This window comes from Enterobacter sp. BNK-22 (assembly GCF_048684805.1).
Taxonomy (GTDB): Bacteria; Pseudomonadota; Gammaproteobacteria; order Enterobacterales; family Enterobacteriaceae; genus Enterobacter; species Enterobacter quasiroggenkampii.
The window spans coordinates 4173494-4403120 of record NZ_JBLQTT010000001.1 but is presented as its reverse complement, the minus strand read 5'-3'; the positions used below and the strand labels follow the sequence as shown (position 1 = coordinate 4403120).

The window sequence follows — 229627 nt, the reverse complement described above, 5'->3', positions numbered from 1 at the left end:
CGTAGCCCATCGGTACGCCGAAGCGCTGTGCTGAGCCGAATACGATATCCGCGCCCTGTTTGCCCGGCGCCGTCAGCAGCACCAGCGCCATAAAATCGGCGGCAACGCTCACAACCACCTTGCGGGATTTCAGCTCGGCAATCAGCGCGCCGTAGTCGTGAACTTCACCGGTGGTGCCCACCTGCTGGAGCAGCACGCCAAAGACGTCCTGATGATCCAGCACTTTGTCAGCGTCGTCGACAATCACGTCAAAGCCGAAGGTTTCCGCACGGGTGCGCACCACGTCCAGCGTCTGAGGATGCACGTCCGCCGCCACGAAGAAGCGGTTAGCGTTTTTCAGCTTGCTCACGCGCTTAGCCATCGCCATCGCTTCGGCGGCAGCTGTCGCTTCATCCAGCAGAGAAGCGGAGGCGATATCCATGCCGGTCAGGTCCAGCGTCACCTGCTGGAAGTTCAGCAGCGCTTCCAGACGGCCCTGGGAGACTTCTGGCTGATACGGCGTATAGGCGGTGTACCAGCCCGGGTTTTCCAGCATGTTGCGCAGGATCACCGGCGGCAACTGCACGTTGGTGTAGCCCATGCCAATGTAAGACTTATAGCGCTTGTTCAGGCCGGCGATGGCCTTCAGCTCCGCCAGCGCGGCGAATTCCGTAGTGGCTTCCCCCACCTGAGGCGGCGTGGCAAGCTGGATGTCTTTTGGCACAATCTGGCCGATCAGTGCGTTTAATGAATCCGCGCCAACTGTCTTTAGCATCTCCTGCTGTTGCTGAGCATCCGGCCCAATGTGACGTTCGATGAAGGCGCCACGGTTTTCAAGCTGGCTTAAAGTCTGTGTCATGAGCGATGGTTCCTGAAACGTGCAGTGAATCGTAGTTATCTGTAACGCTGTTGCCCGGTGGCGCTAACGCTTACCGGGCCTACGTTGATCTCCAGGCCGGATAAGCGCAGCGCCATCCGGCACAACGTTATTCGTCTTCCAGTAGTGCTTCGTATGCGGTCGCATCCAGCAGCGCGGCAACCTGGGATTCGTCGCTGGCTTTGATCTTGAAGATCCAGCCGCCTTCATAAGGCTCGCTGTTGACCAGCTCTGGCGAATCGCTCAGCGCGTCGTTGACGGCAACAATTTCACCGCTTACCGGCGCGTAGATATCGGATGCTGCTTTTACGGACTCCGCCACGGCGCAGTCGTCGCCCGCGCTCACGGTCGTGCCCACGTCAGGCAGGTCAACAAACACCATGTCGCCCAGCAGCTCTTGCGCGTGCTCGGTGATCCCTACGGTGTAAGTGCCGTCCGCCTCTTTGCGCAGCCACTCGTGTTCTTTGCTGTATTTCAGTTCTGCTGGCACATTGCTCATTGAAGTTCTCCTGATAAAAATGATTAGGCGACCGGCTTACCGGCGCGAACAAAAATCGGTTTGGTCACGTTGACCGGCATTTCGCGGTTGCGGATTTGCACCACCGCCGTTTCGCCAATCCCCGCCGGCACGCGTGCCAGTGCAATACTGTAGCCCAGCGTCGGTGAGAAGGTTCCGCTGGTGATCACGCCTTCGCGAGGATTGCCGTCAGCATCGGTAAAGCGCACCGGCAGTTCGCCGCGCAGCACACCCTTCTCGGTCATCACCAGGCCCACCAGTTGTTCAGTGCCCTTCTCGCGCTGCATCTCCAGCGCTTCACGGCCAATAAAGTCACGGTCAGCCGGTTCCCACGCGATGGTCCAGCCCATGTTGGCGGCCAGCGGAGAGACGCCTTCGTCCATCTCCTGACCGTAGAGGTTCATGCCCGCTTCCAGACGCAGCGTATCGCGCGCGCCCAGACCCGCAGGCTTCACGCCCGCTTCCACCAGCGCACGCCAGAAATCAGCGGCCTTCTCGTTTGGCATCGCAATTTCGTAGCCCGCTTCACCGGTGTAGCCGGTGGTGGCGATAAACAGATCGCCCGCCTGCACGCCAAAGAACGGCTTCATGCCAGCGGTGGCGTTGCGCTGCTCGTCGTTAAACAGAGAGGCGGCTTTCGCCTGCGCGTTTGGTCCCTGCACGGCGATCAGCGACAGATCGTCACGGACGGTGATGTCGATGGCATAAGGTTCGGCGTGTTGGGTGATCCAGGAGAGGTCTTTTTCGCGGGTGGCGGAGTTTACAACGAGGCGGAAGAAATCTTCAGTGAAGTAATAGACGATAAGGTCATCAATCACGCCGCCCGAGGCATTCAGCATGCCGGTATAGAGCGCTTTACCCGGCGTCTTCAGTTTGGCGACGTCGTTTGCCAGCAGATAACGCAAAAACTCCCGGGTGCGGCTACCGCGCAGATCGACAATTGTCATGTGGGACACGTCGAACATACCGGCATCGGTGCGCACCGCGTGGTGCTCATCAATCTGCGAGCCGTAGTGCAGCGGCATCATCCAGCCATGGAAGTCCACCATGCGGGCGCCGCATAACACGTGTTGTTCGTACAAAGGAGTCTGTTGAGCCATCTTGTCCTCGTTGAAAAATTCACCGTGAAACCCGGTATCGGCCCCGCGTTCGGGCACCGACGCAAACGTTCTCTTTTACCTGAACTTACCACCGAAACCGGCGGTTAACCATAAGGCAAAATGGGTCATCACATTAGCTTATGACCAAAAAACGCTAAAAAGCCTACAGAGTTATTCACTGGAAAAATGCGATTAACCCCGTACAAAATTAACAATGATCTAACAGGATTTAGCACATGGTGATATTTCATGCGGAAAATCGGGCCGAATTTCCGTAACGAGAAAAACGCGACATTAGATTATCTAATGCGAAAAATGACGTGAAATTAGAATATTTCAAACGAGGGAATTTCCCCGGCGCAGAGGCCGGGAAAATAAAGTGTGACGGGGATCTAAGTTAGCGCAGCCAGTCAGGGAGATCGTTAAGACCCATCGCCTGACGGAGAAGTTGAGGTTTGACGCCAGGAAGCGTATCGGCCAGTTTAAGACCGATATCGCGCAGCAGTTTTTTCGCCGGATTTGCCCCGGCAAACAGCTCGCGGAAGCCCTGCATCCCCGCCAGCATCATCGCCGCACTGTGCTTGCGGCTGCGCTCGTAGCGACGCAGATAGAGATGCTGGCCGATGTCTTTTCCTTCGCGATGCAGGCGACGCAGCTCCTCGACCAGCTCCGCCGCGTCCATAAAGCCAAGGTTAACGCCCTGCCCGGCCAGTGGATGAATGGTATGTGCCGCATCCCCCACCAGCGCCAGACGGTGCGCCGCAAACTGACGCGCGTAGCGGCCGGTTAACGGGAACACCTGACGCTCGCTTTCAAGAGAGCACAGGCCAAGGCGGTTATCAAAGGCCACGCACAGCGCCTGGTTAAAGGCCTCCGGCGTCGCCTCATGCATCTGCCGGGCTTTGTCCGGCACCAGGGACCAGACGATCGAGCACAGGTGCGGATCGGCAAGCGGCAGGAACGCCAGTATGCCGTCGTTGTGGAAAATCTGGCGCGCCACGCCGCCGTGCGGCTCTTCGGTGCGGATCGTCGCGACCAGAGCGTGATGACGATAGTCCCAGAAGGTCAGCGGGATATCGGCTTTATTACGCAGCCAGGAGTTGGCACCGTCAGCACCGACCACCAGGCGCGCGGTCAGCATGTCGCCGCTCTGCAGGGTGATAAACGCCTCGTTTTCGCCCCACGCCACCTGCTGGATCTGCGCAGGCGCAATCAGCGTCACGTCGCTGCACTGCTGTGCTTTCTGCCACAGCGCGTGGTGGATCACCGCGTTTTCAACGATGTGGCCCAGATGGCTATAGCCCATGCTTTCATCATCAAAAGCAATATGACCAAAGCTGTCCTTATCCCACACTTCCATGCCGTGATAGCAACTGGCGCGGTTCGCCACAATATCTGACCAGACGCCAAGGTGCGTCAGCAGCTTTTCGCTGGCCGCATTAATGGCCGAGACGCGGAGTTCCGGCGGCGCATCCGGGGCAACGGGCTGGGGCTGTTTTTGCTCCAGTACCGCCACGCGCAGGCCGCTGCCCTGTAATCCACAGGCCAATGCCAGTCCGACCATTCCGCCGCCAACGATGGCGACATCAACATTTTGCACGGTGATAACTCCTTAACGCGCAACCCAACCCAGGGTCCGCTGCGCCAGCACGTCACGTGCCGGAATGAATAGTTCCATCGCCATCAGCCCGAGATTGCGACCCGCAACCAGCGGTGCCCAGCGATTGGCAAAAAGATGGACCAGGCCATCGGTCACACCGATGGTGGCCTCTTTATCCGCCTGACGGCGCTTCTGGTAATGACTCAGCACCGAATACGCCCCGCAGTCTTTTTGCTCGCCCCATGCCTGCGCCAGTGATTCGGCCAGGCTCATGACGTCGCGTAAGCCAAGGTTAAAGCCTTGCCCCGCGATGGGATGCAGCGTTTGCGCGGCGTTACCGACAAGCGCCAGACGATGAGAGATGGACTGAGACGCCGTGGTCAGCGCAAGCGGATAGACCGTCCGCTTGCCGGCATGGGTAATTCGCCCCAGCCGCCAGCCAAAGGCTTTCTGCAGCTCGGTACAAAAACGTTCGTCGGACCAGGCCCTCACCTCTTCAGCCTTATCCTGCGGATGACACCAGACCAGGGAACAGCGCCCGTCCGACATCGGCAGCATCGCCAGTGGGCCATGCTGCGTAAAGCGCTCAAACGCCCTGCCGTTGTGGTCAGCTGCGGTAGCGACGTTCGCAATGACCGCCACCTGGCCGTAAGGCTGCTGGCGCCACTCCACGCCGCACTGGGTGCCGAGCGAGGAGCGCGAACCGTCCGCAGCGACCAGAAGCTGGCCTTCAAGGACGATGCCGTTTTCCAGCGTCACGCTGACCGACGCTTCACTTCGGCTCACGCTGGCCACGCGCGCGGGGCAATGCAGCGTGACGCCCGGCGCGTCCTGGAGCAGGCGGAACAGACGCAATCCGACGTCGTGTAGCTCAACAACCTGACCCAGGGCATCAATCCGGTAATCCTGCGCGTCCAGCGTGACAAAGCCCGCATGGCCGCGATCGCTGACGTGAACGGTCCCGATCGCCGTGGCACGGTCGGCAATTGCCTGCCAGATCCCAATGCGCGAAAGCTGCTGGCAGGTGCCCTGCGCCAGCGCGATGGCGCGGGCATCAAACCCGGGGTGGTTGGACGCCTCTGGCGCAACGGCTTCCACCAGGTGCACCGGAAGCTGCCCCTGCGTCAAATGCGAAATGGCCAGCGCCAGCGTGGCCCCGGTCATGCCGCCGCCAACGATAATCACGCTCATGCGCGCGCCGCTGCCATCAGCGCCTCGATATCGTCAGCGTTTTTCACGACGCTGGCGGTCAGGTTTTCGTTACCGGTCTCGGTAATCACGATGTCATCTTCAATACGAATACCAATCCCGCGGTACGCTTCAGGCACGTCGGCATCCGGCGCGATATAGAGACCCGGCTCCACGGTTAACACCATGCCCGGCTCCAGCACGCGCGAACGGTCGGTGCCGTAGGCGCCAACGTCATGAACGTCCAGCCCCAGCCAGTGGCTCAGGCCGTGCATAAAGTACGGTCGATGCGCATTTTCAGCAATCAGGGTATCTACGTCCCCTTTCAGGATACCGAGCCTGACCAGACCGGTAATCATGATGCGCACCACTTCGCCGGTCACTTCCTGGATGGAGGTACCCGGACGATACAGCCTGAGCGCCGTCTCAAGGGATTCGAGAACAATGTCGTAAATCGCGCGCTGTGCCGGCGAGAATTTACCGTTCACCGGGAAGGTCCGGGTGATGTCCCCCGCATAGCCCTGATATTCGCAACCGGCGTCAATCAGCACCAGATCGCCGTCGCGCAGCGCGCTTTCGTTTTCGGTGTAGTGCAGAATGCAGCCGTTTTCCCCGCCGCCAACAATGGTGTTGTAGGAGGGATAGCGCGCGCCGTGGCGGTTAAATTCGTGATGAATTTCGCCTTCCAGCTGGTATTCGAACATCCCGGGACGGCATTTCTCCATCGCGCGGGTATGCGCCAGCGCGCTGATTTCGCCCGCGCGGCGCATCACGTTCAGCTCTTCTTCAGACTTGAACAGGCGCATCTCATGCACCACTGGACGCCAGTCCGTCAGCGTGGCCGGTGCGGACAGGTTCTGCCGCGAGCCTTTGCGCAGCTTATCCAGCGCGGTGAAGACAATCTCATCGGCGTAAGCATATTCGCCCTGCGCGTGATAGAGCACGTCGAGGCCGTTAAGCAGCTGGTAGAGCTGCTGGTTGATTTCGCTAAACGCCAGCGCACGGTCGACGCCCAGCTTTTCCGGTGCGGCCTCTTGCCCTAAGCGGCGACCAAACCAGATTTCGGCCGTCAGATCGCGCACGCGGTTGAAAATCACGCTGTGGTTGTGGGTGTCATCGCTCTTAATCAACACCAGTACCGCTTCCGGCTCGTTAAAGCCGGTGAAGTACCAGAAGTCGCTGCTCTGGCGATAGGGATATTCGCTGTCGGCGCTGCGCGTCACTTCAGGCGCGGCAAAAATCAGCGCGGCGCTGCCCGGCTGCATTTTTGCCAGCAGCGCCTGACGGCGGCGCGAATACTCTTGACTCGAGATAACCATGACACCCTCCTGTGCGTTATTTTTCTTAATGTAAGGTTGGCTTGCGGACTTCCGGCGCAGTCGGCTGTGAGCGCGTAAAGTTGTCGTGGCACAGCAGTGCCGCCACGCGCACGTACTCGATGATCTCTTCGAGAGACATTTCCAGCTCTTCCTGGTCTTCGTCTTCATCGTAGCCAAGCTGGGCGATGTTGCGCAGATCGTCGATCGCTTCACCCGCTTCGCCGGTGACTTTATCCAGTTTAGGCTGCGTGACGCCCAGACCCAGCAGATAGTGATTTACCCACCCCGCCAGCGCATCGGCGCGATCAAACACGCTGACGTCGTCGCCTTCAGGCAGATAAAGCTGAAAAAGGAAGCCGTCGTCTTCCAGCGAATCACTGATGGCGGCATGCATTTTACGCAGCGCTTCCGCCAGCTCGTGACCAAACGCCAGCCCTTCATTCGTGAGGTCGTGGATCAGCGGCTGCCATGAGCTGTCGCTGTTTCCGCCGCACAGCATGCCACTGATCAGACCGTGCATTTCGGCAGGGGTTAAACCGACTCCCTGCTGGTTCAGTAACTGGTTTAAATCCTTGTAACCAGGCATTTCGTTCTGTATAGACATGCGCATTCGTCATCATTGGGGGGAAGTTTCATGATATGCTACCACTTTGGACCCTGGTGATACCAGAAAAGGGCTTGTATCTTCACATCAGGGTAGCTATAGTGTCGCCCCTTCGCAGCCCCCGGGGCATCAGGCGAAGGCAGCGCAGTCAATCAGCAGGAAGGTGGCATGTCTGCACAACCCGTCGATCTCCAGATTTTTGGCCGTTCACTGCGAGTGAATTGTCCGCCTGAACAAAGGGATGCTTTGAATCAGGCTGCGGACGATTTGAATCAGCGGTTGCAAGATCTAAAAGAACGCACTAGAGTCACAAATACTGAGCAGCTGGTTTTCATCGCCGCGTTGAACATCAGCTATGAACTGACTCAGGAAAAAGCGAAGACCCGCGACTACGCGGCAAGCATGGAGCAGCGCATTAAAATGCTCCAGCAGACCATAGAACAGGCATTGCTTGATCAAGGTCGCAATCCCGAAAGACCGGGACCCAAGTTTGAATAACACTTCTCAGTTGACTATGGTAGAGTAACTGTGAAGACAAAATTTCTCTGAGATGTTCGCAAGCGGGCCAGTCCCCTGAGCCGATATTTCATACCACAAGAATGTGGCGCTCCATGGTTGGTGAGCATGCTCGGTCCGTCCGAGAAGCCTTAAAACTATGACGACACATTCACCTTGAACCAAGGGTTCAAGGGTTACAGCCTGCGGCGGCATCTCGGAGATTCCCTCTCTTTTCTTCTACCGACTACCATGACTCAATTCCCTGAAGTTTCGGCTTCACGCCAGGACATTCGTCAGCTCATTCGTCAACGTCGTCGTGCGTTAACCCCCGTTCAGCAAGCGCATTTTGCCCAGCAGGCCGCCGCCCGTATGATGGCGTATCCCCCTGTCGTGATGGCGCGCACGGTTGCCCTGTTTCTGTCATTTGATGGAGAACTGGATACCCAACCGCTGATAGAGCAACTCTGGCGCGCCGGGAAGAAGGTATACCTGCCGGTGCTGCACCCGTTCAGTGAAGGCAATCTGCTGTTTTTGCACTATCACCCGCACAGCGAGCTGGTAGTGAATCGTCTGAAAATCACCGAACCGAAACTCGACGTGCGCGACGTGCTCCCGCTGTCACAGCTGGATGTACTGATTACGCCGCTGGTCGCGTTTGATGAGCAAGGACAGCGCCTGGGAATGGGCGGTGGTTTTTACGACCGGACGCTGCAAAACTGGCAGCAGTATGGGTTGCAGCCGGTGGGCTACGCGCATGATTGCCAGGGCGTGGAGGCGTTGCCGGTAGAAAAATGGGATGTGCCGTTACCGGCGGTGGTGACGCCCAGTAAAACCTGGACCTGGTAGAATAAAGCCGGGTGGCGGCTACGCCTTACCCGGCCTACATAAATCCTCGAACATTGTAGGTCGGGTAAGCGTAAGCGCCACCCGACACACAGACCGCACGACCGTTGTAGGTCGGGTAAGGCGCAGCCGCCACCCGACACCACAGACCGCACCATCAGTACAGCAGACGCGCGCGAATCGTCCCCGGAATGGCCTTCATGCTCAGCAGCGCTTTCTCGGCCACATCGTCATCCGCTTCGATATCAATAACCACATAGCCCATCTGCGAGTTGGTCTGCAGATACTGCGCGGCAATGTTAACGCCCTGCTCGGCAAAGATCTGGTTAATCGCGGTCAGCACGCCTGGACGGTTTTCGTGGATGTGCAGCAGACGACGGCCACCATGCAGCGGCAGCGACACTTCCGGGAAGTTCACCGCAGAAAGCGTAGAACCGTTGTCGGAGTATTTACTCAGCTTACCCGCCACTTCAAGACCGATATTCTCCTGCGCTTCCTGGGTTGAACCGCCGATGTGTGGCGTCAGGATCACGTTGTCGAATTCGCACAGCGGAGAGGTAAACGGATCGCTGTTGGTCGCAGGCTCCGTCGGGAAGACGTCGATGGCGGCGCCCGCCAGGTGCTTACGCTTCAGCGCATCGCACAGCGCAGGGATATCGACAACCGTGCCGCGCGCGGCGTTAATCAGCAATGAGCCCGGCTTCATCAGCGCCAGCTCTTCTGCACCCATCATGTTTTTAGTGGACGCATTTTCCGGCACGTGCAGACTCACCACGTCACTCATGTTCAGCAGGTCTGACAGGTGTTGAACCTGGGTGGCATTGCCCAGCGGCAGCTTGCTTTCGATATCGTAAAAATAGACATGCATACCGAGAGATTCCGCCAGAATCCCCAACTGGGTACCGATGTGGCCATAGCCGATGATACCCAGTTTTTTTCCACGGGCTTCGTAGGAGCCCGCAGCCAGTTTGTTCCAGACGCCGCGGTGTGCTTTGGCGTTAGCCTCCGGAATGCCGCGCAGGAGCAACAGCAGTTCGCCAATGACCAGCTCCGCCACGGAACGGGTGTTGGAAAACGGGGCGTTGAAGACAGGAATACCGCGTTTCGCGGCAGCATTCAGGTCAACCTGGTTGGTACCGATGCAGAAGCAGCCGATAGCCACCAGCTTTTCCGCCGCGGCAATCACATCTTCAGTCAGGTGAGTACGGGATCGCAGGCCAATGAAGTGGGCATCACGGATGGACGCTTTCAGCTCTTCGGTATCGAGCGCGCCTTTGTGAAATTCGATGTTGGTGTAACCTGCCGCACGAAGGCTATCGATTGCTTTTTGATGCACGCCCTCGACCAGCAGGAATTTAATCTTGTCTTTCTCCAGTGATACCTTTGCCATTTACCCGACCCTGTTTTTGTCTGAACTGATGTTGTGCTGGATATAAATCCGCTGTAGCCAACATATCAAAAAAAACTATTGCAGCAATATGAACGTTTGCGTCGGCACACTGAAGGAAAGTCATACAGCGCAAAATGGCAGAGGAAAATGCTATGGAAATTTACAAATGCGGAAGGATCGGCAAAAGAGGCATAAAAACGTGACACAAGTCACCGAATTTAGCGTATCAAAAATTTTTTAGCGGGGGGAGGACTCCCCCCGTCAGATCATTTTACGATGGTTTTCACACCGTCAGCGGTGCCGATCAGCGCCACATCCGCGCCACGGTTGGCGAATAGCCCTACGGTCACGACGCCAGGAATGGCGTTGATGGCATTTTCCAGCGCAATCGCGTCGAGAATTTCCAGACCGTGAACGTCGAGGATCACGTTACCGTTGTCGGTCACTACGCCCTGACGATATTCCGGGCGACCGCCCAGCTTCACCAGCTGACGGGCAACCGCGCTGCGGGCCATCGGGATCACTTCAACCGGCAGCGGGAAATTCCCCAGAATGTCCACCTGCTTGGAGGCGTCGGCGATGCAGATAAACTTGTCCGCAACGGAGGCGATGATCTTTTCACGCGTCAGCGCCGCGCCGCCGCCTTTGATCATCTGCATGTGGCCGTTGATTTCATCCGCACCATCAACGTAAATTCCCAGACGATCCACTTCGTTGAGATCGAAAACGGTAATGCCGAGGCTTTTCAGCTTTTCCGTGGAAGCATCAGAGCTGGAAACCGCGCCCTCGATCTGCCCCTTCATCGTGCCCAGCGCATCGATAAAGTGTGCCGCGGTTGATCCCGTACCGACACCGACAATGGTACCCGGCTGTACGTACTGGAGAGCGGCCCATCCTACTGCTTTTTTCAGTTCATCCTGCGTCATGATCGTTTTGCCTGTGGTGTGAAAACTCAGGGCGCATTATAGAACACGTCGAATGGAATTCGTCTGCCACAAAGGGAAAATTGTGTCATAGTGCAGAATAAGCAAAATTAAGGAGCCAGCCAGAGCAATGAAACGTCCGGACTACAGAACACTACAGGCACTTGATGCAGTTATCCGTGAACGAGGTTTTGAGCGCGCGGCGCAAAAGCTTTGCATCACGCAGTCCGCCGTCTCTCAGCGTATCAAACAGCTTGAAAATATGTTCGGCCAGCCGCTGCTGGTGCGTACCGTGCCGCCACGTCCAACCGAGCAAGGACAAAAGCTCCTCGCCCTGCTGCGCCAGGTTGAACTGCTGGAAGACGAGTGGCTGGGTGACGAGCAAACGGGCTCTACGCCGCTGCTGCTCTCTCTGGCGGTCAACGCCGACAGTCTGGCAACCTGGCTGCTGCCGGCCCTGGCGCCGGTCCTCGCGGACTCCCCTATCCGCCTGAATTTGCAGGTTGAAGACGAAACCCGTACTCAGGAGCGCCTGCGTCGCGGTGAGGTAGTTGGGGCGGTCAGTATTCAGCCTCAGGCGCTGCCAAGCTGTCTTGTCGATCAGTTAGGCGCCCTGGATTACCTGTTTGTGGGTTCAAAAGCCTTTGCCGAGCGCTACTTCCCGAACGGCGTCACCCGCGCGGCGCTGCTGAAAGCCCCTGCCGTGGCGTTCGACCATCTGGACGATATGCATCAGGCGTTCCTGCAGCAAAACTTCGATCTGCCGCCGGGCAGCGTGCCGTGCCATATCGTTAACTCGTCTGAAGCCTTCGTGCAGCTTGCGCGCCAGGGCACCACCTGCTGCATGATCCCGCACCTGCAGATTGAAAAAGAGTTGAAAAGCGGTGAGCTGATTGACCTGACGCCGGGGCTGTATCAGCGTCGGATGCTCTACTGGCACCGTTTTGCGCCGGAAAGCCGGATGATGCGCAACGTCACCGACGCGCTGCTGGCGTACGGGCATAAAGTATTGAGACAGGATTAAAAAGAAAAGCCGGGTGGCGGCTACGCCTTACCCGGCCTACAGATTACTGAGCCGGTTTCGGCTGTGCTGCAACGGGTTCCAGCTGGAACACCACATCCACCTGATCGTCGAACTGAATGGTTGGCTGCTCGTAAGTTTCCTGAGCGGACACCGGGGCTGCATCAGCCTTCATCATACGAACCATCGGGCTTGGCTGGTAGTTAGAGACGTGGTAACGCACGCTGTAAACCGGGCCAAGCTTGCTCTTAAAGCCAGAAGCCAGCTGTTCCGCCTGGTGAATGGCATCATCAATCGCCGCTTTACGCGCTTCGTCTTTGTATTTCTCCGGTTGCGCAACGCCCAGCGACACGGAACGGATCTCGTTCAGGCCCGCCTTCAGCGCACCGTCCAGCAGCGAGTTAAGCTTATCCAGCTGACGCACGGTCACTTCAACGGTACGCACGGCACGGTAGCCTTTCAGGATGCTTTTGCCATTCTGGTAGTCGTAATCGGGTTGAGTACGCAGGTTCGCAGAGTTGATATCTTTTTTGCCGACACCGTTCTGCTCGAGGAAAGAGAGGTATTGCGCAACGCGATCGTCAGCCTGCTTCTTGGCCGTCGCCGCATCTTTCGCCGCCACATTCACCTCAATTGCCAGGGTTGCAACATCGGGTACCGCGTCCACGCTTGCGGTGCCTGACGTGACGATGTGCGGGCCATCCGGCAATTCGCTTGCCTGCACCGACACCGCACCGAAACTTACTAATGCCGCCAGGGCCATCACTTTAAACTTCACTGTCATTCCTCCATGTTGCGAAGAGTGCCCATTAACAGGGCGCATGCCAGCAAGCTTAGCGGGTCTTGTTCAGTTGTCCATAAGACAAGGATTAGTTGAACAATTCCTGGACATGATGAATCCCCTCTTTCGCCAGCTGAAAGGCAATAAACCACATCACCAGCCCCACAAGGGTATTAATGATGCGCTGGGCTTTGGCCGTACGCAGGCGGGGCGCCAGCCATGCCGCCAGAATGGCGAGACCGAAGAACCACAGGAAAGAGGCGCTGACCGTGCCGAGCGCAAACCAGCGTTTCGGTTCAACGTCCAGTTGACCGCCCAGGCTGCCCAGCACGACGAAGGTGTCGAGATAGACATGAGGGTTTAGCCAGGTCACCGCCAGCATAGTGACGATAATCTTCCAGCGGCCCTGCTTCATGACCTCCGCGCTCGCCAGTTCGAGGTTGCTGCTCATCGCCGTTTTCAGCGCGCCGAATCCGTACCAGAGCAGAAACGCCACGCCGCCCCAGGTGACCAGCGCCAGCAGCCACGGAGACTGCATCAGCAGCGCGCTGCCGCCAAAAATCCCGGCACAGATCAGCAGTAAATCGCTTACTGCGCACAGCAGGGCAATCATCAGATGGTACTGGCGGCGGATGCCCTGATTCATCACGAACGCATTTTGCGGGCCGAGGGGAAGGATCATGGCTGCGCCTAAGGCAAGCCCTTGAAAATAATAAGATAGCATGACGATTTTCTCGCAGTGTTGTTCTGGAAGCCGACTATACTGCGCGAATTACATAAGAGGAAATGGATAATATTAATTGGGTATTAGCGGAGCTTATGAAAGTAAAGCCCGGTGGCGCTAGCGCTTACCGGGCCTACGGGTGACGTTATTCTGCTTCTTTGACTTTTTTGACGTTTACGTCCATCTGCGGATACGGGAAGCTGATGCCGTTGGCGTCGAAGTCGCGCTTAATGCGTTCCAGCACGTCCCAGTACACGTTTTGCAGATCGCTGCTTTTGCTCCAGATACGCACCACAAAGTTAATGGAGGAAGCGCCGAGTTCATTCAGGCGAACCGTCTGCTCTTTGTCTTTCAGGATACGCTCGTCTGAAGCAATGATGTTGGTAATCAGCGACTTCACCTGATCGATGTCGGAGTCGTATGCCACGCTGATAATCAGTTCGTTACGACGCACCGGCTCACGGGAGAAGTTGATGATGTTGCCTGCGATAATTTTCCCGTTCGGCACGACCACGATGCGGCCATCGACGGTGCGCATGGTCGTTGAGAAAATTTGCACCTGCAGCACGGTTCCGGCAATCCCGCCAAGGTCAACGTACTCGCCGGAGCGGAACGGACGGAAAGTCACCAGCAGAACGCCTGCCGCCAGGTTTGAAAGCGAGCCCTGCAGCGCCAGACCAATAGCCAGACCGGCGGCACCGAGAACGGCGATGACGGAGGCGGTTTGCACCCCAACACGGCCCAGCGCCGCAATCAGCGTAAAGGCGATAATGCCGTAACGCACCAGTGCGGAGAGGAAGTCAGCCACCGTGGCGTCAATGTGACGGGCCAGCATCACGCGGTTAACCGTATTCGAGACAATACGCGCCACGATCATCCCGACGATGATGATGGCAATCGCCGCGACGATGTTCACGGCATAGCTCAGCAGCAGGGCCTGGTTGCGCACCAGCCAGTTACCGGCGTTATTGATGCTGTCTACAACATCGAGTTGTTCCATTTATTCTTCCTTTTGTTAAACCAAAACACAAAATCCATCCCCCATGGAGACAGGCAGGTCTGTAAAGGGTAAACAAAAAGCACTGGTTTTGCCAAACAGATCACAAAAGCAGGTCTGGCAGGGTATTGAAAAAGCATAAAAAAAGGCCCGCATTTGCGGGCCTTCTGATGCTGTTAGCAGCTCAAATTACAGAACGTCGATCGCGTTCAGTTCTTTGAAAGCCTGCTCCAGACGGGTCACCATGGACGTCTGCGCTGCGCGCAGCCATACGCGTGGATCGTAGTATTTCTTGTTCGGCTGGTCTTCGCCTTTCGGGTTGCCCAGCTGGCCCTGCAGGTAAGCTTCGTTCGCTTTGTAGTACTGCAGGATACCGTCCCAGGTTGCCCACTGGGTGTCGGTATCGATGTTCATTTTCACAACGCCGTAGCTTACGGAGTCTTTGATTTCCTGAGCAGAAGAACCGGAACCGCCGTGGAAGACGAAGTTCAGGCTGTTGTGCGGCAGGTTGTGTTTCTTGGAAACGTATTCCTGAGAATCACGCAGGATGGTTGGGGTCAGAACCACGTTACCTGGTTTGTAAACGCCGTGTACGTTACCGAAGGACGCTGCGATGGTGAAGCGTGGGCTGATTTTGCTCAGCTCGGTGTAAGCGTAATCAACGTCTTCTGGCTGGGTGTACAGTGCAGAAGCGTCCATGTGGCTGTTGTCCACGCCGTCTTCTTCACCGCCGGTGCAACCCAGTTCGATTTCCAGGGTCATGTCCATTTTGGCCATGCGCGCCAGGTACTTAGAGCAGATTTCGATGTTTTCGTGCAGTGACTCTTCAGACAGGTCGATCATGTGAGAAGAGAACAGTGGCTTACCGGTTGCCGCGAAATGTTTTTCACCCGCGTCCAGCAGACCGTCGATCCACGGCAGCAGTTTCTTCGCGCAGTGGTCAGTGTGCAGGATAACTGGAACACCGTAGTGCTCAGCCATCTGGTGAACGTGGTGCGCACCAGAGATAGCGCCCAGGATTGCAGCACCCTGAGGAATGTCAGTTTTCACGCCTTTACCTGCGATGAACGCAGCGCCACCGTTAGAGAACTGAACGATAACCGGTGCTTTAACTTTTGCAGCGGTTTCCAGTACGGCGTTGATGGAGTCGGTACCCACGCAGTTAACTGCTGGCAGAGCGAAGTTGTTTTCTTTAGCTACCTGGAACACTTTCTGTACGTCATCACCAGTGATAACGCCAGGTTTTACGAAATCAAAAATTTTAGACATGTTGCTTAGTCCTGTATCTTCGGCCGTTAGAAAAGGTGCGAGCTCTTAAAAGCGCGCTGAAAATTGGGCAGGTTTCCCTGCCCTTGAATGGCTTACTTCTTAGCGCGCTCTTCGAGCATTGCTACTGCTGGCAGTACTTTGCCTTCCACGAATTCGAGGAATGCGCCGCCACCAGTGGAGATGTAGGAGATCTTGTCAGCGATACCGAACAGGTCGATTGCTGCCAGGGTGTCACCACCGCCTGCGATAGAGAACGCTTCGCTGTCTGCGATAGCGTTAGCAACGATTTCAGTCCCTTTGCGGAAGTTCGGGAATTCGAACACGCCAACCGGACCGTTCCACAGGATAGTTTTTGCGTTTTTGAGGATTTCAGCCAGTTTCTGTGCAGAAACGTCGCCCAGATCCAGAATCTGCTCTTCGTCTTTGATGTCGTTTACAGACTTCAGAGTCGCGGTTGCGGTTTCGGAGAACTCGGTCGCGACGCGAACGTCAGTTGGAACCGGGATATCACAGGTACCCAGCAGGCGTTTGGCTTCGTCAACCAGGTCTGCTTCGTACAGGGATTTACCCACGTTGTGGCCCTGAGCGGCAACGAAGGTGTTCGCGATACCACCGCCAACGATCAGCTGGTCAGCGATTTTAGACAGGGAATCCAGAACGGTCAGTTTGGTAGAAACTTTAGAACCACCAACGATAGCCACCATTGGACGAGCAGGTTCTTTCAGTGCTTTACCCAGCGCTTCCAGTTCGTCAGCCAGCAGAGGACCGGCACACGCAACGTCTGCGAATTTACCGATACCGTGGGTAGACGCCTGAGCACGGTGCGCCGTACCGAAGGCATCCATCACGAACACGTCGCACAGTGCAGCGTATTTTTTGGAAAGGGTTTCGTCGTCTTTCTTCTCGCCTTTGTTGAAGCGAACGTTTTCCAGAACAACCAGTTCACCGGCTGCTACGTCAACGCCGTCCAGGTAATCTTTCACCAGGCGAACCGGGTTGGACAGTTTGTCTTTCAGGTAATTAACCACTGGCAGCAGAGAGAACTCTTCGTTGTACTCGCCTTCAGTTGGACGACCCAGGTGGGAGGTGACCATCACTTTCGCGCCCTGCTTCAGAGCCAGCTCGATGGTTGGCAGAGATGCACGGATACGCGCGTCGCTGGTCACTTTGCCATCTTTAACCGGTACGTTCAGATCGGCACGGATGAAAACGCGTTTACCAGCCAGATCCAGATCGGTCATCTTAATTACAGACATGGTGAATCCTCTCGTTGATTCTTAAAGTTTTGCAGACGCACAATGCGTCTTACCTGAAACCTTGAGCAGCCATTGCCAACGTGGTGTCGAGCATTCGGTTAGCAAAGCCCCATTCGTTATCACACCAGACCAGCGTCTTGATAAGGTGTGCGCCACTGACCCTCGTTTGCGTGCCATCGACAATGGCGCTGTGCGGGTCGTGGTTAAAATCTACTGAGACCAACGGTAATTCCGTATAGTCAACTATACCATGAAATGCCCCCTGTGCCGCTTTTTGCAGCAACAGGTTGACTTCACAGGCTTTTACCGGTTTTTTCACCGTTACGCTAAGGTCGATTGCGGTGACGTTGATCGTTGGGACACGCACGGCAATCGCTTCAAAACGGTCATTGAACTGCGGAAAAATTCGGGTGATCCCTGCCGCCAGTTTCGTATCCACCGGAATGATTGACTGGCTCGCTGCACGCGTGCGCCGTAAATCCGGGTGGTAAGCGTCAATGACCTGCTGATCGTGCATGGCGGAATGAATCGTGGTCACGGTGCCGGACTCAATGCCATACGCATCGTCTAACAGTTTGATGACCGGAATAATGCAGTTGGTGGTACAGGAGGCGTTGGAAACAATGCGGTGTTCGGCCTGCAGCTCATGCTGGTTGACGCCAAACACGACGGTCGCGTCGAGGTCGTTACTGCCGGGATGAGAAAACAGAACTTTTTTCGCGCCGGCTGTCAGATGCGCTTCGCCATGTTCGCGATTGCCATACACACCGGTACAGTCAAGTACGACATCCACACCCAGTTCACGCCAGGGTAGCCCGGAGATGCTGTTCTCATGCAGCACACGAATCGCGTCATCACCCACAAAAAGCTGATCTCTTTCCTGGCGCACATCCCAGGCAAAGCGTCCGTGGCTGGTGTCATACTTCAATAAATGCGCCATGCCCGCAGCATCCGCCAGTTCATTGATTGCCACCACGGTTATTTCCGCCCGACGTCCGGATTCATACAAAGCACGAACCACATTACGCCCGATGCGACCGAAGCCATTAATCGCTACGCGTACGGTCATAGATCTCCTGCAAAGCAATCCCTGAGTGTGAGGTGGCTGAAAGAGTAATCCAGCTACGCCCGAAGGGGAATCCTTGCTGTCACAAACTGCGATTGATTGGTCAATTGTCGAACATTTAATCGACTGAAACGCTTCAGCAAGAATAAGCGAATCGGGGAATAAAAGGAATGTCTGTCCAGATGAATAAGCGAGCTATATGACTTGCGTCACATTTTCGGTGGAATAATGACGCAAAAAAAGCCGGGTGGCGCGCTAGCGCTTACCCGGCCTACTTTCGAGCCATTTGTAGACCCGGTAAGCGTAGCGCCACCGGGCAAAACGGCGATTACAGCAGTTCTTTCGCTTTCGCGACAACGTTCTCAACGGTGAAGCCGAACTCTTCGAACAGCTGCTCTGCCGGAGCAGACTCACCGAAGGTGGTCATGCCGACGATAGCACCGTTCAGGCCCACGTATTTGAACCAGTAGTCAGCGATACCGGCTTCCACTGCCACGCGAGCGGAAACCGCTTTAGGCAGTACGGATTCACGGTAAGCGGCATCCTGCTTATCGAACGCGTCGGTAGACGGCATGGAGACCACGCGCGCCTTCACGCCTTCGGCAGTCAGTTTTTCCCATGCGGCAACAGCCAGCTCAACTTCAGAACCGGTAGCGATGAAGATCAGCTCTGGCTGGCCCGCGCAATCTTTCAGCACGTAACCACCGCGAGCGATGTTCGCCAGCTGCTCTGGCGTACGCTCCTGCTGTGCCAGGTTCTGACGGGAGAGGATCAGCGCGGTAGGACCGTCCTGACGCTCAACGCCGTATTTCCACGCTACCGCGGATTCAACCTGGTCACACGGACGCCATGTGCTCATGTTCGGGGTCACGCGCAGGGAAGCCACCTGCTCTACCGGCTGGTGAGTTGGACCGTCTTCGCCCAGACCGATGGAGTCGTGGGTGTAAACCATCACCTGACGCTGTTTCATCAGCGCCGCCATACGCACGGCGTTACGCGCATATTCGACGAACATCAGGAAGGTAGAGGTGTACGGCAGGAAACCACCGTGCAGGGAGATACCGTTGGCAATTGCAGTCATACCGAATTCACGTACACCGTAATGGATGTAGTTACCGGCAGTGTCTTCGTTGATTGGCTTAGAACCGGACCACAGGGTCAGGTTAGATGGCGCCAGGTCAGCGGAGCCGCCGAGGAATTCAGGCAGCAGAGGACCGAACGCTTCAATGGCATTCTGAGACGCTTTACGGCTCGCGATTTTAGACGGGTTCGCCTGCAGCTTAGCGATGAACTCGTTCGCTTTCGCGTCGAAATCAGACGGCATGTCACCTTTCATACGACGGGTGAATTCAGCCGCTTCCTGTGGGAAGGCTTTCGCGTAAGCCGCGAACTTCTCGTTCCACGCCGCTTCTTTCGCCTGGCCTACTTCTTTTGCATCCCACTGAGCATAGATCTCAGATGGGATTTCGAATGCAGGGTATTTCCAGCCCAGCGCTTCGCGGGTCAGTGCAATTTCCGCGTCGCCCAGCGGCGCGCCGTGGGAGTCGTGCGTACCCGCTTTGTTCGGGGAACCGAAGCCGATGATGGTTTTGCACATCAGCAGGGACGGTTTGTCCGTCACAGCGCGCGCTTCTTCTACTGCACGTTTAATCGAGTCAGCATCGTGACCATCAACGCCACGCACAACGTGCCAGCCGTAAGCTTCGAAACGTTTAGCGGTGTCGTCAGTGAACCAGCCTTCAACGTGACCGTCGATGGAGATACCGTTGTCGTCATAGAACGCAACCAGTTTACCCAGCTTCAGGGTACCTGCCAGGGAGCACACTTCGTGAGAAATGCCTTCCATCATGCAGCCATCGCCCATGAACGCGTAGGTGAAGTGGTCAACGATGTCGTGGCCAGGACGGTTGAACTGCGCCGCTAGGGTCTTCTCAGCGATCGCCATACCCACAGCGTTAGCAATACCCTGACCCAGCGGGCCGGTGGTGGTTTCTACGCCAGCGGTGTAGCCCACTTCCGGGTGACCTGGAGTTTTGGAGTGCAGCTGACGGAAGTTTTTCAGCTCTTCGATAGGCAGATCGTAGCCGGTGAGGTGCAGCAGGCTATAGATCAGCATAGAGCCGTGGCCGTTAGACAGTACGAAACGGTCGCGGTCAGCCCATGACGGGTTCTGCGGGTTGTGGTTCAGGAAATCGCGCCACAGGACTTCGGCGATATCAGCCATACCCATAGGGGCCCCTGGGTGGCCGGATTTGGCTTTCTGTACTGCGTCCATGCTCAGCGCACGAATAGCATTAGCAAGCTCTTTACGTGAGGACATTTTAACTCCAGATCGGACTGTTAAAGGCCATGCCCTTGACGACAGCGCGTTTTGGGCTACGCCGGAAAAAAGTGCCAACAATGTAACCCAAGCGGCATGCCATGTACATGGACCATTCTTTTGCAGCTTAAGAAATCTCTGGATCATGCTCGCATGTTGCGCAATCTGCTCGCCCGGCCCTGTAGATATTCCTTATACTTAGCCCGACACCGGCTTCGCTGACGGTGCACTTTTCGGATTTTATTCAGATTAACGAGTACGGAAGCAACCTCATGAAAATGCGTGCAATAGTGCTGGCCCTGGGTACAACGCTCCTGCTGAGCGGCTGTCAGAATATGGATTCTAACGGCCTGATGACCTCAGGCGCAGAGGCCTTTCAGGCCTATTCCCTGAGCGATGCGCAGGTAAAAGCGCTGAGCGACCAGGCCTGTAAAGATATGGACGGAAAAGCGACGCTTGCGCCGGCTAACAGTACCTACACGCAGCGTCTGAATAAGATTGCTTCCGCGCTGGGCGATAACATCAACGGTCAGCCGGTGAACTACAAGGTTTACATGGCGAAAGACGTCAACGCCTTCGCGATGGCGAACGGCTGTATCCGCGTTTACAGCGGCCTGATGGATATGATGACCGACAACGAAGTGGAAGCGGTCATCGGCCATGAAATGGGCCACGTTGCGCTGGGCCACGTGAAGAAAGGGATGCAGGTTGCCTTAGGCACCAATGCCATCCGCGCAGCGGCGGCCTCAGCAGGCGGTATCGTTGGCAGCCTGTCCCAGTCACAGCTTGGCGACGTGGGTGAAAAACTGGTGAACTCCCAGTTCTCCCAGCGTCAGGAGTCCGAAGCGGATGACTACTCCTACGATCTGTTGCGCAAACGCGGCATTAATCCATCCGGTTTAGCCACCAGCTTTGAAAAACTGGCCAAACTGGAAGCAGGACGTCAAAGCTCTATGTTTGACGATCACCCTGCCTCAGAAGAGCGCGCACAGCATATTCGCGACCGTATGGCCGCAGACGGAATTAAATAATTTCAGAAGGAGGCAGTTTTGCCTCCTTTTTATTTCGCATGAATTGTTAACTTAACAGCACGTATCGATAACACCCCTGAAAGCCCCGCCAAATCTACCCTGTTACATTGAAACGTCTGGTCACATAATTATTGCAAAGGTCACTTTTTCCGGTAATTATCCCCCCTGCAGTTATTCAATTAATATATCCAGACAGAGACGTTCCCTCCGTGAAAAAAGAATTATCATTAATTGCTTTAAGTTTATTTTCCGCATTACCTGCCGCTGCAAGCCAGCAATCCGACAGCCAGGGTTTTATTGACGACAGCCATCTGGACCTGTTTTTACGCAATGCGTATATCAGCCGTGATTATCATCAGGGCCAGCAGGATAAAGCCGAATGGGGTCAGGGGATCATCGCCACGTTTGCATCCGGCTATACCGAAGGGCTGGTGGGCTTTGGTGTGGACGGTATTGCTCAATACGGCGTGCGCCTGGACGGCGGTCGCGGCAAGAGCGGCGCAGGCGGCATCGACTTCTTTAAGCAGGAAGACGACGGCCGGGCAAAATCCGATCTGGCAAAGTTTGGCGCAACCGCCAAAATGCGCATCTCGAATACCGTACTGAGCTACGGGAATCAGCGTCCTGAGCTGCCCATCGTCAATGCCGACAGCTCTCGCCTGCTCTTTGAAAGCTACACCGGCACCATGCTGACCTCAAAAGAGATCGACGGTCTGGAAATCAACGCCGGTTATTTCACCGACGAGCAGCGTAAAAGTGACGACCGCCACGACAGCGGGCTGAAGAGCCTCTCCTTCGGCGGCGCGAGCTACCAGTTCAACGATCAGTTCAGCGGCGCGTTTTACGCCTCTCACAATGAAGAGGTGATGAACAAGCAGTATCTGGGCCTGAACTTCAAACAGCCGTTCAGCACCGGGCAGCAGCTGGTGCTCGACTTCAACGGCTATAACTCCCGTCTCGATCAGAGTTACGCGGACAGCCTCGATACGGGCCGCAGCAACGCTATCTGGAGCCTGGCGGCGAGCTACATCTGGGATATTCACACGTTCAAAGTGGCGTACCAGCAGAGCAGCGGCAGCACCGGCTACAACTACGGCGGCTACCGCGACCAGGGCGGCGTAGGTGATGGCGGTAACACCATCTGGCTGGCAAACTCCTACTGGTCTGATTTTAACGGCGAAGATGAACGTTCCTGGCAGGCATCCTACGGTCTGGACTTTGGCGGCCTTGGCCTGCCGGGTCTGAGCTGGACCACCGCCTACGTGCGCGGGGACAACATCAAAACCGCGGAAACCAGCAACGGCAAAGAGCACGAGTGGTTTAACCAGATCCAGTACCAGGTGCAGGATGGCCCGGCGAAGGATCTGAAACTGAAACTGCGCTATTCCGTGTTGCGCGTCTCCAGCAACGCCAGCGACTATAACGTGGGCGGGGACGAGATCCGCGCTTACGTGGAATACCCGTTTAACGTGTTCTAAAGGCAATAAAAAACCTCTCCAGGGAGAGGTTTTTTTACACCAGAAGAGGCTTATTCGCCTTTTTTGGCTGCCTGGATGTAGAGCATTTCCAGTGCAAGGGTCGCTGCGGCCAGCGCAGTGATCTCGGACTGGTCATACGCAGGCGCCACTTCCACCACGTCCATCCCGACAATGTTGAGATCCTTCAGGCCGCGCACCAGCTTGATGGCGCGGTCTGAGGTCAGGCCACCAATTACCGGGGTACCGGTACCCGGTGCAAATGCCGGATCCAGGCAGTCGATGTCGAAGGTCAGATACACGGGCATATCACCCACGATCTGCTTCACCTGCGCGAGGATGTCATCCACGCCGCGGTCGTTAACCTGACCCGCATCCAGCACGGTGAAGCCGTTATCTTTGTCGAATTCAGTGCGAATACCGATCTGCACGGAGTGGTTCGGGTCGATCAGACCTTCGTTAGGCGCGGTAAAGAACATGGTGCCGTGGTCAAACTCACAGCCGTTCGCGTAGGTGTCGGTATGCGCATCAAAGTGTACCAGCGCCATTTTACCGAAGTGCTTCGCGTGGGCACGCAGCAGCGGCAGGGTCACGAAGTGGTCGCCGCCGAAGGAGAGCATGCGCTTACCGGCAGCCAGCAACTTCTCGGCGTGGGCCTGCAGCTTTTCGCTCATCTCACGCGCATCACCAAAGGCATACACCAGGTCACCGCAGTCCACCACGTTCAGGCGCTCGCGCATGTCGAAGTTCCACGGGAAACGGTTGTGCTCCCAGGCCAGGTTAGTGGAAACCTGACGGATCGCTGCCGGGCCATGACGCCCACCCGCACGGCCTGACGTTGCCATGTCGAACGGCACGCCAGTGATCACCCAGTCCGCGTCACTGTCGTACGGCTGGAAGTTCATCGGAAGGCGTAAAAAACCAAACGCGTTAGATACCAGAGAGTTATCGTACTGATGACCTAAAGTGCTCATGTCCTGTCCTCGTATCATAGATAGACGATCGTTGCTAAAGGTGAAAAAAAATCCCTTCCGCGTCGTTAAGCCCGACGAGGAAGGGATCGTTTCATATCGTAATGCTGTATGGCGCTAAGAATAGCGCCTGACTCCATTAAATTCAAGCGACTCATAAATACAAATTATATAGCCAACCCTTACCATTCATCGAATAAAACAATAGCCATAAAAATATTATAATCTTTACATCCCTAATATTTTCCCAATGAATATTTAAATGCTCCCATTACGGGCTCACCCCTTATAATTCAAGAGTAAAGTCTTTCCATAACACATTCATACATACATAAACAGCATGAGATAGTCCGAATTCGGATTTTATTTAGTTATAGCGTGTAGTTTTCTCTTTTTTTACTCCCTACAATCCCGCCGCTTTATTAAAATTTATTTCTAAATGGAATTACTTATGAACAAATATTTAAAAATAGGTCTTTTTACCATTCTGGCGGGAGCGGGTTCTGCAGCAGCGGCAGAAGATGGCACGATTACCTTTGACGGTACTATCAGTGACGCAACCTGTGCTATTACAGGCGGTGATGCACAGGGTGAATCCACCTCTCCTGATTTCACCGTGCATCTGCCAAGCGTCAGCACCACCGCGCTGGCAACAGCTGGTCAACGCGCGGGTGACACGCCATTTTTCATTAAACTGAGCGGTGCAAATTGCACCAACAACAAAGTCGCCAGCGTCTTCTTCGAACTGGCACAGAGCACCAATATCAACGCCACCACCGGTAACCTGAGAAACACCGTCACGACGGGCGGTGCCGATAAAGTTGAAATCGGCCTGTTAGATTCCAGCAAAGCGGTTATGAACCTGAACACCGCAAACAACAGCCCGAAAACAGCGACCATTACAGGTAATACCGCTCGCTTCGACTACTGGGCGCAATACGTTGCCACCGGCGGTGCGGCGACGGCCGGTAAAGTCACCACTGACGTCGTTTATTCCATTAAGTACCAGTAATACCTCTAAGCAGTGGGATTTATCCCACTGCTTTCCCTGCCACATATAGGAACGTTGAGCCTGATGGTCAGTAATATTTTCAAAGTGATGTTAATGGTGACATTGACGTGGTTCCCCTGCGCCAACGCCACTATACAAATTTTAACGACTCGCGTGGCATTCAATGCAAACGAGAGTGAACAAACCGTTCGCGTGAATAACCTCAGCAAAAACCCGGAGCTGGTGCAGGTATGGCTTTCCAGCACCGATAAAACCGATGGAACAGAGAAGGAAAACCTTCCGTTCTTTATCAACCCTCCCGCTGCGCGCGTTAACGGTCAAAAAGGGAAAGTTTTCCGTATCTTCCAGACAGCGGAAGCCGCAGGAAAATACCCGAAAGATCGCGAAACGCTGCTCTGGCTAAACGTGCTGGATATTCCACCAGAACTGCCTGAAGAGGCGGATCAGAACCAGATAAAAATGGCGTTCCGCACAATGATCAAATTTTTCTATCGCCCAGCGGGCCTGAAGGGCAATCCCATGCAGGCGGGCGACGATCTGAAGTGGGAATTGCGTAAAGCGGCAAAAGGCTACGACGTGGTGGGAACCAATAACTCACCTTTCCACGTGAGCATGACCAGCGTCTGGCTGACGAATGCCGACAATAAAGACATCGAGATCCCGGGTGACATGATTGTCCCTTATGGAACGCTGGTTTATCACTTTCCGCAGGTCAGCGCAGTGAGCGGACGCGGCATATTTAAATACAACTATATCACTGATTTAGGCGCATATATTAAGCGCACTTATAACTTTTAATATTTTATACGTTCTACCTTTGGGAAGGTTAAATGTCCGCACGCCATAATAAATACAGGCTTCTCAAAAAAGCGAAAAGTACCCTTGGCCAGATCATTATTCTGGCATTGTGCGTTTCAGGCCAGGCTAACGCCGAAGCAGAGAAAAAAGCGGTAAACTTTTCTCGCGGCTTTATGAATTTCTATAACAGTGGGTTAGACCTTAGCCAGTTCGACGGGGTAGATAAAATCCAGCCCGGAGATTACAAACTGGAAGTATTTAGTAACCTGCGGAAATTAGGCACCTGGCCCATTTCATTTATTCCGGCAAAAAATAAGCAGGGCGTAAATGCCTGCATGACGCCGGAAATGATTATCCGCTTTGACGTCGACACCCGCAAACTCCCGGAAAACTGGAAGACGGGCCGCTGCCTGATCCTTGAAACACTTGTGCCCGGCGCAACCGTGACCTACAACCAGGATGATGAGCGTCTGGACGTCACCGTCCCGCAGGCGATGCTGCTTAATACGCCGGAGGGATACATCAGCCCTGAGCTATGGGACGACGGTGAACCTACCCTCATGGCCTCCTATGCGCTGAGTGGTTCAAGCACGCGCAACCGTGAGTTGGGCGAAACCAGCAACTATCTCTTTGGTAACCTGCAAACGGCGATAACCCTTGGGGCGTGGCGTTTTGTGACCTATGACACCCTGAACCTCGGCAATGATATTGACGATGAGGGGGTCGATCATCTGCAGGCATTTGCCAGCCGGGGGATTGCAGCATTGCAGTCTGAAGTGGTACTGGGCGATCTCAACACCAGCGGGGAGATGTTTGATACAACGGCCATTCGCGGCGCAAGGCTTGCCACCGACGATCGCATGCTGCCGGACTCCGTGCGCTACTACGCGCCTGTTGTACGGGGTTTTGCCAACAGCAACGCCACGGTCACCATCAAGCAGTCCGGCAGCACCCTCTACGAAAAAGTGGTGCCGCCGGGTGAGTTTGCCATCAGCGATCTCTATGCAACAGGCTACAACGGCGATCTGGAGGTCACCGTCAAAGAGACGGATGGCACCATCAACACCTTTACGGTCCCCTACTCCAGCGTTCCGCAGCTGCTGCGCGAAGGTTACTTCCGCTATTCGCTCTCGTCGGGGGAAATGCGTAATACGTATCTTGCCGATGCGCCATGGATGACCGAGGGCACGCTTCAGTACGGTCTGCTGAATAATCTGACGGGGTACGTGGGTGCGCAAACCGCGTTTGATGGCGATTACAACGCCCTGCTGGGTGGTGTGGCCATCAATACCCCGCTCGGGGCATTAGGTCTGGACGTTACCCGCTCTTATACGAACTTTAACACAGGTATGGGGAGCGATGACTGCGGTTCACTGTGTGACATGTCCCTGCGAATCAGTCTTGCTAAAAACCTTTCAGAAACCGGTACAAACTTCAGCCTGGTAGGTTACCGCTACTCCAGTAAAGATTACTACTCGCTGGCGGATGCCGTCAGCGTGAAGCAGGCGCTGGAGCACGGTAACGACCGATATTTACCCGAGCGCTACCGTGAACGCCTGGAAGCAAACATCAACCAGATGCTGCCTGCGGGCTGGGGAAGTTTTTACGTCAGTGGTTTCATCGGCAACATCTGGAACGATGAACTGGGCCGCACGGAAAAATCCAACTACGCGCTGGGATACAACAACCGATTTGGCACGTCGACCTGGGGTATTTCACTTGGCCGAACCAACAATGAAGACGGTGGTCATGACGATACGATCTACCTGAGCGTATCCATGCCGCTTGGCCATCGTTATGAAAAACAGGCCCGCCTGGGGGCGAACTTTAGCTACAACAGCGATGAGGCCACCATCCGCACCTCGCTCAGCGGCTCGGCTGGCGAGCGTTCACAGTATGGATTTAGCGGCTACTTCAGCGAGTCCAGCAGGCCGGAAACCAACTTCGGTACCAACCTTTCTTACGTGGGCGATAGCGCTTCCGGCGGCGTAGCGTTCAGCCAGTCCCTCCACAGCTTCATGGGTGGTCTGAATATGAACGGTGGCGTGGTTGTGCATCGTGGCGGCATCAATTTGACCCCAACCTTAGGCGACACCATTGGCGTAATCGAGGCCAAAGGCGCTGAAGGGGCAAGAGTTTACCCTGATTCAAATGCGGTCATTAAAGATAACGGCTATGGCATTGTCGGCTATCTGACGCCTTACCGATACAACGATGTCTTCATTGATCCAAAAGGTACATCAATGAGCGTCGACGTCGAGGATACGCGTAAGAGCATTGTGCCCACCGCGGGTGCCGCCGTGCATATCAAAATGGAAACGCAGCAGAAGCAACAGACCTTTGTGCGCTTCACACATGCCTCCGGGCAGAAGATACCCTTCGGCGCATCCATTTCCGACGGTAACGACGCCACGCTCGGTATGGTCGGCCAGGGTGGCCTGGCAATGTTGACCTTGCCTGAATCTGGCAAGCCGATCGTTATTAAATGGAAAAGCAATAAGGTAATGAACACGTGCTCAGCAGAGGTCAATCAACTTTCTGATAACAGAAAAAACCGCAATATGAGTAAAGCCACCTCCTTTGATGCAATAGATATTATCTGCAAAGGCCTTTAAGAGAAAATGAATAAATACATTACGACTCTGCTTTATCTCCTTATATTATCACTGTTATGGATATTTAGCCTTGAAGTAAAAGCCTCAGCGTGCAGAATCGACGGTGTGGAAAAGGTGTTAAATATCACAGACAACATTACGCTGAACCCTGCGGATAAAGGCTCCGCAGGAACGGTATTATGGTCTAAAACCTATACCGCACCTAACATCAAATATAGCTGTGATGAATCAACGCAAACGCAGTGGCACACTGCATACAGCCGAAATTATCTCTCTTCATCGATAGATAAAGTCTATGCAACCGAAATTCCGGGCATTGGTATTCGGATGAAATGGCCAGCCAATACCGGAAACGCCTGGGTGCCGGGTAACTCCGGCTCTCCTGTGACCTGTAGTCCGAGCTGTTCAATCGATAACAGCACGGTGCTACTGGAGTTTGTTCAGACCGGCACCATTAATCAGGGTGAAACCGAGATCCCTGCCGGTGAAATGGTTAACGTAAAAGTCAAACCTTTGCTCACGCCAGAGGATGAGCTTCGTATTCTTACTATCAATTTATCAGTACCGATTAAAGTGAATACGCGTTCATGCTCCATTTATCCCTCGTCGACAAACGTCAATTTAGGGACCTACAGTATTGCCTCATTCCAGAACACGCAAAATTACCAGGGCGATAAAAAAGACTTTTCTATTACCATCACTTGCCCGAAACAGGAACAGGTTGGCTTAACTATCTCTTCTATGATCGGGACAAAATTCGCAGAATCGAGCGGTATTCTGGGGGTGGAGACCGGCGAAGGCTACGCCCAAAACTTCGCGATTATGGTTTACGAAAAATCGAGCACGTATGTTTCAACGCCCCTTATTCTTGAGAAACTCATTGTTTTCCCGGTTTCATCCCGAGTAACGAAAAACTATCAGGCTCAGATTTACGTTCCTACAGAAGTTAATCGCGCAAATTCATTAAGTGCTGGCAGGGTGGTCGGCGCAATTCAATACACCATGGCTATACAATAATTTTCAAGGAGAGATTCGTGCTTCAGCGTTTTTCAAAATATGCGCTTTTATTAGTGCCGCTCATTCCTGCGGCTCACGCTACGGCGGCACTTCCCGGCCAGCAAAATAAACAGGAACTGGATCGTCTCGAAAGACAAACCAGCCAGGCATTAATAGAAGAAGCCAAGCGGAACGAACGGTTAATCCAGCAACAAAAAAAATTGCATGAAGCCGGAGAAGAAACCCTGACCAGCAGCGACTCGAGCTGGCGATTTCAGATCAATCATATCGTTATTCTTGATGATGTCCTGTTTGACGGTTCGCCACTGCGTCAGGCGATTATCGATCGCTATGAGGGCAAAATGCTCGGCAGAACAGAAATATTTGAACTGGTTAAAGAGCTGACCGATTTTTATATTTCTCGCGGTTATGCCACAACGCTGATTGGTATTGAGCCAGGCAATATCAAAACGGGTACGCTCTCTCTACGGGTGCTCTGGGGAAAAATAAACAATCTTAAGGTTAACGGGCATGAACCGTCTCTCCGTGAACGCACGCGCCTGTTCACTGCCTACCCCTTTGCGAAAGACAAGATTCTGAACATGCAGGATATCGATCAGATGGTCGAAAACTTGCTGCGCGTTTATCCCAAAGACAATATTGATATTCAGCCGTCGATTGTAAACAGCTATTCCGATCTTAATCTGCTGCACGAGCCTGAATTCCCCCTTTCCGTTGCAGCGGGCCTTAACAACTCTGGCATTAAGGCTGACGGCTGGCAGCAGTATTATGGCAGCGTAACCGCTAAAAACATTGCCGGTATCAATGATATTTTCAACGTATATTATTCATGGAATAACCTGAAAAATAACCAGGATAATCAGGATTCGTGGTCAACGAGTTACAGCATCCCGCTGGGTTACTGGTCATTCGACGCGCTTTATTACAAATCCAGCTACGATAAAACCCTTGCCGGCAATAACGCCAGCTACGCGTCTGACGGAGATTCAGACCGCGCTTCACTGCGTATCAGCCGCATGCTGGGCCGTAACGCCACGGGTAAAACCAGCTGGTGGGCAAAAGTCGAAAGACGTAACAGCGACAACAGCATTGAAAACCACCGTATAGACGTCAGCTCTAAAACCTATACCGCGATGTCGTCAGGCGCAACGTGGGTCGGTGCCCTGATGAACGGCTGGTTCTATGGCGATGTGGGCGTGACGGCGGCGGTTCCCTGGTTCGGTTCTGCCTGGAAAAACGATGCCGACCTCAAAGGATTTGACCTTGATTACGTCAAGTACAACGGCATTGCCAGCTGGACGCGTCCGCTTTTTCAGGCTGGCCGTCTCGGTGGCGTCTATGAACTCAACGCCGGGTTCCAGTACACCCCGCACGTTCTGGTCAGCGATGCAAAATTAACGCTGGGCGATGAATTCACCGTGCGCGGATTTAAGGACGATAGCCTGCTGGTTGATAGCGGCGGCTGGATCGCCAATACGCTGCAGTTTCCTTTTGATATTGGCATCGGCGGTATTTATCAGCTTATTCCCTATTTAGGTTATGACCTGGGCTTTGCCAAAGATAATTGCCCTAAAGGCGTCAACGTATGTGACAGCCAATTCATGATGGGTGGCTCGGTCGGAATTAAAGCTACCGGTAGCCATTTCTTAACATATGTCCTCGCGGGCTGGCCTATAAAAAAACCAGATTCACTGGAAGAGAATACCGTCGATAACACGGTCGTTTATTACAAGATGGAAGTAACTTTCTAATTTAAGGAATTTTTATGAGCAATAATAAAACTTCAAAAACGAAGCTAACCGCTGGGAATTTGCATAAACACCTTTGTCCCCTTTTTATTTCGATAGCGGGTACCCTCGCCGCTAATGCCGAAGCCGCGACGGTGCCGGATGCCAGCCAGAGCAAAGGGCCAACCATGGGCCAGGCGGCTAACGGCACGCCAGTCGTGAATATCACCGATCCGAATGCGAAAGGTGTTTCACTGAATAAATTTGACCAGTTTAACGTTGATAAAAATGGTCTGATCTTTAACAACAGCATGCAGGATGGCGTGTCTAAGATCGGGGGCTATACGGTTAAAAACGCCCAGCTTGAGCATGAAGCAAAAGCCATTATCAGTGAAGTGACGGGCGCCCAGGCGTCCTATATTAACGGCACGATGGAAGTCTTTGGCAGAAAAGCGGACGTGATCGTTGCCAACGAAAACGGCATTAGCGTTAACGGCGCCACCACCATTAATGCCAACAGCCTGACGCTGAGTACCGGTAAGGTACAGATGAAAGAGGACGGCAACTATAAACTTGCGGTTGAGAAAGGTAACGTTTCTGTTACGGGACAAGGTATTTCTACCGAAGGGCTGACTTACTTCGACATCGTCAGCCGCAGCGCTCAACTGGAAGGTGAAATTGCGGGTCAGGCCGACATCAAGGTTGTTGCGGGCCAGAACGACTACGACCTCTCCAGCCGCGCGCATAGCGTTCGCAATGCGGGTGACGGACACGCACCGGATGTCGCGATTGATGGTCGGGCAATGGGGTCGATGTACGGCGGTAAAATTCAGCTTATCAGTACCGAGTCCGGCGCGGGCGTCTGTCACCAGGGCAGTATCATAGCCACGGATGATATTGAGATCAGCGCTAACGGCGACGTGACGCTGACGGGCATACGCAGCGACAAAAACGTCACCGTCAGCGGCAACAATATTGCCCTCAATAAAAACAGCAGCGGCGCCGGGAGCACCGAAGCGCAGAATAATATTATCCTGCATGCCCTCTCCGGCCTGACGGTGAATAACGACCTGATCTCCCGTACCGGTACCATCCGCATTGATGCGTCTACCCTGCTGCAAAACACGGCGGCAATCCTCGCGCAAAACAGTGTGACGACAGCGGTTCCCGCGATTCAGATTAATGTTGCCGGGCAGTACACCCTTTCCGGCAAACTCAAGGCGCTGGATGCTAACGGAGCCGTCATTTCCGGTGGCGTCGTTACGTTAAAAAATGGCGATTTTGTCGTCATTCAGAATGGCCAGCAGGTGCTATTCAGCACTCTCGTCTCCGACGCGGAGGTCGTCAGCAACAGTGGTGATATCAACATCACTGCGGGCAGCATGACCAACAATGAAGGCGTTATTCTCGCGAAGAGAGGAACACTTCAGTTCAACCTGACCGGCGCGTTTGAAAACAAGGGTTCCGTCAGCGCCACAGGGGATATCCGGATTGCATCAGGTTCGATGAAGAACAATGGCATTCTCTATGCCAGCAACGCCCAGACGCTGTCTGTCGGTCATCTTGACAATGCAGGCCGCCTCTTCGCGGATAAAAATCTGGTCATGACCGCCAGTGCCCTTAACAACAGTGGTCATATCGGTGCGGATAGCGGTGAGGTGCGCATTAACGTCAACAGTGATGTGTCAAACAGCGGTACCCTGAGCGGTAACGATGCGCTGATCTTTATTGATGCCGACGGTAATATCGTCAACGACGGCACCATTGCCAGCAACAAGCATGACGTGACGCTGGCATCCGGCGGTGACACCCTCAGCAATACCGGACGTATTGCAGGGCGTAATGTCTCCGCCAGTACCCGTAAGTCCGGTGCAACCGTCAGTAACCGCGGCAGCGTCAGCGCGAGCGAGAAGTTGACCATCGCCACCGAGAATCTGGAAAACCAGGGCGGCACGCTGAGTGCGGGCACAGACATGCAGCTTGATGTCAAAAAAGCGCTGCTGAACAGTCAAAAAGGCAGCATTGTTGCCGGAAAGAATCTGACCCTAAATGGCGACGGCGCGCTGGCTGTAAACAATAACGATGCGCTGATCCAGGGTGAAAATGTCCATGCCAGCGGAATTTCCACCCTCGCGAACACGCATGACGCACTGATCGCGGCAAGAGAAAACCTCTCCGTTTCAGCAACATCGTTGCTTAACGACGCCTCAACGATTCAGGCCGGTAGCCTGACGCTCGATCGCGTTAGCGTCGTCGATAACCTGAACGCCGCCACGCTGTATGCCAGCAAGACGCTGCAACTGACCCATCTCAACACGCTCAATAACACCGGCAGCTTTGTGATTTCTGACGGCACGCTGTCACTGTCCGATGTGAACACCCTCAATAACACTGAAGGTGCAACCCTGTTCGGCGCAGAAAACACCACGCTGAGAAACGTAGGTACCCTGAATAACAGCGGCGCCTCGATGATTAAATCGGATGCCGCTCTCTCCATCGCGGGAGCAACCACGCTTAACAACAGCAGCGATGCGGTGATTGCCTCTGCTGGCGATCTGACTATCAGCGGCGTGAAGACGTTAAACAACCGCGCCGTGATGATCGGTAACGGGACCATTGCGATCGACGACGTTGACGACCTGAATAACGAAGGTGTGGTTCAGGCGGGCCTGGATCTGATCATTCGCAACGTTAAAAACCTGACCAACAAAGGCGAAGATCATGTGTTGGTTGCGCTGCGTAATCTGACGATTGAAGACGTTGAGTCCCTCGTCAACAGCGACAGCGCGGTGATCTCCGCCAATATGAAAACGGTCCTGAACGCCATTGGCGTTGTGACAAACCGCACGGCGGGCATCATCCAGGCCGTTAATGGACCGCTGGAGATAGTTGCCGACACGCTGAGTAATCTCGGCAGTATCACCGCTGATGATGGACAGCAGTCAGTGTCCACTATCGTGGCGGGCGGCGACATCACGATTAACGCGCAAAACCTGGCCAACACCGAACAGGCGGTGATTGTGTCGACGCAAAACGATCTGTCAATTAACGTCGCTCACAATGTGATCAACTCTGACGCGGCAGTGATCTCTGGGGCAAATAACACCACCCTTAATGTGGCCGGAGGAACGATCACCAACGAAAGAAATGGTCTGATCGCCGGTAATAACGTCACGATCAACGCGTCGAAACTGAATAATCATGAATCTGGCGTAACAGTCGCCAGAAACGACATGAATCTCAACCTTGACACGCTAAATAACACCAGCGGCATCCTCGAAGCGGGCCATGATTTAATGCTCAGGGTGAAAGATTCCCTCACCCTGGATGACATGACCCGCAATATCCGCGCGGGTCATGATATGACGCTGAGCACCGAAGGCTCCCTGTTCAATAACACCATGATGGAAGTGATTGGCAACCTGACGCTGCAGGCAGACGGTAAATTTGTCAACAGCAAGTCTGTCGTGACGGGCGGGGATATGCACATCCATGCCGGTGGGATGACGAACAACAGTAACAGCCTGCTTTGGTCGCTAGGGCAGATGGATATTGATGTCCGCAATGGCACCTTTGTGAATGACTTTACGGGCAACATTCTGAGCATGGGCGACATGTCGCTCATCGCGAAAAGCCTGATTAACTACGCCGGGATCATTCGTTCCGAGCAAAATATTAATATTGATGCAGCCTATCTGGAAAACCAAAGTACCTATACGGGCGGCACGATTTCGCAAACCCAAACGCAGGACGCAGTGGGCCAGTGGTCCGGTGTAGATAACGTGATGACGCAGGTCAGCATCACCACGGTGCTGCACATTCCGGTATTGAGCTCCGATATCGCCATGGACAAACTTGGCGAAATCAGCGCGGGCAAAGATATCAATATCAACCAGCGCGATATCTTCGCGGACAAAGAGATCAAAAATACCGGCGGCCTGATCCAGGCGGGACGTGATATCACCATTACCGGTAATCTTCTGAACTCGCCAAAATATACGTCGGAATCGATGTATGATTATCTGCACCTCACGCTCAATGAACCGATCGTGCTGACCGACTTCTGGAAGGTGGCATCGGAGCACTACACGACGCTGACCTTCAGCTCGCTGTATCAATACCTCGATTTCGTCTTTGGCGACGGCGAGCCCGAGACCAAAAGCGGCAGCGAGGATCCGAACAGAGATCGTAGCTATAAATCTCTGATCGACGCCGCAAATACCTCAACCCAGCTCAGCTATGTCATGAGCAAAGTGTTTGGCGAAACGTGGAACGCGCAGGAGTACGGTACCCTGAGCGCAGCATGGCACAGTCTCAACGACGGTGATGCCAGCACTAACTCACTGAAGAAAAATATGATCTACTTTGTGCCGTCTGAAAAAGGCGAAATCACGGCGGGTCGTAACTTCACGCATAATGGCGGCACCCTGGATAACGGCCTGGCGAACGCGGGTACGATCAGAGAGAACGCCACTGTTCAGAATATCGACGTGGGTGACTACAGCGTAGATACGGTCATTGCGGGCTATGATGTTGCCGTCAATACCAAAACGCTGGAAGAGCTGGCCATGGGGATTAGCCCGCTGCCGACCATAAAGGATTTGGTCTCCCTGCCGGGGATGTTTGAAGTCACAGACGAATTCAAAAAAGCCTCCGCGGCGGCGAAAAACGGTACCGAATACAGCGGCCCGGCCAACCACATCATTCCAATTTTCGAAACGCGCCCGGAAATGATCGACCAGAGCAAGTACAGCGGCTCTGACTACTATTTCGACAAGGTGGATTACACCACCACCGAGACCGTTAACGTCATTGGGGATAACTACTTCATCTCCGAATTGATTCGTCGAGAGATCAGCCGCTCCGTGGGCAGCATGTTTGCGATACGAGACGGTCTCGAAGGCGATGCGCTGGTGCAGAATCTGATGGATAACGCCGGGATTGCGGCGAAAAACAGCGATCTGAATCTGGTAGTGGGCCAACCCCTGAGCGAAGAGCAGCGCAATGGGCTGACCCAGGATATCGTCTGGTTCGTGAGCCAGAACATCAAAGGGACGGAAGTGCTGGTACCGGTAGTCTACCTTTGCCCTGAAACCCTTCGCCAGCTGGCTTCCGGTGATATCAGCAATGGCACAGCGTCCATCGCTGCCGGGAATAGCCTGTCTGTTGATGCCACCGCCATCAACAACGTGAACGGTACCCTCTCCTCCCGGGGTGACGTTACGCTGGTGGCCGAGGGTGATATCAAAAATATCAGCAACGCGACGAATGCCGGCATCTCTGCGGTTAATAACGTCTCAATGACGTCGGAAAAGGGCAGCATTGCCTCTAACGGTGCGGCAGTAAACGCCGCTGGCGACATTGACATGAAGGCTGAACAAGGCGACATCACTCTGACCGCGTCTGTCGGCCACGGCGAAGACGGCAAGCAGATGATTCATGCGCACGATGACGGCGTCGCCGCTGGCGGCAGTATCAATATGCAGGCGAAAACTATCACCTCCAACGCGGCGGATATTACGGCAGGTCAGGACGTGACCATGAAGGCAAGCGAAGGTGACGTCACCTTCAACGACCTGCATCAGATTGATTCTACCCGTACCATCAATACCGAGATCACCGGTCTGTCCAGCTATACCACCACCGACATCAAAACGGTCAGCGGGGAAGCTATCGGCTCAACCGTCAAGGCTGGCGGTAACGTTCAGATTGATGCCAGCAAGAATGTGGTCATGGAAGGCGGCAGCATTAACGCCAACGGCGGCGCCATCAATGCGGCAGAAAACGTTGAGATAAAAACCTCTGAAAACGTGTCCGTTCAGGAACAAACCACGCAGTCTCGCCAGTTTATTGCTGATGCCTCTATCAGCGGCGGCGGTAAATCCGCCTCGGTGTCCTACGGCAAAAACGAGGGCACCACAAAAAATACCACTTCTGGCGACTACTCCAGCGCGGGCGGTAGCTCTGAAACCTCCGCGGTTGGCGACAAACCGGGCCGCGCGCCGATCACCGATACGGCAGGCTTCAGGGTGGGTATGGAAGACACGACCGATACCGTGTCGACCCAGAGCAAGCAGAACACCAACGCGTCCATTAATTTTGCCGATTCCGGTTCCGTGAATGCAGGAAAAACGGCGGATATTGGCGGCGCTGACCTTTCAGCCGGCGATAAGCTCAGCATTAACGCGCAGGATGTCGCCAGCACCAAATACGAGGATGAAACCAAAACCACCACCACCCACAAAGACCGCTTTGTCGGTATTTCAGGTGAGGCCCACAGTGCCGTAGCTGACGCGATCGACAAAACCGGTAATCTGATTGATAAATCGCAGAAAGGTCAGTCAATTAACGGCGGAACCACGACGGCGGAAGTGCTGGGCGATGTGTCCAACATCCTGTTGAACGATCTTGCTGGCGCCTCCGTCACTTTCGGCGGTAATACGACGAAAACGAAAGAAACGAGCACCGCAACGGCGGAGAACATCACCAATATCAATGCTAAAAACGTCAGCATTAATTCGACCAACGATACCACGCTCAACGGCGTGAACGTGAACTCGCAGAATACGGAGATCAATGCGGGTGGCGATGTGGACATCAACGCGGCGAAATCAACGACCTCTTACACCAGTGAAACCGACAAACACAAAGGCGGTATTACCGCAGGCGTAGGCGTGGATATTACCGGCATAAGCGGCGGCGTTTCGGTCGATTACAACGGCAGTACGGAGCACGGTTCCGGCGGCTCGACGTCGTACCAGAACAGTACCCTCACCGGCGAAAATGTGACGGTGAACGCGGGCGGTGATATGCACATGAAGGGCGCTAACATTGATGCTGCGAAGGCCGATGTGAATGTCGCGGGCGACATGACTGTCACCTCCGTGCAGGATACCGAGCACACCGAAAGCAGCCGCGGTAACTGGGGCGCCTCGGTGGGCATATCGGGCACGTCGACAGGCGTTATCCCTAACGTATCCGTAAACGGGGGCGGAGGCTCCGAGAGTTACGATTCGGCTAAAACAGCGAAGCAATCCGGTATCAATACCACGGGCGAACTGAATGTCAAAACCGGCGGCGACCTGAACATGACCGGGGCCAACCTGGTGTCTCAGGACGGCACGGGCTCGGTGAACGTTGCAGGCGATATCAATGCGAAAACGCTGGAAGACCACGTTGAGCAGGATGGTTTGTACGGCGGTGGCGGTATCGGCCTGAGCGTGAAGGACAAAAAGGCCGTCGTGCCGTCTGCGAACATCTACGTCGATACCGTGGATGAAATTCACTACAACGAAACGCAGAAATCCACCATCGCAGTGGGTGACACGACCAGCGCGGCGGTAAACGGTGAGCTCAACGCCGATAAAGAGGCAATGTCGACCGTGACGCGTGATGAGAAAGAAGCAGGAAATAACATCTCCTACACGCTCGCCGATCCGGGCATCCGCAAGAAGAAGAAAAACGGCGCTGACGCAGACAGCGATACGCCAGCGGTGCCGGATGACGGCCATACGGGCGGTGGCGGTTGTCCACACAAGTGTACGCCGACTAAGCCGGGCTCAGCGCAGCAGACCACGACAACGACGACGCGCACCACGTCCGATTCTCAGCACATGACGGTTGAGAAAACGACGGCGTCAACGACCTCCACGTCCGCCTCTTCGGTGGTGCATAAAGAGGCCGTCGCGTCTGAAACAGCACACAGTGAAGCCGTGCCGAAAGTCGTGCCGTCAGCGTCTCAGCCGTTGACGCCAAAAGCAAAACCAGAGGCCGCAACGGTTACGCCAGTGAAGAAATGGGCCGTACCGGAAACTCACTATCCGGTGCTTTCTCCGGGCTCCGCGACGGCTAAAACCGGTAAAGACATGCCGAAAACACCGGACCACAGGAAGTGGAATGGCGACATGACCAACGGCGTTGCGCCGTCCAGCAACACCAAAGGCGATGACGTCAAGCTCTCTCCGGGGTCGTCCACCGGTCAAACCGGGATGGATATGCCGAAAACGCCGGAGCACAAGCAGTGGAATGGCGACATGACCAATGGCGTTGCGCCGTCCAGCAACACCAAAGGCGATGACGTTAAGCTCTCTCCGGGATCGTCCACCGGTCAAACCGGGATGGATATGCCGAAAACGCCGGAACACAAGCAGTGGAACGGTGACATGAGCAAAGGTGCGATGAACGTGCGTCCCCAGTGGAAGGCGTTGCAAATCGATCGACCGATTAATATCTATGCCCCGGTGACCATCACCTTCACCGACCAGCAGTACAGCTAAAACAAAAGGGTCTGACTTTCGTCAGACCCTTTTTTTAACGCCCCATTCGTGCGTTATTCGTCTTCCAGGTACGTATAACCGTACAGACCCGCTTCAAACTCTTCCAGGAACTGCTGCTGCAGCGCATCGTCCAGCCCGGTGTTTTTCACCTGGTCGCGGAACTGCGTCAGCAGGGTTTTCGGATCGAGCTGAACGTATTCCAGCATGTCCGCCACGGTATCCCCTTCGTCAGACAGCTCAACTTCCACGCTGCCGTCAGGGAAGACAAACACGTCAACCGCCTCGGTATCACCGAACAGGTTGTGCATGTTGCCGAGGATCTCCTGATACGCGCCGACCATAAAGAAGCCCAGCATCGGCGGGTTCTCCGGATCGTACTCCGGCATTGGCATCGTCGTTGCGATACCGTCGCCATCAACGTAGTGGTCGATTGCGCCGTCAGAGTCACAGGTGATGTCCAGCAGCACCGCGCGACGTTCCGGGGCGTGGTTCAACCCTTCCAGCGGCAGAACCGGGAACAGCTGATCGATACCCCAGGCATCCGGCATCGACTGGAACAACGAAAAGTTGACGTAGATCTTATCCGCCATTCGCTCCTGCAGCTCGTCGATAATCGGACGATGCGCACGGTTGCTCGGGTCGAGCTGTTTCTGCACTTCATGGCACATGTTCAGATAGAGCTGCTCCGCCCACGCGCGCTCCTGCAGGCTGAAGGTGCCTGAGGAATACCCCACGTGGATGTCGTGCAGGTCCATCTGGCTGTCGTGCAGCCATTCGCGCAGGGAACGACGCGTGCCCGGCTCGTGCATCTCCTGCCAGGTTTCCCACATGCTCTGCAGGGAACGCGGCGCATCGTCTGCCGGCGGCGTCGCTTCGGTGGTTTCGCTGCGCTCAACGCCGATGATGTTTGAGACCAGCACCGTATGGTGCGCGGTGACCGCGCGACCGGATTCGGTGATCACCGTCGGGTGCGGCAGGCCGTTCTCTTCACAGGCATCGCCGATCGCCCAGATAATGTTGTTCGCGTATTCGTTCAGGCCGTAGTTCACGGAGCAGTCAGACTGCGAGCGGGTCCCTTCGTAGTCCACGCCCAGGCCGCCGCCCACGTCGAAGCACTGAATATTCACGCCAAGCTTGTGCAGCTCAACGTAGAAACGCGCTGACTCACGCACGCCGGTCGCGATATCGCGAATGTTGGCCATCTGCGAGCCGAGGTGGAAGTGCAGCAGCTGAATGCTGTCCAGACGCCCGCGCTCGCGCAGAATTTCTACCAGCTGCAGCACCTGGTTCGCCGCCAGGCCGAACTTGGATTTTTCGCCGCCGGAGGACTGCCATTTGCCGGAACCCTGTGACGCCAGACGCGCACGCACGCCAAGGCGTGGCACCACGTTCAGACGCTCGGCCTCTTCCAGCACGATGGCGATTTCAGTCATCTTCTCGATAACCAGATAGACCTTGTGGCCCATCTTCTCGCCAATCAGCGCCAGACGAATGTATTCACGGTCTTTATAGCCGTTACAGACGATCACTGAACGGGTCATGCCCGCATGGGCCAGAACCGCCATCAGCTCCGCTTTGGAGCCGGCTTCCAGACCCAGCGGCTCGCCGGAGTGGATCAGAGATTCGATCACGCGGCGGTGCTGGTTAACCTTGATGGGGTAAACCAGGAAGTAGTCGCCTTTATAGCCGTAGGATTCACGCGCGCGCTTGAACGCGGCGTTAATCGAACGCAGGCGATGTTGCAGGATCTGCGGGAAGCAGAACAGTGCAGGCAAACGCTGGCCCTGAGCTTCACGGGCTTTCACCAGTTTGGCGAGATCCACGCGCGCTTCAGGGACGTCCGGATCCGGGCAAACGCTGATGTGGCCCAGTTCGTTGACGTCGTAGTAGTTATTGCCCCACCAGGCAATATTGTAAGTGCGCAGCATCTTGCTGGCTTCCTCGGAGCTCATCGCAACCTCCTGCATAGAACGTAGTACACCCTGTTCGCCCGCTGACGAAGGCGAAAAAGAAGACATGTCGTCAGACATAGCGAACCTCAACTCTTTGTATTAAGTGTAAAACAGTTGACTACTATCGCAGCGTTATACGGCGATAACAACCCATAAACGGCTCCGTTTCCCAGCAGAGTATGCTGAAATCCAGACCGTGCGACCGGTTTCTTATTCATATCATTGTAAAACACGTATCCGAACTCTGTATGACAAGGTTCGGCGAAACCACGAGAAAACTCTTGTATTAACAAGAGCGCCCTTGTTCAGTTTTCACAAAGCGTGACCGGCCCTGGAATCCTGAGAAGCGCCGAGATGGGTATAACATCGGCAGGTTTGCAGACTAGAAATGCGGGTTGCGGGAATCAAATGCGCGCCAGAACGGCTGCGCTGAATTAGCGGAAAACGATGGTTCATTATCTCGTATCACCTCCACGGCCGCCTCTGCTGAAACGGACCCCAAGCCAAAGCTAAAAGTTCACTGCTTTACCCGGCTGGAAGTGGCGACACGATGAGTTCATCGAGCGCTTATTTTATATGAGCCGCGCGCCGCGTTTTATACCGAGAAGGGGGCTAAAAAGCAAAACAAAAATGCGCGTGTTGCCAGCACCGTCAGGAATTTTTGCCAGCAGCAATTTCAACTGAGTGAGAGATGAGTCAAAAAAAACTGGAAATCGGGTGAAGAAGTGACCTAAAATAGCCATCCAGATGTTAATCCATCTATACTGATTAACACTCATACTGCCAGTGTCAAAAACCTGCAGGCCTTGGTAGAATTATCTCCTTTGGCTATTCCACACAGCAGCTTGAGCTAACCAAATTCCTCTTAGGTGAAATAAAACATGGCAAAACACCTGTTTACGTCCGAGTCCGTATCAGAAGGACATCCTGATAAAATTGCTGACCAAATTTCCGATGCGGTGCTGGATGCGATCCTCGCGCAGGATCCAAAAGCGCGCGTCGCGTGTGAAACCTATGTCAAAACCGGCATGGTTCTGGTTGGCGGTGAGATCACCACCAGCGCATGGGTTGATATCGAAGAGATCACCCGTAACACGGTGCGTGAGATCGGTTATGTGCATTCTGATATGGGCTTTGATGCCAACTCCTGCGCGGTATTGAGCGCGATTGGCAAACAGTCTCCAGACATCAACCAGGGCGTTGACCGTGCCGATCCGCTGGAACAGGGCGCGGGCGACCAGGGCCTGATGTTCGGCTATGCAACCAACGAAACCGACGTGCTGATGCCAGCGCCGGTCACCTACGCACACCGTCTGGTGCAGCGTCAGGCTGAAGTGCGTAAGAACGGCACCCTGCCGTGGCTGCGTCCGGATGCAAAAAGCCAGGTCACCTTCCAGTACGACGACGGTAAAATTGTCGGTATTGATGCGGTCGTTCTGTCCACCCAACATTCCGAAGAGATCGATCAGAAATCCCTGCAGGAAGCAGTGATGGAAGAGATCATCAAGCCGGTTCTGCCAACCGAATGGCTGAGCAGCGCCACCAAATTCTTCATCAACCCAACCGGACGCTTTGTTATCGGCGGCCCAATGGGTGACTGCGGCCTGACCGGTCGTAAAATCATCGTTGATACCTACGGCGGCATGGCGCGTCACGGTGGCGGTGCATTCTCCGGTAAAGATCCATCAAAAGTGGACCGTTCTGCAGCGTACGCGGCACGTTATGTGGCGAAAAACATCGTGGCTGCCGGCCTGGCTGACCGCTGTGAGATTCAGGTTTCCTATGCTATCGGCGTGGCTGAACCCACCTCCATCATGGTGGAAACCTTCGGTACTGAGAAAGTGCCTTCAGAACAGCTGACCCTGCTGGTGCGCGAGTTCTTCGACCTGCGTCCATACGGCCTGATTCAGATGCTGGATCTGCTGCACCCAATCTACAAAGAAACCGCTGCATACGGTCACTTTGGTCGCGAACATTTCCCATGGGAAAAAACCGACAAAGCCGCGCTGCTGCGTGAAGCTGCCGGTCTGAAGTAATCGACTGACATCGCTTTTAAAAGGCCAGCCTTCGGGCTGGCCTTTTTTTGTCGGGTGGCGGCTACGCCTTACCCGACCTACGGGGTACGGAGTTTTTATAGACCGGGTAAGGCGCAGCCGCCACCCGGCTGAAAGGCGCACCGTTTGGAACCGATTACACCGCAGCGGATGTCTTCCGCTTTCAGAATATTCTCTTTGCGTGATCGCCTTTCTTCTGCTGTTACATTCCCTTTCAGTTAAGTCTGAAATGTGTCCTTTCGCGATGCGCATCACCTCATTTACCTCTATATTTTCAAAGCCTTAATTTTATTTACGGTTACACACGAGTGTAACCGATTACACCAATGTGATTAATCTCACATATTTTTACGGGTCGCTCACCTACCCTTAACATCAATAAAACTGATAACCCAACTGGAGGGCATAATGCCTGACAATAAAAAACAGGGGCGTACGTCCAACAAGGCGATGACATTCTTCGTCTGTTTCCTCGCCGCCCTGGCAGGATTACTTTTTGGCCTGGATATCGGCGTGATTGCCGGTGCATTACCTTTCATCACTGACGAGTTCCAGATCAGCGCTCACACCCAGGAGTGGGTGGTGAGCTCCATGATGTTTGGCGCGGCCGTCGGGGCCGTCGGCAGCGGCTGGCTCTCCTTCAAGCTCGGACGTAAAAAGAGCCTGATGATCGGCGCGATCCTGTTCGTTGCCGGCTCCCTCTTCTCTGCCGCAGCGCCTAACGTTGAGGTCCTGCTGGTTTCCCGCGTGCTGCTCGGTCTGGCCGTGGGCGTGGCGTCCTATACCGCCCCGCTTTACCTGTCTGAAATTGCGCCGGAGAAAATCCGCGGCAGTATGATTTCGATGTACCAGCTGATGATCACCATCGGTATCCTGGGCGCGTACCTTTCCGATACGGCGTTTAGCTACAGCGGCGCATGGCGCTGGATGCTCGGCGTGATCATCATCCCTGCAGTTCTGCTGCTGATTGGCGTCTTCTTCCTGCCGGACAGCCCGCGCTGGTTTGCTGCAAAACGCCGCTTCCACGATGCCGAACGCGTGCTGATGCGCCTGCGCGATACCAGCGCAGAAGCGAAAAACGAGCTGGAAGAGATCCGTGAAAGCCTGAAGGTCAAACAGTCCGGCTGGGCGCTGTTTAAAGAGAACAGCAACTTCCGTCGTGCCGTTTTCCTCGGCGTACTGCTGCAGGTGATGCAGCAGTTCACGGGGATGAACGTCATCATGTACTACGCGCCCAAAATCTTTGAGCTGGCGGGTTATACCAACACCACCGAGCAGATGTGGGGGACCGTCATCGTGGGTCTGACCAACGTGCTGGCGACCTTTATCGCCATCGGTCTGGTGGACCGCTGGGGACGTAAGCCAACCCTGACGCTGGGCTTCCTGGTGATGGCGGCCGGTATGGGCGTCCTCGGTACCATGATGCATGTGGGCATTCACTCCCCAACAGCCCAGTACTTTGCGGTAGGCATGCTGCTGATGTTTATCGTCGGGTTTGCGATGAGCGCCGGTCCGCTGATCTGGGTGCTGTGCTCTGAGATCCAGCCGCTGAAAGGGCGTGATTTTGGTATCACCTGCTCTACCGCAACCAACTGGATTGCTAACATGATCGTCGGCGCAACGTTCCTGACCATGCTCAATACTCTGGGTAATGCCAATACCTTCTGGGTCTACGCCGGTCTGAACATCTTCTTTATTGTGCTGACCATCTGGCTGGTTCCAGAAACCAAACACGTGTCTCTGGAACATATTGAACGTAACCTGATGAAAGGTCGTCCTCTGCGCGAAATCGGCGCCCACGACTGATCCTCTTACGGGAGGCGCCTCTTGCGCCTCCCCGCTTCGCGCTTTATGCTCTGCCCCTATGAAAGCACCCCGTCTCCCCATCGCCATTCAGCAGGCCGTTATGCGCAGCCTGCGAGAAAAACTCGCCCAGGCGAACCTGAAACTCGGTCGCAACTACCCTGAACCCAAACTCGTCTACCAGCAGCGTGGTACCTCGGCGGGCACCGCCTGGCTTGAGTCGTATGAGATCCGCCTTAACCCGGTGCTGATGATGGAAAACCAGCAGGCGTTTATCGATGAAGTGGTGCCGCACGAGCTGGCGCATCTGCTGGTGTGGAAACACTTTGGCCGCGTCGCGCCGCATGGAAAAGAGTGGAAGTGGATGATGGAGGCGGTGCTCGGCGTTCCGGCCCGCCGCACGCATCAGTTCGAGCTGGAATCGGTACGCCGCAATACCTTCCCCTACCGCTGTCAGTGCCAGCAGCACCAGCTTACCGTCCGTCGCCATAATCGCGTGGTGCGCGGCGAGGCGACCTACCGCTGCGTCAAATGTGGCGAGCCACTGGTGGCGGAATAATTATCTGAACTTTCAGGAACTTTCCTGATCTGACTGATTGCATACAGGAACAACATTCGTTACGTTGCGGGCTCGTTTTGACACGGAGTGTAAGATGTCCCGTAATTTTTCTCTTGCGGTCGCCTTTTTGACGACAGCGCTCTCAGGCCACGCCCTGGCCGACGGTATCAACAGTTTCTCTCAGGCCAAAGCGGCCGGTGTTAAGGTCAACGCCGACGTGCCGGGCGATTTCTACTGCGGCTGTAAAATTAACTGGCAGGGTAAAAAAGGGGTCGTTGACCTTGAGTCCTGCGGCTACAAGGTGCGTAAAAACGAAAACCGCGCCAGCCGTATTGAATGGGAACATGTCGTTCCGGCCTGGCAGTTTGGCCACCAGCGCCAGTGCTGGCAGGATGGCGGACGTAAAAACTGTGCCAAAGACCCGGTTTACCGCCAGATGGAAAGCGATATGCATAACCTGCAGCCAGCCGTGGGTGAAGTGAACGGCGACCGGGGTAACTTCATGTACAGCCAGTGGAACGGTGGCGAAGGCCAGTACGGCCAGTGCGGAATGAAGGTGGATTTTAAAGAGAAAGTCGCCGAGCCCCCTGCCCGCGCGCGCGGCAGCATTGCCCGCACCTATTTCTATATGCGCGACCGTTACGATCTCAACCTTTCCCGCCAGCAGACGCAGCTGTTCAACGCCTGGGACAAGCAGTACCCGGTGACGGAGTGGGAATGCCAGCGCGACGAACGTATCGCCAGAGTCCAGGGGAATCACAACCCTTACGTCCAGCGGGCTTGCCAGGCGCAAAAGAGCTAACCTACACTAGCGGCAATTCGCTTACATCGTATGAGACACGGAATTTCTGACTATGCGCATTCCCCGCATTTACCATCCTGAACTGATTACCGCAGGCCGCGAAATCGCCCTGTCTGATGACGCCGCCAACCACGTTGGCCGCGTGCTGCGCATGGGCGCCGGTCAGGCAATACAGTTGTTCGACGGCTCGAACCAGGTTTTCGACGCCGAAATTACGCGGGCAGATAAAAAAAGCGTAAACGTGAACGTCCTGCGCGGTGAAGTGGATGACCGGGAATCACCGCTGCACATCCATCTGGGCCAGGTGATGTCGCGCGGCGAGAAAATGGAGTTCACGATCCAGAAATCCATTGAACTGGGTGTAAGCCTCATTACGCCACTTTTTTCTGAGCGCTGTGGCGTTAAACTGGATGCGGAACGTCTGAACAAAAAGATCCAGCAGTGGCAGAAAATTGCCATCGCGGCTTGCGAACAGAGTGGCCGCAACCGGATTCCGGAGATCCGCCCGGCGATGGACCTGGAGGAGTGGTGTGCTGAAGAGGACAGTGGGCTGAAGCTCAATCTTCATCCGCGCGCCAGCGCCAGCATCAATACGCTGCCGCTGCCCGTTGAGCGCGTTCGCCTGCTGATTGGCCCCGAAGGCGGCCTGTCGGCGGACGAAATTGCGATGACGGCACGTTACCAGTTTACTGATATTCTGTTGGGACCACGCGTTCTGCGCACTGAGACAACGGCACTCACGGCCATTACCGCGCTACAGGTACGGTTTGGCGATCTGGGTTGACGCATTATTGGAGAGAAAGATGATCAAGCTCGGCATCGTGATGGACCCCATCGCAAACATCAACATCAAGAAAGATTCCAGCTTCGCCATGCTGCTGGAAGCGCAGCGTCGCGGCTATGAACTCCACTATATGGAGATGAACGATCTTTACCTGATCAACGGCGAAGCCCGCGCCCGCACCCGCATCGTTAACGTCGAGCAGAACTACGACAAATGGTATGAGTTCGGCACCGAGCAGGACATTGCGCTGGCCGATCTCAACGTCATTCTGATGCGTAAAGATCCGCCGTTCGACACCGAGTACATCTACTGCACCTATATTCTCGAACGTGCCGAAGAGAAGGGAACGCTGATCGTCAACAAGCCGCAGAGCCTGCGCGACTGTAACGAGAAGCTCTATACCGCCTGGTTCTCTGACCTGACGCCGGAAACCCTGGTGACCCGCAGCAAAACGCAGCTGAAGGAATTCTGGCAGAAGCACGGCGACATCATCATGAAGCCGCTGGACGGCATGGGCGGCGCGTCGATTTTCCGCGTGAAGGAAAGCGATCCGAACATTGGCGTGATTGCCGAAACGCTGACCGAACTGGGGACGCGTTACTGCATGGCGCAGAACTATATTCCGGCGATCAAAGACGGCGACAAACGCGTTCTGGTGGTGGATGGCGAACCGGTCCCTTACTGCCTGGCGCGTATCCCGCAGGGTGGCGAAACCCGTGGTAACCTGGCGGCCGGTGGCCGTGGTGAGCCGCGTCCGTTGACCGAAAGCGACTGGGAAATTGCCCGCCGCGTTGGCCCTACGCTGAAAGCCAAAGGCCTGATCTTCGTCGGACTGGATATCATCGGCGATCGTCTGACCGAAGTGAACGTCACCAGCCCGACCTGCATTCGTGAAATTGAGGCGGAATTCCCTGTCTCAATCACCGGCATGCTGATGGACGCTATCGAAAAACGTTTACAAAAATAACCTAACAATACTATTAGTGACAGCGCCTGAGTTTGTCCCCATACTGGGCGCTGTCGCTTTTTAAACCAGGAAACAGTACCTCTGACAATGAATTTACAGCATCACTTTCTTATTGCCATGCCTGCTCTCCAGGACCCGATTTTTCGCCGCGCCGTGGTTTATATTTGTGAATACAATGAAGACGGCGCGATGGGCATTATCATTAATAAACCGCTGGAAAATCTTCAGGTTGAAGGGATTCTGGACAAGCTGAAAATCCCGGCTGAAGCGCGACTGCCGGAAATCCGGCTTGATAAGCCCGTGATGCTGGGTGGACCTCTCGCAGAAGATCGCGGTTTTATCCTGCATACGCCGCCGGTATTCTCTTCCAGCATTCGCATCTCCGACAACACCGTTATCACGACCTCGCGTGACGTGCTCGAAACGCTGGGCACCGCAGAGCAGCCTTCTGAAGTGCTGGTGGCGCTGGGCTATTCGTCGTGGGAGAAAGGCCAGCTTGAGCAGGAGATCCTCGATAACGCCTGGCTCACCGCGCCTGCGGACATGAATATCCTGTTTAAAACGCCGATAGCCGATCGCTGGCGCGACGCGGCGAAACTGATTGGAATTGATATTCTGACCATGCCTGGCGTAGCGGGGCACGCCTGATGAGCGGAACGCTTCTGGCCTTCGATTTTGGTACCAAAAGCATCGGCGTCGCCGTGGGGCAGCGCATCACCGGTACCGCGCGCCCGCTTACGGCCCTGAAGGCCAACGACGGTACGCCGGACTGGAACCTCATTGAGCGCCTGCTCAAGGAGTGGCAGCCGGATGACGTGATTGTAGGGCTGCCGCTGAACATGGACGGTACCGAACAGCCGCTGACCGCCCGGGCGCGTAAGTTCGCCAATAAAATCCATGGCCGCTTTGGCGTCTCCGTGAAGCTGCACGACGAGCGTCTGAGCACCGTCGAAGCGCGCGCGGGTCTGTTTGAGCACGGTGGCTTCCGGGCGCTGAACAAAGGCAGCGTCGACTCCGCTTCTGCCGTCATCATCCTCGAAAGCTATTTCGAGCAGGGCTTTTAAGCACAGGGGCCTACAGCCGCCCCTGCGCCCGTCTCTCCGCCAGGCTCTGGTCAAAGTTCTGCATGCCTGCCTGCTGACCAGTTTGAATGATGCCGGGCAGCTGCCACGTTTTTCCTTCACGTATCAGATTCGCCGCCGCCGCGGTATTCACCAGCAGCTCATACAGCGCGACGCGCCCGCCCTGAAGATCGGGAAGCAGTTTCTGCGCCAGCACCGCACGCAGGCTGCCGGCCAGCTGGTTACGCACCGGATCTTTCTCCTGCGCCGGGAACGTATCGACCAGCCGCTCAATCGCCTGCGATGCCCCGCGCGTATGCAGGGTCGCCAGCACCAGATGCCCGGTCTCTGCTGCCGTTAGCGCCAGACGGATCGTTTCGCTGTCGCGCAGCTCCCCGAGCAAAATCACGTCAGGATCCTGGCGTAAGGCGCTGCGCAGCGCGTCGGCAAATGACGGGCTGTGCTGACCGATCTCCCGCTGCTGGATCAGGCAACGCTCGCTCTGGTAGATAAATTCCACCGGATCTTCGAGCGTGAGGATATGGCCGTCAGTATGGTGGTTGAGAAAATCGACCATCGCCGCCAGCGTCGTGGATTTACCGCTGCCGGTCGCCCCCGTCACCAGAATCAACCCGGATTCATTGGTTAACAGTTCCGGGATGGCCCTCGGCGCACCCAGTGAAGCGAGCTGCGGACAGGTACGCGGCAACAGCCGCAGCGTCACAGAGACACCGCGCATCTGCTTAAAGGCACTGCCGCGCAGGCGCTGGCCTCCCGCCACCGTCGCGGCAAAATCCACCTGCCCGCTGGCCCACCATATCCCCTGCTGCTCATCGTTGAGCCACGCTTTTAACAACGCCCCGACATCGGGAGGAGGAAACGGTGCCGGTTCAAGGCGGCCTGTTCTGCGCCAGCTGGGTGGCGAATCACTGCACAGGTGTAGATCGGAGACGTTATGCTTTACACTAAGGGCCACAATTTCTTCCACATCCATAGACTACTCCTCGGAAAATGAACGACATTGCGCATAACCTGGCACAGGTCCGGGACAAAATCTCAGCCGCCGCAGCGCGTTGCTGCCGGGCTTCAGAAGAAATTACGCTGCTTGCAGTCAGTAAAACCAAGCCTGCGAGCGCCATCGCAGAAGCCATTGACGCAGGCCAACGGGCGTTTGGTGAAAACTACGTGCAGGAAGGCGTGGATAAAATTCGCTACTTCCAGGAACAGGGGAAGACGGATCTGCAGTGGCACTTTATTGGCCCACTGCAGTCGAACAAAAGCCGTCTGGTGGCAGAGCACTTCGACTGGTGTCACACCATTGATCGCCTGCGTATTGCGACGCGTCTGAACGACCAGCGTCCGGCAGAGATGCCAGCGCTTAACGTGCTGATTCAGGTCAACATCAGTGACGAAAACAGCAAGTCCGGCATTGCGCTGAGCGAGCTGGATGCGCTGGCAGCCGAAGTGGCCGAACTGCCGCGCTTAACTCTGCGTGGTTTGATGGCAATCCCGGCGCCTGAGTCAAGTTATGAAAGGCAGTTTGCCGTGGCACAGCAAATGGCTGTAGCATTTGAGGCGCTTAAAGCGCGCTATCACACGGTAGACACGCTTTCTCTGGGCATGTCGGATGATATGGAAGCCGCCATTGCGGCAGGCAGCACGATGGTGCGCATCGGCACGGCAATTTTCGGTGCGCGCGACTACTCAAAATAATAAGGAAACCTGAGGAACGCCATGAAGACGTTGACTTTCCTGCTCTCAACGGTCATTGAGCTGTACACGATGGCGCTTTTGCTGCGCGTCTGGATGCAGTGGGCCCGCTGTGATTTTTACAATCCGTTCTCGCAGTTTGTCGTGAAAATCACGCAACCTGTTGTCGGACCGCTGCGCCGTATTATCCCGGCCATGGGTCCCATCGACAGCTCGTCTCTGCTGGTGGCGTTTATTCTGAGCGTTATCAAAGCGATCGTGCTGTTTATGGTCATCACCTTCCAGCCGATTATCTGGATTGCCGCCGTTCTGATTCTGATCAAAACCATCGGCCTGCTGATTTTCTGGGTGCTGCTGGTTATGGCGATCATGAGCTGGGTCAGCCAGGGCCGTAGCCCGGTAGAGTATGCCTTGATTCAGCTGGCCGAGCCGCTGCTGCGTCCAATCCGTAACCTGCTTCCGTCTATGGGCGGCATCGATTTTTCGCCGATGATCCTGGTTCTGCTGCTCTATGTGATCAACATGGGGATCGCTGAACTGCTGCAGTCCACGGGCGATATGCTGCTGCCGGGGCTGTGGATGGCGCTATGAGTGCAGTAAGCACCTGCGCTGACGGGCTGGTTTTACGGCTGTATATTCAGCCGAAAGCCAGCCGTGACAATATTGTTGGACTGCATGGCGACGAGTTAAAAGTCGCCATCACCGCCCCGCCGGTTGACGGCCAGGCGAACGCGCATCTGACCAAATATCTGGCAAAACAGTTTCGCGTCGCCAAAAGCCAGGTCATCATTGAAAAAGGCGAACTGGGGCGACATAAACAGGTAAAAATCCTTAATCCGCAATCTATCCCGACGGAAGTCGCGGCTCTGACAGAACAGGACTAAACCATGCAGAAAGTTGTTCTCGCGACCGGCAACGCCGGTAAAGTGCGCGAGCTGGCCTCGCTATTAAATGATTTTGGTCTGGACGTGGTCGCCCAGACCGATCTTGGCGTGGATTCCGCCGAAGAGACGGGGCTGACGTTTATCGAAAATGCGATCCTCAAAGCCCGCCATGCCGCGCAGATTACGGGCCTGCCCGCGATTGCCGACGACTCCGGCCTGGCCGTAGACGCCCTCGGCGGCGCGCCGGGGATCTACTCCGCGCGCTATTCCGGCGTTGACGCTACCGACCAGCAGAATCTGGAAAAGCTGCTTGTCGCCCTGAAAGACGTTCCGGACGAGCAGCGCACCGCGCAGTTCCACTGCGTGCTGGTCTATCTGCGTCACGCGGAGGACCCGACGCCGATCGTCTGCCACGGCAGCTGGCCGGGGGTGATTACCCGTGAAGCGGCTGGCAATGGCGGCTTTGGTTACGACCCGATTTTCTTTGTCCCTTCCGAGGGCAAAACCGCTGCGGAACTGACCCGCGAAGAGAAAAGCGCGATTTCCCACCGTGGACGCGCGCTGAAACTGTTACTGGAAGCACTGCGTAATGGCTAATTTGCCGCCTCTGAGTCTTTATATTCACATCCCGTGGTGCGTACAGAAATGCCCGTACTGCGATTTCAACTCGCACGCGCTGAAGGGCGAAGTGCCGCACGATGACTACGTTGCGCATCTGTTGGCCGACCTGGACGCCGATGTACCTTACGCACAGGGACGTGAAGTTAAGACCATTTTCATTGGTGGCGGTACGCCGAGCCTGCTGTCAGGCCCGGCGATGCAAACGCTGCTGGACGGCGTGCGTGCGCGCCTGAACCTGGCAGCGGATGCTGAAATTACGATGGAAGCCAACCCCGGCACCGTTGAGGCCGACCGTTTTGTCGACTATCAGCGCGCGGGCGTGAACCGCATCTCCATCGGCGTGCAGAGCTTTAGCGAGCCGAAACTGAAGCGCCTGGGGCGTATTCACGGCCCGGAAGAGGCGAAGCGCGCGGCAAACCTGGCGACCGGTCTTAATCTTCGCAGCTTTAACCTCGATTTGATGCACGGTCTGCCGGATCAGTCTCTGGACGAGGCGCTGGACGACCTGCGTCAGGCAATCGAACTGAACCCGCCGCACCTGTCGTGGTACCAGCTCACCATCGAGCCCAACACCCTGTTTGGCTCGCGTCCGCCGGTGCTGCCGGATGACGACGCGCTATGGGATATCTTCGAGCAGGGTCACAGGCTTTTAACCGCTGCGGGCTATCAGCAGTACGAAACGTCGGCGTATGCGAAGCCGGGCTACCAGTGTCAGCACAACCTGAACTACTGGCGTTTTGGCGACTATCTCGGGATTGGCTGCGGCGCGCACGGTAAGGTGACTTTCCCGGACGGGCGCATTCTGCGCACCGCCAAAACCCGTCACCCGCGCGGGTATATGGAAGGCCGCTACCTGGAGCGTCAGCACGACGTCGAGGCGGCGGATAAACCGTTTGAGTTCTTTATGAACCGCTTCCGCCTGCTGGAAGCCGCGCCGCGCGCGGAGTTTGCGCTGTTTACCGGGCTGCCGGAATCGGTGATTCGCCCGCAGATCGACGAGGCGCTGGCCCAGGGATATCTCACGGAATGTGATGATTGCTGGCAGATCACCGAGCACGGCAAACTGTTCTTAAACTCCCTTCTTGAGCTGTTCCTCGCCGAAGATTCCTGAAGGCTGATTCAGGATTTTGCATCCCGTTCTGCCAGCTGAGGGAAAGGCTGGCAGAGTGTGGGGATGGAAATTACGCGTTCATATGCAAAACAGCTCAGACGCGAGCTGACAACGGAAGAAAGGCGGCTTTGGTATCTACTGCGCAGCCGCCGTTTCGAAAATTATAAATTTCGCCGACAGCATCCGGTAGGAAACTACATACTGGATTTCGCCTGCTGCGAAGCACGTCTGGCAGTTGAGCTGGATGGCGGACAGCATAATGAAAATCAGGAATACGATCGTCAAAAGACGTTGTGGTTAAACCAAAAGGGCTGGCACGTTATTCGATTCTGGAACAACGAACTTTGGAATAATGAAGAGGCTGTGTTGGAAAAGATCCTTGAGACACTGCAAATGCTGCAACCCTCACCCCGGCCCTCTCCCTGAAAGAGAGAGGGAGCAAATCATCCCCTCGCCCCTTTGGGGAGAGGGTTAGGGTGAGGGGCCCAGCGCGCAGAGACCTTACTTCAGCGTCCCCACCAGCGCCTTCCGGCTGTCTTCCAGCGACACCACGCGTTTACACACGTCTTTGCCGAACTGCTGGAAATCATCTTCCTGGTTTTTCCACTCGTTCTGAATGGAGGTTTGCAGGCCGCCCAGACTGCCCAGCACGCCCTGCAGCGGGTTACCGCCGCCTTTCAGCACCGCTTTGGCACCCATCTCGTTGATGCTGTCCTGCAGGATGCCGCCCATCGCCTGGTTCACTAGCTGCTGCCCGTCGGCACGGACCTGATCAATCGCCTTGTAGTGGAACGTCAGGCCGTCGGAGCGCGTCTCAATAATGCGGTTCATCTGTTCTTTAAGCTGCTTGTCCAGCTTCGTCAGGCGGGTGCGCATGTTACTGCTCTCCCCCACCTCTTTGGTGATGATCTTATCCAGCGCCACGCGGCTCTTTTCGACGCGCGTCAGGGCACCTTCATTAATCCACGGCAGCGCGGTACGCAATTCGGACTGGTAGTCTTTCGCCTGCTCACGCTGTGCGGCAGTCAGGTTGTACTGCTTGCCGTTATAGGTGACGTTCCCTTCTGGCGTAATCACCAGATTGCCGTTCTCGCCTTTGACCTGCACGGTTTGCGGGCTTAACACCACGTCATCACGCGGGGTGACGCTACATTGATAATCCGCATGGGCGGTGAATCCGGTTGCCATTAAAGCAACAGCCAGCAACGTTTTGCGCATCTTAAACACTCCCTCAGACAAAACGGGCCAGCTAATGCTGGCCCCTTACTGCTTAATTAGTCCCACCAAACGTCGAAAAGTTCGCTGACGCGGACATCTTCGAGCTTGTGGTCTTCAAGCCATTTACGGACCAGAGCCTGATGTTCTTCGGTGCATTTACCCACTTCCTGGGTGCAGATCAGACCTTCCCAGGCCAGATAGCCGCTACCGTCGAAGGCCAGTTTGTTTGGCTCGATCACCTCGTTGATGAACGCATCCACGTCCTGATCGATCTGCTCAACGCTGGTGCCTTCCGGGAAACGCCACGCAACGGAGAAGCCCACTTCCTGGAATTCTTCGATGTGCATCTTTTTACGCAGACGACGGCTACGATTCTTTGCCATTATTTCACCCTCTCGAACATTAAGTCCCATACACCGTGACCAAGACGATGGCCACGCTGTTCAAATTTCGTTACCGGACGCGATTCCGGACGCGGTACATAGTCGTTGCTCGCAGACTGGTTTTTGTAACCGTCCAGCGACGACATCACTTCCAGCATATGTTCCGCATACGGTTCCCAGTCGGTCGCCATATGGAAGACACCGCCCAGCTTCAGCTTGCTTTTAACCAGCTCGGCAAACGGCGCCTGAACGATACGGCGTTTATTATGACGCGCTTTGTGCCACGGGTCAGGGAAAAAGAGCTGAACCATGGTTAAAGAATTGTCAGGAATCATTTTGTGCAGCACTTCCACCGCGTCGTGACACATCACGCGCAGGTTCTCAACGCCCTCTTCATGGGCCGTTGCCAGACACGCACCAACGCCCGGGGAGTGGACTTCGATACCGAGGAAGTTCTGCTCCGGGCGCGCTTTCGCCATGGTCACCAGTGAGGCGCCCATACCGAAGCCAATTTCCAGCGTGATCGGCGCGTCGCGACCAAACAGCTCGGCAAAATCCAGAGGCTGCTCGCTGAACTCAACGCCCATCACCGGCCAGTAGTTGTCCAGCGCGTGTTGCTGACCTTTTGTCAGGCGGCCCTGACGACGGACAAAGCTGCGAATTCGGCGCAGCGGGCGACCGTTTTCATCAAATTCCGGTGAAATGACGTCGTTTTTCATAAAAGAGTTGTCTGCTTGTGAGAATGTTCGGGAAACGGGCATTATCCAAAGTTAAGGCTTCTATGCAAGCATGGGAAAGATCCGGTTTACAGCAGATTGACGCTGTGCTGCAATCTGCGTCCCTGATTATGCGAATCGATGACCATGCAAGCCTCTCAATTTTCAGCCCAGGTGCTGGACTGGTACGACAAATACGGGCGCAAAACCCTGCCCTGGCAAATTGAAAAAACGCCTTACAAAGTATGGCTCTCCGAGGTGATGTTGCAACAAACGCAGGTCGCCACGGTAATCCCTTACTTCGAGCGTTTTATGGCGCGCTTCCCGACGGTGACCGATCTGGCCAACGCCCCGCTGGACGAGGTGCTGCACCTGTGGACCGGTCTTGGCTATTACGCCCGCGCGCGTAACCTTCACAAGGCCGCTCAGCAGGTTGCGACGCGCCACAACGGGAAATTCCCGGAAACCTTCGACGAGGTGGCCGATCTCCCCGGCGTGGGACGCTCAACCGCAGGCGCTATTCTCTCCCTGTCTTTAGGCAAGCATTTCCCGATCCTCGACGGCAACGTAAAGCGCGTGCTGGCACGCTGCTATGCCGTTGACGGCTGGCCGGGGAAGAAGGACGTTGAAAAACGCCTGTGGGAAATCAGTGAAGCGGTTACCCCGGCCAACGGCGTCGAGCGTTTTAACCAGGCGATGATGGATCTTGGCGCGATGGTCTGCACGCGCTCAAAACCAAAGTGTGAGCTCTGCCCGGTGAACAACCTGTGCGTGGCGTATGCCAACCATTCCTGGGCGCAGTATCCGGGCAAGAAACCCAAACAGACGCTGCCGGAGCGCACCGGCTACATGCTGCTGATGCAGCACGGTGACGAAGTCTTCCTGGCCCAGCGTCCGCCGAGCGGTCTGTGGGGTGGTCTATACTGCTTCCCACAGTTTGAAGATGAAGACTTGCTGCGTGAATGGCTTAAACAGCGTGGAATTGCTGCCGATAACCTGACGCAGCTGACCGCGTTTCGCCACACCTTCAGCCATTTCCATCTGGATATTGTGCCGATGTGGCTTCCCGTGTCCTCCTTCGCCTCGTGCATGGATGAAGGCACCGCTCTCTGGTATAACTTAGCGCAACCGCCATCAGTCGGGCTGGCGGCTCCCGTGGAGCGCCTGTTACAGCAATTACGTGCCGGTGCAATGGTTTAGCATCGGTCAAAAAAGAGGAGTGAGTATGGCCAGAACGATTTTTTGTACTTTCCTGCAGCGTGACGCTGAAGGCCAGGATTTCCAGCTTTATCCGGGCGAGTTGGGTAAACGCATCTACAATGAAATCTCCAAAGAAGCCTGGGGACAGTGGCAGAAAAAGCAGACCATGCTGATCAACGAGAAGAAACTCAGCATGATGAACCCTGAACACCGCAAGCTGCTGGAGCAGGAGATGGTGAGCTTCCTGTTCGAAGGTAAAGACGTGCACATCGAAGGCTATACGCCACCGGAAAAATAATATCGAGCGGCTGTTGCCGGGTGGCGCTACGCTTACCCGGCCTACAAAACCGTAGGCCCGTGCAAGCATAGCGCCGCCGGGCAACAGCAACGACCAGGCAAACACAACACGCACTCCCGGAATGATGAAAAAACTTTTAGCGCTAGCCCTTGTTGCGCCGTTGCTGGTCTCGTGTTCGTCAAAAAAAGGCGATGATTACAACGAGGCCTGGATCAAGGACACCAACGGTTTTGACATTTTGATGGGGCAGTTTGCCCATAACATCGAGAATATATGGGGATTTAACGAAGTTCTTATTGCCGGACCTAAGGACTACGTTAAGTACACCGACGCCTATCTGACCCGTAGCCACATCAACTTTGATGAGGGGACGATCACGATTGAGACCATCGCAGGCACAGACCCTGCGGCTCGACTCCGTCAGGCCATTATCAAAACCCTGCTGATGGGTGACGATCCGGGCTCTATCGATCTCTACTCCGATGCCGACGATATCACCATCTCGAAAGAGCCGTTCCTGTACGGTCAGGTCGTCGATCAGACCGGCCAGCCGATCCGCTGGGAAGGTCGCGCCACGAAATTTGCCGACTACCTGCTGCAAACGCGCCTGAAGAGCCGCTCTAACGGTCTGAAGATCATCTATAGCGTCACCATCAACCTCGTCCCGAACCACCTCGACAAGCGTGCGCATAAGTATCTGGGCATGGTGCGTCAGGCCTCGCGTAAATACGGCGTGGATGAGTCGCTGATCCTGGCGATTATGCAGACCGAATCCTCGTTTAACCCGTATGCGGTAAGCCGTTCCGACGCCCTGGGGCTGATGCAGGTGGTGCAGCACAGCGCCGGTAAAGACGTCTTCCGCGCGCAGGGGAAATCCGGCACGCCGAGCCGCAGCTATCTGTTCGACCCGCAGAGCAACATTGATACCGGTACCGCCTATCTGGCGATGCTGAACAATGTGTATCTCGGCGGCATCGATAACCCAACGTCGCGTCGCTATGCGGTGATCACCGCCTATAACGGCGGCGCGGGCAGCGTGCTGCGCGTCTTCTCGAATGACAAAGTGCAGGCCGCGAACATCATCAACAGCATGGCGCCGGGGGATGTTTACTCCACCCTCACCACCCGCCACCCGTCTGCGGAATCCCGCCGGTACCTGTATAAGGTGAATACGGCGCAGAAAAACTATCGTCGTCGGTGATCGGCACACCTTCTCCTGCAAGGAGAAGGTGTTCTGCTTCCCCCCACCCATACGAAAATGTTATTTGCATCACAATCCAAACTGCAAATTAATGTGGATTGCATTTTTTTGCGGGAGGTAACAAAACATATCGTTGCCAACTGATAGAATTGCATCAAATAACAACCCTGAATGTTCCTATAACAACATATCTCCCGCTCACTTGTGAGGAAAGTAACATGAACCTTAAGCTGCAGCTTAAAATATTGTCGTTTCTGCAGTTCTGCCTGTGGGGTAGCTGGCTGACTACACTCGGCTCCTATATGTTTGTGACGCTCAAGTTCGATGGTGCGTCAATCGGTGCCGTATACAGCTCGCTCGGTATTGCGGCGGTCTTCATGCCGACGCTGCTGGGGATCGTGGCGGATAAATGGCTAAGCGCCAAATGGCTGTACATGCTTTGCCATCTGGTGGGCGCGGGGACGCTGTTTATGGCGGCTCAGGTGACCACGCCGGGGGCAATGTTCATGGTGATCCTGCTTAACTCGCTGGCCTATATGCCAACGCTTGGGCTGATCAACACCATCTCCTACTACCGCCTGAAGTCTGCGGATATGGATATCGTGACCGATTTCCCGCCAATCCGTATCTGGGGCACCATCGGCTTTATCATGGCGATGTGGGGCGTGAGCTTCGCGGGCTTCGAACTGAGCCATATGCAGCTCTATATCGGTGCGGCGCTCTCCGTGCTGCTGGCGATCTTCACCCTGACGCTGCCAACCATTCCGGTGTCTAACCAGCAGAAAAACCAGAGCTGGAGCACCATGCTCGGCCTGGATGCCTTCGCGCTGTTCAAAAACAAACGCATGGCGATCTTCTTTATCTTCTCCATGCTGCTGGGCGCGGAGCTGCAGATCACCAACATGTTCGGCAACACCTTCCTGCACAGCTTCGATAACAATCCGCTCTTCTCCGGCAGCTTTATCGTTGAACATGCGTCGGTGATGATGTCCATCTCTCAGATCTCTGAGACGCTGTTCATCCTGACCATCCCGTTCTTCCTGAGCCGCTACGGCATCAAGAACGTCATGCTGATCAGTATCGCGGCATGGATGTTGCGCTTCGGTCTGTTCGCCTACGGCGACCCAAGCCCGTTCGGCACCGTGCTGCTGGTGCTGTCGATGATTGTTTACGGCTGCGCCTTCGACTTCTTCAACATCTCCGGTTCGGTGTTTGTGGAAAAAGAAGTGAAGCCTGAAATCCGCGCCAGCGCGCAGGGTATGTTCCTGATGATGACCAACGGCTTCGGCTGTATTCTGGGCGGCGTGGTGAGCGGTAAAGTGGTTGAGATGTACACCACCAACGGCATCACCAACTGGCAGCCGGTGTGGCTGATCTTCGCGGCGTACTCGCTGGTGCTGTTCTTCGCGTTCATCGCGCTGTTCAAGTACAAGCACGTACGTGAACCACACGGTGCGCAGCCGATCGCGCATTGATTGTTATGCCCGGTGGCGCTAACGCTTACCGGGCCTACAAAACCAGACCGTAGGCCGGGTAAGGCGAAGCCGCCACCCGGCTATTTTATTCCAGACAGCACCCACCCCACCGACAGTAAATCCGCGCTGCCGCCCGGGCTCAGGTTCCGTTCAATCAGTGCGTTATCCATTCTGATCAACGCCTCGCGGTCCCAGCCGTTAGCCAGCAGTTCCCGCGCGTAGCCCTGAACGTAGCGCAGCCCTTCCATGCCGCCGCGAGATACCAGATTGCTGTCCTGATTGACGGCCATCAGGCGTAACAGCAGGCCGTGAAGTGAATGTCCATTCCACTGCGCCAGCGCCTTACGCACCGTCGCAAAGCCGCTCTCCGCCTCACCGCGCGCGCCGGTTAAGCCGTACTGCTGGAACTGTCGCTCGCCCGCCGTCGCCTGTCCGCTGCGTGCGGCCAGCTCCCGCGACACCAGCTCGCGGCAGATGTTACTCACCTCACAACAGAGGCTCTCTGCGGAGATATTTTTCACACGCCCGGCGGCGAAGCACAGTAAACCCAGGGCAAAAATCCCGCCTTTGTGGGTGTTCACCCCGTTCGTCGCGGCATACATGGCCTGCTCGCAGGCCAGCCCCATCGGGCGGAGAAGGCGTAGCTGTTCGCCAGCGGGTTTATCCGCATGCGCGCTGCCCAGCTCGGCAAAGCGCGAAAACCACGGCGTAATTGCCACGATGCTGCGGACAAACAGCGCGTGGTCCATATCGCGATGGGAACCGTTGTTGAGCCTGTCCACCAGCCCCGGCTTGGGCGTCAGCTCCAGCTCCTGCCACAGCGCCGCTTCGGCAAGCGCGGGCACGTCAGCCGGGCGCGGTTTAGTCGCGAGCAAACCAGTCATCGATCGTCTTCTCCACGCGGGAAACCACCTGCTCAACGGGGTGGTTACGCGAACGGGAACAGGCGTGGGCGGGCGCGTCGCAGATCAGGCAGCGCCTGAGATTCGCCCCCAGCGACTGACGCCCGACGTGGCCGTGCTGAGGGCAAATCACGTCCAGATCCCACAGCCTGCCGAGCGGGTGCGTCTGCTCCAGCTCCGCACAGTGCGCTTTGATTTCCACCGCCGGATGGGCCACGCACCAGAGGGCTTCAGGTCCGGTCGGGAGCCACAGCACCTGACGGTCCAGCACCTGCCAGCGGTTTTCCCACAGCAGCTGGTCGCACATCTGCAGCGCTACGCCCATGGTATTGCGATAGCGCAGGCTGTCCTTGATTTCCCCTGGCGTGACCAGCGTGAGGGAAATCACCGGTTGTTGATAGTGCTCAAGCATGTCAGCCTGGCGCGCTGCGCGGCGCTCTTTCGCCGCCAGCAGTTCGTCAAGGCTGACACCCGCCCGCACGGGTGTCGCTAAAGTCATACTTCCTCCTTCACCTGTCGCACGGTGTCGATCACGCTACCGTCGCGGTAGCGGATCACCCCGACGATTTTGTCGGTAAACTCAATCGGTTTCGGGACGCCGGTCAGGGAGATCGCTCGCTCGTACAGCGCGTTGATATCCACAACCTTCAGCCCGGCTTCCAGCAGCCGCTCGCGGATTTCCGGGCGCGCCGGGTTGACCGCGATGCCGTGATCGGTAACCAGCACGTCGATGCTTTCGCCCGGCGTGAGGCGCGTGGTAACCCGCTTCACGACCGTCGGAATGCGGCTGCGCAGCAGAGGGGCAACGACGATGGTCAGGTTCGCCGCGGCGGCCACGTCGCAGTGCCCGCCGGACGCGCCGCGCATCACGCCGTCGGATCCGGTGATGACGTTGACGTTGAACTCGACGTCGATTTCCAGGGCGCTGAGGATCACCACGTCGAGCTGATCGCAGCTTGCCGCCTTGCTGCCGGGGTTGGCGTAAACGTTAGTGGAGATCTCCACGTGGTTCGGGTTGCGCGCCAGCGAGGCCGCCGCCTGACCGTCAAAGCACTGGGTATCGAGCAGCTTTTCGATGAGCCCCTTCTCGTGCAGATCCACCAGGCTGCCGGTGATGCCGCCGAGCGCAAAGCGCGCCTTCACGCCGCTGCGCTCCATCTTCTCTTCCATAAAGCGGGTGCAGGCCGTGGCCGCCGCGCCGGAGCCGGTCTGCATCGAGAAGCCCGGTTTGAAGTAGCCGGAATGCTCGATCACGTCCGCCGCATAGCGGGCGATCATCAGCTCACGCGGGTTGCTGGTGACGCGCGCCGCGCCGACGCTGATTTTCGCCGGGTCGCCCACGCTCTCAACCTGCACGATGTAGTCCACCTGGTCCTGCACCAGGCTGGCGGGCATATTCGGGAACGGCACCAGTTCTTCAGTCAGCAGCACCACCTTGCGGGCAAAGTGCGCGTCCACCATGGCGTAGCCCAGGGAACCGCAGCACGATTTGCCGTGCGTGCCGTTGGCGTTGCCAAACTCATCGCTGCACGGCACGCCGAGAAATGCCACGTCGATATTCAGCTCGCCGTCCTGGAGCAGCTTCACGCGCCCGCCGTGGGAGTGAATTTGCACCGGCTCGTCCATCAGCCCGTGGGAGATGGCGTCCGCCAGCCTGCCACGCATGCCGGAGGTGTAAATCCGGGTGATGACGCCGCTTTCGATATGCTCGATCAGCGCGTCGTTGCAGGTCATCAGCGAGCTGGAGGCCAGCGTCAGGTTTTTGAAGCCCATCCGCGCCAGCAGCGCCACGACGGTGTTGATCACCCGGTCGCCTTCGCGAAACGCATGGTGGAAGGAGATGGTCATCCCGTCCTGCAGGCCGCAGCGTTTAACCGCCTCTTCAACAGAGGCGCAGAGCTTGCGGCTGTGCTTCGCATCGCTGTCCGCCAGCCACGGCGTGGTGCTGTGGGCGGTATCAAAGGGTTTTAAGTCCCGCAGATGGGGAAAATTCACATGAAGAAGTTCTGTCTGATTCATTGTCTTATCCTTACCGACGCACGCCGGAGGCCGCCGCGCGCTCCAGCACCACCTGCGCGTGGTTAATAATCGGTGCATCCACCATTTTGCCGTTAAGCGACACCACGCCCAGGCCGTTACGCTCGCCCTCTTCTGCTGCCTCAATCACCCTTCTGGCGTGATCCACCTCTTCCTGCGTCGGGGCGTAGGCGTTGTGCAGCAGGTCAATCTGGCGCGGATTAATCAGCGATTTGCCGTTGAAGCCCATCTTGCGGATCAAATCGACCTCGCGCAGGAACCCGGCCTCGTCGTTAACGTCTGACCACACCACGTCGAAGGCGTCGATACCCGCCGCGCGTGCGGCGTGCAGCACGGCGCAGCGGGCGTAGAACAGCTCGGTGCCGTCGCCGCGCTCGGTCTGCATGTCCATCACGTAGTCAAAGGCGGCCAGCGCAATGCCGATGAGGCGCGGAGAGCTGCGGGCAATCGCCACGGCGTTGATGACGCCAATAGCCGACTCAATCGCCGCCATCACGCGGGTGGAGCCGATCTCGCGGCCGCACGCCTGCTCGATGCGCTCGAGGTGGCCCTCCAGCTCGTAGATGTCGTCCGGGGTATCGGTTTTCGGCAGACGAATCACATCCACGCCTGCCCGCACGGCGGCTTCCAGATCCAGCAGGCCAAACGGCGTGCTCAGCGGGTTAATGCGCACCACGGTTTCGATATCCTGATACATCGGATGCTGCAGCGCGTGGAACACCAGCATGCGCGCGGTATCCTTCTCGCGTAGGGCAACGGCGTCCTCCAGGTCAAACATGATGGAGTCGGGACGATAGATAAAGGCGGTGGAGAGCATGGCGGCGTTGGCGCCCGGCAGGAACAGCATGCTGCGGCGGAGTTTGCTCATTTCAGCGCCCCCCAGTTGATGGCCTGTTCATCGGCGGCACGCATCAGCGCGCTTTGCAGGCGGGCGCGGATCACACAGTCCAGCGCCCCTTTGTCTTCAATAATGATTAATCCCTGGTGCACGTTCATGGCGCGCAATGTGTCGTTGACCACCTGGCGAATGTGCTCGCCAAACTGCTTAATCACTTCGCTGTGGATGACGATCTCCAGCTCGCCGTGAGCGGGCGCGATTTTCACCATCAGGTCGCTGGACTCCTGCGTTCCGGCCAGCGCCTCCCTTACAATTTTCATGATAAATTCCTGGTAGTTAAGCGACTTCCGCACTCGCACGGTAATGCATTTCGAGATGCGCGAAGGTGGAGTCCGGGACAATCTCCCGGATCCGGGAAAACTGCTGTGTCTTCAGTAATCGGCGCACTTCGGACGCCGATATGGCGTTGCCGGTGGCCTTGATGCGCGGCATTTCCACCACCTCGATATGCGAGGCCAGCAGGTCGTGCAGCGTCTGGTTGTACTGGCGGGTGATATCGCAGAACGGCTCCGAACCGATGAAGCGGTGCGTAATGCCGAGCGCCGGGGCGATAAAGTCCCGGAAGATCAGCACGTCAATCTCGCTCCACGCCTGCTGCACTTTGCCGGTCTCCTTCAGGAAGTAGGCCGGAAACGTGGCGCGAGAGATGATGTACTGCGAGCCTTCATGCACCACCACGTTCGGCAGATGCGCCACGCCCGCGCGCACCATCTCGAGCCGCGCGCTGAACGGGAAGAACGAGGCGTCTTCACGCACCACGAACAGGTGCAGGGCGTCGCACTGCGCCGCCGCCTGCTCCACCAGATGGCGGTGGCCGAGGGTGAACGGATTGGCGTTCATCACGATGGCGCCAATCTTCTCCCCGCACTTGCGGTTCGCGCGCAGAGAACGGCAGTAGCGCGCGATCCCCTGCGGGGTGTTCTCCATCAGCACGGCGTTGTTCCCGCTCTGGGCAATCGGCCAGAAGCCGCTGCGGGCAAAACGCTCCCGGTTGCACGGACGGGTGCAGAGGAAGAGGTGAAAATGGCCGCGCTCCAGCGCCGCATGTTCCACCTCTGCCAGCAGCCGCGCGCTGAGGTTCTCGCCGCGAAGCTGCTCGTTAACCGCCACGCACTTGATGACGTTGGCGGCAAGCCCTGCGCAACCCACCAGCTGCGAGCCGGACCAGGCTTCGACGAACAGCGTGATGTCGTTGTCCAGGCCAAGGCCGCTGTCTGCCAGCAGATAACGGATCTGACTTAAGCGTTCCGGATGTTTCGCCACCAGCGTGTGGCGAAAATCGATGGGTTGCGAGTGCATATTGCCGCCTTACTTAATGTGCTGCCGCAAGCCCGACGGCTGGCGCTTCCACGATCACGTTGCTCAGATGACCGATATGCTCAATCTCCACCTCAATGCGATCGCCCTCTTTCATAAACAGCGGCGGGTTACGCTTTTTACCCACCCCACCAGGGGATCCGGTGATGATCACATCGCCAGGACTTAAGCGGGTGAAGGTGCTGATGTACTCGATGAGCTCCGCAACCTTGTGGATCATGCTGCTGGTGTTGTCTTCCTGCACCATGCGGCCGTTCAGCCAGGTGCGAATCGCCAGTTGGTGCGGATCGGGGATCTCATCCGCCGTCGCCATCCACGGACCAAACGCGCCGGTCTGACGCCAGTTTTTACCGGCGGTGAACCAGGTGTGCTGCCAGTCGCGGGCGGAGCCGTCCATGTAGCAGCTGTAGCCCGCCACGTGGCGCAGGGCGTCGTCGCGGCTGATGTTCTCCCCGCCTTTACCGATGATCACCGCCAGCTCGCCTTCGTAGTCGAATTCGCTGGAGTGGCGCGGCTTCAGCACCGGCTCGTTGTGGCCGGTCTGTGAGTCCGGGAAGCGGACAAACAGCGTCGGGGCCGGGTTGTGCTGGTCAAACTCCTTGCGCTTATCGGCGTAGTTCATGCCCACGCAGAGGATTTTTTCCGGCTGCTCAATCACCGGTAAGAAGGTGATGGCGCTCATCGGCACGTCCACGGCATCGTTCAGGTAGCGGGTGGCCTGCGCCAGCCCGTTGCCCTGCAGCAGCGCCTTGAGGTCGCTGTAGCGGTCGCCCAGACGGCGGCCTAAATCAATCACGCCGTCGGCCTGCACGATGCCGTAGCTGCGTTTTCCCTGGTATAAAAAGCTTGCGAGTTTCATTGTTCTTTCCTGAAAACTTAAACGAGGAAGTTGCCCAGAATCAGCAGAGAGATGGAGACGTTAATCGCCCCGCCGATACGGGTAGCAATCTGGGCGAACGGCATCAGGCTCATGCGGTTGCCTGCGGTCAGGATCGCCACGTCGCCGGTACCGCCCTGGCCGCTCTGGCAGCAGGAGACGATGGCGACATCAATCGGGTGCATGCCAATCTTTTTGCCGACGAAGAACCCGGTCGCCACCAGCGCGGAGACGGTGCTGATAATCACCAGCAGGTTGGTCAGCGTGAAGGCGGCCACCAGTTCATGCCATGGGGTGATGGCTACGCCAACGGCAAAGAGAATCGGGTAGGTCACAGAGGTCTGGAAGAATTTGTACACCACCTGCGAGCCTTCCAGCAGGCGCGGAGAGGCGCCATTGCAGAGCTTCACCAGCACCGCCATAAACAGCATGCCGACCGGCGCAGGCAGGCCAATCAGCTTGTGGCCGAGCATGCCCAGCATGTAGAGCAGCACCGCCAGCAGCGCGCCGGAGGCGATCGTGGTCACGTCCGCTTTGCCGGAGAATGCAGGCTGAGAGACGGTGGCATCGGCATTGGCGCGGTTAGGCATCAGTTGGCCTTCACCGGTCAGATGCGGGTAGCGTTTACCAAGCTGGTTCAGGCAGCCGGAGATGATGATCGCCGTCAGACCGCCGAGCATGACCATCGGCAGCACGCGACCGAGCGCCACGCCCTGGTCCATGTGCAACAGGGTGGCATAGCCGATGGAAAGCGGGATCGCCCCTTCCCCAACGCCGCCCGCCATGATTGGCAGGATGATAAAGAAGAAGATCTGGAATGGCTCAAGACCCAGCGCCAGGCCGACGCCCATCCCCACCAGCATGCCGACGATTTCGCCACACAGCATCGGGAAGAAGATGCGCAGGAAGCCCTGAATCAGCACCGTGCGATTCATGCTCATGATGCTGCCGACAATAATGCAGCAGATATAGAGGTAGAGGATGTTGGTGGATTTGTAGAACTTGGTGGTGGACTCGACCACCACGTCCGGCAGCAGGCCATAATAGACCAGCGCGGAAGGGATAAAGGTGGCGCAAATCGCCGCCGCGCCGAGCTTGCCGACAATCGGCAGGCGTTTACCAAACTCGCCGCAGGCAAAGCCGAAGAAGGCCAGCGTCGCCACCATCACCACGATATCGCTCGGCAGTTTTCCGCCCAGGCAATCAATCGCGATCAGTGCCCCCGCCAGAACGAACAGCGGCAGAGGAATAATCCCGATTTTCCAGGTATCCATAATATGCCACCAGCGCTCTTTAAGCGAAGGTCGCTGAATTTCAATCGGGTCGTGGGTAACAGAGAAAGAATCGTCAGTTGTGCTCATAATAAGCCCCTTGGTTATTTTGTGCGTTCAGCTTAGAGTCACAAAGGCTTACTTTATGTGAGGAATGACATATTAAAAGTGAAGTTTTAATGGCAGCTATGGTTTTAATGGTTTCTTTTATTTAATGTGATTTATGCCTTATTTATTGTCGTGGTTTTTATGGTTTCTTTTCTGAATTGAACAAACAAATAACATTTATTCGTGCAGCCAGAGGCCACCCGTCTTTGGGATGATGCTTTTACAACGCCCGCTGTGCAAGGGATCACAAGTTTTCGGCAAAGCGGACGTCCGCGCGAAAAAAGATGATATATTGGCGTTCTTTGTCGCTACCTTGCGTGAGAGTTATGAAAGTCTCTTTCCAGATAAAGCTGTTTATTTCGCTGGTTGCCTTTTTCTCAGTGCTTTTTGCGTTACTGGGCGGATATTATTATGCCGACGTCGGGAAACAGCTTTATCAGGAAATGAGCACGCGCGCCAAAATACAGGCTGAAGAGATTGCGCTTATTCCAACATTGCGACATGAAGTTGAACAAAAGAATATCATCGCCATCCATGATTTTATGCAGAAGATTTCTGCGCACAGTGACGCCAGCTTTATTGTGATTGGCGATAATAAGGGCCAGCATCTTTTTCACTCCGTCTTCGCCGACAGAGTGGGCACCACGCTGGTAGGCGGTGACAACGAAGCCGTATTGCAGGGTAAAAGCACCACCACCATCCGCAAAGGCGGGTTGGGTATTTCGCTGCGCAGTAAGGCCCCCATCTTCAACGCTGCCGGACAGGTGGTCGGCATTGTTTCGGTCGGCTATCTCACCAGCTACCTGGACACCATTACCGTCAGTAAAGTGGTCAATATCCTGATTGCCGCGGTGCTGCTGCTGATTGCTCTCTTTATCTTCTCCTGGTTCTTTACCCGCAGTATTAAGAAGCAGATCTTCTCCCTCGAGCCGCGCGAGATCGGCCTGCTGGTGCGCCAGCAGAAGGCGTTGATGGAGTCTATTTATGAAGGCGTAATTGCCATTGACGATCAAAGGCGTATTGAAGTCATCAACCAGGCGGCGCGCAAGCTGCTGGGGCTGAGCCAGCCGGCCCGTGAGCTGCGCGGGCAGCTGATAAGCCAGGTGATCGATCCGGTCCCGTTCTTCGACACGCAGACGATGCTGGCGAAAGATACCCATGATGAGATTTGCCGTTTTAACGATCTCACGGTGATTGCCAGCCGGGTCCACATCATGCTTGAGGGATCGCTGCAGGGCTGGGTGATCACCTTCCGCGATCGCAACGAGATCGACTCGCTGAGTGCCCAGCTTAGCCAGGTCAAACGCTATGTCGATAACCTCCGCATAATGCGTCATGAGCAGCTAAACCGGATGACCACCCTCTCCGGCCTGCTGCACATGGGCCGCTATGAGGAGGCGATTGGCTACATTCAGGCGCAGTCTGAACACGCCCAGGAACTGCTGGACTTTATCTCTTCGCGCTTTAGCTCCCCGACCCTGTGCGGCCTGCTGCTGGGCAAAGCCGCCCGCGCGCGGGAGAAAGGCGTCGAACTGAGTTTCGACCCGGCCTGTCGTCTGGACAGACCGTTCCTGCCGCTGGGGGAGCAAGAGCTGATTTCGATTATTGGCAACCTGCTGGATAACGCCATCGAAGCGACACAGCGGTCGCCGCTTCCCCACGCGCCGGTGGAGGTGCTGATAAAGCTCAGCGAACAGGAGCTGATCATTGAAGTGGCCGACCAGGGCGTGGGCATCAAGCCGGAGATCCGTGACCGGATCTTTGAGCGCGGCATCACCACCAAAACTCGCGGCGATCATGGGATTGGTCTGTATCTGATCGAAAGCTATGTCACACAGGCTGGCGGCGCGATAGAAGTTGCCGATAATACGCCGCGCGGCGCCATTTTCTCCCTGTTTATCCCGGCCACGGGAACCGCCCGGCAACTGGAAGACACCGACTATGCAACATGAACTTATCGACGTACTGATTGTTGAAGACGAGAACGAACTGGCGCAACTGCACGCGGAGCTGATAGGCAAACATCCGCGTCTGAGGCTGGTGGGCATTGCCTCGTCGCTGGCTGCGGCCCAGGCAGAGCTTGCAAACAAACAGCCGCAGCTGGTGCTGCTGGATAATTATCTGCCGGACGGCAAAGGGATCTCACTGATCAATAACCCCATGCTGGCCCGCGCCAACTGCTCGGTAATTTTTATCACTGCCGCCAGCGATATGGACACCTGCAGCCAGGCGATCCGCAACGGCGCGTTCGACTACATCCTCAAGCCCGTCTCCTGGAAGCGGCTCAGCCAGTCGCTGGAGCGCTTCGTGCAGTTTGCCGAACAACAGCGGGTCTGGAAGATTGTCGACCAGCAGAACGTGGATTCGCTGTATCAGCTTCAGGCGAAAAACTACCGCCAGGACAACGGCAGCAAGGGTATTGAGGAAAACACGCTGGCGCGGGTGCAGTCGCTGTTTAACGACAAGGCAACGCACTGCTTTACCGTGGATGAAGTGGTAAGCGAGACGGGGTTGAGTAAAACCACCACCCGTCGCTATCTGGAGCACTGCGTGGAGACGGGGTTTCTCAGCGTGGAGATGCTGTACGGCAAGATTGGGCATCCGAGGAGGATGTACCGCCGCGCAGAAGCCTGAAGCTTTATTGTAGGCCCGGTAAGCTTGCGCCACCGGGCAAGTCGCCGGGTGACGCTGACGCTTACCCGGCCTACGTTCGGGGGAGAGTCTACTTCAACACATATCCATACAGCCGCTTAATCCCGTCGGCATCCTTCTCGCTGTAAACGCCCTGCAGCTCCGGCGAGAAGCCCGGCAGCAGGTTGATGCCCTCCTCCAGTGCCAGGAAGTAACGCTGTACCGCCCCGCCCCAGACTTCACCCGGGACCACGCACAGTACGCCCGGCGGATAGGGCAGCGCGCCTTCGGCCGCAATTCGCCCTTCGGCATCCCGGATGCGAACCAGCTCCACGTCTCCGCGAATATACGCCTGATTGGCATCCTGCGGGTTCATCACCACCTCAGGCAGGCTCTCCTTGCGGAACATTGCCTTCTGCAAATCCTTCACTTCAAAGCTGACGTAGAGATCGTGCATCTCCTGGCACAGCTGGCGGAGGGTATAATCCCGGTAGCGCACCGGGTATTTCTGGAAGATCGTCGGCAGCACGTCCGCCAGCGGCGTATCGTCTTCAATATGCTGTTCAAACTGCCCCAGCATCGCCACCAGCTGCGCCAGCTTCTCGCTGCTTTCAGCAGGCGTCAGCAGGAACAGAATCGAGTTAAGGTCGCATTTCTCCGGCACGATGCCGTTTTCACGCAGGTAGTGCGCCAGAATCGTCGCCGGGATCCCGAAATCGGTGTACTCCCCCGTCTCGGCATCGATGCCCGGCGTGGTCAGCAGCAGCTTGCACGGGTCGACAAAGTACTGCTCGCTCGCATAGCCCTCAAACCCGTGCCAGTTGGCCCCCGGCTCGAAGCTGAAGAAGCGCAGCTCGCTGGCAATGGCGTGCGTCGGATGATCCTGCCACGGCCGCCCCGCCACCACCGGTGGGATAAACGGTTTAATCATATGGCAGTTGGCGATGATCGCCTTGCGCGCCTCAATGCCCAGCTCGACGCACTCCGCCCACAGCCTGCGTCCGCTCTCCCCTTCATGTATTTTCGCGTTGACATCAAGTGCCGCAAATAGCGGGTAAAACGGGCTGGTGGAGGCATGCAGCATAAAGGCGTTGTTCAGCCGCTTGTGCGGGCAGAAACGCGCCTGACCACGAATGTGGTTATCCTTTTTATGGATCTGCGAGGTTTGCGAGAATCCGGCCTGTTGTTTGTGCACCGACTGGGTCACGAAAATCCCAGGATCGTTCTCGTTCAGCTCCAGCAACAGCGGGGATGTTTCCGCCATCATCGGAATAAATTGCTCGTAGCCCACCCAGGCGGAGTCAAAGAGGATGTAGTCGCACAGATGGCCGATCTTGTCGATCACCTGACGGGCGTTGTAGATCGTCCCGTCGTAGGTGCCTAGCTGAATGATCGCCAGGCGGAACGGACGCGCCTCGTCGGCTTTCTCCGGCGCCGTCTCGCGGATCAGATCCCGCAGATACGCGTCATCAAAGCAGTGGTCGTCAATCCCGCCAATAAAGCCAAACGGGTTACGTGCGGCCTCCAGATAAACCGGCGTGGCACCCGCCTGGATCAGCGCCCCGTGGTGGTTAGATTTATGGTTGTTGCGGTCGAACAGCACCAGATCACCGCGGGTGAGCAGCGCGTTGGTCACCACCTTGTTGGCCGCCGACGTCCCGTTCAGCACGAAGTAGGTTTTATCCGCGTTGAACACTTTCGCCGCGAATTTTTGCGCATGCTTGGCGGACCCTTCGTGGATCAGCAGATCGCCCAGCTTCACGTCGGCATTGCACATGTCGGCGCGAAATACGTTCTCACCGAAGAAATCATAGAACTGCCGCCCTGCCGGATGTTTTTTGAAAAAGGCGCCGTGCTGGTGTCCTGGACAGGCGAAAGTGCTGTTGCCCATCTCCACATACTGGCTCAGGGTGTCAAAAAACGGCGGCAGCAGGTTCTCTTCGTAACGGCTGGCAGCAGTTTCCAGTTCCAGAAACTCCTGAGCTTTACCCGAGATGACCGCGGTGGCGCCGTCAGGTACCTCCGTTGGCTCCTGCGAGAAAATAAACACCGGTAAATGAAAGCCCGTGCGTTTCAGCAATGCAAGGATGCCGCTGCGACTCTCTGTCGTCGTCATGACGACGGCTGCCACATCGGTGAAATCCGTGCTGTCCAGCGTCACCTTTTCGCGATGCGTAGACACCGTTGAGAGCAGCTCGCGGCTGACGGCGATTTTCATGGTTTTCATAAGCGCAATTACCCTCACCGAACGGTGAGACAGGGAGGAGAAAATTCGCGCAATAATGTCACCTTTTATTTTGAGGTGCAAGAAGGAATCAGTATGCACGAAACCACCCAAAGCTAAGGCCCGCGCAGCGCTGACGTGCCATAATAATGCAATATCAATGATTAAATAACAGGAGTTAACTTTGGTTATCGGGCCATTTATCAACGCAGGAGCCGTATTGCTGGGCGGCGCACTCGGCGCAGTGCTAAGCCAGCGGCTGCCGGAGCGTATTCGCACCTCCATGCCCTCAATATTCGGCCTGGCATCGTTAGGGATCGGTATTCTGTTGGTGGTCAAATGCGCCAACCTGCCGGTGATGGTGTTGGCCACCCTGCTCGGCGCGCTGATTGGCGAATTTTGCTATCTGGAAAAAGGCATTAACAGCGCGGTGAGCAAAGCCAAAAACCTGATAGCCCGACCGGGCAAGGCGAAACACGGCACGCACGAGACGTTTATTCAGAACTATGTCGCCATCATTATTCTGTTTTGCGCCAGCGGCACCGGGATTTTCGGTTCGATGCAGGAAGGGATGACGGGCGACCCGAGCATTTTGATTGCAAAAGCGTTTCTTGATTTCTTCACCGCCACTATTTTTGCCACCACGCTCGGCATTGCCGTGGCGGCGATTTGCGTCCCGATGCTGCTGATCCAGCTGGCACTGGCTACCTGCGCCACGTTAATTCTCCCGCTCACTACGCCGGCGATGATGGCAGACTTTACCGCCGTCGGCGGCCTGCTGCTGCTGGCTACCGGGCTGCGCATCTGTGGGATCAAGATGTTTGCCGTGGTGAACATGCTGCCCGCACTGCTGCTCGCCATGCCGCTCTCCGCACTCTGGACGCACTTTTTCGCTTAAGGATGCGGCGAAATGGTGAGAGATTGCGCAGTCCGTAACGAAAACAACATTTTTCGTTGACGCCACCGGGCAGATCGGGTTTAATGCGCCCCGTTGCCCGGATAGCTCAGTCGGTAGAGCAGGGGATTGAAAATCCCCGTGTCCTTGGTTCGATTCCGAGTCCGGGCACCACTTCTTCAGAAAACCCGCCCTCGTGGCGGGTTTTTGCTTTCTGAGTCAACAACTTGTTGGTTTATCAGTAGTTACCCCTCTTATCTTTCCTCCGGCCCCGCTTCCCGGTGGTACAAAATGGGCATTATGATAAAGCCTACCAAAGACCGAAACGGCACCTACTATACAGTGGACACATGCCGGATTGCCCAGGGCCTCCGAAAACGTCCAGTCGTGCTGCACATCCGGCCTGATTGATGGTGAAATTCCCGACAAAAACGGCTGGCTTTCCGCTGGTGTTGCCCTTTCCCTACTACAGCGGCCACTCAAGCGAGAACGGGCTTCTCATTGATGCCATTGAGCAAAAATCTGGCCTGATACTTTCGGTGATGCCCGGTGAAAGCCGTCTAGTAGGCCGAGGTGTGTAGCTGCAAAAAGCGACTTCTGCTTCAGACCCCGTAACCACATTGCTACTATATTGTGCATGCGTTGGCACGCATGGCAGTCAGAGGGAGCCGTTTATCAGTCTAAACAGACGCCGGTAAAGCAATTGAGAGGAATTACAATGGATGCAGCATTGCTTAACATGATGCAATCAGGTGGAAGAAATAAAGCCTGGGCGGAAACGATGGTGAATATGGAAGCCAGGAAACTGGTAAATACAGCCAACACTCTGTCGGCTTTTCATCTCAGCGATGGTCTGACTCGAATGAAGTTCATTCAGGAAATTCGGGACCTCATAGAACAACAGTTTACGCTAGCTCGTCAGGCTAAATCAGATAAAGAATGCATGGACTGCGTTAAAATACTTCGAGAAGAAAACTATAACCTCCTGGAACAAGCTCGTTTATTACGAACGAAGGCAGCGAAGCTTTACGCGAAAGTCGAGTTCATCCGAGAGAATAACAAAATTGTTGGGTATGTTATCTCGGCAGTTAGCGTTGTCCTGGCCGGTGCTGAAATAGCCGCAGGATTTACACTGATTGGCACGATGACCCCTCTCGGAGTTCTTGCTGGTGCGATTCTGGTTACTGACGGGGCAAACAGCATCAGTAAAGAAGTGGCTCGCTACGCAACGAACAACACTACCAGTGAAGGGCTGGTCGCGAATGCCGCGATGTCTACAGCTGAGTTTATGGGCTTTAGTCGTGAGAATGGTTTAGGTGTCTACAAATCAATCTCACTGGCCGCTAATGCGTATACCATTTTTGGCTTGTTACGGCGACCTGGTACCTGGCGACTGTTTCGTTATCTACCCACAGACTATTACCGAAAGGTGAGCACATTGAGCCGCCCGCAGCTTACAATGAAAATAGCGGGTTACGGCGTGAAAGCTAAGATTATTTTTGATCTGTTGTCCGTCAGCGACCCGTCTCAGAATTAGTCAGCATTTTACGGTAACGCCAGGATTTGTAGCCAAGTTTTGCTGGCGTTATATACCAGATAAAAGGTAGTACAATCAATAACGTGAGCGCAAGTGTCAGACTTGTATCCCTGGATGCAAGTAAAAGAGTTAAAGCCAGTATGATAAAGGCAATAATAGTTATCCACTTCATTGCCTTAAAACGATTGGCCAGATCATGAGTTACGCTATCAAACGAACCACCGTAATTCTCGATATTGTTTTTTAGCTTTTGAAGATCTCGTTTACTAAAACCTGATTTTAAAAGTGCTTCTTCGCTGGTCATTCTACTAACCGTCCCATAACTCACTGAAACATGTGACGAAGTTTAACTGAATTTGACGGATAAATCGCTACCTGTCGATATTTGTCAAATTTATATTTATATCAAATAGTTGAAGATATCTTACAGTGGCGGTGACCAGACTCTTCAATCGTGTCCATGACAACGTCCTTGTGTCGTTTTGAGCCAGAGTAAATCCAAACCCAAGGCCAGGAAGTTGTCCTCATCCAGCGTTCTCAAACCTCAGAATACCGCCCGCAATTATGCTTTTGTTCTCTCCCCAACCTAGGGATCGTTCCCACCAGTGCCCAGCAGTTTGTTTTTGAAGATAAACAAACACGCCTCATTAAAGTTCTCCGCCCCTAGCCGTTCCGAGAGCGCCGTCCGTTTGCGATAGAGACTTTTCACCGACGTATTCAGCTCGCCTGCAATTTCCTCCATTGACATCCCTGCCCTCAGCAACCGCAACATGATCGTTTCATGCGTGCTCAGCCGTAAATTCAGCAGCCACTTCGTGGTCAGGCGCCTGCCCTTCATATTGAGCACCAGATTAAACAGCGAGGCCATGTCCGGCGCCGTCAGCGACGTATTCATAAACAGCTTCATACTGAGCAGATTCTCCTCGCGGTGGCGCATATCAAGCATAACGCAGCAGATCGTTTTTCTCGTTCTGGCCGGATGGCGTATCAGGTAATCATATAAACGGAGCGGACAACGACTATCAATCAATACAGAATATTCATCTGCACCGTTATCAAATATGTTTCTGTCAATCGAATCGAGCAGGATAATATCCGGAAAAAATATCCGCATGCCCCTGACAAGGTAGCGATCCTGAGTCACTAACACTATTGAAGTTGCCACTAACCATCCCTTTTAGATTAAAGCAAGAACGATCCTGCGAAAAGAAGACCGCCTTCGTTTTATAGCGCTGTTATATTAACGATAAATGTATTCTGGCTTTAGACATCCCTCAATACACACATTGATGAGTAAGACTTCCTATAGACTATCATTCAATGGCTGCCATTAATTATAAATAAAAAACAATCGCAGAAAAGTCACTTCTCTAAACATTAAGAATTTTTGTCATGAAACTTCCCAAACATGCACCAGAAAGTACTTTAATTGAGGCAGATATGCGTCATTAAAAATATATATAAAACTGTCACAATAAAAATAAAACCATTATATTTCAATGCATTACAATTAAGCATTCAATTCAAAATAAACACAAAAAGCTGCTCATTACAGAATTATCTCAAAACTACGCAGCCGCTTTTCAGCATATTTATCCGGCAACATATCAGGTGTACATTACCTCCCATCCAGTCTACTGAGATGAGGATCCATAATTACCTTTAAGTAAGTACCCCGTAACATCACTGCATTCAGATTTAATGTTCTCATTTATGGCCTTTTACGCTGAGCTTAAAGGCGGCCGTGTTATGCAATGGATTCATGAAAAACAAATGGCAAATAGATATGGAAAGATCACTTAGCTTCAGTACATTATTCTTTTATCGCACCCCAACATTATTGTTTCTGTTATTACTCTTTCCTGTTCTGGTTCAGGCTACGGAATCCGTTTATGAGCAACAGATTCAACAGGCGCGTAACGGTAATTACACGTCGTTTCTCGATTATCTTCAGCGTTATCAGCAGCAGCATGCCCTGACGCCTGAACACGTTGCGGACTGGTTACAGGTGGCGGCCTGGGCAGGCCATGATGACGAGGTTATTCAGGTCTGGCAGCGCTACAGCATTTATATGCCGCTGCCCGCCCGCGGCATTGCGGCTGTCGCACAGGCCAGGCGAAATCAAAAAGCGTGGCAGCCCGCTCTGGCGCTCTGGAAAGAAGCGCGCAGCCTTGAGTCGGATAACGACGATTATCGTATCGGCTATATCAAAACCCTGGCCGATGCCCGTAAAGATACGCTTGCCCTGCAGGAAGCCCGACAGCTGGTGGCGGAGGATCCCTCGCAGGCGCATCTCCAGACACTGGCGTACGTCTGGCAACGCCAGGGAAAAAGCTGGGATCGGCTTTTAGCCGACACGCGCGCGCTGGATATCGCGCCAGAAAATCACGCGCTTCTTCGCGAGCTGATCGACGCGCTAACGGATAACCGGGTCAATACCCCCGCGCTCCTGCTTTCACAAAAGATGGCGCTGTCCCCCGCGGAACGTCGTCGTCTTGAGCTGAATGCCGCGGCCGAAAGCGTTCGTCTTGCAGATGTGCCAGGCAGAACAGAAAAAGAGCGCCTGCAACTTGCGCAATCTGCACTGAATCGTTACGACGCGCTGCTGTCTCGCTGGCAAGGCGAGCCACAGGCGGCGGAAGACATCGTCCTTGCGCGTATCGACCGGCTCGGCGCGCTCTACGCTCATGCCGATTACCCGCGGGTCATCAGCGAATATCAGGATCTGACGGCAGCCCGTCATCCGGTACCGGGCTGGGCAATCGGCTGGGTGATCTCCGCATACCTGCAGGAGAAAAACGCTGCCGCCGCCTTCGCGCTTCTGCAACGCTATCCGCAATACGCATCTGACCCGCAGGACGAAGAGCACGCGCTTTTCTACGCCTGGCTGGATACGAGAGAGTATCCGTCCGCCCGCCGGTATGCAGAGCGCCAGACCCGCAACGTTCCCTGGACCCGTTACGATTTCGGCTCCCCTACTCCTCAGCCGAACGATCGATGGCTTACCGGTCAGTCGCTCCGTTTTAACTATTTGCTGGCGACGAATGCCCTGCCGGAAGCCGAAAAGCTTGCGCGACGTCTGGCGACAACGGCGCCGGGCAATCAGGGATTGCAGATTGACTACGCCACGCTGCTTCAGGCGCGGGGTCTGCCGCGCGCGGCGGAGCAAACGCTGAAAATGGCGGAGGCGCTGGAGCCCTCGAATCTGGAGCTTGAGCAGCAGCAGGCTTACGTCGCCATGGATCTGCAGGAGTGGCGGCAGATGGATTTACTGACCGACGATGTCGTCGCCCGCGCGCCGCGCTATCGCAGCGCCAGGCGTCTGGACAGGCTCCGTACCGTCCACCATATGTCCGAGCTGCGCCTCAACGCGAGCAAGGGTTTGCACTCCGATAACCCCGTCAGCGGGACGCACGACCTCAACTGGGACGCCACGCTCTATGGCCCGCCCGTAGCGGATAACTGGCGGCTGTTTGCCGGCACCCGCTATGCAGAGGGTAATTTCGATGAAGGCAAAGGCTCCAGCCGTCACCTGTTGGGCGGTATCGAATGGCGGCCACGCGATCTCCAGCTCGAAGCCGAGCTCTCCAGCAACCGCTATCACGGGGCTAACAAGCCGGGCGCTCGCCTCTCAACAACGTACTTTGTCACCGATAACTGGCAGGTCAGCGGCAGCCTTGAGCGCCTGTCGCGCACCACGCCCCTGCGGGCGTTACGCAACGGGATCAGCGCCAACCGGGGGGAAGGCGGGGTGCGCTGGTATCAAAACGAGCGTCGTGAGTATCAGTTCAACGCCGCCCTCAGCCGCTTCTCGGACCATAACCGCCGACAGGAATACACCCTCACGGGTAAGGAGCGTCTCTGGCAGACACCGTCCCTGACGCTGGATCTCGAACCGGGGATCGCTGCCAGCAAAAACAGCCTGCGGGACACCCTCTATTACAACCCGGCACGGGATCTTTCCGTGACGGCCGCCCTGGCCGTTGACCATGAGATGCTCCGCCATTACGACACCCTCTGGAGCCAGCAGTTCGTGGCGGGAGGCGGCCGCTACTGGCAGAAAAATCAGTCCGCTGGCGCCATCGCTCTGCTGGGTTACGGACAACGCGTTCAGTGGAACAACGTCATGGATACCGGCGTGATGCTGAACTGGGACAAACGGCCTTACGACGGCAAACGCGAGAGCAACCTCTCCGTCACGTTTGATGCGACTTTACGCTTTTAAGGATGATGATGATGAACACACGTTTTTCCGCGAGCCTGATACTCATCGGCTGGCTCTGCCTCAGCGCGAGCGTCTGCGCGCAGGCATTTTCGTTTATTGCGCCCAAAGATCGGCCGCAGCTTGAGGCGAGCAAACCCTGGCCGCAGAACCAGTTTCTGGTACTGGCCTACCACGACGTCGAAGACGATGCCGCCGATCAGCGCTACCTCTCCGTGCGCACCAGCGCGCTAAACGAGCAGATAAGCTGGCTGCTGCACAACGGTTATCACGTCATCAGCGTGCAGGACATTCTCGATGCCCATGACGGGAAAAAAACGCTGCCGCCCAAAGCCGTTCTGCTCAGCTTTGACGACGGCTACAGCAGCTTTTACACCCGCGTCTGGCCGCTGCTTCAGGCGTGGAACGTTCCTGCGCTGTGGGCGCCGGTGGGCAGTTGGGTGGATACGCCGAAAAATCAAAAAGTTAACTTCGGCGGCCTGATGACGCCCCGCGATCGCTTCGCGACGTGGGACATGGTGCGCGAGCTCAGCCGGTCTCCGCTGATTGAAATCGGATCGCACACCTGGGCCTCGCATTACGGCATCCCGGCTAACCCGCAGGGCAGCCGCGAACCGGCCATCGCCAACCGCTTTTATGATAAAGCGACGGGCCGCTATGAAACCGATCGGCAGTTCAACCAGCGGATCGGCGATGACGTTCGCAAAGTGACTGACAAAATCACGCAGGTAACGGGCAAGGCGCCGCGCGCCTGGGTCTGGCCCTATGGTGCCGCCAACGGCACGTCGCTCGCCATCGCCAGACAGCAGGGTTACCAGTTGGCCTTTACCCTTGAGGACGGGCTGGGGAACGTTCAGGAGCTGGGCAATATCCCTCGTCTGCTGATCGCCGGCAATCCCTCGCTCAAGGCGTTTGCCAGTACGGTCAGCCAGGTTCAGGAGCGCGAACCCGTGCGCGTCATGCACGTCGATCTCGACTACGTTTACGATCCCGATCCGGCCCAGCAGACCCAAAATATCAACAGGCTGATCCAGCGGGTCTACGACATGAAAATCAGCCATGTTTTCCTGCAGGCGTTTGCCGACCCGCAGGGCGACGGCAGGATCAAGGCGCTCTATTTTCCCAACCGCCAGCTGCCGGTCCGGGCCGATCTCTTTAATTTTGTCTCCTGGCAGCTGCAAACCCGCGCGGGCGTGAAAGTCTTCGCGTGGATGCCGGTGCTCTCGTTCGATCTCGATCCTGCCCTGCCGCGCGTGCAGCGTCGGGATCGTCAGACCGGCCGGTTAAGCGATGCCACCGAGCCCTATATCCGGCTTTCTCCGTGGAACCCGCAGGTGCGCCAGCAGGTGACGGACATCTATGAAGATCTGGCCCGCTACGCCAGCTTCAACGGGATCTTGTTCCATGACGATGCGGTGCTGACCGACGTGAACGATGGCGGGCAGGACGCCGCTCAGAACACCACGCGTCAGAAAAGCCAGCTGCTGATTGGGTTTACCCACGCCCTGAGCCTGGCGGTGAAGCACATCCGCGGCCCGCAGATAAAAACCGCCCGCAATATGTTCGCCTTACCCATTCTGCAGCCCGAAAGCGAAGCGTGGTTCGCGCAGAATCTTGACGATTTTCTGGCGGAGTATGACTGGACGGTGCCGATGGCCATGCCGCTGATGGAGTCCGTCCCGGCAGACGAAAGTGATGCCTGGCTGGCGCGTCTGGTGAAAGCGGTCGCCACGCGTCCCGGCGCGCTCGATAAAACCATTTTTGAACTGCAGGCCAGGGACTGGGATCGGAAACCGCAGCGCGCCGTTTCCGACAGCCAGCTGGCACAGTGGATGCGCGTACTCCAGCTGAACGGCGTCAAAAACTACGGTTACTACCCCGATGATTTCATCAACAACCAACCTGATATCTCACGCATCAGGCCTGTATTTTCTTCGTACTGGTACCCTGACAATGACTGATCGCATTATCGCCTTTTCCATTTTATGTCTGGTATTCGGGTTGCCGTTAGGCGTGGCCGCCCTCTTTACCGGCGAGCTGATTCTGGACTTTGTGTTCTTCTGGCCGCTGTTCATGTCCGTGCTCTGGATAACCGGCGGGCTCTATTTCTGGTTTCAGCTTGAACGCCACTGGTCGTGGGATAAAGAGACGCCCGCCCCGACGCTCGCCGGTGAGCCGCTCATCTCCATTCTTATCCCCTGCTTCAACGAGGGACGAAATGCCCGGGAGACCATCAGCGCCGCGCTGGATCAGCGGTATGAAAATATCGAAGTTATCGCCATCAACGACGGCTCGTCTGACAACACCGCGCAGGTGCTGCAGGCGCTGGCGCAGGAACATCCGCGCCTGCGGGTAATTAATCTCGCGGAAAACCAGGGGAAAGCGCTGGCGCTCAAAGCCGGTGCAGCGGCGGCCCGGGGCGATCTGCTGGTCTGCATTGACGGCGACGCCCTGCTCGACCGCGATACGGCAGCGTATCTGGTGGCCCCGCTGATTCAGTATCCCCACGTCGGGGCGGTCACCGGGAATCCGCGTATCCGCACGCGCTCCACGCTGATTGGCCGCATCCAGGTGGGCGAGTTCTCATCCATTATTGGGCTCATCAAGCGGACACAGCGGATCTATGGCCGGGTCTTTACCGTCTCGGGCGTCATCGCCGCCTTTCGCCGACAGGCGCTGGCGGACGTCGGGTACTGGAGCCCGGACATGATCACCGAAGACATCGACATCAGCTGGAAGCTGCAGCTGCGCCACTGGGATATCTTTTTCGAGCCACGGGCGCTGTGCTGGATCCTGATGCCGGAGACGCTCAAGGGCCTGTGGAAACAGCGTCTGCGCTGGGCCCAGGGCGGCGCGGAGGTGTTTCTGGTCAACCTTCGCAGGATTGTGCGCTGGGAGCATCACCGCATGTGGCCCCTGTTTCTTGAGTATGCCCTGTCAACACTGTGGGCCTTCGCCTACGCGATGACGGTGCTGTTATTTATTCTCAGCCATATCGCTCCTGTTCCTGCCAGGCTGACCGTGGAGAGCCTTTTTCCACCAGAGTTTACCGGGCTACTGCTGGGCGTGATGTGCCTCCTGCAGTTCCTCGTCAGTTTGTACATCGAGCGGCGCTATGAACGGAAGGTGGCCAGCTCGCTTTTCTGGGTGATCTGGTTTCCGATGGTGTACTGGATGATCGGCCTGTTTACCACCCTTGTCGCATTTCCAAAAGTCATGCTTAAACGCCAGCGTGCCCGCGCGCGCTGGATCAGTCCGGACCGGGGAAAAGGACGCATTTAATGAACGAAAATACCTTAATTCTGACCGAACATCGGCTGCTGCCACGTCTTTTCGATGCCGCGTTAACGCTGGTGGCGTGGGGAGGCTTTCTGTTTTTCCTGTATGCCCGGCTCTGGATGCAGCTCACCGAGGAGAGCGACTACCACTGGGGCGTCATTATTGCGTCTTTTAATACGGTGTTGCTCTACCTGCTGTTTGCTGCGCTCAACGGCTGGCTGCTGATTTTGTGGTATCAGTACAATCGCCGTCGGGCCCACGTGAGGCGGCGTCAGCCGGGCTATTTTCATCAGGAGGAGCTGGCCCGCAGCTTTAATGTTTCACCGCAGATCATCTCCGAGATGAGCCAGTACAACCTGCTGACGGTCTATCATGACCAGATTGGCCGCATCATCGATCTGAAGATCAACGGGCAGGAAGAGGAAGAACAGTAACGAAACGCCCCCGCAGGATACCCTGCGGGGGCGTTTTTATTGCAGGTAAGAGCTACTTATCTTTAACCACGATCAGCGGCTCAATATCGCTCTCTTTCTTCACCACCAGCGAGTCATCGCCGCGCAGGCAGGTCCCACCGTAGTTCCCGCCCACGGTAAAGGTACAGACCTGAATGTACTTACCGTCGACGTTTGGCAGGCACCAGAGCTGCTGGTAGATGTTTTTACGGTCGACAAACTTGCCGCTGGATTTATCCAGCAGTTCGTCCTGGGCGCTGATCAGGTCGATATTGCTGCCGCAGCGTCCGGCAATCGGCTTGACGGCGTATCCGGTCTGCTTCAGCAGATCGTTGACCTCAAAATCGGTGTCGAGCAGGTAACGGTGGTTCGGGAACAGCTGCCACAGTACCGGGAGAATCGCCTTGTTGCCGGGAATGACGGTCCACAGCGGTTCAAAGACCAGCACCTCCGGGCGCAGCAGGACGTCAATCAGGCGCACTTCGCCTTCAGGATGCCCGGTCCGGATCGGCACGGCGGCGTATTCGGTTTCGCTGACCTCACGGATCTGCTCAATCGCCGTCTCCCACGCCCAGGTTTTCCACACGCAGTTGACGTGGCGACCTTCGTCGTCAATCAGCTGTCCGGCGGCATCCCAGCTGAGCGCCCCCAGCCCGTGGAGGATTTTGGTCTCGAACCCGGCCTGCATCAGCGAACGCTGGATAAAGAGCGCGTGATAGTCCTCTTCGACATCGTTGTCCTGCATGATGTGAACGAATGGCCGGGCGTGGCTGTGCTTCCAGGCGCCGGTCAGTTCTTCCAGCAGGCCTTCTGCCGGGTTATGCCCGTTGCCGCGATAGCCATTTTTCACCCACTCCTCAAGGATAAGCCCGCCCTCGGTATGGCAGGAGGCGGAGTCGGCGTTGTACTCGTAGACCTTGATGCCGCGCTCATCCATGCAGAAATCCATACGACCGGTGATCATATGGTGACGACGCCACTGCCAGGAGAGGCGCAGGCGCGGCCAGAGGATTTTCGGGATGTCGAAAAGCGCCAGCAGGCTGTCGTCTTTCAGCACCTTATCCGTGGCGTGCAGGTACATCAGGTGCAGCTCGTTGGTGGCTTTGATCAGCTCCTGTTCCGCGCTTTCGGTAATGGTGAAGTACTGACAGGGATCTTTGTTGATCACGTGACCGTTGGCGCGAACATACGCCTGCTGCAGCGCGTCATTTTCGTTGAGCCACTTGCCGTCGAACTGACGTTTGTTTTTCAGCCGCGCGCCGCTGATTTTCAGCAGTTCGCCGTCGATTTCCGGCTGGGGAATGCTGTGTTCCGTATCCTCGGTCTGGATCATCCAGCCGAGAATTTCCGTGTCGTTGAAGGTGTCGTGGATTGTATAACACCCGTTTTCCACGCTCAGGCGCAATTCGCGCGTCCACTGCTGCCCGAGCGGCAGCGGGGAGTGAATGACGTTCTGCTCGGCGATACGCACCTTATCGTCCAGAAGCTGGGTGATCACCGCCACGTGGCCGGTCTCATGAAACTCGCCGCCCTTTTGCCAGATCAGCAGCGCTCCGGCGCACGGCGCACGTTTTGAGCCGTTGGCAAAAGCCTGAAGGGGCAGAATGTTATCGTTCACCACCTGACGTAAAAAGCGCAGAGAGAAAATTTCCCACGCCATACCGACGTCGGTAAACACAAAGCCATAGTTGAGGAACAGGAAACGGCGGGCAAACTCAACGCACTGCCACTTGTGGCCCATGTATTCGTTGCCGATGTAGCTGCGAAAATCCGCGTCTTCCGGATAGTTTCGCGGGTCCAGACTGCTGTAATTTGAAGAGTAAATCGCCACGCCACCGGGCGCATAGCCTAACAATGTCCCGAATGGCGCATCACTGCTTAACGTTCCTTTACGCATGTATCCAACCTAAAACAGGCAGGCGGCAATTTTTATAGGTTGTCGTCGTCTGCACGTTGTAATTAACCTGACAGAGGAGCGTTTATCATACACCTGCGTGGTAAATAATTCGCCTTACCCGGCCGACAAAACACAAAACCCTGTAGGTCGGGTAAGCGAAGCGCCACCCGACACGTTTAAGGCTCACATCTTAAACAACCAGCATGCCGCAAAATGTCCTGGCGCGATCTCCTGCATCGCTGGCTCCTGTGTCTGGCAAACCGGCATGCTATGCGGGCAGCGGCTGCAGAACTTACAGCCCGGCAGCGCGGACGTAGGGCCGGGCATTTCGCCGCGCAGGGTTGCGTCTTCGAGGTTGCGAATGCGCGGGTCGGGCTGGGGAACCGCCGCCAGCAGCGCGCGGGTATAAGGGTGCGCCGGACGCTGATACAGCTCATTCGCCGGAGCCACCTCCACCAGCTTACCGAGGTACATCACCCCAATGCGGCTGGAGATATGACGCACCATCGAGAGATCGTGGGCGATGAACAGATAGGTCAGCCCCAGCTCCTGCTGCAGATCCTGCAGAATATTCACCACCTGCGCCTGCACCGAGACGTCCAGCGCCGAGAGCGGCTCATCGCACAGCACAAATTCAGGGCGTACGGACAACGCGCGGGCAATACTGATGCGCTGGCGCTGCCCGCCGCTGAACTCATGCGGGAACCGCTCAAGGTGCTCCTGCTTCAGCCCGACTTTGTAGAGCAGCGTTTCCGTCCGTTCGCGCTGTTCTTCACGGCTGTAGCCGTGGATCTGCATCGGCTCGGCCACCAGCTGTCGTACCGTCATGCCGGGGTTAAGCGAGGAGTAAGGGTCCTGGAAAATCGCCTGCATCCGCTTACGCAGCGGCTTGAGCTCTTTTTCGCGGGCGTGGGCAATCGCCTGTCCGGCAAAGTGGATTTCGCCCGCGGTGATATCGAAAAGGCGCAGGATGGCGCGCCCGAGGGTGGATTTCCCGCAGCCGGACTCGCCCACCAGGCCAAACGTCTCGCCGGGCTGGATATCAAAGCTCACGCCATCAACCGCCTTCACGTCCGTGCCTTTACGCAGCAAACCGCCGTTAAGCGGATAGTGTTTGCGCAGATCGCGCACGCTCACTAATGGCACCTGTTGTTCACTCATGCCTGAATCTCCTTATCGGCCCATAGCCAGCAGGCGGCGCGATGGCCCTCTCCCATGGCGTAAAAAGCGGGCTGCCGTTCACACTGGGGCATGCGTTTCGGGCAGCGTTCGGCGAAAGGGCAGCCCGGCGGCGGGTTAAGCAGGCCAGGCGGCGCGCCTTCAATGGGCGATAAACGTTGATTAACCTCATCCGGGCGCGGCAGCGAGGCCAGCAGCCCCTGGGTGTAAGGATGCGCAGGGCGATAAAAAATGTCTTCCACGCTCCCCTCTTCCATTACCAGCCCGCCGTACATCACCACCACGCGGCTGCAGACCTGCGCCACCACGCCGAGATCGTGGGTGATCAGCAGAATCGCGGTTTGGGTCTGCTGTTGCAGGCTTTTCAGCAGACGCAGGATCTGCGCCTGAATGGTGACGTCCAGCGCGGTGGTCGGCTCATCGGCAATAAGCAGCTTCGGGTTGCAGGAGAGCGCAATGGCGATCATCACCCGCTGGCGCATCCCGCCGCTAAACTCGTGGGGATACTGGTCGTATCGGCGTTCCGCCTCGGCAATCCCCACCTGTTCCAGCATGGCGATCGCCGCCGCTTTGGCCGCTTTTTTGGTCAGCCCTTTATTGCGCATCAGGATCTCCGCCATCTGTTTGCCGATGGTCAGCACCGGGTTCAGGGCGGTCATCGGATCCTGGAAAATCATCGCGATCTCGTTGCCGCGAATAGCGCGCATCTGCGCAGGGGTTTTCTGCGCCAGATCGTCATTCTGGAAGCGAATGCTGCCGCCGGTTATCCGTCCGTTGTTCCCCAGAAGCTGAATGATCGACTTACAGGTAACGCTTTTCCCGCAGCCCGACTCGCCAACAATGCCGACAAGTTCGCCCGGCTGCACCTGAAAGCTCACGCCGCGCACCGCGTGAACCTCGCCCTCGCGGGTGCGGAAGGTGGTTTGCAGGTTCTCAAGCGCTAACAGGTTACTCATCGCGATTCGCTCCTGGCTCAAAGGCGGTACGGAACACATCGCCCAGCACGTTAAAGCTGAACACCGTCAGCAGGATCAGAATGCCGGGGAACATCGCCAGCCACGACGCTTCGCCAATATACGACTGAGCGTTGTTGAGCATGCTTCCCCACGACGCCGCCGGCGCCTGCACGCCAAGCCCAAGGAAGCTGAGCGTCGACTCCATCAGAATGGCCGAGGCGATATTGAGCGTGGCGGCGACGATAATGGTCGGCAGCACGCCGGGAATAATGTGGCGCACGATAATGCGCAGCGGGTTTTCACCCGACGCGCGGGCATAAAGCACATACTCGCGCTCTTTCACCGATAAGGTTTCTGCGCGCACCAGCCGCGACATGTTCATCCACGTCAGCAGGCTGATGATCAGAATGATGTTATCCACGCCCGGCTTGAGGTACGCATTAACCACCAGCAGCAGGAAGAAGGCCGGAATGGCCATCAGGATATCCACGGCGCGCATCATAAGGTTATCCAGCCAGCCGCCAAAATAGCCGCTTACCGTTCCCACCACCGTACCGATAAGCGTGGAAAAGAGCATGGCGAGAAAACCGACCATCAGGGAGATCTGGCCGCCATACAGCGCGCGGGTAAAGTAGTCGCGTCCATACTCGTCGGTGCCGAACCAGTGTGCGGCATCCGGCGGTAGCGTGCGTGCGCCGAGCGCCATCCGATCCGGATCGTACGGACTTAGCCCCGCACAGAGCGCGGCGACAACGAAAATAAAAAGCACAAACAGGGAGAACTGCGCCGGACGATTGCGGCGCAGCTGGTGACGAACCTGCTGCCAGCGTCTGCTCATCCGGGTTACCTCAGCGTACGAATGCGGGGATCGGCGAAGCGATAAAGCAGATCGGCGATCAGGTTACCGACGATCAGCATCATCGACGAGAGCATGATGATCGCCATGATCAGCGGATAGTCCAGCGAGGCGATCGACTGGATCCCAAGCAGCCCCATCCCCGGCCACGAGAAGACGCTTTCCGTCACATAGGCCCCCACAATCAGCTCACCAAACGACAGGCCGAACAGGGTGATCACCGGCAGCAGCACGTTTTTCAGCACGTGGCGGAACAGAATGCTGGAACGCGTGGCGCCGTAAGCCAGCTGGGTCTGCACGTAGTCGGCCGAGAGTTGCGAGATGGTGTTGGAGCGGATGTAGCGCACATAGCTTGAGAGGTTGTAGAACGTGAGGGCAATACACGGCAGCACGCCGTGACGCAGCACGTCCAGCGCATGATCTTCCATGCCGATGGTGCGCATCCCCATGCTGGGGAACCAGTTAAGCTGCACGGCAAAGACCGTAATGAGCAAGATGCCGAACCAGAAAATCGGCACCGAGATGCCGATATAGGCAAACAGATTAAGCACGTGATCCAGCCAGCGGTGCTTAAATGCCCCCGCCAGCAGGCCGAGCGGGATGGCCAGCACGATCGCCAGCAGCAGCGACGCGCCCATCAGCCCCAGCGTGGCCGGAATGCGTTCGCCGATCATCTCCAGCACCGGGCGGTGGTAGATCAGCGAATAGCCGAGATCGCCCTGCAGGACGTTTTTCAGCCACAGGACGTACTGCGTGACCAGGGGCTTATCCAGCCCCAGGCTCTGGCGGATACGTTCGATATCTTCCGGAGCCATACGCGGCGTAATGTACGCCGCCACCGGATCGCCGGGCGCGAGTTTGACCAGCAAAAACGCCACCAGTGAAATAAAGAACAGCATCGGCAGCAGCTGCAGCAGCCGACGCGTGAGAAGTGTGTTCACGACATGCCCTTACCAAGGCCCCGACCCGACGGTCGGGGCAATCGCTTATTTCTGATAGATTTTTGACAGATCCTGGAACAGATAGACCGGTTTCGGCTCCGCTTCCTCGGTACCGCCAAAACGCTTGTCCACCGCGACGGTCGCATTGGTATAGGCGATCGGGTAGTACGTCATGTCGTTCGCCACCGTTTGCTGAATTTGCTTGTAGATATCAGCCCGTTTCGCGGCGTCAGTTTCCACGGCGCCTTTATCCCACAGGGCATCAAACTGCGGATTTTTGTAATGCGCGTAGTTATAGGCTTCGTTGCTCATGAACAGCGATTTGTAGCCGTCCGGCTCGGAGCCCATGATGTAGCCGCCCAGGTTCAGCTCCCACGCGGTGTTGTTCATATCGAGGCTGCGCTGGGACATGGCGTTGGAATCCAGCGGCATCAGCTCCACGCTCACCCCAATGCCCTTTAGCGCCTGCTGAATATAGAGCGCCATGCTCTCCTGGGTTTTGTTGGTGTTCACATACGCCAGGCGCAGCTTGAGGTTGTCCGGCGCGCCGGATGCTTTAAGCTGCTCTTTGGCCTTTTGCAGATCGAATGTGTACTGTTCAACGTCATCCGTTTTGTAAAGCGTATCGGGCGTCAGGAACGAGGTCGCCGGTTTGGCGTAGTCCAGCGAGGTAAAGGCGGTCTGGGTCAGCTCGTCTTTGTTGATGGCGTAAGCAATGGCCTGACGGAGTTCTTTGCTCTTCATCACCGGCACGTTCTGGTTGAACGTCATATAGGCCAGGCGGCCTTCCGGATAGACCACGAAGTCAAACTTACCGGTATTTTTCAGGCGGTTCACATCCTGCGGGTCAACCATCTTGAGGTTGATTTCCCCGTTTTGCAGCGCCAGGTTGGCGGCGTTACTGTCTTTGGCGAAACGGTAGGTGACCGAATCAAGCTTCGCTTTGCCGTTCCAGTAATCGTCAAAACGGGTCAGGGCGTAATATTGTCCGGCGCGGTACTCTTTAAATTTGAACGGCCCGGAGCCGACCGGTGCATCGTTTTTGCTGCTCTTTTCCAGGTCGCCTTCGCTGGCGAACACGTGCTGCGGGATCGGGTAGATCTGTACCAGCGTGCCGGTAAAGGCCGCGCTGACCTGCGGTAAGGTAAACTTAACGGTGCGGTCGTCAACCTTGCTTACCTGTACCGGCTTATCGCCGTAGGTGAACATGCTGCGGAAGAAGCTGTGCTGTTTGGCATCCAGCAGCTTATTGAACGTAAAGACCACGTCGTCCGCCGTCAGCGGCTGTCCGTCCTGCCATTTCAGGTTGGGTTTTAACGTCAGGTTGTAGCTCAGGTTGTCGGCGGAGGGCGTCAGGCTTTCCGCCAGGCCCCACTCAATCTTACCGTTGTTGAAGCTATAGAGCGGGGCATAGAGCGCCTGCATGATGGTTAACGTGGTACGGTCGCTGGCATAGAGCGGATTCACGGCTAACGGATCGCCGGAGGTAATACCGATAATCAGCGAACCGCCCGCTTTTGGCGCGTCGCTTTTTGCCGCAGGGGGCGTATTGGTCTCTTTATTTTTCGCATCATCACAGCCCGCCAGGCCTAACGCGATCGAAACGACCACTGCCGATAACAGAAGCTTGCGCATCTCACTAACTCCTTGCCTTATAAAGTGTTTATGACTGCATCTTTTATTTATGTTGAAGCATCATATGCAGCTTTTTCCATTAACGCATTAGTTATGAAAATGCGATTTTCGATTAAGCTTATGCCGGATTTGATATATATAAGCAGCAGAAGGAATAGCGGTTAATTGCTTGCGCTCACAACGTTAAACGGTTCACAAATCTCCTGCTACACTGCCTCAACACATCACAAAAAAGGCAGGCCAACATGTCAGACAACACCTATCAGCCCCCCAAAGTGTGGGAATGGAAAAAGAACAACGGCGGCGCGTTCGCCAACATCAACCGCCCCATTTCCGGCGCGACCCATGAGAAAGATCTTCCTGTCGGTTCGCACCCGCTGCAGCTTTACTCGCTCGGCACACCGAACGGCCAGAAAGTGACGATCATGCTCGAAGAGCTGCTGGCGCTGGGCGTGACGGGCGCGGAGTACGACGCGTGGTTGATCCGCATCGGCGAGGGCGATCAGTTCTCCAGCGGCTTCGTTGAGGTGAACCCGAACTCGAAAATCCCGGCACTGCGTGACCACTCCACGAACCCACCAACGCGCGTATTTGAATCCGGCAATATCCTGCTCTACCTGGCAGAGAAATTCGGCCACTTCCTGCCGAAAGATCCCGCGGGACGCACCGAGACGCTGAACTGGCTGTTCTGGCTGCAGGGCGCGGCGCCGTTCCTCGGCGGCGGTTTTGGCCACTTCTACAACTATGCGCCGGTGAAAATTGAGTACGCGATTGACCGCTTCACCATGGAAGCCAAACGCCTGTTCGACGTGCTGGATAAACAGCTGGCGCGCGGTCGCTACGTGGCGGGTGAGGAGTACACCATCGCGGATATCGCCATCTGGCCATGGTTCGGCTGCGTGGCGCTGGGCAGCGTGTACAACGCCGCCGAGTTCCTGGATGCAGAGAAGTACACCAACGTGCAGCGCTGGGCGAAAGACGTGGCGAATCGCCATGCCGTTAAGCGCGGACGCATCGTTAACCGCACCAGCGGCGAGCTGAACGAGCAGCTCCACGAACGCCACGCGGCGAGCGACTTCGAGACGAATACGGAAGATAAGCGTCAGGCGTGACGACTAGCCGGGCGGATCCCCGCCCGGCAACAGAGATCCTTGCTCAGGGCATGATTGGCCTAAAGGTTGAGCCGGTATTGCTGGCACTATCTGTGCGTTTTTCTCACCTCAGAGTGAGAAGTGACGTATCAACCGACAGCAGTCACAAAGGATCTGTTATGAAACTGATTAAAACAACGCTGGTTATCAGCGCCCTCATTTTTTCCACCTCGGGAATGGCCATCGATAAAACCGCCGCTGGCGCGGTAGCAGGCGCTGCCATTGGCGCGGCCACGGGCAAAGATCTGAAATCGACCGTTGGCGGTGCCGTTGTTGGCGCAGGCACGGGGGCTATGTTCAAAAACGGCGACAAAGGTAAAGCCGCGCGTAAAGGCGGCGCCGTAGGGGCTGCCGTGGGCGCAGGTGCCGCGGCGGTTACCGGCAAGAGCGTGCTGAAAGGTGCAGCCGTTGGCGCGGGCACGGGCGCGCTGATTGGTGAAGCGACGCACTGATAAACTTCGCCGGGCGTCGCAGCGCGTGCCCGGCCTCATGGCTGTTCAGTAATAACCCCGCACCCAGTCTCGCATTTTTGCGAGCCGCTTTCCGAAATAGCATTTCCCCTCTGTCGCAGCGATGTTAACAATTGCCAGTCGTAGCCTGAAGATTACAATGCATTTGCTTATCGTAAACTACAGGCTACAATAATGGCTAAGGTTAAACACTACATCACAGCTGACGGGTATGACCCTTTTGATGCATATCTAAGAAGTGTGAAAGATCCCATAGCAAAAGCCATGATTGCCACGCGTGTCGCCAGAATGTCAACGGGTAACTATGGTGATTGTAAACCATGCAGAGAGAGCGTTTCAGAGCTCAGAATTAACCAGGGGCCGGGTTACCGTGTCTATTTCAGCGAAGTCTCCGATCCGGCAGATGGCGCAGTGAGTCTGGTGCTACTGACTGGAACGAAAAAAAAGCAAAGTGCAGATATTGAAAGAGCCGTTGAGTACCTCAACGACTACAAGCGCAGGATATAAAAGGAAATCGCAATGGCTAAATCAGTACTCCATGATGACGCAATGGTACAACTCCTGAAAGATTCTCCGGATTTCGCGCCCGTATATCTTCATCAGGCTTTCATTGAAATTGACGAGCCCGGAGGCTATGAGGCATTCATGCTGGCTTTACGGCATGTTATAGAAGCCTCCGGCGGGATGACTGTCATTGCAAAACGCGCAGGCATTTCTCGCGAATCACTCTACAAATCACTGTCACCAAACGGTAATCCTTCATTTAAGCGTATCGCCGAAGTGGCATCTGCAACGGGATACCCAATATCCCGAATTGCAACAGCAGGATTAAACACAACAGCGTGAGAGCCACTCCAAAATAGGCCGGATGTGCGACCCGGGCAATACATCAATGGTGATCGACATACTGATGCTCAATCACCATCCCTTCCGCCACGCTCGCCACATGGCGTGTTACAAGCAAATAATTTAATATTTAAAAAATATTGACTTACGTTTTTTAAAAAGGCGGCAAGAAATACGCTTGCATGCCGCCTTACCTGTTATGTTAATACTTAATATCCCGCGCTTTTTGCCGTCCGGCCTGTTTCATCTGACGCTTGTCCTGGCGGCAGTCGTGATTACTCTGGTTATTGTTCGCCACGCAGGTCTGCTTCACCTGCCGTGACGCGTCGCGGGTTTCCTGCCTGACATCACGCGCCACGCGTCGTTCCTGCGCCTGCTGGATCGCACTGGCGGAAACCGAGAAAAGCGTCAGAAAAATGAGAGAAAGGACAGGGATAAAAGATAACGATCTGTTCATAGCAACACCTCGTAGAAGAGAGCCCAGAACGTCAGGGATTAGCAAAAGAATAGCAGTTTCAGCGCCGCTGAATGAGGAAGGCATTAATAATATAAGGCCGCACAAGGCGGCCTTATCACGTTGCGTTATGCCGTCAGGCGGAACTTCTGCACCGAGCGCTGAAGATCTTCGGTCTGACGCTCCAGCGCCGCCGCCGCCGCGGAAACCTCCTCCACCAGCGAGGCGTTTTGCTGGGTAACACCGTCCATCTGGGTAATGGCAATTCCGACCTGTGAAATGCCCTTACTCTGCTCCTCAGAGGCCGAGGCAATTTGCTTCATAATGGTCGTCACTTCCGTCACGTCCCGCAAAATCGCATCCATGGTGGTGCCGGTATCGCCCACCAGCTTCGCCCCCTGCTCGACGCGGGACACGGAGTCGGTAATCAGCCCTTCAATCTCTTTTGCCGCATTGGCGCTGCGGCTTGCCAGGTTGCGAACTTCGCCTGCGACGACGGCGAAGCCTCGGCCCTGCTCACCCGCGCGCGCGGCTTCAACCGCCGCGTTGAGTGCCAGAATATTGGTCTGGAAGGCAATGCTGTTAATGACGTTAGTGATTTCAGCAATTTTCTTCGAGCTTTCCGAAATCCCGCTCATGGTGGTCACCACCTCTTCCACCAGCGAGCCGCCGCGGCTGGCGGTGGTTGAGGCTACATCGGCCAGCTGGCTTGCCTGGCGCGCGCTTTCCGCGTTCAGCTTCACCGTGGCGGTCAGCTGCTCCATGCTGGCAGCCGTCTCTTCCAGCGCCGCCGCCTGCTCTTCGGTACGGGAGGAGAGATCGTTGTTACCGCTGGAAATCTCCGTCGCGCCGCGCCAGATATTCTCACTGCCGGAGCGGATCGTGCTGACCGCTTCGCGCAGGCTGTCCTGCATGGCGCTCAGCAGCGGCACCAGCTGGCCCACGCAGTTGCGGCCGAACGGCTCGATGGGCTGGCTGAGATCGCCCTGGGCAATCTGGCGGAACTGCTGGCGAATGCGATCCAGCGGTTTAACCAGCATCGCCACCAGGTAACGGTCGGTGAAGAGCAGGATCAGCAGGCCGACGATCGTGGCGATGATAATCACCGTGCGGGTCATGCTGGTCAGGCCGTCCACCACCACGCGGGTACTGTCGAGCGACTTCGCGGCAGCATTGTTAAACTCTTCAGCCGCCGCACCGAACGCGCGGCTCAGCGGTGGGGTGACGTTGTTGGCCTGCTGACGATAGCCGTCCAGCGCGCCCAGTTTCGCCTGCTGCATTTGCGGCGTCACGCCCTGTTCGAGCAGCGCCTGCCAGGCACCGATCGCCCGTGAAGAGACCTGCTCATCCATTGGGCCTGGAGAAATGGCTTTCATTTCGGCCAGTTTCTTGCCCATGTTATCCAGCGCCTGCTGGGCAGAGGCCAGATCCGGCGTGCCGCCTGCGGCTTTGACTTCCATTGCGCGGCTCAGGCGGGTCACAAAGCGGAAATACTGATCGTTGCCCTGGCTGAGCACCGTCATCTGCTTGACCAGCTGGCGGTCCACCTCGTTGCCATCTGAAACGCGAGACAGGGACCAGGTGCTGTACAAGCCAACACCCGCCCACATTACACAAAAGATCCCGAGAATCGTCAGCATGACGAAACGGATCGTGAAATTACGGAGCATATTCATAAGTCTTCCTTGCCGTGAGGGTGAATTCGCCCAGAGGCGAGTCTTACCCTCGTTATCGGCAGAAACTGGCGAAGTTATACTATTTCGCGCGTAATTTTATAAAAATCTTCACTACCCTGCCGTTCGCCGGAAAAGGATAATCGCCGCGGGGTAAATCTAACTGCACAATACGTGTTTTCATATTTCAGCAGCCGTCAAAATGTAAAACAGGCAAACAGTTAATTAACCTCATGATCCGAAAGGGTTAATATCCCGGTGAATAAGAAGGTCAAAGAACCGCACGACCGGTCAAGAAACCCTTTAATTTGTATGCAAATCATTCAAAAATATTTAGCACATGAATTAATTCAAATTTATTAATTAGATTTAATTATTTAAACGTCAATTATTGCTCGATATATATCTTCAGATTTCATTACATCCTTAGCCGCTAAGAAAGTTCTTATTTTAAATAAATTCAATTAAAAAGAGCCGGACAATTTTCGACTCATCCAGAGAACTTAAAATGCGCAAATTAATGAATCGTACGTTGCTTTCGCAATGTGTCTTAGTGGCTTTAACGTCATTTGGTGCCCAGGCTGCCGTCACTCCCGCTACGCCCTGCCAGCCTGGCGTGACGTCGCAGACCTGCGGCTTATCGAAATATAAAGATAATAGTTTCTATGAAGATCCCGGCGTGACTAATGCCATTATGGCCGACGCCAACGCAAATAATATCTTTATGGATGGAAGCCGTGAATCAGGGGATACCCAATCATTAACCGTTTCTGGTACCGACATGTCCGGCCATTATATTCAGGGCAGCAACGGGGGGACGGCTAATATTACGGTGAATAACGGCGCCACCGTCGATATGATCGAAGTGGGCAATACCGGTGCGACCACCAATACGACGGTAACCATCGATGACGCCACGCTGAATGGCGAAAATGACGCCGGAAGCTACGAGGGCAAGAAAGCCTATATGATGGGTTCCGCCATTTACCTCGACCCCATGGATAAAGGTTACCACACCGTCAACGTTGAGGACGGCAGCATGCTGCACGGCAGTATTCTCAGTGCTGGAGCCGGTGCACAAAATATTGCCATCAGCAACAGCACGATGGATAAAGGCGGTATTTACGCGGGTAGCGATAAATCTGATACCAATATTACGCTGACTAACGCTTCCGTGGATGCCTCGCAGAGCGAAATCGCGCAGAACATCGACACGCTGGCGGTAAAACTGAGCGAATACAAGCCCTTCAGCGACATCAACCTGGATGCTTTTGGCGATGTCGCCATCGCGATGTACGGAACGAAGACTGATTCGCTGGCGCTGAATAACAGCACGGTCACCGGCGACATTGGGGCCTTTAACGAAAACGGCACCACGCTGATTTCACTGACCAATAACAGCGTGGTAAATGGCAATGTGACCGTCGATGGCAACTCCGCAAATTCCGTTCTGGTGGATAACAGCACCGTGAATGGCGAGATAAATACCAGCCAGAATACGGGCAATAGCACAATTACGCTGCAGAACAACGCAACCGTCAACGGTGATATTACAACGGGTGCAGGTGATGATACGGTCGTGCTGACCAATGATTCACATGTCAATGGCAATGTTAACGGTGGTGACGGCAGCGATACTCTGTCAATGGATGCGGGCAGCTCCATTTCCGGACAAATAAGCCAGTTTGAAACGGTAAATACCACCAGCGATAACAGCATTGCCATTGATAAAATTAACGATGCAACCAACTGGAGTTTGCAAAACGGTTCAACCCTGATTGCCAACACCACCGGCAGCAATGCGCTGGTTACCATGAGCACCGACAGCTACGTGAATTTCGGTAATATTACCGGCGCAAATAACGCCGTGGTGGTGAACAGCATTACGCCGTCAGCGCAAAATCAGCAGGGGATAGTCCTGGGGACCTTCACCACGTCGGGCAGCAGTGCGCCGCAGAATTATGCAGCAGCCACGTTTACCAACGGCGACCAGACCGTGGAGAACCGTAGCGGCGCGTATAACTACAACAACAGTCTGAATATTGTTGCAGCCGACAGCGTGCCTCAGGCTCAGCTGACTGCAGATAATAGCCAGAGCTGGAATATTGAATTTAATAGCCAGAAGGGCAACCTTGCGAGCGACGTTCAGGGGCTGGTAGCCGGCCTGGATGCAGCGGAACAGGCCGGGCATCAGGTAGCGGATGACATCAGCAACCACATGAACCAGGTGCATCTGGCAAACCTGCTGGGAGAACAGCAGGACGGTGCGCAGGTCTGGGGCGATTTCCTTTATCAGAACGGTAATTTCAGCAACGACGTCGACTATAAAAGCATCACTCAGGGTGCTCAGGGCGGCGTAGACTGGACGGCGCATCTGGACAACGGCGACAGCGTCACCGGCGGTATCGCGCTGGCATGGACGCGCAGCCGCGTGCAGGACACCAGCGACGGCGCGGATAGCTTCAAAGACAGCGTTTACGGTAACTACTACAGCCTGTATGGCGGCTGGCAGCAGGCGCTGAACGGCCGAACCTGGGGTCTGTTTGCTGACGGCAGCTTCAGCTACGGCGATATGCGTTACTCGCTGTCTGCCAACAACGTGACGGGCGATACCAGCGGCATGACGGAAGCGCTGCACGGCTCCACCGATGGCAATCTGTATCTGGCGCAGGCCCGCACCGGGGTGAACGTGTTGCTGCCAGGCGAAACGCTGCTGCAACCCTACGCCACTCTTGGCTGGGATCAAACCAAAGCGAACGGCTTCTCTGACAGCGAAGTCACCTTTGCCGACAGCCAGGTCTCTTCCTGGAACGGCGGCGCGGGCGTGAGGCTCACCACCACCCTTCGCGATCTGAACAAAAACGTGAAGGTGATGCCGTGGATCGACGCGCGCTTCCAGAAAGAGTTCAGCGATAACACCGACATTCAGGCGGCGGATTATCACAATACCGCCGGTCACAACAACACCATGGGCATCTTTGGGGCAGGCATCAACGCCACCATCGCCCATAACTTCACCCTGACCACTGGCGTCTATGTCGGTACTGGCGATGTGGATAACGATACCAGCGTACAGGCGGGGATGAGCTATAGCTTCTGATTGTCGTCTGATTGCCCGGTGACCTGCGTGTACCGGGCAGTGCGGGACTCAACGTCTGACGCATCCCGGGGAAAATTGCTGGCAGGGAGTTATGCCATCGCTTCTCCCCGGGATTTGTGTTTTGATAAGGACAGAATGAAAACGACGTTTCAAAAAATTATCGATAAGAAAAGGAGACATCATGTCCTGGTACCCTGCCCCTGACCGCTACGAGAACATGCAGTACCGCCACTGTGGCAAGAGCGGCCTGCGCCTGCCCGCGCTGTCGCTGGGACTGTGGCACAGCTTCGGCCACGTCCAGCCTCTTGAAGCCCAGCGGGCGCTGCTGCGCAAAGCCTTCGACCTCGGCATCACCCATTTCGATCTCGCCAATAACTACGGACCTCCGGCGGGTAGCGCGGAAGAGAATTTCGGCCGCCTGCTGCGGGAGGACTTTGCCGCGTACCGCGACGAGCTGGTTATCTCCACCAAGGCCGGTTACGACATGTGGCCGGGGCCATATGGTTCGGGCGGGTCACGCAAATATCTGCTCGCCAGCCTCGATCAAAGCCTGAAGCGCCTGGGCGTCGAATACGTGGATATTTTCTATTCCCACCGCGTGGATGAAAACACGCCGATGGAAGAGACAGCCTCTGCGCTGGCACAGGCGGTGAAGAGTGGGAAAGCGCTGTATGTGGGCATTTCCTCCTACTCAACCGGGCGCACGCAAAAAATGGCCGAGCTGCTGCGCGAGTGGAAGATCCCCCTGCTGATCCACCAGCCGTCCTATAACCTGCTCAATCGCTGGGTCGATAAGACCGGTTTGCTGAATGCGCTGGCAGCAAACGGGACCGGGTGTATCGCCTTTACCCCGCTGGCGCAGGGGCTGCTGACCGGAAAATACCTGAACGGTATTCCTGAAGATTCACGCATGCAGCGTGAAGGCAAGAAAGTCCGCGGTCTGAACGAAAAAATGCTGACCGAAGCCAACCTGAACAGCCTGCGTTTGCTGAGTGAGATGGCGCAGGCGCGGGGTCAGACCATGGCGCAGATGGCGTTGAGCTGGTTGCTGAAAGACGCGCGCGTGACGTCAGTGCTGATTGGCGCAAGCCGTCCGGAACAGATTGAGGAGAACGTTCGGGCGCTGGATAACCTGCACTTTACTGAGGACGAACTCAAGCGGATTGACCAGCATGTTGCGGATGGAGAGTTGAATCTGTGGCAGGCGTCGTCGGATAAATAAGGCCGCACAGAGCAGTCCCCTCTCCCCTTTGGGGAGAGGGTTAGGGTGTATTTTACTTCTTACTGATCTTATCCAGATACCCCATCACAAACGCAGACAGCACAAACGTCAGATGGATAATGACATACCACATCAGTTTGTTATCCGGCACGTTCTTCGCGTCCATAAACACGCGTAACAGGTGGATAGAAGAGATCGCCACAATCGACGCGGCCACTTTATTCTTCAGTGACGAGGCATCCATTTTGCCCAACCAGCTGAGCTTCTCTTTACGCTCGTCGATATCCAGCTGGGAGACAAAATTCTCGTAGCCGGAAAACATCACCATCACCAGCAGTCCGCCCACCAGGGTCATATCCACCAGCGACAGCAGAACCAGAATCAAATCCGCCTCGGCAATAGAAAAAATGTTCGGCAGAACGTGCAGGATTTCCTGAAAGAACTTAATCGTCAGCGCGATAAGCGCCAGCGAAAGGCCAAAATAGACGGGGGCCAGTATCCAGCGAGAGGCGTACATGGCGTTTTCAAAAAAGCGTTCCATAAAGTCCTGTTTGCAAAAGAAACCAGCGCCCAGTATATCCCAATGGCGCTGACTGTTTGCAATAACTCACCAGTCTGGTGACTCAGACGTTGTCGGGGTTAACTTCCGGACGGGCATACTCCGGCCAGACCAGCACTACCAGCTCCGGATAGGCTTCCAGGCTGAACTCACGAAAACACTGACGCAAATTTAATACGTCCAGATCGGAATATGAGACCTTCTCGCCGTTAAGGCAGCGTTTTTTGATATTGTCATAATATTTATACACGGCTGAATTCAGGTCGCTACAGCGACGCTGTGCCTCAAACAGTCCTGGCGTGTCATTAATTTCCGACATTTTCATGCGTTTAATTGTCGCGTGTAAAAAGTCGATATATTCATGGTTCACCCGCCAGTACCAGACAGGCGTAACGGAGTTCATCAATACAGAGAAATGGTCTTCTCCTTCCTCTTTTGTCATGAGTTCCGGTTGCGGCGGTTCACTGGCGTCTTTCGACACTTTCGTTTTATTGAACTCCTGCATCAATAAAAGCACACCAGCGGTCAGTAATAGTAATGTGATGACCGTAAAAAAGATGCTGTTCATGGGTAGGCTCCATTTTTTTTGATTTTAAATTTGCCTCATGATATTGTCAACGAATCTCACGCCTTTACCAACCCCACCCTGTTGAAATTAAAGGAAATTAAAAATGCTGCCCGACTATCTCGTCCCGGCTAAGTACCACATTACGCCTGTGGAACAGCAACCGACGGAAGCAGAAAAAGAGGTCAGTTTCACTCAGGGGAAAAGAAAGCTCTCTGATTTCGAGCCTGATATATTAATTGGTGTTTCCCGCACCGGCAAATCCCGTAATATGTTGCTGGAAGAGCACGATCGCAATATTAAAGACCGCTTATTTCGCGCCATAAAAATTGAAGCCTTCGTCCACCTGCTGAACGATCTGCAGGCCGAAGGAGAAATAGATGCCCAGAAACTAAGTCAAATATTGGCCGAAAAAACCAAAGAAATTAACGAAGCGGGCAATGAAATTTGGCTTAACTTAATTACGCGTGAAAAAAACAACCCAATTTTTTATAGCCTGGGGGAGGATTAACGTGAAGGAAGTTAAAAACAACGACGTTTATTTGACTTTAGATGATAAGAAAAGTGATGAATTTATCTTAAAGCAAAATCTCGATGCGCTGCGAAACACAAAAAATGACGAGATGACGCGTATTACCCAGGACCTGGTATCGATCCCGGCAACGCTGGTGCGGCTGAAATGGCAGAATCGCCGTGAAATTTATCCGCTACAGGTCAAAGAAGAAATTTACGGTGCCGTGATGAACGCCATCATGGAACAGCGGCCAGAGCTGAAAGAGAAGCTTCTGGGTCGCCTCGAGGCCAATTACCAGTATCTGCTTGCCAGAGAAATCGCCACTCTGCGCCTGACGCGCAAACTGTCAGACGGTGAGTACCGTACCTCAAACGTCACCTGCGTTGCGCTTGATGAGGACGCGCTGGCGTCTGGCGCCAGCGCCCCTTCCGAACCGCAACGCTAATTAAATCTGAATACGGCAATCGCCTCTTTTAACTGCCCCGTCTGCTGCCGCTGCGCTTCAGCCACCTGCAGCGTTTGCGCTACGTGACGCACGTTCTCCTGCACGCTGGCATCGATGCTGGCAATACTGTCGTTCATCTGCGCAATGCTCGCCCGCTGCTGCTCGCTCATCTGCGACAGCTCCTCCAGAAGCGAGCGGAGCCCTTCAATGCTCTCAATGATCGACTTCATTGTCATACCGGCTTGCTCAACCTGCTCGACGCCCTGCAGCGTGGTTGCCTGCGATGCGGTCAGCAGCTGGCGAATGTCTTTTGCAGCCCCCTCGCTGCGCTGGGCCAGCACGCGCACCTCCGAGGCAACTACCGCGAAGCCTTTGCCATGCTCCCCCGCTCTGGCAGCCTCGACCGAGGCGTTGAGCGACAGGATATTGGTCTGGAACGCAATCCCGTCGATCAGCTCCAGAATGGCGTAAATGCGCTGCGACTCCTCGCGAATGTGCTCCATCGCCGCAATCGCCTGCCGAACGTTTTGGCCTCCCTGCTCCGCCACGTTACTGGTACTGAATGCCACCTCCCGAACCTGGCGGGCTTTTTCACTGGTCAGGGTGGCGACAGCCCTCAGTTGTTCCATCGCACTGGCCGCCGTCGCCAGCGAACTTGCCTGGTGATCGGTACGTTCCGACAGCGCGCTGTTGCGTTGTCCTAACGCGCGGGATGCCTCCAGCAGTTGCCCAATATTGGCGCTGACCTGCTCAAGCGTGGCGCGCATGGTGCCCAGCGTCAGGCTGAACGTGCGGGCAAAGGGAGACTCTGCGGGTGCCGCATCGACGGCCAGCGTGAGATACCCCGGTTCGCGGTTGATCACCCCCGCCAGCCTTGCCACCTCGCTCGCCGAGCGAGCGTCCTGCTCCATACGAATCGCCAGCAGAACCAGGATCGCGGTCTGGACCACCACAAACAACCCGTGGAAAACCACCATATGAAAGCCGGTGTGCATAAACACCACGACGCCGTACAGGTCGTTTTCCTGCAGATAGTTGAACACCAGGTGATGTAATGCGATGACCGCCGCCCCCATCACCAGCGGGCGCCAGTCTCGCCAGGCAAGGAGCGCGGAAAGCAGGACGAAAACCGAGAAATGGTATTCGGTTTCACCTTCGCCCAGATGAATCAGCAGCGCGGAAAATGCCATTAGCACAAACGCAGAGCTCAGGCGGAGTAACAGCGCGCCGGGGAACACCATCGTCAGCAGCGTCGATAAACAGGCCAGAGAGGTGCCGACAATCGCCCCCTGCATGATGTTTTCGTTGATATAGCCCACGCCCAGCGAGATGGCCCACAGCGACCAGATAAGCACCAGTATTAGCCTGTCGGCGCGTCGTCGGATGGCAGAAAGCGAAAACAGATCGTTTTGAGGCGCGTGCGGATACAGCCATGTCATCGTAGCCATAGGGAGTCTCTTGCTGTGCAGGTGAAAAGATCCTTCGAAGAAGGACTGTTTTTATTATCTTTTTTTAAGCGTAGTGGGGATATTCCACGACGCCATTTCAGCAAAAGATATATTTTAATGGCGCAGCCGAATACTGATATTTACTTAACTATCAATACATTATTAACGTTGGCTTTATTGATAAAGAAATATGAAGAATAGGGATATACAGCAGAAAATAATAACGATGTTGCGTGGCAGAAAACAAAAAAGCTGGCTTTCGCCAGCTTTCGTTCTATTTTTTGGCCGCTTTCTCTTCGCCGACCAGCCCAATCTTCAGGTAACCCGCCTGATGCAGCGTGTCCATTACCTTCATCATGGTTTCATAATCCACGGTTTTATCCGCACGGAAGAAGACCGTAGTGTCTTTCTTACCGCCGGTAAGCTGATCCAGCGCCGGGATGACAGAGTCGGCCGTGACCGGGTCATTGCCAAGGAACATGGATTTATCGGCCTTCACGGACAGATAGACAGGCTTTTCCGGACGCGGCTGCGGCTGGCTGGACGAGGCTGGCAGATTCACCTTCACGTCGACCGTGGCCAGCGGCGCGGCCACCATGAAGATAATCAGCAGAACCAGCATGACGTCGATAAACGGCGTCACGTTGATCTCATGCATTTCGCCGTTATCGTCCAGATTTTCGTTTAGACGCATCGCCATAATATCAACCCACGCGCAGTTTGGACGCCGCGTGCACCGGCTTAACGGCGCTGGCATTCAGGTCGAGATCGCGACTCTGCAGCAACAGTACCTGCGCGGCAACGTCACCGAGCGTCGCTTTGTAGCTGCCAATCATGCGCGCGAAGATGTTGTAGATAACCACCGCCGGAATCGCCGCGACCAGACCAATCGCCGTCGCCAGCAGCGCTTCTGCGATACCCGGGGCCACAACCGCCAGGTTGGTGGTTTGAGTCTGCGCGATACCGATAAAGCTGTTCATGATGCCCCAGACTGTACCGAACAGACCGATAAACGGTGAGATCGCGCCGATGGTCGCCAGATAACCATTACCGCGCCCCATGTGTCGGCCAACGGCCGCCACGCGACGCTCCAGACGGAAACCGGTACGTTCTTTGATGCCTTCGTTATCTTCACTGCCCGCGGAGAGTTCCAGCTCGTTCTGTGCTTCATTCACCAGCAGGGTAGTCAGGCTTTTCGCGTGGAAGGATGAGGTCATATCTGAAGCCTGATCCAGAGAGCGGGCTTCTGCCAGCTGTTGCTGTTCCCGCTTGAGGCGACGCTTCTGCGACAGCAGCTCGGCGCTCTTGCTGAAGAAGATAGCCCAGGTGACAACGGACGCCAGAATCAGGCCGATCATCACAATCTTAACCACGATGTCAGCATGCTGATACATGCCCCAAACGGAGAGATCCGCCTGCATCAAATTATTACCCACTCTGTATCTCCAGGACGCAAATCACAAAATCTGAACGTAATAATATCAAAACGTCGTCGAATTGATAGTAGTTCTCATTAGTATTTGCATAGTGCCGCAATTTTCGTTCACTTTCCTTGCGCTTACGCAGTAAAAATTTCTTATGCGGTTTTTTGCTAATATTTTCTACTTATTCGATAAGCCTGCGGGTGCAGTTTTTTCCAATCGTGGTAGTCTGGACGTCCAGACGTATAAAAACAGGGTTAGCGAACATGACAACGAAGCATCTTGATACCACGCTGGTACAGGCAGGACGCAGCAAAAAATATACCCAGGGATCGGTTAACAGCGTGATTCAACGCGCCTCCTCGCTGGTGTTTGACACCGTTGAGGAGAAAAAAATCGCCACGCGCAACCGCGCAAAAGGCGGGCTGTTTTATGGCCGTCGCGGCACGCTAACCCATTTTTCTCTGCAGGAAGCGATGTGCGAGCTGGAAGGCGGCGCAGGCTGCGCGCTGTTCCCGTGCGGGGCGGCGGCGGTCGCCAATACCATTCTGGCGTTTGTGGAACAGGGCGATCACATCCTGATGACCAACACCGCCTACGAGCCCAGCCAGGACTTCTGTACCAAAATCCTCAGCAAGCTCGGCGTGACAACCGGCTGGTTCGACCCGCTGATTGGTGAAGGTATTGCCGAACTTATTCAGCCAAACACGCGCATTGTGTTCCTGGAATCACCGGGGTCGCTCACCATGGAGGTCCACGACGTGCCGGCTATCGTGAAGGCCGTGCGCAGTAAAGCGCCAGAGGCGATCGTTATGATCGACAACACCTGGGCGGCAGGCGTGCTGTTCAAAGCGCTGGACTTCGACATTGATATTTCGATTCAGGCGGCGACGAAGTACCTGATTGGCCACTCTGACGGGATGATTGGCACGGCGGTCTCCAACGCGCGCTGCTGGGATCAGCTGCGTGAAAATGCCTACCTGATGGGCCAGATGGTGGATGCCGACACGGCCTACATGACCAGCCGCGGACTTCGCACGCTGGGCGTTCGCCTGCGTCAGCACCATGAAAGCAGCCTGACGGTGGCCGAATGGCTGGCGCAGCATCCGCAGGTTGAGCGCGTGAATCACCCCGCGCTACCCGGCAGTAAAGGCCATGAGTTCTGGCAGCGTGACTTTACAGGCAGCAGCGGGTTGTTCTCGTTCGTGCTGAAAAAACGGCTGAATAATGACGAGCTGGCCAGCTATCTGGATAATTTTACCCTCTTCAGCATGGCCTACTCGTGGGGCGGTTTTGAATCCCTGATCCTGGCTAACCAGCCGGAACAGATTGCGGCCCTGCGCCCCGGTGGCGACGTGGACTTCAGCGGTACCCTGATTCGACTGCATATTGGTTTAGAAAATGTTGACGATCTGATTGCGGATTTAGCAGCAGGGTTCGAGCGTATCGTGTAGAGTGCTGGCTGAAAATGTACTCCCTGGACGCTTTTGTGGACACCGCAAGCGGAAAAGTCTGCATGAGTTGCGCCCGGGATCAAACCCGACGGGCGAATAAGGGAGTACAATAGCGCTATATCTGCTGTTCCACAGGAAAGTCCATGGCTGTTATTCAAGATATTATCGCGGCGCTCTGGCACCACGATTTTGCCGCGCTGGCGGATCCTCACGTCGTCGGTATCGTCTATTTCGTGATGTTCGCAACTCTGTTTCTGGAAAATGGATTACTGCCAGCCTCGTTTTTACCCGGTGACAGCCTGCTTTTACTTGCCGGGGCGTTAATCGGTAAAGGCGTCATGGACTTCACGCCAACGATGGTTATCCTGACCTCCGCTGCCAGCCTGGGCTGCTGGCTGAGCTATCTGCAGGGCCGCTGGCTGGGGAACACGCGCGTCGTCAAAAGCTGGCTGGCGCAGCTGCCGCATAAATATCATCAGCGTGCGACCTGCATGTTTGACCGGCACGGCCTCCTGGCGCTGCTGGCCGGACGTTTCCTCGCGTTCGTTCGCACCCTTCTGCCGACGATGGCGGGCATTTCCGGTCTGTCGAACCGCCGCTTCCAGTTCTTCAACTGGCTGAGCGCCCTGCTGTGGGTTGGCGTGGTCACAACGCTCGGCTACGCGCTGAATATGATCCCCTTCGTGAAACACCACGAAGATCAGGTGATGACCTTCCTGATGGTGCTTCCGATGTTCCTGCTGGTGGCGGGTCTGGTGGGAACCATCGCGGTGGTGATTAAGAAGAAGTACTGCAGCGCATAATTCAACTAAGCCGGGTGGCGCTATCGCTTACCCGGCCTACGTTTTTCGTCAGACTCCCTGCATCGTTCTTATACGTGACGCATCCTCTCCCGGCGTGACGCCGAAATAGCGCTTAAACTCCCGACTGAACTGCGAGGCACTTTCATAGCCCACCCGCATCGCCGCCGCGCTGGCCTTCATGCCATCGTGGATCATCAGCATCCGCGCCTTATGCAGCCGGTAGGTTTTGAGGTACTGCAGCGGCGAAGTGCTGGTCACCGATTTAAAGTTATGGTGAAACGCCGAGACGCTCATGTTCGCTTCCGCCGCCAGCTGGTCGACGCTGAGGTTTTCCGTGTACTGGCTTTCGATACGCTTGAGCACGCGGCTTATCAGGCTGAAGTGGGTTTGTCGGCTCACCAGAGCGAGTAACGCGCCGCCGCCCGGGCCCAGCAGCACGTGGTAGAGGATCTCGCGGACGATCTGCTTGCCCAGAATGCGCGCGTCCAGCGGCCTCTCCATCACATCCAGCAGACGCTCAATGGCGCAGAGGATCTCTTCCGACAGCGTCGCCGAGTTAATCCCGCTTGAGGCCATCGAAGGCTGGAAGAGTTCATCTTCGCCAATCTCCATCAGCAGCTCCTGCAGTTGAAGGATGTCGACATTGACACGAATACCCGCCAGCGGAACCGCCTCTGTCGCGAAGGTTTCACATTCAAAGGGTAAAGGTACCGTCAGAAGCAGATATTCATTGGTGTCGTAGCGGAACACGCGCTCGTTGATATAGCCAATTTTATGGCCTGAGAAGAGAAAAACGATGCCCGGCTGGTACATGACCGGCGTGCGCGTCCCCGGCTGCGTGCCATAGAGCAGGCGAATGTCCGGCAGCAGCTCGCTGGCACGATTTTCATTATCTATCAATCTCTTAATCTGCACAGTGAGCTGCTGGCAGATAGCCTCACGGTTCATCTTGCGTTACTCCGGGTACGGTTTTCGACGTTGACAGTGTGCGTTGTTTTCCGCGCTTTCTCCAGCGCTCTGTAGAAATGGGCAAGACATCGGCAGGAATGTGCATTGAGGGCGTAGCCCCGGATCGCCACAATGAGCAGCATCAGGTCGCCCTCTGCGCACCACGGTTTTTCACCCACTAAAGGGAACGAGCAATGAACAACTTTAATCTCCACACCCCAACCCGCATTCTGTTTGGTAAAGACGCTATCGCTGACCTGCGCGCACAGATCCCTGCTGACGCCCGCGTGCTGATCACCTACGGTGGCGGCAGCGTGAAAAAAACCGGCGTGCTGGATCAGGTTTACAGCGCGCTGGACGGTCTGGACGTGCGTGAGTTCGGCGGCATTGAGCCAAACCCGTCCTACGAAACGCTGATGAATGCGGTAAAAATCGCCCGCGAAGAAAACATCACCTTCCTGCTGGCGGTCGGCGGCGGCTCCGTGCTGGACGGTACCAAATTCATCGCCGCTGCGGCGCACTACGCTGACGGCATCGATCCGTGGCACATCCTGGAAACCCGCGGCAGCGACATCAAAAGCGCCATCCCGATGGGATCCGTGCTGACCCTGCCAGCGACGGGTTCTGAATCCAACAAGGGTGCGGTGATCTCCCGTAAAACCACCGGTGACAAGCAGGCCTTCATGAACGAACACGTTCAGCCTGTGTTCGCCATTCTGGATCCGGTTTACACCTACACCCTGCCAGCGCGTCAGGTGGCGAACGGCGTGGTCGATGCCTTTGTACATACCGTTGAGCAGTACGTCACGTATCCGGTGAATGCCAAAATTCAGGATCGCTTCGCGGAAGGCATTCTGCTGACGCTCGTCGAAGAGGGTCCGAAAGCGCTGAAAGAGCCGGAAAACTACGACGTTCGCGCCAACGTGATGTGGGCGGCTACACAGGCGCTGAATGGCCTGATCGGCGCTGGCGTGCCGCAGGACTGGGCAACCCATATGCTGGGCCACGAGCTGACGGCGATGCACGGTCTGGATCATGCGCAGACGCTGGCCGTTGTGCTGCCTGCACTGTGGAACGAAAAACGCGACACCAAACGCGCCAAACTGCTGCAGTACGCTGAGCGCGTGTGGAACATTACCGAGGGTTCTGACGACGCGCGCATTGATGCTGCCATCGAAGCGACCCGCAGCTTCTTTGAAGGTCTGGGCGTGCCAACACGTCTGTCTGGCTACGGCCTCGACGGCAGCTCCATCCCAGCCCTGCTGGCGAAACTCGAAGAGCACGGCATGACCCATCTGGGCGAGCACGGCGACATCACGCTGGACGTCAGCCGTCGTATTTACGAGGCGGCACGCTAAGCGTTTTTGTCCCCCCGACTTTCGTTTTTTGACATTTCGTCCAGACTTAATGCACACCCCATCGCCGGAGTCTCCCTCCGGCGATGCGCACCTGAAGGAGGAAAAATGGCAAACCAAACCGTAATCAAGCTGCAGGACGGCAACGTGATGCCCCAGTTGGGGCTAGGTGTATGGAAAGCCGGTAACGACGAGGTCGTCTCCGCCATTCATAAAGCCCTGGAAGTCGGCTACCGGTCGATTGACACCGCCGCCGCGTACAAAAACGAGGACGGCGTAGGTACCGCACTGGCCAGCGCCGGTGTCCCTCGCGATGAGTTGTTCATCACCACGAAACTGTGGAATGACGATCAAAAGCGTCCCCGCGAAGCCCTGCAGGAGAGCCTGGAGAAACTCCAGCTCGATTTCGTCGACCTGTATCTGATGCACTGGCCGGTTCCGGCCATCGACCATTACGTTGATGCCTGGAAAGGGATGATTGAATTGCAGAAAGAGGGGCTGGTGAAAAGTATCGGCGTCTGTAACTTCCAGGTTCATCACCTGCAGCGGCTGATTGACGAGACGGGCGTCGCGCCCGTCATTAACCAGATCGAGCTGCACCCGCTGCTGCAGCAGCGGCAGCTTCATGCCTGGAACGCCACGCATAAAATCCAGACCGAGTCCTGGAGTCCGCTGGCGCAGGGTGGCCAGGGCGTGTTCGATCAAAAAATTATCCGCGAACTGGCGGATAAATACGGCAAAAGCCCGGCGCAAATCGTCATTCGCTGGCATCTGGACAACGGCCTGGTGGTGATCCCGAAATCGGTCACGCCATCGCGCATCGCCGAGAACTTCGACGTCTGGGATTTCCGGCTGGACAAAGATGAGCTGGGCGAGATTGCGAAGCTGGATAAGGGCAAGCGTTTAGGGCCGGACCCGGATCAGTTTGGCGGATAATACTTAAAACGAGCCCGGTCTTCCGCCGGGCTCGTTTTAATTTATAAACCGGACTGACATCTCGCTTCTCCGGGAAGATCAGGTAATGTGCAAATAACGTTGTACGCTTTCCCTTCCAGTTTATGTGGCCCACCGAGACCGCCGCCTACTTCTGCACCATATTCCTTTCCGTTGACGCTTATCTGGAGCGGGGTGTGATAAATCCAGTCCATCGGACCTATTGGCAGAAAAAAGATCCACTCATGCTGGCTCTGAAAAGCAAAACGACCGTTGTCGTCAGAAAGCGTTTGCTCCCTCTCTAATGTTATTTTAGCGCCCGGGACTGGCTTACCTGCGCTGTCGATTAGACGTCCTTCCACTTCTGGCTGTGTCTGGCGGTGCATTACACAACCGCATAACGTAAGGCCAATCAGCATCGCTCCTGTTAACTTCCTAATTTTCATTTTGGGCCTCCTACCCTTATGCAGAAAAAAGCCGGGTGGCGGCTGCGCCTTACCCGGCCTACGCGCTGACCTGTAGGCCCGGTAAGCGCTAGCGCCACCGGGCTTTGTTACAGGTTTAACCGATCTTACGTTTTACGTTCTTCTTCATTCCCGCTCCACCGTTCGAACGCTGATGCACAATCGGCGTGTGCTTGGTCAGCGCCGGGCGCGTATTGCGGTTCTGGCGACGCGCTTCGCGCATCTCCTCCAGCGTCGGGGCCGGTACCAGACAGTCGCGGCGCGAGCCGATCAGGTGTTTTTTACCCATCTCTTCCAGCGCCTGGCGGATCAGCGGCCAGTTTTTCGGATCGTGGTAACGCAGCAGCGCCTTGTGCAGACGACGCTGTTTATCCCCTTTCGGCACCACCACCTCTTCACTCTTGTAGCCAATCTTACTCAGCGGGTTCTTGCCGGTGTAATACATGGTCGTCGAGTTGGCGAGCGGTGACGGATAGAAGTTCTGCACCTGATCCAGGCGGAAGCGGCGCTGCTTCAGCCACAGCGCCAGGTTGACCATATCCTCATCACGCGTGCCCGGGTGCGCGGAGATGAAGTACGGGATCAGATACTGCTCTTTGCCCGCCTGCTTCGAGTAGGTGTCAAACAGCTCTTTAAAGCGGTCATAGCTGCCCATGCCCGGCTTCATCATCTTCGACAGCGGGCCTTCTTCGGTATGCTCTGGCGCAATCTTCAGATAGCCGCCGACGTGGTGCGTCGCCAGCTCTTTGATGTAGCGCGGATCTTCCACGGCAATGTCATAACGTACCCCGGACGCGATGAGGATCTTCTTGATGCCCTTCAGATCGCGCGCGCGTCGGTAGAGGTTAATCGTTGGCTCGTGGTTGGTATCCATGTGCTCGCAAATGCTCGGATAGACGCAGGAGAGACGGCGGCAGGTTTGCTCCGCGCGCGGCGACTTGCAGCGCAGCATATACATGTTCGCGGTTGGACCGCCAAGATCGGAAATCACGCCGGTAAAGCCCGGTACGGTGTCGCGAATGGCTTCGATCTCGTTGATGATCGACTCTTCCGAACGGCTCTGAATGATGCGCCCCTCGTGCTCGGTAATGGAGCAGAAGGAGCACCCGCCGAAGCAGCCGCGCATGATGTTGATCGAGAAGCGGATCATCTCATACGCCGGGATACGGGCGTTGCCGTACGCCGGGTGCGGCACGCGCTTGTACGGCAGCGCAAAGACGCTGTCCATCTCTTCGGTGGAGAGCGGGATGGCCGGCGGGTTGATCCAGATAAAGCGCTCGCCGTGCTTCTGCATCAGCGCGCGGGCGCAGCCCGGGTTGGTTTCATGGTGCAGAATACGGGACGCATGGGCGTAGAGCACCTTGTCGGCTTTCACCTTCTCATAGGACGGCAGCAGCACGTAGGTCTTTTCCCACGGCTTCGGGCGCGGCGGCTGCACGACGATAGCCTTCGCTTCCGCTTTCTTTGGTTCTACCGGTTTGTTATCCGCACACGGCAGATCGTCGCCATACGGATGTGGGATCGGGTCTATTTTGCCCGGCATATCGATGATGCGGGAATCCACGCCGCGCCAGCCCGGCAGCGCCTCTTTTACCATGATCGCGGTATTGCGCACGTCGCGGATGCTGCTCACCGGCTCGCCCTGCGACAGACGGTGCGCCACTTCCACCAGCGGACGCTCGCCGTTTCCGTAAATCAGCATGTCGGCTTTGGAATCTACCAGCACCGAGCGGCGCACGGTATCAGACCAGTAATCGTAGTGCGCGGTACGGCGCAGGCTCGCTTCGATGCCGCCCAGGATCACCGGGACGTCTTTCCAGGCTTCTTTGCAGCGCTGGGTATAGACCAGGGTCGCGCGATCCGGACGTTTGCCCGCCACGTTATCCGGCGTGTAGGCGTCGTCATGGCGCAGCTTACGGTCGGCGGTATAGCGGTTGATCATCGAGTCCATGTTACCTGCGGTCACGCCGAAGAACAGGTTGGGTTTACCCAGACGCATAAAGTCGTCTTTGCTGTTCCAGTCAGGCTGGGAGATGATCCCCACGCGGAAGCCCTGCGCTTCAAGCATACGGCCACAGATGGCCATGCCGAAGCTCGGGTGGTCAACATAGGCATCGCCCGTGACCAGAATGATGTCGCAGCTGTCCCAGCCCAGTTGGTCCATCTCTTCCCGGGACATCGGCAGGAACGGCGCCGGTCCAAAGCAGGCCGCCCAGTACTGGGGCCAGGAGAAGAGGTCACGATCCGGCTGGATCAGGGAAATTGCGCTCATAATGCTTCCGAAGAAAAAATAGACAAAAGGGCGGGGATTATACGCTGGATCATTGTGGGAAATGAAGGGGTATTTATTGCCCGGTGGCGCTACGCTTACCGGGCCTGAGGGGCTGTAGGTCGGGTAAGGCGAAGCCGCCACCCGACTCGTTTTACGGCGCCGGGTTGACCAGCATTTGTCCCACCGAACCCCTGTCCATCATCTCCAGCGTCTGGCTGTGGAACAGGAACGGGAAGTGCGGCCACGAAGGCTGGCCGTAATAGACCAACAGTTCCACCTGGCCGTCCACCCAGACGGTATCTTTCCAGCCGCGATCTTCCGGGAACGGCATCGCGCCGTTGACGTTGCGGATCAGGAACGACACTCCTTCAATATGGAACGACTGCGGCATATCTGAACGCACCGTCCAGCGCTCCCAGGTGCCCTGCTGCGCGGTGATGTCAATGCGGTTGACGTCCCACAGCGCGCCGTTGATGCCCGGGTCGTCGCCCAGGCTGATATCGCGGCTGCGCACCGGCGAGCCGCTCATGATCTCCTGCGGCAGCAGACGCATGGGCAGGCTATCGGTCACCAGCGGCAGCAGGCCGGTTGGGCGCAGGGTCAGCACCAGGGTCGAGACCAGAATGCTCGACGGTTCAAAGAACCCGCGAATGCGGTCGACAATGCTGGCCGCTTCACCGCAGGTGACAGACACTTCATCCCCGTTGGTCATATCAATGAGAATTTCGCGACGCTCACCCGGCGCGAGCGCCAACTGTTTGACGGACACCGGCGCCGGTAAAAAGCCCTGATCGCCGGAGATCACGTGCAGCGGACGGCCATCGCTCATCTGCAGCTGATAGCGGCGCGAGTTAGACGCGTTGAGCAGGCGCAGGCGCACCCAGCCACGGGACACTTCGACATACGGGCTCTGCGCGCCGTTAACCAGCAGCGTATCGCCGACGAAACCACCGCTGCCCGGCTCGCTGTATTCCGGCGTGCCGAAATTATCCAGACGTTTGTCCTGGATGATAATCGGGAAGTCATCCACACCGTAGTGGTTCGGGATCGGCAGGGATTTGCTGACTTCATCTTCCACCAGCCACATGCCGGCCAGGCCGTTATAGACCTGCTGCGCCGTGCGGTTAGGCGTGTTGGCGTGATACCACAGGGTTGCCGCACTCTGGCGAATCGGCAGAACGGGCGCCCAGTCGGCACTGGGTGACATCATGCGCGCCGCGCCGCCAATCAGCGGGCCAGGCACCTGCAGGCCGCTGATGGTCATGGCGACATTTTCAGGGGTACGGTTACTGTAGATGAGCTTAACGTCATCGCCATTCCACACGCGTATGGTCGGCCCAAGGTAACGTCCGTTAATGCCCCAGACCGGCGCACGCGTCCCCTGGGTAAAGGACCAGTGGCTGCGCTGCAGCGTCAGGAAAAGCGGCTGACCGCGACGGGATTCAATGAGTGGCGGAATAGGCAGCGGCTGTTGCTGCCCGGCGGCGCTGGCTGTCAGCGGCATCGCACCCGCACAAAGGGCGATCCCCGAAGCCTGAATAAACTGACGCCGACTGAGTGACATATAAGCTCCATCTGAAACGACTAACAACGCGGGAATTCGTTTTCCCTTCAACGCCGGATTAAATCTTACCGGCGGCTTCTCTCTCTGCGACTTCTTTGTCGAGCAGCGCAATATGCTCAGCCATCAGATCACGGCAGTGCGCAGCCAGCTCGCGCACCTGATCTTTACCGTATTTGCTGGTATCGACGGGTGGCAGCATTTCGACAATCACCAGCCCGTTATTCAGGCGGTTAAGATTAATCTTATTCGAAGTATTGGAAACGCACACAGGAATAATTGGAACACCTGCCGCAATTGCGGCATGAAACGCACCGGTTTTAAACGGCAGCAGGCCGCGGCCGCGGCTACGCGTCCCTTCCGGGAACATCCAGATTGAGATCCGACGCTTTTTAAAATGATTCACCACTTCCGCAATGGTGCTGTGCGCTTTTGCACGGTTATTACGGTCAATCAGCAGGTTACCGGTAAGCCAGTACAGCTGACCAAAAAACGGGATCCACAGCAGGCTTTTTTTGCCCACCGTCACGGTCGGTGGAAGCACGATATTAGAGGCCGTCACCATATCGTAGTTGTTCTGATGGTTGGCGATATAGATGGCGTTACCGAAATTCTCCGCCCCTTCCGGCAGACGTTTTTCAACCTTCAGACCAAACAGCGGCGCAAGGCGCCCGAACATATGGCCAAAAGTGGCGACATGCTTCGGATTACGCGGGCTGAACAGGCAATAAATAGAGCCGAAAATACAGACCAGAATGCAGTAGATAACGGTAAGAATAAGACGAACAATATATAGCATAGCGACCTCTGAAGCCCTAACAGCTGACAATTATACTTCACCTGTGGCCAGGTAAGGACTTTATTACGAGCGCGTATTGTTAATCGCAACGCACGAATTAACAACGATTTTACGGGAAATTTTATTGAAATTCCCCCTCCGGACAGAGGGGGATATCACGACATTACTCTTCGCTGTCACCCGCAGCGCTGCGTGCAGGAGAGTCAATCTCCACGCGATCGATACGCTGCAGACCGCGCATCAGCGAGCCGCGGCGACCGCGCTCACCCACCACCTTCTGCAGCTCTTCCGGACGAAGCTTGATTTTGCGCTTGCCGACGTGAATGGTCAGGGTGCTCTGCGGCGGCAGCAGGAAGAGGTGCGCCAGGCCATCTTCGCCTTTCGCGGCCTCCGCCGACGGGATGTTGATGATCTTGTTGCCCTTGCCTTTTGACAGCTCAGGCAGATCGCTGACCGGGAACATAAGCATGCGTCCGGCGGTGGTGATCGCCAGCAGCATGTCGCTTTCGTTCTCGATCACCAGCGGTGCCATCACGTGAGCGTTGTCCGGCAGGCTAATCAGCGCCTTACCGGCACGGTTGCGGGAAACCAGATCGTTGAAGGTACAGATAAAGCCGTAGCCTGCATCAGACGCCAGCAGCAGCTTCTGGTCATCGGCTTCCATCAGCATATGGTCAACCGTCGCGCCCGGCGGCAGCGTTAGCTTACCAGTAAGCGGCTCGCCCTGCCCACGCGCGGAAGGCAGCGTGATCGGGTCAATGGCGTAGCTGCGGCCGGTGGAGTCGATAAACGCCACCGGCTGGTTGCTCTTGCCTTTCACCGCCGCTTTGAAGCTGTCGCCCGCTTTGTAGCTGAGCCCCGGCGCGTCGATATCGTGGCCTTTGGCGCTGCGCACCCAGCCGCTCTGCGACAGGACAATGGTCACCGGCTCGGACGGCTGCATGTCGTGCTCGTTCATCGCCTTCGCTTCTTCGCGCTCGTGCAGCGGAGAACGACGGTCGTCGCCAAACGCGTCGGCATCGGCCTGCAGCTCTTTCTTCAGCAGGGTGTTCATCTTGCGTTCGGACGCGAGGATCGCCTGCAGCTGATCGCGCTCTTTTTCCAGCTCGTTCTGCTCGCCGCGGATCTTCATCTCTTCCAGTTTGGCGAGATGGCGCAGCTTCAGTTCAAGGATCGCTTCGGCCTGGGTTTCGCTGATGCCAAAGCGCGACATCAGGGCGGGCTTCGGCTCGTCCTCGGTACGGATGATCTCAATCACCTCGTCGATATTGAGGAACGCCACCAGCAAACCTTCGAGGATATGCAGGCGCTTAAGCACTTTCTCGAGACGATGGTTCAGACGACGGCGTACCGTATCGCGGCGGAATGTCAGCCATTCGGTGAGGATCTCCAGCAGGTTTTTCACCGCCGGGCGTCCGTCGAGGCCGATCATGTTCAGGTTGATGCGATAGCTTTTTTCCAGATCGGTGGTGGCAAACAGGTGGTTCATCACCTGCTCCATGTCCACACGGTTGGAGCGCGGCACGATCACCAGACGGGTCGGGTTCTCGTGGTCCGATTCGTCGCGCAGGTCGTCGACCATCGGCAGCTTTTTATTGCGCATCTGGGAGGCGATCTGCTCCAGCACTTTGGCACCGGAAACCTGATGCGGCAGCGCGGTGATGACCACGGCGCCGTCTTCTTTATTCCACACCGCACGCATGCGTACGGAGCCGCGACCGTTCTGGTAGATTTTGCGGATTTCCGCGCGCGAGGTGATGATTTCGGCTTCGGTCGGGAAATCCGGACCCTGCACGATATCCAGCAGATCGTCGAGCGAGGCTTTCGGCTGCTCAATCAGGGTGATGGCGGCTTTCGCCACTTCACGCAGGTTGTGCGGCGGAATGTCCGTCGCCATGCCGACCGCAATCCCGGTGGTGCCATTCAGCAGGATGTTCGGCAGACGCGCAGGCAGCATCTTCGGCTCCTGCAGCGTACCGTCGAAGTTCGGTACCCAGTCAACGGTCCCCTGCCCCAGCTCGCCCAGCAGCACTTCGGCATATTTAGAGAGGCGGGATTCGGTATAACGCATCGCCGCGAAGGATTTCGGATCGTCCGGCGCACCCCAGTTCCCCTGACCATCCACCAGCGGGTAGCGGTAAGAGAACGGCTGGGCCATCAGCACCATCGCTTCATAACAGGCGCTGTCGCCGTGCGGATGGTATTTACCCAGTACGTCACCGACGGTACGGGCGGATTTCTTGAACTTGGCGGTGGCGTTCAGCCCCAGTTCGGACATCGCATACACGATGCGGCGCTGAACGGGCTTCAGGCCATCCCCGATAAACGGCAACGCCCTGTCCATGATGACGTACATGGAGTAGTTCAGGTAGGCGTTTTCCGTGAATTCATGTAGCGCGAGGCGCTCTGCCATATCGCTCATTACGTGTGATTCCTCAACTCAGAAACCGAAGGGTTTCAGGCAATATTGCCGCAGATACTACCCTATCTGACGAGTTGAGTCACAAAGAAAAAGGGCCGCTTATGCGGCCCTTTCCGGGTTATTTGTTCAGCTTAATGACCTGCTTCACGTCGATTTCAAAATCGTTCCACTCTTTATCGACCTTGCCCTGGATTTCCACTTTATCCTGAGGGCTGACGGTCACGCCGTTCCAGCGCTTGTGGTCAATTTCCACGTTCACCGTGCCGGTCTCATCGCGGAAGGTGTAGCGGTCATCGGACAGGCGCTGGGTGATGTTCCCGCGCAGCTTCACCCAGCTGTCGTCCCTCATCTCTTTGACCTTCACCGCGGTGGTAAGGTTGGCGTCGTTATCGACAAAACCGCCTGCCTGCGTTTGGGTCTGGGTCTGTGCGGCAGACGGGCCGTTAAATCCGCCCTGCGCGGCAAAAACGGGGGCAGTGGTCATCATCATGATGGCGGCAATAGCAGCGAATTTTTTCATATTAACTCTCCCTTTAATCTGGTTTCGCAGTCCATTAAACAGGGTAATCCTTAACAACTTCTTAAGGGAAAAATTTATTTATTATCGCTGTACAGCAGGCGCTTACAGAGGGTTTACTGACGACATCAAGGAGGGAATATGCGCATTTTACTGGTAGAAGACGACACGTTAATCGGCGACGGTATCAGGGCGGGTTTAAGCAAAATGGGCTTTAGCGTGGACTGGTTTACCGACGGTAAAACCGGTCAGGCCGCGCTCGCGTCTGCGCCCTACGATGCCGTGGTGCTGGATCTGACGCTGCCGGAAATCGACGGTCTGGACATCCTGCGCGCGTGGCGCGAAAGCGGGCGCAGCGAGCCGGTATTGATCCTGACCGCGCGGGATGCGCTTAACCAGCGCGTGGAAGGACTGCGTCTTGGCGCGGATGATTATCTCTGCAAGCCGTTCGCGCTGATTGAAGTGGGTGCCCGCCTTGAGGCGCTGGTCCGCCGCAGCCACGGCCAGACGCATAGCGAACTACGCCACGGCAAGGTTACGCTCGATCCGACCCGACTCTTCGCCACGCTGGACGGTGAACCGCTGACGCTGAAGCCGAAAGAGTTCGCGCTGCTGGAACTGCTGATGCGTAATGCAGGCCGCGTGCTCCCTCGCAAGACGATTGAGGAAAAACTGTATACCTGGGATGACGACGTCTCCAGCAACGCGGTAGAAGTCCACGTTCATCACCTGCGCCGCAAGCTTGGCAGCGAGTTTATCCGCACCGTGCACGGCATCGGCTATACCCTGGGTGACGCATGAAGCTGACGCAACGCCTGAGCCTGAAGCTGCGCCTGACGCTCCTCTTTTTAGCGCTCTCCCTGATGGCATGGTTTGCCGCCAGCCTGGTGGCCTGGCAGCAGACCACCCATAAGCTGGATAAGCTCTTCGACACGCAGCAGATGCTGTTTGCCAAACGGCTGCTGACGATGGATCTTGACGAGATCCGCGCCCCCGAACGGATGCGCGAGATCCCGAAAAAAGTGAAGCATGGCCGTCTCGATGACGACGCACTGGCTTTCGCCATTTACGCCGTCGACGGCAAAATGCTGCTGAACGACGGCGAGAACGGGCGCGATATTCCGTACCACTATCGCCGCGACGGATTTGCTAACGGGCAGCTCCAGGACGACAACGACGAATGGCGTTTCCTGTGGCTGACCTCACCCGACGGGAAGTACCGCGTGGTGGTCGGTCAGGAGTGGGAGTACCGCCAGGATATGGCGCTGGACGTGGTCAGCTCGCAGCTCACGCCCTGGCTGGTAGCGCTGCCCGTGATGCTGCTCTTGCTGATTCTCCTCCTGAGCCGGGAGCTGAGGCCGCTGAAAAAGCTGGCGCAAACCCTGCGCTCCCGCTCGCCGGATGCGACCGAGGCGCTTGTGCTTCAGGGCGTCCCCACGGAAGTGCGCCCCCTGCTCGACTCGCTGAATCACCTCTTCGCGCGTACCCAGGAGATGATGACACGCGAGCGCCGATTTACGTCCGACGCGGCCCACGAGCTGCGCAGCCCGCTGGCGGCCCTGAAGGTGCAAACTGACGTGGCGCAGCTCTCGCAGGACGATCCGCAGGCGCGGGAAAGAGCGCTGGCGCAGCTGCATGCGGGAATCGACCGCGCTTCCCGGCTGGTGGACCAACTCCTCACGCTGTCGCGTCTGGACTCGCTGGATAACCTGGACGATGTCGAACCGATAACGCTTGCCGATTTACTGCAGTCGGCGGTGCTGGATATCTGGCATCCGGCGCAGCAGGCAGGGATTGATATTCGCCTCAACAACCATGCCCCGCAGGTCAAGCGTCAGGGACAGCCCCTGCTGCTCAGCCTGCTGGTGCGCAACCTGCTGGACAATGCCATCCGCTACAGTCCGCGCGGCAGCGTGGTGGACGTTACGCTGGACGCGCGTAGCTTTAGCGTGCGCGACAACGGTCCTGGCGTTGACCCCGAGGTGCTGGCGCGCATCGGCGAGCGTTTTTATCGTCCACCGGGCCAGAACGCCACGGGCAGCGGGCTGGGACTCTCTATCGTCAGACGCATTGCCGCGCTGCACGGAATGCGCGTCTCGCTGAGCAATGCGGCGGAAGGCGGCTTTGAGGTGAAGATCAGCTGGTAACGGATTATTGCATCTCCAGCAAAAGACTTTGCACATTTTGCTCATTTTTCCGCTCCGTCCTCGCGCGTAGAATACCCGGCATACTCTCATCACCGAGGACAAAAAATGAGCAACATTCTGATTATTAACGGTGCAAAAGAATTTGCGCACTCTAAAGGCCAGTTGAATGACACCCTGACCGAGGTCGCGGATGGTTTCCTGCGCGACGCCGGGCATGATGTTAAGGTCGTGCGTGCAGACAGTAACTACGACGTGAAGGCCGAAGTGCAGAACTTCCTGTGGGCTGACGTGGTGATCTGGCAGATGCCAGGCTGGTGGATGGGCGCGCCGTGGACCGTGAAAAAATATATGGACGACGTGTTCACGGAAGGTCATGGCTCTCTGTATGCCAGCGATGGCCGCACCCGCTCTGACGCATCCAAAAAATACGGTTCAGGCGGCCTGATTCAGGGCAAAAAATATATGCTGTCACTGACCTGGAACGCACCGCTGGAAGCCTTCACCGAGAAAGATCAGTTCTTCGAAGGCGTGGGTGTAGACGGCGCGTACCTGCCGTTCCACAAGGCGAATCAGTTCCTGGGCATGGATCCGCTGCCGACCTTTATCGTCAACGACGTGATTAAAATGCCTGATGTCCCGAGCTATATCGCAGAATATCGCAAGCATCTCGCGAAAATTTTTGCTTAACTGGTAGCCTGGAATTAAAGGAGTAGTAAACATGCTTACCGTTATCGCAGAAATCCGTACTCGTCCAGGTCAACATCACCGCCAGGCGGTGCTGGATCAGTTCGCGAAAATTATCCCGACCGTACTGAAAGAAGAAGGCTGCCACGGCTACGCGCCGATGGTGGATGCCGCCACTGATGCCAGCTTCCAGGCGACCGCGCCGGACTCGATCATCATGGTTGAGCAGTGGGAAACCGTCGCGCATCTTGAAGCGCATCTGCAGACCGCGCACATGAAAGCGTGGAGCGACGCGGTGAAGGGCGACGTGCTGGAAACCCACATCCGCATCCTGGAGCAAGGGGTTTAAGTTCGTGGAATTTGCCGGGTGGCACTGCGTTTACCCGGCCTACAAAACCTGAACCGTAGGCCCGGTAAGCGCTAGCGCCACCGGGCTTTGTTGTTTTTAGCTGCTTTTCTTCCCCGGTTTTAACCCACGATGGAGCTCGTTGATGCGCTTCATGGACTTGATGGTGCGCTGCGGCTCGGTAGAAGCGACCGACAAAATGATCATCTCCAGACAGAGCAGCACCGTGCCATGGAGCGGGATTTTGCCCTTTTCGCCACCGCGCGGAACGTGGATCACCACGCTGGCCTCCTTACTGAAACGCGAATCAAGGGCGTTAGTCAGCAGGATGGTGGGAATGCCCAGACGTTTTGCTTCACGCAGGGTGGTTTGCCCCTCCCGGTGCGCGGATTTCTGCGCCATCATCACCAGCACGTCGCCGCGCTGAAGCGCAATCAGCTGTTCAGCAAGCCCGATCCCGGTACGGTTGAGCGGCGTGGCGGGTAACCCCATACGGCTGAACAGCCTGGCGGTGTACTCGGCCAGAATGCCCGAGGCGCCAATGCCAAATATGGCGACCTGTCTTGCCTGTGCCAGCAGTGAGACCGCCTGCGCCATCGCGTAGCGGTTGTGGGGCTCGGATAACACCTCGCAGGTGTGCTGATGTCCCTCCAGCACGAAATCAATGCTCGCGTTGACGTCGCTGGCGAGCGTGTTCACCGTGGTGGACATCTTCTCGCTGGAGGTGACCACCGGGCCAAACCACTGCTCCAGCGTCTGCTTGAGATCGCGCAGCCCGGCGAAACCCAGCGCCTGTATGGCGCGGACCACCGTGGCATCCGAGGTTTTCACTACGGCAGCAATCTCCATGGCGGTTTGCTCCATCACCGCCTCGCGGTTGTCATGGATATAGCGTGCAACCTGCAGCAGACGCGGCGTCAGCTGATGCGCCCGCGCCCGAAAGCGGTCGCCATAGACATCCACGCGCCCTTTCTCTTTGCGGATCACCGTGATGCCTCCGGCAGCGGACGCCCGGCAATCTGCGACTGCACCTGCGCGGCCATCAGCCCTAATGACGCGAACGAATTCGAGATCGCCTCTTCACGCGAGATCAGCACGTAGTGCCCGGTTCGGCAGGCAGTCAGGAACTGACACCAGCCCGGCATGACAGCCTCCATTGCCGCCAGCTCGTCCTGCGGTTTACCGCCCGTATCCCCGCGCCAGGTCGCGAAGACGAAATCGGCATCCAGCTCCGGCAGGCGCTCGGCGCTGACGTCGATGCGCCCCCCTTCCGGGATGGCCTCAATCAGTGGCGGGAATTTGAATCCGGCGTCGCGCAGAACGCGGCCCAGCGAGTGGTAGCTGTGCATGGCGTTGATTTTCCCCTGATTAGCCTGAATCACCGACACGGTGATTTTGCGCGTGTCGATGGTCGCCTTCAGCGCCTTGATTTGTTCCTGATAGCGGCGTTCCAGAATGTTTAGCCTTGCCTGCGTGCCCGTGAGCTGCGCCAGCTTGCGGTAGATTTCCGGCGCGCCGCCGTCGAGATGATCGATGCTCACCGTCGGGGCAATTTTCGCCAGCTGTTCCACCGGGGTGTTGCGGGTCGGCTCGGTAACGATCAGGTCAGGTTTTGCGGCGGCGATGGCTTCGATGTCGATATCCGCCGTGCCGATAAATTTGATATCGGAATTATCGAAGTCGACGCCGGTCAACATGCCGCTGGAGCGCAGAAAATGGCTGCCGTCCGGCCGCGTGCGGCCATGGCTCGCCACCGGCGGCACGCCAAGCTCAATCAGCGGAATGGTGATATCCAGATCGTGTAAGGAAACAATCCGCTTCGGATGAACCGGCACAACCACCTTGCGTCCCAGATCGTCGGTAAATACCTGCGTCGGCTCCGCCGCGCTCACCGCGAACCCCACCAGCAACAGCATCGAAAACAGTACGCGCATCATAGTCCCCTAAAATCTGTCCCGACGCTGCCAGAGCAGCAGCAGGAAAAACGGTCCGCCAATCAATGAAATCACAATTCCCGCCGGCAGCTGCAGCGGGAGGAATGCCAGACGTCCGACGTTATCCGCCAGCAGCACCAGCAGCGCCCCCAGCACGGCGCTTCCCGTCAGGAGCGCGGTTTGCCCGCCGCGCAGCAGCAGGCGCGCCATGTGCGGGGCAATCAGCCCCACGAAGCCAATGCTGCCCACGCAGGAGACGCAGGCCGCCGTTAGCACCACCGGAGCGAGAACCCGCAGCAGCGCCAGCCGGGTTGTGCGCACGCCAAGGCCCGTAGCGGCCTGATTGCCGAGCAACGCCACGTCCGCGGCCCGGGCGGTAAACAGCAGCAGCGCAAACGCGGGGGCGGCCCAGAGTGCGGCCAGGCCTACCAGCGTCCAGTTTGCCGCATGCAGGCTTCCCGCCAGCCACAGCATCGCCGTCTGCACGTCACGCACGTCGGCGGTGGTCATAAAGACGCCCATCGCCGCGGCAAACGCCCACGACACGCCGATGCCGATCAGGATGAACCGCGGGCGCGAGATATCGCGCGCCAGGACGATCACCAGCAGCGCGGTGAGCAGCCCACCGGCCATGCCGACCAGCGGACGCCAGGCCAGGCTCAGTGCCGGGAACTGAAAAATCAGCAGCAGTACCGCCGCGCTACAGCCCTCCTTCACGCCGATAAGCCCCGGGTCAGCCAGACCGTTGCGGGTGATGGACTGCATCGCCGCCCCCGCCATGCCGAGCATCGCGCCGCACAGCACCGCCATCAGCAGGCGCGGCAGACGGATATCCATCACGACGTAGCGCGTCTCCGCCGTCAGACTTTCAGGCGAAAACAGCGCACGCCCGATGACGGAGGTTGGAATGGGCAGAGAACCGTGCGTCAGGCCAAAGCCCAGCAGGCTTAGCGCCGCCAGCGCGAAAAGCGACAGGTACGCCAGCGCTTTCGGGCGAATCAGCGCCGACAGGTGGCCAACGCGGATCGCGCGGAGTCCGGCCCGGTTCATTTGAACATCCTCGACGCCATAAAGATGAACACGGGCGCGCCGACCAGGGCCGTCATGATGCCGGTTGCCAGCTCCCAGGGGGTAAACAGCGTGCGGGCAGCGATATCCGCCAGCAGCAACACCAGCGCACCGCACAGGGCCGACAGCGGCACCATCACGCGCAAATCGACCGACACCAGACGGCGGATGAGCTGCGGCACCACAAGGCCGATAAAGCCAATCGGTCCGGCGAGGGAGACGGCCGCGCCGCAGAGCAGCGCGATGGCCAGCAGGGCAAGGAGGCGGGTTTTCCTCAGCGACACGCCAAGCCCCTGCGCCATTCTGTCGCCCAGCGCCAGCATGTTGAGCGAGGGCGATAGCCCGATAGCAAGAATACAACCGGCTGCTGCAGCCCACAGGGCACTCTGGAGCATCTGCGCGTTGACTCCGGCGATATCACCTGCCAGCCAGGTGCGCAGAGAGAGCAGCGTCTGTTCATCCAGGATTAACACCGCGGCGGTAATCGACGAGGCAAACGCCGACATCGCCACGCCACACAGGGTGACCTTCATCGGCGTGAGCCCGATGCGACCGGTCGAGGAGAACATCAGCACCAGCAGAAACAGCGCGGCGGCACCGACGGCGGCAATCAGCGGGCGACCAAACGGCAGCGAAAGCCCAAGCGCGCTGGCGATCACCACCGCCAGCGCTGCCCCGGCGTTGAGCCCCAGAATATGCGGCTCGCCGAGCGGGTTGCGGATCACGGACTGCAGCAGCACGCCCGCCACGCCGAGCGCGGCGCCTGTCACCATTGCGGCGCAGAGGCGCAGCAGCCGTAGTCTGATGATGATGTTATGGTCGAAATTGCGCGGATCGAAGTGAACGAATGCCTCGACTACCGTTCGGGGAGAGATAAACCGCGGCCCGATGCCAAGATGCACAATCGCGCCCAGCGCCAGCAGTAATGTAAAAATCAGGAAGGCGAGAGAAGCGCGCATCATGGCTGTTCAAGGCTCTGGCGAAACGGCATAAAGAACGGTTTGCCGGTCAAGGGGTTGATGGACATATGCACGTCCACATCAAACACCGCTTTGATCAACTCCGGCGTGCAAGCGTCGCCTTCATGTAACACCCCCTCGACTTTTCCCTGGCGTAAAAAGACCAGGGAATCACCGTAGTTCACGGCAAAGTTGAGATCGTGCAGCACCACCACGACGGTACGCCCGTGCTCACGCGTCAGCGTATGCAGAAGCTCGAGGATCTCCACCTGATAGCGAAGATCGAGGTACGTCGTCGGCTCGTCAAGCAGGATATACGGCGTTTGCTGCGCCAGCGCCATGGCGATCCAGCAGCGCTGACGCTGGCCGCCGGATAAGCTTTCCACTGGCATATGGGCAAACTCTGCCGTGCCGGTCAGTCGAAGGGCCTCTTCCACCGCCCGCTCGTCCTCGTCGCTCCACTGACGCATAACGTTTTGCCAGGGAAAACGCCCGCGCGAGACCAGTTCAAAAACGGTTAACCCTTCCGGCAGCAGCGGCGACTGCGGGAGAATGCCAAGCTGACGGGCGACCGCTTTGGTGGGCTGCTCATGAATGGCTTTACCGTCCAGCAGCGCGGTTCCCCCAAGCGGCTGCAGCAGCCGCGCGATAGTGCTCAACAGCGTGGATTTTCCACAGCCGTTCGCCCCGACCAGCACCGTCATTTTCTGCTGAGGGATCGCAAGGGAGATATCATCAACGATGATTTTTTTCTGATAGCCCGCAGAGAGGTTCTCCAGAACCAGACCCGGTTTGTGTGTGTTGTGAGCCACGTGAACGCCAACGTAATGAAAAACCAACAAATAAAAATAAAACTCATTCTCTTTTGAGAGTTTGACGCCGCGCCATGTAGTAGTCAAGCGAAGAAACACCCTGAAAAAACCAGGGGTAAACCAGAGAAAAAATGAGTCCATCAAGGCTTTTAAAAACATTTATTTCAATGAGTTAAATATCAAACCGCTGCGCTTACGTACGCGGTTAACTGCTGTAGTTGATTTTTTCTTTTTTCCATTTACTACTACATTTCCGCATGATTGAATGATTCTCAATTACATGTCCGATGCCACTTCCGGCTAACGGACAGACCGTAAAGGGCAATGACTCACACAGTTTGCCGCGAACGCATTCGCGGGATATTTCGGGATAACAGATGTAATGGCTACGTTCACACCTTCACTCTCAGGGATAAAAGGGCGCGCGCTCTTTTCACTGCTGTTTATGGCGCCGCTGGCGCAGGCAACAGACACCACCGCAGCTAAAGACGGCGAAACGCTTACCGTCACCGCCGATCCAAATACTTCGGCGGAAGCCACCAACGGCTACCAGCCGCTGAACACCTCCACCGCAACGCTGACCAACATGCCGATGCTGGATATCCCGCAGGTGGTCAATACCGTCAGCGATAACGTGCTGGAGGATCAGCACGCCACCACGCTGGATGAAGCGCTCTATAACGTCAGCAACGTGGTGCAGACCAATACCCTGGGCGGTACGCAGGATGCCTTTGTGCGCCGCGGGTTTGGCGCGAACCGCGACGGCTCGATCATGACCAACGGCCTGCGCACCGTCCTGCCGCGCAGCTTTAACGCCGCCACCGAGCGCGTGGAGGTGCTGAAAGGCCCGGCCTCAACGCTGTATGGCATTCTCGATCCGGGCGGCCTGATTAACGTCGTCACCAAACGCCCTGAGAAGACCTTCGGCGGTTCCCTTTCCGCCACCTCTTCCAGCTTTGGCGGCGGCACCGGACAGGTCGATGTGACCGGCCCGATCGACGGCACGCGCCTGGCGTATCGCCTCACGGGTGAGTATCAGGACGAAGATTACTGGCGTAATTTTGGCAACGAACGCAGCACCTTTATCGCCCCGTCGCTCACCTGGTTCGGCGACGATGCCACCGTGACCGTGCTCTATTCGCATCGTGACTATAAAACGCCGTTCGATCGCGGTACGATCTTCGATCTCAACACTAAAAAAGCCGTTGATGTCGATCGCAAAACCCGCTTTGACGAGCCGTTTAACATCACTGACGGGCAGTCCGACCTCGCTCAGCTCAACGCGGAATATCGACTCAACAGCCAGTGGACCGCGAAGTTCGACTACAGCTACAGCCAGGACAAATACAGCGATAACCAGGCCCGCGTCATGGCCTACGATTCAAAAACCGGCAACCTGACCCGCCGCGTGGATGCGACCCAGGGCTCGACCCAACGCATGCACAGCACCCGCGCGGATCTGCAGGGGAATGTGGATATTGCGGGCTTTTACAATGAGATCCTGACTGGCGTGTCGTATGAGAATTACGATCTGTTGCGCACGGACATGATGCGCTGTAAAAACGTCAAGGATTTCAATATCTATCACCCGACGTATGGCAATCTCGGCAAATGCACCACCGTGTCGGCGTCCGACAGCGACCAGACGCTCAAGCAGGAAAGCTACTCTGCGTACGCGCAGGATGCCCTGTACCTGACCGATAAGTGGATCGCCGTCGCCGGGATGCGCTATCAGTATTACACCCAGTACGCGGGCAAAGGCCGTCCGTTCAACGTCAACACCGACAGCCGCGACGAACAGTGGACGCCAAAGCTGGGGCTGGTCTATAAGCTCACGCCAGCGGTCTCGCTGTTTGCCAACTACTCGCAAACGTTTATGCCGCAATCGTCCATTGCGAGCTACATCGGCGACCTGCCGCCGGAAACGTCGAATGCTTACGAAGTGGGCGCTAAGTTCGACCTGTTCGACGGGGTTACCGCCAATATCGCGCTGTTTGATATTCACAAACGCAACGTGCTGTACAACGAAAGCGTGGGGGGTGAAACCATCGCCAAAACGGCGGGCCGCGTGCGCTCCCAGGGCGTGGAGGTGGATCTTGCCGGATCGCTGACCGAGAACACCAATATCATCGCCAGCTACGGGTATACCGACGCGAAGGTGCTGGAAGACCCGGACTACGCGGGCAAACCGTTGCCGAACGTACCGCGCCATACCGGCTCACTGTTCCTGACCTACGACATTCATAATGCGTTTGCCGGGAATACCCTGACGCTGGGCGGCGGCGGGCACGGCGTGAGCCGTCGTTCCGCAACCAACGGTGCGGATTACTATCTGCCGGGCTATTTTGTGGCGGATGCATTTGCGGCGTATAAGATGAAGCTGCAGTATCCGGTGACGCTGCAGGTGAACGTGAAGAACCTGTTTGATAAGACGTACTACACCTCATCTATCGCCACCAACAATCTGGGTAACCAGATTGGCGACCCGCGCGAAGTGCAGTTTACGGTGAAAATGGAGTTTTGATGTCAGTGCGGGGTGTTCCCCTCACCCTAACCCTCTCCCCAAAGGGGCGAGGGGATCGATCGTAGGCCCGGTAAGCGCAGCGCGACCGGGCAAAAAAAAGCCCTGCATCGCAGGGCTTTTTCAGCATCAGGCCTCAATATCCGCCATATCGCCTTTCTCCTGCAGCCAGTTACGACGGTCTTCCGAACGTTTCTTGGCAAGGAGCATATCCATCATAGCGTTGGTCTGCTGTTCGTCTTCGTCGCTGATCGTCAGCTGCACCAGACGGCGCGTGTTCGGATCCAGCGTCGTTTCGCGCAGCTGCATCGGGTTCATCTCGCCCAGCCCTTTAAAGCGCTGCACGTTTGGCTTGCCCTTCTTACGCTTCAGCTGTTCCAGCACGCCCGCTTTCTCTTCTTCCGTCAGCGCGTAGTAAACCTCTTTGCCGAGGTCGATACGGTACAGCGGCGGCAGCGCGACATGGACGTGACCGTTTTTCACCAGCGTGCGGAAGTGCTTCACAAACAGCGCGCACAGCAGCGTGGCGATGTGCAGACCATCGGAGTCCGCATCCGCGAGGATACAGATCTTGCCGTAGCGCAGCTGGCTCAGATCGTCGCTGTCCGGATCGATGCCGATCGCGACCGAGATATCGTGGACTTCCTGCGAGGCCAGCACTTCATCAGACGAGACCTCCCAGGTGTTCAGGATCTTACCCTTGAGCGGCATGATCGCCTGATATTCACGATCGCGCGCCTGCTTGGCCGACCCGCCCGCCGAGTCCCCTTCCACGAGGAACAGTTCGGTACGGTTGAGATCCTGCGCGGTACAGTCTGCCAGCTTGCCCGGCAGCGCAGGGCCGCTGGTCAGCTTTTTACGCACCACTTTCTTCGCGGCACGCAGACGACGCTGGGCGCTGGAAATCGCCATTTCAGCCAGCATTTCTGCCGCCTGAACGTTCTGGTTCAGCCACAGGGTAAACGCATCTTTCACCACACCGGAAACGAACGCCGCGCACTGGCGTGACGACAGGCGTTCTTTGGTCTGACCGGCAAACTGCGGATCCTGCATCTTCACGGAGAGCACGTAGGCGCAGCGGTCCCAGATATCTTCCGCCGACAGCTTCACGCCGCGCGGCAGGATATTGCGGTATTCGCAGAATTCGCGCATCGCATCCAGCAGCCCCTGACGCAGGCCGTTGACGTGGGTACCGCCGAGCATGGTGGGGATCAGGTTAACGTAGCTTTCGGTCAGCAGCTCGCCGCCTTCCGGCAGCCACAGCAGCGCCCAGTCCACCGCTTCGGTGTCGCCGGTGAAATTGCCGACGAACGGTTTTTCCGGCAGCGTCGGCAGGCCGTTTACCGCTTCGCACAGATAGTCATTAAGGCCATCTTCGTAGCGCCAGGTCTGCTCGGTGTTGTTGACGTTATCCTTAAAGGTAATTTCCACGCCCGGGCACAGCACCGCTTTGGCTTTCAGCAGGTGCGTCAGGCGGGAAACGGAAAAGCGCGGGCTGTCGAAGAAACTCTCGTCAGGCCAGAAGTGAACGCTGGTGCCGGTGTTGCGTTTACCGCACGTCCCGACAACCTGCAGATCCTGCACCTTCTCGCCGTTTTCAAACGCGATGTTGTACACCTGACCATCGCGACGGACGTTCACTTCCACGCGTTTGGACAGGGCGTTGACGACGGAAATCCCCACGCCGTGCAGGCCGCCGGAGAACTGGTAGTTTTTGTTGGAGAACTTACCGCCCGCATGCAGACGACAGAGGATCAGCTCAACGGCAGGGACGCCCTCTTCCGGGTGGATATCCACCGGCATGCCGCGCCCGTCGTCAATGACTTCCAGCGACTGATCGGCGTGCAGGATGACGTCAACGCGTTTGGCATGGCCCGCCAGCGCTTCGTCCACACTGTTATCAATAACTTCCTGGCCCAGATGGTTTGGGCGCGTCGTATCGGTGTACATCCCCGGGCGGCGGCGAACCGGCTCAAGCCCGGTGAGGACCTCAATGGCATCAGCGTTATAGGTTTGCGTCATGATTTAAACTAGCAATTCGCATTGATTGTCAGTGGCTGTGCAGTCCAAGAAAATCGACAATCTGGGTGAAATGATTCTCAAAGCCCGTGAAAGCATGGTTTCCGCCCTCTTCTATAGTCTGGCGGCAGGAGGCGTAATACGCCACTGCCTGGCGGTAATCCAGCACTTCATCTCCCGTCTGCTGCAGCAGCCAGATGAGATCCGGCGCCTCGAGCGGGTCGACCTGCATAACTTTGAGATCGTAAATATGGCGTGACTCTAGCACATATTGCTGGCCGGTGTAGGGGTTCTCGTTTCCGCCAAGAAAGTCCCGCAGCAGCTCAAATGGCCGTACCGCCGGATTAACCACCACGGCGGGCAGCATAAAGCATTGCGAGAGCCAGGTGGCGTAATACCCGCCCAGCGATGAACCGACCACACCGAAGGTTTCGCCGCCGTGCGCAAGCACAATGGATTCCAGCATCTCCGCGGCTTCTGCCGGGTAAGGCGGCAGCTGAGGGATAATCATCTCAACGTCGGGGTGATGCTCGCTCAGCCACTGGCGAAACTGTGTCGCTTTTGCGGAGCGCGGCGAGCTGTTGAATCCGTGCAGATAAAGGAGCGTAGACATCAATAGCCTTCTGAAGCGGTGTCCGGGCGGAATTGTGCGCCGGCCAAACGGCAGACTTCCGTGGTCAGCGTGCCGTCGGCATGCAGTTCCAGCCAGCGCCAGCCTGGCGCAATCGTATCCAGCGTAAAGTTGGCGCAGTGCGGCTTAAACTGAACGCAGGTCGACGGTGTCGCCAGCATGCGGCGCCCGTTCCAGTCGAGATCCTGCTCCTGGTGAATATGCCCGCACAGCAGATTTTTCACCCGCGGGAACTTCGCCAGCACGCGATCCAGCGCCGCGGAGTTGCGCAGACTGTGCTGATCGAGCCAGCTGCAGCCCGCCGGCAGAGGATGATGATGAAGCAACAGCAGCGTGTGACGTTCAGGTTCAGCAGCCAGTTTGGTCTCCAGCCAGTCGAGCTGAAACTCGCTTAACTCACCGTGCGGGACGCCAAACACCTGGCTGTCCAACAGCAGGATCTGCCACTGGTCACCCGCAAAAACACATTTCGCCGGAGAAATCCCCGCATCCTGAAGAGAACTGTACATGGCGGGCTGGAAATCGTGGTTGCCTGGTAGCCAGACGCAGGGCACGCTAAAGCTCGCGATGCCTTCAGCAAAATGCTGGTAGGCCGCGGAAGATTGGTCCTGCGCCAGATCGCCCGTTGCGACAATCAGATCGCATGCACGGTTTTCAGCGTGAATGGCGCTCAGTACCGCCTGATAACTCTCCCAGGTGTTCACCCCCAGCAGCGTTTCATGCTTTTCGGCAAAAAGGTGGGTATCGGTGATTTGTAATATCCTGACTGGCGCCCCACCAGCAACAGTCAGGTTCAACAGGCTTTCCAAATGGTGTCCTTAGGTAGGTTTATGACGCTAACAAACCGGAATCGCCATTGCTCCATGTGCTAAACAATATCTTAGCCAGTCGGCTAAAAACTGGTTAATTTGATGCTTTTCGTCGCGTTGATGCAACTTTTTATTCGGGTAATCATACCGCGCCTTGAAGCGAAAGATCTGCTGGCTTGAACACACTTCAGCGACCATCGCGTCGTGATAGAGGCGTACCGTCATCGACGGCAGGCTCCAGTAGCTAATGCTGGGAGCCGTTTGCTCAATTTCCACCAGCGTAGTGTAGCGCGTTGATTCTGTTATCGTTAATCGATACTGCGCATTGCTCACCTGATAGCTTACCGTTTCGCCGGGTGCGTCGTTTCTCGGCAGCAGGCGGCGCAATTGTGCGAAATTGGTTTCGCACAGGCGCATCATTTCTGGGAAGTCAGGCGTATAGCGCTTCATTTTTTCCACTCGTTTCGTAATGTCTGATAATGCAGCTGCAGCCATTGCAGGGCGATGACAGACGCTGCGTTGTCGATTTTCCCCTCTTCTACCCACTGGTAAGCCTGTTCCCGGCTTACCACATGAACCCGAATATCTTCGTTTTCATCAGCCAGACCGTGAATGCCTTCTGCGGTCGTGGCGTCCACTTCGCCCACCATTATGGATAAGCGTTCGCTGGTGCCTCCCGGGCTTGCCAGATAGCTCAGCACCGGTTTGGTACGGCCGACCACCAGCCCCGCCTCTTCCAGCGCCTCGCGCCGGGCGACGTCCTCAACCGACTCGCCTTCTTCGATCATCCCGGCCACCATCTCCAGCAGCCACGGGCTCTCACTGACGTCATAAGCGGCGATGCGGATCTGCTCCACCAGCACAACTTCGTCACGCACTGGGTCAAAGGGTAGCAAGACTGCCGCATGCCCGCGCTCAAAAATTTCGCGTCTGATTTCGCCGCTCATTTCCCCGTTAAACAGGCGATGCCTGAAACGGTAAAGATCCATTGAAAAAAAACCGCTATAAAGCGTTTCTCGTGCAATAATTTCTACATCGTTTTTGGCGAAAGTCACGGGCAACTTATCTGGTTTTTGCATGAGTCGAGTCCTGGTAGCAATGGTGATGAAATTGTGAATTTCAAGGCTGTTTGGCTGCCGTTTGTAAGGCTATATGGTAGATTGGTGCAAATTACCGCCAGATGGCACGTAACGCCAACCTTTTGGTGTGGATGATTCTGTTAGAATCGGCAATTATTTTTTAATTAGATCAGCGCTAATACTGCTTCACAACAAGGAATGCAAATGAAGAAATTGCTCCCCATCCTTATCGGCCTGAGCCTGACGGGCTTCAGTGCAATGAGCCAGGCGGAAAACCTGTTACAGGTCTACCAGCAGGCACGTCTGGGCAACCCTGATTTACGTAAATCAGCGGCCGATCGTGATGCTGCGTTTGAAAAGATTAACGAAGCGCGTAGCCCCTTGCTGCCACAGTTAGGGTTAGGTGCAGATTATACCTACAGCAACGGTTTCCGCGACGCTAACGGCGTAAACTCCAATGCTACCAGCGCCTCACTGCAATTAACACAGACGCTGTTTGATATGTCCAAATGGCGTGCCCTGACCCTGCAGGAAAAAAGCGCAGGCATCCAGGATGTGACCTATCAGACCGACCAGCAGACGCTGATCCTGAACACAGCTACGGCGTACTTCAACGTGCTGAGCGCCATTGACGCGCTCTCCTACACCGAAGCGCAGAAACAGGCCATTTACCGTCAGTTAGATCAAACCACCCAGCGCTTCAACGTGGGTCTGGTGGCGATCACCGATGTGCAGAACGCCCGTTCACAGTACGACACCGTGCTGGCCAACGAAGTGACCGCGCGTAACAACCTCGACAACGCGCTGGAATCCCTGCGTCAGGTTACCGGGAATTACTATCCTGAGCTGGCCTCCCTGAACGTCGACAGCTTCAAAACGGATAAGCCGCAGGCCGTTAACGCCCTGCTGAAAGAGGCGGAAAACCGCAACCTGACGTTGCTGCAGGCGCGTCTGAGCCAGGACCTGGCCCGCGAGCAAATTCGTCAGGCGCAGGATGGCCATCTGCCAACCCTGAGCCTGAGCGCCTCTACCGGCATCTCTGACACCACTTATAGCGGCTCTAAGACCAACTCTGCCCAGTATGACGACAGCAATATGGGCCAGAACAAGGTGGGTCTGAGCTTCTCCCTGCCGCTGTATCAGGGCGGTCAGGTCAACTCCCAGGTGAAACAGGCGCAGTACAACTTTGTTGGCGCGAGCGAGCAGCTGGAAAGCGCCCACCGCAACGTGGTGCAGACCGTACGTTCATCCTTCAACAACGTGAACGCCTCAATCAGCAGCATCAACGCCTATAAACAGGCCGTTGTGTCGGCACAGAGCTCCCTGGACGCGATGGAAGCCGGCTACTCCGTCGGTACACGTACTATCGTTGACGTGCTCGACGCGACCACCACGCTGTACAACGCGAAACAGCAGCTCTCCAGCGCGCGTTATCAGTACCTGATTAACCAGCTGAACATTAAGCAGGCTCTAGGTACGCTGAACGAGCAAGACCTGCAGATGCTGAACAGCGCACTGGGCAAGCCGGTCTCCACCTCTCCTGACAGCGTTGCGCCGGAGAACCCGGAGCAGGTTGCCGCGGTTGATAACTTCAACGCTAACGGCACGACCCCTGCTGCACAGCCTGCTGCCGCGCGCACTACCGCGCCTGCCAGCAAGAGCAATAATCCGTTCCGTAACTAAGCATTGCCCGATGGCGCTTCGCTTATCGGGCCTACTGAATCGTAGGCCGGGTAAGCGCAGCGCCACCCGGCGCAAAATCACATCCGAACGTAAGCCAACGTAAAGATCCCCCTGATTCCGCCCCTCTTCGCTTCATTTTCAACCACTCATCCTCTATCCTGAGCGTTATTACCACTGGGTCCTGGAAGACAAATATGAAACGGACAAAAACGATCAATCACGCGTCGTTCCGCAAGAGCTGGAACGCACGTCACCTCACCCCTGTTGCGCTGGCGGTTACCGCTGTCTTTATGCTGGCAGGTTGTGAAAAAAACGATGAAACGGTTTCGCTGTATCAAAACGCGGACGACTGCTCTGCTGCCACCGGTAAAGCGGCCGAATGTAAAACGGCCTACACCAGCGCGCTGAAAGAAGCGGAACGCACCGCGCCGAAATATGCCTCACGCGAAGACTGCGTAGCGGAGTTTGGCGAAGGTCAATGCCAGCAGGCACCGGCTCAGGCCGGCACTGCGCCAGAAAATCAGGCGCAGGCGCAGTCCAGCGGCAGCTTCTGGATGCCGCTGATGGCCGGTTACATGATGGGTCGTCTGATGGGCGGCGGTGCAGGCTACCAGCAGCAGCCGCTGTTTAGCTCGAAAAACCCTGCCAGCCCGGCTTACGGTCAATATACCGATGCCAGCGGCAAAGGCTACGGCGCAGCCACCCCTGGCCGCACCGTGACGGTACCGAAAACGGCGATGGCGCCGAAGCCTGCGACCACCAGCACCATCACCCGCGGCGGGTTCGGTGAGTCTGTGGCGAAACAGACCAGCATGCAGCGCAGCGCGACAGGCACCTCTTCTACTCGCTCAATGGGCGGCTGATCATGGAACGAGTCAGTATTACCGAGCGTCCGGACTGGCGCGAAAAAGCCACCGAGTACGGCTTTAACTTCCACACCATGTACGGCGAGCCGTACTGGTGTGAAGACGCTTACTACAAGCTCACGCTGGCCCAGGTTGAGAAGCTGGAAGAGGTAACGGCCGAGCTGCACCAGATGTGCCTCAAGGTGGTGGAAAAAGTCATCGACAGCGACGAGCTGATGGCCAAGTTCCGCATTCCAAAGCACACCTGGAGCTTTGTCCGCCAGTCGTGGAAAACGAATCAACCTTCGCTTTACTCTCGCCTGGATCTGGCGTGGGACGGCAAAGGCGAGCCTAAGCTGCTGGAAAACAACGCCGATACCCCAACGTCCCTGTACGAGGCGGCGTTCTTCCAGTGGATCTGGCTGGAAGACCAGGCCAATGCTGGCAACCTGCCGGAAGGCAGCGACCAGTTCAACAGCCTGCAGGAGAAGCTGATCGAGCGCTTCGCCGAGCTTCGCGAGCAGTTTGGCTTTAACCTGCTGCATCTCGCCTGCTGCCGCGACACGGAAGAAGACCGTGGCACGGTTCAGTATCTGCAGGATTGCGCCGCCGAAGCGGAGGTGGCGACCGAGTTCCTCTATATCGAGGATATCGGCCTGGGTGAAAAAGGTCAGTTCACGGACATGCAGGATCAGGTGATCAGCAACCTGTTCAAGCTCTACCCGTGGGAGTACATGCTGCGCGAGATGTTTTCCACCAAGCTGGAAGACGCGGGCGTACGCTGGCTGGAACCGGCCTGGAAAAGCATTATCTCCAACAAGGCCCTGCTGCCGATGCTGTGGGAAATGTTCCCGAATCACCCGAACCTGCTGCCAGCGTACTTCGCGGAAGATAATTACCCGCAGATGGAGAAATACGTCGTTAAGCCGATCTTCTCCCGCGAAGGCGCGAACGTGTCGATTATCGAAAACGGTAAAACGCTGGAAGCGGTTGAAGGGCCGTACGGCGAAGAAGGGATGATCGTCCAGGAGTTCTATCCACTGCCGAAGTTTGGCGACAGCTATACGCTGATTGGCAGCTGGCTGATCAACGATCTGCCTGCCGGAATTGGCATTCGCGAAGATCGCGCGCTGATCACGCAGGATCTGTCACGGTTCTATCCGCATATTTTTGTTGAGTAAGATCTGCCGGGTGGCGGCTTCGCCTGACCCGGCCTACGGTTTTGTAGGCCCGGTAAGCGTAGCGCCACCGGGCATGTTTTCACCCCACCTGCACCGACAGCATACTCAGGCTTCCCATCTCAATTCCGTCGACCGGGATCGTAACCGGCTCCTGGCCATCCCACGCGCCAAGCACGTACAGCAGCGGCAGGAAATGCTCCGGCGTCGGGTTAGAGAGCGAACCGCCCTCATGGTCCAGATAGTTCACCAGCGGATGTGCCTCAGCCGGACCCTGCCAGGTCAGGTTCGCTTTAACGTAGTCGTTAAAAGCGGTCGCCCACGGGTAAGGCGTATTCTCACCGTGCCAGCGTGCCGTGCGCAGGTTGTGCACCACGTTGCCGCTTGCCACCAGCATGATGCCTTCATCACGAAGCGTTGCCAGCTTACGGCCCATCTCCAGATGCCAGGCGGCCGGTTTGGTGCTGTCGATGCTCAGCTGCACCATCGGGATATCCGCATCAGGATACATTTTAATCAACACGCCCCACGAGCCGTGGTCAAAACCCCAAGCTTCTTTATCCAGCGTAACCGGAACAGGCGCCAGCAGTTCCACCAGTCTTTGTGCCAGCTCAGGCGAGCCGGGGGCCGGATAGTGCGTGTCATACAGCGCCTGCGGGAAGCCGCCAAAATCATGAATGGTCTTTGGCGCTTCCATGGCGGTCACGCCTGTGCCGCGGGTGAACCAGTGCGCGGATACCACCACAATCGCTTTTGGACGCGGCAGCGTCTCGCCCAGGCTACGCCATGCGCGGGTATAGACGTTGTCTTCCAGAACGTTCATTGGGCTGCCGTGGCCTAAAAACAGGGCTGGCATACGGGAAGAAGTCATGATGATATCCTTACAGAAGGTGTCAATTTAATGGTGCTACATTACGCGCAAACCGGCAAAGATGAACGCAGATAAGCGTGAAGATCATCATCAGGAAATTTGAATGTAAGGAATGTGTAAAGCCGGGGTTGGCCCCTCGCTTTGCCAGAAATGAATCATTTATATTAATGAGAATCATTATCATAAGGAGCAATGCATGTCAGTCCCTCTGATCCTGACCATACTGGCGGGCGCCGCGACGTTCATCGGCGCGATCCTCGGCGTGCTTGGTCAAAAGCCATCAAACCGCGTGCTGGCCTTCTCGCTGGGCTTTGCTGCCGGGATCATGCTGCTCATCTCCCTGATGGAGATGCTCCCTGCGGCGCTGGGCACGGAAGGCATGTCTCCGCTGCTGGGCTACGGCATGTTTGTCGTTGGCCTGCTGGGATACTTCGCGCTCGACCGCATGTTGCCCCACGCGCACCCTCAGGACTTAATGCAAAAAAACGTAGCGCCCGCGCCGCGCAACATTAAGCGCACGGCCATTTTGCTGACGCTCGGCATAAGCCTGCACAACTTCCCGGAAGGCGTGGCGACGTATGTCACCGCCAGCAGCAACCTGGAAATGGGCCTCGGCATCGCCCTGGCGGTGGCGTTGCACAATATTCCTGAAGGACTCGCGGTGGCCGGTCCGGTCTATGCCGCTACGGGCTCAAAGCGCACGGCAATCTTCTGGGCCGGGATCTCCGGCATGGCGGAAATTCTTGGCGGCGTGCTGGCCTGGCTCATCCTTGGTAGCCTGGTTTCGCCGGTCGTCATGGCTGCCATTATGGCCGCGGTTGCGGGGATTATGGTTGCGCTGTCGGTAGACGAGCTGATGCCGCTGGCGAAAGAGATCGATCCAAACAACAACCCAAGCTATGGCGTCCTGTGCGGGATGTCGGTGATGGGGCTAAGTCTGGTCTTACTTCAGGCCGCAGGCATTGGCTGACGTGACGGGCGCCTCCTGAAACGGAGGCGCCTATTATTTGTTAAAGGAATAACTTTTTACGCAATATACGCCCCGCCTCCTTCCTTATAAAAAAATCAAGTTTTTTATTGAACATTACTGTGCGTAATAACACTAAACAATGCATCCGGCATTATAATTTACACTTCTTGAAATTCATCCACTTACAATAAGCCGTATTTATATTTTAATTATATCTACAATGATTTTTAAGCGTGATTAATCGCATTGCCCCGCCGAAGATCGATATACTTTCCTGGCAATATTCTGATTAATATTCAGGATATGAATTCAACTGAAAAAGGATATTTTCATGTTTACAGGAAAAAAAGCGCTTTTAGCCGTGGCAATGGCCACGCTTATTTCTGGATCGGCATTGGCTGCAGAACAAGGCTCAGGCAAGATCAAATTCAAAGGGGTGGTGATTGATGCGCCGTGCAGCATTGCTCCTGATAGCGTTGATAAAGAAGTCGATCTGGGTGAAATTACGACGGCCGTTATTAATGCCAATAAAAAATCGTCTCCCGTTGCGGTAGATATCAACCTGGAAAACTGCCAGCTGGACGATCCAGGCGATGAAACCGATACCCCAATCACCAAAGTTGACGTCACGTTCACCAGCTCCGCTACGGATACAACGGATACCAGCCTGATGACCAACACGTATGCCAGCGGCGCGCAGAACGTGGGCGTCCGCCTGCTGGATAATGCGGAAGCGAACATTACCCTGGGTAGCGCCAGTGAAGTTACCCTGCTGGCAGGCTCCGCCACCCAGACGCTGCACTTTAAGGCGCAGATGGAAGTGCTGAGCGGCAAAACGGCAACGCCGGGTCAGGTTGAAGCCACCGCAAACTATGTGCTGGCGTATAAATAATTCGAATTTACCTCGTTATCTACCGACTGGCTCGTTATGCCAGTCGGCATTTTATATTTACCTTGAGCAACAGGATGATGAAACATAAATCAACATGCATAATCATCATTACCGCCCTGTTAATGACGAAAGTCGCCTCTGGTACCGAATTTAATATTAATGCCATCGATAAAGATCAGCGCAACAGCGTCGATTTAACACAGTTTAAAGATCGCGCCTCCGTCGTCCCCGGTCGTTATTTTGTTACGGTTTCAATTAATGACACTCCCTTAGCAAACGGCTGGCAGTTAACGTGGAAAAAAGTGAATGATGCAGTTCAGGTCTGTATTCCCGCCGAACTGGCCGACACGTTCGGCCTGCAGGATAAAATACGGGAATCGCTCACTGAAAAAGAGGGCTGTATAGACTTCGCCCCGCTGCCGGACATTCATTTTACCTTTGAACAAGCAAGCCAGACGCTAAACGTGTCCATTCCCCAGGCGTGGCTGCAGTACCGTTCTGCCGAGTGGATGCCCCCGTCAACCTGGGATAACGGCGTGGCGGGCGTCCTGCTGGACTACAATCTTTTTGCCAGCCACTACCAGCCCAACAGCGGTAGCAGTTCAGATAATGCCAACACTTACGGCACGGCGGGCGCGAACGTCGGCGCCTGGCGGCTGCGCAGCGATTATCAATACAACCAAACGCACGCGGACGGCGGTTCAGAGCATAACGGGCGCTTCTCGCGCGTTTATATGTTCCGCCCCCTCCCCACCATGGGCGCAAAGCTGACGCTCGGCGAGACGGATTTCCAGTCGTCGATTTTCGACGCCTTCACCTACACCGGCGCGTCGCTTATCAGCGATGAGCGTATGCTGCCGTGGTCACTGCGCGGCTATGCGCCACAAATCTCCGGTATTGCCCAAACCAACGCGACGGTCACCGTAAGCCTCGCCGACAGGGTCATCTATCAAACAAAAGTCCCGCCGGGCCCGTTCATCATTCAGGATCTCAACCAGTCGGTGCAGGGCACGCTCGACGTGAAGGTGACGGAAGAAGATGGCCGGGTGAGTACGTTCCAGGTCTCCGCCGAATCCGTTCCCTTCCTGACGCGTCAGGGCCAGGTTCGCTACAAGCTGGCGGCAGGCAAGCCGCGAAAGGACGCATCGCATGACGTTGAGGACAGCACCTTCATGAGCGGCGAGTTTTCCTGGGGTATGCTGTCGCAAACTTCGCTCTATGGCGGAACGCTGGCCGATGGTGACCACTACCGCGCCCTGGCCGCCGGGCTGGGACAAAACATGGCGTATCTGGGCGCGCTCTCGTTTGATATCACCCGGGCCACCAGCCAGCTGCCGGGCGCGGATCCGCAGACGGGCTACAGCTACCGTTTTAACTACAGTAAACGGTTCGACACCACCGGTAGCCAGCTTACGCTGGCGAGCTACCGCTACTCGGACCGTCAGTTCCTGAGCTATGCGCGCTATCTGGATAACGACAACAGCGACAGCCAGACGGAAAAACAGACCCTCAGCGTCACCGCCAGTCAGTACATATCGGCCCTCTCGCTAAACCTTTATCTGAGCATGCTGCGCCAAACCTGGTGGGACGACTCGCCTTCCACGACCGGCAGCGTCACCGCTGGCTATAACTTCGACCTTGGCCGCTGGAAAAACCTTGGCCTGACCCTGTCGCTGAGCAGAACCCATTACGAAGATGATGAAGAGGACGATAACCAGTTTTATCTCTCGCTGAGCGTGCCGCTCGATCCTGACCATCGCCTGAACTACGACCTGCGCAACGGCGACAGCCTGAGCCAGAGCGTCTCCTGGTACGATACCTCTGACCGGAACAATACCTGGGGCGTCTCTGCTGGCACCGAGAGCGAAAAAGCCGATGCGGGCGCACAGTTCAGCGGAAACTATCAGCACTATTCTTCGCTGGGGGATCTCAACGTCTCGGGCAGCTATAAGGCGAATGAGTACAACTCAATGAGCGCCAGCTGGAACGGATCGTTTACCGGGACGGCGAAAGGGTTTGCCCTGCACCGTCGCAGCTACGGCAATGAGCCACGCGTCATGGTCAGCACTGACGGCGTGGGCCATATCCCGCTGAACGTATCGCATGACGAAACCAACGCGTCGGGTATCGGCGTTCTGCCGTCGTTTTCCAGCTATACCCCGGCCAGCGTGCGGGTCAACATGAACAATTTGCCTGACGGCGTTGACGTCGATACGCGGGTGGTCACCTCCACCTGGACAGAAGGCGCCATCGGCTATCGTCAAATCGCGACCCGAGCCGGTAACGATATTGCCGGCATTTTGCGAACGCCTTCCGGGACACCGCCGCTCGGTGCCCTGGTCCGCCTGCAGGATAACGGCCTGCAGGTCGGCATGGTCGCCGAGGAGGGCCGCGTCTGGCTGGGCGCCGTCCAGCCTGAGCAACAGTTCCTGGTCACGTGGGGAGACAACCATCAGTGTCGCTTCTCGTTACCTTCTCACCTTGAAAACAGTATGCAGCTCATGCTGCCTTGCCAGTAAGAAACCATGATGAAACTCACCCCACTCAAGGCCCTGAGCCTGATGTTGCTCGGCACCGCACTGAACGCGCATGCCGCCATTAACCTGGACCGCACGCGGATCGTTTTTCCCGAAGTGGACAAGGCAAGCAGCCTGAAAGTCGATAACCAGAGCAAAACCTTACCCTACCTGGCGCTTTCCTGGATTGAAGACGAAAACGGGCGCAAAGAGGACAGCCACTTCATGGCGCTGCCGCCCATTCAGCGTATTGAAGCGGGCGCGTCATCGCAGGTCAGGATTGTGAAGCAGGCGGCGGTTGGGCAGTTGCCGAAGGACAGAGAGTCGCTGTTTTACTTCAACCTGCGAGAAGTTCCGCCCAAAAGCGGCGCCAGCGAGGCGCGCAGCGTTATGCAGGTGGCGATGCAGAGCCGCATTAAGCTGTTCTGGCGGCCAAAAGCCATCACCAAAAAGCCGGGTGATCAAAGCGAAATGCGCATGGAAATTACCGCCACCGCAACGGGGCTCAGCGTACATAACCCCACGCCCTATTACATCACCCTCGCGTGGCTGAGTAAAAATGCGAAAACCCAGCTGCCGGGCTTCGACAGCCTGATGATTGCTCCGTTTGCCACGGCGTCCACCTCTACCGGCGACTACCACGGGAGCTACTACAGCGTGGGTTACATTGATGATTACGGCGCGCTGAAAAAAGTGGACGTTACCTGTGCGGGTAAGGCGCCATGCCAGCTCAGCGAGCGGAAGGGTCAAAACAATGCGCAAGCTCGTTAATTGTCTGTTTTTGCTGCTGTTCGCCCTGCTGCCCGTCAGAGAGGCGCTGGCGCTTGACTGCTATCTCGGCGTTTCCGGCGGGCCCGTCGAGGAGACAAAAACGATCTCCCCTTTTGCCATTCCCAGCAACGCGCAGGTGGGGGAAAAGATATGGGAATCTGACGATATCAAAGTCCCTGTGACCTGCGACCACAACACCACCAGTAATTTTGAAAAAGAGGACATCTACGCCTGGGTTAACCCCTACCCGTCAGCGTCCGATCCCTACTACGAGCTCGGCGTAACCTATGAAGGGATTGACTACGATGCGACGGGGCAACCCAACGGGGTTGATACCTCCCAGTGCCTTGATAACAAACAGATCACTATCTATACCCCCGCCCAAATCCAGCAAATGGGCTGGGAGAACCGCATCTGTTCCGGCAATGCGAACGACATTCACACCTCACGCACGTTCATCGTGCGCTTTCGTCTGTACGTCAGAATCAAGGTCATGCCGCCGCACGGCTACGTCAGCACGCTCGGGGACTATATCGTGGTGCAGTTCGACGGCAAGGGCGGCGTCAACCAGATGTCCGACGCGAAAAACCTGAAGTATCATATTAATGGCCTGAACAATATCACCGTGCTGGACTGCGGGGCGACCTTCAGCATCTATCCGGAAAATCAGGAGATTGATTTTGGTACGTTCAGCGCTCGCGACATAATGAATCAGGGAAAGCGAACGCGCACGTTCTCGGTCAGAACGACCAAGATACAGGACGCCGAGTGTTCCGATGGGTTTAAAATGGATTCGTCGTTCTATACGAACGAGACGCTGAGCGAAGAAGATACCGCCCTGCTCATCGGTAACGGCCTGAAATTACGCATCCTTAACGGAACGCAGCCCTACACCTTTAACCGATACGAAGAGTATGCCGATTTTACCGGCAGTACGTTGCAGTACGAACAGACCTATACCGCTGAGCTGACGCCGGTGCCGGGAAAGGCGATCCAGTCCGGACCATTTGAAACCGTGGTGCTGTTCAAAATTAACTACCACTAAACGTAAAAAAGCCGGGTTTCCCCGGCTTTTTCACATCAGCAGTTTCAGCTGGCTTTGCGCTCGTGCGCCTGGCGGTACTCGACCAGATCTTCAATCGTGACCACCGGCATGTTGTGCAGACGCGCAAAGGTGATGCACTCCGGCGCGCGCGCCATGGTGCCGTCATCGTTGGTCAGTTCACACAGCACGCCCGCAGGTTTGAAGCCCGCCAGCGTCACCAGATCGATGGTCGCTTCGGTGTGGCCGCCGCGGGTCAGGACGCCGCCAGCCTGCGCGCGCAGTGGGAAGACGTGGCCTGGACGATGCAGATCGGAGGGCTTCGCATCATCAGCAATGGCGGCACGTACGGTGGTCAGACGGTCAGCCGCAGACACACCGGTGGTCACGCCATGCGCCGCTTCAATGGTCACGGTAAATCCGGTACCAAAGGCGCTGGTGTTGTTTTCGACCATCATCGGCAGCTCGAGCTGCTTACGACGATCTTCAGTAATACACAGGCATACGATGCCGCTGCCGTGACGGATGGTCAGCGCCATCTGTTCAACGGTCATGTTTTCGGCGGCGAAAATCATGTCGCCTTCGTTTTCACGGTTTTCATCGTCAAGCACCATCACACCGCGGCCTTCGCGCAGTGCATCCAGTGCATGTTCAACACGTTGAGTTGAAGTGCCAAAAGAGGAAAGTAGCGTCTGATTCATGGTAAAAAAACCTCATTAACATTATGGTTACCAGAATCAGGGCAGTCTTAGGAGCGCCGTATAAGCGGCAAAAAGATAACGTGAGCGGGCCCATGCCCGACTGGATCGTTACTCTCTCCCATCCGGACTCTAACCGTCGGCCCCGGAATTACACCGGATCTGCTGACCTTTGAGAATTCACCCAAAGCGCTCGCGGGCTTTCAGCGTTAAGCTGATTTACCGCCGGTGGGGAATTTCGCCCCGCCCTGAGAATAAGCGAGATAACTATAACGCTATTGATTATCCTGGGCAATGCATAAGCATCAAACAATTTTGTTTACCCCGGGCATGACGCGCTACAATGGACACTGACACCTTTCCATCAAGGGAAACGACAATGATTGACCCGAAGAAAATTGAGCAAATTGCGCGTCAGGTTCATGAATCTATGCCGAAAGGCATTCGTGAATTTGGTGATGACGTTGAGAAGAAAATCCGCCAGACGCTGCAGGCGCAGTTGGTTCGCCTTGATCTAGTCAGCCGCGAAGAGTTTGACGTGCAGACGCAGGTTCTGCTGCGCACCCGCGAGAAGCTGGCACTGCTGGAACAGCGTCTGACCGAGCTGGAAAACCGCAATGCGCCGGAAGAAGTGAAGCCGGCACCGGCTATTCCACCGGTGGACGACCAGGAGTAAGTGCGGCCTGTTGTGCCCGGTGGCGGCTACGCCTTACCGGGCCTACATGAACGCGTAGGTCGGGTAAGGCGCAGCCGCCACCCGACATAAAAAAACGGGCCAACAGGCCCGTTTTTTACTGACTGTCTTTCTGGATCTTCTTGATGATGTTGGTAGTGGAACACCCGTCCTCAAAGTTGAGCACCATCACCTCGCCGCCGTTGGCCCAGACTTCTTCGCTGCCTGCGATTTGCTCCGGCTTGTAATCCCCGCCTTTCACCAGCAGGTCCGGCAGAATACCGGCAATCAGGCGCTGCGGCGTGTCTTCTTCAAACGACACCACCCAGTCCACGGCTTCCAGCGCGCCGAGCACGATCATACGCTGCTCCAGCGGGTTCACCGGACGCGTTTCCCCCTTCAGACGTTTGGTCGACGCATCGCTGTTCACTGCCACAATCAGACGATCGCCCAGCTTGCGCGCATTCGCCAGATAGGAGACATGGCCCGCGTGCAGAATGTCGAACACACCGTTGGTCATTACCACTTTCTCACCGCGCTTGCGCGCGGCGGCGACGGCCACTTTAAGCTCGTCTTCGGTCATCACACCGAAACCGGTGTCAGCACGGCCGCGCACCGCGTTTTCCAGCTCGATTGGGGACACGGTTGAGGTACCGAGTTTACCGACGACCACACCCGCCGCGGCGTTAGCGAAGTAGCACGCCTCTTCCAGGGAGTTACCCGCGGCCAGCGTCGCCGCCAGCACGCCGATCACCGTATCACCGGCACCGGTCACGTCGTACACTTCCTGCGCCTGGGTTGGCATATGCAGCGGCGCCTTGCCCGGCTGCAGCAGCGTCATCCCCTGCTCGGAGCGGGTCACCAGCAGCGCAGAGAGCTCGAAGTCAGCAATGATCTTCATGCCGCGCTCAACCAGCTCTTCCTCGGTTTTGCATTTGCCCGCCACCGCTTCAAACTCGGAGAGGTTTGGCGTCAGCAGGGTTGCGCCGCGATAGCGCTCAAAGTCGGTGCCTTTCGGGTCGATCAGCACCGGTACGCTGGCCTTACGCGCCAGCTGGATCATTGTCTGTACGCTGGCCAGCGCGCCTTTCGCGTAGTCGGACAGCACCAGCGCGCCGATATTGCCCAGCGCCTGGTTAATCCGCTCGTGCAGCGGCTCGGGATCAACACCTTCGAACCCTTCTTCAAAGTCGAGGCGGATCAGCTGCTGGTTGCGTGACAGCACGCGCAGCTTGGTGATGGTTGGGTGGGTCGGAACAGAAACGAAGTCGCACTTCACGTTCACGTCCGCCAGCGACTTGCTCAGCGCGCGCGCCGCATCGTCGATACCGGTCAGGCCAACCAGACGCGAGTGCGCGCCCAGAGAGGCTATGTTCATCGCCACGTTTGCCGCGCCGCCTGGACGCTCTTCAATGGTGTCGACCTTAACCACCGGTACCGGTGCTTCCGGAGAGATGCGGCTGGTCGGTCCATACCAGTAGCGATCCAGCATCACATCCCCAACAACCATTACTCCAGCACGTTCAAACTCTGGCAGTGTTACTTTCATTCCTGACTCCAGAAAGATTCACAATTTGCGCGCGATAATATCACACTTGATTTGTTACGCACGGTTCCACCAGCCACTTCTGCCAGCTGGCCGTTACCTGAGCGCGTTCTGCGACAAAACAGTCCAGCGCCACGTGGCCCGGCTGCTCCTGCAGCGCCAGGTGGTGAAGTTCGTCGCGCAGCGTCGTGTAGGCGCGGGTTAAGGCCTGCGCCTCCTGCTCGTCCATGATGTCGTTTTGCGCCAGCAGTTCCAGAATGCGCACGTTATCGGACCAGCGGGTCAGCTTCGGCTTGTCGTGCGCGTGGAGCAGCACCAGATACTGGGTAATAAACTCAATATCGGTAATCCCGCCCTCGTCGGCTTTGATATCAAAGCGATCGCGGTGTTTATTACCCAGGTGCGCGCGCATTTTCTCGCGCATCTCGCGCACTTCGGTCTGCAGCGTACTGCCCTCGCGCTGGGTGGTCATGACGTCCTTACGAATGGCATCGAACTGCGTTTTGAGTTGCGGATCGCCATACACCACGCGGGCGCGCACCAGCGCCTGATGCTCCCATGTCCAGGCTTCATTCTTCTGATAATCGGCGAAGGATTCCGTTGAGGTGACCAGCATGCCCGCCGCGCCGGACGGACGCAGGCGCGCATCGACTTCATACAAAATGCCCGACGAGGTGCGGGTGCTGAACAGGTGCATAATGCGCTGGGCCAGGCGCAGATAGAACTGACGCCCGTCAATCTCGCGCTCGCCGTCGGTCATCACGTCAACCGGGCAGTCGTGCAGGAAGATTAAATCCAGATCGGAGCTGTATCCCAGCTCCCAGCCGCCGAGCTTGCCGTAACCGACCACGGCAAACCCTCGTCCCTCGCGGTCAGCAAGGTGCTTCGGCTGGCCATAGCGGGCCACCATCTGCACCCACGCCTGCTGCACGACCGCGTCGATGATCGCCTCTGCGAGCCAGGTTAAGTGATCGCTCACTTTCATCACCGGCAGCGTTCCGGCGATGTCCGCCGCCGCCACGCGCAGCATCTGGGCCTGCTTAAACTGACGCAGCGCCTCCAGTTGCTGCTCTTCGTCCTCTTCCGGCACGCGCAGCAGATACTGACGCAGCTCGTCACGGTAGGCATCCGTCGCCGTGGGTTGATACAGGGTATTCGGGTCGAGCAGTTCATCCAGCAGCAGCGGATAGCGCGCCAGCTTGTTGGCCACCATCGGGGAGGCGGCGCAGAGCGTAATCAGGTGCTTGAGTGCCCCCGGAAACTCGCTCAAAAGTTCAAGGTACGTGGTGCGCGTGATGATCCCGCTCAGCAGCGGCATCATGCGCGACAGCGGCACCGGCGCATCCGCCCGCGAGCAGACCTCGCTCAGCAGGTGCGGCATCAGGTGATCCAGCACCTGTCGACCGCGCGGGCCGATGGCGCGCTTGTTCAGCTCAAGACGGAAATCGGCAATCAGCGCCACCACGCGATGGCGCGCGTCGTCGGTTAAATGCGTCAGCACTGGCGTGGTGTCATCTTCCTGGAGCGCGTCCTGCCACAGCTCGCGCCAGTGCTCGGAAAGCGCATCGTCCTGCGATTCACTTTCATCATCACCAATCAGTTCGTTAAAGATGCGGCGCACGCCTGCCATATGGGCATCGAGCCGTTCGGTCAGCGTTGACCAGTCATCCACGCGCATGCCCCAGGCCAGACGCGCCCGGTTAAGGTCATCCCCCGGCAGGGTCTGGGTCTGTTCGTCGTTGATGCTTTGCAGCAGGTTTTCCAGACGACGCAGGAACAGATAGGCCTCGCGCAGGGTTTGCGCGTCGCCGTCCGGCAGCAGGTGAAGCTGCTCGATGGCGCTCAGCGTCGGGAGCAGCGAGCGGGATTGCAGCGACGGCTCGCGCCCGCCGCGAATCAGCTGGAAGACCTGGACGATAAATTCGATTTCGCGAATACCACCCGCGCCAAGCTTGATGTTGTCCTTCAGCCCACGACGGCGAACCTCACGGGCAATCATCCCTTTCATATTGCGCAGGGACTGGATGACGCTGAAGTCGATATAGCGACGGAACACGAACGGGCGCAGCATGGCACGCAGTTCGTTGGCGTAGGCGTCATCGCTGTCGCCCATGATCCGCGCTTTGACCATCGCATAACGCTCCCAGTCGCGCCCCTGCTCCTGGTAGTAATCCTCCAGCGCGGCAAAGCTCAGCACCAGCGGCCCGCTATCGCCGAACGGACGCAGGCGCATGTCCACGCGGTAGACAAAACCATCCTGCGTCGGCTGATCCAGCGCCTTAATCAGACGCTGACCGAGACGGGTAAAGAACTGGGCGTTGTCCAGCTCGCGACGGCCGCCGCGTGTGGAGCCGTTCTCAGGCCAGGCGAAAATCAGATCGATATCGGAGGAAAAGTTCAGCTCGCAACCGCCCAGCTTGCCCATCCCCAGAATCAACAGCGGCTGAGGAACCCCTTCCTCGCTGCACGGCGTGCCCCACTCTTTACAGCAGGCGGCGTAGAGCCAGTCGCGCGCGGCGACAATCAACGTCTGCGCCAGCTCGCTTAACTGCTGCAGCGTACTCTCTTCACTCACCAGCTCCAGCGCCTGCGCCCAGGCTATGCGCACCATCACACGACGGCGGAACTGACGCAGGACGCGCATCAGCGTCGCCTCATCTGCGACGTCTTCAAGCGCGGCCTGCAGCCAGCCGGCATAGTGCCGCCACTCGTCCGCCTGCGGCGGTGCGTTCTCAAGCTCCGCCAGCCAGTCCGGGTAGACGGCGATGCTTTCCTGCACAAAATCACTGAAGGCGAGCACGCTTTTCGCCTGCTCGCTTAACGATGACGCCGGTAATGACTCAGGCAGACGTTCGCAAACGGTCTGCCACTGCTGCTGTAACGGTGAAGAAAGCGGCATTCTAGGGGTTCCTTGCCAGAGTTAACGTTTTCCGCTGTGCAGCCAGTAAGGCTCCTGCGAAATGGCCTCATTACGGAAATGCTCAATTTCAATATGCTGACGGGTTTCGATGGCATGCTTCAGCCCCTGCCAGTTTTCCAGCCACGCCTGCGCCTGTGGCCCGTCGTAGGCACCGGAAAGGAGCAGCATGCTGTCGATGTTGCGCGAAAGACGGGGAAGCTGATCGCCATACTTATCGCCGAGCGGATACGCAAAGGTGCTCTTCAGTTCAGCGGCATGGCGGGAAAGATGAATGTCCGCGAAACGCTTAAAGTTTTCCGCGATTTTGGCCTCGGCTTTCGCATCCAGGAAGGCGCGCCAGCCGCGCGTGACCAGAAACTCGGTCAGCGCCAGTTTTGCCGAAGCGGCTTGCGGGCTGTAAATCGCCGTTTGCGCCGAGACGTCCGAGAGCATCAGCGTTTCGGTTTGCGTCAGCAGATCACGTAAGTGAGCGCTCGCTTTGCGAGGAACGATACCGCCGAACAGCGCCAGGGTATGGCGCACCAGGGCAATTGCCGCGAGCACGTGGGATTTGGCATTTTTCACATTTCGCACCCACAGCTCTTCGTGGTACTGCCACTGCGAAAGCGCCAGCTCCAGCGCGGCTTCCAGCCCCTGCTCAACGCTGGCTTTCGGCGCAACGCGCAAAATGGTCGTCTCTTTCAGGACGCGCGGCGCATTTCCGGCCGCCAGATGATAACCCCGCGCGGCTTTACTCAGGCTTCCCTGACGCAATCCGGACTGGTTCACCAGCCTGCGCGCCAGCTTCAGCACGTCATTCGCGTCCCCTTCCAGCAGTTCAAGCTCCAGTTCACAAATGGGTTCCTGGAACTCCCCCGCCTTCACCTCACCGAGATCGAGAGCGATTTCGATGCGGCTTTTACCTTCCGTCACCAGCCATTTCTCGCGCCAGAAATCGGTGCTGAACAGCGGCTGCACCTGTTCTGCCAGCGTGGCAGGCAGCTCGCCTTCCGGCCAGACGTCCGTCGGGAAGCGTTCGAGCTCAAGTTCTGGCTGACTGATGTCGATATTGTATTCCGGACGCTGATGTAACCCGCCGACCACGCGGCCGGCAATTTTCATCGTCATCTCGTAGCGCCCGCTCGCGCCACGGATGCGCAGCCCCATATCGTGACGGCGCAGCCAGTTGTCCGGCGTTTCGTAATAGATATTAAGCAGTTGTACCGGTGCATGGTGTTCGCCGGAGAGCGTATGCAGATGCTGGCGGAGTGCGTCAACGCTGTCTTTTTCGACGATAAATTTTAATTCGATTTCCTGAGCCATAGCCTTGTACTTTTGCGGGCGTCACAGACGCGTCAATGAGGGCGAACTTCCTCGCCATTTGTTTGTCAGTACATAGTATTTTGCGCCAAATTGCCATGCAATGAGCAATTTGTCGGGCGTAAATGTGTAGAGTCGTGACACAGATGATTCTGATTGCTGACGAATGCTTTGCGTAGAGACACTGTTGCCACTACTATCGTTCCACTATTTATGAAAATAACGACTAATGATGCTTAAATTACGCCTGATTGGACTTACTTTACTCGCTTTTAGCGCCGCAACAGCCGTGCACGCTGAAGAGAAGCGTTACGTTTCTGACGAACTGAACACCTGGGTACGCAGTGGCCCCGGAGATAATTATCGCCTCGTGGGCACGGTCAATGCCGGCGAGGAAGTCACCCTGTTACAGACCAACGCAGACACCAACTACGGTCAGGTTCGCGACAGCTCTGGCCGTACGTCCTGGATCCCGCTGAAAGAGCTGAGCACCGTGCCAAGCCTGCGCACCCGCGTGCCGGATCTGGAAAATCAGGTGAAAACCCTGACCGACAAGCTGAACAACATCGACGGAACCTGGAACCAGCGTACCGCCGAAATGCAGCAGAAAGTGGCGCAGAGCGACGGCGTGATTAACGGGCTGAAAGAAGAAAACCAGAAACTGAAAAACGAGCTGATTGTCGCGCAGAAGAAAGTGAATGCCGCCAACCTGCAGCTCGATGACAAACAGCGCACCATCATCATGCAGTGGTTTATGTATGGCGGCGGCGTGCTGGGCGTCGGTCTGGTGCTGGGTCTGGTTCTGCCGCACCTGATCCCAAGCCGTAAGCGTAAAGATCGCTGGATGAACTAATTCGTCTTCTCTGCCAGACTTACGTATCATTCTGGAAAAGAGAAAACGGGAGTGTCAGGCGTGAAGAGTTATCTGGTCGGTGGTGCGGTTCGTGATGCGTTGTTAGGTCTGCCGGTCAAAGATAAAGACTGGGTGGTGGTGGGCGCCACCCCGGAAGAGATGCTCGACGCGGGCTACCAGCAGGTAGGCCGCGATTTTCCCGTGTTCCTGCACCCGAAAAGCCGCGAAGAGTATGCCCTGGCGCGTACCGAGCGGAAATCAGGTTCGGGCTATACGGGCTTCACCTGCTATGCCGCGCCTGACGTCACGCTGGAGGAAGATCTCCTGCGTCGCGATCTGACCATTAACGCGCTGGCGCAGGACGAGCACGGCCAGATTGTTGACGCTTATGGCGGCCAGGACGATCTGCGCAACCGTCTTTTACGCCACGTCTCCCCGGCGTTTTCTGAAGATCCGCTCCGCGTGCTGCGCGTGGCGCGTTTTGCCGCGCGTTACGCCCATCTCAGCTTCCGTATTGCCGATGAGACAATGGCGCTGATGACCGCCATGACCGGGGCGGGCGAGCTTGAACACCTGACGCCAGAGCGCGTCTGGAAAGAGACGGAGAATGCCCTCACCACGCGTAACCCGCAGGTCTTTTTCCAGGTCCTGCGCGACTGTGGCGCGCTGAAGGTGCTGTTCCCGGAAATAGACGCGCTGTTTGGCGTCCCGGCTCCGGCGAAATGGCACCCGGAAATTGATACCGGCGTGCACACGCTGATGACCCTGAGCATGGCGGCCATGCTCAGCCCTGACGTGGACGTGCGTTTTTCCACCCTGTGCCACGATCTGGGCAAAGGCTTAACGCCAAAAGAGCTCTGGCCACGGCACCACGGTCACGGTCCGGCAGGGGTGAAGCTGGTCGAGGGGCTGTGCCAGCGTCTGCGCGTGCCGAACGAAATCCGCGATCTGGCGAAACTGGTGGCCGAATTCCACGATCTGATCCACACCTTCCCCATCCTGAAACCGGCCACCATCGTTAAGCTTTTCGATAACATCGACGCCTGGCGCAAACCCCAGCGCGTGGAGCAAATCGCGCTGACCAGCGAAGCTGACGTGCGCGGGCGTACCGGGTTTGAAGCGTGCGACTACCCGCAGGGACGTTTACTGCGTAAAGCCTGGGAGGTAGCGAAAGCGGTGCCGACGAAGGACGTCGTCGAGGCGGGATTCAAAGGACCGGAAATTCGGGAAGAACTCACGAAACGGCGAATTCAGGCGGTCTCTGACTGGAAGGAAAAGCATTGCCCTCAGCCGAAAGACTGAGGGCCATCGGTCAGAAGAAGACCACGTATACCGCAGCGGCAACGATGAAGCGATAGATCGCGAACGGAATGAACGAGATACGCTTAATCAGCTGCAGGAAGGTTTTGATGGCAATCAGCGCCACGATAAACGCGGTGATGAAGCCAACGGCGAACATGGGAATGTCGCCCGTGGTGAGGAAACCGATGCTTTTATAGAGGTCAAGCGCGGTGGCACCCATCATCATCGGCACCGCCAGCAGGAACGAGAACTCTGACGCGGCGTAACGGCTTACGCCCATCAGCATCCCGCCGGAGATGGTTGCGCCTGAACGCGAGAAGCCCGGCCACAGCGCCAGACACTGGAAGCAGCCAATGATAAACGCCTGACGATACGTCATATCGTCCAGCCCTTCCGCGCGCGGCGTTTTTGGCTTCAGCACTTCCGCAGCGATCAGCAGGAAGCCGCCCACCACCAGCGCGTACATCACGTTAATCGGGTTAAACAGCGATTTGATGGCGTCGTGGAAAACCAGCCCCAGCACCACTGCCGGGACCATCCCGAGCAGGATATGGATCAGCGACAGGCGGCCTTTACTCATCCCTTCGTGCTGCGGCGGACGGCCAAAATGGATACCGATCAGGCCAAACAAACGGCGCCAGAACATCACCACCACCGCCAGAATCGAACCTAGCTGGATAACCACTTCGAACGTTTTGGCGGTATCGCCTTCAAAGCCCAGCAGATGGCCAACGATAATCATATGGCCGGTACTGGAAACCGGTAAAAACTCCGTCAATCCTTCGACTACACCCAGTATTGCCGCCACCAGCAGCGAGTGCATATCGCTCATCTATAAACCCCTAAAAAAATATAAAAAAAACGGTCGCCCCAACGGCTACCGTGAAAGATACAGCTATAAGACAGATATAACCTAAAAGGGTTTAGCTATTATGACGTTAAATCTTGCCTTTCAGATTTGTGCCACGCTCGATGATGACGCCAACGTTGGCGGCGCGCGCCACCGCGCCCGGCTTGCTCAGCTTGATGCGCACCCACGGGGAGTTGAATTTTTTCAGCAGCAGTTCTGCGACTTCTTCCGCCACCCGTTCGACCAGCGCAAAACGTTGCCCTTCAACGTGGGCGATGACCGTTTCACTGATATCGGCGTAGCTCAGACAGTCATTCACGTCATCACTTTTTGCCGACTTGCGGTTATCCCAGCCCATTTCGATATCGAACACCAGCTTCTGCTCGATGGTCTGTTCCCAGTCGTAAACACCAATAGTGGTGATTACCGAAAGTTGCTCTATAAATACAATATCCATCACGACCTGCCTGCTTTTTGGCTAAACCGGATACCACTTCCGGCGAATTATGCGTATTATCCACAGATGCTGAGAATACAGATACATTTTCAAAACGGAACAGCGTTATGAGTGCAATCGCGCCTGGAATGATCCTCCTCGCCTATCTTTGCGGCTCAATCTCCAGCGCCATTCTGGTCTGCCGCATCGCCGGGTTACCTGACCCGCGTGAAAGTGGTTCCGGGAATCCGGGAGCGACCAACGTACTACGAATTGGCGGCAAGGGAGCAGCCGTAGCGGTTTTGATTTTTGATGTTCTGAAAGGAATGCTACCCGTCTGGGGCGCGTATGCGCTGGGCGTCACGCCGTTCTGGCTGGGGCTCATTGCGATTGCTGCCTGTGTCGGCCACATCTGGCCCGTATTCTTCGGTTTTAAAGGCGGCAAAGGTGTGGCGACCGCCTTTGGTGCCATTGCGCCTATCGGCTGGGACCTGACCGGCGTGATGGCCGGGACCTGGCTACTGACCATTCTGCTGAGCGGCTATTCGTCGTTGGGCGCCATCGTCAGCGCGCTGATCGCGCCGTTCTACGTCTGGTGGTTCAAGCCCCAGTTTACCTTCCCGGTGTCGATGCTCTCCTGCCTTATCCTGCTGCGTCATCACGATAATATTCAGCGCCTGTGGCGTCGTCAGGAGACAAAAATCTGGACGAAGCTCAAGAGGAAGAAAAAAGACGCCCCGTAAGGTTAGTTATGCCTTATAGCCAAATGTGATTTTGGTCACCTTCTGCCTGTGGTAACTGTTAATGACACAACACAACCACATCAGAAGAAAATGGCAGAAATCACAGAAACCACTCCCCTTTCAACGGCAGGAAAACACCCCGATGGCGACATCCAGTGGGTGCGCAGCGCCTCGGATGTCTCACGCCTCGTTAATGACGGTTCTCAGGGTCGGGCCAACGCCCGTATCGTGGTCGGTATCGCGCTGGGCGGGATTTTCCTCGATGCCTACGATCTGGGCGCGCTGGCCTTCGGTATTAAAGACATCACCCGCGAATTTAACCTGACGCCCGCCGGTACCGGCATGGTGGCCTCGGCCATTACCTTTGGCGCCATTGTCGGGGCGCTGCTCGGCGGTTATCTCACGGATAAAATCGGGCGCTATCGCGTCTTTATGGCTGATATGTTGTTCTTCGTCGTAGCGGCTATTGCCTGTGCGCTGGCTCCGAACGAATATGTGCTGGCGGGTGCCCGCTTTGTTATGGGGCTTGGCGTCGGGATCGACCTTCCCGTGGCGATGGCGTTTTTAAGCGAGTTCGCCAGGCTGAAAGGCCCCGGCAATAAGGCCTCCAGCGTCGCCATGTGGTGCCCCACCTGGTATGCCGCCATCAGTATCTCCTACCTGCTGGTGCTTTTCTTCTACGCCGTGCTGCCGGAAAGCCACAGCGACTGGCTGTGGCGTTTGATTCTCGGCTTTGGTGCCGTGCCGGCGCTGGTGATTATTGCCATCCGCAGCCGCTATATGAGCGAATCGCCGGTCTGGGCGGCAAATCAGGGCAACCTGAAGGAGGCAGCGTCCATTTTACGCCACTCATACAACATCAATGCCCACGTGCCGCAGGATGCGCTGAGCCAGCCAGCCCCCGTCGTGAATAAAGCGAAATGGTCCAATTACCTGAACCTGTTCCGCGGGATCTATCTGCGGCGCACCACGCTCGCCACGCTGCTGTCCGTCGTCTCCTCGTTCGCCTATAACGCGGTGGCGTTTGGTCTGCCAGTGATCATCTCCAGCTTCTTTGTCCAGTCGATGCTGACCACCATCCTGATATCTCTGGCGCTTAACCTGCTGTTTGCCTTCGTTGGCGGACTGCTGGCGGTACGCTACGTGCCGCGCTTCGGCGCATGGCGAATGTCGCTGGCGGGTTACGCCTGCCAGCTGGTCGCGCTGCTGGGCCTGGGGCTGATTGGTCGTCCGGAAGGCGCCACCGAAGGCGTGCTTGCCGTGGCGATGCTGGCGCTATTCCTGTTCGGCCAGGGCTTCGGCCCGGGCGCACATACCATGACGTTTGCCTCGCTGAGCTACCCGACCTCGCTGCGCGGCGTTGGCGTCGGCCTTAACCAGACGCTGATGCGCAGCAGCTCGACGCTGTCGCTGTTCCTGTTCCCGCTGCTGGTCGCCTCACTCGATACCGCCGTGTTCTGGGTAATTGCGCTGGCGCCGTTTATCGGCCTGGCCTCGCTGCTGGCGATCCGCTGGGAGCCGTCAGGGTATGATGTGGATGCGGAGGATTACCGATAATGACCTCGCTTCGGTGGGTTAACCCCACCGAAGGATTCTTACAAATCATCCAGCAGCGTTCGGGAAAGTTTTTTCAGCATCTCAAGCTCTTCATCATTCATCCGCATGCTGCAGCGTATCTGGTCCGGCAGCGCCATCACCTGCTTTTTCAGTGCGTTAGCCTTCTCCGTCAGAACGACATTTTTCATTCTTTCGTCACCCACAACCGCGATACGGTTGAGAAACCCTTTTGCCTCAAGCTTTTGTACCAGCGGGGTCAATGTGCCCGAATCAAAAAACGTCTTATCGCTGAGATCGCGAAGTGGAATGTTGTCTTTCTCATAAAGCGCAATCAAAACAACAAATTGCGGATAGGTAAGATCCATTTCCTGCAATAAGGGACGATATTGCCGAACGAACGCGTTGGTGACTGAGTACAGTGAGAAGCAAAGTAAATCATCTAACGTCTTGTTTTCTTTCATTTCTCTTTCAACCCTTAGTCAGTTTTATAAAAAAATTATAAATAAAGTTTGACTAAAAGTATCTTGCGCGCAAGTATTAAAGCAACAACTTAATAGCGCGCTACTTAAATAGCATCACTGTCTAATACTCGCTTAAAGAGGTACTACCATGAAAACATTAGCCGCCATCCTGGTTTCTTCCGTGTTCGCGTCTGCTGCAGCGTCCGCTCACACCACCAATACCCCTACTCCGACCGCAGGCGTACAGGCATTTCTTAATGTTCTGAATTCGGGCAAGGGTAAGCCAATGGAACAGATGACCCCGCAGGAGGCCCGCCAGGTACTGATCGGCGCGCAGCAAGGCGCAAAACTGCCGCCCGCTCAGGTTTCAGAAAAAACGATCCAGGTAAATGGTCAGGCGATCAAACTGAAAATAGTGAAACCTGAAAACGCGACCGGCACGCTCCCGGCATTTATGTTCTTCCACGGCGGCGGCTGGGTGCTGGGTGATTTCCCAACCCACGAACGCTTAATCCGAGATCTGGTTCGCGCGTCAGGTGCCGCAGCGGTTTACGTTGATTACACGCCGTCACCTGAGGCCCATTTCCCGGTGGCCATTCATCAGGCCTTTGAAGCGACAAAATGGGTAGCCGAGCACGGTCAGGAAATTGGCGTGGACGGTAGCCGTCTGGGTCTGGTCGGTAACAGCGTGGGCGGCAATATGGTGGCTTCCGTGGCGCTGCAGGCAAAACAATTTAATGGGCCAAAAATTCGCTACAACGTCATGCTCTGGCCTGTGACCGATGCGAATTTTGATACTGCCTCGTATAACCAGTTCGAGAACGGCTATTTCCTGTCGAAAAACATGATGAAATGGTTCTGGGATAACTACACCACCAACGCGGCCGATCGCAACAATATCCTTGCCTCTCCGCTTCGCGCCAGCGCCGCGCAGTTGAAAGGCTTCCCGGAGACGCTGATTCAGACAGCAGAGCTGGATGTTCTGCGGGATGAAGGTGAAGCATTCGGGCGTAAGCTGGATGCGGCTGGCGTCCCGGTGACCGTCACGCGCTATAACGGCATGATCCACGATTACGGCCTGCTCAATCCACTGAGCGAAGAGCCTACGGTCAAGGTTGCCCTGGAGCAGGCTGGCGCAGCGCTGCATGAGCACCTGAAATAACGGCATCGCGATGTTTGTCAGACAGCACGTCCTCCGGGCGTGCTTTTTTGTTTCGTCTTAACCGCTATCCATAAGCGACTCATATGACAGCCTTCATTTCTGCCAGGGCATACTGAAACGACCCGATGATGAGCAGATGGATGCAGCATGTTAGCAGCTCAGGTCACTGATAATTCGTACAAAGGCTGGCAGGCGTCGCTTGCCCTGCAGTTTTGTCACACCCCTGAGAAAACCCTCCTGCACTCCGCTCATCACGTCGGGCCGCTTACCGTTCAGCGTCCATTTTATCCCGAAGGCGAGACCTGCCACCTCTATCTTCTGCACCCGCCGGGCGGGGTTGTGGGCGGGGATACGCTGGATATTACCGTGCGTCTGGACGCCAAAAGCCATGCGCTTATCACCATGCCCGGCGCCAGCAAGTTCTATCGCAGCAGCGGCCCGCAGGCTCGCCTGCATCAGCACTTTTATCTCGATGAGGGATCCACGCTGGAGTGGCTGCCGCAGGACACCATTATCTTCCCCGGTGCGAATGCCGCACTGCGCTCCGTCTTCCACCTGAAGGCCTCCAGCACGCTGCTGGCGTGGGAGCTGTACTGCCTGGGACGACCGGTAATCAATGAGGCCTTCAGCCACGGCACGCTGGAAAGCCGCCTTGAAGTCTGGGTTGAGGACGAGCCACGCCTGATTGAACGTCAGCACCTTGCCGACGGCGATCTCACGCCCGTCGCCGGGCATCCGTGGATTGGCACGCTGCTGTTCTACCCGGCCAGAGAAGAAGATCTCGACGCGGCGCGTGCACTGCTCGCCCCGCTGGATACGTTTGCGGGCGCCACGCTCGCGGACGATCTCATGTCGGTGCGCTTTCTCTCCCACGATAACCTGATTTGTCAGCGGGTGATGCGCGACGTCTGGCAGTCGCTTCGCCCGCTTCTCACCACCAAAACCGCCTGTTCGCCGCGTATCTGGCAGACATAAGAGAAACGTTATGGAACTGACCCCCAGAGAAAAAGACAAGCTGTTGCTGTTCACCGCCGCGCTGGTTGCCGAACGCCGCCTTGCGCGCGGGGTAAAGCTCAATTACCCGGAATCGGTCGCGCTGATCAGCGCCTTCATCATGGAAGGCGCGCGCGATGGTGAAACCGTTGCCTCGCTGATGGAGGCTGGCCGCCACGTCCTGACGCGCGACCAGGTAATGGAGGGCGTGCCGGAGATGATCCCGGATATCCAGGTGGAAGCCACCTTCCCGGACGGGTCCAAGCTCGTCACCGTCCACAACCCGATCGTCTAAGGAGCGCGTGATGATCCCTGGCGAATACCAGATCCAGCCCGGCGCGATTGCGATCAACGTCGGGCGCGAAACCCAAACCGTGATTGTCGAAAATCACGGCGACAGGCCGATCCAGGTCGGATCGCACTATCACTTTTACGAGGTCAACCCGGCGCTGAAGTTTGACCGTGAGGTGACCCGGGGCTACCGGCTGAACATCCCGGCAGGCACCGCCGTGCGCTTTGAGCCCGGCCAGAAGCGCGAAGTAACGCTGGTTCAGGTCACGGGTGCGCAGCGCATTGTCGGCTTTCGCGGCGAGGTAATGGGCGAGGTGAAACATGGCTGAGATTTCGCGCCAGGCCTATGCCGATATGTTTGGCCCCACCACCGGCGATAAAGTGCGGCTGGCCGACAGCGAGCTGTGGATTGAAGTGGAAGACGATCTCACGATCTACGGCGAAGAGGTCAAGTTCGGCGGCGGGAAGGTGATCCGCGACGGCATGGGCCAGGGGCAGATGACCGCAGACGACTGCGTGGATCTGGTGCTGACCAACGCGCTGATCGTCGACCACTGGGGGATCGTGAAAGCCGATATCGGCGTCAAGAACGGGCGGATCTTTGCCGTCGGTAAAGCCGGCAACCCGGACATTCAGCCCGGCGTAACGATCCCGATTGGTGCCGCAACCGAAGTCATCGCCGCCGAAGGGAAGATCGTCACCGCAGGCGGGATCGACACCCACATCCACTGGATCTGCCCGCAGCAGGCGGAGGAGGCGCTGGTCTCCGGCGTCACCACCATGATCGGCGGCGGCACCGGACCCGCAGCGGGCACCAACGCCACCACCTGCACGCCAGGGCCGTGGTATATCGCCCGCATGCTGCAGGCCGCCGATACGCTGCCGGTGAATATCGGCCTGCTCGGCAAAGGTAACGGATCCAATCCGGACGCCCTGCGCGAGCAGATTGCCGCGGGCGCCATCGGGCTTAAAATCCACGAAGACTGGGGCGCGACGCCTGCGGCGATCAACTGTTCTCTGGAGGTGGCCGAAGAGATGGACATTCAGGTGGCGCTGCACAGCGACACGCTGAACGAGTCAGGGTTTGTCGAAGATACGCTGGCCGCCATTGGCGGGCGCACCATCCACACCTTCCACACCGAAGGGGCGGGCGGCGGCCACGCGCCGGATATCATCACCGCCTGCGCACACCCGAATATTCTGCCCTCCTCCACTAACCCGACGCTGCCCTACACGGTCAATACCATCGACGAGCATCTCGACATGCTGATGGTTTGTCATCACCTCGACCCGGATATCGCCGAGGACGTGGCGTTTGCCGAATCCCGCATTCGTCGGGAGACCATCGCCGCCGAAGACGTGCTGCATGACATCGGCGCGTTCTCGCTCACGTCGTCAGATTCGCAGGCCATGGGCCGCGTCGGGGAAGTGATTATCCGTACCTGGCAGGTGGCGCACCGTATGAAGGTCCAGCGCGGCGCGCTCCCGGAAGAGACCGGCGAGAACGACAATTTCCGCGTGAAGCGCTACGTCGCCAAATACACCATTAACCCGGCGCTGACCCACGGTATCGCCCATGAAGTGGGCTCGATTGAGGCGGGCAAGCTGGCAGATCTGGTGGTCTGGTCCCCGGCGTTCTTCGGCGTAAAACCCGCCACCATCGTCAAAGGCGGGATGATCGCCTGTGCGCCGATGGGTGACATCAACGCTTCAATCCCCACGCCGCAGCCGGTCCATTACCGCCCGATGTTTGGCGCGCTGGGCGCCGCGCGCCACGCCACGCGGCTGACGTTTGTCTCGCAGGCGGCTCACGCGAACGGTATCCCCCAGCAGCTCAACCTGCAGAGCGCCACGGCGGTGGTGAAAGGCTGCCGGACGGTGAAAAAGGCCGACATGATCCACAACGCTCTGCAGCCGAACATCACCGTCGATTCGCAAACCTACGAGGTGCGCGTCGACGGCGAACTGATTACCAGCGAACCGGCTGACGTTCTGCCGATGGCGCAACGCTATTTCCTGTTTTGAGGAGTGATGATGATTTATCTGACCCAACGCCTGGACCATGCGCATCAGACTACCGCCAGCGTCACGCTGCCGATTGACGTGCGGGTGAAAAGCCGCGCCCGCGTGGCGCTTAACGACGGCCGCGAAGCCGGGCTGATGCTGCCGCGCGGCCTGCTGCTGCGCGGGGGCGACCTGCTGACCACCGACGACGGCAGCGAAGTGATCGAAGTGATCGCCGCCCCGGAGTCGGTCTCCGTGGTGCGCTGCGCCGATCCGTTCCTGCTCGCCCGCGCCTGCTACCACCTGGGCAACCGCCACGTGCCGCTGCAGGTCATGCCCGGCGAGCTGCGCTATCACCACGATCACGTTCTCGACGACATGCTGCGCCAGTTTGGGCTGGAGGTAACCTACGCCAGCCTGCCGTTTGAACCGGAAGCGGGCGCGTATGCCAGCGATGCCCACAGCCATAGCCACGCTCATACCCATTCACATTAAGGATCCATCATGCGCAAGTTACTCCCCCTGTTACTGCTGGCCTTTTCCGTTCCCGCGCTCGCGCATCCCGGCCACGGCGCCGACAGCTTTCAGGCCGGTTTTTTCCATCCGCTGACCGGGCTCGATCATCTCCTGATGCTGACCGGTGCAGGCGTGCTTTCAGCGCTGAGCGGCCGCAAGCTCCTGCTGCCGTTTGCCACCCTCGGGATGATGCTTGTCGGTGCCGTTGCTGGCAGCCTGCTCGGCGGCTTTAGCGGCATGGAGATGCTGATTATCGCCTCGCTGGCGGTCAGTGGCGTGATGATGTTTAAAACCGAAAATCGCCTGCTGCTGGCGGTGCCTGCCCTGGCGATGTTCCACGGCTGGGCGCACGGCGTGGAGATGTCCGGCCATAACTTCTGGCTCTTCACCAGCGGGTTTATGTTCGCCAGCGCCACGGTGCTGTGCGCCAGTTTCGCCGCAGGATTGCTGCTGCGCCGTCACGACGGGCTGCGTAAAACCTTTGGCGGCGGGCTGATTGTGTCCGCCCTGCTGGCGCTGATGAGCTAATGGAGCACGCCCGTCAGAGGCTGCGCCTGATGCAGCTCTCCAGCAGCAGCCTGCCGGTCGGGTCGTTTACCTGGTCGCAGGGGCTGGAGTGGGCCGTTGAGGCGGGCTGGGTCACGGACGCCGACGCCTTTAAACGCTGGCAGATCCAGCAGATGGAGCAGAGTTTTTTCTGCGTCGATCTGCCGCTGTTTCACCGTCTCTGTCAGGCCTGCGATCGGCACGATCTGGCAACGGCCAAACGCTGGACGGCATACCTGCTCGCCTGCCGGGAAACGCGAGAGCTGCGTGAAGAAGAACGCAACCGCGGGGCGGCCTTTACGCGCCTGATTAAAAGCTGGGAGCCGGACTGCCCGGCAGAATGGCTGGCGCTGTGCAGGCAAAGCCAGCTCTGCGGCATGGCGTGGCTCGGCGTGCGATGGGGCATTGACGTGCGCGAGCTGGCGCTGAGCCTGGGATACAGCTGGATTGAGAGCGCGGTCATGGCGGGCGTCAAGCTGGTGCCGTTTGGGCAGCAGGCCGCGCAGCAGCTGATTATCGAACTGAGCGACCATTTTGCCGCCGGGCTTGAACAGGCCTTTTTACGTCGCGACGACGCGCTGGGCGCAGCAACGCCGCTGTCCGCCATCGCCTCCGCGCGCCACGAAACCCAATATTCACGACTATTCCGTTCCTGAGGAGTCAACATGGCTGATTACAAACATCCCCTGCGCGTGGGCGTGGGTGGCCCGGTAGGGTCGGGTAAAACCGCGCTGCTGGAAGCGCTCTGCAAGGCGATGCGCGACACGTATCACCTGGCGGTGGTAACCAACGATATCTACACCAAAGAGGATCAACGCATCCTGACCGAAGCGGGCGCGCTGGCGCCGGAGCGCATTGTGGGCGTGGAGACCGGCGGCTGCCCGCATACCGCCATCCGCGAAGATGCCTCAATGAACCTGGCGGCGGTGGAAGCGCTCAGCGAGAAATTCGGTAATCTGGACCTGATCTTCGTGGAAAGCGGCGGGGACAACCTGAGCGCGACGTTCAGCCCGGAGCTGGCGGATCTGACCATCTACGTGATCGACGTGGCCGAAGGGGAAAAAATTCCGCGCAAGGGCGGACCGGGGATCACCAAATCCGATTTTCTGGTGATCAACAAAACCGATCTCGCGCCGTACGTCGGCGCCTCGCTGGAGGTGATGGAGCGCGATACCAACCGCATGCGCGGCGAGCGTCCATGGACCTTTACCAACCTGAAGGCGGGGGACGGCCTGGGGACGATTATTGCGTTTCTGGAAGAGAAAGGGATGCTGCGGGTGTAGTGCTGTTTGTTGCCCGGTGGCGCTGCGCTTACCGGGCCTACAAAACCGTAGGCCGGGCAAACGAAGTGCCGCCCGGCAAAAAAACTCACGCCTCAGGCAGTTCCGCCAGCGGCCAGCGCGGACGCACGGACACGCTCAGGTCAGACGTTGCGCCAGCGTTCAGGCGCACCATCCCGGCGTAGGCGATCATCGCCCCGTTATCGGTGCAGAATTCCGGACGCGCGTAGAACACTTCTCCGCGACGCTTTTGCATCATCTCGGCGAGCTTCGCGCGCAGCGTGCGATTGGCGCTGACGCCGCCCGCCATCACCAGACGCTTGAAGCCGGTCTGATCCAGCGCGCGCTTGCACTTGATCATCAGCGTATCCACCACTGCATCTTCAAACGCGCGGGCGATATCGGCGCGGGTCTGATCGCTGTCGTCGTTATTGCGGATCGTGTTGGCCGCGAAGGTTTTCAGCCCGGAGAAGCTGAAGTCCAGCCCCGGACGGTCGGTCATCGGACGCGGGAAGACAAAGCGCCCTTCCGTTCCCTGCGCCGCCATTTTGGACAGCATCGGGCCGCCTGGGTAATCGAGTCCCAGCAGCTTGGCGGTTTTATCGAACGCTTCACCGGCGGCGTCGTCGATCGACTCGCCCAGCAGCTCGTACTTGCCAATCCCCGTTACGCTGATCAGCTGGGTATGTCCACCGGAGACCAACAGTGCCACAAACGGGAATTCAGGCGGATTCTCTTCCAGCATCGGCGCCAGAAGGTGCCCTTCCATATGGTGAACCGGGATGGCCGGCACGTCCCACGCGAAGGCCAGCGAACGGCCAACCGTTGCGCCGACCAGCAGCGCACCGACCAGGCCCGGACCGGCGGTATAGGCTACGGCATCAATATCGGTTGAACTTAACCCGGCCTCTTTCAGCGCCGCCTGGATCAGGGGAACCGTTTTACGCACGTGGTCACGAGAGGCCAGTTCAGGCACGACGCCGCCGTAGTCAGCGTGCAATTTCACCTGACTATACAGTTGGTTGGCCAGAAGCCCTTTTTCGTCGTCGTAAATGGCGATGCCGGTTTCATCGCAGGATGTTTCAATACCCAGTACACGCATGACTTGTTTTACCTCGTTTCAATACCGCGCAGTGTAGAGCCTGGGCGGGTTGATGTAAAACTTTGTTCGCCCCAGGAAGAAGGCTCGTGTATACTCCTCACCCTTATTAAAGTCCCTTTCAAAATCGCATCGGTGCTTTACAAAGCAGCAGCATTTGCAGTAAAATTCCGCACCATTTTGAAATAAGCTGGCGTTGATGCCAGCGGCAAACCGAATTTATTAAAGGTGAGAGTTACATGCCGGTAATTAAAGTACGTGAAAACGAGCCGTTCGACGTAGCACTGCGTCGCTTCAAACGTTCATGCGAGAAAGCAGGTGTTCTGGCTGAAGTTCGTCGTCGTGAGTTTTATGAAAAACCAACGACCGAACGTAAGCGCGCTAAAGCTTCCGCTGTGAAACGTCACGCGAAGAAACTGGCTCGCGAAAACGCACGCCGTACTCGTCTGTACTAATTGGTTGAGGGCCTCAGCCCTCAATTGACAGACAGAGTAATAGTCGTAAGGCCGTGCTTCCGGAAGGAATGCGCGGCTTGTTTTCGTTTATAAGTCGCTTAAATTTTGGGGCATATGGCCGGAAGAATCCCACGCGTTTTCATCAATGACCTGCTCGCCAGAACCGACATCGTCGATCTCATCGACGCGCGGGTAAAGCTGAAAAAGCAGGGCAAGAATTACCATGCGTGCTGTCCGTTCCATAACGAAAAAACCCCCTCCTTCACCGTAAACGGTGAAAAGCAGTTTTACCATTGCTTCGGCTGTGGTGCTCATGGTAATGCCGTTGATTTTTTAATGAACTACGACAAGCTCGAGTTCGTTGAAACCGTCGAAGAGCTGGCGGCAATGCATAACCTTGAAGTGCCGTATGAAGCAGGCAGTGGGCCAAGTCAGATCGAGCGCCATCAACGGCAAACGCTGTATCAACTGATGGATGGCCTGAATTCGTTTTACCAACAGTCTCTTAAGCACTCTGCGGCTGAGCCTGCGCGTCAGTATCTGAACAAGCGCGGACTGAGCGACGATGTCATTGCGCGTTTCGCTATTGGCTACGCCCCGCCCGGCTGGGACAACGTGTTAAAGCGTTTTGGCGGCAATAGCGAAGATCGTAAATCTCTCATCGATGCAGGCATGCTGGTCACCAACGACCAGGGACGAAGCTACGACCGCTTCCGCGAACGGGTGATGTTCCCAATCCGCGACAAGCGAGGCCGGGTAATTGGTTTTGGTGGTCGCGTGCTGGGTGATGCCCTGCCGAAGTACCTCAACTCCCCGGAAACCGATATTTTCCATAAGGGCCGCCAGCTTTACGGTCTTTATGAGGCGCAACAGGATAACGCGGAACCTCCGCGTCTTCTGGTCGTCGAAGGCTATATGGACGTCGTTGCGCTGGCGCAGTACGACATCAACTACGCGGTGGCGTCGTTAGGAACGTCCACGACAGCGGATCACATTCAGCTGCTGTTCCGCGTGACCAATAACGTGATTTGTTGTTACGACGGAGACCGCGCCGGACGCGACGCCGCCTGGCGCGCGCTGGAAACCGCGCTACCCTATATGACCGACGGGCGTCAGCTGCGCTTTATGTTCCTGCCCGACGGTGAAGACCCGGATACGCTGGTGCGTAAAGAGGGTAAAGCGGCGTTTGAAGCGCGGATGGAGCAGGCTCAGCCGCTCTCCACGTTTTTGTTTAACAGCCTGATGCCGCAGGTCGATTTGAGTACCCCTGACGGGCGCGCGCAGCTCAGCACGCTGGCGCTGCCGTTAATCAGTCAGGTGCCCGGCGAAACGCTGCGCATCTACCTGCGTCAGGAGCTAGGCAACAAGCTCGGCATTCTGGATGACAGCCAGCTTGAACGTTTAATGCCTAAACAGGCTGAAAACGGCACGGTTCGCCCCGCGCCTCAGCTAAAACGCACAACCATGCGTATACTGATAGGGTTACTGGTCCAAAACCCCGAGCTGGCGCCACAGGTGCCGTCGCTGGCGGGTTTGAACCACGAAAAATTGCCCGGACTTGGCTTATTTTCAGAACTGGTCAACACATGTTTGTCTCAGCCAGGTCTGACCACCGGACAACTTTTAGAGCATTATCGCGGCACAAAAGAGGCCGCTACCCTTGAAAAATTGTCGATGTGGGACGATATAGCAGATAAGGACATTGCAGAAAAAACGTTCACCGACTCACTCAACCATATGTTTGATTCGATGCTTGAGCTGCGCCAGGAAGAGTTGATAGCTCGCGAGCGCACACACGGTTTAAGCAGCGAAGAACGCCGGGAGCTCTGGATGATTAACCAGGAACTGGCAAGAAAATAAGTGAAAGACAAAATCATTCGCGTTGTATCAAGGCAGCAAGCGAACGAAGTCCTGGGAGTGTACATAAGTACATGACCAGGATGAGAGAACGCAGCTAACGCAGAGACAACGTGAAGGATGAAGTATTTAACGGCTTAAGTGCCGAATATCGATCGGGAAGCCCCCGGCAGCCGCACTGAGAGGCAGCGGCAAAAATATAAGTACGCCCTCGCTTTAAAGGTTGGCAGCCCCATCGCCGACACCAATCAAACGAATTAAGTGTGGATACCGTCTTATGGAGCAAAACCCGCAGTCACAGCTGAAACTTCTTGTCCAACGTGGTAAGGAGCAAGGCTATCTGACCTATGCCGAGGTCAATGACCATCTGCCGGAAGATATCGTCGATTCAGATCAAATCGAAGACATCATCCAAATGATCAATGACATGGGCATTCAGGTGATGGAAGAAGCACCGGATGCCGATGATCTGTTGCTGGCTGAAACCTCCAACAACACTGACGAAGATGCGGAAGAAGCTGCTGCACAGGTACTGTCCAGCGTGGAATCTGAAATCGGGCGTACCACTGACCCGGTCCGCATGTACATGCGCGAAATGGGTACCGTTGAACTGTTGACCCGCGAAGGCGAAATTGACATCGCAAAACGCATCGAAGACGGGATCAACCAGGTTCAGTGCTCTGTTGCCGAGTACCCGGAAGCGATCACCTATCTGCTGGAGCAGTACGATCGCGTTGAAGCGGAAGAAGCGCGCCTGTCTGACCTGATCACCGGTTTTGTCGACCCGAACGCTGAAGAAGATATGGCGCCTACCGCCACTCACGTCGGTTCTGAACTGTCTCAGGAAGAGATGGATGACGACGAAGACGAAGATGAGGAAGAGAGCGACGACGACACCGCGGACGATGACAACAGCATCGACCCGGAACTGGCGCGAGAGAAGTTTGCCGAGCTGCGTACCCAGTACGAAGTGACGCGTGACACCATCAAAGCGAAAGGCCGCAGCCACGCTGCCGCTCAGGAAGAGATCCTGAAGCTGTCTGAAGTGTTCAAACAGTTCCGCCTGGTGCCAAAACAGTTCGACTACCTGGTGAACAGCATGCGCGTGATGATGGATCGCGTACGCACCCAGGAACGTATCATCATGAAGCTGTGCGTTGAGCAGTGCAAAATGCCGAAGAAGAACTTCATCACCCTCTTCACCGGCAACGAAACCAGCGAAACCTGGTTCAACGCGGCTATTGCGATGAACAAGCCGTGGTCTGAAAAACTGCACGACGTGAAAGAAGACGTGTATCGCGGCCTGCAGAAGCTGCAGCAGATTGAAGAAGAGACCGGCCTGACCATCGAGCAGGTTAAAGATATCAACCGTCGCATGTCCATCGGGGAAGCGAAAGCCCGCCGAGCGAAGAAAGAGATGGTTGAAGCGAACTTACGTCTGGTTATCTCTATCGCCAAGAAATACACCAACCGTGGTCTGCAGTTCCTGGATCTGATTCAGGAAGGCAACATCGGTCTGATGAAAGCGGTAGATAAGTTTGAATACCGTCGTGGTTACAAGTTCTCCACCTACGCAACCTGGTGGATCCGTCAGGCTATCACCCGCTCTATCGCGGATCAGGCGCGCACCATCCGTATTCCGGTGCATATGATTGAGACCATCAACAAGCTCAACCGTATCTCCCGCCAGATGCTGCAGGAGATGGGCCGCGAGCCGACGCCAGAAGAGCTGGCCGAGCGCATGCTGATGCCGGAAGACAAAATCCGTAAAGTGCTGAAAATCGCCAAAGAGCCAATCTCCATGGAAACACCAATCGGTGATGATGAAGATTCGCATCTGGGTGATTTCATCGAGGATACCACCCTCGAGCTGCCGCTGGACTCTGCCACCACCGAGAGCCTGCGTGCCGCAACGCACGACGTCCTGGCTGGCCTGACCGCCCGTGAAGCGAAAGTCCTGCGTATGCGTTTCGGTATCGATATGAACACCGACCACACGCTGGAAGAAGTGGGTAAACAGTTCGACGTGACCCGCGAACGTATCCGTCAGATCGAAGCGAAGGCGCTGCGTAAGCTGCGTCATCCAAGCCGCTCTGAAGTGCTGCGTAGCTTCCTGGACGACTAACCTGTCCTGACCGTGAAAAAGCTCCCAATCGGGAGCTTTTTTTTTGTTTATTCCCTCTCCCTTTGGACTGTGGGCTCCCCAGTAATTTATAAGCAGAAGCAATAACCTTGTTTCAGAACGAGTGAAGACTTTCAGCGATGCTCTGGTCCGGCTGTAAATCGCTGAGGCGTTTCCTGCAGGCCGGGGCGAGGCGCATGGATGCGCCGAGAGGGCGGGTCGCCAGGGTGGTGGCGACTGAGCCATCCTGGCACGTTCACAGGTCATGTCGTGACAGAGTAGCAAGGAACATAAAGTGAACGGAATGACCACCACGGCCGTATATTCCCCTCACCCTAACCCTCTCCCCGGAGGGGCGAGGGGACTGTTCCGTGCTGCCATAACGTTGTGGGGATCCCTCAGTCATGTGGGGAGAGGGTGAGGGCATCAGGCCGCAGAGGATTAAAGCCCCCGCACCATCAGCGCCTCATCCAGCTCCCGATACGCCTCTACCAGCTTATCCAGCGTCGCCCTGTTGAGCCCGCTCGGGTTCGGCAACACCCACACCTGCGTCACGCCAATCATGATGCTCTGCTTACCCCACTTAGCCCCGCGCTGGCTAAATGCTTGCTCGTAGGCCTGCTTGCCGAGGATCGCCAGCGCGGCAGGCTGGTAGTCTTCAATCTTCTTCACCAGCTCCCGCCCGCCGCTGCGCAGTTCATGCAGGTTGACCTCGCTTGCCTGCACCGTCGGCCGCTCGACCAGCATGGTTATGCCGCAGCGCGTGTCCAGCAGGTGCTGCTCCTCTTCAGGCTTGAGTAACCTGTCGGTAAACCCGGCCTGATAGATCACCTTCCAGAAGCGATTGCCCGGATGGGCAAAGTGAAAACCGGTGTGCGCCGAGGACTTGCCCGGGTTAATTCCGCAGAACACCACCCGCAGGCCAGGGGCCAGAATATCGTTGATCATCTTTACTCCCGCTGATACATCGTCAGGGAAGTATAAAGGATTGATTATGCGTTGTTTATAAAAACAGCAGGCAGGTGTGAATGGCTGGATTGCTGCGGGGAGTTACTTTATAATTCACCGCCACGGCCCCTTAGCTCAGTGGTTAGAGCAGGCGACTCATAATCGCTTGGTCGCTGGTTCAAGTCCAGCAGGGGCCACCAAATTTTAGATTTAGAATCAAATAATTAAGCCACTCGATTGAGTGGCTTTTTTTGTTGTTTTTTAAAGTCCGCTAACCCTGGCTCAGCGAAGCCGCCTGGACACGTCCAGAGGCACCAGGGGTCGCAATCAGACGCTCTACAGACTCCATCGTTACGAACGTACAGCTGCAGTCCACATTGGTGCACTGGTGATAGCGCTCTTTGGTATTTTCACTTAGATAGCGACTGGTACGCGCATGCGCTGAATGCTTGCACTTAGGACAATGAAACATGTACCCCTCCACTTGATTCACATTTTGTGAATCAATAATACCCAAAATAAAACCAATAGCAACTACATTACTCACTATCAACAGTAAATTTTTCGTCGCTGACGTTCAGCTCAAGCTTAAGCTGCGTGGTAAATCCGCTATCGTTGAGGTTATGCACCACTTCGCTGATGATCCACGCCTGCTCGTCGATGACGCGTTTAAAACCGTTTACCAGCACCGGCGTTTCGGGGTACAGATCGGCGCGTCCCAGGGCAAGCTGGATGGAAAACTCTACGGTTCCCGCTGAAGCGCGCGCCACTTAGCCTCTGCGGCCCTGAGCGCCTGCTCTTCAGAGGCATAGACCGTGGTGAGCTCAAATACGTTTTCCGCCGATCCCACCAGCCTCTCTTGCGGCTTCTGCTCCTTGCCTCCTGTTTCCGCTACCGGTGCGACGGCACCCGGGTGCTGCAGTGCTCCTGTCGGCTGTACGCTTGATTGGCGTGAAATACTCAATTGAGGATTTTGTTGTTTTGGGTCGCGCGTTTGCAGCCATTTGGCCGTCACGCCGGAATAGTTTTCACGGTCAGCGACGGAAAAAAGGTGCTTATCGCCATCCCCACGCTCAATCATCATTAAGGGAATCGGCGTGCCGCTGGCCGTCACGGCCTGGCCCGCTTTCATAAAAATAACCTTCCCGGCTTTGATTGAAACAAATGCTCCATTACGTTCAGCAAGGCGGGAGAGGAACGCCGCATCTGTCTCCTGAGACTGGTCAATATGAGAGATGGCGATGGATGCAAGCCCCGACGAGACGCTGGCGGTCAACTGGTTACGCTGAGCGATGGTATCGACTATCGCGCCAATCGTCGTGTCATGCCACGACTGTTCGCGCCGCACGTTTAGCTTTCCACGAAAATCTGCGCTGAATCCCCGGATGGTCAGCGTGTCAGGCGCGCCCCGGAATTGAATCGCATCAATCGTAAAGTCCCCTTTCTTCTCGAGCGGGGTTCCCTCCCATCCCAGCCATAAGGACAGCCTTGCCCCCCGGGCCGGCAAGTCTAGCAGCCCGTCGGAATCATCCAGTTGAATATCCAGCTGATCGGCTTCCAGCCCACGTTTGTCGATCATGCTAAGACTGATAAGACGGTGGCTGAAATTTTGTGTGACATCGCGATCGTCAAGCTTAAGCATAAAATCAGGGGCGATTTTCCCACCCGCCCGGATATTCATTTCGGTTATCATCCCACCAGCCCTCCAATGCTATTACGTGCGCTCGTCACCAGCTCTTCGGCCTGGGTTCTCAGATCGCCAAACATCGTCACCAGCGATTCGTCCACGCGTTTCAGTTCCAGCGTAAAATTAATTTTTCGGGCAGTACCGTCACTGTAAAAATCCGAATGCGTATGCGTGACTTTCTCAATGATAAACATGCCGTGAATGATGCCGGTTCCGTCTATCAACGGCCATGCCCGCCCCTCATTCGCCATCAGCTCAACCGCCTTGAGGGAAAGCCGCCCTCCCGTGAGCTCAGGGTAAAGCAGTCCGGAGAGGGTAAAAGATGTCTCGCCTTCGCCAAGGTACTGCCAGGCTTTAGGTTTCCCGATCCGATCGTTGGACGCCCAGCGGTAATCCTTTGTAAACTGCATTGTCTGATAGGGTAAGGTTCGTCGTTCAAAGACAAACAGACCCAGCACCATTAACATTTTATCTCTCCTCAACCATACATTAAGCTGGATTGCTGCCGTCTCGCTTTATCCTGTTCAATGCTATCTATTGTCTCCCGAATTTGACGCGTCAGATCCGTTGCGGAGGCCGTGCCCCCCTGCAGCGTGATGTGATATTCGCTTTTACTCTGATCGACGTAAGAGCGTCCTCCCGGCACGAGGGTTGGCTGATACCCCTGGCCGACGCCAGAGATCCCCGCCACCGGAATGGACGAACTGCCCGCAGGAGAGGATGTCGCGTCTGCTTTTGCCGCCGCGGCATCGAGATTACCCGACTCGTTTTTGATAAGACCGAGTTTCTCCAGCAGCCAGCTGGCCTTGCCGCTCAGGCTGTTAAAGAGATTAAGCGGTGCCATTAACGCATCACCCAGCGCCTGTCCAAAAATCACGCCAGCGTTTTTACAGCCATCCAGCGTTTCCTGCGTCGCCTTGATCGGCGTAATCAAGTCGGTGAACCATTGCCAGATACCGCCCAGCTTCTCCGAGATAGCGTCAAATACCGCCATTACCGGTGAGAACAGCGCACCCAGCGGTGCGAAAGCCGTTGAAAGCCCTTCCATCACCCCGCCAAAGAAGGCGCTGATGGGCTCCCAGTATTTGAAAATCAGCAAAGCACCGGCGGCAATCGCCGCGCCAAGGGCTATCACCGGCCAGCTAAGGGCGCCCAGCACCGTCATGACGGCCCCGCCCACCACGCTGAATACCGTTCCTAACATCCCGGCCGCGGTAATAACCATATTGATGCCCGTCAGAACCGGACCAATAACCGTGCCTACGCCACCCAGTACCCCAGCAAACGCCTGCGCGCCGACAACAATGCTGGCAAGGATCTGCGTCAGCTCAGGGTTGGCATTCACCCACAGGGAGGCCGTGCCAAGCCAGCCGGTTGCGGTTGTTATCAGGTTGCGCAAAGCGCCATCTGCTTTATCAAATACGTCAATCTTCAGCCCGCTCCACGCGGCCTGGAATTTGCTGATATCGCCGTCAAGATTGTCGGTCTGCACGGAAGCCACGATCGCGGCACTGCCCGTTGCCCCCTGCAACTGCTGGCGTTTTTTATCAAGCGCGCCGTTACCCGCGGCTGAACGCAGTGCATCCGGAGCCTGGGGCTGTCGCAGCATCGCGCTGAGCGCGTCCCCGGCGGCGGCACCGTTCATTCCCTTTTCCGTCAGAACGCCAAGCTGCGTGATTGTCTCTTCAAGACCCATACAGGTCGCATCCGCAGCGGGCGCAGCGGAGGTGACGGCCGCCGCCATCTCAACGAGACTGGTGTTCGAAGAGATAAACCCGCGGGTAAGTAAATCTGCGATGCGTCCCGCATCTGTATCGGCCAGGTTATAGGCGGCCTGCGTGCTGCTGAGAATATCGGCCGCTTTAGCCGCGTCGACATTCCCCGCCAGGCTGAGGTTAACCGTGGGTACAGTGGCAGCAATAACCCCATCGGCGTCATAGCCTGAACGAGCCAGTTCGGTTTGTGCACGGACGACCGTATCTGCCGGTACTCCGGTCCTGGCACTGACCTCCCGCGCCTGCTGGCGAATGGCCTCAAGCCGGGCGTCGCCCTTCTCCAGACCAAGGCTTGCCTGAATAGTCGACATCTGTTTTTCAAAACTGATGCCAGGCGCCATAAACCGGGACGTCTGATCAAAGCCCGCTTTGGCCATGCCCACGCCCGCATTAGCCAGTTGATGCACCCGCGTGGCAACGCGTTTGCCTGACTCGTAGCGATTCTGAACGGTACTCAGCTGCGCCTGCTGCTGATTGACGCGGGCCAGCGCATCCCGCTGTCGGTTAAGCTGCTGCGTTTTTTTGCCGATCTGACTTTTTAAACGACGCTCATCCGACGAAAGCGTTCGCGTGTTGATTCCCGCCTGAGCGAGTTCAGTCCGCTGACGCTGTACCGAGTAACGTAAGCTGTTGTACTCAAGCTTGAGGTTGGCTGCCGATTTTCGGGCTGCGGACAGCGCATCAGCCTGTGCCTGAGTAGGGTTTTGTGTGTTTTTAAACTGCAACGCCAGCGCAGCCGCCTGCTGTTTCGCCTGAGCAAGCGACTGCTCCGTCGTGGCGAGCTGGGCATTTGCTTTTCTGAAGCCGTTAATGCGCCCCGCCTGTTCGTCGAGCGCCCCCAGCGCCGTCTGCGAATCATGGATATCGCTCGCGAGAGTCAGGCTGGCGTTCTGAAGAGCGTTAAGCGGTCGGCTTGCACGATCAACTGCCTTAAGCAGTTCCTGAAGACTGACATTATTACTCATGGTGGTTTCCGCTTCGCTGCAGCGCTTTTTCGCGCCATAAGAGGAGTTCGGTCACGCTAAGGGAGTACAGTTCTGACGGCGGCCAGTGAAAAATCACCGCGATATCCGCCATCAGATCGTCGACCGACAGGTTTTCAGGAAATCTCAGCGAGCCGAAGCCGGTGACAAAAAACCGATCACCTTACCGGCAAAGGAGAGCAGATCGCAGGCATCCAGACGCGCAACTTCATGCTCGGTCAGAGCCGGCGAGGTCATTCGCGGCAGCACCTTGATCAGGGCATCAACGTCGGATTGCGCCAGCGAGGCCAGCGAGATCCCACGCAGAGTCCCGGCATTCGGTTTGGAGACCGTCACCTGTTCAATTTTTTGCTCACCGCGCAGAACGGGACTATCAAGCGTGACAATGTATGAGCTGTTGTTCATGGCGTTCTCGTTGCTATTTTCCATTTCATTACTCTTCTGAAAGTTAGCTTACCGGCCGGCTATCCCGGCCGGTTAAAGGGTTACAGGCCGATGGCCTTACGGTGTTCAGCCAGACGATCGACACCGTCGACTTTCAGCACCATGTTGATGATGTCGATCTCGATGATCTCTTTGCCATCAATGGTCAGCTGGTAGTAGGCGCACTCGGTGGACATCTTGGTGGTGCCGCTTTCGCCCTGCTTGTTCTCGCCGCCATCAAACTCTTTATGACGGCCGCGCATGACGATTTCGACGGCGGAGATTTCGCCGGTATCATCACGCTGGAAAGAGCCGGTAAAGCGCAGCGGCACGCTGTCCGCGCCCGGAGAGGCGTACTGTGCCCACAGCGCGGCGTCCGGCAGACCGCCAACGGTCCACTCCAGCGCCAGGGCATCATCATCCAGACCGAGATCGACAGAGACCGAGCCCGGCATACCGCCGCCACGATACTTCTCCAGCTTGCGGGTAAGCTTCGGTAGGGTCACAGACTCAACAACGCCCATATAGCTCAGGCCATCGTTGAACATATTCAGGTATTTAAGTTTGCGTGGTAACGCCATGCTTCAGCTCCTTAGCTATTAACCGAATCTGACAGGTCTGCCAGATAGGTATCGGTGATGCGCTGGCGCAGGGTCAGATTTTCCAGCGGCGGGACAGGGGTGTAGTCGTAATCGATATACAGTTTCCCCGCTTTCAGGGTGGTTGCGTCGTTCGACTCAGGGTCATACCAGCAGGAGCCGTCGACGATATAGCCGTTGGTTTTCAGCTCGCGGAACTTGGCATTAATACCGGAAACGATGTCGCGGATAAGCGTTGGCGTGATGGGTTTATCCATCGCCCACGCGTGCGCTTCCGCCATGGTATCGGCCAGCACCTGCGCGGTACGGGTGTAGTTTTCAAAGACGAATAACGGGTCGTCAGAGCAGGTACGGTTACCCCAGAATTTGAAGCCGTCGTTGCGAATCAGCGTGGTGACGCCCGCCTGGTTAAGCAGGTTCGCATCGGTAGCCTGTTCCTGCAGATCCCAGGAGACAGAAGCGCTTACGCCCGTGACGCCGTTGACGCCAACGTTTGACAGGGTTTTATGCCACCCGATGGTCTGGTCGATTTTGGCGCGCAGGCCAAGCGCGCGGGCGGTCGCCCAGGCCGTCGTCGTTGCGTTCGTGGTGGTATCCCATGCCAGAAAATCAGGATGGATAACCATCAACTCGCGCTGGCTGAAGTTTTTGCGGTAGTTGATCGCCTCAGGAATGGTTTTACATCCCCATGCGCTGACATAGCCGAATGCGCGCAGGCTCTGGCACATCGCGGCCAGTGCGGTCGCCACTTCCTGAGAATCGAGCCCCGGGACGCCGAGAATACGTGGCTTAACGCCGGTCACTGTTTTCGAGGTCAGAAGCGCCTTCAGGCCGGTATATTTACCGTTTTCGTCGGTAGTACCGATGATGTTGGAAACGGTCTGTTTGCGCGCCTCTTCCGGGGTTTCTGCGGTGCCTTCAGCCACGCGAACAACAACGACAACCGGTTTACACTGGTCAGCGATCGCCTGCAGAGAAGCGGACAGCGTCCCCGCCTTGCCTGCTTTCGCAATCGCATTTTGCACGTTGGTAATGAGCACGGGCTCGTTTAAAGGAAATGTCTTGTCGTCAGCATCGCTGGCCGTACAGACCATACCGATGATTGCCGTCGAGACGGTGGAAATGGTGCGGGTGCCATCGTTGATTTCGATAACTTCCACGCCGTGGTGATAGTCGCCCATCCGGTTAACTCCTTCGTTTAGTGGTGAGGCTATTTTCTCTTGGGCGAAGGAGGTATGAAACGTAATGCCGTTGGAGGTAGGGCAGCACAACATAGAGTGAGTGGTTGACCCGCGCGGGAAAGGTGACTGAGCGTTTTGAGCGATCAATCATAAGTAATTGATCGTCGATTACCATTATTAATGAGTGAATATTATCGATATCGTTGCGCCATTAACGAGGTAATAACGATTTTACTCTGGTTAGCTGGCGGTCTGACTGCATGATGAATTTTTGGTTATTACTGGTTCAAATTTTTTATCGGTAATAAAACAGAAAAATATGAGTGATGCCCCTATAAATAAGAAATAGCCCGCGTGATGCGGGCCTTTTCTTTATAATAAGACAGTTTAAACAGATATCCACTCAGGAGTTTTAGGCCAGTCTGGTACACTGAGGTCAACCCCCGTCAGTTCAACAACGTATTTTTTCAGTTCTTCCAGTTGTGTTTTTTCTTCCTCGGTAGCCATCCCCAAATCAACTGCAGACTGCAGCGGAAAAGCGCTTACCGCCGCCTCGCGTTGCCTGCTCAATAGCTCTCTGCGATTAGCTGCGAGGATTTCTTCTGGTGTCCTGACCGGTGCGGCTACAGTGACCCACTCCATCTGTTTGCTCTCGACGTTGTAACTGGGGGCGCAGTTAACGGGAGCGGCGCCGACAAATTTTTCATGCTCTGAATCACTGACCCGGACAAGGTCATCCGGCAGAGCGTTAACAGACTTGTAATAGCGCAAACTTTTAATCGGATAAAAGCCGCGCGTTCTATTGCTGAATAACTGACTATGCATAACTAATATCCTGTTACCACAAAAGAGAAATAGCCGCTCATATTTCGCGAGTGAAGAGAGAAAGCACTTGCACTTAAAGGGTTAGCTGTCCAGTAAGAATCTTTGTCATTTCCCCCTGTTCCGCTGAAAGAGCCACCTATTGCGAGGATTCCGTTAGGAAAAGCAGCCGGAAGATAAACAGTGACATCCGGGTTGGAATTGGAGTTGGAAGCAACCCCGCCAATACACTGCATGAACACCTGACCGTTGCCGTGACGGTAATAGGCGGAGCTGTTTCCGGTGGTGGTCGACCCTGACTGGTTCGGTGGTGGGTTGTTCGAAGAATAAACCCTTACCTGCCCGCCGGATTCAAACACCCCTTGACCCGCAACGATATTGCCTCCGCTGTTAATTTGCCCAGCAGCAAAAATTGAGTCACCGCTATAAAGCCGTTGGGGTGCATTGAATGTTCCGTTTGCATCAAAAGAATACAGGGCACCACTGCCAGAATCCCCAATGATATGAACGACTGCGGAACCAAAATCATTTTTACCCGATCGTAATATGCCAAAACTAACAGAAGCGCCATATCCATGACCACTCGTTACAGACGTTCCTTTCACGATCGGAAGGTATACCGAATTATCTTTAGCGGTAGTGTATCCACCAACAAAAAACGGTGCTGAGCCATTCGTATATTGATGTGCAAATGCCCCACCTCCCTGCCAGTATTCCGGCTTAGTGGCGTAATACTTTGCACCATCGAGATAATCAACGCTTCCCCCGTAGTTTGTGAGAACTTTCGTCCAGCTCCCCCAGTATCCGTTATCTCCATTTAAGGTACGGAATTTTAGTTGTTTACCACCATCACTATAAGACGCAGCATATTGCACCCGATAGTTACCACCCAGTCCTCCCACATCAAGAATTGTCGCCTCATAGCCAGGTGAATAGGCAGCACTGGCATAACAGAAACTTACGGAATTAGCAGGAAGACCGCTTGCGTCTTTAATCTCTCTGCTCGCTTCAGCAGCAACAGACCGTATAGCAAGCGCACCACCGTTAACCACCACGCGCCCGGGCGTGATGTCGTCACGACTTTCCTGGGAATTTTTACCAGCAGCAGTACCCAGACTGTTTTTCAGTTTTATGAGATCATCACTGACAGTCTTCACAGACTTTGGTGTGGCCGCAAGCGTCTCTGAAGCACTATCGGTCGCACTGCTAAGCTGAACAATCCCCTTTTGTCCGGTAGTCGCATCCTGAGCCGTATACTTACCACGGGCAAGGTCGTAGGCAGCCTTAACCGCTTTCGGCGTTGCGGCCAGCGTTTCAGACACACTATCAGTCGCACTACTGAGCTGCGTAAACCCTTTAGCCGTTAGCGTGGCATCGGGATGACGGCGAGACTGCTCATGCTCCTCAAGCTTCTCATCAACATACTCTTGGGTCGCCATTACCGTAGACGTATCTATCGAGAGCTCGACCGAGGCGATATCACTGACCATGATCACCATTCTCACGGTCTGTGCACGGCCCGATCCCTCCTCCAGCAATGGTTTGTAACTTTCCGCCATGTTGCCGACGGCAATCAGCGTACCGGTGTCATCGTAAAGCCCCATCTCACGCATCCAGAACCCCCCCGCTTCGGGAGGAATGAGAAGCTCCGCGATCACATAGTTAAGCTTTTTATTGTCCTGGCTAATTTTATTCAGCCCATGGCGCCAGACTTCATTAACCAGCTTCGTCTGCCCGGCATCAGGAACCGGCAATGTGCCGCCACCGTCACCCACGGCCATCGCCGTAAAATTGACTTTCTTGCCGTTCGGGACGGTCGCGGCAGCCAGTTTTTCGGCACCGGCTTTGGTGATAACCGTTTTATATTTTACTGTCATTGTGCTCTCACTTATCCGGGATAAACCGTGATGATGTCGCCGTCATAGCTCAGGGCGCCGGTATAGAGATAACCCGGTATGTCCTGGATGATATTCAGGCCAATAAGGTGGCGGCTGGCAGGCTTTGCATCAGCAATAAGCCTCTCCATTTCGTAATACATTTCCTCGGTGATGCCCGTGTCCAGTACGCCGATATCAAGGCGGAAGGTGCCGGGCGGATCGTTGGTTTGCCACCACTCGGTAACATTAATCAGATAGCCAAGCGGCTCCACCACGCGACGTACAGCGCCTATCGTTCCCTTGTGGGCATGAATAAACCACGCGGCGCGGATCACCTCCCGTTTGGTGGCCTCCGGCCAGTTCTCATCCCAGCGGTCAACCGAAAACGCCCACGCCAGCCAGGGCAGCAAATTCGCTGGACAGGTGTCCGCATTCCAGAGATGGCGCAGCGGAACCGGCGTATTTTCGATGTCCGCACAGGCGCGCGCCGCGGCGACCTCAAGCGCCGATGAGCCGACCGGTAAAAGGCGGGCATTACTCATCGTTTCCCCCCACGGTTACGCTGTAGTGGCTGCACCAGGAGGCCTGAGTTTCATCAAGCACGATGTCAGCCGCGGGTGCGGTCAGTTCCACCCGCTGCACCCCTTCCACGTGAAGGGCAGCGTAAATGGCTGACTTGCGGATATCGCGTCCCAGCCGATGCTGAGCCGTGATGTAGGTCTGTAATCGGGCTCTTGCCGCATTGAGTACCGGTTCACTTTCGGGGCCGGGAAAAAGGAAAAGCGATGCTTCAATGCTGTAGTCGACAATGTTGGCCGACTGGACGGTCACGCGGTCGGCGACGGGCCTGACGTCCTCATCGTTCAGCGCATTGCGAACAACGGCGAGCAGTTCCTCAGACGCTACGCCGTTATTCTCCCGGGAGAGCACGGAAACCGTGACGTTTGCGGGCTGTGGGCTAATGACGGAAATGTCAGCCACCCGACCATCTGCACTGCGGCCATGGAACTGATACGCGCCCGTCGAACCGGCCACGCTCAGCCCTTCCGGCGCTTGCTGGATGCGCAGACGAAAGTCGGTATCGGACTCCATCACAGCCGGAGTGGGCGGTAACGTGGTGTCGTCAGCAGGGGTAATCGTCAGACGCGCAAGGTTCGCGTTTGCCCCGATCTGGTCCAGGTCGCGGCCTGCCGCATAGGCCAACATGACCGCCCGTGCAGCCTCGTTTACACGCTGGCGCCAGATAACTTCCCGGTAGGCGTTCTCCTGCAGCAGCTTCACAATCGGCTCGGATTCCAGCGTCAGCGTCCGTGCAATCGCCTCTCGCTCCTCTTCCGGATAGAGGGAGACAAAGGTGGTCTTTCGTTCTGCCAACAGCGTTTCATAATCCACCTCCTCCACGACATCAGGCGCGGCGAGCTGGCTCAGATCAACAATAGCCATAGCGTTTAACTCAGTGAAATGGTGATAGAAAAAGATTGTCCGGAGGTCGGGCGCGTGCCGGTGATATCGACATACAACGTCCCGTCGTTCTCCGAACGTTCGAAAGTGATGGCCGTCAGGCTTATCCGCGGCTCCCATTTCTGGATGGCGGAATAACAGGCGGCCATGATCTGCAGGCGCAGCGCCGGGCTCTGCGGCCTGTCTATCATCGCCGCCAGCAGCGAGCCGTAATCCCGGCGCATGACCCGCGAGCCAATCGGCGTAACCAGAATGTCGCGCACGCTCTGCCGGATGTGGTCAGCCTCTGAAAGGCTTAGCCCGGTCTGCCTGTTCATTCCCCTGTAACGCACCGTCATTGTGTCCCCTTAGTCCAGCTTCCGCCGCTTTGCACACTGCCGTGCGCGTGGTTGTCCACCTGCACCCCGTTGGAGGTCAATTTACCGCCAGAGTGCTCAATATTTCCGGTCATCACCCCGCCCTTCTGCACTTCCAGCGAGGCGGTAATTAACTTGTTGGTACACACCACTTCAGGCGTATCCAGCGTGATGCGGGACGTTGAGATCACCCGCACTTCCGGCACGGTGGCGGTCAGCGATTCAGAAGCGGAAATGTCGGCCGTTTTAATACCTGAAACCGTCAGCGCCCCGCGTCCGGGTTCATACTCGATCACCGCGCCGTCAGGGAACGCGACGTGGAAAGCGTCAGGCGACCCGGACGGCGCCGGATGGTCATCAGAGAAAATGCCGGGCAGCACAAAGGCGGTATCCAGCTCACCGCCGATGGCCAGCAGCAGCACCTGCTCTCCCTCGGAAGGGGCCCACCACACGCGCGAACGTCCCGCACGGCAGGTTAGCCAGTTCAGCCAGGTGGTTTTCATCCCGCCGGTCTGGACACGACAAAGCCCTCTGTTGAGGTCAATGTCGGTCACAACACCGATACGAATCAGATTGCGGATCGCGCGAGCGATACCGTGCATGGAAGTTAATGTATTCATGAGAAGAGAATGCCGTTCAGGAGGAACGGCAGCAACGAGACGGGGTTTTCTGCGGGATGATACAACAAGCGGTCCAGACAGCTGGCGGCTGGCGGCCTTCAGCGTGGGGAGCTTAGTCCTCCCACTGGCTGACCAGCTCACCGTTGATGTACAACGCCTTCGGACGCGTGACGGGCTCCGGCAGCGGCGGCTCCGGGGAATAGGTCGCGTGCAGAACGCCCTGTTCCTCGGAAACAAGAATGCGCTCGGTTAATTGCATGCTGATGCTGATATCCATCGTAGCGTCATCGTTTAAGACGATCGCGAAGGTATATCCGTTTTTGCGTCCCTCATCGAGGGTAAAAATGTCCAGCTGGTTTTCCCGCAGCCAGGCCAGTACCGGAACAAAAAATCCCTCGCTGTCGCCCGTGAAACCGCTAACCTTCGCGTTCAGCACATACCGTTTTTCAAAGGAGAGCGAGGAGGCCAGGCGGGCGTCTATATTGCCGCTGCCGACCGACATCTGCAGGCGCTCCGGGTTGGCATTCAGTTGGGGGATCGCGTCAATTAATGCCTGACGCAGGCTCTTGAGTTTGTGCATCGAGTTTATCCTGACAGTCTTTAATGGTTTCAACCTGCAGCGCGCAGGCGATAAGGGCGTACTCAAGCCTGCGAATATCGGCGCTGAGATCGCCGTTAGTGGCGGGTTCGCTTCCCGGCATCGGGCAGCGGCTCACCTTCGGGCAGGCGTTGTAAACAATGGGCTGCGGAGGCGCAGGCGGTGCGGGTGTGCAACCTGCGGACAGCATCAGGCAGCTGAGCGGTATACCAGCGGCGTAACGCTTCATTTTCATTGAGTAATCTCCCGATAGTCGCTTCCCGTCTTGCCCTCTCCTCACCCGCAGCGACAAGCTCTTCACGGAGCCTGACCTGGGCGTTTTCGTTTGCTCTGGCCATCCGTTGCGACTGGGACAGCTGATGGTTAAGCGTGGCGAGGGCATTTTTTTGTTCGCTGGCGACCCGGTTGGCCGTGGCTAAAGAACGGGACAGGGTCTGGTTGTCATGACGAAGCCACAGCGCGGTCGCCAGCAGCCCGGCCAGCAGCAGCATAAGGACTCTCATGGCAGCCCCTTCATGCACCAGGCCTTCTCGCGGACACGGCGGTTTTCCAGACCGGTGTTTTTGACGCCGTTGACGTACACCCAGCGGGTAAGCTCGCCGCATGCCTGCGACCACTGTTTACGCTTAATAAAAGACACCAGAGTCGAACGGCAGGCGGCGCCTGCGCCAACATTAAAGGTAAAACTCACCAGCGCGTCGTAGACCCGCGGCGGCATCTCCACCGGCGCGCACGTCGCCAGCCGTCGCTCAACGTTAAGCACATCAGCAACCAGATTTACCGCGGCCTCACGCTCAGTAATGTCCCGCGTCGGCACAACGTTTGCCGTGTGGCCAATGCCTGACGTCCATACCCCAGCGCTGCACCGATAGGGCGAGAGACGACAACCTTCGAGATCGGCAATCAGCGCCAGCCCCTCAGGGGACGTTTTCAGTAAACGAAAATCGGGCATCAGCACAGTCAGGGCCAGCACGCCGGCGACGCTGCAACGCTTAATGATTGAGTTCACGAATGCTCTTCTTATCGAGGCCCAGCGACTGGAGATAGCGCCAGGTTTTTCGCTTAAACCAGTAGTTCGTCAGCGCGGTAAAAATGGCGCAAACACTCCCCACGTACAGCGCGACCTTTTCAGGCGACATCGCCCCGAACCAGGCCAGCGCCACGGCCAGCCAGTAGGCGATAAACGTGGTGATTTTCTCCAGGCTCAGTCCCATAGATTTACGGATTCTTTGGTGGGGGCGCTATTTACCTCCGGCATCTCTACCGGCGTGCCGTGAGGCAAGATAACGCCTGACTCCGCGAGGCCAGGATTGGCCTTCAGAACGGCTTCTACGACGCCAGCCGTGCGCCCATAATAGCGGGCGCAAACGGCATCAAGCGTGTCCCCCTGCATTGCATAGATCTTCATCAGACGCTCCCAACATCCGGTTACCAGGTACTGTAGAGTTTCCCGGGCTGGCGGCCTTTTCGCTATCGCTGACGGATGGACAATCGCGGACACAACAGACCGTCCACAAGCAGCGAAGCGTGGGTCAACGAAAGCGCAAAATCAGAATGAGGGCGTGCATTCGGGTAATGATGCTGGGCTAGCGCCAGCTCTCGTCTTCCCAGACTTCCCGGAGAATATTATCCAGCATCTCGCGATCGGCTTCTCCTTCGAGCCCCTGGAGCTCTACTCCCGTCATCGATCCTATTTTCACGGTCACCCGCGATGACGGGAACAGGGATCTTATTCGGCGGGTCAGTTCGTTCTGGAAGGCCTCGACGACGCCATGGCCAATCTGCTGGTCTTTATCAAGCGTAATGTTCACCCGAACGTTACCCTCTTTTTTGATGCGTTCCGGAACAGGCGATGCTGAGAAAACAACGGTAAACGCGTTGTTTTTGATTAAATTTCCCCGCGCAATCTCAGCAATCAAATTCAGGGCAATCTCACGATCTCTTTCCTGACATGTTCCTTCTGTCGTCAGTCGAGCAATCATCTCGACGCGTTCAATCATGACCTGCTCGTTCAACTCTCTGTCCACACAACCTCCACCACGAGATACTGTATAAACATACAGTATCACGTATTCATAAAAAGAGTGAAGCGAAAAATCAGAACTCTTCACGGTATGTGCATGATATCGATGGATATTAGCGTGCTCTCAGAGCGAACAGATCCGATAAATGCCCAATACGTTCAAGGATTTTCCGCGCCTTATGCTGATAAGAACGCGCTGCCGGAAAGAGCGTTCCGTCAACTGCGCCTCTGCACCATTTGTCGTTAAAACGGCTTACGCCGCCCGCCATAAGATGCAGGGCCTCTGCGCGGCTGATGGCGATTCCGGTGGCGAGCCGAACCTCATCAATCACCTTCTCCGGGACCCCGTTTTGCGGATCCCGCTCGTAGACAAAGGGCGCCGCTGCGCCGGGCCGGATGCGCTTAATACGCTCGGTTAATGCCCGTCTCGCACGCCGGTTGAGGGGTTGAGAGAGATCGCTCAGCGTACAGTTATTGACAGAACTCCGAGAAGGCGCAGATACATCCTCAGGCTCCTGGGCCCGCTTCGGCACAATTTTCCACTGCGTGAGCCGGGTTAAAACCGGGCTGCCCGCGCCGACGGCGGAATCGTACACGCCGCGGATGCGGACCGTTTCTTCGCCGTACTGGTTAAACCCGGTACCCGGCTCATACAGCGTGCGCACCTGTAAATCATCGCGACGCACAAACGGGCCGCCCTGTGCAGTGACGTAACCCGCCCAGTCACCGGCGTCGGCAGCTTCATGGACGGCAGCAAACTCGACGCTCAGACCACGCGCGGTCTCTGCGTCTGCCAGTCGGCGCAGCTCGCGGTAGACCGTTACCGGCGCGCCGCCGATGAACTGAAACTGGCGAATGTGCCAGCGCCCTGCCCAGGCCGATACGGCGGACGCCGTCTCCTTCAGCAGGCCGCCGCTTTCGTTATCGGTCTCGCCATCGAGCGCATAGCCGTCGATATTCTTTGAGATGTATTTGGCGATATAGCCGGTAGCGCTGCCTTTCTGCGGATCGATCGCGTCCGCGTGAAAGCGAGCCTGTCTGGCGCTTTCGCTCTGCAGCTCAGCGGCATCCTCCTCCCGGGCGTAGTCCCCTATAATCCGGCGAACGCATTCGACGTCTTCCGGCCGCATAAACATCAGCATGTGCCAGTGGGGCGTACCGTCGTGATGGGGTTCCGCGACGCGGATACCAAAGATACGGCGACCTTCCCGGTGCAGCTTTGCGCGGATGCGCGCCCACACTCGGGTGAGGTAGCCTTGCGTCTCCGCCGGGCTGGCCCCGTTCCACTTCGCGTTGGGGTAGCCCGATTTCACGGTCGCGTGATACTGCGCGGGGGCGGTTAAGGTATAGAATTCGCCCACATAGCCCAGCGCCTGGCAGATATTTTCAAACCCGCGAATGCGGGTCATGAGCTCACAGCGACGTATCGCCGGGTTGGCCACCGAACTATCGTATTTTTCAATCAGGCTAATGCGGTTGCCCTCTTCATCTTCCAGCTCCATGCCCTTGAGAAATTCACGGGTGCGGCGCTTCTGCTCGCGCCACTCGGTCACGCAGCGTTTGCTCGCATACGCCATTCTCTTTTTGCTGACGTTGCCGAGGGCAATCTGCAAATGCTCGCGCCAGGCAGCCGCGATCCGACGTAAACGCCCGCGCCACCACGCCTCGGAAAACATCCGCATCACCGCGGCGGCAACATCGTCTTTGTTGAAAAATGTCTTCGACACCCGCTCCCAGTGCGGAGGCGACACGTTGAACTGCCGGGCGATCAGTCCGGCGCGCTGATACCAGATGAAGAGCGTCTGGTATTCGCCCATATCGGCATCGTTAATATTTGCCAGCTCGCCGCGAATAAAGCTGGCAATATCGCCCGCCAGCAGGTCGATATCCGCGCGGGACATATCCGGCAGACGGTTATAGCGGGCAACCAGTTCAACCATTCGCGAGGCAAGGTACTGCAGAAGCTGGGTATCGAAATGGCCTTTAAACACGGCTCGGGAGACTACGTCATGCAAACCTGCGCAGGCATAGCGTTCAGAGACCCGCCGCAGGCGGGGCAATATCCTGTTGCAGAAGCGGATCAAAAAGGCGTTAGCCTGCGGATTGCCCCGATGCTGTTCGAGGGCGTCAACGGCGCGCCAGACCTCAAAACGCACGCAGTCAGGCTGCTGTGAGAGGGCCATTCTTGCCTGCTGCAGCGCCGCGAAGAAGCGATCGCGACGCTGCTGCTGGGCATGGGTAAGATAAGGGCTGGCAATAGCTGACCGCGGCGCATTCCACGGATAAGCGAATGACGTAGCCAACTCACCCTCCCCGGACGTGTTTATTTTTCATCTCCGCGATCTCCTGACAGGTGACGCACAGAGCCACGCCGGGCACCGCCATACGGCGCGCCTGCGGTATTGGAGCCTCACACTCCTCGCAGAAGAAACGCGAAGGCGATGCGGGTCGTCTGCGGGCGCTATTAATGTGGCGCTCTCTGTCTTCCTGCTCGCGCGCCTGGGCAAGATCGATAAAATCGGCCATCAGTGCAGCTCCTGGGATTCACGCTCGTAGCGAGCCGCTTCGTGGCACAGCAGTTCGGCAACGTCTTCTCCGCTCATGCCGGTTTTGTAGATCTGGCTCGCCAGCGCTTCCAGACGCAGGGAGACCGCAAGGGCGCGCGCGCATCGTTCCTCTGTTTTTGCCTCCATCAGCAGGCGTTGCAGTTCTTCACTTCCGATCGGATAAGGGCGGTTTTCACTGTGTCGCATTACGCGTTCTCCTTAAATTCAGGCAACAGGGTGCCCGGCGGGTTGACGCCATTCGTTTTTGGGTTGGGTTACAACGGCATGGTCAGCCGTTCAGGAAATAAACTCACAACAGCACGAAAATGATTCATCGCGGTAATTAGCGCTCTTTTCTCCTCTGTGGTCAGCTCGCTGATATCGCACTCATGACGGGCGACGGGTAATCTCGCCAGGAAAAAGAGAGCGGCCAGCGCCCTGCTGTTCTCCTCAAAAAAGGGATCGCGCTTATCGCGCATGTCGGCCATAAACCGCGCCAGCTCTTTCCCGCTATCGCTCCCGTAGCGGGCGCGCAGTTCAGCGATGTGGTTAAGCCCGCTAAGACGCGCCCCCACGCTTAGTGGAACCCTTGCACAGGCAGCTTCTATCGCCATATCTCCCCTCGCATAAATGTATGCACGCTAATGCGTTCAAAACGGGCAGAGCACGGCTTTTTCCGCCGTTTGAGGATTGCGATTTCGGAAGCCATGCTGCATGATTCCCATTTTGATAATGCCTGCAATCATTAGCCTCAGTTTGCCAACATCTGCCGCTGATTGCTCGAATTTGTAATGATACTAATACCCAAATGAGTATTAGTAAACACCCAAAGGAATATATTTTGATACTAGATTCTCAAGTGAATAATGAAGAATTGCTCGATAGAATCTGTCAGGTATATGGTTTCACGCAGAAAATCCAGCTGGCCCGGCACTTTAATATCGCCGCCAGCTCGCTTCAGAACCGCTACGCGCGCGGTACCATCTCTTACGACTTTGCGGTTCAGTGTGCGCTGGACACTGGCGCCAGCCTCCGCTGGCTGATGACCGGCCAGGGTGCGCAGTTTGCAGGAAACCCCGCCCCGGGCGATCCCGTTTCGGTTTCGACATTCACACTCAGTGACGGGAGGCTGGAAGAAAATTCCATTTTGAGTATCGACGCTGCTTTCTTTAGCAAACCGCTGACGCGCGGCATCGCCGTCCGGGCAGAGGGGAAGCTGCACTTTATCGAAAAAGAGGCGTCGTTAACCGACGGCCTGTGGCTGGTTGAGATTGAAGGCACCGCCAGCATCCGCGATCTGACGCTGCTGCCGGGGAAAAAACTTCACGTGGCGGGCGGCAAGGTTCCCTTTGAATGCGGTATCGACGAGATAAAAACGGTGGGACGCGTGGTGGGGATCTATAGCGAAGTAAGCTGAGGATACTAAATCCAAGGCTGACGAGATTCGCCAGCCTTTTTGTTGATTTTAAACGCTATTTTTCGATGTAGTTGTAAGAAGTCAGAATTCCTTTGTCAGAAAAATCGACGGACAGGTGCTGCTTGCGATCCAGATTAAGAGGAATGATGAGATAGATACGACGATCGATGATCTGCGACGTATACTCCCAGTGGCGCGTATTATTGTAGTCAGCCGTATTTGCTGGTACGCCAAAAGCAATCAGCACATCTTTGCGGGTCGTGACCTCTGGGATCAGCTTCTGCTTTATCTCTTTTTCCGAATACTGAGCCAGGCTTGTCGCCTTGGTTCCGTCGTAGTTCGATGCACATGAGACGCTCAGGAGACAGGCTAACGCCACACCTAAAAAGTTAATGGCTTTCACTGTACAAAATCCTTTTCAACATAAATGCCATTGACGGTATCAAGCGCGACTTCTTTCATATAAAGCACGCAATATCCCGTTTTATCGCTATAGCTAATATGCCCTTCGTAGATCTTTTTCTTTTCTGGCGTGAAAGTCAGCGATACATTACATCCCTGATATAAAGCGTGCTGGATAGTGGTTTTTTCATCTGGCACAATCAACGTTTCGAAATAGTCTTTATCGTATTTCTTCCCCGTGACTTTAGGGAGACCAATATCTTTCGTCGACCCAAGGAAAGGGTTCAAATAACGATTGTGCTTAAGTACCCACCCACCTGTTTCTTTACCGGATTTATCATACTGATAGATGCCATAACTCATCGGCGGCCCAATGAGACGAAGCTTAGCGACATCCTCGCTACTCGGCGGTGGCGTGTACATTTTCGGCTCAGGAAAGAAAGTACTGCAGCCAGAAAGACTCACTATTGCTGGAATAATTATATATTTTAAAAATCGCATACCGTTACCTTTATATATATCCTTGCTTATTTTTCAGAGAGACACCCCGAGGCATTAACATCCCTGAATGCTATTAACAAATCACTCATAGATATAAAGGTCAACTAAAAAAAATAAATTTAGGTTTAGTGTAATAAAAATGCGCGTGCCGTTGGATTTTGAGGCGTTTATTAATACTCTTTGAACAACGAATCGCCAATGTTGGCTGACTCTTCAAGCGTGGCAACACTGGCAGAGCGGGAACCGTAAACTCAAACCCTCCAGTTCCTTTACTCACAAACTGCAAAACTAAAGAAATCCCCCATCGCGCCGATCATCATCCGTGTGTATTATTTCCTGTAGCTTTTACAACAACTAACCTTAACTCAAATACTTAAGCGCCAAAGCGAAAGGCATCATGAGCACACCGATCAAACGGCTAGAAATCATTAAAAATGCCATTGAACTGGAAGATGACGACATCATCCAGAGCCAGCTGACACGCCTGAAAAATGAAGCGTTTGACGATGAGCTACAGGCAATCGTCGTGGCGCTTGAGGAGAAGAACTACACTGCGGCCATGGCGGCCATTACCGCCTGGCTGCAGGGCCAGCGCGCCGTGACCCCGTGGCGCGATCCGCAGGTGGCGGCCAGCAAGCTGGAGCTGAAGGCGCTGGAAGAGCGTCTGCGCGATCTGATTGACCGCCGCAACGCGCGGGTGCAGCAGCTTGATGAGTTCAACGATCTCTATTTCTCCCGCCTCGGGCCGCTGATGCAGCAGATCCTCGCCCTGCGTAAAACGCTGGCGGAGCTGAACCTGCGTCGTCAGCAGGCAGAAGCGCGTCGTCGCGAGGAGGATTACCGTCGCTGCCAGCACTATATGGCGCAGGCGGTAGAGGTGCTGGTGACGCTCACCCAGCGCTGGCGCGATCTCCCGGCTGACTCCGTCCAGGCCGCCGAGGCGCGTAAGCATCTGGAGCAGCAAAGCAATCTGATTGCCAACCTGTTGGCCGAAGCGCAGGAGCTGGAGAGCGGCTTAACGCGCGAAGAGGAGCCTGCGCGTCAGGCTCGAGACGAGGCCAACGAAGAGTACGAGAAGTATCGCGAACAGCATCACGATGCCGAAGTGCGGCTGCGCAAAGGTAAGCATCTTTCGCAAGAGGACCAGAATGAACTCAAGCGTCTCTGGCGACAGGCGAGCAAGCTCTGCCACCCGGATCTGGTGGCGGACGATCTGAAAGAAGAAGCCAACAACATGATGGTGCAGCTTAACCAGGCGAAGCAGCGCGGCGATGTGAAAGCCATTCGCTCGCTGGTGGCCCGCCTGCAGCAGGGCTTCGAGCCATTGATGGCCAGCGACAGGCTGAACGATCTGGAACGTATCCGCAAAAAAATGGCACAGGTCCGCGAGCAGATCGACACCTTAGTGAACGAGCTGGCGGAGCTGGAGAAAGAGGAGTCCTGGCTGCTGGTCTCCTCACTGAGCAATATGGAAGCGTACTTTGCTCAGCAGGAGAAAGCGCTGCACGAGGTCCGCACCTCGCTCGAACATCAGGTGAGCGAAGCGCAGCTGGATTCGGCAGCCTGATTATTTGGCGTGCCAGTATGCGCTGGCACGCACCAGCTGCGGGTCAATGGCGTCGGCTTCAAACTGACGGCTCAGGCTTTTCACCACCTTCCCTTCCCCGGTCAGCCAGATAAAGTAATCGTCCCCCGGAACGGTCAGCGTCGCCAGATGGTCCGCGACTGCCTGCTCGCTGTGGCCCACCACCCAGGTGATGTTGAACGCGCTCAGGTGCGCCAGATAGTCCTTATACGATTCATCCCCAACCGTCACGACCGCCTGCACATCCGGGCGAACCGGCAGTTGCGCAATACTCTCTAAGCGTCGACGCAGCGCGGGCATGCCGGACTCGTCGCACACGTACAGCTGCCAGGCGTAATCCTCCGGCACCACCAGCGAACCGCGCGGGCCGCCGATGGTCAGCTTATCGCCTACCTTCGCCTGTAGCGCCCATCCGCTGGCAATGCCGCCGTCATGAATGAAGAAATCCAACGCCAGCTCATGACGGGCCTCATCGTAGAGCGGCGTATAGTCGCGCGCCTGCGGACGCACGCCGTCACCCCAGTCGATGCCTTCATCGGTGACCACCGGCGGCGTAAACGTCGTCCCGGGTGCCGGGAAAAAGACTTTGGTATGGTCGTCGAAACCGCGGGAGCTAAAGCCCTCCAGCGCCTCGCCGCCTAGCACAATGCGCTGGAAACCCGCGCTGACGCGCTCAACGCGGAGCACCGTCAGTTCGCGAAAACGCAGGTCATTACGAACACGCTGTGGATAACGGGTAGATGCCATTTTTAGACCCTTTTCTGGTGAATACGATATATCTAAATCAATTTTCAAATGATAATGATTACTAATAAGGAAAAATGCAAGATCTTTTAGATTGCATCTGAATATATCTTAGATATAGTTTAGATATATCAAAATGAAGGGCATATTATGCGACACGAACACGATGGCGGCGGACGTCGACCGCGCTTTTTCGGCCACGGCGATCTGCGGCTGGTGATTCTGGATATCCTGACCCGCAGCGCGAGCCACGGCTACGAGCTGATCAAAGAGATCGAGAACCTGACGCAGGGGAACTACACCCCGAGCCCGGGCGTCATCTATCCCACCCTGGATTATCTGCAGGATCAGACATTTATCACCATTACGGAAGAAGAAAACGGGCGTAAGCGCATTGCGATTACCGCTGAAGGACAACGCTGGCTGGATGAAAACCAGGAACAGCTGGAACAGATCCAGGTGCGTATCAAAGCGCGCAGCGTCGGCTTTCAGCTACGCAAAAACCCGCAGATGAAGCGGGCGCTGGATAACTTCAAAGCGGTACTGGACCTGAAGGTAAATCAGGGAGAGCTCAGCGACGCGCAGCTTAAGCAGATTATCGGCGTGATTGACCGCGCGGCGCTGGAGATCTCCCAGCTGGATTAAGCCGGTGCGTGCTCGCTCACGCGGAAGACGCGTACCAGTTCTTTAAGGTGCATCGCCTGTTCATTAAGCGATGCCGCCGCCGCGACGGACTCCTCCACCAGCGCGGAGTTTTGCTGGGTGGTGGCGTCAATCAGGCCAATCGCGCTGTTGATCTGCGAGATCCCCTCCGTCTGCTCATGGCTGGCCTGACGGATCTCACGCAGGATCGCATCCATCTCCTCCACGTTGCCGACCATGCCGTTAATCAGCCCACTCGCTTTTTCGACCAGGTTCATCCCGTCCTGGGTCTGGCTGGTGGAGCTCTCAATCAGCTCCCGGATTTCGCTGGCAGACGACGCGCTCTTCTGGGCAAGCTGGCGCACCTCTCCGGCGACCACCGCAAAGCCGCGGCCGTGCTCACCGGCGCGCGCCGCTTCCACCGCCGCGTTCAGCGCCAGAATGTTGGTCTGGAATGCAATGGCGTCGATCAGGTCGATAATGTCGGACATCCGGTTGGAGGTCTCGTTAATCAGGCGCATTTTGCTGGTCACCTGCTTCATCATCTCACCGTTGTTTTTGACCACCGTGGCGGCATCGGCAGAAAGATTGGTCGCTTCACCAGTATGCGAGGCGGTATTTTTCACCGTCGCGGTGATCTGCTCCATCGAGGCGGCGGTCTGTTCAACGGAGCTGGCCTGCTCTTCCGTACGTGCGGCCAGATCCTGGTTCCCGGCGACAATCTGCGCGGCTGCGCTGGAGATATTCTCCGAGCCGGTCTGCACCTGCTGCACAATGTCCAGCAGACGCGTCTTCATCTCCATCAGCGCATGCAGCAACAAGCCCGTTTCGTCTTTACCGTGCGGCGTGATGCTGCCCGTCAGATCGCCCTCTGAAATCGCTTTTGCGAAATTCACCGCCTCACCGAGCGGGCGGGTGATAGCGCGCACGATAAACCAGCCAATCAGGCTGCCTGCCGCAACGCTAAAGAGCGTGAGCAGGATCAGCAGCAGACGGTTAGACCTGAAATCCCCTTCCACCTGCGTACCCGCACGCTGCATCTCGCTGTTCTGAATGGCAATCAACTCCTTCACCTTCGCTTTATAAGCCTGCTGCACGGCAAGGGTGGTGGTCATCATCTCCTGAATGGCGCCCGCACGGTTGTTGTTCTGCACTGCCTGCAAAATACGATAGCGCGAATCCAGATACTGCTGGCGCACGCTGCGGATATCCGCCAGCACCTGCTGAGACTTTTGATCCTGCAAGGCGTTGTTCAGCTCGCCCAGAATCACCGTAATATGCTCGCTGATCTCTTTCAGGCGCTGCTGAGATTGCCCCGTGTAAGTACCCTGCTCGTCCAGCAGCATCAGCTGTTGAGTGCTAATAAATTCCTGGAAGTTATCGATTAACTGGTTCGCTTTTACCGTGGTCGGATAGTCATGGGTAATAATGGATTGCATCCCATTATTTGCCCGGTTCAGGCTCAGCAAAGACACACTTGCGCTGATCGCCATCAGGACAATAAAGAACCCAAACGCCAGAAATAATTTCGTGCCGATCTTTACGTCATGTAAGAACATATTTACTCCATCGATGTGATTATTTCTCAGACGATCGCTGTTATCGGTAACGGATTGGCTAACTTTATGACTTTGATCGTTTTTTTATTTCATAACCCTCACAATGCATAGGTGTAGGCTATTAATATTGCTTCATCGATCGTTACCAGACCGTCAAACGGGGTATTTTTGAAACAGGATTCTGAAGAACTGACTTAGGCAGGAATAAATAACTGAGGCACTTTCTTTAGTTATTTAATATTAAATTAACAATAAACCACATTAATAGTCACAATGGGAAAAATAAAAAGCCGTTTATTCCTTATGGTATAAACGGCTTTTTTGGAACATGACTGACTCAATGGAGCACGGTCACCGCATCCTTAAGACGTCCGGCGCGATGCTTCACCATGGCAGAAATGTGCGCGCTCTCCTCCACCAGGTCGGCGTTTTTCTGCGTGATGCTGTCAAGTTCAGCCACCGCACGGGTTAACTCTGATAACCCGGTTGCCTGCTCGGAGGTCGCGTGGCTGATCTGGGCGATAAGCTGCGTCACGTTTTTCACCTGCACAACGATATCATCCATCGTACGGCCCGCAGCGTGTACCTGCTCAGAGCCGGACTGCACCTTGCTGGCGCTGGCATCAATGAGTTTACGAATATCATTAGCCGCACTGGCGCTGCGGCTGGCGAGATGACGGACTTCGCCCGCGACCACGGCAAAACCTTTGCCCTGCTCGCCTGCCCTTGCCGCTTCAACCGCCGCGTTCAGCGCCAGAATATTGGTCTGGAAAGCGATATCGTTAATCAGAGAGGTAATCGAGCCAATTCGCTGCGTGCTGTCGGCAATGTCATCCATCGTTTTAACGACGGTCTGCATCGCATTTCCCCCTTTCGTTGCCGCGCTGCTCGCGGCCACGGAGAGTTTGTCCACCTCGGCGGCGGTTTCGGAGTTACTCTGAACGGACGCGGCCATCTGGTTCATTGTCGCGACGGTCTGCTGCACGTTCGCGACGGTCTGACGCGTACGATCGTTCAGATCTTCATTTCCCTGCGCCAGCCTGTCGCTGCCGTCACGGACGCTCACCACCTGGCTCGACACGTCATTGATCAACCAGCGGCACATCAGGCCAAGCTGCCCTACCGCGCGCAGCGTCAGGCCCAGCTCGTCGCTGCGGTTCAGGTGCTGCACGCTATTGCGCTCGCCGGTGGCGACCTTCAGCGCCTGTCGCGCCACATTCTCGATCGGGCGGACAATCTGTTGCTCAAACAGCAGCGTTCCCAGCAGCATCACCACCGCGGCCGCGGCGAGCGGCGTCCAGCCTGCGGAGGTCGCGGCCAGCGTGGCGGCGAGTACGGCAAAGAGCACCGCCATCACGCTGCGCACGCGCCAGCGCAGCGGCATGGCCGGCAGTTTACCCAGCCAGCCCTTTCCCACCACCAGCCCTTTGTGAATACGTTTTTTACAGCGCCCGTCGTTCAGCGCCCGGTAGAGCGGCTCCACGGCGGCGATCTCTTCCGCTGTGGCTCTGGTGCGAATCGACATATAGCCCGTCACCTGCCCGCGGCGCACCATCGGCACCGCGTTAGCACGCACCCAGTAGTGGTCACCGTTTTTGCGCCGGTTTTTGACAATCCCGCTCCACGGCTCGCCCTGCTGCAGCGTGTACCACATATCGGCAAACGCGGCTTTTGGCATATCGGGATGGCGCACCATATTGTGCGGCTGGCCCGTCAACTCATCGAGGTGGTAACCGCTCACCTGCACAAAGGTGTCGTTGGCGTGGGTAATGTAGCTGTGGATGTCTGTGGTAGACATTAAGGTGGTGTCATCGTCCAGAGGATATTCATTCTGGGTGACATAGGTTGGAGAGGACATGGCGTGCATCCCTTGCAGGTTATTTGAATGTTAATTTTGTGGGTCATTGTTTTTTCGGCGGTAAACAATTTATCTTTAGTTGTTAAACTTGATGGAGATCGCAGATTTGACTTAAACCATACTTTTTGTACGATTTCTTAATCCATTGATTTCAAATACTTTCGCAGAGAAATTACCCACAAAGCATGACCCGTTAATGCCCGCTTAAGTCGCAGCGTATGCACTTCTTTAGTGCAGCGGCGCTTTTACCCCCTTCCTTATACTCTCTGCCCCGTACCGCTAAATCCCGTTTGGCTTCTATCGGCATGATTAAATATTGTGCAACATTATTTTAACCTGGCGTTTATCCCGATTTTCGTTAAGGCATCTGAAGTGGCGTAATCCCTGCAATACTTAAACCAGTATCATGTGATACGCGATCCCCGGGAGCACATTTTGAACAGGTTACCTTCCAGCGCCTCGGCTCTTGCCTGTACCGCGCACGCACTGAATCTCATTGAGAAGCGAACGCTTGATCATGAGGAGATGAAACAACTTAACCGAGAGGTCATCGATTACTTTAAAGAGCATGTCAATCCAGGGTTTCTGGAGTATCGCAAATCTGTTACCGCCGGCGGGGATTACGGAGCCGTAGAGTGGCAAGCGGGAAGTCTGAACACGCTTGTCGACACCCAGGGACAGGAGTTTATCGATTGCCTGGGAGGTTTTGGAATTTTCAACGTGGGGCACCGTAATCCAGTTGTGGTTTCCGCCGTACAGAATCAACTTGCGAAACAACCTCTCCATAGCCAGGAATTGCTCGACCCGCTTCGCGCCATGCTCGCGAAAACGCTGGCGGCCTTAACGCCCGGCAAACTGAAATACAGCTTCTTTAGCAACAGCGGCACGGAATCGGTCGAAGCGGCGATTAAGCTCGCCAAAGCGTACCAGTCGCCGCGCGGGAAATTCACCTTCATCGCCACCAGCGGCGCGTTCCACGGTAAATCCCTGGGCGCACTGTCGGCGACCGCGAAATCCACCTTCCGCAAACCGTTTATGCCACTGCTGCCGGGCTTCCGCCACGTGCCGTTCGGTGACATTCACGCCATGCGCACCGCACTGAGCGAATGCCGTAAAACCGGCGATGACGTGGCGGCGGTGATCCTGGAGCCGATTCAGGGTGAAGGCGGCGTCATCCTCCCTCCGCAGGGCTATTTGCCTGCCGTGCGTCAACTGTGCGATGAGTTTGGCGCGCTGCTGATCCTCGACGAAGTCCAGACCGGGATGGGGCGCACCGGCAAGATGTTTGCCTGCGAGCACGAGAACGTTCAACCGGACATTCTGTGCCTTGCGAAAGCGTTGGGCGGCGGCGTCATGCCGATTGGCGCAACGGTGGCTACCGAAGAGGTGTTCTCGGTGCTGTTCGACAATCCGTTCCTGCATACCACCACCTTTGGCGGTAACCCGCTGGCCTGTGCGGCGGCGCTGGCGACCATCAACGTGCTGCTGGAGCAAAACCTGCCTGCGCAGGCGGAGCAAAAAGGCGACATGCTGCTGGACGGCTTCCGCCAGCTGGGCCGTGAATTCCCGGATTTGATCCAGGATGCGCGCGGCAAAGGGTTGCTGATGGCCATTGAGTTTGTTGACAACGAAATCGGCTACAGCTTCGCGAGCGAGATGTTCCGCCAGCGGGTGCTGGTGGCCGGCACGCTCAACAACTCAAAAACCATCCGCGTGGAACCCCCGCTGACGTTGACGATTGAGCAGTGTGAGCAGGTGCTGAAAGCGGCGCATAAAGCGCTGGTGGCGCTGCGGGTAAAAGTGGAAGAAATATAATTATTCCTCTTTTCTTTTGTACGGTCCGGGAACAGAGTTGACAGATATTGACTTCATTCCCGGACCGTACAGCTTTCGCAAGAAGAGGTGACGTTAGCGCCGACGCGAATCATTTCAATTTGTAATCAAGTATTCCATAATGAAAATGAATAGCCTCTTCCCTTGACGTGTAATTTCAGCCCAAAATTAAATATTTAATCTTTACTGTAAGACAACGCTTAATAATACACTCCAATTATCAATCTCAGCGATACAAACCCGTAAAATTTCACCGCGGCGAGTATTTACCGTACTAATTCATATTAAAAATTAATAAAGATAAAGTTAAAAATACATTTAGAATTTCTAATTTAAAATGAGAAACCAACAGATTGATATAATATTTATCAGCGCATAAAATAATTCCCCGGAACATCACGAGAATGTGCGAAACATATTTATTGTATAATGCTGTATATCATGGCTTTTTAAACCAGCATTATTTGATTCAGGTATTTACAATTTTGTTTCAACTTGACAGAGAACTGTTTATTTAAAAGGATTTGTATGAAAAAGCATGTCTTAGCAATGGTTGTTGCTGCCACAATGGCAAGCGCTGTAACCATGAATGCACAAGCGGAAAGCACAACGGTAACGGTAAGTGGCGGTACCGTTAACTTCGTAGGTCAGGTTGTGAATGCAGCGTGTTCAGTCGCTGCAGACTCCGTCGACCAGACCGTAATTCTTAGCCAGGTTCGTACCGTAAAACTGACTGAAAGCGGAATGCTGGCCAATCAGAAAGAAGATTTCCACATCAAGCTGGAAGACTGCGACACGTCCGTGAGCCAAAATGCTGCCGTCATTTTTAACGCCCAGCAGGATGCCACTCAGCCGGGTGCGATGGCGAATACAGCGGGTGCAGGGTCTGCGCTGAACGTTGCTCTGCAACTGTTTGGCCCTGACGGTAAAAAACTTGACCTGGGAACCACGTCTTCAGCGATCGGTCTGATTAACGGTGAAAATATCATTCCACTGAGCGTTGACTATATCGCGACTGGCGCGGCAACACCGGGTAACGTAGCGTCTACGGCAACCTTCCAGATGGTTTATTCCTGATCTGGACGGAAGGTTGTTGAACCTCCTTCACGCCCCGGTGTGAAGGAGGTTTTTTCAATGTAAACACGCATTTTTATATGTATTGAATACAGAGGATTAAACGAAATACGGTGTCCTGTGTATTCAGTTATATATTTAAGAAAGTGAAATATAAATGACACGAATTACTCCAGCAACTTTTATCAGCCAGCTGATTACTCATTCTTTCTTATTAGCCGCTTCAATGCTGACTATGGCTCACGCTGGTGGTATCGGCCTTGGCGCAACGCGAATCATTTATCCGCAGGGTGATAAGCAGATTTCGTTGCCTGTTACGAATACTTCCGAGAACAATGCCTTTTTAGTGCAATCCTGGGTAGCAAATGCTGACCAGTCTAAATCTCAGGATTTTATTGTTACTCCCCCACTTTTTGTGATGCATCCAAAAAAAGAAAACACTGTGCGAATAATGTACGCTGGACCGGATCTGCCTACGGACAGAGAAAGCGTCTTTTTTTTCAACAGTAAAGCCATCCCGGCGGTCGATAAAAGCAAGTTGCAGGGAAATACGCTGCAGATTGCCACCCAAAGCGTTATTAAGCTTTTTATTCGTCCTAAAAAGTTACCGACGCCGTCCATTGATGCGCCAAAGACGCTGCGTTGCGCGCTGGCTAACGGCAAACTGACCATCAAAAACCCATCGCCTTATTACGTTTCTCTGGTTCAACTCAAAGTCGGAAGCGCGAAATTAACAAACACAATGGTTTCGCCCATGAACAGTCTGGTCATTGATCTCCCGGCAGGAAGCGGGAGCCAGGTGAGTTTCCAGACGGTTAATGATTTTGGTGCTACCACACCTGTTCAGTCATGCCCTGGAGCATAACGTTCCCGAAAAAACACGAACATAGCGCGTTGAAGCAGGCAGGAAAAATGAAGTGTCGTAAGTATCAGACAAGGATTGTCATTCATCGTTTGGCCCCTCTCACACTGGCCATGCTCGGTGCCTTATCATCCGTTAGCGCGGATGCAAACTATTATTTCAACCCTGCCTTCCTCTCAAGCGATCCTGCTGCGGTTGCGGATTTATCCCGTTTTAGTACTTCAGGTCAGGCGCCCGGGGTTTACCGCGTAGACGTCTGGCTGAATGACAATTTTATCGCCACGCGCGACATCACCTTTAATATTCGTAAGGTGTCAAAACCCACAGATGATGATACGGGGCTCGCGCCCTGTTTATCGCTCAAATCACTGGATGCAATGGGCGTTAATGTCGATGCATTTCCAGGCTTGAAAGACGAAAAAGAGAGCCAGTGTGCGGACTTACCTTCTGCCATCCCTGCGGCCAGCACCCTTTTTGATTTTGAACGGCAACGCCTGGATATCAGCATCCCGCAAGCTGCGCTGCGTAATAACGCACGTGGTTATATTCCTCCAGAACAATGGGATGAAGGGATCAATGCCCTGTTGCTGAATTACGACTTCACGGGTTCACACAGCCGTAATAGCGGCGATCATGGTTCGACAACCGATAACTACTTTTTGGGAATGAACAGCGGGTTTAACCTGGGTCCCTGGCGACTGCGGGATTTTTCCACATGGAACTACAGCAACAGCGGTTCAGAGACTTACACAGACTGGCAGCACATTAAAACCTACGTTGAACGTGCCGTTATCCCACTGAAGAGCAAGCTCACAATAGGTGAAAATTACACAACGTCGGATATTTTCGATAGCCTGCCGTTTCGGGGAGTGCAGATCAATTCGGATGAAAACATGCTGCCGGATAGCATGAAGGGTTTTGCCCCCACCATTCGCGGGATCGCGAAATCCAATGCGCAGGTGACGGTTAAACAAAACGGTTACACCATCTATCAAAGCTATGTCCCGCCAGGCGCATTTGCGATTACCGATCTTTACCCCACCTCATCCAGCGGCGATTTGAATGTCGAGGTAAAAGAATCTGACGGTACGATCAACAGTTACTCCGTACCCTATTCTGCGGTTCCGGTTTTACAGCGTGAAGGTAGCGTAAAATATTCCGCTACCGCTGCCCGTTATCGCAGTAGCAGCGATCAGCAAGAGGACGTGAACTTTGTCCAGGGGACGCTCATCTGGGGTTTACCCAAAGGGTTTACGGTTTATGGCGGTTCTCAGCTGACGGAAAAATACGCCGCCTTTGCCGCCGGTTCCGGCGTAAACCTGGGTAACTTTGGTGCTGTCTCGGCCGATTTCACCCATGCCCAAAGCGAACTGAGCGACGGTAGCTCACACAGCGGGCAATCAATACGTTTTTTATATGCAAAATCGCTGAACAACGTTGGAACCAACTTTCAGCTGTTAGGTTATCGCTACTCAACATCCGGTTTTTATACGCTGGATGAAACCACCTATAAGCAGATGAAAGGGTATATCGGCCAGGACGATCCGAATAACGGCACCGAAGACCATGAGCCCGTGTGGACTGATTATTACAATCTCTACTACACCAAACGCGGTAAGTTACAGGCCAATATTTCCCAGCAATTGGGTCAGGCCGGGTCGATTTTCCTCAACGGTAGTCAGCAAACATACTGGCATACCGATGAAAAAAACACGCTTCTGCAGTTAGGCTATAGCGGAACGGCAGCAGGCGTGAGCTATAACCTGACGTATAACTACAATAAAGCGCCAGGCATGAGCAACAGCGATCGCATTTATTCGTTAACGCTCTCATTCCCGCTTAATCTCTGGCTCCACCCGGGTGGAGACGTGACCAAACGTTTAAACAGCATTTATACCACTTACGGCATGAGCGCCGATGATAATGGCAGGGTTACCAACACAGCGGGCATTAACGGAACGCTGCTTGAGGATAATAACCTGAGCTACAGCGTTCAGCAGGGTTATCAAAATCAGCATGCCGGTGCCAGCGGTAGCGTCAGCGCGGAATATGATAGCGCCTACGGTAATGCGAACCTGGGGTACAACTACAGTAATAACGGCGATTACCAACAGATAAACTATGGCCTCAGCGGCGGTATTGTCGCCCACCGCAATGGCATTACCTTGAGCCAGCCGTTAGGCGATACCAATGTCCTGATCGCAGCGCCAGGCGCAAGCAACGTTAAGGTTGAAGACGGACCCGGGATCCACACTGACTGGCGAGGCTATGCCGTTGTGCCGTACGCCAGCGCATACCACCGTAACCGTATGGCGCTGAATACCAACTCCCTGAGCGACGACCTGGACATTGACGAGGCCGTTACCCAGGTTGTTCCCACCCAGGGTGCCCTTGTACGCGCGACCTTCAAAGCCCGCTCCGGCAATCGTGCCATGATCTCATTAATTCATAACGGTCAACCGGTGCCCTTTGGTGCCATTGTCACGCGCGGTGATGAAGGTGGAGACACGATTGTAGGCGAGAACGGCGAAGCTTATTTGTCAGGGCTGGGCTCAACAGGCACCCTGACGGCGCAATGGGGCGACACCCGCGATAAAAAATGTATTGCGATCTATAAGCTAACTGAAACAAAGCAGTCCCTCGTGCGTTTAAAAGCGGAGTGCCGATAGGTGAAATTACGTATTTTTATTTTATTACTGAGTCTTATCACGTCAGCGAAAAGCCTGGCGGTGATCTGCCATAATTTTTCAAATAGCATTACGATTGTAAATTACGATCTGTCAACGACGTTGACCAAAGAAGAAAACCAGCTGGGAAAGGCTGTTGAACTGATTAAGTCACAGGATGTGGGCGTCGAAGCCATATGCGCGCAACACCCTGACGGGGATTCTCGAACCTATCGTTCATACCGAAGCCCCTTTCCGGTTATCTTCACAGAAGATCAGTGGAAATATATGAGCCTCGATCCAACCTATATCGCGGGCGCGATGCGCATTACCGACTCTGATATTGGTGATTATTATCCCCCTGCGGATTACATCCATATGGGGAAAGACTGGAGGGTCGATAGAGAAGATCTTAACGAACCCTTTTCAGTATATGATTCCAATCTGGTGTTCAGAATAAAAATTGTCAAACCGTTTATTGGCACGGTGATTATCCCCAATAAAGTGATGTTCAATGTTTATGTTACAACAACGAACACTGACCCGCTGAATACTATTGTTTATCAAATTACGTACAACGGCGCCGTAACCGTGCCGCAAAACTGCGTCATTAATGCGGGACAGGTGATCACTGTTGACCTGGGAAAACTAAACAGTTCTTCATTCACGACCGTCGGTGAGAAGCCGTATAACGCGCCGGTAAAAACCTTTAACGTTCCTGTCGAATGTAATGCGGACGTGATATCACCCGCGCATCTCACGCTTCGACTGGTGGCAACAGCAGACACGCACGTTAGCCAGGCGCTTGCAACCGATAATAAAGATGTTGGCGTCGTGGTAACCAACGAAAATGGCACCGTCATGATCCCTAACGACACGTCCAGTGTCGCTGATTTTATTACTGATGATACGGGCCATGCCGATGTAACGTTAAAAACCTACCCTATCAGCACCACAGGCAATGCTCCAGCAGAAGGTGTTTTCACAGCTCTGGCATGTTTACGTATCGATTTTGCGTAAGGGGTGAATAATGAAAATCGTTTATTTTTTCCCGCTGGCGATGCTGTTTTCCGGAATGCCGGTCACCTATGCGGATGATGGCGCGTCAATTAACCTCCAGATATTCGGCACCATTATTGGTGAGTCTTGTGATGTTGATGTGAACAGTAAAGAACAAACGGTTGATCTGGGCGACTTTGACGCATCGGAATTTCCAGTACTGGGAACAACGTCGCCAGAAAAAGCGTTTACCATCGACCTGAATAATTGTTCACGTGCCATCCAGGGAACAAAAGTCTGGTTCAGCGGTACGCCCGATAGTAATAATCCCGATCTGTTAGCCCTGAGCGACACGGGTAAAGGCACGGCCACCGAAATGGCGACCGGCGTTGGCGTAGAGCTTCTCAATGCCGAACTGAATCCAATCAAGATAAATAATGTGGAATCAGCAATCTATCCGTTAAAGCAAGGCGATAATAGCCTGACGTTTAATTTACGGTATAAATCCACTCTGCCAGCGGTTACGCCTGGGAATGCAACGGCCATTATGTATTTTGATTTGCTCTATCAGTAGGATGCGGAAATGAAAAAAAAATTAACAATGATATTCACCGCGCTTTTTCTGGTGGCATTGTTTTCTGAATGTACACTGGCGCACGACGGTACAATTTATATCACTGGCGTTATCCATAAAAAGACGTGCACTATCGCGCCTGACTCACAGACGCTGACAGTCCCAATGGACAGCGTTCAAAGCCTCTACTTCACCCAACCGGGTATGGGGGCCGATTATCACCCGTTTGCCATTAATGTGGAAAACTGTGCCGGAACAGAAGGCTCCGTCAGTATTACCTTTGATGGCACACCCGACACGGCAAACCCCGATTTGCTAACGCTCATCGGCGGTGAAGGCTATGCGACGGGCATCGGTGTAGGTATTTACAATCAGGACAAATCGCTGATTTCCATCGGAAGTAAAAGCCAGGACGTCTTGATTATCCCTCATCAAAGCGACGCCATTCTGCATTTTTACGCCCGCTACATTGCCACTGCCAGTACCGTCACCACGGGGACGGCAAATGCGACGACGACATTTATTCTTAATTATGCGTGAACGTTTATTCCCGGCGACGATGCTGCTTCTCTTTTTATTCTCGATGACCGTGCCCCAGGCAAGGGCAGGGGTCACGATCGGTGGAACACGTTTTGTCTATCCGGAACGAGAGAAATCAATCAGTTTTTCTGTCCGTAACCCTTCTGACGCTTCTTACCTGATCTACACCAAAGTCGAGCCAGGCGGCCTCTGGGCAGGCTCTGAAACCCCGCCCGGGTTGCAATCGGCATTTGTCGCCACGCCACAGCTGTTTTCATTGCATCCTGAACGTGAAAATACGGTTCGCCTGATATTTACGGGAGGCGTCATACCTGAAGATCGCGAAACGCTGTTCACGTTAAGCGTTTCGGCCATTCCTTCTGCGAACAAGCACTCCGCAGGCGTTCAGACTGCAGTGCGTTCACGCTTTAAACTTTTTTATCGCCCCGCCGGGCTCACCGGTAATCCTGATGATGCTTATCAGGCTCTACGCTGGTCGCGAAGCAAAAGTAAGGTCGTCGTGTATAACCCGACGCCTTATTACATCACGCTTTATCAGCTCAGCCTCGGGGGGAAGAACATACCCGACGGCGGCGTTGTCGCCCCTTTTAGCAAGCGCGAGCTCGAAGGCTGTAAAGACGCCGCGCTGTGCCAGGTACGCTGGCAAACGATTAATGACTATGGCCGCATTATGCCTGTTCGAATGCAAACACTTTTGCCGTAGTCCAGTTCTTACTCTTTTTACGGAATAATAGTATGAAAGTCCCTACCGTCCTTTGTCGCCTTTCAGTCCCCCTTGCTGCGGCACTTGTTTTCTCCACCGCAACGCAGGCAGAGCCCGCCACGCCCCAGCAGATCGAGCAAACAGGAAAAGCGGCAGAAGCCTATTTCGCTGCACACCCTGAAAAAATAGGGGAAATTGTCTCGACCTATCTTGCCGAGCATCCTGAGTTTTTGGTTGCGGCGGGCGAAAGCCTTCGCCAGCGCCAACAGATAGCCCAGCAGCAAGCCATGGTGCAAAATGCCGTGATCCATCGCGATCGGTTACTTGCCGCCGGCGATCCCGTCGTCGGCCCCGTTGACGCAAAAGCCGCCGTGGTGGCTTTCGTGGAGGAAAACTGTGTGAACTGCAACATCACACAAGAGCTTATCCATGCCAATCCGGATGTGCGTTTTATCTTTAAAAAATTGCCTTCAGCCGGGTCGGCAAACAAAGCATTACAGGAAAACGTGACGCTAGTGAAGCAGATCGGTTTTACCAACATGCCAGCGTTTGTCGTTTTGCCTCAGGAAAAAGATCCTGTCATTCAGCGCATTAGCGTTATGTCCGGCAGCGTTTCTGCTGATGCATTAATCATGGCGATTCAGAAAGCCAAAGGATAGCCCGAACGCTTTTCTTTCCGATGACGCGCAAAAGCACGTCATCGGACACGAGGTTACTCCGGCAACAGCCCGACGAAGCTGCGTTTTTTGCGCGGCTCCGACATCAGCTCCTCAAGCTTGTCCACGCACGCCAGGTAGTGCGGGGTTTGCTTATGCGCCAGCACCGCCTCTTCGTCTTTGTAGGCCTCGTAGATAAAGAACCGGGTTTTCACGCGTGGGTCCTGCAACACGTCAAAGCGCAGGTTCCCCGGCTCCTTGATTGCGCCTTCGTGGTTGGCGCGAAACACCTCCAGAAACTCGTCTACCCGCTCGGGCTTAATGTTGATCTCCACCAGCGTCACATTCATTTTGCTTCTCCCTGTTTCTCTTCCTGCCAGAACTGGAACGCATCGCGGGCATTCCAGTTCTCGTGAACCACTTTTTTCACCGCCTTCAGCATGGCGAGCGGCGCGCTGGACTGGAAGATGTTGCGCCCCATGTCCACGCCCGACGCGCCCTGGTCAATCGCGCGCCAGCACATCTCCAGCGCCTCGTGCTCCGGCAGCTTTTTGCCCCCGGCGATGACGATCGGCACCGGACAGCTGGCGGTCACTTTTTCAAAGCCTTCATCCACATAGTAGGTTTTGACGAACTGCGCACCCATTTCGGCGGCGATGCGGCTGGCCAGCGAGAAATAGCGCGCGTCCCGCGCCATCTCTTTCCCCACGCCCGTCACCGCCAGCGTCGGCATGCCGTAGCGCGCCCCCGCGTCCACCAGCTTGATGATGTTATTAATCGACTGATGCTCAAACTCGCTGCCGATATAGACCTGTGCCGCCACCGCGCAGACGTTCAGGCGCAGGGCATCTTCCATCGCCACCGCCACGCATTCGTTGGACAGTTCCCCCAGGATTGAGTTACCGCCGGAGGCGCGCAGCACGACTGGTTTATTGGTCGCAGCAGGCACCTGGCTCCTGAGGATGCCGCGGGTACACATCAGCACGTCGGTTTCACCAAACAGCGGCGCAATGGAGAGATCGATACGCTCAAGGCCGGTGGTCGGCCCCTGAAAGTAGCCGTGGTCAAAGGCCAGCATCACCGTACGGTTGCTCTGCGGGTTGAAGATGCGTGCCAGGCGGGACTGCATGCCCCAGTCCAGCGAGCCACAGCCCTTCAGCGTGAACGGCACATTCTGCTGCGGCGTGCCGATGCCAAAATCCTTACCGTCTTTGATATCGTCTAAATCAGCCATTTGCTCCCCCGTCAGAAATCGTATTTGCTGATGTTCTCTTTGGTGAACACCACCCGCTCCGGCAGCAGCACGATGCCGTTGCCCTTCGCCTCATACTGGTAGCCCTGCACGCTGTTCGGCTCGACCTTCAGCGCCCCGATGTTTTTTACGTCCACGCTGTCGCCGACGTTAAGATCGCCTTTTTTCAGCAAACGATCGGCGACATTGACCGCAATTTTGCCTTGTTGCACCACATCCCAGAGGCCAAAGGCCTTCACCGTGCCGCGCTCAACGTACGGACGCATCACGTTTGGCGTGCTGAACCCGACAATCGCCACCCCTTCCCGCTTCAGGTTTTCCGCCGCCTGCGCCGCGGCAGGCAGGGCGTTGGCGTCCGGGGCGATGATCGCATCCAGATCCGGATACGCTTTTAAGATCCCCTCGGCGGTTTGCAACGATTTGGTGGCGTCGTTATAGCCAAACTGGGTGGTGACGACCTGCCACTGCGGATGATCTTTCTCGATTTTGGCCTTCGCCTCTTTCACCCACTGGTTCTGGTCAGTCACGGTCGGGCTGGAGTAGAAGAACGCCACTTTGGCATTCGGTTTAGTGACCTGCTTGCCCGCCATTTCCACCAGCAGGCCACCCAGCTGTTCCGGCGTCCCCTGGTTGATGTAGATGCTGCGACACTCCGGTTTGGTGTCGGAGTCCCAGGTCAGAACCTTAACGCCGCGCTGCATCGCACGCTTCAACGCCGGACACAATCCGTCCGGCGACACGGCGGAGACGATGATGGCGTTATAGCCCTGGTTGACGAAGTTATTGATGAGCTGCACCTGGCCGGAGACGCTCGGCTCGGTCGGACCGTCATAGGTGACGTCCACGCCAAGATCTTTCCCCGCCTCTTTCGCGCCGTTGCCGCCGCTGGTGAAGAAGCCGACGCCCACCAGCTTCGGGATAAAGGCAATGCGGTCCGCCGCCTGCGCCGAAGCGAAGCTGAGAGCCATTGCCAGGACGAGCAGTTTTGTTTTCATCTTACGCTCCGGATAGTTTTCTAAAGAGAGATCGCACCCATTCGCGGTGCAGACTCAGCGAACGTCCCATCACCACCACAACCAGCAGCGCCCCTGACAGCGCGCTCGATACCTGGTTTGGGATGCCGACCATCTGTAACCCCTGCTGCAGATACCCCACCAGCAGCGCCGCCAGCGCCGTACCGACAACCGAACCTGAACCGCCGTAGATATTGGCCCCGCCGAGCACGGCGGCGGTGAGCGCGGGCATCAGTAAATCGCGCCCCATATCCGAACGCGCGGAGCCGAAATAGGAGACCATTACCAGCGCGGCAATCGCGGAGGCTACGCCCACCAGTCCGTACAGCGCGTAGGGCATGCCGTTCACCGACAGCGCCGCATAGCGCGCCGCGCGCGGATTCTGCCCAATCAGGAACAGATGGCGCCCAAAGCGCCCGCGGTGGGTAATGAGCCAGAAGAAGACGGTGATAGCCGCGAACAAGACCAATGGGATCGGCAGGCCAAATACCGTGAGGTTAGCGAAGGCGGTAAAGCTGTCCGGGAAGCCGCCGATGCCTTCGTAGCCCGTGGCCCCCGCCATGCCGGAGAGCAGCAGCGCCCCGCCGCCGTAAAGGTAGAGCGTGCCGAGGGTAATCACCAGCGGGCTAATGCCGGTGTAGTGGATCAGCGCCGCGTTTACCAGCCCGCACATCAGTCCCAGCAGCAACGTCAGCGGAACGGCGACCGCCATCGGCCACCCGGCCTGCATCATCACCCCCAGCGCAATCGCGCACATGCCGATGGTCGAGCCGAGGGAGATGTCGATCCCGCCACTGATAATCACCAGCGTCAGCGGCAGCGCCACGATGCCAATGCAGATAAAATCGCTGGTGCTGAATAACAGCATGTTGATGTCGAGCATGCGCGGGTTGATGGCGCCGAAGAGCAGGATCTCCAGCACCAGCAAAATGAGCAGCGCGATTTCCCAGTTAAGCCTCATTTACGCCACCTCTTTTTTGCGTTTGGGAAAGGGGGTGACATGCTTTCCCCCTTTGTTACCCGGCTGGAAGCGACCGTACTTCAGCGCCCGCTGATGGCGCGCCAGCGCCTGGCGCAGACGCCCGTCGAGCACCAGCACGCCCAGCAGCACCAGCCCGGCGATAAAGTCATTCCACCAGGCAGGAAGCCTGAACAGCACCAGCACGGTGTCGATTTGGGTGAGGAAGAACGCGCCGAGCAACGCGCCGATCAGCGTGCCCGTGCCGCCCAGCAGTGAAATGCCACCCAGTACGCAGGCGGCGATGGCCTTCATCTCCAGCCCGCTGCCGGTCTGGTTGGGCACAAAACCAATCTGTGCGGCAAAGACAATCCCGGCGCAGGCCGCCAGCATGCCGTTGAGGGTAAAGGCGATCATGCGGGTGCGGTTCACCGCTACGCCCAGCTGGCGCGCGGCGGCGAGGTTATCCCCCACCGCGTAGAAATCACGCCCGAACGCGGTGCGCGACAGCGTCCACGCGCCGGTGACCACGATAATCAACACCACCATGCCAAGGGGCGACACGCCGATGGCCGCAGGCTCAGAGAGCGATTTCAGCCCCGGCGGCAGCCCCTCAATCCACTTTCCGCCGGTCCAGAGCAGCATCGCTCCACGGTACAGCCCCAGCGTGCCGAGGGTGGCGACGATCGCCGGGATGCGCAGCCCCACCACCAGCAACCCGTTGAACGCCCCGGCCAGCGCGCCAACCATGAGCGCGAAGAGAATGGAAACCGGCAGGCTGTAGCCGCTGTTGAGCGCCACGCCGACGGCAATGGCGGAGAGCCCGACCGTGGAGCCGACGGAGACATCGATATTGCGGGTCAGCATTACCAGCGCCGCGCCGATGGCCAGCAGGATCAGGATCTGCGAGCTGGCGAAAATCATCCCCAGCGTCTGCAGGCTGAAGTAAGAGGGATTAAGCGCCACCAGCACGGCGAACAGCGCCAGAATGGCGAGAAACGCGCTCAGCTCGCGGTTTTTCAGTAAGATCTTCATGCTTGCCCTCCGAACGCCAGCGCCATCATGCGATCGAGGCTGACGGCATGGCGCGGCAGCTCGCCGCTGAGCACGCCCTGGTGCATCACCAACACGCGGTCCGCGAGGCCCGGAAACTCATCAAGATCGCTTGAGATCATCAGTACCGCCACGTTCTGCGCCGCCACGCTTTTGATGAGCTGGTAGATATCGGCGCGCGCCGAGACGTCCACGCCGCGCGTCGGTTCATCGACGATCAGCAGTAAAGGATTGGCCTCCAGACAGCGCGCCAGCAGCACTTTCTGCTGGTTGCCGCCGGAGAGCGTGCGCACGGTTTGATCCGCATGGTTGAGCTTGATCCCCAGCGCCCGGTGATAGCGCTCCACTACCGCAGACTCCCGCTTGCGCTGCTGCCAGAGCGACGGCTCGTTCAGCGCCACGGTGTTCCAGCGGATCGGCGCGTCGAGGAACAGGCCGGACACCTGCCTGTCTTCCGGCAGGTAGACCAGGCCTCTGTTTAGTCTCGAGCGCACCGGCTCGTTGGCGATCTCCTGGTTCTCCAGCCAGATGCGTCCCCCGCGTACCGGCCGCAGGCCGTAGAGGGTTTCGGCAAACTCGGTACGTCCGGATCCCACCAGCCCTGCCAGGCCGACGATCTCCCCGGCGTAGATCTCAAGGCTCAGATCGATAAACCCTTCCCCGGTGAGATCCTCCACCCGCAGCACCGGAAAGTCCTGCGGCTGGGTGCGACGGTTGCCCGGCAGCGCCAGCCACAGCTTTTGCGTATCGCTCAGGGATTTCTCCCGGCTCACCGGCGTCATGGCGGCAATCAGGGCGTTATCGTCGAACTGCGCGGTTTCCCCGCTCAGCACCACCGCGCCGTCGCGCATCACCGAGACGTGGCTCGACAGCACGCGAATTTCCGGCAGCTTGTGCGAGATAAACACGAGCCCGACGCCGAGCGCCTGCAGCGCGCGGATCTGGCGGAACAGCCGTTCGGTTTCGCCCGGCGTGAGGGAGGCCGTGGGCTCGTCGAGGATCAGGATCCTGGCGTTGCGCATTAATCCGCGCAGGATCTCCACCATCTGCTGATCCGCCACTTCCAGGGTGCTGGCGGCGGCGTCGAGGTTGAGCTGGCACTGCAGCTGCTCAAGTTTCTCCGCCAGCTGCTTTTCCCGATCGCGGTCGCGCGGCAGGCGGAACAGGATATTTTCCCGCACCGTCAGGTTAGGGAACAGCAGCGGCTCCTGCGGCACCAGGTAAATGCCGAGCCTGTGCGCCTGCACGGGCGTCAGCCGCGCATATGACTGCCCCTCGACGGAAAGTTCACCATCATCCGGCGTCTCGACCCCGGCGATGATCTTCATCAGCGTCGATTTTCCCGCGCCGTTTCCGCCCATCAGCGCGTGCACCTGGCCCGCAAGCAGCGTGAAATCAATGCCTTTTAGAACCGGCACGCCTGAGAACTGCTTGCTGATATTCCGCGCGTCGAGAAGTGAGGTCATCATCGCTCCGCTATTGAACAAATGATTTTTAGATTTAATAATGTTCAAAAGCGTAGACGGTGAACTATATTTACAACCGTGCAGGGATCACAGTTTTATCGATTGAGATTCAGATAAACCAGAAACGATCGAAATGATCCGTTTTGTCGCGTGGCTCACACTTTCCCTTCGCGCCATTACGAACATATGATCTAAATTTTTATAAGAGTTCAACTATGAGCGATAAACGCACTGCGGAAGAAGGACGGTTTGCCGGGCTGGCGCTGGCGGAAGAGGAGCTGGTGGCGCGCGTGGCATGGTGTTACTACCACGACGGGCTGACCCAGAACGATATCGGCGAACGCCTCGGGCTGCCGCGATTAAAAATCTCCCGTCTGCTGGAGAAAGGCCGTCAGTCCGGAGTGATCCGCGTGCAGATCAACTCCCGCTACGAGGGCTGTCTGGCGCTGGAAACCGAGCTGCAGCAGCGCTTTGGCCTGAAGCTGGTGCGCGTGATGCCTGCCTTAAATACGCCGCCGATGAACGTGCGGCTGGGCATTGGCGCAGCGCAGTCGCTGATGGGCGTGCTGGAACCCGGCCAGCTGCTGGCGGTGGGGTTCGGTGAAACCACCATGAGCAGCCTGCAGCACCTGAGCGGATTTATCAGCTCACAGCAGATCCGCCTCGTGACGCTCTCCGGCGGCGTCGGGCCGTACATGACCGGTATCGGCCAGCTGGACGCGGCCTGCAGCGTCAGTATGATCCCCGCCCCGCTTCGCGTGTCATCCGCAGAGGTGGCCGGGATCTTAAAACGCGAAACCAGCGTGCGGGACGTGATCCTCGCGGCCACCGCCGCCGACGTCGCAGTGGTGGGTATTGGTTCAGTCAACCAGCGCCGTGATGCCACGATCCTGCGCTCCGGCTACATCAGCGAAGGTGAACAGCTGATGTACGCCCGCAAAGGCGCGGTCGGCGATATTCTCGGTTATTTCCTCAATGCCGAAGGGGAGTGCGTCGAGGAGCTGGAGATCCATAAAGAATTACTCGGCGTCTCGCTTGATGAGCTGGCGCAACTGCCCACCATCGTTGGCGTGGCCGGAGGGGAAGAGAAAGCCGATGCGATTTATGCCGCACTGAAGGGTCGCCGTATCAATGGCCTGGTGACGGAGGAGACGACAGCCCGCGCGGTGCTGGCTCTGGCCAAGTGAGAGCCCGCCCTGCGCTAACAGCGAGGCAAGCTCATGAGTTACCTTTTAGCGTTAGATGCAGGGACCGGCAGCGTTCGCGCCGTGATTTTCGATTTGCAGGGCAACCAGATTGCCGTCGGCCAGGCCGAGTGGAAGCACCTGAGCGTGGAGAACGTGCCGGGCTCGATGGAGTTCGACCTCGACACCAACTGGCGGCTGGCCTGCCAGTGCATTCATCAGGCGCTGACGCGCGCGAATCTGGGCGCGGCGGATATTCAGTCCGTCGCCTGCTGCTCCATGCGCGAAGGGATAGTGCTTTACGACCGCAACGGCGAGGCCATCTGGGCCTGCGCCAACGTTGACGCCCGCGCCAGCCGCGAGGTGGCGGAACTCAAAGAGATCCACGACAACCATTTTGAATCCGAAGTGTATGACGTCTCCGGCCAGACGCTGGCGCTGAGCGCGATGCCGCGCCTGCTGTGGCTGGCACACCATCGTCCGGATATTTACCGCAGCGCCGCCACTATCACCATGATCAGCGACTGGCTGGCAGCGAAGCTCTCCGGCGAGCTGGCGGTCGACCCGTCTAACGCGGGCACCACCGGCATGCTGGATCTCTTCTCCCGCGACTGGCGTCCGGCGCTGCTGGACATGGCCGGGCTGCGCGCCGATATTCTCTCCCCGGTAAAAGAGACCGGCACCGTGCTGGGCGCTATCACCCGAGAGGCCGCACAGCAAAGCGGCCTGCGCGAAGGCACGCCGGTGGTGATGGGCGGCGGCGACGTGCAGCTGGGCTGTCTGGGTCTGGGGGTAGTCCGCGCCGGACAAACGGCGGTGCTGGGCGGGACCTTCTGGCAGCAGGTCGTGAACCTGCCGCAGGTGCGCACCGACCCTGGTATGAACATTCGGGTGAACCCGCACGTGATTCCCGGCATGGCGCAGGCGGAGTCGATCAGCTTCTTTACCGGGCTGACCATGCGCTGGTTCCGCGACGCCTTCTGCGCCGAGGAAAAGCTGATTGCCGAGCGGATGGGGATGGACACCTATTCTCTGCTGGAAGAGATGGCCAGCCGGGTGCCGGCGGGCTCCCACGGGGTGATGCCAATCTTCTCCGACGCCATGCATTTTAAGCAGTGGTACCACGCCGCGCCGTCGTTTATTAATCTCTCCATCGACCCGGAAAAATGCAATAAAGCGACGCTGTTCCGCGCCCTGGAGGAGAACGCGGCGATCGTCTCGGCCTGTAACCTGGCGCAGATTTCCCACTTCTCCGGCGTGACGTTTGAAAGTCTGGTCTTTGCGGGCGGGGGCTCGAAAGGTGCGCTGTGGAGTCAGATTTTAAGCGACGTCACCGGCCTGCCGGTGCGCGTGCCGGAGGTCAAAGAGGCTACGGCGCTGGGCTGCGCCATTGCAGCAGGCGTTGGCGCGGGGCTGTTTGCCGATATGGCCTCGACGGGCGAGCGACTGGTGAAATGGAGCCGCGAATTCACGCCAAACCCGGTACATCGCGAACTGTACGACGGCATGATGCAGAAATGGCAGGCGGTATATGCAGACCAGCTCGGGTTGGTGGATAGCGGGCTGACGACGTCGATGTGGCAGGCACCGGGGTTAGTAAAAACCCATACCCCTCACCCCATAGGGGAGAAGGAAAAAACCAGATCGAACTGATTCTTTAAGGCCGCACCGGCCAGTCCCCTCTCCCCTCAGGGGAGAGGGTTAGGGTGAGGGGAAGTTCTTTGAGATCTATCACAATCATTCGATCCCGCTTTTACCTTTCCGCTGCCGCTGGCTAAATTAGTAACTCATCCGACCACATAACAATAATTTTACACTGGAAGAGACTATGAGCCGCTACCCGTCGTTATTCGCCCCCCTCGATCTGGGGTTCACCACACTCAAAAACCGCGTGTTGATGGGCTCGATGCACACCGGGCTGGAGGAGCATCCGGACGGGGCCGAGCGTCTGGCAGCCTTCTATGCCGAACGCGCCCGCCATGGGGTAGCGCTGATCGTCACCGGCGGCGTGGCCCCTGCCCCTTCCGGCGTCGGCATGGAGGGCGGCGCGGTGCTGAACGATGCGTCACAGCTGCCGCACCATCGCATTGTGACCGACGCGGTACACAACGAGGGCGGTAAAATCGCCCTGCAAATTCTGCACACCGGACGCTACAGCTATCAGCCGAATCTGGTCGCGCCATCGGCCATTCAGGCGCCGATTAACCGCTTCACTCCGCATGCCCTGAGCCACGACGAGATCTTGGCGCTGATTGACGACTTCGCCCGCTGCGCGGCGCTGGCGCGTGAAGCGGGCTACGACGGCGTTGAGGTGATGGGGTCTGAAGGCTATCTGATTAACGAGTTTCTGGCCGCCCGCACCAACCAGCGCGACGACGAATGGGGCGGCGACTATGCCCGCCGGATGCGCTTTGCTGTAGAAGTCGTGCGCGCCGTGCGCGAACGCGCGGGCGCGGATTTTATTATCATCTTCCGCCTGTCGATGCTCGACCTGGTGGAGGGCGGCGGCACGTTTGACGAAACCGTGCAGCTGGCGCAGGCGATAGAAGCCGCGGGGGCCACCATTATCAACACCGGCATCGGCTGGCACGAGGCGCGCATTCCGACCATCGCCACGCCGGTGCCGCGCGCGGCGTTCAGCTGGGTGACGCGCAGGCTGAAAGGGAAAGTGTCTGTTCCGCTGGTCACCACCAACCGCATTAACGATCCGCAGGTGGCGGACGATGTGATTTCACGCGGCGATGCCGACATGGTCTCGATGGCGCGCCCGTTCCTGGCCGATGCCGAGCTGCTGTCCAAAGCGCAAAGCGGCCGTGCGGATGAGATCAACACCTGCATCGGCTGTAATCAGGCGTGCCTGGATCAGATCTTCGTCGGGAAAGTGACCTCCTGCCTCGTCAACCCGCGCGCCTGCCACGAAACCAAAATGCCGGTGATCCCGGCGACAGCGAAAAAACGCCTGGCGGTTGTCGGCGCAGGGCCTGCGGGCCTGGCGTTTGCGGTCAATGCCGCCTCGCGCGGCCACAGCGTGACGCTGTTTGATGCGCTGGGGGAGATTGGCGGGCAGTTTAATATCGCCAAACAGATCCCCGGCAAAGAGGAGTTCTACGAAACGCTGCGCTACTACCGCCGGATGATCGAGCTGACGGGCGTCGAGCTGCGGCTTAACCAGTTTGTCCACGCGGCGGATCTGACTGATTTCGATGAGGTGATCCTGGCGAGCGGGATCGTACCGCGCACGCCTGCGATCGAGGGTATCGATCATCCAAAAGTGCTGAGCTATCTCGACGTGCTGCGTGACAAAGTACCGGTTGGCGAGAAGGTGGCGATTATCGGCTGCGGCGGGATCGGCTTTGATACCGCCATGTATTTGAGCCAGCCGGGCGAGGCGACCAGCCAGAACATTGCCGAGTTTTGCGTCGAATGGGGCATTGATACCAGCCTCAGCCAGTCCGGCGGACTGCGCCCCGAAGGGCCGCAGCTGCCAAAAAGCCCGCGCCAGATCGTGATGCTGCAGCGTAAAGCCAGCAAGCCGGGCGAAGGGCTGGGCAAAACCACCGGCTGGATCCACCGCGCTACCCTGCTCTCACGCGGGGTGAAGATGATCCCGGCGGTCAGCTATCAGAAGATCGACGACGAGGGGCTGCACGTCACGATCGGCGGCGAGCCGCAGCTGCTGCGCGTGGATCATGTCATTTTGTGCGCCGGGCAGGAGCCAAAGCGCGATCTGGCGGATCCGCTGCGCGAGGCCGGTAAAACGGTGCATCTGATTGGCGGGTGTGACGTGGCGATGGAGCTGGATGCGCGGCGCGCGATTGCGCAGGGGACGAAATTAGCTCTGATGATCTAGAACATTGCCGGGCGGCGCTGCGCTTGCCCGGCCTACGGGTTCGAGGCCATTGTAGGCCCGGTAAGCGAAGCGCCACCGGGCAAAACAATCTTAACGACGACGTCCCAGCTTCACCGACTTCAGCACCACAAACTTGTTATTCGTCGCAATGGTGACGCAGTTACCGAAAATCTTCTTCAGCTTGTGGAAGTAGTCCAGGTGGCGGTTCGCCACGATGTACAGCTCGCCGTTAATTTTCAGGCAGCGGCGCGCGTGGTGGAACATCTCCCAGGCGACGTTATCCGTCAGGGCGTGCTTCTGGTGGAACGGCGGGTTACAGAACACGGCGTTGAAGCGGAACGGCTCTACCCCCGACAGCGCGTTGTTGATCATAAACTCGCAGCGGTCCAGCACGTCCGGCAGGTTGGTTTCTACATTCAGACGGCTGGAGGCCACCGCCATCGGCGATTCGTCGCTGAACACCACGCTGGCTTCCGGGTTCTTCGCCAGCAGCGTCAGGCCAATCACGCCGTTGCCGCAGCCAAGATCGACAATCTCACCTTCCAGATTTTCCGGCAAATGTTCCATAAAGAAGCGCGCGCCGATATCCAGACCGGTGCGGGAGAAGACGTTCGCGTGGTTATGGATGGTCCAGTCTGTCCCTTCCAGCTTCCAGCTCAGCGTTTCTGGCGCGTCGGCCAGCTCAGGGGCGGCGAACGTACAGTTGATCAGGCGCGCTTTTTTCCAGGCCAGCGTGGTGGTGGTCGGGCCAAGGACTTTCTCGAACAGCTCCAGCGTCGAAGTATGAATATCGCGCGCTTTGGCACCCGCGATGATGCGGGTTTCTGGCGTGACGACCTTACGCAACGCGCGCAGCTGCTGCTCCAGCAGCGCCATGGTTTTTGGCACTTTGATCAGCACCACGCCCGGCGCCTGCGGGTAGTCTGCGGTGCTGTCGAGGAACTTCACGCTGGACTCTTCGATGTCGTTATGGCGAAGGTTTTCACGCGTCGCCAGCTCGCTCAGGTAGGAGTCGCCGATACTGTACGGCGTGTGTTCCGCCAGCGCACAGCCCAGGGCGCCAAACGCGTCATTCAGGATCAAAACCGGGCCGCGGATTTCAGTGTCATCCAACTGCTGCAGCAGATATTCATCCGCCGCTTCCCACGCCTGAAGCGGGTTAACGTCGTCCGTCTCCGGGAAACGTTTAAGGTTGAGTGAACGGAAACCGTTGTCTAAGTGGCTCATCGGCCCTCCTGAATGGTAAAATTTGGCGTATCCCTGAAAAGGGTGCGTGAGTATACCCGTTTTATTGTCGATTTGGGGCGTTGATGAACCAACTTACTTATCTCCAGGGCTACCCGGAACATTTACTGACTCAGGTTCGCAGCCTGATTGCTGAGCAGAAGCTGGGCGCGGTGCTGGAAAAACGCTACCCCGGCACCCACGATTTCGCGACCGATAAGGCCCTCTGGCAGTATACGCAGGATCTGAAAAACCGGTATCTGAAGAGCGCCCCGCCGATCAACAAGGTGATGTACGACAACAAGATCCACGTGCTGAAAAACGCGCTCGGCCTGCACACCGCCGTCTCCCGCGTGCAAGGCGGCAAGCTGAAGTCAAAGGCCGAAATCCGCGTCGCGACGGTTTTCCGCAACGCGCCGGAAGCCTTTCTGCGGATGATCGTCGTCCATGAGCTGGCACACCTGAAAGAAAAAGAGCACGACAAAGCGTTCTATTCCCTGTGCTGCCATATGGAGCCGCAATACCACCAGCTGGAGTTTGATACCCGTCTGTGGCTTACGCATTTATCGTTAAAAGGTAATGCGGAATAGCGCACGCGAATTGTCATGATGACGTGCTACAGTGGCTAAAGGTTCCCCGCTACGGAGTACGTAAACGTTTATGATACGTTTCGCAGTCATTGGAACGAACTGGATTACGCGCCAGTTCGTCGACGCCGCCCACGAAACCGGCAAACTGAAACTTACCGCAGTCTATTCCCGCAGCCTTGAGCAGGCGCAGAGTTTTGCCAACGACTACCTCGTCGAGCATCTCTTCACCTCGCTTGATGAGATGGCGCAAAGCGACGCCATTGACGCGGTCTATATCGCCAGCCCGAACTCCCTGCACTTCCCGCAAACGAAGCTATTCCTCAGCCATAAAAAGCATGTGATTTGCGAGAAGCCGCTGGCGTCGAACATCGATGAAGTCGAAGCCGCCATTGCGCTTGCCCGCGAAAACCAGGTGGTGCTGTTCGAAGCCTTCAAAACCGCCAGCCTGCCGAACTTCCTGCTGCTGCAGCAGTCCTTGCCGAAGGTGGGCAAAGTGCGTAAAGCGTTTATCAACTACTGCCAGTACTCGTCGCGCTACCAGCGCTATCTCGACGGCGAGAACCCGAACACCTTTAATCCGGCCTTCTCTAACGGCTCGATTATGGATATCGGTTTCTATTGCCTGGCCTCTGCCGTGGCCCTTTGGGGCGAGCCGCACGGCGTCACGGCCACCGCCAGCCTGCTGGAGAGCGGCGTGGATGCGCACGGTGTCGCGGTGCTGGATTACGGTGATTTCAGCGTGACGCTGCAGCACTCCAAGGTGAGCGACTCTGTCCTGCCGAGCGAAATTCAGGGCGAAGCGGGCTCGCTGGTTATCGAGAAGATCTCCGAGTGCCAGAAGGTGAGCTTTGTGCCGCGCGGCGGCAAAGCCCAGGAGCTGACGCAGCCTCAGCATATTAACACTATGCTCTATGAGGCAGAGGTCTTCGCCCGTCTGGTGGAAGACAACGAAGTGAATCACCCAGGCCTTGCGGTGAGCCGCACCACGGCGAAGCTGCAAACGGAGATCCGCCGTCAGACCGGCGTGGTGTTCCCGGCAGACGGCGTGAGCGCGGAAGTTATCGCGTAAAGCTGTGTAATGAAACGGCGCAGACCATTGACGAAGCCAATGGTCTGACATATTTTGTTACCTGCAAAGGGGAGTAACTTCTTCGTCGGTGGATCGTCATTACGATGCGTGCAATACCGCATCCGGTCGCCGGGCAACCCTCGTGGTTGTAAGTGAGACCTTGCCGGAAGGCGAGGTCTATGCATAAAAAGCTAACGGCTATCGTCTTCTGACCATGGCCGTTTTTGTTTTTTATGTGTAAGGAAAATAGTATGCATTCTGTCGGCACTCCCATGTTGTGGGGCGGATTCGCGGTTGTCGTGCTCATCATGCTGGCGATCGACCTCTTTTTACAGGGGCGTCGCGGCGCGCACGGCATGACCATGAAACAGGCTGCGGCCTGGTCGCTGGTGTGGGTCACCCTCTCCCTGCTCTTCTGTGCCGCCTTCTGGTGGTATCTGGCTTCGACCGAAGGCCGTGCGGTGGCCGATCCTCAGGCCCTCGCCTTCCTCACTGGCTATCTGATTGAAAAAGCCCTGGCGGTCGATAACGTCTTCGTCTGGCTGATGCTGTTCAGCTACTTCGCCGTACCTGCGGCCCTGCAGCGCCGCGTGCTGGTCTACGGCGTGCTGGGCGCGATTATCCTGCGTACCATCATGATCTTCGCTGGCAGCTGGCTGATAACCCAGTTCGAATGGCTGCTGTACGTCTTCGGCGCGTTCCTGCTGTTCACCGGGGTCAAAATGGCGCTGGCGAAAGAGGACGGCTCTGCGATTGGCGATCGCCCGCTGGTGAAGTGGATCCGCGGCCATCTGCGCATGACCGACAAGATCGAGAGCGAGCACTTCTTCGTACGCAAGAACGGCCTGCTGTTTGCCACCCCGCTGCTGCTGGTGTTGATCCTGGTTGAGCTGAGCGACGTGATTTTCGCCGTGGACAGCATTCCGGCCATTTTTGCGGTGACCACCGACCCGTTCATCGTCCTGACCTCTAACCTGTTCGCCATCCTCGGCCTGCGCGCCATGTACTTCCTGCTGGCAGGCGCGGCGGAGCGCTTCTCAATGCTGAAGTACGGCCTGTCGGTGATCCTGGTGTTTATCGGTATTAAAATGCTGATCGTCGATTTCTACCATATCCCGATCGCCATTTCGCTCGGCGTGGTGTTTGGCATTCTGATCGTGACGCTGATTATCAATACCTGGGTTAACCGCCAGCACGATAAGAAGCAACAGGCTTAGCGCGCTTTGCCCGGTGGCGCTGCGCTTACCGGGCCTACAACGACACCTCGTGGGCCGGGTAAGCGCAACGCCACCCGGCACTTTCGTTAATCAATAGTTAAAAAACATGACACAACACGTAAAATCCAGCATTTTACGCTTCCCTCCACAGACGCTTTCCCTATACTCGACCAGGCAAACATTTACTTACATCCGGACATAAATGTGACTAAGAGCACATCCGGGATGGAACGCAATTTCACTTAAGGAACACTCATGACGACAACCTCATCGGGTCTGCTTGCGCGCCTGTCGCGCGGCAGCCTTGTTAAGCAAATACTGGTTGGACTGGTGCTCGGCGTCGCGCTGGCACTGATCTCAAAACCTGCCGCCGAGGCCACTGGCCTGCTCGGCACACTGTTCGTCGGCGCACTGAAAGCGGTCGCGCCGGTTCTGGTTTTGACGCTGGTGATGGCCTCAATCGCCAACCACCAGCAGGGGCAGAAAACTAATATTCGCCCGATTCTGTGGATGTATCTGCTGGGGACGTTCTCGGCCGCGCTGACGGCGGTTGTCGTGAGCTTTATCTTCCCGTCCACGCTGCAACTGACCACTGGCGCGACCGACATTACGCCACCCGCGGGTATTGTTGAGGTGATGCACGGCCTGCTGATGAGCATTGTCGCCAACCCGATCCATGCGCTGATTAACGCGAACTACATCGGGATTCTGGTATGGGCCGTCGGTCTGGGCTTCGCTCTGCGCCACAGCAACGACACGACCAAAAACCTGGTTAACGACCTTTCTCACGCCGTGACCTTTATCGTGACGGTGGTCATCCGCTTTGCGCCGATTGGTATTTTTGGCCTCGTGGCATCCACGCTGGCAACCACCGGTTTCGGCGCACTCTGGGGCTATGCGCAGCTGCTGCTGGTGCTGATTGGCTGTATGGCTGTCGTGGCACTGGTGATTAATCCGCTGCTGGTGTTTCTGCAGACCCGTCGTAACCCGTACCCCCTGGTGCTGATGTGCCTGCGCGAAAGCGGCGTGACCGCCTTCTTCACCCGCAGCTCGGCGGCAAACATTCCGGTCAACATGTCCCTGTGTGAGAAGCTGAATCTGGACCGCGATACCTACTCCGTATCCATTCCGCTGGGTGCGACCGTCAATATGGCGGGAGCGGCCATCACCATCACGGTGCTGACGCTGGCCGCGGTGCATACGCTGGGTATTCCGGTGGATCTGCCAACCGCGCTGCTGCTGAGCGTGGTAGCCTCGCTGTGTGCCTGCGGCGCATCCGGCGTGGCGGGCGGTTCCCTGCTGCTGATCCCGCTGGCATGTAATATGTTCGGCATCCCGAACGAGATCGCCATGCAGGTGGTTGCGGTAGGCTTTATCATCGGCGTGCTGCAGGATTCCTGCGAAACCGCGATCAACTCCTCCACCGACGTGATGTTTACCGCCGCCGTGTGCCAGGCGGAAGACGCGCGTTTAGCGAAGAACGCCCTGCGCAGTTAAAAAGAAAAGCCCGGTGGCGGCTACGCCTTACCGGGCCTACAGGGTTTAGTAGGTCGGGTAAGCGCCAGCGCCACCCGACAAAGTACTTAAAGCGTCACACCACTCTTAAAGATCGCCAGCTCGCGGAAGTCGTTCTTCTCGTTGCAGGTCTGCCTGCCGTTGGCAAATTCCACAATCGCGTCCACGAATTCCGTCAGCAGCTGCGGCATCGCCTTGCCGTGGATAAGCTGCCCGGCATCAAAGTCAATCCAGTGTTTTTTCTTCGCCGCCAGCTCGCTGTTGGTGGCGATTTTCACCGTCGGCACAAAACCGCCGTACGGCGTGCCGCGACCGGTGCTGAACAGCACCATATGGCAGCCGGCTCCCGCCAGCGCGCTGGTGGCGACCGCATCGTTACCCGGCGCGCTCAGCAGGTTCAGACCGTGCGTTTTCAGGCGCTCGCCGTAACGCAGAACGTCAACCACCTGGCTCGCGCCCGCTTTCTGGGTGCAGCCGAGGGATTTCTCTTCCAGCGTGGTGATCCCACCCGCTTTGTTACCCGGAGACGGGTTCTCATAAATGGGCTGATTGTGGGCAATGAAGTACTGTTTGAAGTCGTTCACCATGGTGACGGTTTTTTCAAACGTCTCCTCGTCGCGGCAGTGGCTCATCAGAATACGTTCCGCGCCGAACATCTCCGGCACCTCGGTCAACACCGTCGTGCCGCCGTTAGCGATCACATAGTCCGAGAAGCGACCCAGCATCGGGTTGGCGGTGATACCGGACAGGCCGTCAGACCCGCCGCACTCCAGCCCAAACTTCAGCTCGCTCAGTTTGCCCGGCTCGCGCTTGTCGTGGCGCATCACGTTATACAGCTGGTGAAGCTGTTCAACGCCCGCCTCCACTTCGTCATCCTGGTGCTGACACACCATAAAATGCACGCGCTCAGGGTCAAACTCGCCCAGCGTGTCGCGGAAGGCATCAACCTGGTTGTTCTCGCAGCCCAGGCCAATCACCAGCACCGCGCCTGCGTTCGGGTGACGCACCATGTTTTGCAGCATGGTGCGGGTGTTAATGTGGTCATCCCCTAGCTGGGAGCAGCCGTAGGTGTGGCTGAACAGATGCACGCCGTCGGTGCCTTCGGCATTGTTGGTCTCTTTCAGGAAGCGCGTCTGGATCTGACGCGCAATCCCGTTCACGCAGCCGACGGTAGGGAGGATCCACAGCTCGTTGCGGATCCCCACGTCGCCGCTGGCGCGGCGGTAGATCTGCACGTCACGATCCGCCGCCTGCTCGTGTTCCCCAGGTAAATCAGGTTGATAGCTGTACTCGTCCAGATCGCTCAGATTGGTGCGGGTATTATGGGAATGAAGATGTTCACCCGGCACGATATCCGCCAGCGCATGCCCAATCGGAAGACCGTACTTAATGACGTTGTCCCCTTTCGCGAGAGGCTTCACGGCAAACTTGTGACCGCGAGCAATCGCCTGACGCAGGGTGACGCTCTGGTTATCAACGGTCACCACGTCGCCTTCAGCGAGATCCGTCAGCGCGACGGCCACGTTATCCAGCGAATGGATTTTGATGTATTGCATATCAACCTCAAACGGCCTTAGTTCAGTTCAATGCCGAAGTAGTCACGCGCATTGTTAAAGCAGATGTTTCTCACCATGTCGCCCAGCAGCTGGATATCCGCCGGCGCTTCGCCTGCGTGCACCCAGCGGCCAATCATCTGGCACAGAATGCGGCGGAAATATTCATGACGGGTATAGGACAGGAAGCTGCGGCTGTCGGTCAGCATGCCGACAAAGCGGCTCAACAGACCAAGCTGCGCCAGCTGCGTCATCTGACGCTCCATGCCGTCTTTCTGATCGTTGAACCACCAGCCGGAACCGAACTGCATCTTGCCCGGCATCCCTTCGCCCTGGAAGTTACCCACCATGGTGCCCAGCACTTCGTTATCGCGCGGGTTCAGGCAGTAGAGAATGGTTTTCGGCAGCAGGTTTTGTTCGTTCTGTTTGCTCAGCAGTTTTGACAGCTCTTCCGCCAGCGGACGGTCGTTGATGGAGTCAAAGCCCACATCCGCGCCCAGCAGCTTAAACTGACGCCGGTTGTTATTGCGCAGCGCACCGATGTGGTACTGCTGTACCCAGCCGCGACGCGCGTATTCCGCGCCGAGGAACACCAGCACCGCCGTTTTGAACTGCGCCACTTCGTGCTCGCTAAGCGATTCACCGGACAGGCGACGCGCCAGAATGCTGTCCAGCTCGGCCTCGTTTGATTCCGCGAACAGCACGACGTCCAGCGCGTGGTCAGAGACTTTACAGCCGTGCGCCGCGAAGTGATCCAGACGTTTGGTCAGCGCGGCTTGTAGATCGGCGAAACGACGGATGTCGGTATCGGACACTTCCGCCAGCTTCGCCATGTAGTCGTTAAACGTGGCCTGCTCAATGTTGAAGGCTTTGTCCGGGCGCCAGCTTGGCAGCACTTTGATATCAAAGGAAGTGTCTTTGGCGACAACGGCATGATGCTCCAGGGAGTCAATTGGATCGTCGGTGGTGCCCACCATCTTCACGTTCATCTGCTTCATGATGCCGCGCGCGGAGAAATTCTCCTGCGCCAGCAGCGCATTGCACCGCTCCCAGATTTCATCGGCGGTCGTTGGGGAGAGCAGTTTGCCGGTGATGCCAAACGGGCGACGCAGCTCAAGGTGCGTCCAGTGGTAGAGCGGGTTACCGATGGTGTGCGGGACGGTCGCCGCCCAGGCATCAAACTTCTCGCGGTCGGTGGCGTCACCGGTACAGAGGCGTTCCGCCACGCCGTTGGTGCGCATGGCGCGCCATTTGTAGTGGTCACCCTTCAGCCAGATATCATACAGGTTTTTGAAACGATAATTTTCGGCAACCTGCTGCGGCGGCAGATGGCAGTGGTAGTCGAAAATTGGCTGGTCTTTTGCGTAGTCGTGGTACAGGCGGCGAGCAAATTCGGTATCTAACAAAAAATCGTCGGTCATAAACGGCGTCATTATCGTCTTCCTCATTACGGGAGCGTCAGAAAGCGTATGTTCATATGCTGCAAAGTTATCACACCAATTTCCAGCCACCGAAGCTTTTTTCGTGAGTGAGATCAATAAACGCTAACAAATAAATTACCCTCTAAGGCGTAAACCCTTCTACAGGCCGCGCCATTACTGGCTTTGCGCGCAGCGATTAATGTCCCTACAAAGAATCATACATTTGTGATATCACTCACCTTTTAAAGTTGTATGACAAGTTATCTTTTCGCCGTCGCAAACGCTAAGCCGACGGAATGCATTACCGGTGTGAGAGGCATCGGGTTTAACGGTACGGATACCGACTTATGCACGCTTACTTATGGCAAGGTTCGGGCCGTTCCGGGACATGCTTCCGGCTACGCCCCTCCCGTTACACAACTGCTCCCGGAAACGGTTGAGAAGTTGCCGTGCTCTGGCGCGGACATAACATAACGATGAGGTTTTAGATGCGTAAAATTAAAGGGTTACGTTGGTATATGATCGCACTGGTGACGTTAGGCACCGTGCTGGGCTACCTGACACGTAACACCGTGGCAGCCGCAGCGCCGACGTTAATGGAAGAGCTGCATATCTCCACACAGCAATACTCCTACATCATTGCCGCCTATTCCGCGGCGTATACCATCATGCAACCAGTTGCAGGCTATGTGCTGGATATCCTCGGTACCAAAATCGGTTATGCCTTCTTCGCCATCGCCTGGGCGGTGTTCTGCGGAGCCACCGCGCTGGCGGGAAGCTGGGGCGGCCTGGCGCTGGCGCGCGGTGCGGTCGGTGCGGCAGAAGCTGCGATGATCCCGGCGGGCCTGAAAGCCAGCTCCGAGTGGTTCCCGGCAAAAGAGCGCTCTATCGCTGTTGGCTACTTCAACGTGGGCTCGTCCATCGGGGCAATGATTGCGCCACCGCTGGTGGTGTGGGCTATCGTGATGCACAGCTGGCAGATGGCCTTCATTATCTCCGGCGTGCTGAGCTTCGCCTGGGCAATCGCGTGGCTGGTTTTCTATAAGCATCCGCGCGATCAGAAAAAACTCTCCGAAGAAGAACGCGAGTACATCATTGGTGGTCAGGAAGCACAGCATCAGACCAACAACGGCAAGAAAATGACCGTCTGGCAGATCCTGGGCACCCGTCAGTTCTGGGGTATCGCCCTGCCGCGCTTCCTGGCAGAACCGGCCTGGGGGACCTTTAACGCGTGGATCCCGCTGTTCATGTTTAAAGTCTACGGCTTTAACCTGAAAGAGATCGCGATGTTCGCCTGGATGCCCATGCTGTTCGCTGACCTGGGCTGTATCGTGGGCGGCTACCTGCCACCGCTGTTCCAGCGCTGGTTTGGGGTGAACCTGATTGTTTCCCGTAAGATGGTAGTCACCATGGGCGCCCTGCTGATGATTGGCCCGGGCATGATCGGCCTGTTCACCAGCCCATACGTCGCGATTGCCCTGCTGTGTATCGGTGGCTTTGCGCACCAGTCCCTGTCCGGCGCGCTGATTACGCTCTCGTCTGACGTCTTTGGTCGTAACGAAGTGGCCACCGCCAACGGCCTGACCGGGATGGCCGCCTGGACCGCGAGTACGATGTTTGCGCTGGTCGTCGGCGCGCTGGCAGATACCATCGGCTTCAGCCCGCTGTTCGCCGTGCTGGCTATCTTCGACCTGCTGGGCGCTGTGGTGATCTGGACGGTGCTGAAGAGCAAATCGGCAGAGGAGCTGGCGAAAGAGTCACTCGGGAAACCGGCGACGCAGAGTTAGCAACCATTTTTCCGCCGGGTGGCGCTACGCTTACCCGGCCTACAAAACCCGCAGGCCCGTGCAAGCGAAGCGCCGCCGGGCATTTAAAGGCCGCTCAGTAGCGGCTTTTTTAATGGCAAATCTGGAGAGTGGCACGCAAAAGTGGTATAACAAATCATCTGCCGTACCCTGCCTGGAGCGCATATGGAAATCACCGAACCACGTCGTTTATATCAACAACTTGCTGCGGAGCTGAAAGATCGCATCGAGCAAGGGGTCTATCTTGTCGGTGATAAACTGCCCGCCGAGCGCTTCATCGCGGATGAAAAAAGCGTCAGCCGCACCGTGGTGCGCGAAGCGATCATCATGCTGGAAGTGGAAGGCTACGTTGAGGTACGCAAAGGCTCCGGCATTCACGTCATTTCCAATCTGCCGAAACACTCGCCTGTCGCGGACGAAAGTCTGGAATTTGCCAGCTATGGTCCGTTTGAGCTGCTCCAGGCTCGCCAGCTGATTGAAAGCAACATTGCCGAATTTGCGGCGACGCAGGTGACTAAGCAGGACATCATGAAGCTGATGGAAATCCAGGAGAATGCCCGTAAGGAAAAATGTTTCCGCGATTCAGAGTGGGATCTGCAGTTCCACGTCCAGGTCGCCCTGGCAACCCAGAATACGGCGCTGGCGGCAATCGTTGAGAAAATGTGGACTCAGCGCGTTCACAACCCGTACTGGAAAAAACTGCACGACCATATCGATTCCCGTACCGTCGACAACTGGTGTGACGATCACGACCAAATCCTTAAGGCGCTGATTCGTAAAGATCCGCATGCCGCTAAACTGGCGATGTGGCAGCACCTGGAGAACACCAAGCAGATGCTGTTCAATGAAACCAGTGACGACTTCGAATTTAACGCTGACCGCTATCTTTTCGCCGATAATCCCGTTGTTCATCTCGATACGGCCCCCAGTGCCGCAAAATAGATGACCTTCCCGCTGGCAGGCGCCTCGCTGCGCCTTCTGGCTTCAGTGGGTAAGCAAAACATATATAGTGTCAGCCTTTGTAAATCCCCTCGCTCACTTCCTGGGCTTACGCCAAAATCAACTCACGCCTGCAAATTCTGTGACGCAGAACGTTGGGCTTTGTTACAATTGGATTCACTTCGTTATTTTGTAAGTTAGTGCTTGCTAACCAGCCAATTAACAGGGAACCGTGTTGGCCACACCGCAATGTGTCCGCGAGCGACCATAATGAAATCACAACAATGTCGCCGTGCTGTTTGCCCCGGATAACAGGCGTGACGTTAACCGATTTCCAGGAACACTGAATGGAACTTTTGACCCAACTACTGCATGCCCTCTGGGCGCAGGACTTTGAAACGCTGGCCAACCCTTCCATGATTGGCATGCTCTATTTCGTCTTGTTTATGATCCTGTTCCTTGAGAACGGTTTGCTACCTGCAGCCTTCCTGCCTGGTGACAGTTTGCTGGTGCTCGTCGGCGTGCTGTGTGCCAAAGGGGCGATGGCGTTTCCGCACACCATTTTATTACTGACCGTCGCGGCCAGCCTCGGCTGCTGGGTGAGCTACATCCAGGGAAGATGGCTGGGCAATACCCGGATCGTCCAGAACTGGCTCTCGCACCTGCCTGCACATTATCATCAGCGGGCGCACCACCTTTTCCATAAGCACGGGCTTTCCGCCCTGCTGATTGGCCGCTTTATCGCGTTTGTACGTACTCTGTTGCCGACCATTGCCGGTCTGTCGGGGCTGAGCAGCGCGCGCTTCCAGTTCTTTAACTGGATGAGCGGTCTGTTATGGGTGCTTATTCTGACAACGCTCGGCTATGCCCTGGGTAAAACGCCGGTCTTTATGAAATATGAAGACCAACTGATGTCCTGCCTGATGCTGCTGCCCGTTGTGCTGCTGGTCTTCGGCCTGATCGGCTCCCTGGTCGTGCTGTGGAAAAAGAAATACGGAGCCAGAGGCTAACGATGGCTATCTCACCGCTCGCCCTGCGCCGTTTTGCCTGTGCCGTGATGACGCTGGTGGTGCTTAGCGCCATGCTGCTGGTATGGAGCGCGCTTTCGCACCAGGAATCCACGCTGGCCATTCGCCCGGTGAACCAGGGTGCCAGCGTGCCTGACGGTTTTTCTGTCTGGCATCATCTGGATGCGAACGGGATACGTTTTAAGAGCATCACCCCTCAGGACGATGTTTTACTGATCAAGTTTGATTCCCGTGCGCAAAGTGCCGCCGCAAAAGTGGTTCTCGACCGTACGCTGCCGCAGGGGTATATCATTGCTCAGCAGGAAGATGACAGCCAGCCAGCAGCCTGGCTGTCGCTGATTCGCGATACGTCGCATCGATTTGGATAATTACCAGGATTCCGAATCTTTTCACTCACTTTGGTGAATCCCCCGTTTACTTACTATGCTTAAGTACGCGGAGCACCCCTCGACTGTACTCCGCATAACTTTGGATAGCGGCTTACGCCGCAACACAATGGAAGGTTTCGATAATGAAATTCCGCATGACTCTGGCTCTGGCCCTTTTTTCTTTAAGCACAGCATCCTTCGCCAATTCTCTCTGTCAGGAGAAAGAACAGGATATTCAGCGTGAGATCGGTTATGCCGAAAAGCATAACAATCAGCACCGTGTTGATGGTCTCAAAAAAGCGCTGAGCGAAGTGAAAGCGAACTGTTCAGACAGCAAGCTTCGTGCCGACCACCAGAAGAAAATCGCTGAACAGAAGGACGAGATAGCCGAGCGCCGTCGCGACCTGCAGGAAGCGAAAGAGAAAGGGGATGCGGAAAAAATTGCTAAGCGCGAGAAGAAGTTGAAAGAAGCGCAGGACGACCTGAAAGCGCTGGAAGCTCGCGATTATTGAGTTAACGGAAATCTCAACAGGAGAGAATCATGTCAAAAGATACGACGTCTGAACATCTGCGCGCTGAACTGAAATCCCTGGCCGATACCCTTGAAGAGGTGCTGAACTCCTCTGCTGACAAGTCAAAAGAAGAGGTCAGCAAGCTGCGCAGCA

General features: G+C 56.4%; 218 protein-coding genes, 2 tRNA genes, 1 other RNA gene, 1 pseudogene and 1 riboswitch (2 of these 223 cut by a window edge). Of the genes and pseudogenes, 107 read left to right on the top strand and 115 right to left on the bottom strand.

Features of this window, described 5'->3' with window-relative positions; translation table 11 throughout:
- The 7 genes from gcvP to ACMGGE_RS20835 form a co-directional block, all read right to left on the bottom strand.
- A protein-coding gene (gcvP, locus tag ACMGGE_RS20865) for an aminomethyl-transferring glycine dehydrogenase (RefSeq protein WP_048029111.1) crosses the window boundary here: on the bottom strand, positions 1–838 show its beginning. It extends 2036 nt beyond the left edge of the window; 838 of the gene's 2874 nt are visible here — the first part of the coding sequence; its start codon is at positions 836–838; the stop codon falls past the left edge of the window.
- 127 nt (positions 839–965) lie between these two features.
- Positions 966–1355, bottom strand: coding sequence for a glycine cleavage system protein GcvH (gene gcvH, locus ACMGGE_RS20860; protein WP_008499718.1), 390 nt, complete (start codon positions 1353–1355; stop codon positions 966–968).
- Between the two features lie 23 nt (positions 1356–1378).
- On the bottom strand, positions 1379–2473 hold the full coding sequence (gcvT, locus tag ACMGGE_RS20855) for a glycine cleavage system aminomethyltransferase GcvT (RefSeq protein WP_045910150.1): 1095 nt from the start codon (positions 2471–2473) through the stop codon (positions 1379–1381).
- A gap of 397 nt (positions 2474–2870) precedes the next feature.
- Positions 2871–4073: an FAD-dependent 2-octaprenylphenol hydroxylase gene (gene ubiI, locus ACMGGE_RS20850; protein WP_262778839.1), complete on the bottom strand. Its 1203-nt coding sequence runs from the start codon at positions 4071–4073 to the stop codon at positions 2871–2873.
- A gap of 12 nt (positions 4074–4085) precedes the next feature.
- A complete protein-coding gene (gene ubiH / locus ACMGGE_RS20845) occupies positions 4086–5264 on the bottom strand; it encodes a 2-octaprenyl-6-methoxyphenyl hydroxylase (protein WP_420294111.1) in 1179 nt (392 codons plus the stop codon).
- Entirely contained in the window at positions 5261–6574 is a 1314-nt protein-coding gene (gene pepP, locus ACMGGE_RS20840) for a Xaa-Pro aminopeptidase (RefSeq protein WP_086374948.1), read from the bottom strand. Before pepP ends, ubiH begins: the two co-directional genes overlap by 4 nt.
- A gap of 31 nt (positions 6575–6605) precedes the next feature.
- The gene (locus ACMGGE_RS20835) at positions 6606–7184 is read right to left on the bottom strand and encodes a YecA family protein (protein ID WP_024906571.1); all 579 of its coding nucleotides are present in this window, start codon (positions 7182–7184) and stop codon (positions 6606–6608) included.
- Positions 7185–7352: 168 nt separating this feature from the next.
- Here ACMGGE_RS20835 and zapA point away from each other — a divergent pair, with 168 nt between their 5' ends.
- From zapA to ACMGGE_RS20820, 3 genes are all read left to right on the top strand, one after another.
- The gene (zapA, locus tag ACMGGE_RS20830) at positions 7353–7682 is read left to right on the top strand and encodes a cell division protein ZapA (RefSeq protein ID WP_006811891.1); all 330 of its coding nucleotides are present in this window, start codon (positions 7353–7355) and stop codon (positions 7680–7682) included.
- A 41-nt stretch (positions 7683–7723) separates the two neighbouring features.
- A non-coding RNA gene (ssrS, locus tag ACMGGE_RS20825) (6S RNA) lies at positions 7724–7907 on the top strand.
- A 24-nt stretch (positions 7908–7931) separates the two neighbouring features.
- Positions 7932–8528 carry a 5-formyltetrahydrofolate cyclo-ligase gene (locus ACMGGE_RS20820; RefSeq protein ID WP_063622407.1) on the top strand — a complete coding sequence of 199 codons (597 nt, stop codon included), beginning with the start codon at positions 7932–7934 and terminating at the stop codon, positions 8526–8528.
- Between the two features lie 154 nt (positions 8529–8682).
- Here the strand turns inward: ACMGGE_RS20820 and serA are convergent, their stop codons facing one another.
- On the bottom strand, positions 8683–9915 hold the full coding sequence (serA, locus tag ACMGGE_RS20815) for a phosphoglycerate dehydrogenase (RefSeq protein ID WP_021242062.1): 1233 nt from the start codon (positions 9913–9915) through the stop codon (positions 8683–8685).
- Positions 9916–10181: 266 nt separating this feature from the next.
- Positions 10182–10841 carry a ribose-5-phosphate isomerase RpiA gene (rpiA, locus tag ACMGGE_RS20810; RefSeq protein ID WP_014885151.1) on the bottom strand — a complete coding sequence of 220 codons (660 nt, stop codon included), beginning with the start codon at positions 10839–10841 and terminating at the stop codon, positions 10182–10184.
- A 127-nt stretch (positions 10842–10968) separates the two neighbouring features.
- Between rpiA and argP the strand changes: the two genes are divergently transcribed.
- Entirely contained in the window at positions 10969–11862 is an 894-nt protein-coding gene (gene argP / locus ACMGGE_RS20805) for a DNA-binding transcriptional regulator ArgP (RefSeq protein WP_008499727.1), read from the top strand.
- A 43-nt stretch (positions 11863–11905) separates the two neighbouring features.
- On the opposite strand, the gene ACMGGE_RS20800 is transcribed toward argP, so the two are convergent.
- The 7 genes from ACMGGE_RS20800 to tkt form a co-directional block, all read right to left on the bottom strand.
- Positions 11906–12637, bottom strand: a complete 732-nt coding sequence (locus ACMGGE_RS20800) for an oxidative stress defense protein (RefSeq protein ID WP_008499728.1) — start codon at positions 12635–12637, stop codon at positions 11906–11908.
- Positions 12638–12728: 91 nt separating this feature from the next.
- Positions 12729–13364, bottom strand: a complete 636-nt coding sequence (gene argO / locus ACMGGE_RS20795) for an arginine exporter ArgO (RefSeq protein ID WP_021242063.1) — start codon at positions 13362–13364, stop codon at positions 12729–12731.
- 145 nt (positions 13365–13509) lie between these two features.
- A complete protein-coding gene (locus ACMGGE_RS20790; RefSeq protein WP_045909921.1) occupies positions 13510–14364 on the bottom strand; it encodes a small-conductance mechanosensitive channel MscS in 855 nt (284 codons plus the stop codon).
- Positions 14365–14550: 186 nt separating this feature from the next.
- The gene (gene fbaA, locus ACMGGE_RS20785; protein WP_008499731.1) at positions 14551–15630 is read right to left on the bottom strand and encodes a class II fructose-bisphosphate aldolase; all 1080 of its coding nucleotides are present in this window, start codon (positions 15628–15630) and stop codon (positions 14551–14553) included.
- A gap of 92 nt (positions 15631–15722) precedes the next feature.
- Positions 15723–16886: a phosphoglycerate kinase gene (pgk, locus tag ACMGGE_RS20780; protein WP_008499732.1), complete on the bottom strand. Its 1164-nt coding sequence runs from the start codon at positions 16884–16886 to the stop codon at positions 15723–15725.
- 49 nt (positions 16887–16935) lie between these two features.
- Positions 16936–17955 carry an erythrose-4-phosphate dehydrogenase gene (gene epd / locus ACMGGE_RS20775; protein WP_045909922.1) on the bottom strand — a complete coding sequence of 340 codons (1020 nt, stop codon included), beginning with the start codon at positions 17953–17955 and terminating at the stop codon, positions 16936–16938.
- A gap of 325 nt (positions 17956–18280) precedes the next feature.
- Complete coding sequence (tkt, locus tag ACMGGE_RS20770; RefSeq protein ID WP_039265485.1) at positions 18281–20272, bottom strand: transketolase; 1992 nt, start codon at positions 20270–20272, stop codon at positions 18281–18283.
- 272 nt (positions 20273–20544) lie between these two features.
- Between tkt and ACMGGE_RS20765 the strand changes: the two genes are divergently transcribed.
- Together ACMGGE_RS20765 and ACMGGE_RS20760 are read left to right on the top strand one after the other, a co-directional pair.
- Positions 20545–21303, top strand: a complete 759-nt coding sequence (locus tag ACMGGE_RS20765) for a M48 family metallopeptidase (RefSeq protein ID WP_021242066.1) — start codon at positions 20545–20547, stop codon at positions 21301–21303.
- 209 nt (positions 21304–21512) lie between these two features.
- Positions 21513–22781 carry an OprD family outer membrane porin gene (locus ACMGGE_RS20760; protein ID WP_032653315.1) on the top strand — a complete coding sequence of 423 codons (1269 nt, stop codon included), beginning with the start codon at positions 21513–21515 and terminating at the stop codon, positions 22779–22781.
- Positions 22782–22831: 50 nt separating this feature from the next.
- On the opposite strand, the gene speB is transcribed toward ACMGGE_RS20760, so the two are convergent.
- Positions 22832–23752 carry an agmatinase gene (speB, locus tag ACMGGE_RS20755; protein ID WP_008499737.1) on the bottom strand — a complete coding sequence of 307 codons (921 nt, stop codon included), beginning with the start codon at positions 23750–23752 and terminating at the stop codon, positions 22832–22834.
- Positions 23753–24200: 448 nt separating this feature from the next.
- Here speB and ACMGGE_RS20750 point away from each other — a divergent pair, with 448 nt between their 5' ends.
- The 6 genes from ACMGGE_RS20750 (at position 24201) to ACMGGE_RS20725 (ending at position 39194) form a co-directional block, all read left to right on the top strand.
- The gene (locus tag ACMGGE_RS20750; RefSeq protein ID WP_045909925.1) at positions 24201–24761 is read left to right on the top strand and encodes a fimbrial protein; all 561 of its coding nucleotides are present in this window, start codon (positions 24201–24203) and stop codon (positions 24759–24761) included.
- Between the two features lie 63 nt (positions 24762–24824).
- On the top strand, positions 24825–25559 hold the full coding sequence (locus ACMGGE_RS20745) for a molecular chaperone (protein ID WP_196365315.1): 735 nt from the start codon (positions 24825–24827) through the stop codon (positions 25557–25559).
- Between the two features lie 32 nt (positions 25560–25591).
- Positions 25592–28174, top strand: a complete 2583-nt coding sequence (locus ACMGGE_RS20740) for a fimbria/pilus outer membrane usher protein (RefSeq protein WP_420294110.1) — start codon at positions 25592–25594, stop codon at positions 28172–28174.
- Positions 28175–28279: 105 nt separating this feature from the next.
- A complete protein-coding gene (locus ACMGGE_RS20735; protein WP_229226286.1) occupies positions 28280–29191 on the top strand; it encodes a fimbrial protein in 912 nt (303 codons plus the stop codon).
- A 17-nt stretch (positions 29192–29208) separates the two neighbouring features.
- Positions 29209–30942 (top strand): ShlB/FhaC/HecB family hemolysin secretion/activation protein, encoded by a 1734-nt coding sequence (locus tag ACMGGE_RS20730; RefSeq protein ID WP_048029092.1) that lies wholly within the window; start codon positions 29209–29211, stop codon positions 30940–30942.
- A 14-nt stretch (positions 30943–30956) separates the two neighbouring features.
- Positions 30957–39194 (top strand): hemagglutinin repeat-containing protein, encoded by an 8238-nt coding sequence (locus ACMGGE_RS20725; protein WP_420294109.1) that lies wholly within the window; start codon positions 30957–30959, stop codon positions 39192–39194.
- Between the two features lie 53 nt (positions 39195–39247).
- Here ACMGGE_RS20725 and speA read toward each other — a convergent pair whose 3' ends face one another.
- The 4 genes from speA to ACMGGE_RS20705 all read right to left on the bottom strand — a co-directional run bounded on the left by speA (position 39248) and on the right by ACMGGE_RS20705 (position 41889).
- Positions 39248–41224, bottom strand: coding sequence for a biosynthetic arginine decarboxylase (gene speA / locus ACMGGE_RS20720; protein WP_008499744.1), 1977 nt, complete (start codon positions 41222–41224; stop codon positions 39248–39250).
- An 8-nt stretch (positions 41225–41232) separates the two neighbouring features.
- The gene (gene yqgB / locus ACMGGE_RS20715) at positions 41233–41364 is read right to left on the bottom strand and encodes an acid stress response protein YqgB (protein WP_127312443.1); all 132 of its coding nucleotides are present in this window, start codon (positions 41362–41364) and stop codon (positions 41233–41235) included.
- Positions 41365–41458: 94 nt separating this feature from the next.
- A complete protein-coding gene (locus tag ACMGGE_RS20710) occupies positions 41459–41602 on the bottom strand; it encodes a hypothetical protein (protein WP_418250466.1) in 144 nt (47 codons plus the stop codon).
- A 116-nt stretch (positions 41603–41718) separates the two neighbouring features.
- The gene (locus ACMGGE_RS20705) at positions 41719–41889 is read right to left on the bottom strand and encodes a hypothetical protein (protein ID WP_045335271.1); all 171 of its coding nucleotides are present in this window, start codon (positions 41887–41889) and stop codon (positions 41719–41721) included.
- Positions 41890–42027: 138 nt separating this feature from the next.
- Between ACMGGE_RS20705 and metK the strand changes: the two genes are divergently transcribed.
- The 8 genes from metK to ruvX all read left to right on the top strand — a co-directional run bounded on the left by metK (position 42028) and on the right by ruvX (position 49179).
- Positions 42028–43182, top strand: coding sequence for a methionine adenosyltransferase (gene metK / locus ACMGGE_RS20700; RefSeq protein WP_014885184.1), 1155 nt, complete (start codon positions 42028–42030; stop codon positions 43180–43182).
- A 426-nt stretch (positions 43183–43608) separates the two neighbouring features.
- Positions 43609–45006 (top strand): galactose/proton symporter, encoded by a 1398-nt coding sequence (gene galP, locus ACMGGE_RS20695; RefSeq protein ID WP_008499747.1) that lies wholly within the window; start codon positions 43609–43611, stop codon positions 45004–45006.
- Positions 45007–45064: 58 nt separating this feature from the next.
- Positions 45065–45562 (top strand): SprT family zinc-dependent metalloprotease, encoded by a 498-nt coding sequence (locus tag ACMGGE_RS20690; protein ID WP_021242073.1) that lies wholly within the window; start codon positions 45065–45067, stop codon positions 45560–45562.
- 94 nt (positions 45563–45656) lie between these two features.
- Positions 45657–46364, top strand: a complete 708-nt coding sequence (endA, locus tag ACMGGE_RS20685; protein ID WP_023333343.1) for a deoxyribonuclease I — start codon at positions 45657–45659, stop codon at positions 46362–46364.
- A 52-nt stretch (positions 46365–46416) separates the two neighbouring features.
- A complete protein-coding gene (gene rsmE / locus ACMGGE_RS20680; RefSeq protein WP_196352742.1) occupies positions 46417–47148 on the top strand; it encodes a 16S rRNA (uracil(1498)-N(3))-methyltransferase in 732 nt (243 codons plus the stop codon).
- 19 nt (positions 47149–47167) lie between these two features.
- Positions 47168–48115 (top strand): glutathione synthase, encoded by a 948-nt coding sequence (gene gshB / locus ACMGGE_RS20675; RefSeq protein WP_032675473.1) that lies wholly within the window; start codon positions 47168–47170, stop codon positions 48113–48115.
- 87 nt (positions 48116–48202) lie between these two features.
- Positions 48203–48763, top strand: coding sequence for a YqgE/AlgH family protein (locus tag ACMGGE_RS20670; protein WP_008499752.1), 561 nt, complete (start codon positions 48203–48205; stop codon positions 48761–48763).
- Positions 48763–49179, top strand: coding sequence for a Holliday junction resolvase RuvX (ruvX, locus tag ACMGGE_RS20665; protein WP_021242076.1), 417 nt, complete (start codon positions 48763–48765; stop codon positions 49177–49179). The genes ACMGGE_RS20670 and ruvX overlap by 1 nt, the downstream gene beginning before the upstream one ends.
- Before the next feature lie 10 nt (positions 49180–49189).
- On the opposite strand, the gene ACMGGE_RS20660 is transcribed toward ruvX, so the two are convergent.
- Entirely contained in the window at positions 49190–50170 is a 981-nt protein-coding gene (locus ACMGGE_RS20660; RefSeq protein WP_420294108.1) for a type IV pilus twitching motility protein PilT, read from the bottom strand.
- Between the two features lie 17 nt (positions 50171–50187).
- Here ACMGGE_RS20660 and ACMGGE_RS20655 point away from each other — a divergent pair, with 17 nt between their 5' ends.
- From ACMGGE_RS20655 to ACMGGE_RS20630, 6 genes are all read left to right on the top strand, one after another.
- Positions 50188–50889, top strand: coding sequence for a YggS family pyridoxal phosphate-dependent enzyme (locus ACMGGE_RS20655; RefSeq protein ID WP_420294107.1), 702 nt, complete (start codon positions 50188–50190; stop codon positions 50887–50889).
- A gap of 21 nt (positions 50890–50910) precedes the next feature.
- Entirely contained in the window at positions 50911–51477 is a 567-nt protein-coding gene (locus tag ACMGGE_RS20650) for a YggT family protein (protein ID WP_045909933.1), read from the top strand.
- Entirely contained in the window at positions 51474–51770 is a 297-nt protein-coding gene (gene yggU, locus ACMGGE_RS20645; protein WP_045909934.1) for a DUF167 family protein YggU, read from the top strand. Before ACMGGE_RS20650 ends, yggU begins: the two co-directional genes overlap by 4 nt.
- Before the next feature lie 3 nt (positions 51771–51773).
- Entirely contained in the window at positions 51774–52367 is a 594-nt protein-coding gene (locus ACMGGE_RS20640; protein WP_025912468.1) for an XTP/dITP diphosphatase, read from the top strand.
- Positions 52360–53502: a radical SAM family heme chaperone HemW gene (hemW, locus tag ACMGGE_RS20635; protein WP_420294106.1), complete on the top strand. Its 1143-nt coding sequence runs from the start codon at positions 52360–52362 to the stop codon at positions 53500–53502. The genes ACMGGE_RS20640 and hemW overlap by 8 nt, the downstream gene beginning before the upstream one ends.
- 63 nt (positions 53503–53565) lie before the next feature.
- Positions 53566–53928, top strand: coding sequence for an endonuclease domain-containing protein (locus ACMGGE_RS20630; protein WP_420294105.1), 363 nt, complete (start codon positions 53566–53568; stop codon positions 53926–53928).
- Positions 53929–54003: 75 nt separating this feature from the next.
- On the opposite strand, the gene ACMGGE_RS20625 is transcribed toward ACMGGE_RS20630, so the two are convergent.
- Genes ACMGGE_RS20625 through trmB form a run of 3 tightly spaced genes read right to left on the bottom strand, consistent with a single transcriptional unit; the run spans position 54004 to position 55822 of the window.
- Positions 54004–54720, bottom strand: coding sequence for a DUF2884 domain-containing protein (locus ACMGGE_RS20625; RefSeq protein WP_008499762.1), 717 nt, complete (start codon positions 54718–54720; stop codon positions 54004–54006).
- Between the two features lie 56 nt (positions 54721–54776).
- The gene (locus ACMGGE_RS20620; protein WP_003862421.1) at positions 54777–55103 is read right to left on the bottom strand and encodes a YggL family protein; all 327 of its coding nucleotides are present in this window, start codon (positions 55101–55103) and stop codon (positions 54777–54779) included.
- The gene (gene trmB, locus ACMGGE_RS20615; protein WP_048224819.1) at positions 55103–55822 is read right to left on the bottom strand and encodes a tRNA (guanosine(46)-N7)-methyltransferase TrmB; all 720 of its coding nucleotides are present in this window, start codon (positions 55820–55822) and stop codon (positions 55103–55105) included. Before trmB ends, ACMGGE_RS20620 begins: the two co-directional genes overlap by 1 nt.
- A 144-nt stretch (positions 55823–55966) precedes the next feature.
- Here trmB and mutY point away from each other — a divergent pair, with 144 nt between their 5' ends.
- From mutY to ACMGGE_RS20595, 4 genes are all read left to right on the top strand, one after another.
- On the top strand, positions 55967–57019 hold the full coding sequence (gene mutY / locus ACMGGE_RS20610; RefSeq protein WP_170226944.1) for an A/G-specific adenine glycosylase: 1053 nt from the start codon (positions 55967–55969) through the stop codon (positions 57017–57019).
- A 25-nt stretch (positions 57020–57044) separates the two neighbouring features.
- The gene (locus ACMGGE_RS20605; protein WP_008499765.1) at positions 57045–57317 is read left to right on the top strand and encodes an oxidative damage protection protein; all 273 of its coding nucleotides are present in this window, start codon (positions 57045–57047) and stop codon (positions 57315–57317) included.
- A 124-nt stretch (positions 57318–57441) separates the two neighbouring features.
- A complete protein-coding gene (gene mltC, locus ACMGGE_RS20600) occupies positions 57442–58518 on the top strand; it encodes a membrane-bound lytic murein transglycosylase MltC (protein ID WP_014885201.1) in 1077 nt (358 codons plus the stop codon).
- 218 nt (positions 58519–58736) lie between these two features.
- Entirely contained in the window at positions 58737–59993 is a 1257-nt protein-coding gene (locus ACMGGE_RS20595) for a nucleoside permease (protein ID WP_008499767.1), read from the top strand.
- An 80-nt stretch (positions 59994–60073) separates the two neighbouring features.
- Here the strand turns inward: ACMGGE_RS20595 and citG are convergent, their stop codons facing one another.
- Genes citG through ACMGGE_RS20555 form a run of 8 tightly spaced genes read right to left on the bottom strand, consistent with a single transcriptional unit; the run spans position 60074 to position 67385 of the window.
- Entirely contained in the window at positions 60074–60877 is an 804-nt protein-coding gene (gene citG / locus ACMGGE_RS20590) for a triphosphoribosyl-dephospho-CoA synthase CitG (RefSeq protein ID WP_126534050.1), read from the bottom strand.
- Positions 60855–61394 (bottom strand): citrate lyase holo-[acyl-carrier protein] synthase, encoded by a 540-nt coding sequence (gene citX / locus ACMGGE_RS20585; RefSeq protein ID WP_048224828.1) that lies wholly within the window; start codon positions 61392–61394, stop codon positions 60855–60857. Before citX ends, citG begins: the two co-directional genes overlap by 23 nt.
- Positions 61391–62914 (bottom strand): citrate lyase subunit alpha, encoded by a 1524-nt coding sequence (citF, locus tag ACMGGE_RS20580; RefSeq protein WP_045909940.1) that lies wholly within the window; start codon positions 62912–62914, stop codon positions 61391–61393. Before citF ends, citX begins: the two co-directional genes overlap by 4 nt.
- A 10-nt stretch (positions 62915–62924) precedes the next feature.
- Positions 62925–63800 carry a citrate (pro-3S)-lyase subunit beta gene (citE, locus tag ACMGGE_RS20575; RefSeq protein ID WP_023344877.1) on the bottom strand — a complete coding sequence of 292 codons (876 nt, stop codon included), beginning with the start codon at positions 63798–63800 and terminating at the stop codon, positions 62925–62927.
- Positions 63797–64090, bottom strand: a complete 294-nt coding sequence (citD, locus tag ACMGGE_RS20570) for a citrate lyase acyl carrier protein (RefSeq protein WP_021242087.1) — start codon at positions 64088–64090, stop codon at positions 63797–63799. Before citD ends, citE begins: the two co-directional genes overlap by 4 nt.
- Before the next feature lie 16 nt (positions 64091–64106).
- Complete coding sequence (citC, locus tag ACMGGE_RS20565) at positions 64107–65129, bottom strand: [citrate (pro-3S)-lyase] ligase (protein ID WP_420294104.1); 1023 nt, start codon at positions 65127–65129, stop codon at positions 64107–64109.
- A gap of 13 nt (positions 65130–65142) precedes the next feature.
- On the bottom strand, positions 65143–66006 hold the full coding sequence (locus ACMGGE_RS20560) for a fumarylacetoacetate hydrolase family protein (protein WP_045134818.1): 864 nt from the start codon (positions 66004–66006) through the stop codon (positions 65143–65145).
- Positions 66007–66023: 17 nt separating this feature from the next.
- Positions 66024–67385 (bottom strand): 2-hydroxycarboxylate transporter family protein, encoded by a 1362-nt coding sequence (locus tag ACMGGE_RS20555; RefSeq protein ID WP_021242090.1) that lies wholly within the window; start codon positions 67383–67385, stop codon positions 66024–66026.
- Between the two features lie 344 nt (positions 67386–67729).
- Between ACMGGE_RS20555 and ACMGGE_RS20550 the strand changes: the two genes are divergently transcribed.
- Together ACMGGE_RS20550 and ACMGGE_RS20545 are read left to right on the top strand one after the other, a co-directional pair.
- The gene (locus ACMGGE_RS20550) at positions 67730–69355 is read left to right on the top strand and encodes an ATP-binding protein (RefSeq protein ID WP_196346573.1); all 1626 of its coding nucleotides are present in this window, start codon (positions 67730–67732) and stop codon (positions 69353–69355) included.
- A complete protein-coding gene (locus ACMGGE_RS20545; protein ID WP_045909944.1) occupies positions 69345–70037 on the top strand; it encodes a response regulator in 693 nt (230 codons plus the stop codon). Before ACMGGE_RS20550 ends, ACMGGE_RS20545 begins: the two co-directional genes overlap by 11 nt.
- Positions 70038–70125: 88 nt before the next feature.
- On the opposite strand, the gene ACMGGE_RS20540 is transcribed toward ACMGGE_RS20545, so the two are convergent.
- Entirely contained in the window at positions 70126–72261 is a 2136-nt protein-coding gene (locus ACMGGE_RS20540; protein WP_420294103.1) for an ornithine decarboxylase, read from the bottom strand.
- Positions 72262–72442: 181 nt separating this feature from the next.
- Between ACMGGE_RS20540 and ACMGGE_RS20535 the strand changes: the two genes are divergently transcribed.
- The 3 genes from ACMGGE_RS20535 (at position 72443) to ACMGGE_RS20525 (ending at position 74690) form a co-directional block, all read left to right on the top strand.
- The gene (locus ACMGGE_RS20535) at positions 72443–73156 is read left to right on the top strand and encodes a DUF554 domain-containing protein (protein WP_048224854.1); all 714 of its coding nucleotides are present in this window, start codon (positions 72443–72445) and stop codon (positions 73154–73156) included.
- A gap of 95 nt (positions 73157–73251) precedes the next feature.
- Positions 73252–73327, top strand: a tRNA-Phe gene (locus ACMGGE_RS20530).
- Between the two features lie 544 nt (positions 73328–73871).
- Positions 73872–74690 carry a DUF4225 domain-containing protein gene (locus ACMGGE_RS20525; protein WP_023326053.1) on the top strand — a complete coding sequence of 273 codons (819 nt, stop codon included), beginning with the start codon at positions 73872–73874 and terminating at the stop codon, positions 74688–74690.
- Here ACMGGE_RS20525 and ACMGGE_RS20520 read toward each other — a convergent pair.
- Together ACMGGE_RS20520 and ACMGGE_RS20515 are read right to left on the bottom strand one after the other, a co-directional pair.
- Positions 74668–74994 carry a hypothetical protein gene (locus tag ACMGGE_RS20520; protein ID WP_039265473.1) on the bottom strand — a complete coding sequence of 109 codons (327 nt, stop codon included), beginning with the start codon at positions 74992–74994 and terminating at the stop codon, positions 74668–74670. The genes ACMGGE_RS20525 and ACMGGE_RS20520 overlap by 23 nt on opposite strands.
- Before the next feature lie 282 nt (positions 74995–75276).
- Positions 75277–75804, bottom strand: coding sequence for a LuxR C-terminal-related transcriptional regulator (locus ACMGGE_RS20515; protein WP_045909946.1), 528 nt, complete (start codon positions 75802–75804; stop codon positions 75277–75279).
- A 672-nt stretch (positions 75805–76476) separates the two neighbouring features.
- Between ACMGGE_RS20515 and pgaA the strand changes: the two genes are divergently transcribed.
- From pgaA to pgaD, 4 genes are read left to right on the top strand one after another with little or no spacing between them, the layout of a single operon-like run.
- Positions 76477–78915, top strand: coding sequence for a poly-beta-1,6 N-acetyl-D-glucosamine export porin PgaA (pgaA, locus tag ACMGGE_RS20510; RefSeq protein WP_420294102.1), 2439 nt, complete (start codon positions 76477–76479; stop codon positions 78913–78915).
- Between the two features lie 8 nt (positions 78916–78923).
- Positions 78924–80873, top strand: coding sequence for a poly-beta-1,6-N-acetyl-D-glucosamine N-deacetylase PgaB (gene pgaB / locus ACMGGE_RS20505; protein WP_420294101.1), 1950 nt, complete (start codon positions 78924–78926; stop codon positions 80871–80873).
- Positions 80866–82194 (top strand): poly-beta-1,6-N-acetyl-D-glucosamine synthase, encoded by a 1329-nt coding sequence (gene pgaC, locus ACMGGE_RS20500; RefSeq protein WP_223539558.1) that lies wholly within the window; start codon positions 80866–80868, stop codon positions 82192–82194. Before pgaB ends, pgaC begins: the two co-directional genes overlap by 8 nt.
- A complete protein-coding gene (pgaD, locus tag ACMGGE_RS20495) occupies positions 82194–82625 on the top strand; it encodes a poly-beta-1,6-N-acetyl-D-glucosamine biosynthesis protein PgaD (protein ID WP_048224871.1) in 432 nt (143 codons plus the stop codon). The genes pgaC and pgaD overlap by 1 nt, the downstream gene beginning before the upstream one ends.
- A 52-nt stretch (positions 82626–82677) precedes the next feature.
- Here pgaD and gss read toward each other — a convergent pair whose 3' ends face one another.
- The 6 genes from gss to ACMGGE_RS20465 form a co-directional block, all read right to left on the bottom strand.
- A complete protein-coding gene (gss, locus tag ACMGGE_RS20490) occupies positions 82678–84540 on the bottom strand; it encodes a bifunctional glutathionylspermidine amidase/synthase (protein WP_420294100.1) in 1863 nt (620 codons plus the stop codon).
- Between the two features lie 183 nt (positions 84541–84723).
- Complete coding sequence (locus tag ACMGGE_RS20485; protein ID WP_420294099.1) at positions 84724–85701, bottom strand: ABC transporter ATP-binding protein; 978 nt, start codon at positions 85699–85701, stop codon at positions 84724–84726.
- Entirely contained in the window at positions 85698–86675 is a 978-nt protein-coding gene (locus tag ACMGGE_RS20480; RefSeq protein ID WP_031275156.1) for an ABC transporter ATP-binding protein, read from the bottom strand. Before ACMGGE_RS20480 ends, ACMGGE_RS20485 begins: the two co-directional genes overlap by 4 nt.
- Positions 86668–87513 carry an ABC transporter permease gene (locus tag ACMGGE_RS20475; RefSeq protein ID WP_021242100.1) on the bottom strand — a complete coding sequence of 282 codons (846 nt, stop codon included), beginning with the start codon at positions 87511–87513 and terminating at the stop codon, positions 86668–86670. Before ACMGGE_RS20475 ends, ACMGGE_RS20480 begins: the two co-directional genes overlap by 8 nt.
- 5 nt (positions 87514–87518) lie before the next feature.
- Entirely contained in the window at positions 87519–88472 is a 954-nt protein-coding gene (locus tag ACMGGE_RS20470) for an ABC transporter permease (protein ID WP_083261485.1), read from the bottom strand.
- A gap of 45 nt (positions 88473–88517) precedes the next feature.
- The gene (locus ACMGGE_RS20465) at positions 88518–90107 is read right to left on the bottom strand and encodes an ABC transporter substrate-binding protein (RefSeq protein ID WP_420294098.1); all 1590 of its coding nucleotides are present in this window, start codon (positions 90105–90107) and stop codon (positions 88518–88520) included.
- 245 nt (positions 90108–90352) lie between these two features.
- Between ACMGGE_RS20465 and yghU the strand changes: the two genes are divergently transcribed.
- From yghU to ACMGGE_RS20445, 4 genes are all read left to right on the top strand, one after another.
- Positions 90353–91219, top strand: a complete 867-nt coding sequence (yghU, locus tag ACMGGE_RS20460) for a glutathione-dependent disulfide-bond oxidoreductase (RefSeq protein WP_008499796.1) — start codon at positions 90353–90355, stop codon at positions 91217–91219.
- Positions 91220–91377: 158 nt separating this feature from the next.
- The gene (locus ACMGGE_RS20455) at positions 91378–91710 is read left to right on the top strand and encodes a glycine zipper domain-containing protein (protein WP_008499797.1); all 333 of its coding nucleotides are present in this window, start codon (positions 91378–91380) and stop codon (positions 91708–91710) included.
- A 192-nt stretch (positions 91711–91902) separates the two neighbouring features.
- Positions 91903–92235: a type II toxin-antitoxin system RelE/ParE family toxin gene (locus ACMGGE_RS20450; protein ID WP_008499798.1), complete on the top strand. Its 333-nt coding sequence runs from the start codon at positions 91903–91905 to the stop codon at positions 92233–92235.
- 12 nt (positions 92236–92247) lie between these two features.
- Positions 92248–92574, top strand: coding sequence for a DNA-binding protein (locus ACMGGE_RS20445; protein ID WP_008499799.1), 327 nt, complete (start codon positions 92248–92250; stop codon positions 92572–92574).
- 202 nt (positions 92575–92776) lie between these two features.
- On the opposite strand, the gene ACMGGE_RS20440 is transcribed toward ACMGGE_RS20445, so the two are convergent.
- Together ACMGGE_RS20440 and ACMGGE_RS20435 are read right to left on the bottom strand one after the other, a co-directional pair.
- Positions 92777–93031: a hypothetical protein gene (locus ACMGGE_RS20440; RefSeq protein WP_420294097.1), complete on the bottom strand. Its 255-nt coding sequence runs from the start codon at positions 93029–93031 to the stop codon at positions 92777–92779.
- 125 nt (positions 93032–93156) lie between these two features.
- Positions 93157–94704: a methyl-accepting chemotaxis protein gene (locus tag ACMGGE_RS20435; RefSeq protein ID WP_126534064.1), complete on the bottom strand. Its 1548-nt coding sequence runs from the start codon at positions 94702–94704 to the stop codon at positions 93157–93159.
- Positions 94705–95254: 550 nt separating this feature from the next.
- On the opposite strand from ACMGGE_RS20435, the gene ACMGGE_RS20430 reads away from it, so the two are divergent.
- Positions 95255–97801 (top strand): autotransporter domain-containing protein, encoded by a 2547-nt coding sequence (locus ACMGGE_RS20430; protein ID WP_420294096.1) that lies wholly within the window; start codon positions 95255–95257, stop codon positions 97799–97801.
- Positions 97802–97982: 181 nt separating this feature from the next.
- Complete coding sequence (locus ACMGGE_RS20425) at positions 97983–99023, top strand: aldo/keto reductase (RefSeq protein WP_420294095.1); 1041 nt, start codon at positions 97983–97985, stop codon at positions 99021–99023.
- 52 nt (positions 99024–99075) lie between these two features.
- Here ACMGGE_RS20425 and ACMGGE_RS20420 read toward each other — a convergent pair whose 3' ends face one another.
- Positions 99076–99564 carry a TIGR00645 family protein gene (locus tag ACMGGE_RS20420; RefSeq protein ID WP_008499805.1) on the bottom strand — a complete coding sequence of 163 codons (489 nt, stop codon included), beginning with the start codon at positions 99562–99564 and terminating at the stop codon, positions 99076–99078.
- Between the two features lie 82 nt (positions 99565–99646).
- On the bottom strand, positions 99647–100150 hold the full coding sequence (locus tag ACMGGE_RS20415) for an ESA_00282 family adhesion-associated protein (protein WP_045909961.1): 504 nt from the start codon (positions 100148–100150) through the stop codon (positions 99647–99649).
- Positions 100151–100253: 103 nt separating this feature from the next.
- On the opposite strand from ACMGGE_RS20415, the gene ACMGGE_RS20410 reads away from it, so the two are divergent.
- Together ACMGGE_RS20410 and ACMGGE_RS20405 are read left to right on the top strand one after the other, a co-directional pair.
- On the top strand, positions 100254–100658 hold the full coding sequence (locus tag ACMGGE_RS20410; RefSeq protein ID WP_420294094.1) for a hypothetical protein: 405 nt from the start codon (positions 100254–100256) through the stop codon (positions 100656–100658).
- A 1-nt stretch (position 100659) separates the two neighbouring features.
- Positions 100660–101106, top strand: coding sequence for a hypothetical protein (locus tag ACMGGE_RS20405; RefSeq protein WP_045909962.1), 447 nt, complete (start codon positions 100660–100662; stop codon positions 101104–101106).
- Here ACMGGE_RS20405 and ACMGGE_RS20400 read toward each other — a convergent pair.
- The 3 genes from ACMGGE_RS20400 to exbB all read right to left on the bottom strand — a co-directional run bounded on the left by ACMGGE_RS20400 (position 101103) and on the right by exbB (position 103990).
- Complete coding sequence (locus tag ACMGGE_RS20400; protein WP_420294093.1) at positions 101103–102554, bottom strand: methyl-accepting chemotaxis protein; 1452 nt, start codon at positions 102552–102554, stop codon at positions 101103–101105. The two genes, ACMGGE_RS20405 and ACMGGE_RS20400, sit on opposite strands and share 4 nt — an antisense overlap.
- 274 nt (positions 102555–102828) lie before the next feature.
- Entirely contained in the window at positions 102829–103254 is a 426-nt protein-coding gene (gene exbD / locus ACMGGE_RS20395) for a TonB system transport protein ExbD (RefSeq protein ID WP_045909964.1), read from the bottom strand.
- Positions 103255–103258: 4 nt separating this feature from the next.
- On the bottom strand, positions 103259–103990 hold the full coding sequence (gene exbB, locus ACMGGE_RS20390) for a tol-pal system-associated acyl-CoA thioesterase (protein ID WP_021242115.1): 732 nt from the start codon (positions 103988–103990) through the stop codon (positions 103259–103261).
- Between the two features lie 251 nt (positions 103991–104241).
- Here exbB and metC point away from each other — a divergent pair, with 251 nt between their 5' ends.
- Both metC and yghB read left to right on the top strand, forming a co-directional pair.
- Positions 104242–105429, top strand: a complete 1188-nt coding sequence (gene metC, locus ACMGGE_RS20385; RefSeq protein WP_045909965.1) for a cystathionine beta-lyase — start codon at positions 104242–104244, stop codon at positions 105427–105429.
- 143 nt (positions 105430–105572) lie between these two features.
- Positions 105573–106232 carry a DedA family general envelope maintenance protein YghB gene (gene yghB, locus ACMGGE_RS20380; protein WP_024906512.1) on the top strand — a complete coding sequence of 220 codons (660 nt, stop codon included), beginning with the start codon at positions 105573–105575 and terminating at the stop codon, positions 106230–106232.
- A 48-nt stretch (positions 106233–106280) separates the two neighbouring features.
- On the opposite strand, the gene ACMGGE_RS20375 is transcribed toward yghB, so the two are convergent.
- Positions 106281–107180 carry an AraC family transcriptional regulator gene (locus ACMGGE_RS20375; RefSeq protein ID WP_045909966.1) on the bottom strand — a complete coding sequence of 300 codons (900 nt, stop codon included), beginning with the start codon at positions 107178–107180 and terminating at the stop codon, positions 106281–106283.
- A gap of 194 nt (positions 107181–107374) precedes the next feature.
- Here ACMGGE_RS20375 and yqhD point away from each other — a divergent pair, with 194 nt between their 5' ends.
- Positions 107375–108538, top strand: a complete 1164-nt coding sequence (yqhD, locus tag ACMGGE_RS20370; protein WP_024906510.1) for an alcohol dehydrogenase — start codon at positions 107375–107377, stop codon at positions 108536–108538.
- 105 nt (positions 108539–108643) lie between these two features.
- Complete coding sequence (gene dkgA / locus ACMGGE_RS20365) at positions 108644–109471, top strand: 2,5-didehydrogluconate reductase DkgA (protein WP_045909968.1); 828 nt, start codon at positions 108644–108646, stop codon at positions 109469–109471.
- A 41-nt stretch (positions 109472–109512) separates the two neighbouring features.
- On the opposite strand, the gene ACMGGE_RS20360 is transcribed toward dkgA, so the two are convergent.
- From ACMGGE_RS20360 to ACMGGE_RS20335, 6 genes are all read right to left on the bottom strand, one after another.
- Entirely contained in the window at positions 109513–109914 is a 402-nt protein-coding gene (locus ACMGGE_RS20360) for a carboxypeptidase-like regulatory domain-containing protein (protein WP_025912494.1), read from the bottom strand.
- 115 nt (positions 109915–110029) lie between these two features.
- Entirely contained in the window at positions 110030–112204 is a 2175-nt protein-coding gene (locus ACMGGE_RS20355) for a YgiQ family radical SAM protein (RefSeq protein WP_045909970.1), read from the bottom strand.
- Between the two features lie 151 nt (positions 112205–112355).
- A complete protein-coding gene (ftsP, locus tag ACMGGE_RS20350; RefSeq protein ID WP_045909971.1) occupies positions 112356–113768 on the bottom strand; it encodes a cell division protein FtsP in 1413 nt (470 codons plus the stop codon).
- A gap of 58 nt (positions 113769–113826) precedes the next feature.
- The gene (gene plsC / locus ACMGGE_RS20345; RefSeq protein WP_069719963.1) at positions 113827–114564 is read right to left on the bottom strand and encodes a 1-acylglycerol-3-phosphate O-acyltransferase; all 738 of its coding nucleotides are present in this window, start codon (positions 114562–114564) and stop codon (positions 113827–113829) included.
- Between the two features lie 163 nt (positions 114565–114727).
- Positions 114728–116986, bottom strand: a complete 2259-nt coding sequence (gene parC, locus ACMGGE_RS20340; protein WP_045909972.1) for a DNA topoisomerase IV subunit A — start codon at positions 116984–116986, stop codon at positions 114728–114730.
- Positions 116987–117104: 118 nt separating this feature from the next.
- Positions 117105–117506 (bottom strand): YgiW/YdeI family stress tolerance OB fold protein, encoded by a 402-nt coding sequence (locus tag ACMGGE_RS20335; RefSeq protein WP_420294092.1) that lies wholly within the window; start codon positions 117504–117506, stop codon positions 117105–117107.
- A 138-nt stretch (positions 117507–117644) separates the two neighbouring features.
- On the opposite strand from ACMGGE_RS20335, the gene qseB reads away from it, so the two are divergent.
- From qseB to ACMGGE_RS20315, 4 genes are all read left to right on the top strand, one after another.
- The gene (qseB, locus tag ACMGGE_RS20330) at positions 117645–118304 is read left to right on the top strand and encodes a quorum sensing response regulator transcription factor QseB (protein WP_262751963.1); all 660 of its coding nucleotides are present in this window, start codon (positions 117645–117647) and stop codon (positions 118302–118304) included.
- Positions 118301–119650 carry a quorum sensing histidine kinase QseC gene (gene qseC, locus ACMGGE_RS20325; protein ID WP_420294091.1) on the top strand — a complete coding sequence of 450 codons (1350 nt, stop codon included), beginning with the start codon at positions 118301–118303 and terminating at the stop codon, positions 119648–119650. Before qseB ends, qseC begins: the two co-directional genes overlap by 4 nt.
- A 105-nt stretch (positions 119651–119755) precedes the next feature.
- The gene (locus tag ACMGGE_RS20320; protein ID WP_024906501.1) at positions 119756–120337 is read left to right on the top strand and encodes an NAD(P)H-dependent oxidoreductase; all 582 of its coding nucleotides are present in this window, start codon (positions 119756–119758) and stop codon (positions 120335–120337) included.
- Positions 120338–120368: 31 nt separating this feature from the next.
- Entirely contained in the window at positions 120369–120683 is a 315-nt protein-coding gene (locus ACMGGE_RS20315) for a putative quinol monooxygenase (protein ID WP_008502984.1), read from the top strand.
- A gap of 96 nt (positions 120684–120779) precedes the next feature.
- On the opposite strand, the gene ACMGGE_RS20310 is transcribed toward ACMGGE_RS20315, so the two are convergent.
- Genes ACMGGE_RS20310 through ACMGGE_RS20290 form a run of 5 tightly spaced genes read right to left on the bottom strand, consistent with a single transcriptional unit; the run spans position 120780 to position 125453 of the window.
- On the bottom strand, positions 120780–121667 hold the full coding sequence (locus ACMGGE_RS20310; protein WP_039025548.1) for a MurR/RpiR family transcriptional regulator: 888 nt from the start codon (positions 121665–121667) through the stop codon (positions 120780–120782).
- Positions 121664–122614: an iron-siderophore ABC transporter substrate-binding protein gene (locus tag ACMGGE_RS20305; protein ID WP_063622595.1), complete on the bottom strand. Its 951-nt coding sequence runs from the start codon at positions 122612–122614 to the stop codon at positions 121664–121666. The genes ACMGGE_RS20310 and ACMGGE_RS20305 overlap by 4 nt, the downstream gene beginning before the upstream one ends.
- A 9-nt stretch (positions 122615–122623) precedes the next feature.
- Positions 122624–123664 carry a FecCD family ABC transporter permease gene (locus ACMGGE_RS20300; protein WP_414746996.1) on the bottom strand — a complete coding sequence of 347 codons (1041 nt, stop codon included), beginning with the start codon at positions 123662–123664 and terminating at the stop codon, positions 122624–122626.
- Complete coding sequence (locus tag ACMGGE_RS20295) at positions 123661–124644, bottom strand: FecCD family ABC transporter permease (RefSeq protein ID WP_420294090.1); 984 nt, start codon at positions 124642–124644, stop codon at positions 123661–123663. Before ACMGGE_RS20295 ends, ACMGGE_RS20300 begins: the two co-directional genes overlap by 4 nt.
- Positions 124641–125453 (bottom strand): ABC transporter ATP-binding protein, encoded by an 813-nt coding sequence (locus ACMGGE_RS20290; protein WP_047747212.1) that lies wholly within the window; start codon positions 125451–125453, stop codon positions 124641–124643. The genes ACMGGE_RS20295 and ACMGGE_RS20290 overlap by 4 nt, the downstream gene beginning before the upstream one ends.
- A 382-nt stretch (positions 125454–125835) precedes the next feature.
- Here ACMGGE_RS20290 and ACMGGE_RS20285 point away from each other — a divergent pair, with 382 nt between their 5' ends.
- A complete protein-coding gene (locus ACMGGE_RS20285) occupies positions 125836–127977 on the top strand; it encodes a TonB-dependent siderophore receptor (RefSeq protein ID WP_420294089.1) in 2142 nt (713 codons plus the stop codon).
- A 126-nt stretch (positions 127978–128103) separates the two neighbouring features.
- Here the strand turns inward: ACMGGE_RS20285 and parE are convergent, their stop codons facing one another.
- Genes parE through nudF form a run of 5 tightly spaced genes read right to left on the bottom strand, consistent with a single transcriptional unit; the run spans position 128104 to position 132512 of the window.
- Entirely contained in the window at positions 128104–129996 is a 1893-nt protein-coding gene (parE, locus tag ACMGGE_RS20280) for a DNA topoisomerase IV subunit B (RefSeq protein ID WP_032650257.1), read from the bottom strand.
- Positions 129997–130024: 28 nt separating this feature from the next.
- Entirely contained in the window at positions 130025–130606 is a 582-nt protein-coding gene (gene yqiA / locus ACMGGE_RS20275) for an esterase YqiA (RefSeq protein WP_420294088.1), read from the bottom strand.
- The gene (gene cpdA, locus ACMGGE_RS20270) at positions 130606–131433 is read right to left on the bottom strand and encodes a 3',5'-cyclic-AMP phosphodiesterase (RefSeq protein WP_420294087.1); all 828 of its coding nucleotides are present in this window, start codon (positions 131431–131433) and stop codon (positions 130606–130608) included. Before cpdA ends, yqiA begins: the two co-directional genes overlap by 1 nt.
- A 27-nt stretch (positions 131434–131460) precedes the next feature.
- Positions 131461–131883, bottom strand: a complete 423-nt coding sequence (locus ACMGGE_RS20265) for a DUF1249 family protein (protein ID WP_003862516.1) — start codon at positions 131881–131883, stop codon at positions 131461–131463.
- On the bottom strand, positions 131880–132512 hold the full coding sequence (nudF, locus tag ACMGGE_RS20260) for an ADP-ribose diphosphatase (RefSeq protein ID WP_024906492.1): 633 nt from the start codon (positions 132510–132512) through the stop codon (positions 131880–131882). Before nudF ends, ACMGGE_RS20265 begins: the two co-directional genes overlap by 4 nt.
- Positions 132513–132716: 204 nt before the next feature.
- Here nudF and tolC point away from each other — a divergent pair, with 204 nt between their 5' ends.
- The 3 genes from tolC to ACMGGE_RS20245 all read left to right on the top strand — a co-directional run bounded on the left by tolC (position 132717) and on the right by ACMGGE_RS20245 (position 136221).
- Positions 132717–134195: an outer membrane channel protein TolC gene (tolC, locus tag ACMGGE_RS20255; protein WP_045909979.1), complete on the top strand. Its 1479-nt coding sequence runs from the start codon at positions 132717–132719 to the stop codon at positions 134193–134195.
- A 194-nt stretch (positions 134196–134389) separates the two neighbouring features.
- Positions 134390–135058 carry a DUF1190 family protein gene (locus ACMGGE_RS20250; RefSeq protein WP_048028997.1) on the top strand — a complete coding sequence of 223 codons (669 nt, stop codon included), beginning with the start codon at positions 134390–134392 and terminating at the stop codon, positions 135056–135058.
- A 2-nt stretch (positions 135059–135060) separates the two neighbouring features.
- A complete protein-coding gene (locus ACMGGE_RS20245) occupies positions 135061–136221 on the top strand; it encodes a glutathionylspermidine synthase family protein (RefSeq protein ID WP_045909981.1) in 1161 nt (386 codons plus the stop codon).
- A gap of 79 nt (positions 136222–136300) precedes the next feature.
- Here the strand turns inward: ACMGGE_RS20245 and ygiD are convergent, their stop codons facing one another.
- The gene (gene ygiD, locus ACMGGE_RS20240) at positions 136301–137089 is read right to left on the bottom strand and encodes a 4,5-DOPA dioxygenase extradiol (protein WP_126534073.1); all 789 of its coding nucleotides are present in this window, start codon (positions 137087–137089) and stop codon (positions 136301–136303) included.
- Between the two features lie 196 nt (positions 137090–137285).
- Between ygiD and zupT the strand changes: the two genes are divergently transcribed.
- From zupT to ACMGGE_RS20215, 5 genes are all read left to right on the top strand, one after another.
- On the top strand, positions 137286–138059 hold the full coding sequence (gene zupT / locus ACMGGE_RS20235) for a zinc transporter ZupT (RefSeq protein WP_045909982.1): 774 nt from the start codon (positions 137286–137288) through the stop codon (positions 138057–138059).
- Positions 138060–138390: 331 nt separating this feature from the next.
- Entirely contained in the window at positions 138391–138951 is a 561-nt protein-coding gene (locus tag ACMGGE_RS20230; protein ID WP_045909983.1) for a fimbrial protein, read from the top strand.
- A 74-nt stretch (positions 138952–139025) separates the two neighbouring features.
- Entirely contained in the window at positions 139026–141470 is a 2445-nt protein-coding gene (locus ACMGGE_RS20225; protein ID WP_420294086.1) for a fimbria/pilus outer membrane usher protein, read from the top strand.
- A gap of 9 nt (positions 141471–141479) precedes the next feature.
- Positions 141480–142238 carry a molecular chaperone gene (locus ACMGGE_RS20220; protein WP_128301354.1) on the top strand — a complete coding sequence of 253 codons (759 nt, stop codon included), beginning with the start codon at positions 141480–141482 and terminating at the stop codon, positions 142236–142238.
- Positions 142222–143283: a type 1 fimbrial protein gene (locus tag ACMGGE_RS20215; protein WP_048224920.1), complete on the top strand. Its 1062-nt coding sequence runs from the start codon at positions 142222–142224 to the stop codon at positions 143281–143283. Before ACMGGE_RS20220 ends, ACMGGE_RS20215 begins: the two co-directional genes overlap by 17 nt.
- 44 nt (positions 143284–143327) lie before the next feature.
- On the opposite strand, the gene ribB is transcribed toward ACMGGE_RS20215, so the two are convergent.
- On the bottom strand, positions 143328–143981 hold the full coding sequence (gene ribB, locus ACMGGE_RS20210; RefSeq protein ID WP_028017147.1) for a 3,4-dihydroxy-2-butanone-4-phosphate synthase: 654 nt from the start codon (positions 143979–143981) through the stop codon (positions 143328–143330).
- A 106-nt stretch (positions 143982–144087) separates the two neighbouring features.
- Positions 144088–144238, bottom strand: a riboswitch (FMN riboswitch).
- A 119-nt stretch (positions 144239–144357) separates the two neighbouring features.
- On the opposite strand from ribB, the gene ubiK reads away from it, so the two are divergent.
- Complete coding sequence (gene ubiK / locus ACMGGE_RS20205; RefSeq protein ID WP_014071796.1) at positions 144358–144654, top strand: ubiquinone biosynthesis accessory factor UbiK; 297 nt, start codon at positions 144358–144360, stop codon at positions 144652–144654.
- 115 nt (positions 144655–144769) lie between these two features.
- On the opposite strand, the gene hldE is transcribed toward ubiK, so the two are convergent.
- From hldE to ACMGGE_RS20190, 3 genes are read right to left on the bottom strand one after another with little or no spacing between them, the layout of a single operon-like run.
- Entirely contained in the window at positions 144770–146200 is a 1431-nt protein-coding gene (gene hldE, locus ACMGGE_RS20200) for a bifunctional D-glycero-beta-D-manno-heptose-7-phosphate kinase/D-glycero-beta-D-manno-heptose 1-phosphate adenylyltransferase HldE (protein WP_003862540.1), read from the bottom strand.
- Positions 146201–146240: 40 nt separating this feature from the next.
- On the bottom strand, positions 146241–149096 hold the full coding sequence (gene glnE, locus ACMGGE_RS20195; protein ID WP_420294085.1) for a bifunctional [glutamate--ammonia ligase]-adenylyl-L-tyrosine phosphorylase/[glutamate--ammonia-ligase] adenylyltransferase: 2856 nt from the start codon (positions 149094–149096) through the stop codon (positions 146241–146243).
- 21 nt (positions 149097–149117) lie between these two features.
- Positions 149118–150419, bottom strand: coding sequence for an inorganic triphosphatase (locus ACMGGE_RS20190; RefSeq protein WP_045909989.1), 1302 nt, complete (start codon positions 150417–150419; stop codon positions 149118–149120).
- A gap of 229 nt (positions 150420–150648) precedes the next feature.
- On the opposite strand from ACMGGE_RS20190, the gene ACMGGE_RS20185 reads away from it, so the two are divergent.
- Positions 150649–151269 (top strand): TIGR04211 family SH3 domain-containing protein, encoded by a 621-nt coding sequence (locus ACMGGE_RS20185; protein WP_025912514.1) that lies wholly within the window; start codon positions 150649–150651, stop codon positions 151267–151269.
- A gap of 60 nt (positions 151270–151329) precedes the next feature.
- Positions 151330–152571, top strand: a complete 1242-nt coding sequence (locus tag ACMGGE_RS20180) for a multifunctional CCA addition/repair protein (protein WP_063622599.1) — start codon at positions 151330–151332, stop codon at positions 152569–152571.
- Positions 152572–152581: 10 nt separating this feature from the next.
- Here ACMGGE_RS20180 and bacA read toward each other — a convergent pair whose 3' ends face one another.
- Complete coding sequence (gene bacA, locus ACMGGE_RS20175) at positions 152582–153403, bottom strand: undecaprenyl-diphosphate phosphatase (protein ID WP_023617357.1); 822 nt, start codon at positions 153401–153403, stop codon at positions 152582–152584.
- A gap of 106 nt (positions 153404–153509) precedes the next feature.
- Positions 153510–153878, bottom strand: a complete 369-nt coding sequence (folB, locus tag ACMGGE_RS20170) for a bifunctional dihydroneopterin aldolase/7,8-dihydroneopterin epimerase (RefSeq protein ID WP_023309215.1) — start codon at positions 153876–153878, stop codon at positions 153510–153512.
- A 107-nt stretch (positions 153879–153985) separates the two neighbouring features.
- On the opposite strand from folB, the gene plsY reads away from it, so the two are divergent.
- Complete coding sequence (plsY, locus tag ACMGGE_RS20165; protein WP_008502955.1) at positions 153986–154600, top strand: glycerol-3-phosphate 1-O-acyltransferase PlsY; 615 nt, start codon at positions 153986–153988, stop codon at positions 154598–154600.
- Between the two features lie 90 nt (positions 154601–154690).
- Positions 154691–156157, top strand: coding sequence for an MFS transporter (locus tag ACMGGE_RS20160; protein WP_420294084.1), 1467 nt, complete (start codon positions 154691–154693; stop codon positions 156155–156157).
- 38 nt (positions 156158–156195) lie between these two features.
- Here the strand turns inward: ACMGGE_RS20160 and ACMGGE_RS20155 are convergent, their stop codons facing one another.
- Positions 156196–156618 (bottom strand): MarR family winged helix-turn-helix transcriptional regulator, encoded by a 423-nt coding sequence (locus ACMGGE_RS20155; protein WP_248222312.1) that lies wholly within the window; start codon positions 156616–156618, stop codon positions 156196–156198.
- A 148-nt stretch (positions 156619–156766) separates the two neighbouring features.
- Here ACMGGE_RS20155 and ACMGGE_RS20150 point away from each other — a divergent pair, with 148 nt between their 5' ends.
- The 9 genes from ACMGGE_RS20150 to ureG all read left to right on the top strand — a co-directional run bounded on the left by ACMGGE_RS20150 (position 156767) and on the right by ureG (position 163413).
- A complete protein-coding gene (locus ACMGGE_RS20150; protein ID WP_023617354.1) occupies positions 156767–157780 on the top strand; it encodes an alpha/beta hydrolase in 1014 nt (337 codons plus the stop codon).
- 147 nt (positions 157781–157927) lie between these two features.
- Entirely contained in the window at positions 157928–158755 is an 828-nt protein-coding gene (locus tag ACMGGE_RS20145) for an urease accessory protein UreD (protein WP_343666453.1), read from the top strand.
- A gap of 10 nt (positions 158756–158765) precedes the next feature.
- The gene (locus tag ACMGGE_RS20140) at positions 158766–159068 is read left to right on the top strand and encodes an urease subunit gamma (protein ID WP_003862556.1); all 303 of its coding nucleotides are present in this window, start codon (positions 158766–158768) and stop codon (positions 159066–159068) included.
- A gap of 10 nt (positions 159069–159078) precedes the next feature.
- Positions 159079–159393 carry an urease subunit beta gene (locus ACMGGE_RS20135; protein WP_024906478.1) on the top strand — a complete coding sequence of 105 codons (315 nt, stop codon included), beginning with the start codon at positions 159079–159081 and terminating at the stop codon, positions 159391–159393.
- Entirely contained in the window at positions 159386–161089 is a 1704-nt protein-coding gene (gene ureC, locus ACMGGE_RS20130; RefSeq protein ID WP_024906477.1) for an urease subunit alpha, read from the top strand. The genes ACMGGE_RS20135 and ureC overlap by 8 nt, the downstream gene beginning before the upstream one ends.
- 9 nt (positions 161090–161098) lie before the next feature.
- Positions 161099–161563, top strand: coding sequence for an urease accessory protein UreE (ureE, locus tag ACMGGE_RS20125; protein WP_045909994.1), 465 nt, complete (start codon positions 161099–161101; stop codon positions 161561–161563).
- 9 nt (positions 161564–161572) lie between these two features.
- Complete coding sequence (locus tag ACMGGE_RS20120; RefSeq protein ID WP_023619349.1) at positions 161573–162112, top strand: HupE/UreJ family protein; 540 nt, start codon at positions 161573–161575, stop codon at positions 162110–162112.
- Positions 162112–162786 carry an urease accessory protein UreF gene (locus tag ACMGGE_RS20115; protein ID WP_229226314.1) on the top strand — a complete coding sequence of 225 codons (675 nt, stop codon included), beginning with the start codon at positions 162112–162114 and terminating at the stop codon, positions 162784–162786. Before ACMGGE_RS20120 ends, ACMGGE_RS20115 begins: the two co-directional genes overlap by 1 nt.
- 9 nt (positions 162787–162795) lie before the next feature.
- Positions 162796–163413 (top strand): urease accessory protein UreG, encoded by a 618-nt coding sequence (gene ureG / locus ACMGGE_RS20110; RefSeq protein WP_008503187.1) that lies wholly within the window; start codon positions 162796–162798, stop codon positions 163411–163413.
- Positions 163414–163498: 85 nt separating this feature from the next.
- On the opposite strand, the gene tsaD is transcribed toward ureG, so the two are convergent.
- Entirely contained in the window at positions 163499–164512 is a 1014-nt protein-coding gene (gene tsaD / locus ACMGGE_RS20105) for a tRNA (adenosine(37)-N6)-threonylcarbamoyltransferase complex transferase subunit TsaD (protein ID WP_045909996.1), read from the bottom strand.
- 236 nt (positions 164513–164748) lie between these two features.
- On the opposite strand from tsaD, the gene rpsU reads away from it, so the two are divergent.
- From rpsU to rpoD, 3 genes are all read left to right on the top strand, one after another.
- Positions 164749–164964, top strand: coding sequence for a 30S ribosomal protein S21 (gene rpsU / locus ACMGGE_RS20100; RefSeq protein WP_001144069.1), 216 nt, complete (start codon positions 164749–164751; stop codon positions 164962–164964).
- Positions 164965–165078: 114 nt separating this feature from the next.
- The gene (gene dnaG, locus ACMGGE_RS20095; RefSeq protein ID WP_048028960.1) at positions 165079–166824 is read left to right on the top strand and encodes a DNA primase; all 1746 of its coding nucleotides are present in this window, start codon (positions 165079–165081) and stop codon (positions 166822–166824) included.
- A gap of 274 nt (positions 166825–167098) precedes the next feature.
- Complete coding sequence (rpoD, locus tag ACMGGE_RS20090) at positions 167099–168946, top strand: RNA polymerase sigma factor RpoD (protein ID WP_025758549.1); 1848 nt, start codon at positions 167099–167101, stop codon at positions 168944–168946.
- A gap of 438 nt (positions 168947–169384) precedes the next feature.
- Here rpoD and mug read toward each other — a convergent pair whose 3' ends face one another.
- The gene (mug, locus tag ACMGGE_RS20085; protein ID WP_008503183.1) at positions 169385–169891 is read right to left on the bottom strand and encodes a G/U mismatch-specific DNA glycosylase; all 507 of its coding nucleotides are present in this window, start codon (positions 169889–169891) and stop codon (positions 169385–169387) included.
- 124 nt (positions 169892–170015) lie between these two features.
- Between mug and ACMGGE_RS20080 the strand changes: the two genes are divergently transcribed.
- A tRNA-Ile gene (locus tag ACMGGE_RS20080) sits at positions 170016–170091 on the top strand.
- Between the two features lie 71 nt (positions 170092–170162).
- Here the strand turns inward: ACMGGE_RS20080 and ACMGGE_RS20075 are convergent.
- The 25 genes and pseudogenes from ACMGGE_RS20075 to ACMGGE_RS19955 form a co-directional block, all read right to left on the bottom strand.
- Complete coding sequence (locus ACMGGE_RS20075; protein ID WP_048224951.1) at positions 170163–170363, bottom strand: ogr/Delta-like zinc finger family protein; 201 nt, start codon at positions 170361–170363, stop codon at positions 170163–170165.
- Between the two features lie 67 nt (positions 170364–170430).
- Positions 170431–171584, bottom strand: a pseudogene (locus ACMGGE_RS20070) (phage late control D family protein).
- Positions 171581–172045 (bottom strand): phage tail protein, encoded by a 465-nt coding sequence (locus tag ACMGGE_RS20065; RefSeq protein WP_045910024.1) that lies wholly within the window; start codon positions 172043–172045, stop codon positions 171581–171583. The pseudogene ACMGGE_RS20070 and the gene ACMGGE_RS20065 overlap by 4 nt, the downstream one beginning before the upstream one ends.
- Before the next feature lie 11 nt (positions 172046–172056).
- Complete coding sequence (locus ACMGGE_RS20060; RefSeq protein WP_420294083.1) at positions 172057–174318, bottom strand: phage tail tape measure protein; 2262 nt, start codon at positions 174316–174318, stop codon at positions 172057–172059.
- On the bottom strand, positions 174311–174430 hold the full coding sequence (locus tag ACMGGE_RS20055) for a GpE family phage tail protein (protein WP_023616176.1): 120 nt from the start codon (positions 174428–174430) through the stop codon (positions 174311–174313). The genes ACMGGE_RS20060 and ACMGGE_RS20055 overlap by 8 nt, the downstream gene beginning before the upstream one ends.
- Positions 174431–174462: 32 nt before the next feature.
- Positions 174463–174765 (bottom strand): phage tail assembly protein, encoded by a 303-nt coding sequence (locus ACMGGE_RS20050; protein WP_023616177.1) that lies wholly within the window; start codon positions 174763–174765, stop codon positions 174463–174465.
- A 56-nt stretch (positions 174766–174821) separates the two neighbouring features.
- Positions 174822–175340 (bottom strand): phage major tail tube protein, encoded by a 519-nt coding sequence (locus ACMGGE_RS20045; RefSeq protein ID WP_045910027.1) that lies wholly within the window; start codon positions 175338–175340, stop codon positions 174822–174824.
- 11 nt (positions 175341–175351) lie between these two features.
- Complete coding sequence (locus ACMGGE_RS20040) at positions 175352–176539, bottom strand: phage tail sheath protein (protein WP_420294082.1); 1188 nt, start codon at positions 176537–176539, stop codon at positions 175352–175354.
- Positions 176540–176926: 387 nt separating this feature from the next.
- Positions 176927–177364: a tail fiber assembly protein gene (locus ACMGGE_RS20035; protein ID WP_420294081.1), complete on the bottom strand. Its 438-nt coding sequence runs from the start codon at positions 177362–177364 to the stop codon at positions 176927–176929.
- 2 nt (positions 177365–177366) lie between these two features.
- Entirely contained in the window at positions 177367–179238 is a 1872-nt protein-coding gene (locus ACMGGE_RS20030; protein ID WP_420294080.1) for a phage tail protein, read from the bottom strand.
- Positions 179239–179249: 11 nt separating this feature from the next.
- A complete protein-coding gene (locus ACMGGE_RS20025; protein ID WP_023616181.1) occupies positions 179250–179780 on the bottom strand; it encodes a phage tail protein I in 531 nt (176 codons plus the stop codon).
- Positions 179773–180681: a baseplate assembly protein gene (locus ACMGGE_RS20020; protein WP_420294079.1), complete on the bottom strand. Its 909-nt coding sequence runs from the start codon at positions 180679–180681 to the stop codon at positions 179773–179775. Before ACMGGE_RS20020 ends, ACMGGE_RS20025 begins: the two co-directional genes overlap by 8 nt.
- A 5-nt stretch (positions 180682–180686) precedes the next feature.
- Positions 180687–181037, bottom strand: a complete 351-nt coding sequence (locus ACMGGE_RS20015; protein ID WP_023616182.1) for a GPW/gp25 family protein — start codon at positions 181035–181037, stop codon at positions 180687–180689.
- Positions 181034–181675, bottom strand: a complete 642-nt coding sequence (locus tag ACMGGE_RS20010; RefSeq protein WP_262823115.1) for a phage baseplate assembly protein V — start codon at positions 181673–181675, stop codon at positions 181034–181036. The genes ACMGGE_RS20015 and ACMGGE_RS20010 overlap by 4 nt, the downstream gene beginning before the upstream one ends.
- A 112-nt stretch (positions 181676–181787) precedes the next feature.
- Entirely contained in the window at positions 181788–182255 is a 468-nt protein-coding gene (locus ACMGGE_RS20005; protein WP_420294078.1) for a phage tail protein, read from the bottom strand.
- Positions 182218–182463: an Rz1-like lysis system protein LysC gene (gene lysC, locus ACMGGE_RS20000; RefSeq protein WP_229226321.1), complete on the bottom strand. Its 246-nt coding sequence runs from the start codon at positions 182461–182463 to the stop codon at positions 182218–182220. The genes ACMGGE_RS20005 and lysC overlap by 38 nt, the downstream gene beginning before the upstream one ends.
- Positions 182351–182776 (bottom strand): Rz-like lysis system protein LysB, encoded by a 426-nt coding sequence (lysB, locus tag ACMGGE_RS19995; RefSeq protein WP_262780075.1) that lies wholly within the window; start codon positions 182774–182776, stop codon positions 182351–182353. Before lysB ends, lysC begins: the two co-directional genes overlap by 113 nt.
- Entirely contained in the window at positions 182773–183282 is a 510-nt protein-coding gene (locus tag ACMGGE_RS19990; RefSeq protein WP_420294077.1) for a lysozyme, read from the bottom strand. The genes lysB and ACMGGE_RS19990 overlap by 4 nt, the downstream gene beginning before the upstream one ends.
- Entirely contained in the window at positions 183266–183487 is a 222-nt protein-coding gene (locus ACMGGE_RS19985) for an HP1 family phage holin (protein WP_023616187.1), read from the bottom strand. The genes ACMGGE_RS19990 and ACMGGE_RS19985 overlap by 17 nt, the downstream gene beginning before the upstream one ends.
- Complete coding sequence (locus ACMGGE_RS19980; protein WP_024906438.1) at positions 183478–183681, bottom strand: tail protein X; 204 nt, start codon at positions 183679–183681, stop codon at positions 183478–183480. Before ACMGGE_RS19980 ends, ACMGGE_RS19985 begins: the two co-directional genes overlap by 10 nt.
- Positions 183682–183859: 178 nt before the next feature.
- Positions 183860–184300, bottom strand: a complete 441-nt coding sequence (locus tag ACMGGE_RS19975) for a DinI-like family protein (protein ID WP_023616189.1) — start codon at positions 184298–184300, stop codon at positions 183860–183862.
- 109 nt (positions 184301–184409) lie between these two features.
- The gene (locus ACMGGE_RS19970; RefSeq protein ID WP_063622460.1) at positions 184410–186599 is read right to left on the bottom strand and encodes a replication endonuclease; all 2190 of its coding nucleotides are present in this window, start codon (positions 186597–186599) and stop codon (positions 184410–184412) included.
- Between the two features lies 1 nt (position 186600).
- Complete coding sequence (locus ACMGGE_RS19965) at positions 186601–186822, bottom strand: TraR/DksA family transcriptional regulator (RefSeq protein ID WP_048028939.1); 222 nt, start codon at positions 186820–186822, stop codon at positions 186601–186603.
- Complete coding sequence (locus ACMGGE_RS19960; RefSeq protein WP_023616297.1) at positions 186822–187049, bottom strand: DUF2732 family protein; 228 nt, start codon at positions 187047–187049, stop codon at positions 186822–186824. Before ACMGGE_RS19960 ends, ACMGGE_RS19965 begins: the two co-directional genes overlap by 1 nt.
- A 68-nt stretch (positions 187050–187117) precedes the next feature.
- Entirely contained in the window at positions 187118–187456 is a 339-nt protein-coding gene (locus tag ACMGGE_RS19955; RefSeq protein WP_048028937.1) for a DUF5347 domain-containing protein, read from the bottom strand.
- A gap of 227 nt (positions 187457–187683) precedes the next feature.
- Here ACMGGE_RS19955 and ACMGGE_RS19950 point away from each other — a divergent pair, with 227 nt between their 5' ends.
- Positions 187684–188259 (top strand): phage repressor protein CI, encoded by a 576-nt coding sequence (locus ACMGGE_RS19950; RefSeq protein WP_048028935.1) that lies wholly within the window; start codon positions 187684–187686, stop codon positions 188257–188259.
- Between the two features lie 55 nt (positions 188260–188314).
- Here ACMGGE_RS19950 and ACMGGE_RS19945 read toward each other — a convergent pair whose 3' ends face one another.
- Both ACMGGE_RS19945 and ACMGGE_RS19940 read right to left on the bottom strand, forming a co-directional pair.
- Entirely contained in the window at positions 188315–188662 is a 348-nt protein-coding gene (locus ACMGGE_RS19945) for a hypothetical protein (protein WP_063622461.1), read from the bottom strand.
- Positions 188659–189162 carry a hypothetical protein gene (locus ACMGGE_RS19940; protein WP_080347321.1) on the bottom strand — a complete coding sequence of 168 codons (504 nt, stop codon included), beginning with the start codon at positions 189160–189162 and terminating at the stop codon, positions 188659–188661. Before ACMGGE_RS19940 ends, ACMGGE_RS19945 begins: the two co-directional genes overlap by 4 nt.
- A 397-nt stretch (positions 189163–189559) precedes the next feature.
- On the opposite strand from ACMGGE_RS19940, the gene ACMGGE_RS19935 reads away from it, so the two are divergent.
- Positions 189560–190729: a DNA repair protein gene (locus ACMGGE_RS19935; RefSeq protein ID WP_420294076.1), complete on the top strand. Its 1170-nt coding sequence runs from the start codon at positions 189560–189562 to the stop codon at positions 190727–190729.
- On the opposite strand, the gene ACMGGE_RS19930 is transcribed toward ACMGGE_RS19935, so the two are convergent.
- Positions 190730–191494, bottom strand: coding sequence for a siderophore-interacting protein (locus ACMGGE_RS19930; protein WP_063622465.1), 765 nt, complete (start codon positions 191492–191494; stop codon positions 190730–190732).
- A gap of 147 nt (positions 191495–191641) precedes the next feature.
- On the opposite strand from ACMGGE_RS19930, the gene ACMGGE_RS19925 reads away from it, so the two are divergent.
- Positions 191642–192136 (top strand): PadR family transcriptional regulator, encoded by a 495-nt coding sequence (locus ACMGGE_RS19925; protein ID WP_045910044.1) that lies wholly within the window; start codon positions 191642–191644, stop codon positions 192134–192136.
- On the opposite strand, the gene ACMGGE_RS19920 is transcribed toward ACMGGE_RS19925, so the two are convergent.
- Together ACMGGE_RS19920 and ACMGGE_RS19915 are read right to left on the bottom strand one after the other, a co-directional pair.
- Entirely contained in the window at positions 192133–193692 is a 1560-nt protein-coding gene (locus ACMGGE_RS19920) for a methyl-accepting chemotaxis protein (RefSeq protein ID WP_045910045.1), read from the bottom strand. The genes ACMGGE_RS19925 and ACMGGE_RS19920 overlap by 4 nt on opposite strands.
- A 337-nt stretch (positions 193693–194029) precedes the next feature.
- Positions 194030–195550, bottom strand: coding sequence for a PAS domain-containing methyl-accepting chemotaxis protein (locus ACMGGE_RS19915; RefSeq protein ID WP_126534094.1), 1521 nt, complete (start codon positions 195548–195550; stop codon positions 194030–194032).
- A gap of 435 nt (positions 195551–195985) precedes the next feature.
- On the opposite strand from ACMGGE_RS19915, the gene ygjG reads away from it, so the two are divergent.
- The 9 genes from ygjG to ACMGGE_RS19870 all read left to right on the top strand — a co-directional run bounded on the left by ygjG (position 195986) and on the right by ACMGGE_RS19870 (position 205460).
- Entirely contained in the window at positions 195986–197365 is a 1380-nt protein-coding gene (ygjG, locus tag ACMGGE_RS19910; RefSeq protein ID WP_262811147.1) for a putrescine aminotransferase, read from the top strand.
- A gap of 546 nt (positions 197366–197911) precedes the next feature.
- Positions 197912–198460 (top strand): fimbrial protein BcfA, encoded by a 549-nt coding sequence (locus ACMGGE_RS19905; protein WP_048028925.1) that lies wholly within the window; start codon positions 197912–197914, stop codon positions 198458–198460.
- A 154-nt stretch (positions 198461–198614) separates the two neighbouring features.
- Positions 198615–199322, top strand: a complete 708-nt coding sequence (locus ACMGGE_RS19900) for a fimbria/pilus periplasmic chaperone (protein WP_048028923.1) — start codon at positions 198615–198617, stop codon at positions 199320–199322.
- Positions 199323–199369: 47 nt separating this feature from the next.
- A complete protein-coding gene (locus tag ACMGGE_RS19895) occupies positions 199370–201988 on the top strand; it encodes a fimbrial biogenesis usher protein (RefSeq protein WP_420294075.1) in 2619 nt (872 codons plus the stop codon).
- A complete protein-coding gene (locus tag ACMGGE_RS19890; protein ID WP_420294074.1) occupies positions 201989–203005 on the top strand; it encodes a fimbrial protein in 1017 nt (338 codons plus the stop codon).
- A gap of 10 nt (positions 203006–203015) precedes the next feature.
- Positions 203016–203558, top strand: coding sequence for a fimbrial protein (locus tag ACMGGE_RS19885; protein ID WP_420290365.1), 543 nt, complete (start codon positions 203016–203018; stop codon positions 203556–203558).
- Positions 203559–203567: 9 nt separating this feature from the next.
- Positions 203568–204098, top strand: coding sequence for a fimbrial protein (locus tag ACMGGE_RS19880; protein ID WP_080474243.1), 531 nt, complete (start codon positions 203568–203570; stop codon positions 204096–204098).
- Positions 204091–204801, top strand: a complete 711-nt coding sequence (locus tag ACMGGE_RS19875; protein WP_063622476.1) for a molecular chaperone — start codon at positions 204091–204093, stop codon at positions 204799–204801. Before ACMGGE_RS19880 ends, ACMGGE_RS19875 begins: the two co-directional genes overlap by 8 nt.
- A gap of 32 nt (positions 204802–204833) precedes the next feature.
- Positions 204834–205460, top strand: coding sequence for a hypothetical protein (locus ACMGGE_RS19870; RefSeq protein WP_420294073.1), 627 nt, complete (start codon positions 204834–204836; stop codon positions 205458–205460).
- Between the two features lie 53 nt (positions 205461–205513).
- Here ACMGGE_RS19870 and lsrG read toward each other — a convergent pair whose 3' ends face one another.
- Genes lsrG through lsrA form a run of 6 tightly spaced genes read right to left on the bottom strand, consistent with a single transcriptional unit; the run spans position 205514 to position 211199 of the window.
- Complete coding sequence (lsrG, locus tag ACMGGE_RS19865; RefSeq protein ID WP_003862606.1) at positions 205514–205807, bottom strand: (4S)-4-hydroxy-5-phosphonooxypentane-2,3-dione isomerase; 294 nt, start codon at positions 205805–205807, stop codon at positions 205514–205516.
- The gene (gene lsrF / locus ACMGGE_RS19860) at positions 205804–206691 is read right to left on the bottom strand and encodes a 3-hydroxy-5-phosphonooxypentane-2,4-dione thiolase (protein ID WP_032653516.1); all 888 of its coding nucleotides are present in this window, start codon (positions 206689–206691) and stop codon (positions 205804–205806) included. The genes lsrG and lsrF overlap by 4 nt, the downstream gene beginning before the upstream one ends.
- 11 nt (positions 206692–206702) lie before the next feature.
- Positions 206703–207704: an autoinducer 2 ABC transporter substrate-binding protein LsrB gene (lsrB, locus tag ACMGGE_RS19855; protein WP_045910054.1), complete on the bottom strand. Its 1002-nt coding sequence runs from the start codon at positions 207702–207704 to the stop codon at positions 206703–206705.
- Position 207705: 1 nt separating this feature from the next.
- A complete protein-coding gene (gene lsrD / locus ACMGGE_RS19850; protein WP_420294072.1) occupies positions 207706–208683 on the bottom strand; it encodes an autoinducer 2 ABC transporter permease LsrD in 978 nt (325 codons plus the stop codon).
- A complete protein-coding gene (lsrC, locus tag ACMGGE_RS19845; RefSeq protein WP_167213330.1) occupies positions 208684–209715 on the bottom strand; it encodes an autoinducer 2 ABC transporter permease LsrC in 1032 nt (343 codons plus the stop codon).
- Positions 209712–211199, bottom strand: a complete 1488-nt coding sequence (gene lsrA / locus ACMGGE_RS19840) for an autoinducer 2 ABC transporter ATP-binding protein LsrA (RefSeq protein WP_420294197.1) — start codon at positions 211197–211199, stop codon at positions 209712–209714. Before lsrA ends, lsrC begins: the two co-directional genes overlap by 4 nt.
- Before the next feature lie 215 nt (positions 211200–211414).
- Here lsrA and lsrR point away from each other — a divergent pair, with 215 nt between their 5' ends.
- From lsrR to ACMGGE_RS19825, 3 genes are all read left to right on the top strand, one after another.
- Entirely contained in the window at positions 211415–212386 is a 972-nt protein-coding gene (gene lsrR, locus ACMGGE_RS19835; protein WP_003862617.1) for a transcriptional regulator LsrR, read from the top strand.
- A gap of 33 nt (positions 212387–212419) precedes the next feature.
- Positions 212420–214036 (top strand): autoinducer-2 kinase, encoded by a 1617-nt coding sequence (gene lsrK / locus ACMGGE_RS19830; RefSeq protein ID WP_420294071.1) that lies wholly within the window; start codon positions 212420–212422, stop codon positions 214034–214036.
- 175 nt (positions 214037–214211) lie between these two features.
- Complete coding sequence (locus ACMGGE_RS19825; protein ID WP_235403231.1) at positions 214212–216233, top strand: NADPH-dependent 2,4-dienoyl-CoA reductase; 2022 nt, start codon at positions 214212–214214, stop codon at positions 216231–216233.
- Positions 216234–216323: 90 nt separating this feature from the next.
- On the opposite strand, the gene rlmG is transcribed toward ACMGGE_RS19825, so the two are convergent.
- Positions 216324–217460: a 23S rRNA (guanine(1835)-N(2))-methyltransferase RlmG gene (gene rlmG / locus ACMGGE_RS19820; RefSeq protein ID WP_420294070.1), complete on the bottom strand. Its 1137-nt coding sequence runs from the start codon at positions 217458–217460 to the stop codon at positions 216324–216326.
- A gap of 83 nt (positions 217461–217543) precedes the next feature.
- Between rlmG and ACMGGE_RS19815 the strand changes: the two genes are divergently transcribed.
- The 4 genes from ACMGGE_RS19815 to sstT all read left to right on the top strand — a co-directional run bounded on the left by ACMGGE_RS19815 (position 217544) and on the right by sstT (position 221830).
- Complete coding sequence (locus tag ACMGGE_RS19815) at positions 217544–218047, top strand: YgjP-like metallopeptidase domain-containing protein (protein WP_111967431.1); 504 nt, start codon at positions 217544–217546, stop codon at positions 218045–218047.
- Between the two features lie 70 nt (positions 218048–218117).
- Complete coding sequence (locus ACMGGE_RS19810; protein ID WP_045910061.1) at positions 218118–219116, top strand: Gfo/Idh/MocA family protein; 999 nt, start codon at positions 218118–218120, stop codon at positions 219114–219116.
- 251 nt (positions 219117–219367) lie between these two features.
- Positions 219368–220333, top strand: coding sequence for a TerC family protein (locus ACMGGE_RS19805; protein WP_021242367.1), 966 nt, complete (start codon positions 219368–219370; stop codon positions 220331–220333).
- Positions 220334–220588: 255 nt separating this feature from the next.
- On the top strand, positions 220589–221830 hold the full coding sequence (gene sstT, locus ACMGGE_RS19800) for a serine/threonine transporter SstT (RefSeq protein WP_048028904.1): 1242 nt from the start codon (positions 220589–220591) through the stop codon (positions 221828–221830).
- A gap of 86 nt (positions 221831–221916) precedes the next feature.
- On the opposite strand, the gene ACMGGE_RS19795 is transcribed toward sstT, so the two are convergent.
- Positions 221917–223404: a UxaA family hydrolase gene (locus ACMGGE_RS19795; protein WP_126534102.1), complete on the bottom strand. Its 1488-nt coding sequence runs from the start codon at positions 223402–223404 to the stop codon at positions 221917–221919.
- Positions 223405–223421: 17 nt separating this feature from the next.
- Positions 223422–224834, bottom strand: coding sequence for a glucuronate isomerase (uxaC, locus tag ACMGGE_RS19790; protein WP_420294069.1), 1413 nt, complete (start codon positions 224832–224834; stop codon positions 223422–223424).
- A gap of 476 nt (positions 224835–225310) precedes the next feature.
- Here uxaC and ACMGGE_RS19785 point away from each other — a divergent pair, with 476 nt between their 5' ends.
- From ACMGGE_RS19785 to ACMGGE_RS19760, 6 genes are all read left to right on the top strand, one after another.
- Positions 225311–226609, top strand: a complete 1299-nt coding sequence (locus ACMGGE_RS19785) for an MFS transporter (protein WP_045910065.1) — start codon at positions 225311–225313, stop codon at positions 226607–226609.
- Between the two features lie 183 nt (positions 226610–226792).
- A complete protein-coding gene (gene exuR / locus ACMGGE_RS19780; protein ID WP_023615584.1) occupies positions 226793–227569 on the top strand; it encodes a transcriptional regulator ExuR in 777 nt (258 codons plus the stop codon).
- 344 nt (positions 227570–227913) lie between these two features.
- The gene (gene yqjA, locus ACMGGE_RS19775; RefSeq protein WP_023309289.1) at positions 227914–228576 is read left to right on the top strand and encodes a DedA family general envelope maintenance protein YqjA; all 663 of its coding nucleotides are present in this window, start codon (positions 227914–227916) and stop codon (positions 228574–228576) included.
- Between the two features lie 2 nt (positions 228577–228578).
- On the top strand, positions 228579–228962 hold the full coding sequence (gene mzrA / locus ACMGGE_RS19770) for an EnvZ/OmpR regulon moderator MzrA (RefSeq protein ID WP_045910066.1): 384 nt from the start codon (positions 228579–228581) through the stop codon (positions 228960–228962).
- A 143-nt stretch (positions 228963–229105) separates the two neighbouring features.
- Positions 229106–229474: a DUF1090 domain-containing protein gene (locus tag ACMGGE_RS19765; RefSeq protein WP_008503142.1), complete on the top strand. Its 369-nt coding sequence runs from the start codon at positions 229106–229108 to the stop codon at positions 229472–229474.
- 29 nt (positions 229475–229503) lie between these two features.
- On the top strand, positions 229504–229627 hold the 5' end (the start) of the coding sequence (locus ACMGGE_RS19760; RefSeq protein ID WP_008503141.1) for a DUF883 family protein. It continues 182 nt past the right edge of the window; 124 of the gene's 306 nt are visible here — the first part of the coding sequence; it begins with the start codon at positions 229504–229506; the stop codon falls past the right edge of the window.

Excerpts from the sequence above, each read along its gene's own strand:
- gcvH (WP_008499718.1), bottom strand. The coding sequence starts at position 1,355 with ATGAGCAATGTGCCAGCAGAACTGAAATACAGCAAAGAACACGAGTGG.
- gcvT (WP_045910150.1), bottom strand. The coding sequence starts at position 2,473 with ATGGCTCAACAGACTCCTTTGTACGAACAACACGTGTTATGCGGCGCC.
- ubiH (WP_420294111.1), bottom strand. The coding sequence starts at position 5,264 with ATGAGCGTGATTATCGTTGGCGGCGGCATGACCGGGGCCACGCTGGCG.
- ACMGGE_RS20835 (WP_024906571.1), bottom strand. The coding sequence starts at position 7,184 with ATGTCTATACAGAACGAAATGCCTGGTTACAAGGATTTAAACCAGTTA.
- zapA (WP_006811891.1), top strand. The coding sequence starts at position 7,353 with ATGTCTGCACAACCCGTCGATCTCCAGATTTTTGGCCGTTCACTGCGA.
- ACMGGE_RS20820 (WP_063622407.1), top strand. The coding sequence starts at position 7,932 with ATGACTCAATTCCCTGAAGTTTCGGCTTCACGCCAGGACATTCGTCAG.
- serA (WP_021242062.1), bottom strand. The coding sequence starts at position 9,915 with ATGGCAAAGGTATCACTGGAGAAAGACAAGATTAAATTCCTGCTGGTC.
- rpiA (WP_014885151.1), bottom strand. The coding sequence starts at position 10,841 with ATGACGCAGGATGAACTGAAAAAAGCAGTAGGATGGGCCGCTCTCCAG.
- argP (WP_008499727.1), top strand. The coding sequence starts at position 10,969 with ATGAAACGTCCGGACTACAGAACACTACAGGCACTTGATGCAGTTATC.
- argO (WP_021242063.1), bottom strand. The coding sequence starts at position 13,364 with ATGCTATCTTATTATTTTCAAGGGCTTGCCTTAGGCGCAGCCATGATC.
- ACMGGE_RS20790 (WP_045909921.1), bottom strand. The coding sequence starts at position 14,364 with ATGGAACAACTCGATGTTGTAGACAGCATCAATAACGCCGGTAACTGG.
- fbaA (WP_008499731.1), bottom strand. The coding sequence starts at position 15,630 with ATGTCTAAAATTTTTGATTTCGTAAAACCTGGCGTTATCACTGGTGAT.
- pgk (WP_008499732.1), bottom strand. The coding sequence starts at position 16,886 with ATGTCTGTAATTAAGATGACCGATCTGGATCTGGCTGGTAAACGCGTT.
- epd (WP_045909922.1), bottom strand. The coding sequence starts at position 17,955 with ATGACCGTACGCGTAGCGATTAATGGCTTCGGTCGCATCGGGCGTAAT.
- tkt (WP_039265485.1), bottom strand. The coding sequence starts at position 20,272 with ATGTCCTCACGTAAAGAGCTTGCTAATGCTATTCGTGCGCTGAGCATG.
- ACMGGE_RS20765 (WP_021242066.1), top strand. The coding sequence starts at position 20,545 with ATGAAAATGCGTGCAATAGTGCTGGCCCTGGGTACAACGCTCCTGCTG.
- speB (WP_008499737.1), bottom strand. The coding sequence starts at position 23,752 with ATGAGCACTTTAGGTCATCAGTACGATAACTCTCTGGTATCTAACGCG.
- ACMGGE_RS20750 (WP_045909925.1), top strand. The coding sequence starts at position 24,201 with ATGAACAAATATTTAAAAATAGGTCTTTTTACCATTCTGGCGGGAGCG.
- ACMGGE_RS20745 (WP_196365315.1), top strand. The coding sequence starts at position 24,825 with ATGGTCAGTAATATTTTCAAAGTGATGTTAATGGTGACATTGACGTGG.
- ACMGGE_RS20740 (WP_420294110.1), top strand. The coding sequence starts at position 25,592 with ATGTCCGCACGCCATAATAAATACAGGCTTCTCAAAAAAGCGAAAAGT.
- ACMGGE_RS20725 (WP_420294109.1), top strand. The coding sequence starts at position 30,957 with ATGAGCAATAATAAAACTTCAAAAACGAAGCTAACCGCTGGGAATTTG.
- speA (WP_008499744.1), bottom strand. The coding sequence starts at position 41,224 with ATGTCTGACGACATGTCTTCTTTTTCGCCTTCGTCAGCGGGCGAACAG.
- yqgB (WP_127312443.1), bottom strand. The coding sequence starts at position 41,364 with ATGAATAAGAAACCGGTCGCACGGTCTGGATTTCAGCATACTCTGCTG.
- ACMGGE_RS20710 (WP_418250466.1), bottom strand. The coding sequence starts at position 41,602 with ATGAACCATCGTTTTCCGCTAATTCAGCGCAGCCGTTCTGGCGCGCAT.
- ACMGGE_RS20705 (WP_045335271.1), bottom strand. The coding sequence starts at position 41,889 with ATGGCTATTTTAGGTCACTTCTTCACCCGATTTCCAGTTTTTTTTGAC.
- metK (WP_014885184.1), top strand. The coding sequence starts at position 42,028 with ATGGCAAAACACCTGTTTACGTCCGAGTCCGTATCAGAAGGACATCCT.
- galP (WP_008499747.1), top strand. The coding sequence starts at position 43,609 with ATGCCTGACAATAAAAAACAGGGGCGTACGTCCAACAAGGCGATGACA.
- ACMGGE_RS20690 (WP_021242073.1), top strand. The coding sequence starts at position 45,065 with ATGAAAGCACCCCGTCTCCCCATCGCCATTCAGCAGGCCGTTATGCGC.
- endA (WP_023333343.1), top strand. The coding sequence starts at position 45,657 with ATGTCCCGTAATTTTTCTCTTGCGGTCGCCTTTTTGACGACAGCGCTC.
- rsmE (WP_196352742.1), top strand. The coding sequence starts at position 46,417 with ATGCGCATTCCCCGCATTTACCATCCTGAACTGATTACCGCAGGCCGC.
- gshB (WP_032675473.1), top strand. The coding sequence starts at position 47,168 with ATGATCAAGCTCGGCATCGTGATGGACCCCATCGCAAACATCAACATC.
- ACMGGE_RS20670 (WP_008499752.1), top strand. The coding sequence starts at position 48,203 with ATGAATTTACAGCATCACTTTCTTATTGCCATGCCTGCTCTCCAGGAC.
- ruvX (WP_021242076.1), top strand. The coding sequence starts at position 48,763 with ATGAGCGGAACGCTTCTGGCCTTCGATTTTGGTACCAAAAGCATCGGC.
- ACMGGE_RS20660 (WP_420294108.1), bottom strand. The coding sequence starts at position 50,170 with ATGGATGTGGAAGAAATTGTGGCCCTTAGTGTAAAGCATAACGTCTCC.
- ACMGGE_RS20655 (WP_420294107.1), top strand. The coding sequence starts at position 50,188 with ATGAACGACATTGCGCATAACCTGGCACAGGTCCGGGACAAAATCTCA.
- ACMGGE_RS20650 (WP_045909933.1), top strand. The coding sequence starts at position 50,911 with ATGAAGACGTTGACTTTCCTGCTCTCAACGGTCATTGAGCTGTACACG.
- yggU (WP_045909934.1), top strand. The coding sequence starts at position 51,474 with ATGAGTGCAGTAAGCACCTGCGCTGACGGGCTGGTTTTACGGCTGTAT.
- ACMGGE_RS20640 (WP_025912468.1), top strand. The coding sequence starts at position 51,774 with ATGCAGAAAGTTGTTCTCGCGACCGGCAACGCCGGTAAAGTGCGCGAG.
- hemW (WP_420294106.1), top strand. The coding sequence starts at position 52,360 with ATGGCTAATTTGCCGCCTCTGAGTCTTTATATTCACATCCCGTGGTGC.
- ACMGGE_RS20630 (WP_420294105.1), top strand. The coding sequence starts at position 53,566 with ATGGAAATTACGCGTTCATATGCAAAACAGCTCAGACGCGAGCTGACA.
- ACMGGE_RS20625 (WP_008499762.1), bottom strand. The coding sequence starts at position 54,720 with ATGCGCAAAACGTTGCTGGCTGTTGCTTTAATGGCAACCGGATTCACC.
- ACMGGE_RS20620 (WP_003862421.1), bottom strand. The coding sequence starts at position 55,103 with ATGGCAAAGAATCGTAGCCGTCGTCTGCGTAAAAAGATGCACATCGAA.
- trmB (WP_048224819.1), bottom strand. The coding sequence starts at position 55,822 with ATGAAAAACGACGTCATTTCACCGGAATTTGATGAAAACGGTCGCCCG.
- mutY (WP_170226944.1), top strand. The coding sequence starts at position 55,967 with ATGCAAGCCTCTCAATTTTCAGCCCAGGTGCTGGACTGGTACGACAAA.
- ACMGGE_RS20605 (WP_008499765.1), top strand. The coding sequence starts at position 57,045 with ATGGCCAGAACGATTTTTTGTACTTTCCTGCAGCGTGACGCTGAAGGC.
- mltC (WP_014885201.1), top strand. The coding sequence starts at position 57,442 with ATGAAAAAACTTTTAGCGCTAGCCCTTGTTGCGCCGTTGCTGGTCTCG.
- ACMGGE_RS20595 (WP_008499767.1), top strand. The coding sequence starts at position 58,737 with ATGAACCTTAAGCTGCAGCTTAAAATATTGTCGTTTCTGCAGTTCTGC.
- citG (WP_126534050.1), bottom strand. The coding sequence starts at position 60,877 with ATGACTGGTTTGCTCGCGACTAAACCGCGCCCGGCTGACGTGCCCGCG.
- citX (WP_048224828.1), bottom strand. The coding sequence starts at position 61,394 with ATGACTTTAGCGACACCCGTGCGGGCGGGTGTCAGCCTTGACGAACTG.
- citF (WP_045909940.1), bottom strand. The coding sequence starts at position 62,914 with ATGAATCAGACAGAACTTCTTCATGTGAATTTTCCCCATCTGCGGGAC.
- citE (WP_023344877.1), bottom strand. The coding sequence starts at position 63,800 with ATGAGCAAACTCCGCCGCAGCATGCTGTTCCTGCCGGGCGCCAACGCC.
- citD (WP_021242087.1), bottom strand. The coding sequence starts at position 64,090 with ATGAAAATTGTAAGGGAGGCGCTGGCCGGAACGCAGGAGTCCAGCGAC.
- citC (WP_420294104.1), bottom strand. The coding sequence starts at position 65,129 with ATGCACTCGCAACCCATCGATTTTCGCCACACGCTGGTGGCGAAACAT.
- ACMGGE_RS20560 (WP_045134818.1), bottom strand. The coding sequence starts at position 66,006 with ATGAAACTCGCAAGCTTTTTATACCAGGGAAAACGCAGCTACGGCATC.
- ACMGGE_RS20555 (WP_021242090.1), bottom strand. The coding sequence starts at position 67,385 with ATGAGCACAACTGACGATTCTTTCTCTGTTACCCACGACCCGATTGAA.
- ACMGGE_RS20550 (WP_196346573.1), top strand. The coding sequence starts at position 67,730 with ATGAAAGTCTCTTTCCAGATAAAGCTGTTTATTTCGCTGGTTGCCTTT.
- ACMGGE_RS20545 (WP_045909944.1), top strand. The coding sequence starts at position 69,345 with ATGCAACATGAACTTATCGACGTACTGATTGTTGAAGACGAGAACGAA.
- ACMGGE_RS20540 (WP_420294103.1), bottom strand. The coding sequence starts at position 72,261 with ATGAAAACCATGAAAATCGCCGTCAGCCGCGAGCTGCTCTCAACGGTG.
- ACMGGE_RS20525 (WP_023326053.1), top strand. The coding sequence starts at position 73,872 with ATGGATGCAGCATTGCTTAACATGATGCAATCAGGTGGAAGAAATAAA.
- ACMGGE_RS20520 (WP_039265473.1), bottom strand. The coding sequence starts at position 74,994 with ATGACCAGCGAAGAAGCACTTTTAAAATCAGGTTTTAGTAAACGAGAT.
- ACMGGE_RS20515 (WP_045909946.1), bottom strand. The coding sequence starts at position 75,804 with ATGCGGATATTTTTTCCGGATATTATCCTGCTCGATTCGATTGACAGA.
- pgaA (WP_420294102.1), top strand. The coding sequence starts at position 76,477 with ATGGAAAGATCACTTAGCTTCAGTACATTATTCTTTTATCGCACCCCA.
- pgaB (WP_420294101.1), top strand. The coding sequence starts at position 78,924 with ATGATGAACACACGTTTTTCCGCGAGCCTGATACTCATCGGCTGGCTC.
- pgaC (WP_223539558.1), top strand. The coding sequence starts at position 80,866 with ATGACTGATCGCATTATCGCCTTTTCCATTTTATGTCTGGTATTCGGG.
- pgaD (WP_048224871.1), top strand. The coding sequence starts at position 82,194 with ATGAACGAAAATACCTTAATTCTGACCGAACATCGGCTGCTGCCACGT.
- gss (WP_420294100.1), bottom strand. The coding sequence starts at position 84,540 with ATGCGTAAAGGAACGTTAAGCAGTGATGCGCCATTCGGGACATTGTTA.
- ACMGGE_RS20485 (WP_420294099.1), bottom strand. The coding sequence starts at position 85,701 with ATGAGTGAACAACAGGTGCCATTAGTGAGCGTGCGCGATCTGCGCAAA.
- ACMGGE_RS20480 (WP_031275156.1), bottom strand. The coding sequence starts at position 86,675 with ATGAGTAACCTGTTAGCGCTTGAGAACCTGCAAACCACCTTCCGCACC.
- ACMGGE_RS20475 (WP_021242100.1), bottom strand. The coding sequence starts at position 87,513 with ATGAGCAGACGCTGGCAGCAGGTTCGTCACCAGCTGCGCCGCAATCGT.
- ACMGGE_RS20465 (WP_420294098.1), bottom strand. The coding sequence starts at position 90,107 with ATGCGCAAGCTTCTGTTATCGGCAGTGGTCGTTTCGATCGCGTTAGGC.
- yghU (WP_008499796.1), top strand. The coding sequence starts at position 90,353 with ATGTCAGACAACACCTATCAGCCCCCCAAAGTGTGGGAATGGAAAAAG.
- ACMGGE_RS20455 (WP_008499797.1), top strand. The coding sequence starts at position 91,378 with ATGAAACTGATTAAAACAACGCTGGTTATCAGCGCCCTCATTTTTTCC.
- ACMGGE_RS20450 (WP_008499798.1), top strand. The coding sequence starts at position 91,903 with ATGGCTAAGGTTAAACACTACATCACAGCTGACGGGTATGACCCTTTT.
- ACMGGE_RS20445 (WP_008499799.1), top strand. The coding sequence starts at position 92,248 with ATGGCTAAATCAGTACTCCATGATGACGCAATGGTACAACTCCTGAAA.
- ACMGGE_RS20440 (WP_420294097.1), bottom strand. The coding sequence starts at position 93,031 with ATGAACAGATCGTTATCTTTTATCCCTGTCCTTTCTCTCATTTTTCTG.
- ACMGGE_RS20435 (WP_126534064.1), bottom strand. The coding sequence starts at position 94,704 with ATGAATATGCTCCGTAATTTCACGATCCGTTTCGTCATGCTGACGATT.
- ACMGGE_RS20425 (WP_420294095.1), top strand. The coding sequence starts at position 97,983 with ATGTCCTGGTACCCTGCCCCTGACCGCTACGAGAACATGCAGTACCGC.
- ACMGGE_RS20420 (WP_008499805.1), bottom strand. The coding sequence starts at position 99,564 with ATGGAACGCTTTTTTGAAAACGCCATGTACGCCTCTCGCTGGATACTG.
- ACMGGE_RS20415 (WP_045909961.1), bottom strand. The coding sequence starts at position 100,150 with ATGAACAGCATCTTTTTTACGGTCATCACATTACTATTACTGACCGCT.
- ACMGGE_RS20410 (WP_420294094.1), top strand. The coding sequence starts at position 100,254 with ATGCTGCCCGACTATCTCGTCCCGGCTAAGTACCACATTACGCCTGTG.
- ACMGGE_RS20400 (WP_420294093.1), bottom strand. The coding sequence starts at position 102,554 with ATGGCTACGATGACATGGCTGTATCCGCACGCGCCTCAAAACGATCTG.
- exbD (WP_045909964.1), bottom strand. The coding sequence starts at position 103,254 with ATGGCGATGCGTCTAAACGAAAATCTGGACGATAACGGCGAAATGCAT.
- metC (WP_045909965.1), top strand. The coding sequence starts at position 104,242 with ATGACAACGAAGCATCTTGATACCACGCTGGTACAGGCAGGACGCAGC.
- yghB (WP_024906512.1), top strand. The coding sequence starts at position 105,573 with ATGGCTGTTATTCAAGATATTATCGCGGCGCTCTGGCACCACGATTTT.
- ACMGGE_RS20375 (WP_045909966.1), bottom strand. The coding sequence starts at position 107,180 with ATGAACCGTGAGGCTATCTGCCAGCAGCTCACTGTGCAGATTAAGAGA.
- yqhD (WP_024906510.1), top strand. The coding sequence starts at position 107,375 with ATGAACAACTTTAATCTCCACACCCCAACCCGCATTCTGTTTGGTAAA.
- dkgA (WP_045909968.1), top strand. The coding sequence starts at position 108,644 with ATGGCAAACCAAACCGTAATCAAGCTGCAGGACGGCAACGTGATGCCC.
- ACMGGE_RS20360 (WP_025912494.1), bottom strand. The coding sequence starts at position 109,914 with ATGAAAATTAGGAAGTTAACAGGAGCGATGCTGATTGGCCTTACGTTA.
- ACMGGE_RS20355 (WP_045909970.1), bottom strand. The coding sequence starts at position 112,204 with ATGAGCGCAATTTCCCTGATCCAGCCGGATCGTGACCTCTTCTCCTGG.
- ftsP (WP_045909971.1), bottom strand. The coding sequence starts at position 113,768 with ATGTCACTCAGTCGGCGTCAGTTTATTCAGGCTTCGGGGATCGCCCTT.
- plsC (WP_069719963.1), bottom strand. The coding sequence starts at position 114,564 with ATGCTATATATTGTTCGTCTTATTCTTACCGTTATCTACTGCATTCTG.
- parC (WP_045909972.1), bottom strand. The coding sequence starts at position 116,986 with ATGAGCGATATGGCAGAGCGCCTCGCGCTACATGAATTCACGGAAAAC.
- ACMGGE_RS20335 (WP_420294092.1), bottom strand. The coding sequence starts at position 117,506 with ATGAAAAAATTCGCTGCTATTGCCGCCATCATGATGATGACCACTGCC.
- qseB (WP_262751963.1), top strand. The coding sequence starts at position 117,645 with ATGCGCATTTTACTGGTAGAAGACGACACGTTAATCGGCGACGGTATC.
- qseC (WP_420294091.1), top strand. The coding sequence starts at position 118,301 with ATGAAGCTGACGCAACGCCTGAGCCTGAAGCTGCGCCTGACGCTCCTC.
- ACMGGE_RS20320 (WP_024906501.1), top strand. The coding sequence starts at position 119,756 with ATGAGCAACATTCTGATTATTAACGGTGCAAAAGAATTTGCGCACTCT.
- ACMGGE_RS20315 (WP_008502984.1), top strand. The coding sequence starts at position 120,369 with ATGCTTACCGTTATCGCAGAAATCCGTACTCGTCCAGGTCAACATCAC.
- ACMGGE_RS20305 (WP_063622595.1), bottom strand. The coding sequence starts at position 122,614 with ATGCGCGTACTGTTTTCGATGCTGTTGCTGGTGGGGTTCGCGGTGAGC.
- ACMGGE_RS20300 (WP_414746996.1), bottom strand. The coding sequence starts at position 123,664 with ATGAACCGGGCCGGACTCCGCGCGATCCGCGTTGGCCACCTGTCGGCG.
- ACMGGE_RS20295 (WP_420294090.1), bottom strand. The coding sequence starts at position 124,644 with ATGATGCGCGCTTCTCTCGCCTTCCTGATTTTTACATTACTGCTGGCG.
- ACMGGE_RS20285 (WP_420294089.1), top strand. The coding sequence starts at position 125,836 with ATGGCTACGTTCACACCTTCACTCTCAGGGATAAAAGGGCGCGCGCTC.
- parE (WP_032650257.1), bottom strand. The coding sequence starts at position 129,996 with ATGACGCAAACCTATAACGCTGATGCCATTGAGGTCCTCACCGGGCTT.
- yqiA (WP_420294088.1), bottom strand. The coding sequence starts at position 130,606 with ATGTCTACGCTCCTTTATCTGCACGGATTCAACAGCTCGCCGCGCTCC.
- ACMGGE_RS20265 (WP_003862516.1), bottom strand. The coding sequence starts at position 131,883 with ATGAAGCGCTATACGCCTGACTTCCCAGAAATGATGCGCCTGTGCGAA.
- nudF (WP_024906492.1), bottom strand. The coding sequence starts at position 132,512 with ATGCAAAAACCAGATAAGTTGCCCGTGACTTTCGCCAAAAACGATGTA.
- tolC (WP_045909979.1), top strand. The coding sequence starts at position 132,717 with ATGAAGAAATTGCTCCCCATCCTTATCGGCCTGAGCCTGACGGGCTTC.
- ACMGGE_RS20250 (WP_048028997.1), top strand. The coding sequence starts at position 134,390 with ATGAAACGGACAAAAACGATCAATCACGCGTCGTTCCGCAAGAGCTGG.
- ACMGGE_RS20245 (WP_045909981.1), top strand. The coding sequence starts at position 135,061 with ATGGAACGAGTCAGTATTACCGAGCGTCCGGACTGGCGCGAAAAAGCC.
- ygiD (WP_126534073.1), bottom strand. The coding sequence starts at position 137,089 with ATGACTTCTTCCCGTATGCCAGCCCTGTTTTTAGGCCACGGCAGCCCA.
- zupT (WP_045909982.1), top strand. The coding sequence starts at position 137,286 with ATGTCAGTCCCTCTGATCCTGACCATACTGGCGGGCGCCGCGACGTTC.
- ACMGGE_RS20230 (WP_045909983.1), top strand. The coding sequence starts at position 138,391 with ATGTTTACAGGAAAAAAAGCGCTTTTAGCCGTGGCAATGGCCACGCTT.
- ACMGGE_RS20225 (WP_420294086.1), top strand. The coding sequence starts at position 139,026 with ATGATGAAACATAAATCAACATGCATAATCATCATTACCGCCCTGTTA.
- ACMGGE_RS20220 (WP_128301354.1), top strand. The coding sequence starts at position 141,480 with ATGAAACTCACCCCACTCAAGGCCCTGAGCCTGATGTTGCTCGGCACC.
- ACMGGE_RS20215 (WP_048224920.1), top strand. The coding sequence starts at position 142,222 with ATGCGCAAGCTCGTTAATTGTCTGTTTTTGCTGCTGTTCGCCCTGCTG.
- ribB (WP_028017147.1), bottom strand. The coding sequence starts at position 143,981 with ATGAATCAGACGCTACTTTCCTCTTTTGGCACTTCAACTCAACGTGTT.
- ubiK (WP_014071796.1), top strand. The coding sequence starts at position 144,358 with ATGATTGACCCGAAGAAAATTGAGCAAATTGCGCGTCAGGTTCATGAA.
- hldE (WP_003862540.1), bottom strand. The coding sequence starts at position 146,200 with ATGAAAGTAACACTGCCAGAGTTTGAACGTGCTGGAGTAATGGTTGTT.
- glnE (WP_420294085.1), bottom strand. The coding sequence starts at position 149,096 with ATGCCGCTTTCTTCACCGTTACAGCAGCAGTGGCAGACCGTTTGCGAA.
- ACMGGE_RS20190 (WP_045909989.1), bottom strand. The coding sequence starts at position 150,419 with ATGGCTCAGGAAATCGAATTAAAATTTATCGTCGAAAAAGACAGCGTT.
- ACMGGE_RS20185 (WP_025912514.1), top strand. The coding sequence starts at position 150,649 with ATGCTTAAATTACGCCTGATTGGACTTACTTTACTCGCTTTTAGCGCC.
- bacA (WP_023617357.1), bottom strand. The coding sequence starts at position 153,403 with ATGAGCGATATGCACTCGCTGCTGGTGGCGGCAATACTGGGTGTAGTC.
- folB (WP_023309215.1), bottom strand. The coding sequence starts at position 153,878 with ATGGATATTGTATTTATAGAGCAACTTTCGGTAATCACCACTATTGGT.
- plsY (WP_008502955.1), top strand. The coding sequence starts at position 153,986 with ATGAGTGCAATCGCGCCTGGAATGATCCTCCTCGCCTATCTTTGCGGC.
- ACMGGE_RS20160 (WP_420294084.1), top strand. The coding sequence starts at position 154,691 with ATGGCAGAAATCACAGAAACCACTCCCCTTTCAACGGCAGGAAAACAC.
- ACMGGE_RS20155 (WP_248222312.1), bottom strand. The coding sequence starts at position 156,618 with ATGAAAGAAAACAAGACGTTAGATGATTTACTTTGCTTCTCACTGTAC.
- ACMGGE_RS20150 (WP_023617354.1), top strand. The coding sequence starts at position 156,767 with ATGAAAACATTAGCCGCCATCCTGGTTTCTTCCGTGTTCGCGTCTGCT.
- ACMGGE_RS20145 (WP_343666453.1), top strand. The coding sequence starts at position 157,928 with ATGTTAGCAGCTCAGGTCACTGATAATTCGTACAAAGGCTGGCAGGCG.
- ACMGGE_RS20140 (WP_003862556.1), top strand. The coding sequence starts at position 158,766 with ATGGAACTGACCCCCAGAGAAAAAGACAAGCTGTTGCTGTTCACCGCC.
- ACMGGE_RS20135 (WP_024906478.1), top strand. The coding sequence starts at position 159,079 with ATGATCCCTGGCGAATACCAGATCCAGCCCGGCGCGATTGCGATCAAC.
- ureC (WP_024906477.1), top strand. The coding sequence starts at position 159,386 with ATGGCTGAGATTTCGCGCCAGGCCTATGCCGATATGTTTGGCCCCACC.
- ureE (WP_045909994.1), top strand. The coding sequence starts at position 161,099 with ATGATTTATCTGACCCAACGCCTGGACCATGCGCATCAGACTACCGCC.
- ACMGGE_RS20120 (WP_023619349.1), top strand. The coding sequence starts at position 161,573 with ATGCGCAAGTTACTCCCCCTGTTACTGCTGGCCTTTTCCGTTCCCGCG.
- ACMGGE_RS20115 (WP_229226314.1), top strand. The coding sequence starts at position 162,112 with ATGGAGCACGCCCGTCAGAGGCTGCGCCTGATGCAGCTCTCCAGCAGC.
- ureG (WP_008503187.1), top strand. The coding sequence starts at position 162,796 with ATGGCTGATTACAAACATCCCCTGCGCGTGGGCGTGGGTGGCCCGGTA.
- tsaD (WP_045909996.1), bottom strand. The coding sequence starts at position 164,512 with ATGCGTGTACTGGGTATTGAAACATCCTGCGATGAAACCGGCATCGCC.
- rpsU (WP_001144069.1), top strand. The coding sequence starts at position 164,749 with ATGCCGGTAATTAAAGTACGTGAAAACGAGCCGTTCGACGTAGCACTG.
- dnaG (WP_048028960.1), top strand. The coding sequence starts at position 165,079 with ATGGCCGGAAGAATCCCACGCGTTTTCATCAATGACCTGCTCGCCAGA.
- rpoD (WP_025758549.1), top strand. The coding sequence starts at position 167,099 with ATGGAGCAAAACCCGCAGTCACAGCTGAAACTTCTTGTCCAACGTGGT.
- mug (WP_008503183.1), bottom strand. The coding sequence starts at position 169,891 with ATGATCAACGATATTCTGGCCCCTGGCCTGCGGGTGGTGTTCTGCGGA.
- ACMGGE_RS20075 (WP_048224951.1), bottom strand. The coding sequence starts at position 170,363 with ATGTTTCATTGTCCTAAGTGCAAGCATTCAGCGCATGCGCGTACCAGT.
- ACMGGE_RS20065 (WP_045910024.1), bottom strand. The coding sequence starts at position 172,045 with ATGTTAATGGTGCTGGGTCTGTTTGTCTTTGAACGACGAACCTTACCC.
- ACMGGE_RS20060 (WP_420294083.1), bottom strand. The coding sequence starts at position 174,318 with ATGAGTAATAATGTCAGTCTTCAGGAACTGCTTAAGGCAGTTGATCGT.
- ACMGGE_RS20055 (WP_023616176.1), bottom strand. The coding sequence starts at position 174,430 with ATGGCGGATATCGCGGTGATTTTTCACTGGCCGCCGTCAGAACTGTAC.
- ACMGGE_RS20050 (WP_023616177.1), bottom strand. The coding sequence starts at position 174,765 with ATGGAAAATAGCAACGAGAACGCCATGAACAACAGCTCATACATTGTC.
- ACMGGE_RS20045 (WP_045910027.1), bottom strand. The coding sequence starts at position 175,340 with ATGGCGTTACCACGCAAACTTAAATACCTGAATATGTTCAACGATGGC.
- ACMGGE_RS20040 (WP_420294082.1), bottom strand. The coding sequence starts at position 176,539 with ATGGGCGACTATCACCACGGCGTGGAAGTTATCGAAATCAACGATGGC.
- ACMGGE_RS20035 (WP_420294081.1), bottom strand. The coding sequence starts at position 177,364 with ATGCATAGTCAGTTATTCAGCAATAGAACGCGCGGCTTTTATCCGATT.
- ACMGGE_RS20030 (WP_420294080.1), bottom strand. The coding sequence starts at position 179,238 with ATGACAGTAAAATATAAAACGGTTATCACCAAAGCCGGTGCCGAAAAA.
- ACMGGE_RS20025 (WP_023616181.1), bottom strand. The coding sequence starts at position 179,780 with ATGAGTAATGCCCGCCTTTTACCGGTCGGCTCATCGGCGCTTGAGGTC.
- ACMGGE_RS20020 (WP_420294079.1), bottom strand. The coding sequence starts at position 180,681 with ATGGCTATTGTTGATCTGAGCCAGCTCGCCGCGCCTGATGTCGTGGAG.
- ACMGGE_RS20015 (WP_023616182.1), bottom strand. The coding sequence starts at position 181,037 with ATGACGGTGCGTTACAGGGGAATGAACAGGCAGACCGGGCTAAGCCTT.
- ACMGGE_RS20010 (WP_262823115.1), bottom strand. The coding sequence starts at position 181,675 with ATGAATACATTAACTTCCATGCACGGTATCGCTCGCGCGATCCGCAAT.
- ACMGGE_RS20005 (WP_420294078.1), bottom strand. The coding sequence starts at position 182,255 with ATGCACAAACTCAAGAGCCTGCGTCAGGCATTAATTGACGCGATCCCC.
- lysC (WP_229226321.1), bottom strand. The coding sequence starts at position 182,463 with ATGCTGTCCGCAGGTTGCACACCCGCACCGCCTGCGCCTCCGCAGCCC.
- lysB (WP_262780075.1), bottom strand. The coding sequence starts at position 182,776 with ATGAGAGTCCTTATGCTGCTGCTGGCCGGGCTGCTGGCGACCGCGCTG.
- ACMGGE_RS19985 (WP_023616187.1), bottom strand. The coding sequence starts at position 183,487 with ATGGGACTGAGCCTGGAGAAAATCACCACGTTTATCGCCTACTGGCTG.
- ACMGGE_RS19980 (WP_024906438.1), bottom strand. The coding sequence starts at position 183,681 with ATGAAGATCTATGCAATGCAGGGGGACACGCTTGATGCCGTTTGCGCC.
- ACMGGE_RS19965 (WP_048028939.1), bottom strand. The coding sequence starts at position 186,822 with ATGGCCGATTTTATCGATCTTGCCCAGGCGCGCGAGCAGGAAGACAGA.
- ACMGGE_RS19960 (WP_023616297.1), bottom strand. The coding sequence starts at position 187,049 with ATGCGACACAGTGAAAACCGCCCTTATCCGATCGGAAGTGAAGAACTG.
- ACMGGE_RS19955 (WP_048028937.1), bottom strand. The coding sequence starts at position 187,456 with ATGGCGATAGAAGCTGCCTGTGCAAGGGTTCCACTAAGCGTGGGGGCG.
- ACMGGE_RS19940 (WP_080347321.1), bottom strand. The coding sequence starts at position 189,162 with ATGCGATTTTTAAAATATATAATTATTCCAGCAATAGTGAGTCTTTCT.
- ACMGGE_RS19935 (WP_420294076.1), top strand. The coding sequence starts at position 189,560 with ATGAGCACACCGATCAAACGGCTAGAAATCATTAAAAATGCCATTGAA.
- ACMGGE_RS19930 (WP_063622465.1), bottom strand. The coding sequence starts at position 191,494 with ATGGCATCTACCCGTTATCCACAGCGTGTTCGTAATGACCTGCGTTTT.
- ACMGGE_RS19925 (WP_045910044.1), top strand. The coding sequence starts at position 191,642 with ATGCGACACGAACACGATGGCGGCGGACGTCGACCGCGCTTTTTCGGC.
- ACMGGE_RS19920 (WP_045910045.1), bottom strand. The coding sequence starts at position 193,692 with ATGTTCTTACATGACGTAAAGATCGGCACGAAATTATTTCTGGCGTTT.
- ACMGGE_RS19915 (WP_126534094.1), bottom strand. The coding sequence starts at position 195,550 with ATGTCCTCTCCAACCTATGTCACCCAGAATGAATATCCTCTGGACGAT.
- ACMGGE_RS19905 (WP_048028925.1), top strand. The coding sequence starts at position 197,912 with ATGAAAAAGCATGTCTTAGCAATGGTTGTTGCTGCCACAATGGCAAGC.
- ACMGGE_RS19900 (WP_048028923.1), top strand. The coding sequence starts at position 198,615 with ATGACACGAATTACTCCAGCAACTTTTATCAGCCAGCTGATTACTCAT.
- ACMGGE_RS19895 (WP_420294075.1), top strand. The coding sequence starts at position 199,370 with ATGAAGTGTCGTAAGTATCAGACAAGGATTGTCATTCATCGTTTGGCC.
- ACMGGE_RS19885 (WP_420290365.1), top strand. The coding sequence starts at position 203,016 with ATGAAAATCGTTTATTTTTTCCCGCTGGCGATGCTGTTTTCCGGAATG.
- ACMGGE_RS19880 (WP_080474243.1), top strand. The coding sequence starts at position 203,568 with ATGAAAAAAAAATTAACAATGATATTCACCGCGCTTTTTCTGGTGGCA.
- ACMGGE_RS19875 (WP_063622476.1), top strand. The coding sequence starts at position 204,091 with ATGCGTGAACGTTTATTCCCGGCGACGATGCTGCTTCTCTTTTTATTC.
- ACMGGE_RS19870 (WP_420294073.1), top strand. The coding sequence starts at position 204,834 with ATGAAAGTCCCTACCGTCCTTTGTCGCCTTTCAGTCCCCCTTGCTGCG.
- lsrG (WP_003862606.1), bottom strand. The coding sequence starts at position 205,807 with ATGAATGTGACGCTGGTGGAGATCAACATTAAGCCCGAGCGGGTAGAC.
- lsrF (WP_032653516.1), bottom strand. The coding sequence starts at position 206,691 with ATGGCTGATTTAGACGATATCAAAGACGGTAAGGATTTTGGCATCGGC.
- lsrB (WP_045910054.1), bottom strand. The coding sequence starts at position 207,704 with ATGAAAACAAAACTGCTCGTCCTGGCAATGGCTCTCAGCTTCGCTTCG.
- lsrD (WP_420294072.1), bottom strand. The coding sequence starts at position 208,683 with ATGAGGCTTAACTGGGAAATCGCGCTGCTCATTTTGCTGGTGCTGGAG.
- lsrC (WP_167213330.1), bottom strand. The coding sequence starts at position 209,715 with ATGAAGATCTTACTGAAAAACCGCGAGCTGAGCGCGTTTCTCGCCATT.
- lsrA (WP_420294197.1), bottom strand. The coding sequence starts at position 211,199 with ATGACCTCACTTCTCGACGCGCGGAATATCAGCAAGCAGTTCTCAGGC.
- lsrR (WP_003862617.1), top strand. The coding sequence starts at position 211,415 with ATGAGCGATAAACGCACTGCGGAAGAAGGACGGTTTGCCGGGCTGGCG.
- lsrK (WP_420294071.1), top strand. The coding sequence starts at position 212,420 with ATGAGTTACCTTTTAGCGTTAGATGCAGGGACCGGCAGCGTTCGCGCC.
- ACMGGE_RS19825 (WP_235403231.1), top strand. The coding sequence starts at position 214,212 with ATGAGCCGCTACCCGTCGTTATTCGCCCCCCTCGATCTGGGGTTCACC.
- rlmG (WP_420294070.1), bottom strand. The coding sequence starts at position 217,460 with ATGAGCCACTTAGACAACGGTTTCCGTTCACTCAACCTTAAACGTTTC.
- ACMGGE_RS19815 (WP_111967431.1), top strand. The coding sequence starts at position 217,544 with ATGAACCAACTTACTTATCTCCAGGGCTACCCGGAACATTTACTGACT.
- ACMGGE_RS19810 (WP_045910061.1), top strand. The coding sequence starts at position 218,118 with ATGATACGTTTCGCAGTCATTGGAACGAACTGGATTACGCGCCAGTTC.
- ACMGGE_RS19805 (WP_021242367.1), top strand. The coding sequence starts at position 219,368 with ATGCATTCTGTCGGCACTCCCATGTTGTGGGGCGGATTCGCGGTTGTC.
- sstT (WP_048028904.1), top strand. The coding sequence starts at position 220,589 with ATGACGACAACCTCATCGGGTCTGCTTGCGCGCCTGTCGCGCGGCAGC.
- ACMGGE_RS19795 (WP_126534102.1), bottom strand. The coding sequence starts at position 223,404 with ATGCAATACATCAAAATCCATTCGCTGGATAACGTGGCCGTCGCGCTG.
- uxaC (WP_420294069.1), bottom strand. The coding sequence starts at position 224,834 with ATGACGCCGTTTATGACCGACGATTTTTTGTTAGATACCGAATTTGCT.
- ACMGGE_RS19785 (WP_045910065.1), top strand. The coding sequence starts at position 225,311 with ATGCGTAAAATTAAAGGGTTACGTTGGTATATGATCGCACTGGTGACG.
- exuR (WP_023615584.1), top strand. The coding sequence starts at position 226,793 with ATGGAAATCACCGAACCACGTCGTTTATATCAACAACTTGCTGCGGAG.
- yqjA (WP_023309289.1), top strand. The coding sequence starts at position 227,914 with ATGGAACTTTTGACCCAACTACTGCATGCCCTCTGGGCGCAGGACTTT.
- mzrA (WP_045910066.1), top strand. The coding sequence starts at position 228,579 with ATGGCTATCTCACCGCTCGCCCTGCGCCGTTTTGCCTGTGCCGTGATG.
- ACMGGE_RS19765 (WP_008503142.1), top strand. The coding sequence starts at position 229,106 with ATGAAATTCCGCATGACTCTGGCTCTGGCCCTTTTTTCTTTAAGCACA.